Below are 230,686 nucleotides of genomic sequence, written 5' to 3'. Positions count from 1 at the left end.
GGCGCGAGCCAGATGGATCACCAGGTGCAGCCCGTCGACGTCCAGGTCGAGGAACTTGCCGTGCCGCGCGGCGCCGGTGACGGTCAGTCCGCCCAGGGCGGTCACCGGCGGGTCGTACGTCTTCAGCGCGGAGATGGCGAGGACGTCGACACGGGCGATGACGTGCCCGACGACACGCTCCCGCAGAAACTCCGCCAACGCCTCCACCTCGGGCAACTCGGGCATGGCCCCTCGATCCTTCCGAGAACGCAGGTCACCCCTGCATCGCGTCCGTTTGCAAGGTACCCGCTCCGGTATGCGGCGACGGTCGGCGAACGCGCGTCCGCCAGACCGCACATCGGGCCGAGTCCGTGCGGAACAATCGGGTCGGAGCGTCCTCGGCGATGTCCACAGGGGTGTGGAAGCCTGTGGATAAGGTTGTGCATAACTCCGCGCGGGGCGTGGGACGCGGCGTTTCCAGCGGCGATACCTCAGCGTATTCGGGCAAAGCGGCGGGTCCTGAGGGGGACGGCCGGTCACACAGGGTGTGGATAACTTCCGGATAACGACCCCTCGGTAATCGCCACAGGAGGCGCACGACGGATGTCGGGGCATGTGACCCGGATCTCGAAATAACCCCTAGGGGGTACGGGTTGTCCGAGACGTTCCGTTATGGCAGCATGAGGGCAACGAGATACCCCCTGGGGGTACAGAACCGAAGGAGCAGCGAGATGAGCACCGCCACCTACACCGTCACCGGAATGACCTGCGGCCACTGCGTCGGCTCCGTCACGGAGGAGGTCGGGCAGATCGCGGGCGTGACCGGCGTCGACGTCGACCTCCAGACCGGTCGGGTCACCGTGACGAGCGACGCCCCCCTCGACGTCGCCCAGGTCAAGGACGCCGTCGAAGAAGCCGGTTACGAACTCAAGGCATGACCGGAGCGCATCCCGCGGCCACGCGGGGCGCGCTCCCCGAACACACGTGAGTGGAGTGGATCGGAATGAACAGCGCGACCAAGCTCGGAGCCTACGCCGTGGGACTGGCGGTCGTCTTCGGCGGCGCGGCAGGTGTCGGCAAGGTCGTCGGTCCCGTCGGCGCGTCCGCCGAGACGGCGTCCCATGACGGGGGCGGCCACGGCGGCGGGGGTCACGGCGAGGGCGGTACCGCTTCGGCCGCACACGCGCCGGGCGGCCTTCAGGTCTCCGAGGACGGCTACACGCTCGTCCCGCGCAGCACGACGCTGACGCCGGGCAAGCAGACGGACTTCCGGTTCACCATCAACGGGCCCGACGGCAAGCCCGTCACCGGGTTCAAGCCCCTGCACGGCAAGCGACTCCACCTGATCATCGCGCGCCGTGACCTGGCGGGCTTCCAGCACCTGCACCCGACGGAGGCGGGCGGCGGCGTCTGGACGGTGCCGATCACGCTGCCGAAGGCGGGCGTGTACCGATTCTTCACCGACGTCCAGCCGGACGGCGCGAAGCGGCAGCTCACCCTGGGGACCGACGTGTTCGCCGAGGGCGACCTGCGGACGACCCCGCTGCCGAAGCCCGAGCGGGTCGCGAAGGTCGACGGGTACGAGGTCACGCTGTCCGGCGGCCTCACGCCCGGCAAGTCCACCGGACTCACCCTCTCGGTGAGCAAGGGCGGCAAGCCGGTCACGAACCTCGAACCGTACCTGGAGGCGTACGGCCACCTGGTGGCGCTGCGCCAGGGCGACCTCGCCTACCTGCACGTCCACCCGGACGGTGAACCGGGCGACGGGAAGACCCCGGCGGGCCCCGGCATCACGTTCTTCGCCGAGGCGCCCAGCACCGGCGCCTACCGCCTCTACCTGGACTTCAAGCACGGCGGCAAGGTCCGCACGGCCGAGTTCACCGTGCACGCCGGGGACGCGCGGGTGCCCGTCCAGACCGGCGGCCACGACGACCAGCCCCACACCCACTGACGAGCGAAGCGAAGGAGGAGCGATGAGCACGGACGCGGCGTCCGAGCGTATCGAGCTGGCGATCGGCGGCATGACGTGCGCGTCTTGCGCCAATCGCATCGAACGCAAGCTCAACAAGCTGGACGGTGTGACCGCCACGGTCAACTACGCCACCGAGAAGGCGAAGGTCGAGTTCACCGCCGGGGTGTCCCCGGAGGAGCTGATCGCCACGGTCGAGAAGGCCGGGTACAGCGCCGAGCTGCCCGCGCCGCCGAAGTCGTCCGGGGAGGTCGAGGAGACCGAGCCGGACGACGGGCTGCGCCCCCTGCGGCAGCGGCTGATCACCGCGGTCGTGCTGTCGGTCCCGGTCATCGCGATGGCGATGATCCCGGCCCTGCAGTTCGACGCGTGGCAGTGGCTGTCGTTGACCCTGGCCGCCCCGGTCGTGGTCTACGCGGGCTGGCCGTTCCACAAGGCCGCGGCGACCAACCTGCGGCACGGCGCGGCCACCATGGACACGCTGATCTCGCTGGGGACCCTGGCGGCGTTCGCCTGGTCGCTGTGGGCGCTGTTCTTCGGCACGGCCGGGGAGATCGGCATCAAGCACGGCTTCGAGTTCTCCATGCCCCGCGCGGACGGGTCCATGAACATCTACCTTGAGGCCGCGGCCGGCGTGACCATGTTCATTCTCGCGGGCCGGTACTTCGAGACGCGGTCCAAGCGCCGTGCGGGCGCCGCGCTCCGGGCGCTGCTCGAACTGGGCGCCAAGGAGGTCTCGGTCATCCGGGACGGCCGCGAGGAGCGGATTCCGGTGGACCGGCTCGCGGTCGGGGACCTGTTCGTCGTCCGTCCCGGCGAGAAGATCGCCACGGACGGGACGGTCGAGGAGGGCTCGTCCGCCGTGGACGCGTCCATGCTGACCGGCGAGTCGGTTCCGGTGGAGGTCGGGCCCGGCGACACCGTGGTCGGCGCGACGGTGAACGCGGGCGGGCGGCTGCTGGTGCGGGCCACCCGCATCGGCTCCGACACCCAGCTCGCCCAGATGGCGCGGCTCGTGGAGGACGCCCAGACGGGCAAGGCGCAGGTCCAGCGGCTCGCCGACCGGATCTCCGGCATCTTCGTCCCGATCGTGATCGCGCTGGCGCTCGGCACACTCGGCTTCTGGATCGGCACCGGCGAGCCCCTCGCGGGCGCCTTCACCGCCGCGGTCGCCGTCCTGATCATCGCCTGCCCGTGCGCGCTCGGCCTCGCCACCCCCACCGCCCTCATGGTCGGGACGGGACGCGGCGCCCAGCTCGGCATCCTGATCAAGGGCCCGGAGGTGCTGGAGTCCACCCGCCGGATCGACACGGTCGTCCTGGACAAGACGGGCACCGTCACCACGGGACGGATGGCCCTGGTCGACGTCATCACCGCCGACGGGGTCGACGAGGCCGACGTCCTGCGGCTGGCGGGGGCGCTGGAGAACGCGTCCGAGCACCCCATCGCGCAGGCCATCGCGAAGGGGGCCACGGAACGCGTCGGTGACCTCGGCACGGTCGAGGACTTCGCGAACGTCGAAGGCCTCGGCGTCCAGGGAGTCGTGGACGGTCACGGCGTCCTCGCGGGACGTCCCCAACTGCTCGCCGAGTGGGCGCAGCACCTGACCCCCGACCTCGAACGCGCGATGGAGCAGGCCCAGGCGGCCGGCCACACCGCGGTCGCGGTCGGGTGGGACGGCCGGGCCCGCGCCGTGCTCACCGTCGCCGACCAGGTCAAGCCGACGTCGCGGGAGGCGATCGACCAGTTCAAGGCCCTCGGTCTCCGTCCGGTCCTGCTGACGGGCGACAACGAGACCGTGGCCCGGACGGTCGCCGACACGGTCGGGATCGAGGAGGTCATCGCCGAGGTCCTGCCCCAGGACAAGGTCGACGTCGTCAAGCGGCTCCAGTCCGAGGGCCGGACGGTCGCGATGGTCGGCGACGGGGTCAACGACGCCGCCGCGCTCGCCCAGGCCGATCTGGGACTCGCGATGGGCACCGGCACGGACGTGGCGATCGAGGCGTCCGACCTGACCCTCGTCCGTGGCGACCTGCGGGCCGCGGCCGACGCGATCCGACTGTCGCGCCGCACGCTCCGCACCATCAAAGGCAACCTGTTCTGGGCGTTCGCCTACAACGTGCTGGCCCTTCCGCTGGCCGCGTCGGGCCTGCTGGTCCCGATGATCGCGGGCGGTGCGATGGCGTTCTCCTCGGTCTTCGTCGTAGGCAACAGCCTCCGCCTCCGCCGCTTCCAAAGCCTCAACACGCAACCCGACACGGCAACCACAAAGCCCATCCGCCCCAAGACACCGGCAACCCACTGACCCAAGGCGCGCGGCCCCACCCAGGGGCCGCGCGCACGCATTCCACGACCGGAACCCTCCAGCCCGTCACGTAAATCACCGAGCCTCACCCAGCACAAGGCGCCCAACGCTCCGCTCAACCCGCCACCGCGCGTACGTGCGCGCTCCGCAGGCGCCGGTGGTCACGAATCCGTCGAGCCCGCTGGCACAAGACACCGACAACCCACTGGGCTCACCGAACGCGCGCCCCTGAGCGGGAACGCGCGTTGCGGGGCTGACAGCGGCGAAGACCATCGAGGCCGCCCGGCAGGCGTCCAAGCAGCGCCGGTGCAGTCGGGCGGAGACGGCCCGGTCCGCGGTGAGCGCTCTGGCGCCATGCGCGGCGTCCAAGTCCCGCGATCCTTCGCGTGGGGCGTCCTCGTCGTCGCGACCGCCGGACGCTCGCCCGCCGAGCCGGTCGGCACATGGACGCGCGCCCCCGAGCGGGGCGCGCGACGCGTGTGTCGCGGGGGTCAGGGGCGGAGGGTGGCGATCAGGGGGGCCAGGGACGGGTCGGTGGCGGCGGCGTCGAGGGCCTCGGTGAGGGTCTCGGAGTAGGTCGGGGCGGCCTTCTCCTGGACGATCCGTCCCTCGTCCGTGATGACGGTGTAGACGCCACGGCGGTCCTTGGGGCACATCGCGCGGCGAGTGAAACCGGCGCTCTCCAGGCGGGCGACCAGGCGGCTGACGGAGCTCTGGTTCAGGCCGATGAGGTCGGCGAGTTCCTGCATCCGTAGCTCACCGTCGTCGGCGCGGGCGAGGCGGCACAGCGCCCGATACTCCGACAGGCCGATGCCGTGGCGCCGTTGCAGCGCCTTGGCCAGCTGATTCTCGACCCGTCCGTGCAGGGTCACGACACCGTCCCAGAGGATCGCGTCCGCGGTGATCGTGCCCGCCGTCGTAGCGCCAGCGCCCATCTCGCGCCTCCTTCTCTTGACATCAGCATACATGCACTGCGAATATCTGCATGTACATGAAATGCATGTACATGCATGAAAGGAAGGCATGTGATGACCAGTCCGCTGCTGCTGCCGTATGACGGGCCGCGCCTGAGGCTCCCCAACCGGATCGCGATGGCGCCCATGACCCGCGCCCGGGCGGACGACGCGACCGGCGTCCCGCATGCGTTGACGAAGCTGTACTACGCGCAGCGCGCCACCGCCGGACTGATCGTCACCGAGGGGATCTGGCCGAACATCCTCGGCAAGGCGGGACCCGGCATCCCCGGCCTCGTCACCGACGCGCAGGTCGCCGGATGGGCCGAGGTGACCGAGGCCGTCCATGCCGCCGGTGGGACGATCTTCGCCCAGCTCTGGCACGTGGGACGGATGACGCACCCCCTCAACCTGCCGGGTGGCGCGACGCCCCTCGCCCCGTCCGCCGTCCGCATCGAGTCCGAACGCATCTACACCGCCGCGGGCCGCGTCGAGCACGTCACCCCGCGCGCCATGACGACCGCCGAGGTCGAGGCGACGATCGCCGACTTCGCCGCCGAGGCCCGCAACGCGATCCGGGCCGGGTTCGACGGTGTCGAGGTGCACGGCGCGAACGGCTACCTCATCCAGCAGTTCCTCGCCGAGAACACCAACCGGCGCACCGACCGGTTCGGCGGCTCGCGGGAGGGCCGGCTCCGTCTCGCCCTCGACGTGGTCGAGGCCGTCGTCGCCGAGGTCGGCCCCGAACGCGTCGGCCTGCGCATCTCCCCGGACAACCCGGAGAACGAGATCGCCGAGCAGGACCCGCAGGGCACCTACCGGGCCCTCGTGGACGCCGTCGACCCGCTCGGCCTCGCCTACCTGCACATCATCGAGCGCGGCGCGTACGGCGCGCTCGCCGACCTGCGTCCCCGCTGGTCGGGCACCCTGATCGGAAACTTCAACGGTCCCGAACCGACCTCGCGGCGGGCCGGGGAAGAGGCCGTCGCGGCGGGCCTGGCCGACATCTTCTCCTTCGGCCGCCTGTTCATCTCGAACCCGGACCTACCGCACAGGTTCGCAACGGACGCGCCGCTCACCCCCCACATTTCCGAACTCGTCCACGGCGGCGACGCCGAAGGCTACGTCGACTACCCGCCCGCCTCCGCGGAGGTTCCGTCCTTGGGAGGCTGAGCACCTCAAGCGTCAGGGACGTCCCAGAAGATGTCGAAGGCCACGTCGCCTACCCGACCAGCTCCACCGAGCCACCCTCCATGAGGGCTGCGCCTCCAGATCCGCGACGTCCCAAAGAGAACGAAGGCCGCGTCGACTGCCCCTGCTGCCTTCCCTCCCGCAGAGCTGGGCCCCTTCAGCATCAGGGAGTCCTAGAGGACGCCGTAGGGCGCGTCGACCATCCGGCTGACTCCTTTGGAGTTCCGTCGTTATCGGCTGAGCGCGTCCAGGGTCAGGGGACGTCCCAGAAGGCGATTTCGTGGTGCATGCCTTGCAGGAACAGGCGTTCCGCGGTTTCGGGGTCGGCGCCGGACTCGTCGATCATCTGGGCGATGCGGGCGGTCAGGGACGCGAAGCCGGGGTCGGCGTAGGTGTCGACCCAGCGGCGGTAGCGGGGCTCCGACGGCGGGTTCTCGGCGAGGTGCCGTCCGAGCGTCGAGTAGCCCCACATGCAGGGGTAGAGGGCGGCCAGACCTTCGGCGTAGATGGCGGCGCTGTCCAGTAGGAAGGACGTGTACGCGGCGCACGCCGGGCCCTTCTTCGCGCCGTCCAGGTCGGCGGCGAAGCTCGCGGAGAGCGAGCGGTGCAGGTCGAGTTCCTCGTGGAACGTCGCGTGGGCGAGGTCGACGAGGTCACCGAGATGGGCGGCGGGGGCCTGCCAGGCGAGCCGGGAGAACACGCGGACGTAGTCGTGCAGAAAGAGGTAGTCCTGTTCCAGCCAGGAGCGGAAGACCTTCTCGTCCAGGTTTCCTTGGGCGATGCCCCGCACGGTGGGGTGTTCGAGTTGTTCGTCGACCAGCGGACGGCCGAGCTCCTCCAGATGCGCCGCGAGACTCATGTCCGCAAGTTTCGCACCCCGAAAACGACCAGACCCCGCCGGGTCATATGACCCGGCGGGGGCCCGATCTTGCACCGGTGTGTGGGTCGCCTCTCGGCGAAAGGCACGACACGGCTCCAGCCGGACGGTATTCCGTGAAGGCAAAAGGTGAGGCCCGGGGACACCAGGCACACCGGCTGTCATGTGTAACCGACCGGTCCCTCCGATTGTTCCCGGAGATCCGCCAGCGTGCCCGTCCGCCGGATGGTGTGCCAGCCCAACCGTGCGCCCAGCAGTGCGGTGACGACGGACTGGACGACGACCAGATACATCAACTGCCGGTACACGAACTGCTGGAGCGGCAGCGTCCACAGCGGACGGATCGGTTCGCCGTCCAGCCACAGCGCGTAGGCACCGGCGGCGGCCTGCGCGGCGACGAACGCCGTCCACATCAGGATGGGCACGGCCGGATCGAGGAACAGCAGTCCGTACAGTGCGAACAGGTCGATGGCGGGTGCGAACAGGGGCAGGAGGACCTGGAAGACCATCATGTAGGGGAGGCAGCGACGTCCGAACCGCCCCGAACCGCCGTGCTCGATCACGGAGCGGCGATGCTTCCACATCGCCTGCATCGTGCCGTAGCACCAGCGGTAGCGCTGCCTCCACAGTTGACGCAGCGACGACGGTGTCTCCGTCCACGCCAGGGCCTTCTCCTCGTAGACGACGCGCAGCCCGGTACGGCAGATCGCCATGGTGAGGTCGGTGTCCTCGGCGAGCGTGTCGTCCGGGACGCCGCCCACCTGCGCCAACACCGATCCGCGGAACGCGCCGATCGCGCCCGGGACGGTCGGCATGCACCGCAGGATGTCGAACATGCGCCGGTCGAGGTTGAAACCGATCACGTACTCGATGTGCTGCCAGCGGCCGAGGATGCCGCCCCGGTTGGCGACCTTGGTGTTCCCGCTGACCGCCGCGACCCGCGGGTCGGCGAACGGCGCGACGAGATGCCGGACGGTGTCGCGCTGGAAGACGGTGTCGCCGTCCACGAGCACGAGGATCTCGGCGCGGGCGACGCCGATGCCGGTGTTCAGCGCGCTGGGCTTGCCGCCGTTGCGCTTGCGGATCAGATGGACGGTAGGCAGCGCGATCGACTCGACGAGCAGCGCGGTGCGGTCGGTGGACCCGTCGTCCACCACGATCACCTCGACGGTGCCCGGATAGTCGGTGTCCAGGAGCGAGGCGACCGTCGCCGCGATGTTCGCCTCCTCGTTGTACGCCGGGACGATCACCGACACGGGCGGGAACGGATCGGGCGGCATCTCCCCCGGCTCGTGGAAGCCGACGAAAGGATCCGGTGCGGCCTGGCGGTGGGCGCCGCCGCGCCGTACCCGTCTTCGACCTCTGACCCGGCGGACGTGGACGTGCGCCAGCAGCACGAGCGCCAGGAGTCTCAGCACGTACGCGATCCCGGCCACCGCCAGCAGCAACCCCATGGTCCCGGTGAGGGCGGACGCGGCGCGCTGTGCCGTGATCAGCGTCCAGCCGAAGGCCCTCTCCGGCGCCGACACCCGAACCTGCGCCGGGGGCAGGTCCAGGGCCTCGGTGAGCGTCGTGAAGCGGTACCCCTGCGGTTGGAGCCGCCGGATGATCTGCTCGATGGCCGCGACCGTCTCGGACCGGTCGCCGCCGGAGTCGTGCAGCATCACCACCGCGCCCTCGTCCCGCCGCTCCCCGGCGAGCGCGGCCCGGACGATCCCTGCGGTGCCGGGACGGGCCCAGTCCTCGGTGTCGCGGTCGGTGAGGACGACGACGTAACCGTCTTCGCCCGCCCGTCTCGCGGCTCCCCACTCCGGGCCGGTCAGGCCGTCCGGACGGGACGAGTACGGCATCCGCATCAGCCTCGTGTGGACGCCCGCCGCCCCCGCCAGCGCCCGCTGCGTGAGATCGAGCTCCAGCCGCGCCCGCCACGCGGGCACCGCCGCCAGATCCGCGTGCGTGTACGTGTGGGAGCCGATCTCGTGGCCGTCCCGCAGCACCCGCCGGGTCAGCTCCGGATGCTCGGCCACACGCGCCCCGACGGTGAAGAACGTCGCGCGGGCGCCGTGGCGGCGCAGGACGTCCAGGAGCCGCGGGGTCCATTCCGGGTCGGGGCCGTCGTCGAACGTCAACGCGATCGTCTTCGGGGGCATCCGGCGGGCGCGTGGGACGCCGTCCGCGAGGCTGACGACCGGCCCACCGGACGCGACCGCCGCCGGAACGGACCCGGCGACCGGACGTGCGTCCCGGGGCGCCTCACCGACGATGTTGTGCGCGAACCCGTCCAGCAGCAGAAGCACAGCCAGTACGAAACCGCCGAGCATCAGCAGAACCCAGTGCCCCCTGGGCTCGGCGCGTCGTGGGGTCAACGGTTCTTCTTCTTACGTCCCCAGGCGGGTGGGGTCGCGTTCGACTTGCCCGGACGGCTCGTGGACGCCGACACGGCAGGTGCCCGCCGCGTCGGGAGAACGGCCGCGGACGACCCGGGCGCCACGGGGGTCACCCGTCCGGGACGCCCGACCACGCCGGCGCGCCGCTCGTCCGCCCCGACCGTCGGGCCGTCCGGACGGCTCGACTTCACACTCGGCCGCGGCGACGGATCGTTCCACGGCGTCAACGGCACGTTCGGTTCGGTCGCCAAACCGAGGCCGAGCGCGCCCGTGAACACCACGAGCACCGCCCCGGCGGCGAGGCCGAGCCGCCGTCCGAGCCGGGCACGCCCGCCGGTCGCGTCGACGAAGACCGGCTCGGCCGCCGCGACCGGCAGCGGTCTCGTGCCCGCCGAACCGTCGCCGACGTGCAGGTCATCCAGGTCGCGCGCGGGGCCGCCGACCAACGGATCGCGGGTCATGTCCGTCCACATCTCGTCATGCTTCACACGGGAAGGGGGAGCGCCCGGACACCGGATGCCGTGGGCGCTCAATGCTTCAGCGCCGAACCACCGCGTACATGTCACACGATCACGTGAATCCCTGCACAATGGTGGGGGTGGATCGGGCCGGCGAGGAGACACTCGGTCGTGCCCTGCGGGCGGCGCAGGAGGGCGACGAAGAGTCCTTCCGCATGCTCTATCGCGACGTCCAGCCACGGCTGATCCGGTTCGCCGGGGCGATCGTCGGCGGGGACGCCGAGGACGTCACGTCCGAGGCCTGGCTCCAGATCGCCCGTGACCTCCCCTCGTTCCGCGGCGACCTCGACGGCTTCCGCGGCTGGACGGCCACGATCACCCGGCATCGGGCCCTCGACCATCTGCGTCGCAGGTCACGGCGTCCCGGCTCCGACCTGCCCGTCGAGGAACTGATCACGATGGCCGCCGACGGCGACACCGAACTCGACGCGCTGGACGGCATCGCCACCCGGGACGCGCTACGGCTGATCTCCGAACTTCCCCGCGACCAGGCCGAGGCGGTGCTGCTGCGCGTCGTCGTCGGTCTGGACGCCAAGTCGGCCGGCAAGGTTCTCGGAAAACGTCCGGGCGCCGTCCGGACGGCCTCCTACCGTGGACTCAAGCGCCTCGCCGAACGGCTGTCACCCCCCTGCGCGGTCGGCGAGGACGCGACGCCCGGGGTCCCTCCCTTCGCCCAGAGTGACAAAAGCGGTGGTACCGGCGCTGAAGAGGTGACATGAGCGAGCATCACCAGGCCGGAGGCTTCGACGAACGCGCCGCCGAGCGCCTCCTCGACGGTGTGGGCGGCGACGCTCGGCTGCGCGCTCTTCTCACGGCCGCGGCCGCGCCCGCGCGTCCGGCGGAACTCGCGGGCGAGGACGCCGCCGTCGCCGCCTTCCTGGCCGCACCACGTCCGGCCCGCGGCTCCCGCGCGGCCGCCCTGCGCCGCTTCCTGACGATCAAGGTTCTGGCCGTCGTGGGCGGTTCGCTCATCCTGACCGGAGGCGCCGCCTACGCCACGATCACCGGCCAGCTCCCCGGCGGCCGGGACCCGGCGCCGTCCCCCAGCCCGACGATCAACAAGCGGGAGGGCACCCGCGGCGACGCGACCCCGGCCACCCGCCTGGAGCCGCCCGCGCCGACGCCCAAGGAATCACCGAAACCGTCACCGTCGCGGTCCACGAAGAAGCACGGCCGGGACGGCGCACCCGGCCAGCAGAAGAAGACCAAGGGCCCGAAGTTGCGGCCTACGCGCCTCCCCCAGACACCTCCGCGCGGCCCCGGCGACAACGGCAAGCCACCCGACGCCGGCACAGGCAACATCACGACCAGCGGCGGAGGCCTGGGCGGCGGGACGGGCGGCGGCGGCATGGGCGGCGGCGCCGTCGGCGGCGGCGAGGGCCCCAACCCCCCGACCACCTCCGGCAGCGGCAACCAAGACTAAGCCGCCACGGCCCGGGGCGAAGCGTCCAAGCCACCCGACGCTGACACAGGCAATATCAGGACCAACGGCGGAGGCCTGACCGGCGGGACGGCGGCGGCGTGAGCGCCAACCCCCCGACCGCCTCCGGCAGCGGCAACCAAGACTAAGCACCCACGACGAAGCAGCCAGGGCCCGCGGCGAAGCGTCCAAGCAACAGCAGCACCCGACGCTGACACAGGCAACATCACCACCAGCGGCGGAGGCCTGACGGCGGGACGGCGGCGGCGTGAGCGCCAACCCTCCGTCCACCTCCGGCAGCGGCACCCAAGGCGAAGCAGCCAGGGCCCGGGGCGAAGCGTCCAAGCCACCCGGCGCTGACACAGGCAACATCACCACCAGCGGCGGAGGCCTGACGGCGGGACGGCGGCGGCGTGAGCGCCAACCCTCCGTCCACCTCCGGCAGCGGCAACCAAGACTAAGCCGCCACGGCCCGGGGCGAAGCGTCCAAGCCACCCGGCGCTGACACAGGCAACATCACCACCAGCGGCGGAGGCCTGACCGGCGGGACGGCGGCGGTGTGAGCGCCAACCCTCCGTCCACCTCCGGCAGCGACGACCGAGGCTGAGCGGCCACAAGCCGAGCGAACGGCCACGAGCAGGGGCGAAGCGGCCGGGGCAGAGCGGGCGAGATAGAGCGGCCGAAGGGTCGGGACGGGGTTACAGGCAGCCCTCGAATTGGGGGACCTCGACGTCCGACAGGTTCAGGCCTGAGGAGCCAAACCATTTGCTCATAAATCTGGCCATTGTTCCGTCCTGGTACATCTGGGTGATGGCTCGGTTGAGGGCCTCGCATCCGTCGGGGTCGCCCTTGCGGATCGCGATGCCCGTCCGCCGCTCTCCGAACCGGGAGTTCAGCAGGCGGAAACCGGTGCCCTTCCGGGTCTTCAGCCCGGCGAGGATCGTGTCGTTCGTCGTGATCGCGTCGATTCGCCGGTCGGCGAGCATCGTCATGCACTCGTCGTAGGACCTGGCGGCCACCGGCACCGCCGCCACCTGCCGTTCCCGCGTCACCGCCTCCGCGGCGCCCGATCCCGTGACGGCGCAGATCCTGCGTCCCGCGAGGTCTCGCACTCCGCGGACCTCGCGTTCGCCGTCCCGGACGAGGATGTCCTGGTACGACAGCAGGTACGGGCCCGCGAACCCCAGCCGCTGCTTCCATTCCGGCTCCAGCCAGAAGGTCAGCACCATGTCGACCTTCCCGTCCCGCAGCAGCCGCTCCCGGTCCGCCGCCAGCGCCGGGACGAACCGAACCTTCTTCCCCAACCGGGCGGCCAGGTAGCGCGACACGTCCACGTCCAGGCCCTCGAAACGCCCGTCCGCCCGCTGGAACCCGATTCCGGGCAGGTCCGGCCGCACCCCCGCGACCAGCGTCTGCGTCCCGAGGATGGACGGCTCCTCGCCGCCGCCGCACCCGCTCACCAAACAGCACCCAGCAAACCCCAGCGCGAGCAGCCGTCGCCGCATCCGCAGACTCCCAACCCGTGACACACCACGTTCCCTGGCATCGAACTCCGTGACCAAGGTCTCAAATACTGATCAACACAGCCATACCATGACCGCTCCCCGCGCTGACCGCACCGCCGATCGGTGTCCCGAGTCCGAGAACCGGATCTTGGGTGTGGTCGAGGTTCTAGGTTCCTCCGGGTCGAACCGATTTCGGAGGAACGCGTGGATTTGGATGCCATCACGGCGAATGTCTTGTCCGAGACTCGTGTCTTGGAGTTCACCAGCCTCACCAAGTCCGGAGGGCTGAACACCAGACCGATGTCGGGGACATGGCTCCGCAATCGGGGAGAGATCGTCCTCAGCACACCGGTGGCCTATCCGCAGCGGGCGCGCAACGTCCGCCGCGACGGCCGCGTCGCTCTCCTGTACTCGGACCCCGCCGGAAGCGGTCTGGCGGACATGCCCACGGTCCTGATTCAGGGCATCGCCACCGCCCCGGAGATCGTGGCGTCCCCGCAGGACCTGGAGGAATACTGGCGCATCCTTTTTCACAGGCGTTTTCCGCTGGCCGACGGAATCGCCGCGCCCGACTACCGCCACGCGATGGCCTGGTTCTTCTGGCGGCTGCCGATCTTCGTGAGGCCGCTGCGCGTGCACGTGGGACCACCCGCCGCGACCGGCGGCGCCGGAAAGCCCCCGCCTCCGGACGGCACGCCTCCGAACGAACAGATCACCGACGCCCTGACCCGATACCCCACGGCAGTGTTGGCAGTACGCGACGAACAGGGATTCCCCTGCTCGACGCGGGCGCGGGTCTCCTGGTCGACCTCGGCACCCGGAACGCTTCAACTGCGCCCGTCCCAGCCGTTCCACGGGACACCAGGACCGGCCAACCTGCTGTGGCACCGACACAACGGGCTCGTCGACGACAGGACGACCTTGCTCGTCGCCGGTGAGGCGTCCAAGACGGAAGGCGAGTGGACGATGACCCCGGCGCGCATACCGGGCCTGCTCCCTTCAGGCCGCCGCGAACCGTCGTCCTTCGAAGAATGGATCGAGGACGGCTGGAGACGCACCCAGACCTACTTCGCCACCCACGGAATCACGCCCCCGGACATCGACTGGGACACCCTGACCAGCTACGCCAACCCCTGAACCACAAGCTCCTCCGGAGCGGACGAAAGCACGCCCGCCAGTGGGCGTCGTCGCCCATGCCCGCATCCCGCCGTCAGAACGGGTCAGCCGGACGCTCCGGCAGGCCGTTACGGGGTGGCGGCGACCTCGGGAGCGACGTCCAGGCGGGCGTTCGCGACGAACGCGTGCAGCGCGCGCAGGGCCGCACCGGCGTGGTTGCCCCAGTGGTTGAAGTACGAGTACTGCCACCACCAGAGCGCCTCCAGGGGACGGTCCTGCTGGTAGTGCCGCAGCCCGTGGACGAGGTCGCTCGCGACGTCCACAAGGTCGTCCGACAGCCGGTACGACGTCGCCTCGGTGTCCTTGTACGGGTCGAAGACCTCGATGTACTCGTCCATCACGCTCAGCCGCTCGGCCAAACCCTGCCGGACGGCGTCGAGGTCGGGATCGTCACCGACCTCGGGCTCCCAGTTGTCCGGAAGGATCACGTCGGCACTGGCTCCGAGCTGCGCCCCCGCCAGGATCACCTGCGACACCTCGAGGAGGAGCAACGGGATGGTGTGCGGACCACCGTCCCCGCGCGCGACCGCCTCCAGACCGTTCAGGTAGTTCTCGACATGGCGTGCCACACGCTCGGCCAGCGTGTTCCAGTCCTGCGGGCTGTTGGCTTCAGACATCGAGCAGCCTCCGTCCTTCGAATGCGCGGCCAAGCGTCACCTCGTCGGCGTACTCCAGGTCGCCACCCACCGGCAGGCCGCTGGCCAGTCGGGTGACGGTGAGCCCCATGGGTTTGACGAGCCGGGCCAAGTATGTCGCCGTCGCCTCGCCTTCCAGGTTGGGATCGGTGGCGAGGATCAACTCGGTCACCGTCCCGTCGGCGAGGCGCTGCATCAGCTCGCGGATGCGCAGATCGTCCGGGCCGACGCCCTCGATCGGGCTGATCGCGCCGCCGAGGACGTGGTAGCGGCCACGGAACTCGCGGGTCTTCTCGATCGCGACGACGTCCTTGGACTCCTCCACGACACAGATCACATGGGGATCGCGGCGCGCGTCACGGCAGATCCGGCATTCCTCTTCTTCCGCGACGTTCCCGCATGTTTTGCAGAAGCGGACCTTGTCCTTGACCTCTTTGAGCGCCTTGCCGAGACGCTCCACGTCGGCCGGGTCGGCGGCGAGAAGGTGGAAGGCGATCCGCTGCGCGCTCTTGGGACCGACGCCCGGCAGCCTGCCCAGCTCGTCGATGAGGTTCTGAACCACCCCTTCGTACAACGGACCCCTCCCTTCTGTTCGTTCGTCCGCTCAGGCCCCGGAACCGCCGCCGAGCCCGGGGAAACCGCCGGGCAACCCACCGCCGGGCCCGCCGAGGCCGGGAATGCCGCCACCGCCGCCCAGCCCCTGGGCGAGCGGGCCCATCTTCTCCTGCTGCAACTCCTGCACCGCACGTCCCGCGTCACGGACCGCGGCCAGGACGAGGTCGGCGATGGTCTCCGCCGTGTCCGCCGGATCGTCGACGTCGATGGCCTTCGGGTCGATCGACAGGCCGGTGATCTCGCCCTGCCCGTTGACCGTGGCGGTGACGAGCCCGCCGCCCGCGGTCCCCGTCACCTCCGCCTCCGCGAGTTCACGCTGCGCGCTGAAGAGCTGCTCCTGCATGGCCTGCGCCTGCTGGAGCAGTTCCTGCATGTTCAACTGACCACCGGGTTCCACGGTGCACCTCCCTCTTCCGGCCGCCCGCACGGACCTTTCTCTGGCACTCCGCCAGCCACCGGATGTCCGTCCCCCGAGACTACGGGTTCGCACCAGCATGGGGTAAGTGCGCCCGCCGGTGAGCCGACTCACCGGAACGTCCCTCCGCTCCACCCGGGGGCCCGGCGTCCCCAGCCGCCCCCGCCCCGAATCCGTGCCACCGAACCACACCCGTGCCACATCCCTAAGGGTCCGATTCCGGTTCCCGAACACGCAAAGACGATCTTCTCCGAAAATCGAAATTTTAGCGTTCCGAAGTAAGACACACCGGTCCTGAGCTGCGCTTTCGAGGACCATTCAACTGTTATTCTCGCCGGTCAACGGAGGCGACAAAGGTAGAAGCCAAATACCATCCCCGAATCGCGCCATGTCGGGTCGCGACCGGCACGGCCACCGCCGAAGCGAGGTCCCCGTGAAACGTACCGGCCGTCTGACACTGTTGTCCGCCACCGTCGCCCTGTCCCTGCTCCCCGGCCACGTGGCCGCCGCCGCACCCACGCCGAAGGCCCCCTTCTGTTACGAAGAACCCTCGACCCCGGCGGCCGACATCAGCGACCTCAAATCACGCTTCAGTGCCACGAACTGGATGCCGACCCTGCAGGAGATGTACCGGCGCCGCTGGCCCAGCGGGGAGAAGCTCGCCATCGCCCAGGAGAAGGACAAGTACTGGGACCAGTTCGTGAACAAGCGGAACTTCGAAGGCTTCGCCGAGTCGATGATGGTCGCGATCCACGAGGAAACCCACATGTGGGACCTGGACCCGGCCCGGACGAGGTGGGACGTGCACATCGCGTCCTGGATCAACGCCTCACAGCAGGCGACCGCCGTCCCGCTGCACGGCGGCTTCCCTCGCCGGGAGATCCTGCCGCTCATCACCGACAAACTGAGCGACAGCATGGACGGCATCTATCTGCGCGACTCCCAGCAGGGCACCTACAAACTTCAGGGCGTCCTGGCGGAACTCAACGCCGGACTGATGGGTCTGCCCGCCGCCACCGTGGTGCAGGAGTACATCAAGGGAGTCGGCGCGAGCAACTCCCGCGACATCGCGGCCACCAACCTCCGCTACCTGCTGCTCTACCTGCGGACAGCCAAGGACAAGCACCCCGACTACTGGGCCAAGATCAAGAACGAGCCGAAGCTGCGCGAACTCGTCCTGATCCAGTTCCTACGCACGGCGTACTGGCTGGACAAGTCCGCCCCCTACGCCGACAAACTCGGCAGCCCCGACGCCGACAAGATCACCGCATCGAACTACTCCGCCCCGAACCTCGCCATCGTCGAGGAGTTCACCGGCGCCACCGTCCGCCGCGACACCGACAAACACTGCACAACCTGACCCACCCGGCGTCCTTCCGCATCGAACCCGAGCGTCAGGACCCTGCCGTCTAGGGGCACCAGTTGCGGACATGGCCACCCAGGTCGCGCGGCTCTTCTGCTTAACAGGCTCGGCAACGTCCGACGAAAACCGCTGAACAGCGGAAATGCCCGTCCCGAACCCGCGGGCTGCGTGGGCGGGAGAGCCGCCACCGGGCACCGCGCGGCGGTTATCCACAGACTCGTGTCTCGGTGGCGCCGTTGTAGGACGGGCGTTGACACTGGGCGGGCCGCGGCGGCGGTGGACGAGGTGCTGGACGCGGTGCCGGGGGGTGAGCGAGCCGCGGCTGGCCCGTCGAACTGTCCACCGCCGCGCTGCGGCACTCCGCCACCGGAACCCTCACCCGCATCGACGCCGACCTGGCGGCCCGTGGTGGATGAGAAGGCGCTGCGCCGTTGGGAGGCGCCCGACCAGGTCGGATCCGTCGGCGCGGTCGGCGGCGCGGTCGGCGGCGGAGTGGGGTCGCCCCCTGGGTGGGGGTTGCTCTCCGCCGTTGTGTACACCGGCCGCGCCTTGGGTTGCGCCTTGGGACACACCACCCTGGACCCGCCACCTTCGGTTGCGTCTTGGGACGAGCCGCCCTGGGACACACCACCCTGGGCGCGCGACCCGGGGGTGCGACCCGGGGGTGCGACCCGGGATCTGCGACCCGGGGTGTGCGGCCGGGGTGTGCGGCCCTGGGCGCGCGGCCCTGGGCGCGCGACCCAGGTGTGCGACCCAGGTGTGCGACCCAGGTGTGCGACCCAGGTGTGCGACCCAGGTGTGCGACCCAGGTGTGCGACCCAGGTGTGCGGCCCGGGCGTGCGGCCCAGGGACACACCACCCTGGGTGCACGGCCCTGAGTGCACGGCCCTGGGTGCACGGCCCTGGGTGCGCGGTCCCGGGTGCACCACCCGGGGTGCGCCCTCTGGGACGGACCGGACCCGTGCGCGTCGCGCGAGCAAAGGCGTAGGGCCCAAGCGGGACTCAGGGATGGGCTTCCGACCAGCTTGACGCGCGTTTTCTAGGACGATCCGTAGCGCAACGGTGGCCGATAGCATCGGAGGGCGTTGGCCCTCTGGTTCGTTCAACGTCCGGATGCGGCCCTGTTCCCATTACTTGTCTTGTCGCGTTAGTCAGTTACCTTGGTCAGGAGTTGCCATGGCGTCACGACAGTTCGAGCCCCCATCAGGCACCCGTGACTTCCTCGCCGGTGCGCTGCGCACCCGCGAGCGCGTGTTCGCACGAATTCGCGAGGTCTTCGAGCGGTATGGGTTCGAGCCGTTGCAGACGCCCGCCTTCGAGCGGCTGGAGACCCTGACCGGCAAGTACGGCGACGAGGGCGACAAGCTGATCTTCAAGATCCTGCGCCGTGGGGAGCATGAGGCCACGGGAGAGGCCGACCTGGCGTTGCGCTACGACATGACCGTCCCGCTTGCGCGGGTCGTCGCCGGTTACGGTTCACAGCTTCCGACACCGTACAAGCGGTACGCGATGGGGCCTGTGTGGCGGGCCGACCGTCCGGGCAAGGGCCGGTTCCGGGAATTCGCACAGTGCGATGTGGACGTGGTCGGGTCGGGGTCGCCGCTCGCCGACGCCGAGGTGGTGTGCGCCCTCACCGATGCGCTGGACGCGGTTGGCGTGCGCAACTATCGGGTCCTGGTGAACTCGCGGCAGGCGTTGTCAGGACTGCTGGAGGCCTATGGCATACCGGCGGATCTCGGCGGTGGCGTGCTCATCACCTTGGACAAGCTCGACAAGCTGTCGCCGGAGAAGGTGTCGGCCGAGTTGGTGGAGGCCCGGTCGCTGGAATCCGACATCGCGACTGCGCTGGTGGGCGACCTGACAGCCGCCGATGCCGTGGAACGAATGCAGACCGTGTTGAAAGACAGCGAAGTCGGACGCGCGGGACTGGACGAGATCGGCCAGTTGCTGGAGTTGGCGTCACCGAGGGTAGGAGCCGAGCGGATCGCGTTCGTCCCGAGCCTGGTCCGGGGCCTTGACTACTACACCGGCGTGATCTTCGAGGTGGTCGCCGAGGGAATGCCGGGATCGATCGCCAGCGGAGGCCGCTATGACGGCCTGATCTCTGCACTCGGCGGTCCGGACGTCCCGGCCTGCGGCGGCTCCCTCGGCGTCGAACGCATCATCGGGTTGCTCAGCAGCGACGACGGCGCCGAACACCGAATCGATGTCGCCGCCACGGTGATCGCCGAGGACACCGCGTCCGAGGTCATGGGCTTCGCCGCGCGTCTCCGGGACGTCGGCCTGCGGACCGAGGTGTATCTGGCCGCCAGCCGCAAGCTGGCCAAGCAGCTCAAATGGGCGGCCGACCGCAAGGCGCGATTCGCACTGATCTACGGGGCGGCCGACAAGGACGCGGGGGTCATCACGGTACGGGACATGGACACCGGCGAACAGGCTCAGGTCCCGACCGATGAGCTTGCCGCGTACCTCACCGGGAGGTGCGCGCCGTCAGAGTAACTCCATGATGGGAGCCAGGATGGGTGTGCAAGGCGATCGCATCTTCGCGACGATCCAGCAGAGGGGATTCCCCGACCCATGGTCGGCCTTCGGGGAATGCCTGTCGTGGGAAGCGGCCTACGCCGTCCAACTCAAGCAGGCCATCGACCAAGCGCGTAAGAAGCCCGACGAACAGCTCAGCCGGACCGTTTCTGGTCTGTTCGACGACAAGGCCCGCAACCTCGGCAACGCCCGCACGCTCCTCGACGATGTACTCACCGAGTACGACCAGAAAGGCATGTGGCAGATCCTGGACCAGCGCGCCGCGCGCCTGGACATCGACGACGTCTCCGAACGCTGGGCCCGAGGCCTGGTCGAGCACCCCTTCCCCATCGCGCTTCTGTCGCTCCAGTTCAACTGGCGCTACATGAAGGAACACGGCGTCCGCGCCTTCTACGAGATGACCGGACGCTACGTGGATGACCTCGCCGCCAACACCCGCCGCTGGGCTCAGGCCTGGGCCACCGAGGCGGCATCCGGAGTAATCGATCGGGTCACCACCGTCGAGTGCGACCTCGCCTCCGAGGAGGCCCCCATGCATTGCGACATCTGCAAGAAGACCATCACCGCCCTGCTCTACCTGGACGAGTAACCCGCCAGCTCCGGGCCCTTCGCCACCTCAGCGAAGGGCCTGGAACCCGCGGAGAACCAGAGGGGCGGCCCCGAAGAGCCGTCACAGCCCTAGAGGTTCAGGTCGCTGGATTTGATTCGGGTGATGAGGACACGGAAGGTGTCACGAGAGACGGCGAGGTGACCGTGATGGGGGTTCTTGCTGTCGCGAATACCGATCTTGCCGCCAAGCGAGGCCAGCTCGACACAGTCACCAGCCGTCCCGCCCATGCCCGATCTACTGCTCTTGCGCCACTCGACGTTCACTGAGGACGCTCCATCCTTTGCTGGCAGGGCTACAGGTCCAGGCCCCCGGACTTGATCTCGTTAACGAGGTCACGCAGGGCGCCACGGCCAACCGTCAGGTGGCCCTTGCGAGGGTTCTTGCTGTCGCGAATGCTGATCACACCGCCCAGCAAGGCCAGCTCCACACAGTCACCGGACGTCCCGCCGGTGGTGCCTGACTTGCTGCTCTTGCGCCACTCGACGCCCATTGAGGACGCTCCATCCTTTGCTGGAAGGGCTACAGGTCCAGGTCGCCGGACTTGATCTCGTTGACCAGGTCACGGAGGGCATCACGACCAACCGTCAGGTGACCGTGATTGGGGTTCTTGCTGTCGCGAATACCGATCTTGCCGTTCATGGAAGCCAGTTCGACACAGTCGCCCATGGTGCCCCCGCCGCCGCCTGACCTGCTGCTCTTGCGCCACTCGACGTTCACTGAGGACGCTCCATCCTTTGCTGGCAGGGCTACAGGTCCAAGTCGCCGGTCTTGATCTCGTTGACCAGGTCACGCAGAACATCACGGCCAACCGTTAGGTGGCCCTTGCGAGGGTTCTTGCTGTCGCGGATACCGATCTTGCCGTTCAAGGAAGCTAGTTCGACACAGTCGCCAGCGGTCCCGCCGCCCGCGCCGGATCGGCTGCTCTTGCGCCACTCGATGTTCACCAGAGACGCTCCATCTCTTGCTAGGAGGACTAGAGGTCCAGGTCGCCAGCCTTGATCTCGTTGACAAGGTCACGCAAGGCGACGCGGCCAACCATCAGGTGACCGCTGTGGGGGCTCTTGCTGTCGCGGATACCGATCTTGCCGTTCATGGAAGCCAGTTCGACACAGTCGCCCATGGTGCCCCCGCCGCCGCCTGACCTGCTGCTCTTGCGCCACTCGATGTTCATCGGAGATGCTCCAACCTTTGGGCTATCAGCTCTCGAGAGCTTTCTTCGGTCAGGGCCTTGGCCCCAATTCGGTCATACCGTAGGGCCAGTTCCCTGACTTCCACGGCGTCATGAACCAGTTTGCCCCCTAGCTGCGCCCACATGTAACCCACATTTGCCCCGGATGATGTGGTGATCAGCTCGAAGTTCCCGTCTGAGCCAACATGCCAGGTTCTTGCCGGGATGATTCTCACGCTGGTCTGTTCGGTGAGGCCCAGAAGCGCTTGGAGTTGCCCCCGCTTGTCCTCGACAGGGATTGGTGGGTCAAGAGCCTCCTCGTCGATCAGGGCCCAGAGTTCCAGCTTCGGGAGCTGGCCCAGCAGAAGCTTAGACCGGGCCAGTCGCTCCCGGACGGCAGCCTCAACATCTCGGACGACACGTACGGTTGTCAGCAGATGCCGTGCGTACGCCTCCGTCTGGAACGGGACCGGGATGTACTTCGAGATGTGAAGCTTGATGATCAACGCGTCCATCTCGAAGTCGACCAGTTGCTTCCACCATTCTTGGTCGCGGCCGAGGGCGACGGCGTACTTGCGGAGGACTCGGAATAAAGTACCCCAAGCCTCGTCAAGTAGCTCGGCTTGGACGGAGGTCATGTGGAGGCGTCCGGCCTCTGTGTTTGCTACTCGCTGTTTGTCGGCCTGAATGATCTCGGCGACCTGGGACTGCGAGAGCCCGCGTCGTAGACGCTCTGTTCGCAGGTAGACGGCGATCAGATTCCAGAACGAGTCCTCTGGGCGAAGATCGTCGGCGGCACTCATGTGGCACTCCGGGGGGTAGTAAAAATGCCCGTACAACTAGCGCGCGTCTTCTCCTGTGAGCATTCTATCCCTCGGATCGCGCGACCGGGAGCCAAATCAGGCAAGTGTTCCCTTGCCCCGCTATCGAAAGTCCGAAGAATGGCAGATGGAGCCTTATATGTGGAACGGAAGCGTATGGTCAGTTATTGTCCGCTTTCTACCGGCCCCATCGCTGATCCGAACCCGATGGCAGAACGCGTCCCGGAACGTGGGGTGACTGCGATGCTCGCCCAGGTCATATGGCAGTCGGCACTGCTCGTCGGGGCCGGTCTGATCGGGTTTCTGCTGTACCCCTGCTTGTTCCTGCGTCCGACCGGCGTCCACAGGAAGCGCGCCACGACCGCCTCACAGGGTTCTGCGCCGGTCCGGGCTCGTTCTGCCGCGAGCGCAAGGGAGAAGCGGCCACGCCAGGTGCAGAGGACGCGGGGAGCTGTCGCACGCCGATGACGACCACCGGCGGAGGCGCGGTTTCGGATCGCTCTCTGGCGGGCGCCGCGCGGCGCGGCCGACACAAGTGAAGAAGCCGGTCCTCAGGAAGGTGTCACCAGCACTACGTCCTGGGGACCGGCCCCAAAACAGCCCGACTGGAAGGAGCCGGACTAATGGTCGATGTTACGGGGAGGCCGCTGGAGAAGTTGGCGGTCGAGTTCAAGCAGCGGGGATACCCCGCCACGGTGAACGGGGAGACGCTGGTTACCCAACGTGGGCGGGTCATCGTGTGCGACGGGCGGCGATTCCGGTGGGGCGGTGCGCGCGGCCACGTCATCGGGGACGTCGGGGCTGAGTCGGCGGTGGCGGAACGGGCGATCCTGGTCCTGCGGCAGATCGCGCGGGGGTCGTGATGGCGGGCAGCGGCGTGGACGCAATGGACGTCCAGGTCCTGGACGTGACGTTCCGACCCGCACCGACGGTTCCAGGGCAGGTTCGGATGCTGGTGGAACTGCGGCTCATCGAGTGGGGTCTCGCTCAACTCGTCGACGATGTGACGCTGATCGCCAGCGAGCTGGTTACGAACGCTGTGCAGCACACGTTCGGCCCACAGATCCGGGTCAGGTTCACGCGCGAGCCGCACGGCGTGCTGCTCGGGGTGTGGGACGGCTCGGACGTGTTGCCTCTGCGCGGACGAGTCGCGGAGACTGCGTCCAATGCGACGGGTCCGCTGGAGGCAGGACTCGAAGACGAGACGAGCGGCCGAGGGCTGCCGATCGTGGCAGCGTTGGCGACCAGGTTCGGTGTGTCCCGGACACAGCCCCACGGGAAATGGACGTGGGCACGTGTGTCGGAGTGACGCGGTCGAGGTGGCGCGAGGACTGCGTCAGATGATCGGCCGGTCTCGGGTCGTGCTGGAGTGGCGGACGTTCGCGGGACACGATGCGGCGGTACAACGGCTGGAACTGCTCCGGGTGGCGCTGTTGCCTCTGGGCTGGTGTTGTGTCGGCTTGTACGACAAGCAGGAGTTCCGGTTTCCTGTACCGCTGCTGTGGGTGTACGCGAGCGGAGCGGCCGATGCCGTGGGGGCCGCGGTGACCGTCCGAGCGATGCCGAGGCAGGCGTGGGGCTACTTCGAGGCAGGAAACGGACGCGACGGGTTCGTGTCTCCGTGTGGGGATGTGAAACAGGCAGCCGAAGCGCTCGACCTCCTTTTAAGGCATCGCATGTCCCCGCGGAGTACATGGGTCTGATCGCAGTCGCGGACGGCACGATGCGCGGGTCGGGTCCTGGCCGTCCGGGACGTGGCCGGGGCGGGCGGGACCGTAGAAGACGCCCCGGTGATGCGGCCTGCTGTGGTGGAGGCGCTTGATCGGCTAGTTCGGTGGCCAGCGAGGTTGAGCGGCATCTCGCGTGGACCAGCGGCCGAACACTAGCCGAGGTGAGGCGAGTTTCCACCTGCGTGGAAATGGCGCAGTCTCAGCCGCTGCGTCGGGTGCATCGACAGGTCGTCCAACTCCTCGGTCGGCGTCCAACGGACTTCCAGTGATTCGTCACTGACCTGGAGGTCGCCGCCCAGCAGGCGGGCCTTGAAGCACACGTTGAACTGGCGACGCACCTCGCCGTCCGAGTAAGCGATGATGTGGCGCGGGTCGGTGTAGATGCCGACCAGTCCGGTGACCTCGATGTCGTAGCCAGTCTCTTCTTTGACTTCCCGGACGGCCGTCTCCGGTAGCGACTCGTCCAGGTTCATCCCGCCGCCGGGCAAGGCCCAGAGCCCAGAGTCCGCACGTCGTTGCATTAGTACTTCTCCGTGCTCGTCGGTGACGACGGCCGAGGCCGCCACGACCATGGAGTTCGGTGCCGGTGCGTCTGGATCGTCGTAGTACTCGATGCGAGCCATGGTCGTTCCTACCCGGCGACCGGTGCGGGTGGTGGTCGTTGGGTTAGGGCTGGGTGGTGGAGGTGTCGAACTCTCGGATGATCTGGCCGCCGAGTTCGCGCTGGAGGAGCGCCATGCCGCTGGTCTCGGCCTCGACGCCGTCGGCGTCCGCGTCGCCTTCGGGGTCGACCTCGTCGCTCTCGTCCACCGGTACCGGTTCGGGTGGCGGAGGCGGCTCGTCCGGCGGAGGCGGCGCTTCCTGGGCCTGTTCGGGCCGTGGCGGGTTCGGCTGGACGGACGACCGCGGCTGCGGTGTCGGGTTCGGTGCCGCCGCCGCACCGAACCCGGCGCTAGGGCCTGATCGGCCGGGCGGGGGCGCTGCGCCGACCACGGTCTCGATCCGCCAGTCGACCCCCATTCGCTCCTTGAACACCTCACGCAGGACGGCGTCACGGCCGCCGTTGACGAAGCCCAGGCGGCGTCCTTCCGCATCGAACCCGAGCGTCAGGACCCTGCCGTCCAAGGCCACCGGCTGCACGCCGGACATGATGACCATCCAGGTCGCGCGGCTCTTCTGCTTAACGGCCTCCACAATGTCCGGCCAGAACCGCTGAACAGCGGAAATGTCCACCCCGCCGCCCGAACCTGCGGGCTGGGTGGTCGTTTCACCTGCGCTGGCGGGAGTGCCGCCAGCGGATGCCGCGCGGCGGTTATCCACAGACTCGTGTCCTGGTGGCGCCGCAGTAGGACGGGGATTGACACTGGCAGTGGGGTCGCCCCCTTGGACAGGTGGGGGTTGCTCTCCGCCGTTGTGGTTACCGCCCGCGCCCAGGGTTGAGCCTGGGGACGCGCCGCCCTGGAGGGAGCCGCCCTGGGGTACGCCTCCCTGGGGTGAGCCTCCAAGTGATCGGGTGCCTTGCGGCGGGGCCCCATGGGGTGCGCCGCCTTGCGAGGGCGCGCCTTGGGTCGAGCCGCTCTGAGACGGACCGCCGTGGGGTTGGCCGCCTTGAGATGGGGCCTCCTGGGACGGTCCGCCTTGAGACGCACCGGTTCCAGACGGGCTGCCCTGAGGCGGGCCCCCATGTGATGCGTCACCGTGGGACGGGGCGCCTGGGGTCGAGCCTCCATGAGGCGGGCCACCCTGGGGCAGGCCGCCGTTCTGGAATGCACCGCCCTGAGAGATGCCCTGGGGTGCTGGTGGGGGGGTGGACTGGAACGTTGGCGACGGAAAGCCCTGGGCGCCTGAGGCGGGGAAGCCGCCTTGGGTGGCCTGGCGTTCCAGGTGGTCCAGGCGGGCGAAGACGGACGACTCGTCCTCGTATGCGGCCGGGAGGAGGATGCGGGCGCAGATCAGTTCGAGCAGCAGTCTCGGGGACGTGGCGCCGCGCATCTCGGTGAGGCCGGTGTGCAGCAGGTCGGCCGCGCGGGTCAGTTCCCCCGGGCCCAGCGACGACGCCTGGCGTTGCATCTGCTCGAGTTGGTCCGGCGGGACGTTCAGCAGCCCCGAACCGGCCGCCTCCGGGACATTCGCCAAGATCACCAGGTCGCGGAAGCGTTCCAGCAGGTCGGCGGCGAATCGGCGCGGGTCCTGGCCGCTTTCGATCACCCGGTCGATCGCGGCGAAGACGGCGGCGCCGTCCCGGCCCGCGAAGGCGGCGATGACCTCGTCCAGCAGTGCCGAATCGGTGTATCCGAGCAGCGAGACGGCGCGGGCGTAGGTGATGCCGTTCTCGTCCGAACCGGCGAGGAGCTGGTCGAGGATCGAGAGTGTGTCGCGGGCGGAGCCCGCACCGGCCCGGACGGCCAGCGGCAGCGCGGACGGCTCGTACGGCACGTCCTCGGCCTGCAGGATTTCCTCGACGAGCTCCTGCAGGACGCCCGGCGGAATCAGCCGGAACGGGTAGTGGTGCGTGCGCGACCTGATCGTGCCGATGACCTTTTCGGGCTCGGTGGTCGCGAACACGAACTTCAGGTGCGGCGGCGGCTCCTCGACGAGCTTCAGCAGCGCGTTGAAGCCGCCGCTGGTGACCATGTGCGCCTCGTCGATGATGTACACCTTGAAGCGCGCCGACACGGGGGTGAAGAAGGCTCGTTCTCGCAGGTCACGGGCGTCGTCGACACCGCCGTGGGACGCGGCGTCGATCTCGATCACGTCGATGTGGCCGAGCCCGCCGGGGCCGAGCGCCACGCACGACTCGCACTTGCCGCACGGGTCGGGGGTCGGCCCCTGTTCGCAGTTCAGCGAGCGGGCGAGGATACGGGCGCTGGACGTCTTGCCGCAGCCGCGCGGACCACTGAACAGGTACGCGTGGTTGATCCGACCGTTGCGCAGAGCCTGCTGGAGGGGCTCGGCGACGTGCTCCTGCCCTTTCAGCTCGGCGAACGTCGCTGGCCGGTACTTGCGGTACAGAGCCAGACTCATCGGGGGCCGCCCTCCTCGGGAAGCAGAGCGTCGAACTGCGGTGGTCGCCGTCAAACCAAGGGACCCCCCGCACACCCGCCAGAGCCTGCTTATCCTTGCTGCCTTCCGGCCCTGGGGAGGTTCACAGGGTGACGCCGTGCGAGGGGTCCACCTCAGTCTATGGCATCCCCCGCCCGGGATTGCCACGCTTCACGCGCGTAGTCTCCGCCGCATGCCTCCCTCGACGCGCGACACGCTCCTGCACATCGCCCAACGGTCCCATTGGCAGGCCGCTCAGGACACAGGAGGGCCGTACAGGATGTCGACCCTGGGCAGAACGCTCGACGACGAGGGCTTCATCCACTGCTCGTCCGATATGCCCCAGGTGGACGGCGTCCTGGACCGGTTCTACGCCGCCGTCCCTCCCTCTGAGCTGGTCCTGTTGGTGATCGACGTGTCCCGCCTGGACGCCCCCGTCCGCTATGAGCCGGTCGGCGATGAGGTCTTCCCGCACGTCTACGGACCGATCCCCGTGGCCTCCGTAATTGATGTCAGGTCACTGCCCCAGAACCGGTAAGCTGCCCCGTGGAGGATTCGCCTAGTGGCCTAGGGCGCACGCTTGGAAAGCGTGTTGCGTGCAAGCGCTCGCGAGTTCGAATCTCGCATCCTCCGCCAGGCCCAGTGAGGCAGAAGGTCGCCGGTACCCGTACGGGTGCCGGCGATTTGCTTGTGTCCGCCCTTCTGCGGGCCAGGGCACGATCGTCGGTCAGCCTTCGGCCGTGTTCGAGTCGTCGGGCGGGAACAGTGCCTCGCACACGCTCGTCACCAGCGGGGCGAGGGTGTCGCCGAGGGCCGGTGGCGGGCCGTCGCGGTGAATGCTCAACCCTGGAGCCTCCCGGACGGGGACCCAGGGGATGCCATCCCTGTACACAGGCGCGTCCCGTAGCCGACCGTCGTGTTCGACCAGCACCGCGGAGACATGAAGGACGTCCCGGTCGGCGGGCCCGTGATCGTGCACCCGAACCCGGCGGGTGAGCGCAGCGTCCGTGCGGAGCAGCTCCGCTACGACGGGTGCCGCGTAGTTCCTGTCCCGGCCTCGATGCAGGTCTCGGCGACGGCATTGCTCTCGGTGTAGAGGGGTCTCCGTGAACACCGGCGCGTACCCGGCGGCCACCAGCAGCAGGTTCCGGTCGCGCAGCGGGACGCGACGCGGCGCATCTCTCCAACGGCCGACGCCAAGGCTTCCTCGCGGCGCAGCAGGCCGACCGGGCCCACCTGCGGTCGCCGTCCTCCAACATCTTCTTGGACGTTCTCCGGGACGACCATCTCTTGGAGTCGACGACGACCACGTGACCGTTCGGCGTGATGACCAGGTGGGGGGAGGCCGGCGTGGAACCCGGGTATCGCCCGGTCGTGCAGGACGACGAACCCGCGCGTCTCCAACCGCCGGAGCATGCGCGCGGACTCGCGTTCGGGGGCGCCCCCATGGCCTCCGCGGATGGTCCTCCGGTCAGTCCACGGGGAAGTCGTCCGGTTTACCGCGGGTCGTGACGCTGTTCCCGCCACTGGTCGGACTGATGGTGTACGTCCAGTTCTGCCAGCGGATATAGCCGCCGCTGACCGTGGTGGAGAAGGTCGTGTCGTCCACGCTCTGTTGGACGTCGCAGTCTCGGGAGAAGCGTTTGGCCTTGGTGTCCCAGTCGCTGCCCGTGGTGTACATGATGCGGTAGGACCCGTCGGCGATGTCCTTGATCGTGGTCTTCCCCTTCTTGCGGACATAGACCGTGAACACGGCCTTTCCGCTGCGGGTGAGGGAGACGACGGCGTCACTCTCACCGTTGTTCTCGACGATCAGATCACCCCTGCCGCCGCGGGGGCCCTTCTTGAGAAGGCGGCCGTTGGGTTCGCGATGTTCGGTCCGCGGGCCGGGATCGGCGATGGTGGCGGGGAAGGCGTGGCCGCCGGGGGCCGTCTTCAGCCGGTCGGCTGCCTCACGCAGCAACCGCGCCCCGGTCGCCGAGCCCACCCGATGCTGGACGGCCTGCACGGTGCACAGTCGTTGCCCCTGCACCTCCTGGTCGATGACGTTCATGTCCCGGCTGAACTGGAACAGGGCGACGACGAGTTGGGAGTGCGCGGTCCGGGCGTCCTTCGGAGGGGTGAGCTCGTTCAGGGCTTGTTTGGTCCGGTCGGCGGCGTTGCGGGCCTCGCTGAGACGCGCGGAGACATCGGAGTACTTCACCGCTCCCCCGATCACCTGCAGCGCGTTGCTGAGCGACTGCGCCGACTCGGTGAGCTTGCGCGTGTAGGCGTCGGGCGTGAGCGGGCCGCTCGCGTCCACCAGCTTCAGCCCGCCGGGGCCGGAGTCGACGGCGCAGGACGTCACCGTCAGCAGCGCGCCCGCGGCCACCGTTAACCGCCGGAGCCGTGCGCGGCGATCCCTGCGGGACGGGGCGCGACCTGGTTTCTGAGGGGTCATGAAAGATCCTGCCCTGATGTCATGAGGGGAGACTGGAGACGTCCGACAGCCATGCGTCGGCGGTCGTGCCCCCGGCGATCACTGTCCGGCCGTCGGGGCTGTAGGCGACCGAGGTGACGCCCTGGGCGTGGCCGTCGAAACGTGCCGCGGCGGTGCGGCGGCCGACGTCCCAAAGCCGTACCGGGGACTTCGACCCGCCGGTGACGAGGGTCTTGCCGTTCGGGCTGAACGCCAGCGACCGGACTTCCTGGTCGTGCCCGGTCAGCATCGCCGTCTCCGTCCCTGCGGGCAGTTGCCACAGCCGGGTGGTCCCGTCCGCGGATCCGCTCGCGAGCAGTTCCTTGGTCGGGTGGAACGCGACGGCGCCGACGTCGTCGAGGTGCCCCTTGAGCGTGAGGGTCGCACGGCCGGACGCCAGGTCCCATACCTGGACGCTTCCGTCGGCGCGTCCCGCGGCCAGGAGTTTCGCGTTGTCGCTGACGGCGACCGACCGCACCTGGGTCCCCGAACTGTCGAGGGACTGCCGGGGTGTGCCGCCGGCGACCTCGTAGACCTCGACCTTCTCTCCGGCCGCCACGGCGAGCCGTTCGCCGTCGCCGACGAACGCCACGAACGCGGACCCCTCCGGCGCCCTGGTCGGAAGCGGCGCCGGCGCCTTGGACGGACCGTGGGAGCTGCGCTTGAAGCCGGGCTCCAGGTCGGTGGGGATGAGGCCGCTCGGGAAGGGGAGCGGAAGACTCGGCGTGGGAAGCGGAATGCTCGGATAGGGCAGAGGATCCGTGGGGTACGGATCGGCCGGATATGTGGGGGTGGGGGGCGACGACGGCGTCCCGATCACCTGGCTCCCGCCCGCCTCCAGGGACCACACGTGCGCGCTCCCGTTTGCGAGACCCGCCGCGAGAGTGTCGCTGTCAGAACTGAACGCCAAGGACATGACCTGGGCCGGGACGTCGATACGGCCTTGCGAGTCGGAACTCTTGCGGGACTGCGGACGCCCGGTCTCCGCGTCCCAGAGCTTGATCTGTCCCGCGTCCGTCCCCACGGCCAAGGCCGTGGCCACGAGTTTCCCGTCCGGACTGAACGCCACCGCCGACACCGCCCCGTCGAGCGGCTTCAGCGGCCCGAGGTAGCGGTGCGGGCCTAACGCCCTCGCCACCACCGCCGTGAGCACGACCACGACCAGCAAGGCCGCCGCGCCCCCGGCGATGATCACTGTACGGCGTCCACCCGGAATAGTGAGGCGTGGACCGGACGCCACCGGCGGACTCGAAACCGGAACGAACCCCGGAGGCAAGCCCGCAGCTAAGCCCGCGCCCTCGGCCCCACCTCCCGGCGGACCACCCGGACCAAACGGGCCACCGGGAACACCCGCAGGCGGGCCGTCCGGAACACCAGCGGGAGCGCCGCCAGGAAAACCCGCAGCCGGGCTGCCGGGAACACCTGCGGGCAGGCCGCCGGAGACGTCCTCAGGCGGGCCGCCGGGAACACTCGCGGACGGACCATCGAGGATTTTCGTAGGCGGGCCGTCAGAGGCACCCCCAGACGCACCGGCGACAGTGTCCACCGGCGCGTCATCGGAAACTCCTGCAGCCGCAGCCTCAGAGACGGCACCAGGAGGACCACCAGGGACCCCTGCAACCGGCTCATCGGGAACACCCGGAGGCGGAGCATCAAGGACCTTTGTAGGCGGGCCGTCAGAGGCACCCCCAGACGCACCGGCGACAGCGTCCACCGGAGGGTCATCGGAGACTCCCGCAGCCGCAGCCTCAGAGACGGCACCAACCGGCCCATCGGGAACACCCGGAGGCGGGCCGTCAGAGGCAGTCGCACGCCTGATGGCAACAGTGTCCTTGTCGGAACTCCCCGCGGGCGCGGCCTCAGAGACGCCACCGGCCGGATCGTCCGGAACGGGCGGGCCCTCATCGACGCCTACCGGCGGGCTCTCGGGGACGCCCGCCGAGGGGCTCTCGGGACCACCCACCGGCGGGCCGCCGGAAATACCTGCGGGCGCAGCCTCAGAGACGCCAGCGGGCGGATCATCCAGGACACCCGCGGGTGGGCCAACAGCGACGCCTGCCGAGGGGCTCTCGGGACCATCCACCGGCGGGCCGCCGGGAACGCCTGCGGACGCAGCCTCAGGGGCACCGGACGATCGGCTGTCGGGGACGTCCGCGGGCGGGTCGTCGGGGGCGCTCGTCGGCAGGTCGTCAGCGGCGGTCGCGGGTGGGGCGGCGACAGTGTCCACCGGCGGTTCCTCGGGGACGGTCGTCGGTGGAGGATCCCCGGAGGGCGGCTTTGTGAATCCCTCGCCCGTTCCGTCAGGCGGTGGGGATGGCGGGGGGTGATTCGAGGTCATGTGACCATCCCTGTCTTTCGGAGGTCCTGAACGGCTCGGGCGGACCAGACGATCTCGATACCGCCGACGCTAAGGTATTGTTCAACAATCTTCCAGACTCGGGGCCTGACCCAAGTCGGCCACCAGGTTTAGGTTCGCTATGTGTCATCTGACATGGACAAGGCAGACGCCATGCCCGCCGACCCGGTCCTCACATGGTTCCGCGACAACCCCCCGCAGCCCATCGACGAGGGCGACGGCGACAGCGCGGTGATTCGCACGGTCAGGCGGTTCCGGGAGATGGTCGCGGGGGGCGGCGCCCGTCCCGGTCACCACCTGCGCGAAAGGGAACTGGCCGAGGCCCTGGGCGTCTCCCGCAACACGTTGCGCGAGGCGTTCCGGCTTCTCGCCCATGAGGAGCTGGTGGTCCATCGCCTCAACCGCGGTGTCTTCATTCGCCGGATCACCGCGGGCGATATCGCCGACATCTTCCGGGTGCGCAGGCTCGTCGAGCTCGACGCGGTACGCCGCGCCAACGGCGCGCCCCGGGTGTTGCTCATCCCGCTCACCGACATCCTCGACGACGCCGACCGTGCCGTGACCGACCGGCGTTGGGCGGACGTCGCGACCGCCGACATCCGGTGGCATCAGGCGATCACCCAGCTCAGTGGCAGCCGCCGCCTTCAGGAGACGATGACGCGGGTGCTGGCCGAACTGCGTCTGGCGTTCGCCGCGTACGGCTCGTCCACCGAGCAGGAGCAGTTCCACCGGCCCTACCTGGCCTTGAATCGGCAGATCACCGAACTGATCCTCGTGGGCGACACCGAGACGGCCGAAACGGCGCTTGCCGCCTATCTCGCCCGTGCCGAGCGGCAGCTCCTCGCCGCCTACCGTTCCGCCGCCCCGGGCATCTTCACCAAGGAGCCGTCACCGGGTGCTACCAGTGTTGAACAATTCTTCTCACCGGCGCCGGAGTGGTGATCACCTGGTTCGACGGGCGACGCGCTGGAGCCGAGCCGCAAGCCGACCCTCCCGGCGCCGTAGGTAAACCGACCAGGGCCCGGACGTTACTTACTAACGAACCCACTGAGCTGCCAGGTAACCATTTACCATTTGTGGTAAGTCATGTGACTCATGTTGTTGAGTCGCCTTCTCGGGGTCAGGTCGACACCGTAGACTCGGAGGGTGATCTTCAAGGCGGTGGGTGATGGAAGGCCCTATCCCGAGCACGGTCTCACGTCCCGGGACTGGGCCAAGATCCCGCCTCGCCAGGTCCGCCTCGACCAGCTTGTGAGCACCAAGCGCGAGATGGACCTGCAGTCCCTGCTCGCCAAGGACTCCACGTTCTACGGCGATCTGTTCCCCCACGTGGTCCAGTGGCAGGGCGAGCTCTACCTCGAGGACGGGCTCCACCGGGCGTTGCGGGCCGCGCTCCACCAGCGACTCGTCCTGCACGCCCGCGTCCTGGACCTCGACTCCGTCGACATGTCCTGACCCTCAGCGGACCCCGGCCGGTTCCGGCGCGGACTCGTGCGTCCGGGCCGGAACCGGACGCGTGCGAGCATCGCGGGGCTCGGCGGGACGAACCAGCCCCGGCCGCGCCGCCAGCAACCCGAACAGCACCTCCGGCACCACCAGCACGAGCAGCAGCAGGAGTGGCACGGTCCAGCCACCGGTCGCGTCGTGCAGGACGCCGACCACGAGCGGACCGAACCCGGCGAGCAGATATCCACCGGTCTGCGCCATCCCCGACAGACCCGCCGCGATCATCGGGCTGGACGAGCGCAGGTTCAGCAGCGTGTACGCGAGCGGGAACGCGCTGCCGATGGCGAGGCCGAGCGCCACGACCCAGATCCAGCCGGCGGACGGGGCGAGCAGCAGCCCGCCAAGGCCGGTGACCATGGCGGCGGCGACGGCCACGACGAGCGAACGCTGATCGCGGAGTCGGGCGGCGAACAGCGGGACGACAAAGCCCAGCGGAACACCGACGATCAACATGGTGGACGTCATCATTCCGGCGGTGGCCGGTGCGAACCCGGCATCCCGCATGATCTCCGGCAGCCACGACATCAGCACATAGAACATCAGCGACGCCAGGCCCATGAAGATCGCGACATACCAGGCGGTCGGCGAGCGCAGAAGTGACCTCGCCGAAGGCGCTTCCGGCGACCGCGGCGCGTCAACCGGCTCCGGAGTCCGGCGGCGACGGACGGCGAGCGGCCCCCACACGAGCAGCGCGATCGTCGACGGGACGGCCCAGACGGCGAGGGCGAGCCGCCAGCCCCCGGCCGCGTCCAACGGAACCGCGAGCCCGGCGGCGACGGCTCCGCTGGTCGCCATCAGCATCATCGCGAGGCCGGTGAGCGAGCCGATGCTGGACGGAAACGCGCGCTTGATGACCGCGGGCGCGAGCACGTTGCCCATCGCGATCCCGGCTCCGACCAGGACCGTTCCGGCGAAGAGCGTGATCGGAGACTGGACCACGCGCACCAGGATCCCCAGCGTGATCAGGACGAGCGATCCGGCGATGGCGGTCTCGGTGCCGAACCACCGCGCGACGGCCGGCGCGACGGAGGCGAAGATGCCCAGGCAGAGCACCGGAAGCGTGGTGAGGACGCCGATCTCGGCGCCGGACAGGCCGAACACGTCCCGCAGGTCGCCGAGCACCGGCGCGATACCGGTGATGGCGGCCCGCAGGTTGATCGTCAACAGCACCAGGCCGATGAGCGACCAGAGGGCCGTGGCGCGGGAAACGGGGGTTCTCATCTCTTCCTTCGTCGTCTGCCGGGAGGCACGCCTGAATCAGCGCACGTCTGACCGGATACGTGACCCACCGGGAGGCGATGGTCGTCGCGGACGGAGTGGCGCCGCGCGGTCGTGCCCAGCGGGTGATGTGGCTTGTGGGTGGTCGTTGCGGGTTAAGCGGTCGGTTCGGGGTGACCTGTCGGAGCGAGGATCTGGTCCGGTTATGCGGTCGGTTCGGGATGACCGGTCGAGGCGAGGATCTGGTCCAGACACGCGTGGGTGGCCTGCGTGGCGGCTTCGGCGTCGCCCGCTTCGATCGCGGCGGCGATGGGGCCGTGTGGGACGTCCACGTGCTCGAGGAGGGTCCCGGCCGCGCCGATGCTGGCCCGGAGCGCGGCGCTGAAGTCGTGGTACAGGTCGGTCAGTACCCGGTTGTGGGTGGCCTCGACGACGGCGGTGTGGAAGGACAGGTCGGCCTCGACGAACGCGGCGTGGTCGCCTTCGGCCCAGGCCGCGTCCCGGCGGGCGAGGGCGCCCGCGATGGCGGCGATGTCGCCCTCGGTGCGGCGGGCGGCGGCGAGGCGGGCCGCCTCGACCTCAAGTCCGCGCCGGACCTCGAGGATGTCGACGAGTTCCGCGGTCGCCAACCGGCGCCGGACGGCCCCGGACAGCTCGCTCGTGGCCCGCACGTAGGTGCCGTCGCCCTGCCGGCTTTCGAGCAGCCCCGCGTGGGTGAGCGCGCGGACCGCCTCCCGGACGGTATTACGGCCCACTCCGAGGGTCTCCGACAGAACCGGCTCCGGCGGGATCTTCGCGCCGACCGGCCAGCCCCCGCCGGCGATCTCGCCCCTCAGCTGGTCGATCACCTGATCGACCAGCGACGAACGCCGTGCCGTGCGCAGAGTCACCTTTACCTCCGGTCAGCGAGTCATCCCATGTTTCGATGATAGGACACTCGTCGACCGGGTTTTATTCCGCCCCGACCACCACCCCTGTCGCTCGAGGGGGGACGGTCAGACGGTGGCCCTGTCGTTGGACGGCGAGGACGACGCCGACAGGCCCGCGGCCTCCAGCGCCTGGCGGTATGCGGTCGCCGCCGCGTCAGGATCCTGGACGAGTTCGAACAACTCGCCCAGTTCACGGAAAAGATGCGCCGCCGGACGTCCGGACGGCATGGTCGACAGTTGTTCGGACGCGGCCCGCAGAACGACTTGGGCGGCCCGCGGATCTCCCTGGGCGACGCGTGCACGGGCCAGGACAAGTCGGGCCAGAACGGTCTTCTGGGTGCGTGCCGCGAGGTCTGTGCCGGGCGGCGGGGCAACCGAGCGCGGTGCCTCCGGCGGAGCCAGCGCCGAGCCGGTGTCGAGGAACTGCTCCAGGGTGGCGATGGCCTCGTCCAGCTCACCGATCAGGACGAGCGCGCGCGCCCTGGCGATGGTGCTCTCGGTGGACTCCGCGCCGTTGAGGCCCGTCGCGCCGTCGAGAAGCTCCAGCGCCTCCTGCGCGGCCTCCGGCGACCCCTCGGGACGGGGACGCTCGAACCCGTGCCCACCGGCGGGCGCGATGCCGGGCTGCACGGCGGTCGAGAACGGCATGACGCCCCTGAGCAGCGCCTTGGCGGCCGCGAGGGAGAGCCGTGCGCGCGACTGCGCCGGGCCCGCGTCGCCCCGTGCCGCGAGGGCCTGGTCGGCGAAGTACAGCGAGTCGCCGATCGTGCCCTCGTCGAGTGCGCGCACGCTGGCCCGCTGGTAGTGGACGCTCACCGGTTCGTCACCGGCGCCCTCCGGGTTGAGGAGGCGCTGGCCGAGCTGGTGGGCCCGGACGGGATCGGAGCGATCCACGTAGGCGAGGAGCAGAATCCGTCCGACCTCGGTGTACTCCTCGCCGACGGCGACGCCGAGCTGGGTGAGCCGGTCGATGGCGCGTTCGCCGAGCGCGATGGCCTGACCGAGGTCGCCGACGGCGTGGTAGCAGCGCGCCAGCGCGATCACCGGCGGCAGCCAGCTGGCCCGTCCCGGGTCGCGTTCGGCCTGTTCGCGCAGCTCCTCGAACAGCGCGATCGCCTCGTCGACGCGTCCGAGCTCTTCCAGGGCGCGGGCGCGTCCCCATCGTGCGCGGGACGTGAGGTCGGGGTCGTCGCTGCGGGCGATGACCTCGTCGAAGCCCGCCTCGGCGGTGACGGGGTCGCCGCGCAGCAACGCCAGATGCGCGTGGCGTTCCCGTACCTCCAGATGGGCGCGCTGCTCCGGCTCGACGCCCTCGGCGAGGTACTCGGGCGTACAGCCGAGGCGCTCGGCCAGCATGCGCAGGACGGTCGGAGTCGGGGTGCGCTTACCCGACTCGATCAACGAGATATAGCTGTCGGAGAGGTCGTGACCGGCGAGCTGTGCCTGCGACAAGCGTCTGGTCAGCCGCAGGTTGCGGACACGTTCGCCGACGTTGCCTGGACCCGGCATGTGGACTCACTTAGCGGAAGTAAACAGGCGGCTGGGGTGCCGACATGATTGCACATTGCGGGTTATCGCACATCGAGAGTAATGAAGCGGCGCGAGAAGAGGCCGTCTGGTAGGGCTTGACGGGCCGCCGCTCGCACGTCGCCACGCCACCGTGACACCCCGGTGGGCCCGGTGGGACCGGTCGGACGCTCCGGCGGGCGCGACGCCTTCACACTCGGACGGTATCCGACCATCCCCAAAAGATCGCGAGAACCGCCGATATTGACCAGGATGCCGCGCTTCCGGGCTGTGTTGATCGCAGTCCCGCCCAGCTCGGCCAGCGGCGCGTTACGGTGGGGCACAAGGACTGGCTGTGCTGCAGGTCGGTCGTCTCCGTGGGAACACGGACGGCCGGGATCCGGCGCAGCGCTTCGGCGATCTGCGGGAAACGCAGATCGACCCCTGCCCGGCTTCTACGGATCAGGTACTGGTTCTCCAGCCTCTGGAGCACCGACCCGGGCATCTCCCTACGCGCGACCGTCTCCGTGACCGTGCGCGGTCTCCGGGGCGTGGAGTGGCTGTGTGGTAGCTCCACACCACGCCCGGAGGTCCTCCCTATTTCAAGACCATCCACCCCGTGTCGCCGTCACCAACGTCCATGGGCAGTACACCTAGCGGCTCGCTACGTGACCGGTCCTGGGGCGAACGCGACATCGCTTAGCGATCCACCCGGCTCCGCTCGCCTCCGGCGTCGCCGCGCCGGGCGGGGCACGCGTTCGCGCGCGGGGCCGAGGCCGCGTTGGGAGAAGCTCTAGGCCGGGTCGTCCGGGCCGGCGGCGGTGGGGACGTCCTCCGCATCGACCGGCTCCCTCGGGGGCCTGCGCGGCGGTGGGGGCGGCGGCAGCGGCTCCTCGGGCGCCGGGTTCTTGTTCGGGAAGATCATCTCGCAGACTTCGAGATAGAGCTGCTCGGGGTAGGGCAGGAAGTCCACGTTGGTGAGCGCCTGGTCCTGGCCCGCGGACTCCAGGATGAACTCTCCGTAGCCGAGCATGCGGCCCGCGATCGTCCGCTTGAAGCTCATGTCGGTGACCTTGGCCAGCGGCATCATCGCGACCTTGCGGGTGATCAGCCCGGTGGTCAGCAACATGCGCTGGTTGGTGATGACGAAGTAGTCGACCGACCACTCCGCGACCCGCCACACGAACCAGCCGAGCAGGGCCAGCCAGCCCCACCACACCCAGGTGATGGCCGCGGTGACGGTGTTGCTGAGCACGCCCGCGAGGATCAGTCCACCGAGGACGAGGGCGACCGGGACCATCAGCACGGCCGGATGCCGCCGTACCGTGATCACCTGGGTTTCGTGCGGGAGGAGGTACTTGTTCACCGACGCCGGTGCGGAGTCCCCGGGGGTCACGAGCCTCATGGCGGCCTCAGGCGAGCGCGTTGACGAAGGTGGCCAGGGATCCTGCGGCGGAGGCGAGGCCGTTGGCCGCGTTCTCCACCGACTGTGCCGCGCCGTCCGGCTGTTTGATCACATAGAACGCCACGAAGGCGACGGCGACCCATGTCATGTACTTCTTGGCGGGCACTGCTGCCTCCCGGAGCATCGACACAGACCCCGGTTCAGTTTCGCACAGCCCGAACGGCCCGCAAAGCACGCGCTATGGCGCGTTGTCGAGTGACGAACGGCGCGTTCTGCGGCGCTTCTCCGCGGCGACGGCGGCGAGCACTTCCAGGTGCCTGCGCGCGATCCGTTCCACCAGGTCGGGCGGCGCCGATCCGGTGACCTCCTCGGCACCGTAGCGTGCGGCGGACACGCACCGGTCCACCGTCTCGGCGGCGTGCACGCCCTCGAACTCCGCGGTGAGCCGCTCCCCGATCACGGCGTAACGCGGCAGGTCGCCTTCCCCTTGGTGAGCCATCACGTGTCCCTGCGGTCGCTCGCGCCGCCCGGTCCGTTACGGTCCCCTGTGCCGGGACGGCGGAGGGGAACGCACACTGGCGTTCCGTAGGACACCCGTACCCCCTGCCACCGGGAACGAACATCACCGGTTGGGCACACGCTCAAATCAGAACGTTCCAACAGCACAAGTCCGACCGATCCAGGACCTTCCGGAGCCGTGGGTCAGACGACGCCGTAGAGGCGGTCTCCGGCGTCCCCGAGGCCGGGCTCGATGAAGCCCTGCTCGTTGAGATGGGAGTCGATCGCGGCCGTCACGACCCGGACGGGCGCCGCGTCGCCCGCGAACGTCCGCTCCATCTGCTTCAGCCCCTCCGGCGCGGCGAGCAGGCAGATCGCGGTGACGTCGTCGGCGCCGCGGTCGAGCAGCAGCCGGATCGCGGCGGCGAGCGTCCCGCCGGTCGCGAGCATCGGGTCCAGGACGTAGCACTGCCGCCCGGACAGGTCGTCGGGCAACCGGGTCGCGTAGGTCTGGGCCTGGAGCGTGCCCTCGTCCCGCAGCATTCCGAGGAAGCCGACCTCGGCGGTCGGCAGCAGCCGCGTCATGCCGTCCAGCATCCCGAGGCCCGCCCGCAGGATCGGCACGACGAGCGGTTTGGGGCTCGCCAGCTGGACGCCCTGGGCGGCGACGAGCGGGGTCTGGACGGTGGCCTCCGCCACCCGCACGTCGCGGGTCGCTTCGTAGGCGAGCAGAGTGACCAGCTCGTCGGTCAGACGGCGAAACGTCGGGGAATCAGTGCGGACGTCCCGCAATGTGGTGAGCTTGTGCGCGACGAGCGGATGATCGACGGCCAGGGTCTGCATCCGCTCACGGTAGCCCAACCCCGCCGATCCGCCCCTCGTCGTCGAATCTGGATAGACGCCGTTGAGCTGGGCAGTATGGCGATATGCACAGCGAAAGCGATCAAGGACCGGGAGGTCCGACGCGGGCGCGCGAGTCCGCGCCCGACCCACCCGCGCAGGTGACGCCCCCCGCCGAGGCGACGATCTCCCCACCAGAGGCCGCCGAACCGCCTCCCGAATCCCCCGCCGCCGAGGCGAAGGTGACCGAAGTCACAGGACGGGACGCCGCGCCGCGTCCGGGCCCGCAGGGCGACCTCTCCCCCGAGGAGGTGCGCGAGCATCTCCGCCGCCGGGCGATCTTCCTGCGCGAACTGGCCGAGGCCCGCGAACTGCGCCGCCGGGTCACACCGCACCGCTCCCGCCGCGCCCGGATCCACGCCGCGCTGCGCCGCCGCACCTTCCGCATCAACTGACCCGACCCGGTCGGGGGATTTGCTCAAAGAGGCCCCGAAATACCCTGTGCGGCCTCGGATTCCGTGGTGCTGACTCCCAGTCTCACGGAGGGGTGCGGCACCTAGTTTGGCGGTCGGGCGCACGCGCGCGGGCCGCATCTGGGACCATGCCCTGGCAGGAGACGGGCCGGTGGGGTGGAAATGACAGATGTGGACGCGACGGACTTCGCCGTCGTGGTGTACCGGGAAGATGAGGGCTGGGAGGCCGAGATCCTCCCGGTGGCGTTGACCGAGGACCTCGCGGGCCTCGTCCACGCCCTGCGCCAGCAGCCGAGCCTCGGCGGCACGATCGGCCTGGTCTCGGTCGGCGACGACTTCTTCGTCGCGATCCGTCTGCTCGGCGACGAGGTCATGGTCTTCCTGTCGGACGTCACGGCCTCCGTCGACTGGCCGCTCGCGGGCCAGGTCCTCGACTATCTCGACATCCCGATCCCCGAGGACGAGGAACTCGACCAGGTCCTTCCGGTCGGCGACATGTCGATCTTCGCCGACCTCGGCCTGGACGAGATGGAACTCGGCGCCATCTCGGGCGACCTGGAGTTGTATCCGGACGAGATGCTCCTCAGCATCGCCGGTCGCATCGGCTTCGCGGCCGCCTTCGAACGCGCCCTGGACACCATCTCCTGACCCCGCCGGTGAACAGCCGGATCCACGGCGACGGAAGCCTCCCACCCAACCAAGCGGAGGTGAGGGGGTGTGACCGGGGCGACCTCCTGGGCCACAATGAGCAGGTGTCCTATTTCGCCGCCGTGTTCGCGCGGACCCCGCAGGGCTGGGTCGGCACCGAGGCCCTCCTCGCCGAGGCCGAACACGTCGACGACGTCGCCGACCTGATGCGGGAGGCGGCCGTCGAGTCCTACGGCGACCCGGTGGTGCTCCTCGTCGAACAGGACGACGACTGGTTCGCGATCGTCCGGCTGGACGACGACCAGGAGCCGCGCGCCTACGTCTCCACCGTCCGCGAGGACGGCCTCGGCTCCCTGTTCCAACAGCTCGTCGGGGACGTCCCGGACGGCGACCCAGGCGGCGACCCGGCCCTGCTCGACGACCTCGGCCTCGACCCCAAACAGCTCAGCGACCTGGGCGAACGCGCCCTGCCCGGCGACGCGCTCCTCGCCGTCGCCGAACACGCCGGCTTCGGCGAGGAGTTCGACCGCCTCCGTGACTGACCCAGACCACCCCACCCCGTCGCCGGACACCACCCTGGACGCGTTCAGACCACCCATGAACCGCGCCCTGGACGAAGCACGCCACGCCTTCGAGCACGCAGAAATCCCGGTCGGAGCGGTCATCCTGGACGAGTCCGGCACCATCCTCGGAACGGGTCACAACAACCGCGAACGAAGCGCCGACCCCACCGGCCACGCGGAGATCGTCGCGATGCGCGCCGCGGCATCGTCCCTCGGAACCTGGCGACTCTCCGGCTGCACGCTGGTCGTCACCCTGGAGCCGTGCACGATGTGCGCGGGAGCGTCCGTCCAGGCCCGACTCGCACGCATCGTGTACGGCGCCGTAGACCCGAAGGCGGGCGCGGTCGGATCCCTGTGGGACGTCGTCCGCGACCGCCGCCTCAACCACCGCCCCGAGGTGATCGCCGGGATCATGGCGGACGAGTGCGCGGCCCTGCTCACCGAGTTCTTCGCCCACCGCAGAGTCGGGTAGGCTCTCCCGCGGTGGTGTCGCCTAGTGGACGAGGGCGCACGCCTCGAAAGCGTGTGAAGTGCAAGCTTCCGTGGGTTCGAATCCCACCACCACCGCAGCGCGAAGGCCGCCGCCCCATCCCCGGGACGACGGCCTTCAGACGTTTCACCCCACCGTCACAACCACCACCCCGGCCCCGCAACGGCCATGCCAACGCACTCCACAGTGCGAAGCCGCGCTCCCGATGACGCAGCTCTGCCCAAGCACCGCACCGCTGTGGGGACGCTCGACCGCCGGCAGGGTCGGCGCCGGTGAGATTCAGCCTGCTGTTACGGGTACTACGCCGGCGACGGCGATGGCCATGCCGATGCGTTGGACGGTGCGGAGGCCTCGCCGCCTGCGTGGCCGGTCAGGGTGTCAGCGGCCTTCTGCAGGGCCCGGGCACGCTCGCAGATGCGGTCCGCAGTGAGGTTGTCGATGTAGTAGGAGCAGTCGATCTGCGAGTCGCCGGCATCCCCGGCCAGGTACCCGATGCCCTTGTCCAGGAGGCCGACAGCCGTGGCTCGGAGTCCGTTGCGGTGCGCCGAGGTGCCGAGAACCATGTCGTACTCGACCTGCCCCATAACCCGCGGCAGAACCGGTTCCCCGCATTTGCTGAGACGCCGGTCGGTAGAGAGGCTTTGTCGGGGCACTGCGTGCCCAGAAGCAGAATTACGTCGAAAACCCGGCCGAGTTCGATGATTGCGGTCCACGCAGGGGCACGTATGTTGCCGACTTGCCCCGGGACGACGCTGGCGAACCTCCCCAGGCCGGAAGTGAAGGCTCAGGGCCAGGAACTCTGCATAGGGATTCGACTACCGGGATCAATCTGACGTCAATTGAAATCTTGGCTCCGCCAAAGCAGAGGCTCTGCGACCACCCTTAACCTTTTACCTTGGGTAGCCCACAACTGCTATTATGAAACGTTCCATCACCGCCCCATTGTGTTCGCTAAGTGGCCATTTCGAGCGTCCGGGGCTGAACATGCAGTCTCCTTCAACCGACGCGACCGGCTCTCCGGCGTGCAATATTCAGCTGAGGTGTCGCCGTTCCTCGCGCTCTTACAGGTGTGCCACATGGCCAAAACGGCAAGCTTAGCAAAGAGCAAAGGCCACCGCAGACAGGAAAGCCCGGCCCCATCCCCGGACCACTCGTCAAGTGGCACGACTAACTGTGCTGGCGCGTCGCCGACACTTTTCAAGATCTTTACACTAGACTCATCATTCCTTGTAGGACCAGGAGCACAGACATGGACATAGAGGACATTTTACTCAAGGCGGTTCGTAACAGGACCACAGTGAAACTCCGCTACCGATCCAGTTCGGGTAGAATCAACGATCTTGGGTGGCGCCTTGCGCAGCCTCATGTCCTCTATCGATCCACGCACGGTACTTATGTTGACGTGTATCAGATTTCGGGAGCCACTTCCTCGAAGTCACTACCGGGATGGCGGCCTTTGTTAGTCGAAAATATCCTTGACCTAGAAGAACTAGAGTTCACTTTCACGCCTGCTCCCGGCCTGAATCTTTCTTCTAAGAGGTATGCACATCTAGTAGCGCACTGCATGGAGGACGCTCGCTAATGCAGCTGGAATCTTTCAATGTCCAGGGATTCCGTTCACTCTCTTCTGTAAGCGGTATACCGGTCCTCTCTCCAACCATCATTACCGGCCATAATGACGGCGGAAAAAGTGCCACCCTTACTGCCGCAGGTTTCCTCCTAGGGGCCAATGATGCCACCGAGAACGACCTGACCTTCTCTATTGCCGAAGATGGAAGCGCTTCGCGGACTGAACGGGAAACTGAAGTATGCGTTGAAGGAACATTTATTCTTTCAGATGCAGAGCGGGCCGAACTGGGGCTGCCGGCGCATGTACGCATACGACGCACGTTCTCTCCCGAGGTCGGTTCGAAGCTAGAGATTTACCGCGAGGTTCCAGAAGACGCACGTCTGCGCGAATTGCCTAAGCTAAGGGTTCCAGAGCTCAAGGCACTCAACGCTGAGTTCGGCCTCGATGTCCGTGGCCTTCGAGCTGATCTACTTAAAAGGCTCGAGGAGTATGCAGCTCGGGGCCCAAAGGTTCTTGAATGGGTCCAGGTGGAGCCGACTGTCAAGAGACGAATGCCACAGTTTCTCTATTTCGGTGGATTGATCCCTGATGCAGATGAAACAATTAGGGCGGCTCTACACAGTCGCTACCGGACACACTTGCAGGACGAGAATCTCCAGGGAAGAATCAGCGAACTCGAAAATACTCTTTCGGAGAAACTTCGCGGGGACGCAGAAGACCTGTGCACGCATGTGAGGGAGAGGTGTCCTGATCTAATCGGGGCCGAAGTGAGGCCCGAGGTTTCGTTCCAGGCTGGCCTGAAGCGCACTGAGCTCATCTTGTCTCAGGTGGAGGGGGAAGATGTCAGCTTGGCAAGTACTGGTTCTGGACGGGCTCGCAGAGTGGCTCTTGCCGTCTGGGAATGGACCAATGACATTCTGCGTCAGCAAGAGGAAGCTCATACTACAGAAGAGACCAAAGACGACTCGCCCAACTTGCTTGTGGCTTATGACGAGCCAGACACCCACCTGGATTACGTACACCAGCGGCGCGTGATGGATTTGATTCGCTCCCAATGTAAACTGTCTCATATACAAGTTCTAGTGGCCACTCACTCACTCAATCTGATCGATGGCGTCGATATCTCGAACATCGTACACCTGCGCCTACTTGAGCAGCGTACATCTATGGAGAGGCTGGAAGACGCAGGCGATCCGGATATACATCTGGGTAACATTGCAAGCGCACTAGGAGTGAGGAACTCGGTACTCCTCCACGAAAGATGCTTCGTTGGAGTAGAGGGCCCAACGGAACAACAGGTGCTTCCCCTGCTTTTCAGGTTGTCGGAGCAAATGCATCTTCAGTCTGCCGGCATCGCCCTATGGGCTTGCAACAACAATGAAGGTGCTCTGCATTTTACTCGCTTCCTGCTAAAGCATGGTAGAACTGCCATGCTGGCGGTGGACGCAGACAGTAAGACTCGGCCGCGGGGTCTGTTTACGCCCGACAAGCTGGCAAGGTTTGGCATCGACCCCGGTAAAGATGTTACCTGGCTAGGCAATCCCAATGAGATAGAGGAGCTGTTCTCGGGTGAACAGTGGGCGAAGGCCGCTAATCTTCTCTGGAAACGGGTCGACGGTGCAAGTTGGAAGGCCAGCGACTTCAATCAACTACGCAACGAAAAAAAGTTCAGTCAGAAGGTTTTCGACATGGTCAGAGAAAGAAGTCAAGCGGCGCCAGGCGGAAAGCCGGAGATGCTTTACCAGCTTGCCAAGACCCTTCAATGCCCAGAAGATGTGCCCCTGCAATTGCGGCAATTGTTCGCCAGCCTCATTAAGCTAGCTAACGATTAAGATTCAACCTGCCTGCTTCTTCTGCGGGAGAGCATTCGCATCTTTCTCTGCTTATCGGTGGGAGCAGCCCAGAAATGCCATCCCACCGAGCTAACCCAACGTCGACCGTGGCCGCGATCAGGCTCACCGCACCATCTGCAGCCAGAAGGAGAAGGAGTATGTTCGTGGCGGATGATGACTGTACCTGCCATGTCGACCTCCTTACCTTAAACTCTCGCATACGGGTCTGACAGGACAAGCTCCTTGAGGTACTTCTTCCCCGAGATCCAGTGGAAGATCCCTAGATCGTTGAGAAGTTGATCACCTCGCGGTGCAACGCTGAGGTATGTGAGATAGTCGAGGCAGTTGGGACTACCTTGGCCGCGTTGTGGCAGCTGCCTACGTACAGGGTTGACCACGGCTTGAGCGTGTGCGGAGCACTCGGCCGATCATGGGCGGACAGACATCCGCAGACCTCGAAAGCGTGTGAAGTGCAAGCTTCCGTGGGTTCGAATCCCACCACCACCGCCACGCGAAGGCCGCCGCCCCATCCCCGGGACGACGGCCTTCAGACGTTTAGCCTGCTGTTACGAGTGCTACGCCGGCGACGGCGATGGCCATGCCGATGCGTTGGACGGTGCGGAGTCGTTCGCTGTAGGCGATTCTGGCCAGCAGGACGGTGATCGCCGGGTAGAGGGACGTCAGTACGGCGGCGAGGCTGAGCATTCCCTCGTGGGCGGCGAGGAAGTAGAGCACGTTCGCGCCCGTGTCCAGGGTGCCGGACAGCAGCGCCAGGGCCAGCAGCGTTCGGCCCGGTACCGGCGGGCCGAGGTCGCGGCCGCGGAGTGCCATGACCAGCAGTGCCGCCGCCACGACGGTGAGGGTGCCGGTACGTGCGCCGACGATCGGCCAGAGCCCGTTGTCGTCGCCGGCCTCCTTAAGCACCACGAAGAAGACTCCGAAGCAGATTCCGGATGCCGCCGCCATCAACGGGCCCGAGTCCAGCAGGCGCCGCCGGGCGCGGACGGAGGCGTCGCCGGACTTCTCTGCGGTTCCGGCCTCCATGCTGACCAGTCCGATCGCGACGAGGCACAGCAGGACGCCGACCACCACGGACCGGTCCAGTCGCTCGCCGCCGACCACGCCCACCGCGACCGGGAGGACGGCCCCGGCCAGCGCGGACACGGGGGCCACCACGCTCATCGGGCCGCGGGCGAGCGCCCGGTAGAAGGCGATCAGGCCCGTTCCGCCGCTGAGACCGCCCAGGAATCCCCAGGCCATCGGTGCGGCCCCGATGCGGCCGCCGGTGAGCAGCGCGGACACCAGGACGACCACCAGTCCGGCCGGGACGCACCAGGTCAGGGCCCTGAGCACCGTTGACTTCCGGGCTACCGCGCCGCCGAGAAAGTCCGCCACCCCGTAGGCGAGCGCCGCGCCCAGCGCGAGAACCATGACCATCACGGCCCGCCGACGAGTCGGCTCGTGACCCGGACGTCGGGTGCGATCTCCCGGAGCAGTTCGGTCAGGCGCTCCCCGGCCTCGGTCAGCCGCTCCATCGGGTACGGCTCGAGGCGTTCGAGGAGGAAGAAGCCGTTCTTCGTGGTTTCGGTGAGCCGGGTGCGGACACACTGGCGCCAGTTCCAGCGCCGGCAGGTCACGCCCGCGTCGTCCCGCCAGACGACCTCGCCCGGGTCGGGGTGGTCGACGGCGGGTTCGCCGTCGACGACCACGTCGAACGGCTCGTCCCCGGTGGCGCGCACCAGCCGCGCCGCCCCCTGGTAGGCGTCGAGGTCCTCGCCGCCGATCGGCAGGGCGTACTCCACGCTCACCGCGTTGTAGGCGTCCACCACCCTGTTGATGGACGGGAGCGAACCGCCCCGCCGGAGCAGCGCGTCCACCGAGGGCCGGGTTCGCTTCGGTTTGGCGCCGAACGCCCGGTAGGCCTCGTGCCAGGCCTCCACATGCGGATCGTTCGCGTCGGCCTTCGTCGCCGCGTCGGCCAGCCAGCCCTCCGACACGTGATCGCCGGGCCCGTTCGCCAGCCCCTCGGCGATCACGACGAGCACGGCGAAGTCGGGCCGTAGCTCCCGAACGGCCTCGTCCACCGCAACCCGGTCCAGCATCGCTCACTCCCTCACGCCGGTCATTTTAACGAACTCTACATATCATCATACCGACCATGGTCGGTGATACGGACGTCTCGTGGTCACCGCCGACCCGGCATCGTGGGATCGTGAGGGCCTGGTGATCGGGAGGTCATGTGAGCGAGCAAGAGGCCATCGGCGAGGCCGTGGCTCGGACCGTCCGGGCGCTCCGGGCGAGCCACGGCTGGAGCCTGGACGAACTGGCCGGACGCGCCGGGGTGAGCAAGGGCGTCCTGGTCGGCCTCGAACAGGGACGCGGCAACCCGAACCTGGGCACGCTCATCCGCATCTCCGACGCCCTCGGGGTCCCGCTGACACGACTCGTCCAGGTGGAGGAAGAGCCGCCGGTGAGGCTGTTCCGCCCGGAACGACACGTGGTCCTCTGGCAGGGCGAGAACGGCGGCACGGGGACGCTCCTCGCCGGAAGCGACCCGCGCCCCTCACTGGAGCTGTGGCGTTGGGAACTCCAACCCGGCGAGACCCGCGATAGCGACGCCCACGTGCCGGGCACCAAGGAAATCGTCTACGTCAACCAGGGGACGCTCACCCTCGGCGTGGACGGCCGGACAGACCTCGTCGGAGAAGGAACGGCGGCCGTCTTCGTCGGCGACCGCCCCCACTCGTACGCCAACACCACAGACGGCGAAGTCCATTTCATCCTGGCCGTCCTCGACCTCTGACAGGCCAGAACCGCCGAGCGGTGGCCGATGAGGGCCGTTTCCGACCACCGACACCCTGAGTAGTGGTGATATGGCGATGTGGAGTCGGAGCGACCGTCGGAGCAGCAGGCGGAGCTGATGCGCGCCGGGGTCCGGGCACGGGTCGCGCGGCTGGCGCACGGAACGGGCTCCGCCGCACGGCAGTGGACGCCCCCGGCGCTGCTCGCGAACCTCTCCGCGGGCGCGTTCGGTCCGTTGTTGGAGTCGGGGATCGGCCCGGCGGCGGTCACATCGGCCGGGATCGGGGCGTTCACCTCCGTAGGCGGGAACGTCCTGAGTGACCTGGTGCGGGCGGGCGTCTCCCGTCTCGGCGACGGGCCTGCGGAACGCGCGGAACTTGAGGACGAGGTGGAGCGCCAGATCCTGTGTGCTCTGCAGGCGGGCGGAGAGGACGCCGAGCGGCTGCGCGGCGAGATCGCGCGGGTGTTGGGGGAGATCGGTGCGGTCGGCGCCGCCGTCGAGGCCGCGGTGGAGACCGGTGACCATCACCTCCAGGAGCAGATCGCGACCGGGTTCGCGGCGCTCGGGCAGGAGTTCGGCGAGTTCCGGTCGGTGCTGACCGACCTGCGGGCGCGGCTCGACTCCATCCGCGAGGACACCGACCGCCAGAGCGCCGCGCTCCAGGTGTCGGTCGGGTTGCAATACCAGCAGTCGACCAGTACCCGGCTCCTCCTGGAACACGTTGCGGCCATCGAACGGCGCACACGCTCCCTGGCGCCGGGCAACGGGGCTCACAGCGTCGATCCGCGCTGGGCCGAGGAGAGCCCGTACCGGGGGCTGGCGCCGTTCCGGGAGAGTGACGCGCCGGTGTTCCACGGACGGGAGCTGGTGACGGCGCAGCTCGTGGCGACCGTGTCGCAGCGGCTGGCCGGGACGGGAATGCTGGTGGTGACCGGCGCGTCCGGGGCGGGCAAGTCGTCGTTGCTGCGTGCCGGGCTGTTGCCCGCGATCGGCCGGGGTGAACTGTCGCGATCGGCCGCCGACTGGCCCCGCTGCGTCCTGGACCGGCCCACCGGCTCACCCCTCGCCCGGCTGGCGACGCTGCTGGCCGGGTTCTCGGCGGTGGACACCGGAGGCAAGGAACCGATGGAGGCGGTGGCGTTCGGCCCGGACGACAAGAGCCTCATTGCCGGCAGCCTCGCCGGAGGCGTCCGCACCTGGCGGATCGACCTGCCGAGCGACCCCCTCCGCTCGCTGTGCGCACTGGCCCGCGGTGCTGTCACCGCCCAGGAGTTGCGGCGGTACCTGCCCACCGGAGAGCCCGCCCGAGACCCCTGCGCCTGAGCCCGCTAGCCGTACCGGCGCCGCAAGGCGCTCCGCGCTGGGGGTCAGGGGGTGAGGCGGACGGGCATGGCCAGGTAGCGGAAGCCGGTGTCGGAGGCGTCGTCCTTGGCGTCGTCGGAGTCTTTCTTGTCCGGGATGCCGGTGAGGAGGGCGGCCTTGGTGGGGCCCGCGCATTCGAGGCGCGCGTATTCGGTGTCGATGCCCGCCAGGCCGTCCAGGAGGTACTGGGGGGCGAAGGCGATGTCGATGTCGTCGCCGGTGAGTTCGACGGCGAGGCTCTCGTTGGCGCGGGCGGAGTCGCCGGTGGCGGCGCGGATCCGGACCTCACCGGACGTGAAGGCCAGCTGGACGGGCGTGCCGCGTTCGGTGACGAGGGCGGCGCGCTTGATCGCCGCGACGAACGGGGTGACGGGGATCTCGGCGACGGACGACCAGGTGCCGGTGAGGCGGGACCGGTAGTTGATGTACTGGTCGTCCAGGAGGCGGCTGGTCATGCTGCGGCCGCCGCCGGAGACGCCGATGAGGGTGTCGGCGCCGCCGCCGAGGTCGATGGCGACCTCCGCGCCGCGCTTGATGGCCTTGGCCGTGTCGGCGAGGGTGCGGGCGGGGACGACGACACCGGCCGTGAAGTCGGGGTCGGTGGGGGACCAGGTCAGTTCACGGGCGGCGATGCGGTAGCGGTCGGTGCAGGCGAGCCACATCGTGTCGCCGTCGAGGTCGATGCGGACGCCGGTGAGCATCGGGAGGGTGTCGTCGCGTCCGGCGGCCGGGGTGACCTGGGCGACGGCGGTGGCGAACAGGTCGGCGGGGACGGTGCCCGCGCGGGCGGGCGGTTCGGGGAGGGTGGGGTAGTCCTCGACGGGCAGCGTGAGCAGGCCGAACTCGGCCGGGCCGCAGCGGACCACCACCTCCGAGCCCTTGGTGAAGACCTCCACGGGATGCGGGGGGAGGTTGCGGACGATGTCCGCGAGGAGCCGACCGGGGACGAGCGCGCGGCCCGGCTCGGTGACGTCCGCGTCCTCCCTGGCGCGGGCGGAGACCTCGTAGTCGAAGCCCGCGAGGGTGAGTTGGCCCTGCTCGGTGACGTCGATGAGCATGCCCGCCAGGACGGGGAGCGCGGGGCGTGCCGGTAGCGTCCGCGCCGCCCACGCCACGGCGTCGGCGAGCGTCTGCCGGTCGACTCGGAACTCCACCTTGATCAGCCTTTCCGCGAACCGCTTGACCGGCCGGGGGCACCGGCCATGACAAGCACGGTATCCCCCCGCTCCGACAAACCTAGAAGAGCGCGTCCTGGGTGATCTTGGTCTTGCGTTCGAAGTCGAGGAGGTAGCGCTTGCGGTCGAGGCCACCGCCGTAGCCGGTGAGGTCTCCGGTGGAGCCGACGACGCGGTGGCAGGGGACGATGACGCTGATGGGGTTGCGTCCGTTGGCGAGGCCCACGGCTCGGGACGCGGACGGCCTGCCGAGTTCGACGGCGATCTGACCGTAGGTGGTGGTCTCGCCGTACGGGATTTCTAGCAGCGCCGACCAGACGCGCTTCTGAAACTCGGTTCCGCGAAAGGTGAGGGGGAGGTCGAACTCGGTCAACTCCCCCGCGAAGTAGGCGGAGAGTTGTTCGACGACGCCCGCGAACGGTTCGGCGGTGACGTCACCCGGCGCACCGAAGGTCTCCTGGAGCGGACGGTGCCGTTGCTCCTCCATGTAGAGGGCTGACAGAGCGCCGTCCAGTTCCACCAGTGTGAGTGGCCCTACGGGACTGTCCACGACGACATGCGTCGGTTCCATGTCGTTCCTTTCCAGGGTCAGGACGCGGGAAGCAGGTTGATGGCGTGGTCGCCCGTGGCCCACAGGTACTGGACGGCGTAGGCCCGCCAAGGACGCCAGTGTGCGGCACGGCGCGTCAGGGCCGCAGGCGTGGAGGGAAGGTCGAGTGCCTTGGCGGCGGCGCGGATCCCCAGGTCGGTCGGAATGAACGCGTCGGGGTCGCCGAGGGCGCGCATCGCGATCGACTCGATGGTCCACGGGCCGATGCCGGGTACGGCGGACAGGCGAGCGCGGGCCTCCTCCCAGTCGCTCCCCACACCGAGGTCTATCTCGCCGCTCGCGAGCACGTCGACGAGGCTGGTGATGGTGGTGCGCCGGGTTTTCGGGAACGCGAGGGTCTCCGGGTCGAGTTCCGCCAGCGCGGACGGGGTCGGGAAGAGGTTGGTGAGTCCGCCGCCCGGGTCGTCCACGGGGTCGCCGTAGGCAGTGACGAGTCGTCCGGCATGGGTGCGGGCCGCCGCCGTGGACACCTGCTGCCCCAGGACGGCACGCACCGCGAACTCGGGGGCGTCCACGGTACGCGGGACGCGCCGCCCGGGCGCTTTGTCGACCAGCGGGGCGAGGACGGGGTCGGCCCGCAGGAGGTCGTCCACGGCGACGGGATCGGCGTCGAGGTCGAGCATCCAGCGGCAACGGCTGATCGCGATGGTGAGGTCCCGCAGGTCGCTGAGGGTGAGCGTGCAGGCGACATGATCGGGCCGGGGGCGCAGCGCGACGATGCCGTGCCCGTGGGGGAGGCGCATGGTCCGGCGGTACGCGCCGTCCCGCCATTCCTCGACGCCGGGGACGGCGGTCGCGGCGAGATGACCGAAGAGGTTGTCAGGGCATAGCGGCGCCCGGAACGGCAGCCGAAGCGACAGTGCCCCGGAACCGGCGGGCGGGTGTCCCTTGGCGACACGGTCGCGTAGAGCGGTCGGCGTCAGTGCGAACACACTTCGCACGGTCTCGTTGAAGGCTCGGATACTGGCGAAGCCCGCCGCGAACGCGACATCACCCATGGGAAGGGACGTCGTTTCGATGAGGAGCCTCGCCGTCTGAGCGCGCTGTGCCCGCGCCAGTGCGAGTGGCCCCGCACCCAGTTCCGCGTTGAGTTGGCGTTCGATCTGGCGTGTGCTGTAGCCGAGCCGCCCTGCGAGCCCCGGAACTCCTTCACGGTCGACGACACCGTCCGCGATGAGGCGCATCGCGCGGGCGACGACGTCCGCGCGGTGGTTCCACTCCGGCGAGCCGGGGGAGGTGTCGGGACGGCAGCGTTTGCACGCCCGGAAACCGGCCTGCTGCGCGGACGCGGCGCTCGGATGGAACCGCATGTTCTCGGGCTTGGGCGCCACCACCGGGCAACTCGGACGGCAGTAGATCCCGGTGGTGACCACCCCGACGAAGAACCACCCGTCGAACCGAGCGTCCTTCGCCTGAACAGCCCGTACGCATCTTTCCGCGTCCTCGTGCATGTCCCCCAGCATCACCGACGGTCAGATGGTTCCACTAGCGGAAATCCGACATCATCGTGCGGCGACTCCCGAACGGTGGGACGCGACGTGGAAGCGGGCCTCGCGGTCGGCGGTCGCCAGGGCGGTGTTGAGGAACGCGACCACGGCGAAGGTGACCGCCCACACGGGGCGGTCGACGCCGTAGAGGGCCAGGGCCCCGGCACCGAACACCAGGGCCTTCACCAGCAGTACGAACGGGAGCGCGACCTTGAATCGCGCTTTCGGCGCGGCGAACAGGCCCCAGAGTGTCATCGCGGCGGTCGGCGTGCCGATTCCAAGGACGATGTCGACGAGCACGTTTCCACCGGTCGCGAACCCCCACCAGACGAGCCAGACGATCGTCGCCATCTCCAGCAGGAACGCCAAGCCTTCGTTGACCACATGCAATGGCCCAGGTAGTCGCACGTCGGTCAGCGTACCGGCGTGCGTCAGGTCCCCGTGGGAGGGCGCCACTCTGGCCAGCGCGAACCGACGGGAACGGGCGCGCCGGCCAGGGTGGGTCAGAGTTGGCGGAGGGCGCCGCCGTCCACGGTCCATTCGGCGCCGGTCACCTGGGCGGCCAGTGGCGACAGCAGGTAGACGATGACGCGTGCGACGTCCTGTGGTGTGCCCAGACGTCCGACCGGGAGGCGTCGTTCCTCGCGGACAAAGCGTTCTATGGCCTCCTCGACAGGGAGTCCGTACTGTGCGGCGAGTTGGTCGGCGAAACCGCCGGGCTCGTCCCACAGCCGGGTCCGTGTGGGTCCGGGCGTGACGACGTTGGAGCGGACGCCGCAACGGCCGAACTCCCCCGCCAGCGTCTTGGACACCGACAGCAACGCAGTCTTGGACGCCGCGTAGTCGACCAGTGGCGTGTCGGGGAACCGTCCGGCCTCGCTGGACACGTGCACGATGCTCCCGGCGCCCTGGTCGATCAGCGCGGGCAGCGCGGCCCGCGCCATCCGGACCGCCGCGTGGAAGTTCAGCTCGAAGGTGGCGTGCCACTGGTCGTCGGTCACGTCGAGGAACCCGATCCGGGACTGGAGGGCGCCCGCGTTGTTGACCAGGCCGTCGAGGCGGCCGTGCCGTTCCAGGGCGGTGTCCACGATGTGCTGGGCGGAGGCGGGGTCGGTCAGGTCCGCGGCGACGCCACCCTTTGATGGCTTGCGGGCCACACCGATGACGTGCGCGCCCTCCTCGGTGAGGAGCGCCGCGGTCGCCTCGCCGATCCCGGCGGACGCGCCGGTGACGATGAAGACCTTGCCGGCGAGTTCGAGATTCATGGCTGATCCGTTCAAGAGCGACGCAGGAACGAACCCACGAGGGCCGCTCCCACCAGGATGAGAGCGACGTTCACGGCCGTGGCCGTGTGGACGCCGCCGAGGACGGACCCGCCGGTGTTCGCGGTCGCCACCGCGCTCATCACGGGGATCCCGAGCGTGATGGCGATCTGCTGCGTCATGGTGGCGAGCCCGGTCGCGAGGCCCTGGTCCCGGTCGGGGAGCACGGACGTCGCCGTCCCCATGAACGCCACGATCGCGACGAGGTTCCCGAAGCCGCCGATCGCGGTCGCGACGAGCAGGAGCCCGAGCGCGCCCCGCGACTCGCCGAGGCCCAGCAGCGCCGCCGTCGCCGCCGCCTGCAGGACGAGCCCGCCGACGAGGGTCGTGCGGCCGCCGAACCGTCCCATGATCCGGGGCGCGGCGACACCGCCCGCGAACGTCCCGACGCCGAGGACGCCGAGCGCGAGACCCGTCGCCAGCGGGGAGAAACTTAGAACCTTCTGGAGGTAGAGCGTCATCAGGAACACCAGCGACGTCTCCGTGGCGAACGCGACGAACCCGCCGACATTGCCCCAGGTGACGGTTCGCCGGGTGAGGACGCTCAGCGGCGCGAGCGGCGCCGGTGAACGCCGTTCCACCAGTACGAACGCGCTGAGCAGCACGGCGGCGGCGGTGAGCGCGCCGACCGCCCCGGCGGATCCCATGCCGTGCTCACCGGCGGAGGTGATCCCGTAGACCAGGGCGAGGAGCCCGCCGGTCACGGTCACCGCGCCGGGAACGTCCAGCTTCGCCCGGTCCCGGGTACGGCTCTCGGTGACCACCAGCGGAACCACGGCGACGATCACCACCGCGACCGGCACGTTGATCAGGAAGGCCCAGCGCCAGCTCAGCAGGTCCGTGAGCACGCCGCCGAGGATCGCGCCCACCGTGAACCCGGCGGACATCAGCGCCCCGCTGAGCCCGAGCGCCCGAGCCCGCAGCGGTCCCTCCGGGAAGGACGTGGTGATCAGCGACAGTGCCGCCGGGGTCGCGATGGCCGTGGCCAGACCCTGGAGGACGCGCCCTGCCAGCAGCACCTCCGGTGACGTCGCCAACCCACCGATCAGGGAACCTCCGGCCAGGAGGAGCATGCCCGCGATCAGCATCCGTCGCCGTCCGAACAGATCGGCGACGCGGCCGAACAGGAGCGTGAAACCGGCGGCGGGAAGCGCGAATGCGGTCGCGATCCACTGCAACTCGTCCAGGCCGAAGCCCAGTCCCCGGCCGACGACCGGCAACGCCACATTCAGGATCGAGAAGTCGATGGCGAGCATGAACTGCGCGCCGAGGAGAAGGGTCAATACCAGTTTGTGCCGTGACGTCATCAGTCCGGTAGGAGCCGAGACGTCCGTAGTGAGTGCGGTCATGCAGATGACTGTCGTTCCGTTGGACGCGGCTACCCAGCCACCGCTCGTTCGTACTACTGGCAGGGGCAGGCTCAGAAATCGGCACCTGGGAGCCAGAGAAAACCTCGCTCCTCAGCGGGACGGCCGTTCGCACCGCTTCTTCCTACGCTCGACAGCATCAGGCCAAGAGCCAAGGTCAGCGGGAGGAACTCGTGCGTCGCCAAGTATCTGCAATCGTCGCCATCGTGGTCGGCGCAAGTGCGCTGAGCGCCTGCGGCACGGCGTTCGCGTCGACGTTCGAGGACGACGCCGCGCTCAACGGCGACATCACCGCCGTGCACCTGGACGCCATCGATTCCGGCCGTGTGACGCTGCGCGGTGGCGCGTCCAAGGCGTCCCTTCACCGCACGGTCGAGTATCGCGGTGACCGGCCGGAGGGAGCCACGCACCGGATCGAGAACGGTGTCCTCAAACTCAGCGACTGCGGATCGAACTGCTCGGTGAACTACACGCTCGACCTCCCGGCGGGCCTGCCCGTGACGGGCAGGACGGACAACGGCGCGATCAACCTTTCCAAGGTGGGCGCCGTGAACGTGTCGACCGACAACGGCGCCGTCCGCCTGGACGACGTCACCGGCCCGGTCAGGGCGAGGACCGACAACGGGAAGGTCGAGGGACGCAACCTCAAGGGCGACCGTATCGACGTGCGCACCGACAACGGCAAGATCATCCTCACTCCGGCGAAACCGCAGAACATCCGCGCGGAGACGTCCAACGGGTCGATCACTCTCACCGTCCCGCAGGGCCGGTACCGGGTGTCCTCGCGGGCCGACAGCGGCGACCGGAAGATCGGAATCCAGAACGACGCGTCCGCTCCGCACCACCTCGAACTGGTCACCGACAACGGCGACATCACCGTGAAATCCGGGGGATAACCTCGGCGGCATGGGGCGTAACGGCGAACTCGGGGAGTTCCTCAGGACGAGGCGGGCACGGCTACGGCCCGAGGACGTCGGCGTCACCTCCTACGGGACACGGCGCCGCGTGCCCGGCCTGCGGCGGGAGGAACTGGCGCAGGCCGCGGGCGTCAGCGTCGCCTACTACATCCGGCTCGAACAGGGCACGGCCGACGGCGTGTCCACCGAGGTCCTCGACGCGATCGCGCGGGCGCTGCGCCTGGACGGCGACGAACGCGCCCACCTGCACCGGCTCGCCCACCCGCCGCGCCGGACGCCCGTCACGGACCCGCCCCGCCTGCGCGCCCCGCTCCAGCACCTGCTCGACGCGATCACCCACGCGCCCGCCTACATCGTCGGGCCGTACACGAACGTCGTCGCGTGGAACCGTCTCACCGCCGCCGTGTTCGTCGACCTCGCCGCCGTTCCCCCGGAGGAACGGACCTGGTCGCACCAGATCCACCTGAACGACGACTACCGGGCCCGGCTCGGCGACCACTGGACGTCCGTCGCCCGCCGAAACGTCGCTCATCTGCGGTTCCGCTCCGGGCAGGACCCGGACGATCCGCGGCTCCGCGCCCTGATCGACACGCTTCGCGACCGAAGCCCCGGTTTCCGGGAAATGTGGTCGGCGCACCATGTGACCGACCTGACGCATGGCGAGGCCCGCATCGACCATCCGCGGGTGGGACGGCTCGTCCTGCCGTTCGAGACCCTGCAACTGCCCGGCGACCCCGACCTCAGCCGACTCATGCTGTACGCGGCGGAACCGAGATCGCCGTCGGAGAAGGCGCTGCGGGAACTGTCGGAAACGTCCACCTGCCTCTCCTCCGCCGACCTGGCCACCGGAACGTCCGTCCCACGGCCGTAGCTCGATACGGTGTCGGTGTGGACGAGATCTCCTGGCGGGACGGCCGGGACCATCGCGTCCGATGGCGGTCGCAGAGCGGCGCCCCGGCGCCCCGGCGCGTCGTGGTCGCCGACGACGCGACACGCGCGGACGACGCGTACCGGTTGGCCTGCGAAGGCACCGCGCTGCTGTGGCGCGGCGACTTCCAGAACGCGCGCCAGCTCCTTCGAGCGATGGCACGCCGGATCGACCGTCCACCGCGACGGCGCAAACGACGGCCTTCGGAGGTACCGGCGTTCCACCTGTACCGGCAGGCTCGTGCCCAGCGCGCGCGGACGCTCGGCATGCTGCTCATACCGTTCGAGCCGGGGCACGTGATTCCGCTGCGCCGCGCCCCTGACGTCCGTGACGCCTGTACCGAGGTGTACGGGCCGGACGACGAGCCCTACGTGACGTCCTTGCGCGAACTCCTCGGACTCATCGGCGCACACGAATGGCGGGAGAAGGGCGTACCGATCCCGGCACTGGGCGGCGACCACGTGTACCCGCATTACGGGGTCTTCTCGCCGATCAGAGGCGAATACGTGGATCTCGTCGGCGAAGCACCGTTGCCATCGACGAAGACGGCATTCGACATAGGAACCGGCACCGGCGTCCTGGCGGCCGTCCTTGCCCGACGCGGCGTGGAACGGGTCGTCGCCACTGACAACGACCCGCGAGCCCTTGCCTGTGCCGAAGAGAACATCAACCGGCTGAACCTGGCGTCCCGAGTCGACGTCGTCCAGGCCGACCTGTTCCCTGAAGGACGAGCCGGGCTGGTCGTCTGCAACCCGCCCTGGCTGCCCGCGAAACCGTCGTCCCCGCTCGACCACGCCGTCTACGACCAGGGCGGTCAGATGCTCCGCGGCTTCCTGACGGGCCTCGCCGACCACCTCGAACCGGGCGGCGAGGGCTGGCTGATCCTGTCCGACCTCGCCGAACATCTCGGTCTGCGGACACCCGACGAACTGCCCACGCTGATCGGCTCGTCCGGTCTACGGGTCGCGGGACGCCTCGACACCAAACCGCGTCACCCACGCGTCGACGACCCCGACGACCCGCTGCACGCCGCCCGCGCCGCCGAGACCACCACCCTCTGGCGTCTCACGACCTGACCGCACCCAGGTGGCTGCGATGGGCGGTCTCGGGGCCGATCGTGTGGAGAAGCTCCAGGGCCTCGACGGTCGGGCTCCCGGGCGGCGGCGTGTAGACGAAGAGCCGCTGGTCCTCCGCCGGGGTGAGCAGGGTCTCCGCGTCGAACTCGATCAACCCGATCTCCGGATGCAGGACCCGTAGCCGGGCGGTGCGGCGCACGGCCACCTCATGCCGCGCCCAGAGCCCGCGGAACTCCTCACTCGCCCGGCGAAGCCGCTCGACCAGGGCGGACGCGGCGGCGTCATTGCCCCGGCGGGCCACCGCGGCGCGCAGGTCGGCGACATGGACACGGCTGTGGTACTCGTGCTCCTCCGCCGGATAGGCCGCCCGGATGGTCGGGTCGGTGAACCACCGCCAGACGATGTTCCGTTCCCCCGGCTCGGTCGAGCAGATGCAGCCGAAGAGGGAACTGGACATCGAGTTCTGTGCCAGAACGTCCCCGAGGTCACCGATGATCTGCGCCGGTGTCTCGTGCAGCCGGTCGAGCAGGTACAGCAGACTCGGCCGGACGTGTTCCCCTGCGAAGGGCCCGGCGGGCGGACGGTGCCCGGCGAGAACGTACAGATGGTCGCGTTCGTCCGAGGTCAGCCGGAGCGCACGGGCGAGAGCGCCGAGCATCTGGACGGACGGCTGCGGGCTCCGCGCCTGCTCAAGCCGCATGTAGTAGTCGGCGGACATCCCCGCGAGCTGCGACACCTCCTCGCGGCGCAACCCGGGCGTACGGCGCCGCGGCCCCGCGGCCAACCCGACCTCGTGCGGTCGCAGCCGCTCCCGGGAGCGGCGGAGGAAATCGGCGAGTTCGCGGCGGTCCATCTCCATGCCTCCCATGATCTGCGATACGCACCGGCTCAGCCTGGGATCGTTTGTCCTAGCCAAAACGGTCCGCTCCTCATGGCCGTTCCGAGCGGACACCGTGGGGGCATGACGAAACTTACTGTTGGAAACGCGCAGATCACCTACCGCGCGGAGGGTTCGGGGCCCGCCCTCGTCCTGGTCCACGGTGTGGGCTCCGGCTCCGCCATGTGGGACGGGCTCCTTCCACAGCTCACCGACCACAACACCGTGCTCCTGCCCGATCTGTCCGGCAGCGACGCGGCCGAGGACGACGGCGCGCCACTCACCGTCGAGACACTCGCCGAGCAGGTCATCGCCGTGATCGAACACGCCGGGACCGGACCCGCCGACATGCTCGGCTTCTCGCTCGGCGCCCCCACGGCAGCCGCCGTCGCGGCACTGCGGCCGGACCTCGTCCGGCGGCTGGTCCTCGTCGCCGGGTTCCCCCACGCCGAGGACGAGTACATCCAGCAGCTGATCACCGCCTGGCTGACCCTCACCGACAACCCCGAGGCTTTCGGCCGTCTCGGCACACTGACCTCGTTCACCCCCCGGTACCTCAACGAGATCGGGCACGACCTCGCCGAGCAGGCGCGCTGGTTCATGAGTCCCGTCGACGGCCGGTTGCGGCAGCTCGACCTCGTCCGGCGGGTCGACGTCCGGTCCCTGCTCCCGCGGATCGAGGCGCCCACACTCGTCATCGGCTGCACCCGGGACCAGTTGATCCCCGTGGAGAACCACCGCGAGTTCTCCAGCGCCATCACGGGCAGCGAGTACACCGAACTCGACACCGGCCACGTCCTGATGGCGGAACGTCCCGCCGACTTCCTGAAACCCGTCCTCGACTTCCTCGCCTGACCGTAGACGACGAATTCATCTGACGTGACGCGCGAATCTCGTGGCGGAGTTGAGGAGGTACTCCAGGGGCCCGCGACGAAAGTGGCGGGTCCACATCACGGCCAAGGCCAGGGCAACGCCGATGAAGACGAACAGATCGAACAGTCGGGACGGGGTCACCTCGGTGTCCAGGGCCGCAAGCGCCAGGACGTGCCCGACATAGCACGACAACGACATGGTGCCCACGGCGATCACCGGACGCAGTGCCCGGGTCGCCCACGGCCGTAGGTCGACGAGCGCGACGGCGCACACGACAACGGTGATCGCCACGCCGATGTTGGCGACGACCTCGAAGGGCGTACCGCTGTGCGGCGCGGCGACCAGCAACAACGCGGGTGTGTGGGGATCGACGGTGCCGGTCTCCGGCCCCGTCCACCAAGCCGAGGGGTCCATGTCGTACCAGCCGGAGCCCCCGATGTCCGCACGGACCCCCGGAAAGACATGCAGGGCCAGCCAGGACGACCCGTAGCCCACCAAGGCGAGCACCGGACCGATGACCGCCAACCGCCAACGTACCCCGGCGGCCCTCAGGTCCAGCCGTCCCAGGGCCATTCCGGCGAGCACGTACGGCATCCACGTCATCGCCGGGTAGGCCCCGGTGAGGAAAAGGTCGATGACACCTTCGTGGCTCAACCATTCAATGGGGTCGTGGGCGTTGACGGCTCGTCCTCCGGAAAGCGCCCACGTCCGCTCTTCCAGGAAGGCCCGAGCCCCGAAGGAGAACAGCGGACCCGCCACGGCCGACACGGCGGCCAAGACCGCCAAGGCCGTGGCGGACAGCCGCAGCAAAGGCAATGCCAGCAGAAAGTAGAGCCCGTAATAGGCGAGGATCACGTCCACCGGCGTCGGGATCATCGCCACGGCCGTCCCCAGCACGAGCAACACCACGGCGCGGATCGCCACCTTCGCCGCCGCCTGCCGCCCCTCCCGCCCGGTCTTGGGGCGCCGCCGACCACTGATGATCACCAGCGCCACCCCCGCCAGCAGGGCGAACAACGCGGCCGACCGTCCATGCGCGACCTGGAGCACCGCACCCCCGTCCTCCGGGTCCGGGCCGATATGGGCGGCGAACATCCCGAGCACGGCGACCCCCCGGGCCAGATCCAGCCCGATCAGCCTCTCCCGAGGAGCCACGGTCGGGGATGCTTCCGAGGACGGCTTCGGCCGGACGGGCGCCCCGCTGCCGCCACTCGGCTCCGCTCCGGGCCCGACGGCCTCCATCAGGACACGTCCAAGCCTGGGCCGCGCGGTCGAGTCGCGGGCGCGAGACGGGATAACCGCCCTGGGCGCCTCGGTTTCATTTCCCTCCAAGATTCCCCGAGCGGGAAACTGCTCACCCGTGATCGTATCCGGACGTTCGGCCGGCCGTTTCCCCAAACAAAGGACCGCCCGAATAGCGCTCCAGCGGGGCACGCGAACCAGGAGAGGCTAAGGTCTTGTGAACTATTCAGGTGTGATCAGGTTACCGCAGCAGCCCATCGGATCGGACGGGCAACGCCACACCTTTCATTTCGGGAGTGCGGACGAATGAAAGTGACCGTTTCAATCGCAGAGGCCGGAAACGGCGCTGACGAACTCCGTGCACTGCGGTCGTGGTTGGTGGCGGAGGACGAGCTGCGCGGCCGTGTCCGACACGTCGCGCAACCCCCGGAACCGGGCACGCTCGGCGCGACCGTCGAGATACTGACGGTCGCGATCGAGTCCGGCGGAGCGGCGGTCGCCCTGGTCAGTGCACTGATCACGTGGCTTCAGCAACGGCGCGGCCAGATGACCGTCAAGGTGACCCGTCCGGACGGCACCTCCCTCGAGCTGACGACCGACACGTCGACGACGGAAGATCGAGCGCGGGAACTCCTCACAGAACTGCTCCACGCGGGCACCGAGCCGCCCGCCGAACAGTCGGAGCGAGAGAACCCGGACGACACGGACTGACATGTCCGGAGAACGCAGGGTCGTCGCACTCGACTCCCCGGGTTCGCGAGCGCTGGTCGTCGGCACCGGCGGTCACACGAACGGGTCTCGACTACCCGACGTGCCCTCGATCGCGCCGACCGTCCACGAACTGGGCCGCGTGCTGGCCGACCGATGCGGCATGCCGCACGTCTCCGCGCACGTCGATCCGACGGACCCCAGGGAGTTCCTGCGGTTCCTCGTCGCGGAGGCCGCCGCGGCGGAGGACGTCTTCCTCTTCTACTACGTCGGGCACGGCCTGATCGGCCCGGGCGGCGACCTGTACCTGGCGACACACGCGACGGAGGGCCACGGCGTCGGGCTCGCGGTCGACGCGCTGGCTTACGCGACGGTCCGCGAGGCGCTCACCGAATGTCCGGCACGCTCCATCATGGTCGTCCTGGACTGCTGTTTCTCCGGCCGCGCCCGCGGTTCGTTCGGCACCGCGGTCGCGGAGGCCTTCGAGTTGAGCCACGTCCGGGGAAGCTTCCTGCTGAGTTCGGCGTCGGCGACGGAGCAGGCACTGGCGCCCCCGGACGAGCCCTACACGGCGTTCAGCGGGGAGTTGCTGCGGTTCCTGCGTGAGGGCGACCCGGCCGCGCCGCTCGACCTCACCGCCGACGACGCCTTCCGCTACCTGACCCGCGCGTTACCGGCCCGAGGCTTCCCGGTGCCGCACCGCCGCGCCGGTGACCGTGCGGGCGAGGTCGTGCTGGCCCCCAATCCGGTCGCGCCGCCGGTCACCGCTCACCGACCGTCCAGGCGCGACGAGGCGCCGTCCACGACGGAGACGCCCTGCCCGTACCGTGGCCTCGAACCGTTCACCGCCCTCGACTCCGGGTTCTTCTTCGGACGGGACGCGCTGGTGACGGACGTCCTCGACCGCCTCGCCGAGCGTCAGGACGCCGGTCCGGTCGCGGTCGTGGGACGTTCCGGCTCCGGGAAGTCCTCGCTGGTCCAGGCCGGGGTGCTCTCCGCGATCCATGCGGGACGGTTGCGCGTTCCGGGTTCTCGCACCTGGCCCCAGATGGTTCTTAAACCGGGCGAACATCCACTGCGCGCGCTGGCGGACCGGCTGGCGGACGGCACAGAATCGCTGCCCGCGGACGACATCGCCGACCGGCTGCGCAACGACCCGTCGGAACTGACCGACATCGTCCGCACCGTACTGCGGCACCGGTCTCAAAGGCGGCTCGTGCTCGTGGTCGATCAGGTCGAGGAACTGTTCACCGCGTGCACCGACGAGGACGAGCGGCGCGCGTTCGTCCAAGCCGTCCACGCGGCGAGCCGGACGACCGGGACCGCCTCACCGCTCCTGACCCTGCTGGTCGTCCGCGCGGACTTCTACGGCCACTGCACCGACCACCCGGAACTGGCGGACGTCCTCCGCGACGCCCAGATCCCGGTCGCCCCGATGAGGACCGCGCAACTCAAGGACGTGATCGAAAGACCGGCCGAGGCCGCCGGGCTAACCCTGGAGGAAGGTCTCGTGGACCGGCTGCTCCAGGACCTCCGCGTCGGACCGGACGACACCGAAGAGATCGGCACGACACTGCCGTTGCTGTCGTACGCGTTGATGGAAACGTGGCGGCAGCGTGAGGGCAATACGCTCACCCTGGCCGGATACCAGGCCACCGGCGGAATCTGGCGGGCCGTCACCCGTAAGGCCGACGAAACCTACGCGGCGCTCGACCCCGAAACGGAACAGCGCGCCGCACGCGCGACGCTGCTCCGGATGGTCCGGCTCGGCGACGGAACCGAGGACACCCGGCGCCGGGTCGATCTCGCCGACCTGGAAGCCGACCGTCCCGGCGCGGGGTCGGCCGCCGTCCGCACCGTGCTGGACGCGTTCGTGACGGCCCGGCTGATCACGGTCGCCGACGGCACCGCCGAGCTGGCCCATGAGGCGCTGCTGCACGCCTGGCCGCTGCTGCGCCGATGGATCCAGGACGATCGGGCCGATCTGCTCCTGCGCCAGGAACTCACCGAGGCCGCCAGGGCCTGGGATCATGCCGGCCGGGACCCGGATCGGCTGTTCAAGGCGAGCATGCTCGGCCGCGTCCACGGGAGTTTCGGCGACCACGGGCGTCGCGCGACGCTGAGCCCGCTGGAACGCGAATTCCTTGACGCCAGCGCCGAGGAGGTCCGCCGGCAGGCACGGAACCTGCGCCGGCGGCGTGCGGGAGCCCTCGCCGCGGCGCTGCTGGTCGTCACCGGCCTGGCCGTCGCCGCGCAGAGCCGCGTCTACGCGCAACGGCAGCAACGCGCTGCGGCGAACGTCCAGCTGGTGCGGTCCTCGCAGGAACTCGCCGCGACGGCGGCGACGTTGCGCGAAAGCGACCCGGCGGCCGCACTGCGACTCAGCCTCACCGCGTACCGCTCCGCGCCCACCCCGGAGGCCCGCGCGAGCGTTTACACGTCCTACGTCACCCCCTTTCCGACGCCGCTGGGTCGGCACGCGGGGGCGGTCCCGGGCGTCACCTACGCTCCGAACGGCAGGTTGGTCGCCAGCACCGGCAAGGACGGCAAGCTTCGCTTGTGGACGGTGACGGACCCGTTCCGTCCCGTGGCGGCGGCCACCCTGCCGGTCGACGGCGAGGCGCTGGCCGAGTTCAGCCCGAACAAGCGCCTGCTCGCCGCGCACACGCAACGGCGACTCCACCTCTGGGACATAAGCGACCCCACCCGACCGCGCCCGTTGGCCACCGTGCCGCTGCGCCCCCACGGTGCGGCGTTCCGCCCGGCGCTCGACTTCGCCCCCGACGGAACGACACTGGCCATCGGCACCCGCGACGGCGGCGTCGAGCTTTGGGACGTCCGCGACCCCCGACGCCCGCACCGCACGACGACCTTCACGGCGGGCGCCCGGAACGTGACCGCCATCGCGTACGGTCCAGACGGCACGCTCGCAGTGGCAAGCGACACCCGAAGCAAGAACGGCGGGCGGATCCGCCTGTGGGACGTCCGCGCCGGACGCGAACCCAGGCAGCGCGCCGCCCTCACCGTCGGTTCCGCGCTCGCCCTGTCGTACAGCGGACACCTGCTGGCTTCGGCCGGCGCACTGAACGACCTGCACCTGTGGGACGTCACCGATCCGCGTCGTCCCCGGGAGACCCGGCGCAGCCTGCCCTCAAACAAGGATCAGGACAATCGCGGTGTGTCACTTCGCCCTGACGGCCGGGGACTGGTCGCCGCAGGATCGACCGGGACACTCGACTTCTGGGTTCGCGACACCGATTTCACCGATGGACTGAGGGAATCGCCCCCCATCAGCGGCGCGGCGGGTTACGACTCCGTCGCGTACAGCCCGGACGGTCGTCATCTCCTCGCCGGCCGCCGCGACGGGGTTGTCGAACTGCGAAGCATGCCCACGGTGCTCCCCAGCGGGTATCTCGCACGGCCACATACTGGCACGAGAGCGTTCGGCCACGGCGGAGCCGTACTGATCACAGGGGCCTCCACGACGGACAGTGGGCCCCGGATCTGGGACGTGCGCGACCCGCCCCGTGCCACGTTGCTCGCCGCTCTTCCCCGGCGCTGGGATAGCGGCACCTTCCTCCGCGACGGCAAGACCCTGATCAGTGCGGACACGAACGGACACGTCGGGCTCTGGGACGCCTCCGATCCGCGCCGTCCCCGCCTCACGGCCACACTGCCCAACGCAATGCCGGTCGCCGCCGGTCCGGAAGGACTGCTCGCCACCACGAACCGCAACGGCGGAATCGACATGTGGAACATCCGGGACCTGCGCCTTCCCAGGCGGACCGCCACCATCTCCGTGGGCGCGACCTCCCGACTGCGGCGGTTGATCTCACCGGGGTTTCTCAGTACTCACATTCTGGGCGTGCACTACGACAGCACCCTGTTCTTGTTCGACGTCCGCGACCCGCAGCACCCGATCCGGCGCGGAACCGTATCCCCCTTCTTCAACACCTCTAGTTACATTCCGTCCCGCCGCCTCCTTGCCACCGGCAGGATCTTCGGGAGGGGAGCCGTCCAACTGTGGGATCTGTCGGATCCCGGATCACCGGTCGACATCACCGCCGAACAAGGTTCTCCGAACGCACTGACCACCGAAGCCTCCTCCCTCGTCTCCTTGTCCCCGCAGGTCTTCGCCGGTAGTGCCGAGCAGGGCCGGATGCTCCAACTCTGGGATACCAGGGATCTCACACGTCCGACCGTCATCGACAGCCTCAGTGTTCGGGGCTCTGACCTTTCGATCTTGAACATCAGTCGGGACGGACATTTTCTGATCGGTAACTCCGGAACCAACGGGTGGCAGTTGTGGCGCGTAACCGGGGCCGATCGGCCCGAGCTCAGCGAATTCGCCGAACTTCCGGTGGACACTCCGATGGAGTTTCGAGCGGACAGCAAGGCCCTGGTGGCCAACCTCCCGTACGACTCCAATCGCCGCGGCAACGTCCTGCTTCCAAGCTCCTTACAGTTCGTCGTCTGGCCACTAGACCCGGACCCGATCTACCGGCACCTTTGCACCGCGGTTCGCGACGGCCCAACCGATCCGGGCTGGCGGAAATACCTGCCGCCCCGGCACTACCGCTTGGGATGTACCTGACCGGACGCGGGCACCTGGTCATCACGGGGGCTCCCGAACCACCCGGGCAGATGGTCAAGGAGGTCCTGCTGCTCGTCGCCGACCCAGGCCACGTGGCCGTCCGGGCGGAGGAGCACGGCGGGGACGTCCAGTTCCTCGCTCACGTCGTGAACGAGGTCGACACGGTCCGTCCAACCGGCGACGGAGAGGCGGCCGGTCTGGTCGAGGAGCAGTCCACGGCCGTCGTGCGTCAGGTCGTAGAGGCGACCGCGCTTCAGTTTCACGTCCCGCAGGCGTCGGCCGAGCAGTTCGTGGCCGTCGCCGAAGTCGTAGCGGACACCGATCGCCGTGATCTTCTCGATGAGGAAGCGGTTCACGTCCTCGAAGTCCATCAGCTCGGCGATCAGCCCGCGCACGGCCTGGGCGCCCGGCCTCAGGGACAGCAGCTCCGACTGCGCGCGGGTGTTGTTCAGCACGTCGGCGGCCACCGGGTGCCGTTCCGTGTGGTAGCTGTCCAGCAGCCCCTCGGGAGCCCAACCGGCGACCGCGGCGGCCAGCTTCCAACCGAGGTTGAACGCGTCCTGGACACCGAGGTTGAGCCCTTGCCCGCCGAGGGGCGGATGGACGTGCGCCGCGTCACCGGCCAGCAGCACCCTGCCGACCCGGTAACGCTCGGCCAGCCGGGTGGCGTCACCGAACCGGGACAGCCAGCGCGGGGAGTGCGCACCGAAGTCGGTGCCCGCGAACGTCCGAAGCTGCCCTTTCAGCTCCTCAAAGGTCGGCGGGACGGTGGAGTCGTCCGCCACCCCGGCGGCAGGCACGACAACGCGGAAGGACCCGTCGCCGAGCGGTCCGGCACCGAAACCACGGTTGGTCTGGCGGACGTCCGCGACGACGGCGGCGATCGTCGCCGGATCCTCGGTCATCTCCATCTCGCCGACCAGCCATTCGGTTCCGGCGGGCTCACCGGGGAAGGCGACGCCGAGCAGTTTGCGCACCGTGCTGCGGCCACCGTCGCAGCCGACGAGGTAGCGGGCGCGCAGCCGCGTGCCGTCCGCCAGTTCGGCGGTCACTCCGTCGTCGTCCTGGCTCAGTCCGACCAGTTCACGGCCGCGCCGAATCTCGGCGCCCAACTCGGCGGCGCGCTCGGCCAGCAGCCGGTCGGTGACGGGCTGCGGGATGCCGAGAAGGTAGGAATGCGCGGTGTCCATCCGGTCGGGCTGCGGCTTGTCGATACCGGCGAAGTGACCGTGGAGCGGGTATTTCCGACCGTGCGCGAGGAAGCGGTCCAGGAGACCGCGCTGGTCCATGACCTCGATGCTGCGCACGTGCAAACCGAGCGAGCGAGCGATTCCGGTCGGCTCGGCGTCCTTCTCCAGGACGACCACGTGCACGCCGTGCAGACGCAGTTCGGCCGCCAGCATCATGCCGGTCGGTCCGCCTCCGATGACCATGACGTCGAACATGAAACCCCCCAACGAGCCCTCCGCGAACCTTGATTTCCGCGGGCCTTTCGGGCATCGGCCGACGATTCTGCAACACGACCGGGGTCTTGCCACAAGCCCCCCGGTGCGCTATACATTGAAAATGGCAAGGAGCGCGAATCGCGTCCTTGCCATCGTCGTCTCCGGGGCCGGCGACGGACTCCACCCGGTCGGAGACGGAAAACAGCGACACGAGTTTCAGAGATGACGGGTGCAGCAGCAACCCACAGCCGTACCCCGTGCCCCCAACACCAGGGCGGACTTCTACCGGTCATTCGAAGAACATGAGACGACGGAGAGATTCCTACCGATTAGTCTGCACCTATCGTCCCCAGCAGCCCCCAAAGATTCCGGCGCGAGCCCGACCAGCGCCCCAGTTGTGCTTCCGTGTCGCGCTCGCCGCCGCCTACCGAGCAGGTCACCGGCCCGCACAACACCATGGCGCCGGCCACCCACGCCGAATCGCCGCGCGTACTGGCGCCGATCCACGGCAGGCCCACGATCGCCGTGCGCCCCTGCCGGCCCTGCCGGCTCGGCTCGGCCACGCGCCACAGATTCGGGTACAGGGAAAGCTTGCCAAGGACTTCTCGTGGGACGCCAGAGTGTCCCGGGCGTAGGACGGTTGGAGCGTCAGGGCGATGATGTCGGCGACCTCCGCGGAGTCCTCCGAGGTGAAATCGCGGGTGGCGAGGGCAGCCTCCCGTCCGCGCCGGCGCCGGATACCTTGCCATCCAGACTTCTCCGAAGGGCGTTCCTGCGGTTCATCGGGGAGGTGTCGCGTCGGGCGCCTCACCGGCGCAGCACCATTACCGACGCCCAGGTCAGCTCTACCTCGGGTAGCCGCATATGGCCTACTTGAACCACTGAAGACATTTTGGAAATCTGCCAAGGAAAACAATGCGAATAGCGTTCATCGGTGATGTCCATGGGTGCGTCCTGCACGCTCTAGGAGCCGCCGTTGCACTTTCCCGCCACCGAGGAATCCGGCTTGACGCCGTCATTCAGGTCGGAGATCTCGGTGCCTTTCCCAGTCCCGACCGGTGGGACGACGCAAGCCGCCGGTTCCGAGCCGACAATCCGGCTCAGGACGCCTTCTTCGACCTCCTCGATCCTTCTCCCCACCTGGCCGAGGGCGTCCGGCTGGCGCTCGCGCACATTCCCCCGATCCTGTTCCTCAGCGGCAACCACGAGGATCACACATGGCTCGCCGGCCTCCACAAGACCCGTGCCGCCCCCGTGACACCGGTCGACCCGCTGGGCGCCTACCACCACGTCGCCTGCGGACACATCACCGAGGTCGCGGGGCGGCGCACGGCATTCCTCGGAAAGATCGAGCTGCCGGGCCCCACGGACTACGACGCCGCCGCCTACGACCGCCTCCTCCACACCGAACCCGGCAGCGTGGACATCCTGGTCACCCATGACGGGCCCTACGGCATGTCGACCTACCGCGACACCGTCCAGGGATCACCGAAGCTGACCCGCCTCCTCGAACACCTGCAACCCCGCCTGCACGTCGGCGGCCACTACCACCACGAGAACGGGCCACGCCGATACGGGACGACGACCTCCTATGCGCTCGCCCAACTCGTCCCGCCCAAGGTCCACCGGAGGTCCCCCGACCCGATCAATCCCCGGCAACAGGTCGCGGCGGGCGGCATCGGCCTCCTCGACACCGCGACCTACGACTTCGAGTACGTCCACGACCCCTGGCTCGCCGACGTCCACGGCGACACCCCCGACCTGACCGCGCTGATCAACGCAATGCCCTCCTGAGCAGCCCCCTGCCGGTCCGAACGTTGATCGCGGCCGGCGAGCCCGGACGGCTCACCGACCGCGATCGAGGACGGCCTTAGCTTCCGTCGTCCGTCACACCGGACTTCGTCGGCTTGGACGGCCCCTGATAGATCGAGTTGACGACGATCGGCCAGGTCTGCCGCGGCCAGCTCCGGAAGGTGATCTCGCTACCCGCGATGGTGGCATGCCCCTTCCCGACCTCGAACGACACCACATTGGCCAGCCCGTGCAGCGTCGCCGTGCCCTGCGCGTAGCCGCTGACCAGCAACTCACCGTCGCCGGGGTACCGGGACGCGACCCGGCCGTCGCCGGTGACCTTGTACGCCGCGTCCCGGTTGAACCAGACCGCGCCGGACTTCGGCATTCCCCAGGCCGCCGGGACCTTCGGGTCGTACGACGCCCGCAGCAACGAACCCGGCGCGCTGAGCTGGGACGACGCCGCGTTCTCGACCGGCAGATCGAGGAGTTGCCGCGCGGTCTCCGACGCGCTGCCGATCGCGACCAGGTTGCCGCCCGCGGAGACGTAGTCCGCGAGCTTGCCCCAGCCCTCCTCGCCGACACCGCGCGCCCACCGGAACTCCGGCGGGTTCTTCGCCGGGTCCAGACCGGTGACGATGGTGTTCTTGGACACCCCATCGGCCAGGACGATCGTGTCGTACTTCCCGGCGAGATCGGCGTAGTCGTCGGCGGAGACCACCTTGTAGTCGATGCCGTAGTGGTCGAACATCCACGTCATCCAGCCGCCGGGCATGTTGTTCGCCCCGCGGATCAACCCGACCTTGGTGCCGGGTTTGAGGGTGAAGCCATCCACCTTGGGCGCTTTGTCCGTCCCATAGACCGGCAGCCCGGTGTCCGCCGAGACGCGCTGGAGCACCTGCCGGGCCTGCGCCGTCGGCGGGACCACGACCGTGCCCGGCGCGAACGTCCGGTCGACGGCCTTGAACTCCTCCGCCGACCGGAACGTCGGCACGTTCGCCTTCTGCAATCGGGACAGCACGTGCGCGACGCCATACGACTCCGGCCCGACGAGGTAGGCCCCCTGCGGCGACGCCGGCATCCGCACCTGCTCGGGACGCACCTGCTGGACGCGCCGCAACGACGCCTTGACCTGCTCCTTGATCGGGTCGACGTCCACCCCGAGCAACAGGGCGACATTGTCGGTCGTCTCGCTGTACGGCATGATCAGCGGACACTGACCGCACTTGCGCGCCGCGGTCTCCGGATACTTGTCGATCTCGAGCAGCTGGTTGATCCAGCGGCCGAGCGGCTGCCGGGTGCGCAGCACGTACGAGCCCGCCGGGTATGTCTTGCCGCCCGCCGTGAACGGAGCGGTGGCCTGGTCGATCTCCACGCGTCCGAACTCGAAGATCCGCATCATCTCCAGGACCGCGAACGGGTCGCGCTGCCCGGCCGGGACCACGTACGCCTGCGGAGTGCCCGGCTCGACATCCGGCAGAGCCACCCCGTTCCGAGCCGTCTGGTAGAGGTTGTTGAACAACCACGACTCAGGATTCTTCGCGACATTCTCGATCCCCGCGTAGGCGGCCGTCTTGGCGTACGCGACGATCTGCTCCAGCGTCCAGGTGTCCTTGTCGTACGGCTGAAGCATCCGCATCGTCCGGTTCTGCGAACCGAGCGGCTTACCGTCGGACGACGTGTACGGGTACGCGAGATCCCGGGCGCTGGCGATCTCGGTCAGGAACAGCGACGTGCCGAGGAACGTGGAGAACCCCATCACGTCGGCGTTCCAGAAAATGCCGTACGCGTCGTCGGTGCCGACGCCCTTCTTCCCCTCGGCGGTCAACGCGCGCGCCGCGTGCTGCCCCTGCAAGGTCGCCGACTGGAGCGTGATCGGGTCGACGCCACTGCCGAGCGGCTCGTCGTAAGGAGGCGTCCACAACCGTGGACCCGTAGTACCGGCCTGGTGCATGTAGTGCGCGACGACCGGCCGGTACGTCTGCTCCAACAACACACGAGTGCGGGACTCCCGCTGCGTGAACATGAACCAGTCACGGTTGTTGTCGTGACCGACATACCGGTGGTACAGGTCCGGGTAGACGCGGTTGTAAGCAGTACCCGCGGTCTTGTTGAAATGGTCGACGACAAGATGTTGACCGTCCGGGTTCGCGGACGGGACCACCAGCAGAACCGCGTTGTCGAGCACGGTATCGGTGTAGTCGGAATCCTCGGTGGCGAACCGGTGGACGATGTCCATCAACGCCTGCGTGTTGCCGACCTCCGTGGAGTGCAACGTGCCCTCGATCAGGTAAATGGGCTTACTCCGCTCGGACAGTCGGCGGGCCTCCTGCTCGGAGATCCCACGCGGATCGGCGAGCCGCTGGTTGTCCCGCACGATCTGATTGAGGTTCCGCAGATTTCGAGGCGAACTCACGAACAACACGGGGTAGTCGTTACCCATCGTTGTTCTGTCGACGACCTGGTAGTTCACCCGGTCGGACCGGTCGGCGATCAGTCGGAGATACTGCTTGATCTTGTCGAATCCGGCGAGCTTTCCGGTCGTGCCCATGGCGAAGCCGAAAAAACTCTTGGGCGCTGGGATGTTCTTGGCCTGCGCGGTCAGTCTCACCGAGGCGCCCGCGCCGAACGCGTCGGCGTGCACAGGCACGCCGACGAGCACGACAAGGGCCACCAGGGCGGCCGCCGCGCGGGATGAAACCCGCGACAGCATCCAGTCTCCTGATGAACGTGGGGGAGGGGACACTGACCGGTCAGTTGCGCCAAGCGTGAATCGGCTTTGTCGATCAGTCAAGACACTGATCACTACTGACCGCGACCGACCCGCCCTTCACCCCCCGATGCCCGACCCCACCAGCCCCTCCCCAGGACGAATGATCAACCGCCAAGGCAACACCCACAGCCGAGACCGGCCGCGGACAACGGCAAAAAAGCGCCCATGACCAGCCCGAAAAGACCCAGGACCGCACTTGGATGGCTGTCGGTAGACCAGCCTCGCAGGGGCGCCTCCGATGCTCAACGATGCCAAGCCGACGCGTGTCACCGTCCCGCCCCGCTCCGCTGTAATTCCAACCGGCGCTGATCACCAGCCAAGCTGCTGGCCGGCCAACCACAGGACAACCAGCACACCCAAATGCGGCGTTCGCCCTAGGACGCAGGCCCCGCACATCGTCCTGCTGCGGCAACACCCGCCCGGCAAATGTTCTCCTGACGGCACTGTCGGTGAGATCGCGGCCGGTAGTGACCCCGGCGATGACCTTGGCGGACGAGCCGCTTCGCCCTCGCCCCAACGCGATCCGCCACCGGACGGCCCAACCCCGTACCGCTCACACAGTGGCGCGTTACGGTGGGGCACAAGGACCTCCGGGGTGTGGAGTGGCTATGTGGTAGCTCCACACCACGCCAGGAGGTCCTCCCTATTTCAAGATCATCCACCCCGTGTCGCCGTCACCAACGTCCATGGGCAGTACATCCAGCGGCGACGAGGAGCGGAGATATAGGCCCCAGATCAACGCCCCGATCAAACGGTCACTGACCGCCTACAACCACCAACCAGGCCGTATCTCAAGTGGCCAGTCACCCACCAACCCCCAAACAGGCGACGGGCAGCCGGACATAAGTGACACCTGCGAGGTGACATCAACATTGCTGATGACCTAGCTGCGGCGTGAACCCGAAGGCGCGCCCTCCGACGGCACCTCGATACCCGCCCCTAAGCAAGCAGCGGACGAAGGTGGGTGTAGGCCCAGGCCGCAAGTGGTGTGGGCGTCGTGGTCACCACGTCGCGCGGCTGCTCGGGCACCAGATCGCGCGTACCGGCGGCCATCCCGACGATGCCCTCCACAGCGCCCGGCGGCAGACCGGCCGAACGCAGCGCGGTACGAACATCGTCGTCACCGACGACGTTCAGCCGGATCGGCTTACCCAGAACCTCGGTCAGTGTTTCCGCCACCTGCTCGAACGTGAGGTCCTCAGGCCCGTGGACGCCCTGCACCACACGACCGGTCCACGAGTCGTCGAGCAGCCGCGCGGCGACGACGTCCCCGACATCACGTGGATCGACCCACGCCATCGGCCTGTCGGGCCGGAAGGTCGTGGTCAACACGCCCGCGGCCAGGCCGTCCAGATCCAGGAGAAGGTTGGTGAAGAAGTAGCCGCAGCGCAAATGAAGCGTGTCGGCGCCAGTAGCGTCGAGCAACTGCTCAATACGCGCCAGCCCATCGATATGGCCGACACCGTGACGCTTCTCGGCCCCGACACTGCTCAACAGCACGACCCGCTGGACGTCCCCTGCTCGGGCGGCGTCGACCAGGGCGGAGGCGGTCCGCTCCGAGGTTCCGATCGGGTCCTCGGACATGTGCGGGGTCGGGTCGACCCAGAAGACCGTCCGCGCACCAGACGTCGCCTTGCGGACGAACGCGGCATCCGTCATGTCGCCGCGCCGAACGTCCACGCGCTCACGGGTGCCCGCGTCCAACCGCCCCGGGTCCCGCACCAGCACCCGCGGACGAACACCCGCCTGCAACAACAACCGGACCACCCGTGACCCCACATGTCCGGTCGGTGTAGTGACAACAATGCTCATCTCAACGTCCCCCTGTCTCAACGCCGGTCACCTAGCACCCTAGAAACCGGCACCGACACTTTCCGCCCTCCCTCCCCCTCCCAGCCTCGCCACGTCCCCCAACTTTAAGTCGCTCACCTCGCACCCAAGAACCGGCACCAGCACTTACCGGCCGGGCTCCGCGCCACGGCTCCAGGGCGGCCATTGCGTGGACTTCCTCATGCCGCGAAGCACAGGCGTCGGGCCTGGGGTCGGACGGTTTCGAAGTCACGCGTCCGCTCGCCTGCGCGACGTCTGCGACAAGCGCGCGTCTAGGACGATCTCCGCTGCTCTTGGGGAGGTCGTCACCTTGAATTGGGGACTGGCGCCCGTGAGGTGACTGCCCGCGCTCCACAACACGGCCTCCGCAAGAGCCATCTGCATCCCGCGATGAGGACGCGTCAGGCTTGCTTTCAAGGCCATTCGTCAGCTCAATCAGGTCGGTCGCCTGGCGGCTCGGGGGGGTCGGCGCCGCAGTTCACCGTCCTCGGTCGGCATCGCGACCAGCACGGCTGTGCTTCGACGAGCTGTCAGGGCTCCGAGACCGGATGGTTGCGCAGCCATGCGTCCGCTCGTCTGCGTGATGCCTGTGACAGCCACGCGTCCTGGACGACCTCCGTCAGCTCTTCCAGTGTGAGCTCGCCGACGCGGCTCGCGCGGAGGAGCACTGAGCGGTGGCCGTCGAAGTGGGGGGTGGTGAAGAACGGCGAGTTCTCGTCCTGGACGAGGGCCAGCTTGTCCGACTCGGACGGCACCCAGAACACGATCACGTCCGGGTAGCGTTCGCCGGTGTCGGGATCTACCGCGTCGGGGCGGGGAGTGCGGAAGAACACGAATGACTTTCCGCCGACCTGGTAGACGGGGTTGCCGCTCTTGCCGTGCTCGACGGTGACATGAGGCATCTCCATGGCCAGGGCATGCACGTCCTCGACCCGGGCGCGGCGCTTCCCTGCCACCATTCCCCCAGCGTAACGTCCTGCCGTCGAGGCGATTTCGGCTACTGGGCCATGTCGACGAAGCGGCTGTAGTGGCCCTGGAAGGCGACGGTGACGGTCGCGGTGGGGCCGTTACGGTGCTTGGCCACGATCAGGTCGGCCTCACCGGCGCGCGGTGACTCCTTCTCGTAGGCGTCCTCGCGATGCAGCAGGATCACCATGTCCGCGTCCTGCTCGATCGATCCCGACTCGCGCAGGTCGGAGACCATGGGTTTCTTGTCCGTCCGCTGCTCGGGACCTCGGTTGAGCTGCGACAACGCGATGACCGGAACACCCAGCTCCTTCGCGAGGAGCTTCAGCGAGCGGGAGAACTCCGAGACCTCGACCTGACGGCTCTCGACCCGCTTTCCCGATGTCATCAGTTGCAGGTAGTCGACGATGACGAGGCGCAGGTCGTGCTGCTGTTTGAGCCTTCGGCACTTGGCTCGGATCTCCATCATCGACATGTTCGGCGAATCGTCGATGAACAGCGGGGCCTCGGCGACCTCGCTCATTCGCCGGGCGAGGCGCGTCCAGTCCTCGTCCTGCATGGTGCCCGATCTCATCGCGTGCAGCGCCACCCGCGCCTCCGCGGACAGCAACCGCATGGTGATCTCGTTGCGCCCCATCTCCAGGCTGAAGAACGCCGAGGTCAGACCGTGTTTGATGGACGCGGCGCGCGCGAAGTCAAGGGCGAGGGTGGAGTTGTGCGTCGGAATGCAGGAACGTCCGGCCAGGTACATGTGGTCGGCGTTGTCGACCTGGACGCATCGCACCGGCACGCTCTCGACCGGCCGGACGTCCACGATGTACCGCACCCGCGTCGAGGGGTGGACGCTCTTACGCTGCCGCGCCGCCTTGCGCGGCAACCGGAACACCGTCTCGGCGGGCGTGAAATCGATCCGGTGGACGGTCGAGGTCTCGGTCGTCATCGTCGCGCGGTGGCCGAGGCTGAGAATCAGCTCGTGGACGCCCTCGGCCAGCCGCTTGTTGACGAGCGCGAGTTGCACCCGCCCGGTCTCGGTCACGTGTGCGGTGGTGTCGAGCATCCCCGCCAGCAACGCTCGCCGCTGGTCCTCGGACGCCCGCAGGTACGCAGCCGGGATGCGCTTGTTCCGCCACAGACCCGCTTCTTTGATCTTGCGAGTCAGGCCCGGGAGATCGAACTGGCCCGGGGTGGGGTGCCGCTCGACGGGCTGTCCGGCCGCCTCGATCTCCTCCAGGATCTCCTTGTCGAAGCAGGTGAGGCCACCTTCCCAGCTGCGTCCATCCCCGAGCCATGCTCCGAGCACGTAGGGCTCGATGGGAAGGTCTGCATTCGGAAGCTGGAAGGGGGCGGCCACCTCGACGGCATGGTTCGGGCGGTCGTCGTCGGCGCAGCGTACGGTCGCGGCGATCTCTTCGGTGGTCTTGATCGGTCGAGGCCGCGTCGGGGCCGCAGAGTTCGTCGGACGTGCCGCTCGGTGTGGGAGCCCCTGGTTAGGACGGGTGCATTCGTAGCGAATCTGGGGGCTTGTGGTGCTCGTGTCTGCAACGCCGAGATGGCCCGATTGCCCAGTGACCGCGGGCAAGGCGCTTCTGGAGCCCGCACCGACGTCCACCACCCCAACAGATCGCCGGTCGGCGTCCGGAGCCGCCCATTGATCGCGGTCGATCTCGGCGACGGACCAGCTGCGGGTCGCCCTGGTCTCACGCGCGTCGGCCTCGGCACCGTCGCCGAGTTGCTGAGGGACCGCGTGCAGGGCGTGGTTCAACGCTGCACCGACCTCTGCCATCGCCTGGCGATACGAATCAAGCTGGTCGTCAGCGGCCGCCGGCGCCGAGAGGACACAGTTGGCTGCGACTTCGGACCGGGCATGGGTCGCCCTGTTCTCACTGCTTGCGTGGGCCTCGGCGCCGTCGCCGAGTTGCTGAGGGACCGCGTGCAGGGCGTGGCTCAACGCTGCACCGGCCTCTGCCATCGCCTGGCGATACGAATCAAGCTGGTCGTCAGCGGCCGTCGTCGCCGAGAGGACACAGTTGGCTGCGACTTCGGACCGGGCATGGGTCGCCCTGATCTCCGTGCTTGCGTGGGCCTCGGCGCCGTCGCCGAGTTGCTGAGGGACCGCGTGCAAGGCGTGGCTCAATACCGAAGCGACCTCGGCCATCGACTGTCGATAGGAGACGGCCCCATGAGGCTGGTCGTCGGAGCCCGATGTTGTTCGTTGGACGCGGTTGATCGCGGTGTGGGGCCGGGCCTTGGTCGCGCTGGGCTCGTCGGGTTGGCGGCGGGTGGCGCGGGTCGTGGTGCGCCACTGGTGTTGGGCGTCGGCGACGATCACTTCGCCGTCCGAGAACTCGATCTCGTAGCAGGGACGGTCGTGCATGACCTCGGTCGCGGCGACGACACGTGTCGGCTTGCCGTCGGCTCCGATCAAGTAGTCGCCGACGGACACCTCTCCCATCGTGGTCCACCCGGTTGGGGTAGGGAGGGGTGTGTCCAGACTTGTCGCCTTTCCCATGGCGGGTCGGGCGGCGACCACGATCATTTGGCCGGGGTGGAGGCCGTTGGTGAGGGCGTCGAGGTCGGCGAAGCCGGTGGGGCAGCCGACCATCTGGCCGCCGCGGCTGCCGATGGCCTCGATCTCGTCCAGGGCGCCGGGCATGATCTCGCTGAGGGCGACGTAGTCCTCTCCGGCGCGTTTCTCGGCGATCGCGAAGACCTCGGCCTGGGCGCGGTCGAGGACCTCGTCGGCGTCCGCCCCGTCAGCGGCGTAGCCCATCTGGACGATGCGGGTGCCGGTCTCCACCAGGCGCCGCAGGATCGCCCGCTCATGGACGATCTTGGCGTAGTACCCCGCGTTGGCCGCGGTGGGCACCGAAGAAATCAGGGTGTGCAGGTAGGGGGCGCCGCCGATGCGGCCGATCTCGCCGTTCTTGGTCAGTTCGCCGGCCACGGTGACGGCGTCCGCCGGGTCGCCACGGCCGTACAGGTCGAGGATCGTGTCGTAGATGATCTGGTGCGCCGGACGGTAGAAGTCGGGCGTGCGCAGCAGCTCGACGACTTCGGCGATGGCGTCCTGGGAGAGCAGCATCCCGCCGAGGACGCCCTGTTCCGCGGAGATGTCATGCGGTGGGGTGCGCTCGAACTCGGGGTCGGGAGGTCCAATCTCGGCCACGCTCACCGTCCGCACCCCCTTCGTCTCGGTCGCCGGCGGCCCCGTCCGCCCATCACCGACCGTCCAGTCACACGTCTACCGGAAGCGTCGGACATTCTCCCGAGCCAACGCCGCCGCGAGCAAAGCAGCCTGTGGATAACACTGTGGACAGCCTGTGCAGACACGCCGAGCGGGTTGTGCACGACCTGTGGACAACTCTGTGGAAGTTCTGGGGAGTGCCCTTGCACCACCCTGGTTGACCTGCGAGAACTTCATCCACCGGGTGTGCGCGAAGAAAAGTCGACGATCCGACCGAATGTAAGGCGTGAACTCGCTAGGAAAATTACAGCCTGGTAGCCTCGGGCGGTGACGACGACTTCCCGGCGGCGGCTCGCGACCGCGCACGACCGCGAGATCCTGCGGCTGGCCGTGCCCGCCTTCGGTGCGCTCGTCGCCGAACCCCTGTTCCTGCTCTCGGACGCGGCGATCGTCGGACACCTCGGCACCGCGCCGCTCGGCGGCCTCGGCGTGGCCGGTCAGGCCCTCAGCACCCTCGTCTACCTGTGCGTCTTCCTCGCGTACGGGACGACGGCCGGGGTCGCCCGGCAGGTCGGCGCCGGGGACATGCGGGCGGCCGTCCGGCAGGGCATCGACGGCATGTGGCTCGCGCTCGCCCTCGGGGCCGCGTTGATCGTGGTCGGCTGGCCGCTGGTGCCCACGATCGTCGACGCGTTCGGCGCGTCCGCCACCGTCGCCCCGTACGCCGAGACATACCTGCGGGTGAGCCTCTTCGGGATCCCGTCCATGCTCGTGGTCCTCGCCGGGACGGGCGTGCTGCGCGGACTCCAGGACACCCGCACTCCCCTCGTCGTGTCCATCGCGGGCTTCTCGCTGAACCTGCTGCTCAACGTGGTGTTCGTGCTCGTCCTCGACTGGGGGATCGCAGGCTCGGCGTGGGGCACGGTCCTCGCCCAGACCGGCAGCGCCGCCGTCTACGTCGCCGTGGTGCTGCGGGCCGCCCGACGGTACGGCTCACCGGTTCGTCCCGATCTGGCGGGGATGCGGACGTCGGCCACGGCGGGCTTGGCCTTGGTGGTCCGGACGGCGGCGCTCCGCGTCGTCCTTCTCGTCGGAACGTCGATCGCGGCCCGCATGGGGGACGAGGAGATCGCCGCCTACCAGGTCGGTTTCCAGGTGTGGACGCTGCTGGCGTTCGCCCTCGACGCCATCGCCATCGCCGGGCAGGCGATCACCGGACGCCATCTGGGCGCGTCCGACGTTCCGGGCACCCGCGCCGTCACCCGCCGGATGGTCTGGTGGGGTGTCGGCTGCGGCGTCGTGTTCGGCCTGGCGATCCTCGCCGTCCGGCCGTGGCTGCCCGGCCTGTTCACCGCGGACGGCGGCGTCCGCGACCGGCTGCTGGTCTCGCTGCTCCTGGTGGCGGTGCAGCAACCGGTCGCCGGAGTGGTCTTCGTCCTGGACGGAATCCTGATCGGCGCGGGCGACGGCGCGTATCTCGCCGTGAGTTCCCTGCTCGCGACGATCGTCTTCCTCCCCGCAGCCATCGTCCTCTATCAGGTGGACGCGGGCCTGATCGGGCTGTGGGCGGCGATCGGGCTCTGGATGCTCGTCCGGATGCTCACCCTGGGGCTCCGCGCCCGTGGCGATCGCTGGTTGGTCACCGGCGCCGTCCGTTGATCGGTACCCCTCGCCGATCCGCGCCGATTCCGCGATGCGCACCCGCACCGGCCATCACACTCGCTACTATTCGAACATGTGTTCCACACACGGCGAGCGGATGGCCCGGCTGACCCAGGCGATCGACGACCTGGCGGCGGAGGGCCTCACCGGTCTGCCCCCGGAGACGCTGGTGGAGCGGGTCGCGGGCATCTGGTCGCTCGTCGAGGGCATCGACCCCGAGATCGCCCGCCGCCGCACCCGCTACACGACCCCCGAAACGTGACCGCCTCGCGCGCCCGCACGGCCTCACGACGGCAACGCGGGCCAGCTTCCCGCCGTTCCTCCCATCACCGACGGCGGTTCGCGTGATCACTCCGGCGCGAACCGTCCGACCGCGGCAGGCTGGGGCAAGAGCGCGGGCGAATCATAAGCATGACGACGCGGAGGCGCGGGACGCGCACGAAGCGGCTCGCTGTGCGGTCACGCACGATCTCCCGGCCCGGTGTGAAGGCGGCCTCGCACGGTCGGGCGAAGCGTAGGGCGCAACGTCAGGTGCCCGGTCGCCGGGGAGGCGAAGTCGAGGGCGTCGCGATCGGTGAGCGACCTACCCCTATGTCTGGCCCCGCTCGGACCGCGAATCAATGGCCCGCCCGTCCTGACCACCATGAAACCGTTGACCGCCGACCCGACGGCAACGGATCGCCACCGGACAGGCCTCGCTCGGCAGGTGTCCAAGGCTTGTTGAGTCCCTGACGGACGACTCTCAGCCAGAGTCCATATACGCCGACCGACCACTCAAACCGGGAAGACTGGTCAGAACGTGTTTCCAGAGTGGCGAAGAAGGCGCAATGCCCGTCAGTGGAGACCGTCCAGCCGCGGGAGAATCGGCAGAATGGGGCCGGAGGCCTCCACGCCATTACCCGGAGACGGCGACATGCTCAGGCGCTCCGCCACCACCCGCCGAAGTTCGGGCAGACGGGCGTACAGGACGTCGCCCGGACAGCTGGTGTTGTTGTAGTCGCGGTGCCCGACAATGGCGTCGGCCGGATCCAGCGAATACGCCTTACAGAGCCAGACGCACACCTCCACCAGAGATGTCCACAGGTCCTGCGGCACCCCCTTCTTCATGTAGGTGCCCTCGTTCTCGATACCGATGGTGTGCTCGTTGTGGTGCAGGACCTGCGCGCCGACGGCGAGAGCACCGGTCTCGACGGCCTGCAGGCTCCTGTTGCGGCCCTCCATCACGATGCCGCCGCGGCTGATGGTGAGCTGCTGGCCGGTGTCGTCCCAGCCGTTCTTGTTCATGTGGAAGTCCTGGATGTACCGGGACAGCGCGAATGCGTGGGCGAGCGAACGATCCTTGGCGTTCGGGGTGGCCGTGTGGTGGACCACGATGCGGTCGGGACGGCGGTTGATGACCCGGGCGGTGCGGCGCGGTGGGCGCGCCTGCCATTGTGCGCGGGTGTACACGCGTGGGGCGTCCGCCGTGAACGGTGCCGCGTCGCCCGCTCCGGGATGCGCATTCGGGCCTCCCGGAAGATCATCTGCCATGGCTCCATTGTGGCCGGGGCACGCGATGGACATCACCTCCAACAGCCCCGCTCCTACCACACCGCCGATGACCGCCCGGCGCGTCACCGACGCACCATTCCGTCCCTGGCCGTCCGCTTCCTCCTCCGAATGCGCGTTCAACACCGTCCCCCTTCATCCCGCGATGAACTAGTTACGGAACGTAGTTAGACAGTTACCGACACTTCAAACACTGGGCGGTTCAGGGACGTTTCACATGAAACACCGAGAAAGCACAACGGCCCCCGCGCCGCCTCGAAAGACATGGGGTCCCTGGACGAAATCGGACGAACCGTAATCGCACCCGCCTATCGAACCTGGTCGGGACGACGGCGTCGCGTCGATCCGGCCGAGCCGATCGCGGCCAGGGACCCCCGGGCGCGGGGGCCGTTTCGTGCTATGCCTGGTCAGGCCTCGCTGACATTGATGTCGATCGTGGCGGTGACCTCGGTGTGCAGGCGCACACTGACCCGGTGGTCGCCGACGGTCTTGATCGGGTTGCCGATCTCGATGCGGCGACGGTCCAGGTCGGGGCCACCCGCCGCGCGGACCGCGTCGGCGATGTCGGCGGCGGTCACGGCACCGAACAGGCGGCCACCGCTGCCGGTACGGGTGCGCAGCCTCACTCGCACCGCCTTGAGCTGCTCGGCGACCTCCTTGGCGTGCTCGACGGTCGCGATCTCGCGAGCCGAACGCGCCTTCTTGATCGACTCGATCTCCTTCTCGGCGCCGCGCGTCCACCGGATGGCGAACCCGCGGGGGACGAGGTAGTTGCGGCCGTAGCCGTTGCGGACGTCGATGACGTCACCGGGCTCGCCGAGCCCGGACACCTGCTGGGTCAGGATGAGCTTCATGATCGTTCCTCCTGCCTCAGCGCGCGGTGCTGGTGTACGGCAGCAGCGCCATCTCGCGGGCGTTCTTGATCGCCGTGGCGACGTCCCGCTGGTGCTGGGTGCAGTTGCCGGTCACCCGCCGGGCGCGGATCTTGCCGCGGTCGGAGATGAACTTCCGCAGCAGCCCGGTGTCCTTGTAGTCGACGTAGGAGATCTTCTCCTGGCAGAAAACGCAAACCTTCTTCTTCGGCTTGCGGGGAGGTGGCTTCGCCATCGTGGTGCTCCTTTGGGAGAGCCCCGCTCACGCGGGAATGGACGTGTACATGGTCTTACTGGTCACGCCGGAACGACGAGATCGACGTCGACGCGGCGTCCGAGCCTAGAACGGCGGGTCGTCGGAGTAGCCTCCGCCGCCGCTGCCGCTGGTGGCCCAGGGGTCGTCGGCCGGCGGGGCACCGCCTCCGCCCTGCTGGCCGAAGCCGCCGCCTTGCTGGCCGCCGCCGCCGAAACCGCCGCCCTGCTGGCCGCCGCCGAAGCCGCCGCCACCCTGGCCGCCGCCCCCACCGAAGCCGCCTCCGCCGCCACCCTGCCGCTGGGTCTTGTTGACCTTGGCGGTGGCGTTGCGCAGCGACGGGCCGACCTCGTCGACCTCGACCTCGAAGACGGTGCGCTTCTCACCTTCGCGGGTCTCGTACGACCGCTGCTTGAGTCGGCCCTGCACGATCACCCGCATGCCGCGCTGCAGGGTCTCCGCCACGTTCTCGGCGGCCTGCCGCCAGACGTTGCAGGTGAGGAACAGTGCCTCGCCGTCCTTCCAGTCACCCGACTGGCGGTCGAAGAACCGCGGGGTCGAGGCGATGCGGAAGGACGCGACCGCCTGGCCGCTCGAGGTGAAACGCAGATTCGGGTCCTCGACGAGGTTCCCGACGATCGTGATTACGGTGTCGCCTGCCATGGGGCTCGCTCCGGCTGCTGTGAGGGCTGAGCCTGGCTCAGTGGACCTCGGGGCGGATGACCTTCGTGCGGAGGATCGACTCGCTCAGGTTGAGCTGCCGGTCGAGCTCCTTGACCGTGGCAGGCTCGGCCGACAGGTCGATCACCGCGTAGATGCCTTCGGACTTCTTCTGGATGTCGTACGCCAGGCGCCTGCGGCCCCAGACGTCGACCTTCTCGACGGTGCCGCCGCCGTCCTTGACGACCTTCAGGAACGGGTCGAGCGCGGTGGTGGCAGTGCGCTCGTCGATGGCGGGGTCGAGAATGGTCATGAGTTCGTAACGACGCATGCTGTCCCTACCTCCTCTGGACTGATGCGGTCACGGTCTCTCCGTGACAGGAGGGCTGTTGCGTCTCCCGCGGCGGCACCGGACTCCGGATCGCCGGACGCACCGGCCGCGAGACCGATACAGGCTACCAACTGTCGGCACCGTACGAGCCGGTTCCCAAAGCTCAGCGGCCGAACGGGAGCGAAAGCCCGCCCCCGCGCCCTCACCGGCACTCGGGGGACGCCGGGTGTGCAAGCCGACTTGCGCACCTCCGGCACCAACCGCCCCTGGGGACAAGGGACAGTACCGCGCACGTTCCTCCCGTCCGCCCTCACCCGTGCCCGCAAAAGGGACAGCCCTCCTGTTGGACGCCGCCGCCTGCACATGTGGGACGCCGCCAGTCCCAGGCGCCAGCCGCCGTCCATTCGTGCAACGGCCCTTTGATCCGTGCGACGGACCGCTGGACGGCGGCGCGGCTCGCAGCGGGCTCGGGCGGCGAACGTTCGGCCGGCACCGCGCACACGACCCGCGCCGTCTCCGGTGACGGCCTTCGCCGGGGTCGCCTTCCGGATCCCCGCCCACGAGCTGACCGGCGCCGCCCCCCGGCAAGGACGGAGTGTCAGCCGGTGGCGCCTCGTGGGGCCTTGCGGCCGCCGCCACGGGTTTCGCATCGGTCGCGGGACGTCGTCATCGCCTCGCTTTCGGCTGGACGGACCGCGCGCAGCGCCGCCGTTCCAGCTCCGCCATGATGTCGGCCATACGAGCGCGCATACGAGCGGTCTGGGTCGTGAGCAGCGACAACTCCTCCACGAGCTCCGCGTCACCGATCAGTCCCAACTGCGCCTTCGTCACGATGGTGCACCTCCTGCTCCCCTCCCGCTTCCCCTCGGGAGGTCTGAACCGAGCCGGCGTTCTTCGAATCCATGTTCGACAGTACCGCCTGCCGCGGACATTTTCCGTCCGCCCCCGCAGGTTGATCCCCGGCCGTGCTGGGAACCCCTTAACTGGCATGGTCCGTCGGTTCCCGTGTGCGCCGTGCGCCCCCTACGCGGGAAACCTGACCTGGAGGAGGATCCCGATGCCACAGGAGGCAACAAGGACTGAGCGGCAGGCGACCGCCGTCCCCAAGGCCGAATCCCACCGCTACCAGGACATCCTCGCCGTCGCCGCGGTCACGATCGGGCTCGCCGCCCTCATCATGGGCTGGATTCCGGCGACCCACCTCCCCGGCGCGATAGCAGGCGTGATCGGCCTACCACTCGCCCTGTACTCCCAGATGATCTCCGCGACGACGAACGAACGCTGGCTGAACGTCATCGGCATGGTCGCCTCATTCATGGGCACCGCCTTCGCCCTGAACAACGGCGGCTTCTCGATCTGACACCTGTCCCCGAAGGCCGCCCGCCACACCACCACGATCACCACCGCGGACGCCACCACCGCGAACCCACACACGTCCCGCAAGGGCAGGCCCCACGCAAGGACGGGCCCCGCGCAAGGGCAGGCCCCACGCAAGGGCAGGCCCCACGCAAGGGCAGGCCCCACGCAAGGACGGGCCCCGCGCAAGGACGGGCCCCGCGCAAGGGCAGGCCCGACGCTGACGAAGGCACAGAGCTTGATGCGGATCCGGGTTGGCGGGGGCCTGGGGTTGTCGGGGGGCGGGGTTAGGCTCGGGGGATGCGCATCGGAGCCCACGTCGATCAGATCAACCCGCTTGATAGCGCCCGCGCGGTCGGCGCCGACGTCGTTCAGTTCTTTCTCGGTGATCCGCAGGGGTGGAAAAAGCCCGTCATGCCGGAGGGTGTGGAGGCGCTGGCCGGGTCCGGCGTGGACGTCTTCATCCATGCTCCGTACACGATCAACGTGGCGACGTCCAACAACAGGATTCGCATCCCGAGCCGGAAGAATCTCACCCAGCAGTTGGAGGCGGCCGCGTCGATCGGTGCGAAGGCGCTGATCGTTCATGGCGGGCATGTGTTGAAGGACGACGATCCGGAGTTGGGGTTCGAGAACTGGCGCAAGGTGTTCGAGAGGGTCGAGTGCCCGGTGCCGGTCTACATCGAGAACACCGCGGGCGGCGGAAACGCGATGGCGCGCAAGTTCGATCGGATCGCCCGGCTGTGGGAGGTGCTGTCCGGGGTCGCGGGGCTGGAGTCAAAACTCGGGTTCTGTCTCGACACCTGCCACGCGCACGCGGCGGGGGAGGAACTCGTGGACGCCGTCGACCGGATCAAGGCGATTACCGGGCGGATAGATCTGGTGCACTGCAACGACAGTCGCGACTCGTTCGGGTCGGGCGCCGACCGGCATGCCAATCTGGGCCGCGGAACCATCGACCCGGAGGCGATCCTGGCCGTGGTCAGGGCGGCCGACGCTCCGGTCGTGGTGGAGACGCCCGCGGACGGCCAGGCCGAAGACATCGCGTGGTTGCGTTCCAGACTTTGATCGGCGATGCGGTGGGAACCCGCGCGTGCGACACAACATCTAATGCACGTAACAGACCACGAAGACGACACAAGCCGAAGGTCACGTCAGACTGACATAATCCGGAATCCAGTCTCCAGCGCACGCGCGTTCTCTTCGGCGGCGGGCGCGCGAACCGATCGGGAACTCTATGGCACAGCCTCCGTACGACCCCTACGGTTACGGGTCGCAGGATCCGTACGCCCAGCAGTACTCCCAGCCCCAGTCCGTCCAGCACCATTACTACGGTTCGGGCCCGCCGGTCCCTCCGCGCAACAACGGCATGGCCATCGCTTCGATGGTGCTGGGCATCGTCGGCGTGCTGTCCTGCGGCGTGCTGGTCTTCTCCCTCGGCGCCGTCATTTTCGGGCACGTCGCGCAGAGCCAGATCAAGCGGACGGGTGAGGGCGGCAACGGCATGGCCGTGACCGGGCTGATCCTCGGTTACCTCTTCTTCGTGATCGGACTGCTCTACTGGATCGTGATCGTGGGGATCTACGGCGCGGCATGGTGGAGCATCTCTCAGGACCCCACCTACTAGACCTTCTGGGCATTTCCGCCGTCGTTTCATGATGGTGCCGTGTTGACTCTCTAGTCACTGGAGCCCCCATGGTGGACGGCATGGACGGCGACACCCTGTACACGATCGGGGATCTGGCACGCCGCACCGGGCTCGCGGTGCGGACGATCCGGTTCTACTCCGACACGGGCGTGGTGCCGCCGACCTGCCGTACCGCGGCCGGCTACCGGCTGTACGACGCGGCTGCCGTCGCGCGCCTCGACCTGGTGCGGACGCTGCGCGACCTCGGCATCGATCTCGGCACGGTCCGGCGGGTGCTGGACCGCGAGATCGGCGTCGGGGAGGTCGCGGCGGCGCACGCGGAGGCCATGGACGTGCAGATCCGGACGCTCCGACTGCGCCGGGCCGTGCTGCGGGCGATCGCGAAACGCGGATCCAGTCCAGAGGAGATCGAACTGATGAACAAGCTCGCCCGGCTGTCCGATGAGGAACGTCGGCGCATCATCACCGACTTCATCGACGAGTCGTTCGCCGGGCTCGACATCGACCCCGAGTTCGTGGCGAGGATGCGGTCCGGGCTGCCGGACCTGCCCGACGACCCCGAGCCTGAGCAGGTCGACGCGTGGGTGGAGCTCGCCGAACTGGTCGGCGACCCCGATTTCCGCGCGTCGGTGCGGCGGATGGCCGAGTTCCAGGCGGCGGACAACGCCCGCGGCTCCGGCCCGAACGACCCGCAGGCCCTCGCGCAGTTGACGGGAGAGAGGGTGGGGGCCGCGATCGCGGACGGCATCGCACCCGACTCCGAGGCGGCGCGACCCATCGTCGACGAACTGGTCGCCGCCTACGCGGCCTCGTCCGGAAGCACTGACAACACCGAGTTCAGGCGGGAGCTGCTGGAACGCCTGGAAGTCGGCACCGACGTACGGGCGGAACGCTACTGGCACCTTCTCGCCACCATCAACGGCTGGCCCGCCCAGCCACCGGTCACACCGATGTTCGAGTGGTTCATAGACGCGCTGCGCCACTAAGGCCTCTTTCAGAGCGCCACAGCCAGGCCCTCAGTGAACTCAGCATCACTGGATAGAGCGCCCTCATGCCCGCTGCCTGCTGCCTGCTGCCTGCTGCCGCAGCGCATGGCAGCGGGCGCTCTAGCCGTCCACAGACGTACCTCGAAGGACCTCCAAAGCCCCCGCTTGACCGCTCACACTGCAGCTTCCAAGCCCTCGTCGGACTAGCCGTCCATGCTGCCTGCTGCCACCGATGCAGGGCAGCGGATGGGTTGGGCCAGGGGCGCAGGCGTGCCTCTAAGTGCCGGTAGAGCCCTCGTCCGGCCACTCATACCGCAGCCGGGTGCCTGGGGGCGCCCTCGGCGGTGTCCCAGACCGCGAAGACGACGTGCTCGAACCGGTCGGCGAACTCCCCGCCCGGACGCAGCAGCCCCGCGAACACCTCCGCAACTTCGCGCGGGTCCTTCGGTGACCTCGATGCGCGTTCTGGTGGTGGGGTCGGCCGCAGGCAGGTTCTCCAGCAGGTCGTCCAGTTCGTCCGGCCCTCCCGCCCTGGGACCCGCACGCGGACACCCCCCTGCCCACCCCCGACGAGGTGCTGGCCGACCTACGGCTGCCGGACGGCGCCTGGGACGTCCTGCACAGCGGCGAGCACGAACACGTCCAGACCACCCACGACGGAAGCACCGTCACCCGCAACGACAACTTTCTCAAGCTCCGCCGACGCCGGACCTGACCACGCCACGAAGAAGCCACCAAGAAGCCACCAAGAAGCCACGAAGAAGCCACGAAGAAGCCACGGGGACGGCCTCAACGGCCGGCGGTCCGCTCCATCAACGCGGCGAACTCCTCCAGGGAGATCTTGCCGTCCGCGTTGGCGTCGGCGGCCACGACCACCTCCACGGCGCGGGTGGCGGTGATGTCCTGTCCGAGCCTCCTCATCAGGTTCCGCAGCTCGGCCGTCCGCGAACTTGGTGTTATTGCGCAAGTGCTGTCCTGCTGCCTGTTGTCGCAGGCAGCGGGACGCTTTGAGTCGTGGCTTCGGCTTGTTTTGGGCGTGGCGTCAGATCTGTCGCCTTGATTGGACGGTGGCGCGTGGCTGGAGGGTGCGGACGCCCGGGGCGCTTAGGGTTGTTTGCTAGGGGGTCAGGGGGACGCTGGTGTGGTGGGTGCCGCGTCGGCGTTTCAGTCGGTTCAGGGCGATTACGTCGTCCGCGCCGTCCAGGAAACCGCCGGACGGGTCGTCTGCGCCGTCCGCACGGATGAGGTCGCTGGACGGGCGCAGCACGTCCCACACCACCAGGGCGGCCAGTGCCAGGACGGTTACGAACCGGGCGAACAGGGCCAGATGGTAGACGTCCTCGTTGATCCCGCCGTCCGGGGCGTCCAGGCTCAGCACCGCCGACATCGTGCCCGACAGGTCCTGGCCCGGGGTCTGTGCGGACACCGACAGCAGGAACCACCAGATTCCGAAGAAGTAGGCGATCTCGCCGAGTTGCCACACCACGAACGCGGGGAGCTTCGGACGGGCCAAGACCGCGAGTGGCAGTAGCCACAACACGTACTGCGGCGACCAGACCTTGTTCGGCAGCATGAACGCGACCAGGACGAGGAACATCAGCTGCGGCAGGCGGGGTCGCGTCGGTGCCACGAATGTGAGGACGGCGATTCCCGCCGCGAGGACGAGGAAGGTTCCCGTGCCCAGGAGATTGAGTGTTTCGGTGTCGGACGTGGCCTTTTCCAGCCCGTGGTCTTGCAGGTAGAAGAAGATGGAGCCCCAGTCGACGCCGCGTTTCTGGCTGAAGGAGTAGAACTCTCGCCAACCGTCCCACGCGAAAATCATCACGGGCAGGTTGACGAGTAGCCACGCGGCGGCGGTGCCGACGAGCATGCGGCCCATGGCGCGCCACTGCGCGGCGCGTATGCACAGCAGAATAAGGGGGCCGAGGAACAGTAGCGGGTAGAACTTCGCCGCGATCGCGAGCCCCAGCAGCGCCCCGGCGAGCGTCGGGCGGCGCGCCGACCATGCGGCCAGGGCGAGTGCGGAGAGTGCCACCGCCAGCAGGTCCCAGTTGATGGACGCGGTGAGCAGCAAGGCCGGTGACAGCGCCACCATCAGGCCGGTTCGCAGTGAACGGCGTCCCGCCACGTACGCGGTGGCGAGGACGGCCACGATCGCGAGGACGATGAGGATCAGCACGGTCACGTTGAAGAACGCCATGCCGCGTTCGTCCACGCCGAACGGTTTCACCAGCCACGCCACCAGCTGCATGAAGCCGCCACTGAGGACCGGGTATTCGACGTAGTGGATGGTGTCGGAACCGGTGAACGAGTCGAAGTACGGGACTTTGCCGTCGTTCAGTCCGCGCACGTAGTACAGCGGATAGATGTCGGTGTAGCAGGCGTTCGTCGTCGTCTTGATGAAGTCGAAGTTCGCTGACGCGCACGGCTGCTTCTGCAACCAGCCCAGCAATCCCATCAGGGCGGTGAGGCCGGTCAGCACCGGGATCAGCCGCGCGAATCTGCCCGGACGGCCGTTCCCGTCGTCACTGTCGTTTCCGGCAGCGGACTTCCCGAGCCTCTTAGAAGGCGACGCCATGGACAGCAAGACTATTGGTCCGTCACACCCACCTCGGCCGGGCACGGTCTGAGCACGCGGAACGGCCCGGAGCCGATGGCGGGCTCCGGGCCGTTCCACTTAGTGCTAGTTGCCGTTCGGGTCGTTCGGGTCCGGCGGTTCCACGTCGCGGCACTCGGGATGATTCTGGTGGGCCGGTTGCGCGCACCACCAGGTCTTGTCGCCCTTCGGGGGAAGGTCCGGATTGCAGCCGATCGGCATGTTGAACCGGTCGCACGGCACCTCACCCGGCGACGGCGGCGACGGCGAGGTCGGCGGAGTCGGCGTCTGCGACTCGCAACCCGGCCGCGGCCTGTCCGGCTCGCACCTCGGCGTCTCCGACGCCTTCGGTGTCGGAGACGTGGTCGGCTTCGGCTCGGCCTTCGACCACGGGGCGAGCTGGCCGACATTGGCGGGCGGCCCGAATTGCGTGATCTGCTTGCCCTCCAGGGCCTTCAGCATGAACCGCTTGAACAGATCGGCCGGGACGGTACCACCGTAAACCTGGTCGTAGTTACCGACCCCGATCAGCGACTTGCGGTTTCCGGCCTTGTCCTGCCGCCACATCGCCGACGCCGTCACGAGCTCCGGGGTGTAGCCGACGAACCAGGCGGACTTGTTCTCGTCCGTCGTACCGGTCTTGCCGGCCACCGGACGGGCGCCGAGGCTCGCGCGCTGACCGGTACCGGAGGTGACGACCGCCCGCATCGCGGACGTGGCGTCCCGGGCGACACCCGCCGAGAAGACCGTTCGGGGCTTCTCCCAGGGCAGCTTCTCCAGGAGCTTGCCGTCCTTGTTCGTGACCGGGCCGTTCTTGTTGGTGGTGATCTCGGCGATGACGTGCGCGTCCCGGTGCTTGCCCTCCGCGGCGAACGTCGAGTAGACGGACGCCATCGTGACGGCGCTCGCGTCGATGACACCGAGCGGCAGCGAGGTGTACGAGGGGTCGAGGTTCTCGGTCTTCTCCGGGATGCCCATCTTCTTGGCCATCTCGATGACCTTGGGAAGCTGGACCCGCTGCCCCAGCTCGACGTACGACGTGTTGATGGACATCGCCGTCATCTGCTTGAGCGAGTAGACGCCGTTCTCCGACCGGTTGTCGTTGGTGAACGTCGCGCCGTTGATCGTCCGCTTGTAGGAGCCGTCCATCATCGTCTGGAGGCTGATGCCCTGGTCGAGCGCGGTGGCCAGCACGATCGGCTTGAACGACGAACCGGGCTGCACCTCACCCTGGAAGGAGTTGTCGAACTGCTGTTTGCGGTAGTCGGGGCCGCCGTACGCGGCGATGACCCCGCCCGTCTTCGGGTCGATCGCGGCCAGCCCGAACTTGATCTCCGAGTTGAGCCCGTTCTCCTTGTGGATCTGCTTGACGGCCTTGTTCATGTAGTTCTGCAGATCCTTGTTGAACGTCGTCTTGATCCGCAGCCCGCCGGTCTCCAGCATCTGGTCGTCGATGCCGAGCCGGTTCAGTTCGGCGATCACGCGGTCGCGCAGGTAGCCGGTGTTCGGGTCTTCCGGGACGTCGCTCCAGTTCTCCTGGGTCTGCGGGAACTGCGCCGCGGCGCGCTTGCCCGAGTCGAGCCAGCCCTCCTCGACCATGCCGTCGAGGACGTAGTTCCAGCGGTTGATCAACGCCTGCTTGGCCGGGTCGGACGCCGGGCCGAAGGTCTTGAAGTACGACGGCCGCTGGATCAGCGCGGCGAGCATCGCCGCCTCGGACACGTTGACGTCGGTGATGGGCTTGTGGAAGTAGGCGCGGGACGCCGCCTGGATGCCGTACGACCGGCGCCCGAACGGGACCGTGTTCAGGTACAGCTCAAGGATCTTCGCCTTGTCCATCTCGCGGCCGAGGCGGATGGAGATGAGGATCTCCTTGATCTTCCGGCTGGCCGTCCGGTCACGGCTGAGGCCCGCGTAGTAGTTCCGCGCCATCTGCTGGGTGATCGTCGAGGCGCCGGCGACCTCGCCGCCGACGACCGCCCGGTAGAACGCGCCCGCGATACCGGTCGGCGAGATGCCCGGCTCATGCCAGAAGCCGCGGTGCTCGGCGGCCAGGACCGCGTCCTGCACATGCTTCGGGACCTTGCTGAGCGGGATGTCCTCGCGGTGGGTGCCGATGCGGGCGAGCGGTGACCCGTCCGAGAACATGATCACCGACTCCTGGCGAAGCGCGTCCTGCTGCTTCTCCGTCGGGATCGGGGTGTTGGCGTACGCGACGATGACCAGCGCCGCCATGCCGAGGATCAGCACGCTGACGACGGCGACGACGACCTTCCAGGACGGCACGTACCGCCGCCAGCCGGTCTTCTTCTCCTTGCCGCCGTCCGAGCGCCGGTCGCTCTCGCCCCAGAAACCGGTGTCCCCGTTGTCCCCGGGACCGCCGCGTCGCCCCGGACCGCCGGGACCTTGCGGCCCACCAGGTCCACCAGGTCCACCAGGTCCACCCGGACCGCCTGGCCCACCCGGACCGCCGGGACCCCTCGGGCCACCGGGCCCGCCAGGTCCACCGGGACCCATGGGCGGGCCGGGAGGTCCGCCAGGGGCGCCTTGCGGGCGGCCGGGACGACCCGAACGGACCGGCGGAGCGCTCGGCCCCTGACGCATCGCCGCGGGCGTACCGCGACGCCGGCCGTTGCCGCCCATCCGTGCGGGCCCGCCACGTCCACCCGACCTCCCGCCACCGGGGCGTGGGGTCCGGCCGGGGTCGCCGGACGCTCCGCCCCGCGGCGCACCGGACGGCGATCCCGCGCCGCCGGAGCGGCGGGCCCCCCTCCGGTCGGGGCCATCTCCGAATTCCGGTCCGTATGGGCTTCGGTTACTCACGCGTCCTCATCAACTGGGGTACGGCTGTGCGTCGTCAGAGAGTACTGCGCGCCCGGCGGCGCGGGGGCCGGGGATGCAAGCCTGGTAGGGCTTCCGGCCACCCCGCGGGCATGGTCTCGCCCGCTGACATGCGGCCACGCATGGAGTCGTACTGATATACGGACATGTGTTGATTTTCGGCTCGCCCCGTCGGCACGAGGCGAGCCGGTCGAATCGTTCGGGCTGGACGGCCCTCCGGTTCATTCCGGGGGCCTTCCCGGCGGCATCAGCGGAACGACGGTCGCCGCGTTCGGACGGTTGAGACCGCGGCCGTCACCGTCCCGCCGGAACCGGCAGGCGGGATGGCCCTGGTGCATGTTGCACCACCACTGCGGCGGCGGATCGCTCGGCGGCTTGTTCGGGTTGCAGTTGGGGTCGGGGAACGGCGACTGGCACGGCGGCTTGTCGCCGCCGGGGCCACCGGGGCCGCCGGGGCCGCCGGGGCCGTCGCCGTCGTCCCGACAGCGCGGGTCGTACTGGCCGAGCGGCCCGTCGCACCACGGCGGCCTCTTCGGCTTCTTCTCCTCCGGGGGCTTCGCCCACGTCTGGGTGATGCCGCCCCACACGGGCGGTGGGAACTGCTTGGCGTCGATCCCGCGCAACGCGTCCGACATGTAGGACCGCCAGATGCGGGCGGGAATCGTACCGCCCTCCACCTGCCCGATCCCCGGCAGGACCACCGACTTCTTCCTCTTGTCCGGCCCCACCGAGTCGTTGTAGAGCGTCACCGCGGTGGAGACCTGGGGCACGTATCCGACGAACCACGTCGCGACGTTCCGGTCGGTCGTTCCGGTCTTGCCGGCGGCCTGGCGTCCGTCCGGCAGCCGCGCCGCCGTCGCGGTACCGCCCAGGATGACCTGGCGCATCGCGTAGGTGGCGTCCGCCGCGACCCGCGGGCTGAAGACCCGGCGCTTGGTGTACTTCGGCTTGAGCCGCACCGTCTTGTTGTCGGTCTGCTTGACCTGCCGGATCACGTGCGGCTGGTGGTACATGCCGCCGTTCGCGAACACGGCGTAGCCCGCCGCCTGCTCGATCGGACGGATGTCGTTGACGCCCAGCGCCAGGTTCAGGCAGCAGTCGTGCGGCTTCAGGAGATCGGACGCGACACCGGCGTCGGTCGCGGTCTTGATGACCTCCTGGATACCCACCTTGCCCATCAGCTGGATGAACGCGGTGTTCACCGACTCCTCCGTCGCCGTGATGAGGTTGACCGCCGGCGCCACCTCATGGCTGTTCGGCACCTTCACGCCCGACGAGTCGCTCTCCGGGACGACGTTGCCCTCGGGGTTGATGGGGATCCTCGACCGGCCCTCCACCATGCTCTTGAGGCTGTAGTTCTGCTTCAGTGCCGTCGCCAGCACATACGGCTTCATCGCCGACCCGGCCTGCGCCCTGCCCTGCCACACGTTGTCGAACGCCTGGTCCAGGTAGTCGGGGCCGCCGTAGAACGCGACGACCTCGCCGTTCGCGCTGTTCACCGAGACCAGCCCGACGCGGATCTTCTTCTGCGCCAGCTTCTTCGGATTGACCTGCGGGACGGTCTGCTCCGCCGCCCGCTTGGCCATCGCCATCCGCTTGCGGTCGAACGTCGTGTAGACGCGCAGGCCCTTGGTCGTCAGCTCCTTGTTGTCGATGCCCAGCCTGCGGAGTTCCTCCTTGGCCCGCATCAACATGTAGCCGCGCTGCCCGCCGTACAGCTGGTTACCGGTGCCCGCCTCCTTGATCGCGGGCAGCTTGTTCATGTACTTGTCGGCCTCGGCCTGGCTGAGCTTGCCCATCGAGACCATGCCCTTGAGCGTGTACTGGTACCTCCCGGTCACCCACGCCTGGTTCTCCTTTTCCCCCGGGTCTCGGTTGGGGTTCTGGATGATGCCGCCGAGGAACGCCGCCTGGTCGGGCTTGAGCTTCCACACGTCCGTCCCGAAGTACTCGCGGGACGCCGCCTGGATGCCGTACGTGTCACGGCCGAAGTAGATGGTGTTCAGGTACAGCTTGAGAATCTCGTCCTTGGTGTACCGCTCTTCCAGCTTCAGCGAGATGAACAGTTCCTTGAACTTCCGGTTGACGGTCCGGTTGTTCGGGTCGGAGTAGTAGTTCTTCGCGAGCTGCTGCGTGATCGTGGACCCGCCGCCCGACCCGCCGGTCAGGTTCTTCCACACGGCCCGGGTCGTCCCCTTGACGGAGAAGCCGGGGTCGGTGCGGAAGCTGCGGTTCTCCGCCGCCAGCACCGCGTCCTGGACGAACGGCGGCACCTTGTTCAGCTCGACGCTCTGCCGCTTCTTGCCGATCCGTCCGATCTCGGTGCCGTCGGTGTAGTAGAAGATCGACGCCTGGTCCTCGACACCGGCCACCGTGGGTTCGGCGGGCGTCGGCGTGTTGGCGTAGGCGACCCAGATCAGCGTGATGAACGCCGCGATCCCGAGCCCGCACACACCGGCCACGACCTTCCAGGACGGAAGGTACTTGCGCCATCCCGTCCCCCGGGACCGCAGATGATCGAGCAGCTTCTTCGGTGCGGGCTTACCCGTCCCGGGCGGCGTCCCTCCAGGCCCACCGGGACCCGCGGGCCCTCCAGAACGACGGGCCGCGCGTGTGCCACGGCCACGGAATCTGCCGGTGACCTTGGACCCGAGCTCCTGCCCGACCTTCCCGAGCCCACCGAGCTTCTCCCGGACGCCGTTCCCGACCGTCCCGAATCCCGCGGCACCGGCCATTCCAGCCCCACCGGCGGCATGCCGCCCCGGCCCACCGACCGCTCCCCCCGCACCGAACGCCCCCGGCGTCCCACCGGACACGCCCGCACCCGGCCCCCCGGGCCCTCCAGGTCCGACACCTTGAGGCGGCGCCCCGGGCCCGGCGGCATTGCCCATCGCGGAGTCCATGGGCGCACCGGCATTCGGCAGACCCGGCCCCCCGGGCGGAGGCGAGCCCATCGGCCCGCCCAGCGGCTGAGCCCGACCGGCCGCGAATCCACCCGAATCAAAACCACCGGAGCCAGCGCCCCCCTGCGGCACGCCACCTGCACCGGGAACCGGAGGCTGCGGCCCATCAACAGAACCGGGCCCACCCGGAGACACACCCGGCGTACCAAAGCCCGGCGTGCCACCACCGCCCGCCGACGCCGAACCGAACGGCGCCTCACCAGCACCCGACCCGCCGGCAGGCACACCCGGCGTACCGAACCCCGGCGTACCACCACCACTCGGCGGCGCCGAACCCATCGGCGCCCCGGGCACACCCGACTCAACCGGACCGGGGCCGAAGCCGGGATCACCGGCAGACACACCGGGCGTCCCGAAACCCGGCGTACCACCGCCCGCGCCGAACGGCGCCTCGGACGCACCCGACTCGAGCGGGCCAGGCCCGCCGGCAGGCGCACTCGGCGTACCGAAACCTGGCGTGCTACCGCCGCTCGCCGACATCGCGCCGAACGGCGCCTCGACCGGACCAGGACCACCTGGCCCGCTGGAAGGCACACCCGGCGTACCAAAACTCGGCGTGCCGCCGCCGCTCGCCGGCAACGCACCGGGAGCACCCGGTTCACCGGGAGCGAAAGCGGGGTCACTGGAAGGCGCACTCGGCGTACCGAAACCTGGCGTGCTATCGCCGCTCGCCGACATCGCGCCGAACGGCGCCTCGACCGGACCAGGACCACCTGGCCCGCTGGAAGGCACACCCGGCGTACCAAAACTCGGCGTGCCGCCGCCGCTCGCCGGCAACGCACCGGGAGCACCCGGTTCACCGGGAGCGAAAGCGGGGTCACTGGAAGGCGCACTCGGCGTACCGAAACCTGGCGTGCTATCGCCGCTCGCCGACATCGCACCGAACGGCGCCTCGACCGGACCAGAACCACCCGACCCGCTGGCGGCCACACCCGGCGTACCAAAAGCCGGCGTGCCGCTACCGCTCGTCGGCGCCGAACCAAACGGCGCCTCGCCGGCGCCTGGCTCGACCGGGCCGGGAGCACCCGACCCGCTGGCGGCCACACCCGGCGTACCGAAACTTGGAGTACTGCTGCTGCTCGGCGGTGCCGAACCCATCGGTGCCCCGGGCGCAGCCGGATCGAGGGGGTCAGGGCGGAGGCCGGGGTCGTTGGCAGGCGCACTCGGCGTGCCGAAAGCCGGGGTACTGCTGCCGCTTGGCGGTACCGGGCCCAGCGGCGGTTCGCCGGGGCCGTTTGGGGGGGTCGTGGCGTTCGGCTCGTTCGGGGCGCCCCCTGACGGGGCGTTCAGCGCGCTTGGGATGCCGTGGCCGCTTGGCGGGTCGGGGGGAAGGGGAGTCCCGGGCGGCGGTGTGGAGCCCATGGGGAAGCCCGGCGGCGTCGAGGGAGCGGCCGGGACGGCGGGGGTGGGGGCGGTCGGAGGGGAGCCGGGGTCGCCCATGAAGTTCGGTGACTGGTCCTGCTGCCCGGGCGCGACGTGCTCGCGCGGGGCATCCGGCTGTCCGGGCTCGCCAGAATCGCCGGGACGGGGGTTGTGCTGCCCGCCCGGCCTCTGCGACCCGGGTTCCGGTCGGGGCTGGCTTGGATTACTCACGCGACCTCATCAACAGGGGACAACGGTTGCTGCCGAGGGCCGGGGTCACCCACCGGCTCAAGGCGGCTCGAGCGCCGTCCGAAGCGTACTGTGCGGGCTGGTGAGCGGGAGGAGCATGTGCACGGCGAAGGGGTGTTCCGGCTGGTCAACGCCCCGGCCGGACGCTACGGCCGGTGTTTCCTCCTTACTTGTCTACCGCTCGGGGCTCCGCACCCCGGGGCCGAGGACATACGACATGGCCAGATGGTTCCATGCGCAACTTTGGCATACTTCCACCACATACACCCTGAATTCTCCGGATTTGCGGTCCGACCAGGAGAGTTCGGCGGTGGTCTCTCACGCGTCCGGCGCGGCGGCCGGGTCGTCCCCGTAGATCCGGGTGACTTCGGCGAGCGCCGCCCTGTGGACGACGATCAGCCTCGAGCGTCGGATCCGCGTTACCGCAGCTCAGAGCCCGGACGAGCCGGACGGACAACTCGCCACTTGCCAGGGCGGGCCGGACTACGTATCTTGGCGATGTATCGAGTCGATACATTCACTCGATACATCGGATCGAGACATCCGGCTCTACGGGGGTGGGACGATGGCGGCGGCCAAGAAGGGCGCGGGCGTGCTGGAGCTCGCCGTGCTCGGCCTGCTGCACGAATCCCCGATGCACGGATACGAGCTGCGTAAGCAACTCAACACCCTGCTGGGCATGTTCCGCGCCTTTTCGTACGGATCCCTCTACCCGTGCCTCAAACAGCTCCTTGCCAACGGGCTGATCATCGAGGATCGGCCGGAGGAGCCGAACACGGCGCTGGCACTGCAGAGCCGCCGGTCGAAGATCGTTTACAAGCTCACCGCGGACGGCAAGGAGCGCCTCCAGCAGCTCCTCACCGAGGCCGGTCCGGCGTCGTGGGAGGACGAGGGGTTCGGCGTGCACTTCGCCTTCTTCTCGCACACCCGCGCCGACGTCCGGCTGCGGATCCTCGAGGGTCGGCGCAGCCGGCTGGAGGAACGCCTGGAGAGCGTCCGCGCCGCGCTGGCGCGGACCCGCGAACGAGTCGACTCCTACACGCTGGAACTGCAGAACCACGGGTTGGAGTCGGTCGAACGCGAGGTCAGATGGCTCAACGAGCTCATCGGACGCGAGCGGGCCGAGCAGGAACAACAAGCAAGAAACGACCAGAGCAAACAGGACAAGCCTCGGGACAGGGGCCGCTAGGGCGGCCCACCCCGGAAAGGCGAACCCCACCGCGGAGGTGGCGGGCGCCCTCCGGGCGGGCGAGGATCGCAATCGCAAAGAGAAGGAGCAACCGGATGGGTTCGGTGCGCGTGGCCATCGTGGGTGTGGGCAACTGCGCCTCTTCGCTCGTCCAGGGTGTCGAGTTCTACAAGGACGCGGCCCCCGATACGCGAGTCCCCGGCCTGATGCACGTGCAGTTCGGCGACTACCACGTGGGTGACGTCGAGTTCGTCGCGGCGTTCGACGTGGACGCCAAGAAGGTCGGGATGGACCTGTCCGAGGCCATCCACGCCAGCGAGAACAACACGATCAAGTTCGCCGACGTCCCGCCGACCGGGGTGACGGTCCAGCGCGGCCACACGTTCGACGGCCTCGGCGAGTACTACCTGGACATGGTCGAGGAGTCCGACGCCGAGCCGGTCGACGTGGTGCAGGCGCTGAAGGACGCCGAGGTGGACGTCCTCGTGTCGTACCTGCCGGTGGGCTCGGAGGAGGCCGACCGCTTCTACGCCCAGTGCGCCCTCGACGCCAAGGTCGCGTTCGTGAACGCGCTGCCGGTGTTCATCGCCAGCGACCCCGAGTGGGCCCAGAAGTTCACCGACGCGGGCGTTCCGATCGTCGGCGACGACATCAAGTCGCAGGTCGGTGCGACCATCACGCACCGGGTGATGGCCCGGCTGTTCGAGGACCGCGGTGTCGAGCTGCTGCGCACGTACCAGCTCAACTTCGGCGGCAACATGGACTTCATGAACATGCTGGAGCGCAAGCGTCTCCAGTCGAAGAAGATCTCCAAGACGCAGTCGGTGACGTCGCAGATCCCGCACGAGATGGCGAAGGCGGACGTGCACATCGGCCCGTCCGACCACGTGCCGTGGCTGGACGACCGCAAGTGGGCCTACGTCCGGCTGGAGGGCAAGTCGTTCGGCGACACGCCCCTCAACCTGGAGTACAAGCTCGAGGTCTGGGACTCCCCGAACTCCGCCGGCGTGATCATCGACGCGGTGCGCGCCGCGAAGATCGCCAAGGACCGGGGCATCGGCGGACCGATCCTGTCGGCGTCCTCCTACTTCATGAAGTCGCCGCCGGAGCAGTACAACGACGACCAGGCGCACGCCGCCGTCGAGAGGTTCATCCGCGGCGAGATCGACCGCTGACCGAAGGCCGGCGCGCGCAACCAGGCGCGCCGAAGGCCTCGTCACGAAGTTCTCAAGGGACGCCCTGGCAGTGGACATCCACTGTCAGGGCGTCCTTACTTGCGCAGAGAAACGGTGATGTACCAGTCCTTTGTCACGCTCTGGCCCTACTGTGACACCACGGGTTACTGCTCGCCACGTCCCGATGTCGTGAGGTGAGAGCGTGAGGGCACGCGAGATGATCAAGGTGATGCTGGGGCTGACCGGTCTCGCGCTCGGGCTGGCCGCGTGCGCCGGGGGAGGCGATGACGCGTCCGCCGCCGGACGGCCCCGCGACGGCGGCATGCTGCGGATCGTCGGCTCGTCCGACGTCGAACACCTCGATCCGACGTCGGCCGCGAGCGTCGGCGCGTACGGGCTCGTCCGCACGTTCGCGCGGACGCTGTTCGGGACGCGCGCGGCCAACGATCTCCAGGAGACGATTCCCGTACGGCCCGACGTGGCCGCCCGGATCCCGACGCGAGAGAACGGCGACATCAGCAAAGACCACCGCGTCTACACGGTGACGTTGCGGAACGGCGTCCGGTGGAACACCAGGCCGCCCCGGCCGGTGACCGCGCATGACTTCGTTCGCGGCTTCGAACGGCTGTGCAACCCGGCGTCGCCGTCCGCCGGCAAGGGGTACTTCATCTCCACGCTCAGGGGCATGGACGAGTTCTGTCGCGGCTTCGGCGCCGTCAACGCCCACGACGCCGCGGCGATGGCCGCCTACCAGCGCGACCACGACATCGCGGGGGTTCGCGCCAAGAACGACACGACGCTCGTCTTCGCGTTGAAGCGTCCCGCCAGCGACTTCCTCCACCTGCTGTCGCTGCCGTCCACCGCCGCCGCGCCCCAGGAGTACGACCGGTACATCCCGGACGGACCAGAGTTCCGGCGGCACACCATCTCGAACGGCCCGTACCAGATCACCGACTACCGGCCGGGCATGTCGTACCTGCTCACCCGCAATCCGGCGTGGCGGCCCGACGGCGATCCGCTTCGCGAACGGCATGTCGAGAAGATCCGGATCACCCTCGGACAGGACTCGCCGGAGGCCGTCCAGCAGCAGATCGAGCAGGGCGTCGCCGATCTCGCCTGGGACCAGCCCGTTCCGACGTCCGCGATCCCGGACCTGCGCGACGACCCCCGCTTCGCGATCATGGAGACGCCGAACAACAGCCCCTACCTGGTGTTCAATACGCGCAGCCCCAACAACGGCGGCGCGCTCGGCAGACGCGAGGTCAGACAGGCGCTGGAGTACGCCATCGACCGCAGCGCCCTCGTCAAGATCGTCGGCGGTCCCGCGGTGGCCAGACCCCTGCACACGGTCATTCCGCCGGGCAACTCCGGATACGCTCCCGCCGACCACTACCCCACGCCCGCCGAGTCCGGCAATCCCATGAAATGTCGGCAGCTGTTGGGCCGGACGGGTCATCCGAGTCTCACGCTGAGGTTCCCGTACCGCACCAACAGCGTCCACAAGCTGATCGCCCAGTCCATCGCGGAGAATCTGGACTCCTGCGGCGTGAAGACCGTGCTCACGGCCGACTCCAGCGGCTCCTTCTACGCCGACACCATCGCCACCCCCGCGAAGGCCCGCGCGGGCACCTGGGACATCGCCGCCCCCGGCTGGACGCCCGACTGGTACGGCAACAACGGCCGCTCCATCATCCAGCCGCTCTTTGACGGACGCGGCTATGGCCAGAACTCCACCAACTACGGCGGTTACAACAACCCGCAGGTCAACGCTCTGATCGATGCGGCTCTGACCGCGCCGGACCCGTCCCGTGCCGCCGTCTTCTGGCAGCGGGCCGACCAGAAGATCATGCAGGACGCCGCGATCGTCCCGCTGCTGAACCGCTCCCACACGCTGTACCGCTCGTCCCGCGTCCACGGCGCGCACTTCCTGCCCACCACCTCCGGCTACGACTACACCCGCCTCTGGTTGGACTGATCGCGGAGCGCCCATCGCCGGAGCGCATAAAGTGATCAGGTGAAGGCAGCTGAACTGCCGGCGATCCTGCGCGGTCGGGACTTCCGGCGGCTTTATGGAACTCGGCTGGCCTCGCAGCTGACCGACGGCGTCTTCCAGGTGGCGCTGGCGGGCTACGTCTTCTTCTCACCCGAGCGGCAGACGACGGCGGCGAAGGCGGCGGCCGCGTTCGCGGTGACGTTGCTGCCGTACTCGGCGCTCGGCCCGTTCGCCGGGGTGTTCATCGACCGGTGGCGGCGGCGGCAGATCCTGGTGTGGGCGCCCGTGCTGCGGGCCGTCCTCGTCCTGCTCGTCGCGGGCGTGGCGGCGGCCGGACGGGACGGCCCGGCCCTCTTCGCCGGGGTGCTCGTCGTCCTCGGCGTGAACCGGTTCTTCCTCGCGGCGCTGTCGGCGGCGCTCCCGCATGTGGTGCGGCGCGACCATCTGGTGACGGCGAACGCGTTCTCGGTCACGTCCGGGACGGTCATCGCGTTCGTCGGCGGCGGCATCGGCTACCTTCTGCGCCGCGTCTTCGGCGCCGGCGACGGCGGGACGGCGCTGATCCTGGTGTCGGCGGCCGGAATGTTCCTCGTCGCCGGAATCATCGCGACAAGGCTGCCCCGGCAACTGCTGGGGCCGCACCCGCCCGAGGACGCCGTCCTCGACACCCGCCCGAACGCGCCACGGATCACGGAGTCCCTCAGCAGCGTCGTGGACGGCCTTGTCGACGGGGCCCGGCACCTCGCACGGCGACCGCAGGCGGCACTGGCGCTCGGCGCGATCGCGTTCCACCGCTTCCTGTACGGCGTCATCCTGATCATGACGTTGCTGCTGTGCCGCAACCACTTCGCGGACGGCCCCAACGCGGGCCTGGAGACGTTCGCGGTGATGCTCGGCCTGACCGGCGCCGGCTACTTCACCGCCGCGCTGATCACCCCGCCGGTGGTGCGGCGGATCAGCAAACAGGCCTGGGTGTCGTGGCTGCTCGCCGCGGCCGCCCTGAGCCTGCTCGGCCTCGGCCTCCCGTTCGCCGAACGCTCCTGGGCCGCCGCCGGGTTCGTCCTGGGCGTCGTGTCGCAGGGCGTCAAGCTGTGCGTCGACACGACCTTGCAGGAGAGCATCGACGACGCCTACCGGGGCCGGGTCTTCGCCGTCTACGACATGCTGTTCAACGCCATGTTCGCCGCCGCAGCAGCGGCCGCCGCGACCTGGCTTCCCTCGGACGGCCGCGCCGAGATGACCCTCCTCGCCGTAACCGCCGCCTACGCCGCAGGCGCCGTCGCCTACCGCACAGCCACAGCCCGCGCCCGCCGTCCCGCCGTACTCCTTTAAGGCTCATCAGAACGTTCGCCTGACGGCTGTTTCGCTCCAACTGTTCAGGGCTGCTCGCCTGGCGACTCGCAACCTTGATCGTGACGGCGCGAACGCTGCCCTTGCGGTACTTACGGCCGTTCTGGGCCGCTCACCCGGCGGCTGTGTCGATCCGAGGCCCAGGACTGTGTGTAAGTGCGGTATCGCTTCGTGCTCACGATGTGGCTGGGCCTTCGACCAGACCCTTGGTCTGTCAGGGCGCTGTGGGTCAGAGGGATTCGGCGATGGCGTTGATGGCGGTGGCGATGTGGTGGACGTCGTCGTCCGTGCAGATGTACGGGGGCATCGTGTAGATCAGCTTGCCGAAGGGGCGGAGCCATACGCCGTGTGCCATCGCGATCTCCTGGACGGACGGGACGTCCACCGGTTCACGCGCCTCCATCACCCCGATCGCGCCCAGCACTCGGACGTCCGCCACCCCGGGCAGGTCGGCGGCGCCGAGGAGTTCGCTGGTCAGGATCGCCTCGATGGTGTCCACCTCGTCCCGCCAGTCGCGGGACATCAGCAGGTCGATGGACGCCGACGCGACCGCCGCCGCCAGCGGGTTGGCCATGTACGTGGGGCCGTGCATGAGAACACCGGCCTCGCCGGAGGTGATCCCGTGGGCGACGCGGTCCGTGCACAGCGTGGCGGCCATGGTCATGTATCCGCCGGTCATGGCCTTGCCCAGGCACATGATGTCGGGGACGACCTCGGCGTGGTCACAGCCCCACAGTTCACCCGTCCGGCCGAACCCGGTGGCGATCTCGTCCAGCACCAGGAGAAGCCCGTGCTCGTCGGCGATGTCGCGCAGCGCGCGCAGGTACTCGGGGGCGTAGAACCGCATGCCGCCGGCACCCTGGACGATCGGCTCGACGATGATTCCGGCGAGTTCGTCCGCGTGCTCGGCGGCGAGGCGGGACAGCTCGTCCAGGTACTCGGCATCGGGTTCGGCGGAGTAGCCGAGCGGCGGTTGGGGCGCGAACACGTGCTGGCTGAGAACGTCGGTGAACAGGTGATGCATGCCGTTCACCGGGTCGCACACGGCCATGTCACCGAAGGTGTCACCGTGGTAGCCGCCGCGGACGGTCAGCAGCCGCCGCCGCTCGGGCCTCCCCTGCGACCGCCAGTACTGCAACGTCATCTTGATCGCGACCTCGACCGCGACGGACCCGGAGTCGGCGAAGAACACCTTCGTCAGCGGCTCAGGCGTGATCTCGACCAGCCGCTCCGCGAGCCGGACGGCGGGCGGGTGGGTGAGCCCGCCGAACATCACGTGCGCCATCTTGCCGAGCTGCCCGGTGACGGCCGCGTTCAGCTTCGGGTGGTTGTAGCCGTGCACGGCCGCCCACCACGACGACATCCCGTCGATCAGCTCGGTCCCGTCGGCGAGCGTCAACCGGACCCCGTCCGCCGACACCACCGGCTGGACGGGCGCGGACGCCGGCATCGGCGAGTACGGATGCCAGACGTGCTCACGGTCGAACTCCAGCAGCCGCTCGGTCTCCCGGGGGCTCATCCGACCAAGCTGCAACGGGATCATTCGGCGCCGCCCTCGTCCGCGGCCCGCTCCGCCTCGTCGTCGGGGAGGATGCCCTCCTTGGCGGCCCAGCGGCGCAGTTCGTCCGCGGCCGCGTCCTTGCCGATGATGCCACGGTCCAGGCGCAGGTCGAGGAGGAAGCGGTACGCCTTGCCGACGAGCGGGCCCGGGGTGATGCCGAGAATCTCCTGAATCTCGTTCCCGTCGATCTCCGGGCGGATGGAGGCCAGCTCCTCTTCCTGCGCGAGCCGCTCGATCCGGCGTTCCAGGTCGTCGTAGGTGCGGCGGAGGCGGTCGGCCTTGCGCTTGTTGCGGGTCGTGCAGTCGGCGCGGGTGAGCTTGTGCAGCCGCGAGAGCAGCGGGCCCGCGTCACGGACGTAGCGGCGGACGGCAGAGTCCGTCCATTCGCCGGTGCCGTAACCGTGGAAGCGCAGGTGCAGTTCGACCAGCCGGGACACGTCGGCGATGACGTCCTTCGAGTAGCGCAGCGCCGACAGCCGCTTGTTGGCCATCTTCGCGCCGACGACCTCGTGGTGGTGGAACGACACTCGTCCGCCCGATTCGAACCGGCGGGTGCGCGGCTTGCCGATGTCGTGCAGGAGCGCCGCGAGCCGCAGGACGAGGTCGGGCCCCTCCTTCTCCTGGGCGATGGCCTGTTCCAGGACGATCAGCGAGTGCTCGTACACGTCCTTGTGCCGGTGGTGCTCGTCGATCTCCAGCCGCAGCTTCGGCAGTTCGGGCAGGACGTGCGCGGCGAGGCCCGTGTCGACGAGCAGCGCGAGGCCCTCCCGCGGATACCGGCCGCAGATCAGTTTGGACAGCTCGTCCCGGATTCGCTCCGCGGAGACGATCTCGATGCGGTCGGCCATGTCCGTCATCGCCTGGACGACGTCAGGCGCGACCGTGAAGCCGAGCTGGGACGCGAACCGGGCGGCGCGCAGCATCCGCAGCGGGTCGTCGTTGAAGGAGTCCTCGGGACGGCCCGGGGTCCGGAGCACCTTGCGTTGCAGGTCGACGAGCCCGCCGAACGGGTCGACGAACTCGTGGCCGGGCAGCCGTGCCGCCATCGCGTTCACGGCGAAGTCGCGGCGGCGCAGGTCCTCCACCAGGGACGTCCCGTACGACACGCTGGGCTTTCGGGACTTCGGGTCGTAGGACTCGCTGCGATATGTCGTGATCTCCAGCTCGACGCCGTCCTTGCGGAGACCGACCGTGCCGAACTCGATGCCGATCGTCCAGTGCGCGTCCGCCCAGCCCTTGATGATCTCCAGGGTGCGTTCGGGCGGCGCGTCGGTGGTCAGGTCGACGTCCTTGGTCGGACGGCGCAGCAACGCGTCCCGGACGGGGCCGCCGACCAGCGCCAGCTCGTGACCGGCCGCCGCGAACCTGACGCCGAGATCGTCGGCGACAGGCGCGATACGGCGCAGCAGCTCGGCGATCGCGGTGCGCCGCGAGGCCTCCGGGGTCACGTTCTGGTTGGGCACGGCCATCGAGCGTATTTCCTTGGTAGACGGGCTGACAAAAGACTTTCCGGTGATCAGCGGGGTGCCGCACGGAGTCCTTGCGGGGCCGAGGCCCGAGGCTCTTCACAGGTGACGATCCCCGAGTTACGTTCTGGGCACTCCGTTGAACGCCGGGGCGACCTCCGATGAGCCTCCCGCACGAACAACGGTAGCGGGATCTCGAAGGGCCACGGTCCGCCGCACCCTGCGGCGCAGCCGTATCGGGAGGGCTTCACGCACTACACGCGCTGGGTTAAGCCAGACGTCTCGGGCATATGGGGATATTCCACAGCATGTGGAGCACGGGGTGTCGGGACAACTCGGGTCCGGGGGTCAGCGGGACGAACCCCGCGGGATGGAGCCAACATGAAGGACGCCCTCGCCATCCACCGCGCGCTGCTCGAACTGGAGACGGTCCACGAGATCGTGCGGCTCCCCGTCGCGTTGGCCCATGCCGACGAACTCCCCAAGGCGCTCGGCCTCCCGGCGGACCGCTGCCTGGTGACCCGCGTCTACGCCTGCGACGGGCGGGAGCGGCCGTTCCTGACCGGTGTGATCGTCCCGGCGGGCGTACGGCCGTCCCTGGACGCGGTCGGACGCGCCGTCGGCGCCGATGTCGTCCGTCCGGCCCGCGCCGACGTCGTCAACGCCGTCACCGAATACGCGGCCGGACTCGTCTGCCCCCTCCTCCTGCCGGACGACATGCCGCTCCTCATCGACCAGCGCTTCGTCGACGGTCACCCCGCGGACAAGGTCGTCTACACGGCCACCGGCGAGGCGTCGACGGCACTCGGCATCCGGGGACGCACCCTGTACGGGCTCTGTCGCGCGACACCGTCCGTTCTCTTCCACGAGCCGTCCTCGTCCCCTGCCACACGGAGCGAACCACGACGCACGGTCGCCTGAACTCACCGGAGTCACAGTCGCGGCGGTCGAGCGATACCGATCCGTGCCACAGGTGGACCGGACGGTCTGACGGAGCCCCGCAGCGGACTACCATCGGGGCCGTGGTGGGGGAAAACGACGCCCGCCGTTCCGGGGTGGGCACGGCCTCGGACGGCTCCTGGCCGGACACGGCGTGAGGAGAGTCAAGCGCGCGGTCGCGCTGGCCGCCCTGCTGCCCTGGATCGCGATGGCGGCACCCGCGACCCTGGCGTCCCCCGCCACCGCGAAGACCGCCCAGGCCCCGGCACAGGCACGGGAACGCACGCCGGTGGGGCTCGCGCTCACCAAGGTCAGCCCGAAGCCCATCCGTGAGAACTCCCGTATCGAGATCTCCGGACTGGCCAGGAACCGGACGGACGAGCCACTCCCCGGCCTCACCATCCGGCTGCGCTACAGCGCGCAACCCGTCAACAGCCGCAGCCAACTCGACCAACTCGCGTCCGGCCAGCCGAATTCGCTGCCCAACATCGGTCCACAGCAGCAACTCCCCGGCGCGACACAGCCCGGCGCGCAGCAGGCTTGGACGTTCAAAGCCACCACCAAGGCCCTACGGCTGCGCAGCCCGGGAGGCGCGCCCGGCGTCTACCCGGTGGGCGTGGAAGTGCTGAACTCCGCGCAACAGGTCGTCGGCGGAATGACGACCTTCCTGACGTTCATGCCGAAGAACAGTCTGTCCAAACCGGTGACGGTCGGTTGGGTCTGGCCGCTGATCGACCGGATGCACCGAACCAGCGACCAGACCTTCTTCGACGACCAACTCAGCAAGGACATGTCGCCGGGCGGACGGCTCTCGAAGCTCGTCCGCGCGGCCGGTGCGAGCGACACGCCGATCACGTGGGCGATCGATCCGGCGCTACTGGACGACGTCCGAACCATGGCGTCCGGCGACTACAGCGTGAAGCCCTTCAACGGGAAACGCGCCGGTAAGGAGAAGAGCACCGTCGCGTCGTCCTGGCTGACGGCGCTGAACACGGCGTCCAGGGGCGACCCCTACTTCACCGTCCCGTACGGCGACCCCGACGTCGTCGCTCTCGTCCGGCACAAGATGTGGGGCGACATCTCTGACGCGTTCGCCACGAAGAACACCGATGTCGCGACAAAGGCGCTCGGACGGGCACCGGACACACATGTCGCGTGGCCGCCGTACGGCATGGCGGGCGGCGGGACCATCGGACAACTCGCCAAGCACGCCCTCAAGGACGGCGGGACGTTCTTGATGAGCAGCTCGCAGTTCCAGAACCCGCAAACGGGGGCGATGCCGAACGCCACCACGACGGTCGAGACGAATGCGGGCCGGAAGACCGCGCTCGTCTATGACGAGAAGATCAGCCAGATCGTCAGCAAGGGAACGAAGTCCGCCGCCGGTGCGGCCTTGGCCGAGCAGCGGTTCCTCGCCGAGACGGCGATGATCGCGGCGGAGACGCCGAGCGTGTCGCGCACCATCGTCGTCGCGCCCGACCGGCAGTGGGACCCCGCGCCGGGATTCGCCGACCGCCTGCTGTCCTACACCAAGGACGCGCCCTGGCTACGGGAACAGCCGCTGAGCAGGATCGCGTCCCTGAAGCCGCAGGACAGGGTCCTCCAGATCTACGACGACGACAACGAGGCCCTGGAGCTCAGCGACGCCCACCTGGAGCAGACGCAGGACATCGCCCGGGAGGCCGCGGAGTTCCGCGCGGTCATGACCGGCCCCATCGAGATCTCGTACGAACGGGCCGTCCTGCGCATGCAGTCGGTTTCCTGGCGCAAGAGCCCCGGCCGCGCCAAGGTCGCCCGCAGGAGCCTCGCGACCGAACTCGACGGCCACATGGAAGGCGTCCGCATCGTCACCACCAAGAACAAACGGGTGTTGATGGGCGGCAGCACGGGCAAACTGCCGGTGCTCGTGGAGAACACGCTGAAGAACCAGTCCGTGAAGGTCCGTCTCGTCGCGAAGTCGGAGAACAAGGCGAAACTGCGGCTCGGGCAACTGGACCCCGAGGACGCGGTGATCGAGCTGCGCCCCGGAGAACGGGCCCAGCGCTGGATTCCCGCGAAGGCCGCCGGGAACGGCAACTTCGAGGTCAAACTGACGCTGGTGATCCCGAACTCGGGCGGCCGGACGTTCGGCAGCGGCGAGACAATCATCGTCCGGACCACCGGATACGGACGTCTCGCCCTGCTCATCACCGGTGGCGGACTTGCCGTACTCTTCGTGGGCGTCGGAGTGCGGGCCATCAGAGCAAGGCGCCGCCGGAAATCGGAGGCAGCCGGTGACGGGTCGATCGGATCGGGATCGGCAGGGACGACGGGACAAGGGAACGGATACCCCGGACCCGGCTTCCCAGGGCCCGGGCTACCCACCGCCGGATTCCCCGGAACACACGGGACAGGGCTCCCCGACCCAGGGCCCGCCCCCACCCCCGGGCCAGAGCGCTTCCCCGGCGCCGGGCTACCCCACACAGGGCACCCCCCAGGGCCCGGGGTATCCGGCGCAGGGCATTCCCCCGGCACCGGGCAACCCGACGGGCCCGGCTGACCCACCGGAGCACCGCCCGTCCCACGCACGTCCACCCCAGGCCTACCCGGCACAGGGACACCCCCAAGCACAACGGGGCCCGTACCAAAGGCCGCCCCAACAAGAGCGACCTCCCTACGGCCAACCGCCCCAGGGACCGCCGCCTCAAGGGCACTCGCCCCAACGACCGGCACCCCAAGGACCCTCCCCTCAGGGACACGCGTCTGAAGGACCCGCACCCTATGGGCGCGCGTCTCAAGGCCGCGCGTCGCAAGGACCGGCACCTCAAAGACCACCGTCCCAGGGACCCCTACCTCAAGGACCGGCACCTCAGGGACCCGCACTCCAAGGACCCGCGTCGCAAGGGCACGCGTCGCAAGGACCGGCACCTCAAGGACCCGCACCTCAAGGACCACCGTTCCAAGGACCCTCCCCACAAGGACACGTACCGCAGGGACCGGTGCCCCGGGGACCGGTGTCTGAAGGACGCCCACCCCATGGGCACGCGTCGCAAGGACCGGCACCTCAAGGACCGGCGCCCCAGGGACCGGCGTCTGAAGGACCCGCACCCCATGGGCACGCGGCTCATGGGCGCGCATCCCAAGGACCGGCGGCTCAGGGTCCCGCATCTCGAGGACCGGCTTCTCAAGGACCGGCATACCAGGGGCCGCTGTCTCAAGGGCCCTCGCCTCAAGGACCGCATGGTCCCGCGTCTCACGGGTCCGCGCCTCAGGGGCGGCCGGCTCCGGGGGAGGCGTTCTCCGGGTATCCGGAGCAGGGGCCGCGGCATGGACGGCATGCGCCGCAAAACCCGCCGATCCATCCGGGGACGCCGCCGGTTCCGGGTGCGCGGAATCTCGCGGCCGAGACGGCGCTGGACATTCCCGCCGCAGGTGGCCGGGCGCCCGTCGGCGAGACCGTCGTCGACCTCGCCCCCGGCGAGCCGTCGGGGGACGACGGCGGGAAGGACGGCGGGTCCGGTGGGATCCTGCGGTCCGGCGCGATCATGGCGATCGGCACGATCGCGTCCCGTGTCACCGGCTTTCTGCGGACCGCGGTCATCGTCGCCGCGCTCGGTACCGGGATGCTCGCCAACGCCTACAACACGGCCAACACCATCCCGAACCAGATCTACGACCTGCTGCTCGGCGGCATCCTGACGAGCGTCGTCGTGCCGATCCTGGTCCGGGCCAAGGAACGCGACCGCGCCTACGGCGAACGGTACGAGCAGCGCGTCTTCACGCTCGCGGTGCTCGGTCTCGCGGCGCTCACGGTCATCTCGGTCCTGTGCGCGCCACTGTTCATCGATGTCCTCGCCGGCAGCTACACCGGTGACCAGCGCAGGGTCGCCGTCCTGTTCGCGCAGTTCTTCCTGCCGCAGATCTTCTTCTACGGTGTCGGCGCGTTCGCGGGGGCCATTCTCAACACGCGCGGGAGCTTCGGGGCGCCGATGTGGGCGCCGGTGCTCAACAACATCGTGGTGATCGCGGTCGGCGGCGCGTTCCTGGCGATCACGTCCGGCCGGGTCGATCCGTCCACGATCACCGACGGACAGCTGATGCTGCTGTCCATCGGCACCACCGGCGGGATCGTTCTGCAGACGGTCGCGCTGTGGCCGTCGCTGCGCCGGGTCGGGTTCCGGTGGCGGCCCAGGCTGGACTTCCAGCGCGGCGAACTCGGCGAGGTCGGGCGCATGGCCGGCTGGACGCTGGTGTACGTCCTCGCGACCCAGGCCGGGCTCACCGTCGTCACCGCCCTCGCGAACCGGGCCGGGAAACTCGCCAGCGCGGCGGGGGCCGGCGAAGGGTACGGGTACACGCCGTACTTCAACGCCTACCAGCTGTTCCAGCTCCCCTACGCGATCGTCGGCGTCTCGGTGATCACCGCGTTGCTGCCGCGGATGAGCCGGTTCGCGGCCGAGGGGAAGACCGCGGACGTGCGCGCCGCGTTCTCCAGCGGGCTCCGGCTCTCCTCGGTGATCATCATGCCCGCGGCGGCGCTGATGCTGGTGCTCGGCCCCGAGATCACCACCGTGCTGTTCGCGCATGGCAACACGACGTCCGAGGACGCCCTGGTCATCGCGCGCATCATGCAGATGTTCGCGATCGCGCTCGTGCCGTTCTCCACGTACCAGCTGATGCTGCGGGTCTTCTACGCGTACGGCGACACCCGGACGCCGGCGCTGGTCGGCCTCGTCGCCGTCTCGTCCAACATCGTCATGGCGTTCGCCGCCTACAACGTGCTGGACGTCAAGTGGATCGTGATCGGCATCGCGGGCGGCTTCGCGATCACCAACACCGTCGGCGCCCTCACCTGCTGGCTCGTGCTGCGCCGCAGGCTCGGCGGCATCGACGGGCGCCGTATCGTCGGTGGGCATCTGAAGTTGCTGGTCGCGCTGTGGCCGCTGATCGGTTTCGCGTACGCCGCCCGTACCGTCGCGGACGCCCTCGGCGACACCGGGACGCTCCTTCCGGCGCTTGTCACCCTGGTCGTCGGCTCCGCGGGCGGTGGCCTGCTGTACGTGATCTTCGCCAGGCTGCTGCGGGTGGAGGAGGTCCAGTCGACGATCGCCATGTTCGCCCGCCGACTGCCGGGCCGCTGACCGTCCCCCAGAAGATTTGTCCGACTTGTCCGAAATCGCACGGTGACCCGGCCGGACGTCGGAAAGCCGGGCAAAGGAAAGCCGCAAAGTAAAAAGGACGCGCGGCGATAAGGCGGCCACTCGGACGAGTAGCCACTACCATGTGGGGGAGCACGGCTTGCGGGGCGACACCCTGGGGAACGCAAAGAGGAGGGTCGGAGGCGTAAGCTGCCACGCCACGAACATGGGATCTGACCACCTGTGCAGGACGTTGCCGTGAGCACGTCAGTCATTGAGCCCGGTACCCGTCTCGCCGGCCGCTACCGTCTCGAGGAACGCATCCGCGACTCCGGTGGATCGTCCCTCTGGAAGGCCATCGACGAGATCCTCGCGCGGGCCGTCGCCGTCCGCACCTTCGATCCCGAAAATCCCAGGATCGCCGATGTCGTCACGTCCGCCCGCGCGGCGAGCCGGCTGACCGACCCGCGCCTCACCCAGGTGTTCGACGCCGACGACAGCGGCGAAAGCGCCTATGTCGTCAGCGAATGGGTCGCCGGCGAGACCCTGGAGGGAATGCTCGGCAAGGCGCCGCTCGAACCCGGGCGCGCCGCGACGCTGCTGTACGAGGCGGCCGAGGCGATCGCCGCCGCGCACGCCGCGGGCCTGTCGCATCTGTGCCTCACGCCCCGCGACCTGGTCTGGACGACCGGCGGCACCGTCAAGATCCTCGGTGTCGCGACCGACGCCGTCCTCGGCGACCGGCGCTCCGACGACCCCGCGGGCGACGATGTCCGCGGCCTCGGCCGGATGCTCTACGCCGCGCTCACCGCGCACTGGCCCGGCGACGACGACCGGTCCGACCTGCCCGCCGCACCCGCCACCGACGGCGTTCCGCACGCGCCCCGCCAGGTCCAGGCCGGCATCTCGCACGCGATCGACGCGATCGTCTGCCGCTGCCTCGGCATCGGGCCGGGCGAACCGCTCGCCACCCCCGCCGACCTGGCCAGGGCGCTGCGCGGCGTGCCCCGCACCCCGCTGCCGCTGTTCGCGGGCCTCGGCCACCCCCAGCCGCCGACGCCGCGTCCCGCCCCGCCGGCCGGACGGCACAACGCGCAGCACCCGCCGTCCCACCGCCACGGCGCCGCGCCGACCGCGCAACACCACCAGCCTTCGCACGAGACGACGGTCTCGTCGCACGTTCCTCCGCCACGGACCCGCAACCGCCGCGAACCACCGCCCCCGGCGGCGCCGACCACCCGCCCGACACCCGCCCACGGCTCCGGCGCGCACGGCGCCTCACGCCGCCTCGGCAACCGCGCGCTCATCGGCGTCGCGGCGGCCGCGCTCACCGTCATCGTCGGCCTCGGTGCCTGGGCCCTCTCCAGCAAGGGCTCCACGGACGACCCCGGCACGAAGGGCGTCGCCGATCCGAAGAAGTCCAGCGCGCCCCCCACCCCGTCCGCCACCGCCCTCGACATCCGGAGCGCGGAGGGCATCGACCCGGAAGGCCAGGACGGCGGCAAGGGCCAGGCGAGGGGGCGTCTGGCCATCGACGGCAAGGACGGCACCGTCTGGCGTAGCTCCTTCTACACCTCACCGGAGTTCGGAAATCTCAAGGAGGGCGTCGGGCTGCTGCTCGACATGGGCCGACCGGTCACGATCAGAGAGATCAAGGCCGGGCTCCCCGAGTCGCCCGGCGCAACGATCCAGGTGAAGGTCGGCAACACGGCCGACCCGAACGCGATGCAGAAGGTCCAGACGATCACCACGTCCGGGTCCGGTGCCACGTCGATCAAGCTCCCCGGCCCGCGTACCGCCCAGTACGTGATGCTGTGGTTCACCAAGCTTTCCAACGGTACGGACGGGCGGCTGCGCGCCGAGGTCAGCGAGGTCACCGTCCTCGGTTCGCGTAACTGACCCGTTCCACCCGGCGAAACTTGCGGCTGTGACGTGGTGCGGCGCTTGTCTGTATCGTGCCTGTGAGCAGATTGTCCCTTCGCCCCCCAGGAACCTGTGGTGCCAACCCCAGCAGCCGGTCGTGGACGTCCGGCGCCTTTTGGGCGTCCCGAACGAGAAAGCGGTCGCTCATGACGTCGGTGAGCATGCGTCGCGTCGACGAGGTGCCCGACAAGGAGCTCCTCGCCCGTCACGCCCAGGGGGATCCGCACGCCTTCGCCGAACTCGTCCACCGCCATCGCGACCGCATGTGGGCCGTCGCACTACGCACCCTCGGCGACCCCGAAGAGGCCGCCGACGCGCTGCAGGACGCCTGCCTCTCGGCGTTCCGCGCCGCCGGACGGTTCCGTGGCGACGCCGCCGTCACCACCTGGCTGCACCGCATCGTGGTGAACGCCTGTCTGGACCGCATCAGGCGCAAGTCCGTCCGGCCGGCGACCCCGATGGGCGATGACGCCGCGTTCGACTCCGTCGCACCGAAGATGCCCGACCCGACCGACGCGCACGGCGTGTCCCTCGACGTCCACACCGCGCTCGGGCAATTGCCCTTCGAGCAGCGCGCCGCCCTCGTCCTCGTCGACATGATGGGCTATTCCGTCGACGACGCCGCGCAGGTGATGGAAGTCCCACCCGGAACGATCAAAAGCCGTTGCGCGCGGGGACGCGCCAGGCTGGCCCCCCTTCTCCACCACCACCGGAACCGACGGGAACGCAAAAACGTCGGAGGTGTGGAAGGAGGTGGCATGCCCAAGTGAACCCCGCACATCTCGACTACGACGTCTTGGCCGACCTGGCCGAGGGACTACTCGAAGACGACGAAGCCGCCTCCGTCAACGCGCACCTCGACACCTGCGCAGAATGCCGTGACCTGTCCGCCGACCTTGCGGACGTGTCCCGGCTCCTGGCGGAGGCACCCGCGCCGTCCATGCCCGCCGAACTGGCCGAACGCATCGACACCGCCATAGCGGCGGAGTCGCTGAACACTGCCACCGTGGTGAGCCTGGAGCAGCGGCGCGGAAGGCGGCATTGGCGGATACTGTCGGCCGCCGCCGCGGCCGTGGTCGTGCTCGGCGGCGGAGCGGCGGTCGGAATGAGCGCCATGGACGACACCGGCGGCGACAGCACCCGGGCGGCGACACCGCCGCAGGACAAGGCGCACCCCAGCATCGCCGGAGAGCGCGGCCTCGCCCCGAACGCGGAGCCGGTACCCGCGTTCGCGGTCACCCACAGCCGCACCCACTACCGGGCCGGGACGCTCGCCCAACAGGCCGGCCAGGTCATGTCCGGCAACCGGGAACTACGCGCCGCCGACGCACCGGACGCCCGTCTCCGCGGCTGCGTCCTCGGCATCGTCCAGGAACGGAAACCCGTTCTCGTCGACCGGGCCGAGTACGAGGGCAAGCCGGCGACCGTGATCGCGGTGCCCGGTGACCGGCCGGGCAAACTGCACCTGTGGGTCGTCGGCCCCGAATGCTCGGCCCAGAACCAGCACGTTCTCCGCACGCTGAAGAACGGCTGACCACCCGCCTCGAAGGTCTGTGGACGGCGGCGGGCATGTCGCTCGCCGCCGTCCGTCCTCAGCGGGACGCGAGGAAGTCCTGCGCGATGGCCCAGGCCCGTTCAGCGGACTCTTCGTCGTAGTCGGGCAGGTCCGGGTCGGTGAACAGGTGCCCGGCGCCCCGGTACTGGAAGACCTCCACGTCCGCGCCCGCCTTCCGCATCCGCAGATACCAGGCGTTCAACCAGTCGACGGGCTCCCACGTGTCCGGGTCGGCGACATGCAGTTGCACCGGTATGTCGGTGGACGCGTCGTCCGCCATGTCGGACGTCCCGTGCATCAACAACAACCCGCCCGCGTTCGCGTCGGCGAGCGCGAGGTTCTGGGCCAGGGCCCCGCCGAGCGAGAACCCCGCGTAGACGAGGCCACCGTCGTCCACCAGCGGGGCGGCCGCGGCGATCGCACGGCGCAACAGCTCGTCCCGTCCGATCTCCTCCTTGATCTCGATGCCCTCCTCAGCCGTGTCGACGACCCGGCCGCCGTACAGGTCGGGGACATGCACCTCATGCCCCACCGCCCGCAGCCTGTCCGCCGCCTGCCGCACCGCGGGCCGCAGCCCATACATCGAGTGAAGAAGCAGAACCCGTGCCATACCCCCACCCTAGAAGCCCCAGCAATCCCACCCGGCAAAGGACGGACTACGACAACGGGCCCCAGCACAGCGCACAACGTTCCCAACCTCAATCGGTCTGAGGAACAGCACGCGCGATCGCGGTGATCCACCGAGGCCCGGTCTGCGCTGCGACGTCCACCACACGCTGAAGCAAGGACGTCCCCGCCGCCCAGGCCGTAACGAAAACCGCGACGCGCCCACAAAGCGCGGCCCACGGCGGTTCCAACTTCGGCCCGCCCCCGGACGACAGGGCAACGGCACATGCGGGCGCAATGATCCACCGAGGCCCCGTATGCGGTGCGACGCCCACCACACGCTGAAGCATGGACGTCCCCGCCGCCCAGGCCGTACGAAAACAGGCACGCGCCCACAAAGCGCGGCCCACGGCGGTTCCGATTTCGGCCCGCCACCGGACGACAGGGCAACGGCACATGCGGGCGCAATGATCCACCGAGGCCCCGTATGCGGTGCGACGCCCACCACACGTTGAAGCAAGGACGTCCCCGCCGCCCAGGCCGTAACGAAAACCGCGACGCGCCCACAAAGCGCGGCCCATGGCGGTTCCGACTTCGGCCCGCCCCCGGACGACAGCGGCAACAGCACACGCGGGCGCGGTGATCCGCCGAGGCCCGGTCTGCGCTGCGACGTCCACCACACGCTGAAGCAGAGACGTCCCCGCTGGCCCCCCTACAGCGTTCGAGACCGCCGAGGCAGAGGCGGCCACGCCGAAGGCGGCCGTCTCAACCGACGTGGCGCTCGCCCATCGCGTGCAGCACTGCGAGCCGCCCTTGCGCGTGGTTGCTGTGGACGCGACCACCGGGCGAACAGCCCTGACGGGATCAGCCCGGCACAGGCGCCAGGAGGGCGGCCTGGCACGGGAATTCAGTAGACACAGCGGCCGGGTGGGCGTGCCTGAGCGGGAGCGAATAAATACAGCCTAGGATCTGTTGACGCGACTGGCAGGCCGGGTCGCGCGGCACCGGCGGCCATGGAGGAGAGGCAGAACTGTGAGCGACGTCCGCAACGTCATCATCATCGGCTCGGGCCCCGCCGGCTACACGGCCGCGATCTACGCGGCCCGCGGCGACCTGAAACCGCTGGTGTTCGAAGGATCGGTCACGGCCGGTGGTGCGCTGATGAACACCACCGACGTGGAGAACTTCCCCGGCTTCCCGGACGGGATCATGGGGCCCGATTTGATGGACAACCTGCGCAAGCAGGCCGAGCGGTTCGGCGCCGAACTCGTCACCGACGACGTCACCGAGGTGGACCTCACCGTCGACCCGAAGGTCGTCAAGGTCGGCGACGAGACCCATCTCGCCAAGACCGTGATCGTGGCGACCGGGTCCGGTTACCGGGAGCTGGGCCTGCCGGACGAGAAGCGGCTCTCGGGACGTGGCGTGTCGTGGTGCGCGACCTGCGACGGCTTCTTCTTCCGCGAGCAGGACATCGCGGTCGTCGGCGGCGGCGACACGGCGATGGAAGAGGCGATCTTCCTCACCAAGTTCGCCCGCTCCGTCACCGTGATCCACCGCCGCGACCAGCTCCGTGCCTCGAAGATCATGCAGGATCGGGCGTTCGCCAACGAGAAGATCAAGTTCCTGTGGGACAGCGAGGTCACCGCCATCCACGGCGATGACCGCGTCACCGGTGTCACCGTCCGCAACACCAAGAGCGGCGAGCAGTCCGCGCTGGAGATCACCGGTCTGTTCATCGCGATCGGCCACGACCCGCGCAGCGAGCTGTTCGCGGGCCAGTTGGAGACCGACACCGACGGTTACCTGCTTGTGGACGCGCCGACGACGAAGACGAAGCTGCCCGGCGTGTTCGCCTGCGGGGACGTGGTGGACCACACCTACCGTCAGGCCATCACCGCCGCCGGCACCGGCTGCGCGGCCGCCATCGACGCCGAGCGGTGGCTGCAGGACCGGGACGCCGCTGAGACCGTCCCCCAGGTTTGAGGAGAACGATGAAAGCGGTGACCGACGCGGACTTCGCGTCCGAGGTGTTGGCCAACGACAAGCCCGTCCTGGTCGACTTCTGGGCCGAGTGGTGCCCCCCGTGCCGCATGGTCGCGCCGATCCTGGAGGAGATCTCCAAGGAGCACGGCCACAAGATCGAGATCGTCAAGCTCGACATCGACCACAACCCGAAGGTGCCGCAGGAGTACGGCGTCATCCAGATCCCGACGATGAACATCTACCGGAACGGTGTGGTCGTCAAGCAGATCATGGGCGCGAAGCCGAAGGCGGCCCTGCTCCGCGACCTGGCCGAGTTCATCTGACCGCGCACAGCCGTGTGGCCCGCACTCCGTCCGGGAGTGCGGGCCACACGTGCAAAGCGCCTCAGAACACCTCAGACGGGTCGTAGCGCCCCTTCCGGAGTCATGGACCCCAGGAGCCTTTCCAAGGCCACCTCGACGTCCTCACGCCACGACAGCGCCGACTTCAACTCCAGCCGCAGCCGCGGATACCGGTGATGCGGGCGGACGGTCTTGAACCCGACCGACAGCAGATAGTCGGCGGGCACCATGCACCCGCCCTCCTCGCCCTTCAGATCACCGAACGCCTCGATCGCCTTCACCGCGCGCCGGGTGAGGTCCTTCGCGACGCCCTGGACGAGCATCCGGCCGAGCCCGCCGCCCGAGAACTCCGGCAGGATGTGCGCGGTCATCAACAGGACCGCGTCCGCGCTGACCGGACTCGTCGGAAACGCCACCGAGCGCGGTACGTACAGCGGCGGCGCGTACATCACGAACCCCGCCGGAACGTTGTCCACGTAGACGATCTTGCCGCAGCTGCCCCACTCCAGCAGCGTCGAGGAGATCCACGCCTCCTTCTCCAGGCCCGAGTCGCCGCTGTCCAGCGCACGGTCCCGGCTCACCGGATCCAGTTCCCAGAACACGCAGCCTCGGCAGCGATGCGGCAGATCGCTCAGATTGTCCAGCGTGATGTTGACGAGACGACGCGACACCGGGACGGCACCCCCTGTTGCGATCCTCGTCCGCCGGTCTGGAAACCCGTGGCCTCTCGGCGGAACGCCTCTTCGCTGAAGCTCCCGGCACGTTCCGGGATCCTCGGGCATCGTATCGGACGGCACACCACGCCCCCATCACCCGCAGCACCACCTCCCCGCAAAGAACGCGTTTCCCAACGAGACGGACGCGTGGCGGGTCCGAACTCGTCTCTGGCGCCGTCCGTCCGGGGGTTCACCAAGGTCCAGGACGTTCGATGCCGTAGTTTGCAGGAAGGCCAGTTCATTCCGGAGGTGCCTCGTGGAACAGCACTCGCGTACAGATGCCTACACCGATCGCTACGCCGCCCGTGCCGCCGGCATGGTGCCTTCGGAGATCCGGGCCCTGTTCGCGATGGTCGCCCGTCCCGAGATCGTCTCGCTCGCGGGCGGCGCGCCGTACGTCTCCGCGCTGCCTCTCGACGCCGTCGGTCAGATGATCGGCGACCTTGTCGCGGGTAAGGGCGCCGAGGTGCTGCAGTACGGCTCCGCACAGGGCGACGAACGGCTCCGCGAGCACATCTGCGAGGTGATGGCGCTCGAAGGCGTCCAGGCGTCCGCGGACGACATCGTCGTCACGGTCGGCGCCCAGCAGGCGCTCGACCTCATCACCAAGATTTTTGTGGACCCGGGCGATGTCGTCCTCGCCGAGGCTCCCTCCTACGTCGGAGCGCTGGGGACGTTCGCCGCATATCAGGCGGACGTCGTCCATGTCCCACTCGACAACGCGGGCCTCATTCCCGCCGCCCTCCGCGAAACCCTGGCCCGGCTCCGCGCGGACGGCCGCCGGGTGAAGTTCCTCTACACCGTTCCGACGTTCCAGAACCCCGCGGGCGTGACCCTCACCACCGCCCGCCGCGCCCAGATTCTGGAGATCTGCGCCGAATACGACGTGCTCATCGTCGAGGACAACCCCTACGGACTCCTCGGCTTCGAGGACGACCCCATGCGCGCCCTCCGCGCGGACGACGCCGAGCGCGTCATCTATCTCGGTTCCTTCTCCAAGACGATCGCGTCCGGACTCCGGGTGGGATGGGTGCTCGCCCCCCACGCGGTGCGGGCGAAGCTCGTCCTGGCCGCCGAGTCAGCGATCCTGTGCCCGTCGAACTTCTCGCAACTGGCCGTCCGCGAGTACCTCGCCACCCAGCCATGGCGGGAGCAGATCAAGGACTTCCGTGAGCTTTACCGGACCCGCCGCGACGCGATGCTCGAATCCCTCGACCAGCTCATGCCGGACGGCTGCACCTGGACACGTCCCGCGGGCGGATTCTTCGTCTGGCTGACCCTCCCCGAGGGCCTCGACGCCAAGGCGATGGCCCCGCGCGCCATCGCCGAACGCGTGGCATACGTCCCCGGCACCGGCTTCTACGCCGACGGGACGGGCCATCGGCATATGCGCCTGTCCTACTGCTTCCCCGAGCCCCACCGGATCAAAGAGGGCATCCGCCGCCTCGCCGCGGTGGTCGAACAAGAGATCCGCCTCCGCGACATGTTCGGCGAGACCGCCGCGCACGATTCCACCGGCTTCCAGGCTCCGGGACCGGACATCATCTAAATGTTTCACGTGAAACGCGCCCCCGCCGAGGGGTGAAATGATCGCATCGGACGCTCCGGCTCCGAACGCCGGCGCGTGATCACCAGCTAAGGGGCATCAGTGGAACTCGGGCATGTCGTCGTCCTGGCCGGAGGGCTCTCCTATGAGCGAGAGGTCTCGCTCCGCTCCGGTCGCCGGATCACTGACGCGCTCCGCGCCCTCGACATTCCGGTCGAACTTCGCGACGCGGACGCGACACTCCTGGATTCGCTGTCCGACGACCCGCCGGACGTCGTGTTCCCCGTCCTGCATGGCGCCGCCGGGGAGGACGGCTCGATCCGCGACGTCCTCGAACTCCTCGATGTCCGCTATGTCGGTGCACAACCCGACGCATGTCGCGTCGCGTGGGACAAGCCGACCGCCAAGTCCGTCGTCCGTCGCGCCGGCCTACGCACCCCCGACTCGGTCGCATTGCCGAAGGAGGTCTTCCACGACCTCGGCGCCTCGTCCGTCCTCGACCAAATAATCCGCAGCCTCGGCCTCCCGCTCTTCGTCAAACCGACCCGGGGCGGCTCCGCACTCGGCGCCTCCGTCGTCCACGAGGCCGCCGACCTGTCCGCCGCCATGGTCGGCTGCTTCGCCTACGGCGACGCCGCCCTAGTAGAGCAGTACGTCTCCGGCACCGAAGTCTCCGTCAGCGTCATCGACCGCCAAGGCGAACCGACCGCCCTGCCCGCCGTCGAGATCGTCGCCCCCGGCGGCCTCTACGACTACACCGCCCGCTACGACGCCGGAGACACCGAGTTCATCACCCCGGCCCGCCTAACCCCCGACGCCACCGCCCGCGCCACCGCCGCGGCCGTCACCGCCCACCGCGCCCTGGGCCTCCGCGACCTCTCCCGCACCGACCTCATCATCTCCCCCGACGGCGAAGTCCACTTCCTGGAAGTCAACGTCGCCCCCGGCATGACGGAAACCAGCCTCTTCCCCCGAGCCATCAGCGTCGCCGGCCTGGACCTGGGCGAAGTCTGCCGAGACCTCCTCCTAACCCGCCTCCCCTGACCCCGAAGCCCCCGTCGAAGCCAAACCGGTCGCAGGGCGACCGATCGCCCATCCGACCGGCGACGTTTCACGGGAAACCTCGCGGCGCCAACAGGCGGCCGGGCCGTCTGCAGGACGGCTACAAGGTGGACGAAGGCCCCCTCCTCCCGGTGGGAGGAGGGGGCGGTGCCCGTAAGGCCCGCGTGGTCGAACTGCCCCAGGCTGGGGTGCCGTTCGACGGGTTGTCCGGCCGCTTCGATCTCCTCCAGGATCTCCTTACTTGGCGGGAGGCGTTCGTTGGGTGGGGCACGGCTCATGATTTCCGCGAGGACACCGCTTGCGGGAGGCCGACAGCCTGCGACCGACGCCTCACCTCTCGACGCGTCGCCCTCAGCGGGGCGTCCGCGGGCCAGCGAACGCCCTATTCAATCCGCGATGTTTCCCGTGAAACATCGCGGCGCTCGCGGGGCGAGGCGCCAAGTTGGACGAAGACCTCTTCGACGCGAACACAACTCGCCACGTCGTGCGCAGCACGGGTGTACGACCGCCGTCGTCGATTCGCTGGTTTCCAGCGGCCCTTCCTGGTGCGAGTGGCCGAGCAGCATTGCTTCCCAGCACCCCCACGGACGTCCCGCCCAACACTGCTCGGTTCCGTCAGCGGGCGTCCGACCGGCGTTTTGTTGGGAGGAGTGCCATGGTGCCCGCCCGCTTGGCAGTGGGACGAGCGGGGCTTCGTCTGCCGCTCGATCAGCGGTGTATCGGGGGACATGATGCGGTTCGTCTCTCAACGACGCGTCACGGTCGTGCCTTGTTTGCCCATGGGCAGAGGAGTGAGAGAGGTTCAGGAACCGAAGGTTCAGTTGGTGGGCAGGGCATGTGGGGTGCGCCGTTCGCTGCCCGAAGACGGCTTGCTCTGCCAGACCGTGGAGCTGTGCGGCCCCTAGTTGTAGCGCTTCCGTCGTCGTCGGGTGGATGCGCATGCGGATGGGGCGTCGACGTCGCTGTTGGTTAGGCGCGGTTGCCTTCTCGTGAGGAGTGCCGACGATCGGATGGAAGTCGAGGAGCCTCAGTGTGGACAGGGGCTGAGGAGTGTGGGCGCTGTCGGCTTTGACGAATGCTTTGTCGAGGACGATGACGCGTAGCCGGGTGGAGCATCGCGGCAGTGAATGCTGCGGTGGCCGGGTGCGGTGTGGGGTGCCCCGGCGGCTCGGGTGGGCTGCCGGGGTGTCCGAAGGGGAGGAGGGTCAGGTTTCGATGCCGTTGTCGTCGGGGGCCATGGACTTGATGATGCGGTCCAGGTCCTCCAGCGTGGCGAACTCGACCACGATCTTGCCCTTGTTGCGGCCCATGTCGACACGGACCTTGGTCTCGTAGCGGTCGGAGAGGCGGTCGGCGAGTTCCTGGAGGCCGGGGGCGACGGGCTTCTTGCGGCGGGCCGGGCGGGGCGACTTCGGTTCGTCGACCTCGCGGAGGGCGATGATCTCTTCGACCGCGCGGACGGAGAGGCCCTCCTGGACGATCCGCAGCGCCAGATGCTCCTGGGCCTCGATGCTGTCGAGCGACAGCAGGGCGCGGGCGTGTCCGGCGGACAGGACCCCGGCGGCGACGCGGCGTTGCACGGTCGGGGGCAGGTTCAGGAGCCGGAGCGTGTTGGTGATGTGCGGGCGCGACCGGCCGATGCGTCCGGCGAGTTGCTCGTGCGTGGCGCCGAAGTCCTGCAGCAGTTGCTGGTAGGCGGCCGCCTCCTCCAGCGGGTTGAGCTGCTGGCGGTGGAGGTTCTCCATGAGTGCGTCACGGAGCAGGTCGTCGTCGCCGGTGTCACGGATGATGGCCGGGATGACGGCCAGTCCGGCCTGGGTGGCCGCCCGGAGGCGACGCTCACCCATGATCAGCTCGTAGTCGGTCTCACCCGAGGGGGACCGGCGAACCACGACCGGCTGGAGGAGCCCGACGATGCGGATGGACTCGGCGAGTTCTTCCAGGGCCGCGTCGTCGAAGTGGGTGCGGGGCTGACGCGGGTTGGCGGTGATGGAGCGGACGGGAAGCTCCGCGAAATGGGCGCCCGCCACCGGCTCCAGAGCCGGGTCGGACACGCCGATGCCGTTCGTCCCGCCCGGCAGGCCCGGCTCGCGCACGCCGTCCGGGTCGCCGGACGGCGGTGGGACCGGGGCGGTGGGGATGAGGGCGCCGAGTCCCCTGCCGAGACCGCGTCGCTGCTGGCTCACTGGACGGCTCCTCCATGGGCCATTTCGGAGGCGGCTTCGCTGTAGGCGAGCGCGCCGCTCGAACCGGGATCGTAGGTCATCACGGACTGCCCGTAGCTCGGAGCCTCGGACACCCGGACGCTGCGGGGAATGACCGTGTTGAGGACGACGTCACCGAAATGGCTCCGGACGTCCTCGGCCACCTGCGCGGCAAGACGCGTCCGGGCGTCGTACATCGTGAGCAGGATCGTGGACACCCGCAGTTTCTGGTTGAGGTGCGCCTTGACGAGATCGACGGTCCGGATCAGCTGCCCGAGACCCTCCAGTGCGTAGTACTCGCACTGGATGGGGATGAGCAGTTCGTCCCCGCCGACGAGGGCGTTCACGGTCAGCAGCCCGAGGGACGGCGGGCAGTCGATCAGGACGTAGTCGAACTTGTTGGTGTCATATGCGTCCAGCGCCCGCCGCAGCCGCGACTCCCGCGCCACCTTGGAGACGAGTTCGATCTCTGCCCCGGCGAGGTTGAGCGTCGCGGGCGCGCAGTACAGGTTGGGGATCTCCGGGGCCGGGACGACGATGTCGTCCAGCGGCATGTCCTCGATCAGCACCTCGTAGATCGACGGGACCTCCGCGTGGTGCTCGACACCGAGCGCGGTGGACGCGTTGCCCTGGGGGTCGAGGTCGACCACGAGCACCTGGGCGCCGTGCATCGCGAGCGACGCGGCCAGGTTCACCGAACTGGTGGTCTTCCCCACGCCGCCTTTCTGGTTGGCGATGGTGATCACACGGCAGTGGTCGGGCCGCGGCCATTCCCTGTCCCTGCGGCTCGAAGCCGTCTTCACCGCCGTGGCCGTTGTTTCACGTGAAACCTTGGCGTCCTTGAGCGCCTCGCGCACGAGTTCTGACTCCCCCTGATTTGATCCTTTGCGCGGAGCCGGCGGCCGAGCGCCACCGGCGTTCGTCGGTACAAGTCCGACGTTCTCCGCGGTTCCGGACGTCGTGGTGCTCCACATCGCGTGTCCGGAGGGCGCGGACGCCGGTGACGTTTCCGGAGCCGCCTCCCCCCGCGTCCCGGCGGGCACGGCCGTACGAGCGGCTTCCTCACCCGGCCCGGACGGCTGTTCGTCGGGGGATTCGTCGGCGCGGTCAGGCCTGCCAAGCCCTGGTCCCGTGCTCATGAAGACCTCTTCCTCGACCCTTTAGCACGCCGGGGCGCGCGCTGTCGTCGCCCGACGACCTCGCCCTGGCCGGCGACGACACGGACGAGCGTTGTCGGCGAATCGACCATACCGCGCCCGACTTGAAGCAGTTCCGTGCTCCGCACACCGAAACGCTTCAGGACGGTCTCCGCCTCCTCCAGTTCGACCGCGGCCCGTTCCCCCTTGAGCGCGAGCAGTTCTCCGCCCGGCCGCAGCAACGGAAGCGCCCATGTCACCAGGCGCTTGAGCGGTGCGACAGCGCGTGCCGTGGCGACGTCGACCGTGATCTCCCCGACCATGTCCTCGGCCCGTCCTCGCCGCACCTCAACATTGTGCAGATCGAGCATTTCGATGCATTCGGTCAGGAAGGTGGTGCGCCTCAGCAGCGGCTCCAGCAGAGTGATCCGCAGATCGGGCCGGACGATCCCCAGGACGATCCCCGGAAGGCCCGCCCCGGAACCGACGTCCACGACCCGCGCGTCCGGCGGGATCACGTCCGCCACCACCGCGCAGTTGATCAGGTGGCGTTCCCAGAGGCGATCGGTCTCCCGTGGCCCGATGAGCCCGCGCTCGACCCCGGCCGTCTCAAGGAACGCCGCATAGCGTTCCGCGACCGGGAGCGCATCACCGAAGACCACCTCACGTCCAATCCCCACCCGACGAATCGTTCCACAAAAGCACCGGGCAGCGTGCACGCGAAACGTCCCGGCGAACCGGAGCGCACGCGCCGGGACCCTCACGCCAGGGCAAGAACCACATCACCTGTGGCATATCCCGCACCTGTCGGGTATAGGGCCCGCTGTGTCGCCCCCCTAGCCCCCGGAAGGAGCTCCGACAGATGGGAATCGGAGTCAGTCTCGCATTCATCGCCCTTGGTGCGATCCTCGCGTTCGCCCTTCGCGTCGATCTCAGCGGCATTGACATTCACCTGGTCGGCTGGATCCTCATCCTGGTTGGGCTGATCAGCATGGCCTTCACCCTCAAGTACACGCGCCCCCGGCGCCGTGTCGGTCGTGTCGTCGGCGCCGACCCCGCCTACGGGGACGAGCCCGGAACAATAGTCCGCGAGGAGCACATCATCGAGGACCCGGCGCCGGTCGGACGTCCCGCCGAACGAGTCGAACGTGTGATCGATCACCCGGCGGACGCGGGCGACCGAACCGGCCACCTCGCGCAGGACCCGGCATACGCCCAGGACCCGGCGCACGCGCAGGACCCTGCCGCGGAGAACACGACGTCCATCGTCCAAACACCTGTCACCCAGCGCCGCAGGTGGCGCCGAACGACCCGCTGACCCGGACACCAGATCCGATCCCGCTCGGTGTGTCTTGGGCGGCGGTCACACCGAGCCCCCGGGCCCCGCGTCCCACGACGCGGGGCCCTCCCCTGTATCCCGCGTCCCGCTGCACCAACTTCCATGGACGCCCATCGAGCAGGTCACCCGGGTCGGCGCTTCGCAAGCCGCGGAGGCACAAGAGTCAGGTTCTGGTGGACGGTCCGTACCTGGTCGTCGTCGACGAGCAGTGCGGCCGGCGATCCTGTGACGCGGCTCGCGGAGTTGTCGGCGCGGCACGTCCGGCCGAACGCCGACGGCGGTGTCGCGATCGGCCCGCCGCCTTCATGTTCTGGTGATGGCGAACATCTGGCCGCCCGTGGTCTCGCGCCCGGAGCAGGAGCGCCAAGGCTTTGGCAGCGTCAGACGCTCCTGGTGAGGGGAGTACCAGCTGACGGTGCTAGGGGCGCCACCTAAGGCATGTGGGCTCTTTCGCTGGTCAACTGTAGGGCGATGACTACCCGGGAGGTTGCACGTCCGCAATTGTGGACGCCTGGACGTCGGCGGCGTCCTCGGGCAGGGTGGCGCAGCCGTGACCGACCGCCGATTAGAGAAGTCGCCCGCTGTATAGGGCTTGGTGACCTGGTGCTCTGCCGAGTGCCGTACGAACCGGGGCGGGTCCGTACGCGGAGGCCCTTGCTACGGTGCGGGCTTCACACTTGCCGTGCTGGTCACAAGCTCGACCATGACAGGGGACCTCATGCCCAGCGAAACCTTGCGGATACTTACCGCGGACGGTCAGGCCGACGCTTTCGTCGCCTTTCCCGACGATGGAAGGCCGCACCCGGGCGTGCTGCTGTACACCGATGCCTTCGGTCTTCGGCCCGAACTCGAAGGCAAAGCTCGCGAACTGGCCGAGTACGGGTATTACGTGCTCGTCCCCAACATCTTCTACCGGCATGGCCCGGCACCGGTGGTCGAGCTTCCCGAACACCTCGGCGACGATGTCCGGCCCGCGCTCATCGCCCAGATAATGCCTTGGATCAAGGAGCACACTCCCGAGCGGATCTTGCGCGACGCCGACGCCTATCTCAGATTCCTGGCCACACGACCCGAGGTCGGCGCCGGACCGGTCGCCGTGGTCGGCTACTGCGTCGGCGCGGTCCTCGCGTTGCGCACCGGGGCGGCCCACCCCGAACAGGTGGCCGCCGTCGCCGGATTCCACCCGGGCGCCCTGGTCACCGACGCGCCCGACAGCCCGCACCGCCTCGCCACCACGCTCACCGCCCAGGTTCATCTCGGCCTCGCCGAGGGCGACCTGTCGTCCGATGCCATCAGCGAACTCAACCGATCATTGGACGCCGCAGGCGTCGACTACACCATCGATACCTACTCCGGCACCCGCCATGGGTTCACCATGTCCGACACCGACGTCTTCGACCCCTCCGGACATCGACGCCACTGGGAAGAGTTGCTCCAACTCCTCAACCGCACTCTGCCCAATATCTGAGACCTCGTCGAGAGGTCGACCCCGTCGAGGATCCCGCGCTGATGCGCGGACTCCTTCTCCGATGGGAGAGTCGATGGCCCACACAAACCCGACATCCGCAGCTTGCGAGCGAGGACAACCTTCCAGCCACACAGCGGGGTGTCACCGGCGACGGACTCGCCGAAGTCCCGGCCTTCCGGCGGTTTGCCTTGACGGCGTCCACGAACGTACGCGTACTGCGGATTCCCAGCGCGTCTCGGTGCCACCGGCGCCGGTTCGTCGACCGCACTCCTGACCAACCAGCGAAGCGCTACCAGCAAACTGTTCATACCGAGGACTCCGCGCTGCTGCGCCGCTCAGTCTCGTCGGCACCCGACTTCGAAAGCAACCACATGAACAATGCGATTCCTGCGGACGCCCTGCGCGCCACGGCATTCCTGAGAACGACCGCGGTCTGACCAACCGGCGAAACACCGCCGGGAAGCCGCCCATACCGAGGTCCCGCGCTGCCCCGCTGCTCTGTCTCGCCTGGAGGGACCACCTCCAAAGACCACATGAACGGCACGACCCTGCGGATGCCCGTGCGCCTTGGCATTACTCGCGAGCTGACCCATCGCTGAGGGGGTTGTAGCTGTCGAGGGCTGGCGTTGGGGTGGGTTGGTTGTGGGCGCAGGGCTCTGCGCGGGTGCGGTCCTGCCTTGGGGGTTGGGAGCGGGCGGGTTCCTGGATGGTGGTGACGATGCAAAACGGCCCCGGGCCTGGGGCGCCGGGGCCGGTTAGATGGAGCGGGTAAGTCAGGCGGGGTAGACGACGACGTAGCGGTCCGGTTCTTCGCCTTCGGATTCGCTGCGCAGGCCCGCGGCGGCCACCGCATCGTGGACGATCTTGCGTTCGAAGGGGGTCATGGGCGCCAGCGGCTTCGGCTCGCCGGCCTGCTTGACCTCGTCCGCGACGTCCGTGCCCAGTTTGGTGAGTTCGGCGCGGCGGCGTTCGCGGTAGCCGCCGATGTCGAGCATGAGCCGGGTGCGGTTGCCCGTCTGGCGGTGCACGGCCAGGCGGGTGAGTTCCTGCAGGGCCTCCAGGACCTCGCCGCGCTTGCCGACCAGTTCGTCCAGGGAACCGCCGACGACGGCGACGATCGCGCGTTCGCCCTCGACGTCCATGTCGATGTCGCCGTCGTAGTCACCGATGTCCAGCAGGCCCTCGATGTAGTCGGCGGCGATCTCGCCTTCCTGCTCGAGCGCCTGGACGTCGACCTCGGTGGTGTCGGTCTGACTCAACGGGGTTCTCCTTCTCCGGCACGTACTCGGGGTTCAAACTAGCGCTTCTGGGTGCCGCTGCGCTTGCTGCGCGGCTTGCGGGTCGGCTGGTTGCGGACGACCTTCGGCTTCTCGTCCGGCTCGGGCACGGGCTCGGCGTCTTTCCGCAGCTTGGACTTGGTTCCGGCCGGAGGCTGCCCGTTCTTGGACCCGGCGCCCTTGGCGGAGGTCTTCGGACCCGTCTTGCCGGTGGCGGTCGGCGCGGGCTCGCCGTCCTTACCGAGCGGCGGGTACTTCTTGTAGATGTAGTGCTGCTGCGCCAGCGTCCAGGTGTTGGACGTGACCCAGTACATCAGGACGCCCAGCGGGAAACCGAGGCCGAAGAGGCCGAACAGCGGCGCGAGGAAGACCATCATCTTCTGCGCCTGCATCATCGGGTTGGCGTCGTCGGTGATGGGCTGGCGCTTGATGCTCGCCCGGACGGTGAAGAACGTGGTGCAGGAGCTGATGATCACGGCGAGGCCGGTGACGACGATGGCCGTCCAACTCTTGGGGTCGTCGCCCCAGGCGTTGAGGAAGGTGTCGGGGATGTGGGCGCCGAAGATGCTGGCCTTCTGGGCGCTCTGCACCAACTCGGCGGAAAGGGCGAAGACGGACTCGCCCTCCTTGGCGTCCGAGATCTTCTTCAGCGTCTGGAAGAGGCCGATGAAGACGGGCATCTGCACCAGGAGCGGCAGGCAGCCCGAGAGCGGGTTGGCGCCGTTCTCCTGGTAGAGCTTCATGACCTCCTGGTTGAGGCGCTGCTTGTCGTTCTTGTACTTCTTACGCAGCGCCTGGACCTTGGGGTTCAGCTCCTGCATCTTCCGCGAAGCGTGGATCTGCTTCACGAACAGCGGAACCATCACGAGCCGCAGCAGGACGGTCAGCAGAATGATCGTGCCGCCCCAGGCCCAGCCACTGTCCTCGGGGAGGACGGTGCTCAGCCCCGTGTGGATCCACGCGATGAGCTGAGCGACGATCTCGTACAACCAATCAAGCACCGGGCAGCTCCTTGGGCTCTGCTAGGGCGGGGCCGCTCTCTTGGCGGCCGGAGTTCGAGGAAGCCGCCGCGGATCGCGCCTGGGGGGTCGTCCCCTCAGGCCCCCCGGAGAAGTGCGTCCTGGACGACTTCTTCGGCGGCACCGGGTCGTGACCCCCGGGATGGAAGGGGTGGCACCGCGCGATTCGGCGGGCCGTCAGCCACGTGCCGCGCAACGCGCCGTGCACCTGGAGGGCCTCCAGGCCGTAGGCGCTGCAGCTGGGCTGGAATCGGCACTGCTGCCCGAGCAGGGGACTCAAGAAGCGGCGGTAGGCGCGGACGAGAAGGATCAGCAGGCCCGCGACGGGGCCCGGGGGACCCGCCGGGTGATCCGAGGGGAACGTCATCCCCTGACTCCTCATCTCCGCCCCTTGGACGCGGGCCGCAGCAGTCGGTCGAGCGCCGACTCCAGATCCGCGGCCAGTTCGTCGGGACGCGCCGTTCCCGCGGAGGGGGTGGCGCGTACTACGAGCAGGCTACCCGCTGGGAGCCGGTCCAGGTGCGAGCGCATCAGATGGCGCAGCCGCCGCCGTGTGGTGTTGCGGACGACCGCGTTCCCCACGGTGCGCGCCACGATGAACCCGACCAGCGGCGCGGTGGCCGCATCGGGAGCCTGGTCCGGGTGAAGCAGGTGAACCACGACGTTTGGCCGTCCGGCGCGGCGACCGCGCCGGACGGCCAACGTGAAGTCGTCCCGCCGCCGCATCCGGTTTCCGGACGGCAGCACAGTGAGCGGTGGATCAGACCGCGATACGAGCGCGGCCCTTGCCGCGCCGGTTGGACAGGATCGCGCGGCCGGCGCGTGTGCGCATGCGCAGCCGGAAGCCGTGCTTCTTGTGGCGACGACGGTTGTTCGGCTGGAAAGTACGCTTGCTCACTTGAGGCTCCAGTGCTGCGGTCGGTTGGTCGGCAATAAGGCTCGATAGTTCGCATCGAGGGCCGCGTCCGGTCCCCCGCAGCGGGGGCCCACCCGAGCCTGTCTGGAGGGGCTGTCGGCGGGCACGCGTCATCCCCGTCGATGCGACTCGACCTCAGAACGTTACGGGCTGCGGCGCACACGGTCAAACCGGAGCGCCCGCCGCCGACCCCGGACAGACCATGATCAGACACGTCGGAGGGGTCGTGATCGTGTTGCGGGCGGGGGCCGCAGCGGTTAGGGTCATCCGGGCGAACCGACGTCCGTCGACCCCCTCGGGCACTCTGCCCACTCAAGCCCCCGTTCCAGAACCACACCCCGTACCGGCCGCGCGAAGGCCGGAGACTCCCGACCCTGTTCACAGGACCCGCGTGCCGGGTTTTACACAGGGCGCCTCATGCTTATGCACAGCATGTGGACAACTCTGTGGACAACTCGTGAGAGAGTAAGTCTTCCGCGTCGCGGCCGTGCTCTGTGAGGCCGGACGTGTCCCGTGGGAGAGCCAGCCAGTCAGGCTCCGTCGGACGGAGGGGGAGGGGACCTTGCGCATGGACGGTCAGGATCTCGGATCAGTCTGGGCCCGCACCCTCACCGCCCTGTCCGAGAGCGATCTGTCGCCCAGTTACCGCGCATGGCTTCCGATGGTCCGACCGCTGGCGCTCGTGGAGGGGACGGCCCTCCTCGCGGCGCCGAACGACTTCGCCAAGGACGCGCTGGAAACGCGGCTGCGCAACCTCATTACGCAGGCCCTTTCCCGTGAACTGGGCAGGGAGATCCGGGTCGCGGTGACCGTCCAGCCGGAGCCGCCCGGCGGGGCGCCGCGGGCGGGAGCGGGTGAGCCGCTGACGGCGCCGCTCCCGGGTCCGGGCCCCGGAGGCGGGCTCGGAATGCACGATCCCGCACCTTCTTCTTATGGCGACTCCTACTCGGACTCGTCGCGCGACGATCGCGACCGGGAACGGCCGTACACGGAGCAGCCCTACGGCGAACGGTCGGATCGTCCGTACATGGAGCAGCCGTACGGCGACGCTGGGTATCGGCCGCAGCAGGGAGTTACCCACAGCCCCGGCGGCGGCCCCGGAGGTTATCCACAGGCTCAGGATGACGAGCGCGAGTCGTACTCGTCCCCTTATGGTGGTCCGGGTGGGCGGGGCCCGGGGCCGTCGTCGTACGAAGGTCGGGGCCCGCAGGGCTATCCGGGCTACGGCGCGCAGGAGGGCTTCGGTGGCGAGCCGCCGGGACGTCCCCCGCACTCGCATCTGAACGACCGCACACTCGGGCCGATGCGTCCGGGTGGTCGCGGAGAACAACAGGGTCGCGAACCCCAGCACGGCGGGTCTGATCCGTCGCTCGGCCACGCGGAAGACACCCTCCAGGCCGGGGAGCCCCCGTTCACCGGCGGAGAGCAGCCCTTCCCGGGGACGGACCAGTACGGCGGCGGCTCCGAGCAGTACGGCGGTGGCGGCGATCCGTACCGCGGTGAGGAGCCGTACCGCGGCGAGGGCGGGTTCCGGGACGAGGAGGGCTCCGACGCCCGCCCCCCCGGCGCCAGCGGCCCCACGGGCCCCGGCGGGCCAGGGCCAGGCGGGCCCGGCGGGCCAGGGCCAGGAGGCGGGCCGGGCGCTCCGGCCGCCTCGGCGCCCGGATCCGGCGGGAGCGCGGGCTCGGGGGCGTCCGAGCACGCACGCCTCAATCCCAAGTACACGTTCGAGACGTTCGTCATCGGCTCGTCGAACCGGTTCGCGCACGCGGCCGCCGTCGCCGTCGCCGAGCAACCGGCCAAGGCGTACAACCCACTGTTCGTCTACGGCGACTCCGGTCTCGGCAAGACCCACCTTCTCCACGCAATCGGGCATTACGCGCAAAGCCTCTTCAATGGCGCGCGTGTCCGTTATGTGAGTTCTGAAGAGTTCACGAACGACTTCATCAACTCGATCCGCGACGGAAAGGCCGACGGGTTCCGCCGCCGCTACCGGGATGTGGACATCCTCCTCGTCGACGACATCCAGTTCCTGGAGGGCAAGGAACAGACGCAGGAGGAGTTCTTCCACACCTTCAACACCCTCCACAACGCCAGCAAGCAGATCGTGATCTCCAGCGACCGTCCGCCCAAGGAGCTGGTGACGCTGGAGGACCGGCTGCGCAACCGGTTCGAGTGGGGGCTCACGACCGACGTCCAGCCGCCCGAGCTGGAGACGCGCATCGCGATCCTGCAGAAGAAGGCGCGCCAGGAGGGCCTCGCCGCGCCGCCGGACGTGCTGGAGTTCATCGCCTCCCAGATCGCGACGAACATCCGCGAGCTGGAGGGCGCGCTGATCCGGGTGACGGCGTTCGCGAGCCTGAACCGGCAGTCGGTCGACATGAAGCTCGCCGAGATCGTCCTGAAGGACCTCATCCCGAACGACTCCGGGCCCGAGATCACCGCCGCGATGATCATGGCGCAGACCGTGGAGTACTTCGGCACGACGATCGACGACCTGTGCGGGCCGTCCCGCTCCCGGATGCTGGTCACCGCCCGGCAGATCGCGATGTACCTGTGCCGTGAGCTGACGGACCTGTCGCTTCCCAAGATCGGGCAGCAGTTCGGCGGCCGCGACCACACCACGGTCATGCACGCCGAACGCAAGATCCGGTCGCTGATGGCCGAGCGACGCGCCATCTACAACCAGGTCACGGAGCTGACCGGACGCATCAAGCACCAGGCCCGCAAACGCTGATCGTTCGCCGTTGTGCACACTGTGGACAGACCGGCCCACAGGCCTGTGGACAGCCTCGGATCGACTTGTCCACACCCGTCCGCCCGGACGGATCCGGCAAAAGACGCGCTTCGCCCAAGACGCCCGGTCGCTACTCACAAGTTGTGGAAAACTCTGGGGATTTTCGTGGATAACCCGGTGGGCAACCCCTGGAAAACCTGAGGATGAACAGTGGACGGATGTGGATTACCGTGCCCGGGCACCCGGCGCCCTGGGGAAAACCGGTGGATGACCGGTGGACAACCTGGGGAAGGGCTGGGGACGGCCGGGCGGGCCGACCACGTGGTCATCCGCCCAGTGTCCACAAGCCGCCGAAACAGACGGCATACCCGTGGAGAACTCGTGGAAAACCGGGGGATAGCTTGAGGATGACGTGTGGGGACGATTTCGTCGTCCCCAGGCGCCGTCGCGCCGTCCACCGCCCATGCACAGCCCCAGTGGACAAAGAAACGCGGTACCACCTGGGCGAACGCCGTTTGTCCACAGTATCCACAGCCCCTATTACTGGTACTGCACTACTTCTCTACCAAGGAAAAGATCCATCTCAAGTCAGGGCCTGGGGACAACCCGACCCGAGCGCCCCGGACGTGCCAGGATCACCTCAGCCTTGTCCGACACCTACAGGAGGCGGGTCCCCTTGAAGTTCCGCATCGACAGAGACGCCCTCGCCGACGCCGTGGCCTGGACCGCGCGCACACTCCCCGTACGCCCGCCGGTGCCGGTCCTCGCGGGCATGCACATCGTCGCCGGTGGCGAGGAGAACAGCGACCGGCTGAAGCTGTCCGCGTTCGACTACGAGGTCTCCGCGCAGGTGTCCACGGACATCGACGTGGAGGAGGCGGGCACGGCCCTGGTGTCCGGACGCCTCCTCGCCGAGATCTCGCGCAGCCTTCCTCCCCACCCTGTGGAGGTGACGACGGACGGCGCGAAGGTGATGCTCCGCTGCGGCAGCGCGAAGTTCACACTCCTCACCATGCCTGTGGAGGACTACCCGACCCTGCCGGAGATGCCCCCGGCCGCCGGATCCGTGGGCAGCGACGAGTTCGCCGCGGCCGTCGGACAGGTCGCGATCGCCGCGGGCAAGGACGACACGATCCCCATGCTGACCGGCGTCCGGGTGGAGATCGAGGGCGAGACCGTGACGCTGGCGTCCACGGACCGCTACCGTCTGGCCGTCCGTGAGCTGCACTGGAAGCCCGAGCGCCCGGACTTCTCCGCCGTCGCGCTCGTCCCGGCCAAGACGCTCGCCGACACCGCCAAGTCGCTGACGGCGGGCGCCGAGGTGTCGATCGCGCTCGGTGGGACGGGCGGCACCGGCGAAGGCATGATCGGTTTCGAGGGCGGCGGCCGACGGACCACGTCCCGCCTCCTGGACGGCGACTTCGTCAAGTACAGGTCGCTGCTGCCGAGCGAGTACGCGGGCCTCGCCGACATCCAGACGGCGCCGTTCATCGAGGCCGTGAAGCGCGTCTCCCTCGTCGCCGAGCGCAACACCCCCGTGCGGCTGTCGTTCAGCCAGGGCGAGGTCGTCCTGGAGGCCGGAACCGGGGACGAGGCACAGGCCGTGGAGGCCCTGGAGGCGACGCTGGAGGGCGAGGACATCGACATCGCCTTCAACCCCGCGTTCCTGCTCGACGGGCTCTCCGCGATCGGCTCGGACGTCGCACGGCTGTCGTTCACCACACCGACGAAACCGGCCGTCCTCACCGGCAAGCCCCCGCAGGACGGCGAGAACCCGAACTACCGGTACCTGATCATGCCGGTGCGGCTGTCCGGCTAGGGGCGGTGAGCCTTTCGTTCGCGGTGACGCGGTAGGAGCCGTCGGACAAGCCGGATGAAAGGCTCACCTCAGGGCATGCACCCCCACAGGACGGCGACGCGCGCGGGCTCCGGGCCCGCGTGGCCCCAGCGGCGACCGCCCCCGAAAACCCGCACCCGCGAGCGCTCCCGGGGCCGCACCCGCGGACGAACGTGTCCGCGGGGGAGCCGCCCGCACGGCCCGCACGCGCGGAGATCTGCGACGTGCAGTTATCCACAGGGAGAGTTTTGATGGAGCTTGGGATCATCGGCCTGGGCAAGATGGGCGGCAACATGGCCGAGCGGCTACGCCGCGGCGGTCACACGGTCATCGGCTACGACCGTGATCCGGACGTCAGCGACGTCGGTTCGCTGGAGGAGCTGGTCGAACGGCTGTCCCCGCCGCGGGCCGTGTGGGTGATGGTGCCCGCGGGCAGACCCACCGAGGACACCATCCACAGGCTGGGGGAACTGCTCCAGCCCGGTGACCTCGTCGTGGACGGCGGCAATTCACACTATGTGGACGACCAGAAGCACGGCGAGCAGCTCGCCGCGAAGGGGATCGGGTTCGTCGACTGCGGTGTGAGCGGCGGCGTCTGGGGTCTGGAGAACGGCTACGCGCTGATGGTCGGCGGCGACGACGACCAGGTGAAACGGCTGATGCCGATCTTCGAGACGCTGAAGCCGGAGGGGGAGTACGGCTTCGTCCACTCCGGCAAGATCGGCGCCGGGCACTTCGTGAAGATGGTCCACAACGGCATCGAGTACGCGATGATGCAGGCGTTCGGCGAGGGCTACGAGCTGATCGAGGCCAGCGATCTCGTCACCCGGGTGCCGGAGACGTTCCTGAGCTGGCAGGAGGGCACGGTCATCCGCTCCTGGCTGCTCGACCTGATGAACCGCGCCCTCGCCGCCGACCCCGAGTTGGACGACCTGCGCGGCTACGCCGCCGACTCCGGAGAGGGCCGCTGGACGGTCCAGGCCGCGGTCGAGCACGCCGTCCCGCTGCCCGCGATCACCGCGTCACTGTTCGCCCGCTTCGCGTCCCGCCAGGACGACTCCCCCGCCATGCGCGTCGTCGCCGCCCTCCGCAACCAGTTCGGCGGCCACGCCGTCCAGGGCGTCGCCGACGATGGCGACTCCCCCGGCGCCGACGTGACTCCCCCACCCGTCTGACCGAAGGTGGAAAACCGGCCGAACACTTGCTGACGCCGGTAGGCGACTCACGCAAAACAAGAGCTGGAACGGCAGTCAGCCTCGTCAACCCGCACCGCGACGAACTCGTCCTGCGACTGGGAGAGCCGCCCGCACGCGGCTACGCCAGCCACGGTGAGTCGTGGTTGTTCGCGATGGGTCTGCGAGCAGAGTCTGTCCACAGGCTCGTCGGCAGGGTTGTCGACAGGGGCTTGTCCACAGGTTCGCGTCCGCGCCCCACGAGGTTGTAGGGGCGCGGGAGGCTCTACGCTCGTGTCTCGTGCACGTCGCCCACCTCTCCTTGCAGGACTTCCGTTCCTATCCGACCGCCGAGGTCGCGCTGGAACCGGGAGTCACGGCGTTCGTGGGTCCGAACGGGCAGGGAAAGACGAACCTGGTCGAGGCCATCGGATATGTCGCCTCACACGGCAGCCACCGGGCCTCGACGGACGCGCCGCTCGTCCGGCATGGCACGCCGCGCGCGATCGTGCGGGCCGGGGTGGTCAAGGACGACCGCAGGGCGCTGATCGAGCTTGAGATCAACCCGGGGAAGGCGAACCGGGCGCGGCTCAACCGGTCCCCGGTCCCCCGGCCGCGCGACATCGTGGGCATGCTGCGGACGGTCTTGTTCGCCCCCGAGGACCTGGCGCTCGTGAAGGGCGACCCAGGGGAGCGGCGGCGTTTCATGGACGAACTGCTGACCGCGCGAACTCCCCGGTTCGCGGGCGTCCGTTCCGACTATGACCGCGTCCTCAAGCAGCGCAACGCCCTGTTGAAGTCGGCGGCCGCGCACAGACGTTCGCCCGGTCCCGAGGTGCTTGCGACGCTGGACGTGTGGGACTCGCATCTCGCGCGAACCGGGTCGGAGCTGCTGGCGGCGCGGCTGAGTCTCGTCGAGGCGATCCGTCCGCTCGTCGTCCGCGCCTATGCGGCACTCGCGCCGGGCAGTGAGGCGGCCGACCTGCTCTACAAGAGCTCGTTGGGGGACGCCGAGTTGTCCACAGACCGTGGAAAACTCGCCGAACAGTTGCTGATGGCGGTAGGCGACTCGCGCAAACAGGAACTGGAACGGGGAGTGAGCCTGGTCGGCCCGCATCGGGACGAGCTGGTCCTGCGGCTGGGCGAGCTGCCCGCGCGCGGCTACGCCAGTCACGGCGAGTCGTGGTCGTTCGCGCTGGGCCTGCGACTCGCCGCTTTCGACCTGCTCAGAGCCGACGGCGACGACCCGGTGCTGATCCTGGACGACGTGTTCGCCGAACTGGACACCGGGCGCCGCAGCAGGCTGGCGGAGATGGTCGCCCCCGCCGAGCAGGTGCTCATCACGGCGGCCGTCCCCGCCGACGTCCCCTCCGAACTGACAGGGGGCTCGTATACCGTCTCCGACGGCCAGATCGTGCGCGATTGACCGGGAGGGCGAGCGCGTGAACGACGACCCACAGGATGTGCACAACTCCCCCGAGCCGTCCCCGACGAAGCCGGAAAGCGGGGTGTCGGGAAAGTCCGGGATCGAGCTGGCCCGCGAGGCCCTCGCCCAGGCGAAGGCCGACGCGGTGAAACGCGGTTCCGTGCCGGGGCAGAACGGCAGGCGCAGAAGCGGAGGACGCGTCGTCCGGGTGAGAGAACCGGGACGCGGCGGTGACCCTAAAATGTTCGGGGCGGCGATCCGTGACCTGCTGGCGTCCCGCGGGTGGGAACAGCGGGCCGCGGTCGGCGGAGTGTTCGGCAACTGGCCCGGCATCGTCGGGGCGGAACTGGCCGAGCACACCCGTCCTGACCACTTCGAGGACGGTGAACTCACCGTCGTCGCAGACTCGGCCACGTGGGCGACGCAGCTTCGACTGTTGTCGTCCACGCTCGTCCGACGACTGAACGAGGAACTGGGCCACGGCACCGTCCGCCGGGTCAAGGTGGTGGGCCCGTCCGGGCCGCGCCGCACCGGAGCCTGGCGCGCCCGCTAGACCGGTGAACCGCACGTCCATGTCGAGCCGTCCCACGAATCCCTTACGGCTCAGGGAGACCCGCGAGCCGGGCGCGGCGGACCCCGGCACGCCCCGGGGCGGGGCACGTCCGGGACGAAACGAACGTCGGTGGCGGGTGAGAACATCTGTTCGGGGTGCCTGATGGTGATTCAGCGGCGAGCGGCGCGTAGGCCAATGAACACCCCCGGTCCTGTAGGGGGATGTGTCTCTGGGGACGCTCGGCCGCCACACGCGCACACAGCGCTCGACAGTGCCACTTTTCGTCGCCTCACCCGGTAGAATGAAATCGGTTCAGGATGCTGCGCCGCCAGCGGGTGCCCAGGGCTCTGACCGAGCACGAACAGAGCACGTGGGCGCCCTCGTCATGTGTGTTCGGGGCACACCGTGCCTCCCTCGGGCGCGGAGCGGCAGACATCCCCGGCAGGAGGATCTCCTTTGGCGTACGACGCTAGTTCGATCACTGTGCTTGAAGGGCTTGAGGCTGTTCGCAAGCGCCCTGGCATGTACATCGGTTCGACCGGTGAGCGCGGCCTGCACCATCTGGTCTACGAGATCGTGGACAACGCGGTCGACGAGGCCTTGGCGGGATATGCCGACGACATCGTGGTGACCTTGCTGGCCGACGGCGGGGTGAGCGTGCTCGACAACGGGCGCGGCATCCCCGTGGGCATGCATCCCGTGGAGAAGCGACCGGCGATCGAGTTGGTGCTGACCACGTTGCACGCGGGCGGCAAGTTCGACGGCAAGTCCTATGCCGTTTCGGGTGGTCTGCACGGGGTGGGCTCCGCGGTGGTGAACGCGCTGTCCACCCGGATGGAGGCCGAGGTCCGCTGCGACGGCCACGTATGGCGCCAGTCGTACACGTGGCAGGGGCCCGAGACCGAGCTTCGCAAGGGTGAGGAGACCGACGAGACCGGCACCCTGATCAGGTTCTGGCCGGACCCGGAGATCTTCGAGACCACCGAGTGGAACTTCGAGACGCTGTCGCGGCGCATGCAGGAGATGGCGTTCCTGAACCGCGGCCTCGCCATCACCCTCCGCGACGAACGTCCCGACCATGTGAACGGCGAGCCGAACGTCATCCGCTACCACTATGACGGCGGTATCGAAGACTTCGTCCGGTACATCAACGCGCGCAAGGACGCCGTCCACGAGTCGGTGGTGTACTTCGGCGACGACACCACGGGCATGTCGATCGAGATCGCCATGCAGTGGAACTCGTCGTACGCCGAGTCCGTCCACACGTTCGCGAACACGATCAACACGGCGGAGGGCGGCACCCACGAGGAGGGGTTCCGCGCGGCGCTGACCACGATCGTCAACCGTTACGCCCGCGATAAGGGTCTGTTGCGCGACAAGGACGACAACCTCACCGGTGAGGACGTCCGCGAGGGCCTCACCGCGATCATCTCCATCAAGCTCGCCGACCCGCAGTTCGAGGGGCAGACGAAGACGAAGCTCGGCAACACCGAGGCCAAGTCGTTCGTCCAGAAGGCCTGCAACGAGCATCTGCGCGACTGGTTCGAGGAGAACCCCGGCGAGGCCAAGGAGATCATCAACAAGGCGTCGCAGGCGGCGCGGGCCCGGGTGGCGGCGCGGCAGGCGCGCGACCTGACCCGCCGCAAGAGCCTGCTGGAGTCGACGTCGTTGCCCGGCAAGCTGTCGGACTGCCAGTCCACCGATCCCAGCAAGTCGGAGCTGTACATCGTCGAGGGCGACTCGGCGGGCGGCTCCGCCAAGGGCGGCCGCAACCCCCACTTCCAGGCGATCCTGCCGATCCGCGGCAAGATCCTCAACGTGGAGAAGGCCAGGATCGACAAGATCCTGAAGAACAACGAGGTGCAGGCGATCATCACGGCGCTCGGCACCGGGGTGCACGACGAGTTCGATATCGCCAAGCTCCGCTACCACAAGATCATCCTGATGTCGGACGCCGACGTCGACGGCCACCACATCAACACGCTGCTGCTGACGCTGCTGTTCCGGTTCATGAAGCCGCTGATCGAGGCCGGGCACGTCTACCTGTCCCAGCCCCCGCTCTACAAGATCAAGTGGGACGCCCGGGGCACGGAGGCCGACTACGCCTACTCCGACGCCGAACGGGACGCGATCATCGAGGCCGGTGTCGCCGCGGGTAAGCGCGACCCGCGTCCCCGCGACCTGGTGCAGCGCTTCAAGGGCCTCGGCGAGATGAACGCCAACGAGCTGTGGGACACCACGATGGACCCCGACAACCGGGTCCTGCTCCAGGTACAACTCGACGACGCCGCCCAGGCGGACGAACTGTTCAGCGTGCTCATGGGCGAGGAGGTCGAGCCCCGCCGGGAATTCATCCAGCGCAACGCCAAGGACGTGCGCTTCCTTGACATCTGAGGACGGCCCACGCCCAGCTCCCAGCGGCCGGACGGCCGAGCTCCCGATGACCCGCCCCTTAGCGGCCAGGCGTCCCGAGCCGGTGCCCCCGGCCGCCGGAGCCGGAGTCCCCCGGCGGACGCGCCGCAGCCGACGGTCGGTCAGAGCCGGTCGAGCCGCGCGCGGCGTCCGGCCAGGACACCGGCGGACGACCGGACCGCGATCGGAACCCGCGACGAAGGGCCCGGCGGACGGTTGAGTTCCCGGCCTGACTCCCACAGGCGACCGTACTTGCATCCCAACGAGCAGAAGAGGTCTTCAGAGTGACGGACGTGACCACAGAGGGCGGCGGCCCCGGCGAACGGATCGAACCCGTCGACATCCAGGTCGAGATGCAGAAGAGCTATCTCGACTACGCGATGTCGGTCATCGTCGCGCGTGCGCTGCCCGAGGTCCGCGACGGCTTGAAGCCCGTGCACCGCCGCGTCCTGTACGCGATGTACGACGGCGGGTACCGGCCCGACCGCGGATACTTCAAATGCGCCCGCGTCGTCGGCGACGTCATGGGGAACTACCACCCGCACGGCGACTCCGCCATCTACGACGCGCTGGTCAGGCTGGCACAGCCCTGGTCGATGCGGTACCCGCTGGTCGACGGGAACGGCAACTTCGGCTCGCGCGGCAACGACCCCGCCGCGGCGATGCGGTACACCGAGTGCCGCATGGCGTCCCTCGCGATGGAGCTGCTCCGCGACATCGACAAGGAGACCGTCGACTTCTCCCCCAACTACGACGGCCGTTCGCAGGAGCCGGACGTCCTGCCGTCCCGGTACCCGAACCTGCTGGTCAACGGGTCCGCGGGCATCGCGGTGGGCATGGCGACCAACATCCCGCCGCACAACCTGCGGGAGGTCGCCGAGGGCGTCCGCTGGTACCTGGACAACTACGGCGCGTCCGACGAGGAACTCCTCGAGGCGCTGATCGAACGGGTGAAGGGCCCCGACTTCCCGACCGCCGGGCTGATCGTCGGCCGCAAGGGCATCGAGGAGGCGTACCGCACCGGCCGCGGCTCCATCACGATGCGCGCCGTCGTCGAGGTCGAGGAGATCCAGGGCCGCACCTGCCTCGTCGTCACCGAACTGCCCTACCAGGTCAACCCCGACAACCTCGCCCTGAAGATTGCGGACGGGGTGAAGGAGGGCAAGCTCGACGGGATCGCGGACGTCCGCGACGAGACGTCCGGCCGGACGGGTCAGCGGCTCGTCATCGTCCTCAAGCGCGACGCGGTCGCCAAGGTCGTCCTGAACAACCTGTACAAGCACACGCAGCTCCAGGAGACGTTCGGCGCGAACATGCTCGCGCTGGTCGACGGGGTGCCCCGCACGCTGCGCATCGACCAGTTCGTCCGGCACTGGGTCGCGCACCAGGTGGAAGTCATCGTCCGCCGCACCCGGTTCCTGCTCCGCAAGGCGGAGGAGCGCGCCCACATCCTGCGCGCCCTGCTGAAGGCCCTCGACCGCATCGACGAGGTCATCGCCCTGATCCGCCGGTCGCCGTCCGCGCAGGAGGCGCAGCAGGGTCTGATGGGCCTGCTGGAGATCGATGAGATCCAGGCTCAGGCCATCCTCGACATGCAGCTGCGCAAGCTCGCCGCCCTGGAACGCCAGCAGATCACCGACGAGTACGACAAGCTCATGGCGGAGATCGCCGACTACAACGACATCCTGGGCTCGCCGGAGCGGCAGCGCCGGATCGTCGGCGACGAGCTGGCCCCCATCGTCGAGAAGTTCGGCGACGAGCGGCGCACGCAGATCATCCCGTTCGACGGCGACGTGTCGTACGAGGACCTCATCGCCGAAGAGGACGTCGTCGTCACGATCACCCGCGGCGGCTACGCCAAGCGCACCCGCACCGACCTGTACCGGGCGCAGCGGCGCGGCGGCAAGGGCGTCCGCGGCGCCCAGCTCAAGCAGGACGACATCGTCGACCAGTTCTTCGTCACCACGACGCACCACTGGATCCTGTTCTTCACGAACAAGGGCCGTGTCTACCGGGCGAAGGCGTACGAACTGCCCGACGCCGGACGCGACTCCCGCGGCCAGCACGTCGCGAACCTGCTGGCCTTCCAGCCGGACGAGCACATCGCCCAGGTCATGGACCTGCGCGACTACGAGGTGGCGCCCTACCTCGTCCTCGGCACGAAGAAGGGCCGCGTCAAGAAGACCGCGCTCCAGGACTTCGACTCCCCCCGCACCGGCGGCATCATCGCGATCAACCTGGTCGAGGACGACGAGGTCATCGCCGCACGGCTCGTCTCCGCCGACGACGACCTGCTGATGGTCTCCACCGGCGCCCAGGCGATCCGCTTCCGCGCCGACGACGAGTCGCTGCGGCCGATGGGACGCGCCACGTCCGGCGTCATCGGCATGCGGTTCGACGAGGACCAGGAGGTCCTCAACATGCTCGTCGTGCAGGACTCGTCCCAGGACGTCCTGGTCGCCACCGAGGGCGGCTACGCCAAGCGGACCCCCATCGACCAGTACCCCTTGCAGGGACGTGGGGGTAAGGGCGTTCTCACCGCTAAGATCGTGCAGTCTCGCGGAATGTTGGTCGGCGCTCTGATGGTGGGCCCGGACGACGGTGTGTTCGCGATGACGTCCAACGGCGGCGTCATCCGTACCACGGCCGCGGAGATCAAGCAGTCCGGCAGGCAGACCATGGGCGTCCGCCTGATGAACCTCGCGGACGGGGACAGCGTGGTGGCCATCGCGAGGAACGTAGAGTCCATGGAGGACTCAGACGAAGCAGAGGGGAGCGACGGTGAATGACGCACATCACTGTTTCGGTCGTGTCACCTCCGTCGCCTTCGTCACCGAACCGCTAGGCCAGGAGGACACGTGAGCACCGAGCCCGGCAAGGGCAAGGACGAGCCCGGCACGGGTAAGCCGGACGCTCCCGCCGAGAAGTCCGGGGCCAAACCCGGCGCCAGGACCGGCGCGAAACGCCCCCGCAAGTCCGCGGCCAAACCGGGCAAAGTGGTGTCCGCGGCGTCCGCCAAGCCGGGCCGTGACGAGGCGACCGTCGAGATCAAGCCCGGCGCGGACGAGACCCGGACAGACCTGACCAAGGTCGACGAGCCGGTGAAGCAGACCGACTCGCCGGAGATCGCTCCCGTCAAGGACACCACCGAACCGCCCAAGGACGACAAACCCACCGAGTCGAAGCCGACCGCCACACGTCCCACCGACTCGGCGACGTCCGGCAAGGCCTCCGACAAGTCGTCCACCGGACGGTCCACCGGTTCGACATCGGAAACGGCCACGAACTCCACCCCTGCCCGCTCGGCCACAGCCACCTCGACCACACCCAGCCGATCCTCCGCTCCGTCCGGAGGGCCATCCGGCCGACCGAAGCCGACCGAGCCGCCGCCGAAGAGGCCGTTCAGCACATCGCAGCCGAGCAGCTCACCCGGCACGAACTCCGGCACATCGACCTCGGGCGGCTCGAACCGCCCGGGGTTCGCCGGCACCGTCCTCGAAGACCGCCCCCCGTCGACGAGCCCGGTGAAACGCACGCCCACCGCCACGACCGGCGGCAAGTCGGCCCGCAAGGCCCAGCTGCAACTCGCCCGGCTCGAACCGTGGTCGGTGATGAAGTTCAGCTTCGTCATGTCGCTGGTCTGCTTCGTCGTCCTCCTCGTCGCGGTGATCGTCCTGTACACGATCCTGTCCGGCCTCGGCGTGTTCGACTCCATCAGCGAGACGATCAACAGCCTCACCAAGGAACAGGGCGAGACGACCGGCAGCGTCGACGCGGGCAACTGGTTCTCCTTCTTCCGCATCTTCGGTTACACGGTGCTCGTGGGCGCCCTGAACGTCCTCCTCATCACCGCCCTGTCCACGGTCGGCTCCGTCATCTACAACCTCGCCGCGGACCTCGTCGGCGGAGTCGAAGTGACCCTCAAGGAGGCCGAGTAACCGATTTCCGGTTGCCCTGCCAGATGGGGTAACCTCACGTTGCGCCGCCAGCACAGCGGCACAACCCGGGCCTATAGCTCAGTCGGTTAGAGCGCATCCCTGATAAGGATGAGGTCGATGGTTCAAGTCCATCTAGGCCCACCCCGAGCAATCCCCCTTTCGACGCCGAGTCCGAAGAACCGGAACTCTCCCCTGCGGGAGAAAGCGCCTCGGTAAGTCCCACCACCGTCCGTGCCGCGTCCTTCAAGCTCGCCCAGCACCGGCGCCCGCCCCTCAGCGACACTCGCACACCTCACCGCCACTTTCCCGGCCCTGCTACCAGCTCCGGGGCGACGACACGGACGCAGCGCCAAGGTAGACACGGTTCACGGCGGCGGAAAAGGGCGTACCGCCGACCGAGGATGGCTACGCGGTCATCCGACACGGCGTCAGCTTGGCCGCGGCAGCCCTGCGGCGTCCCTCACCGTCACCGCTCTTTCAGGCGGTCGTGCCGGCCTTCCTGGACCTTGGCCGGGACCACGACAGCGGCACGATGACCCCGCCTCGGCATCTCGCTGTGTGCGCGTTCTCGCTACTGGATGGGCGCGTCGGTAGCGCAGCCCCGGCGGCCGGATCGTGTCAGCAGCGACCGGCCCGGCGGTCTTCCGCACCATCGTCGACGACGGGACGAGGGTCGACGGCGGTGAGCCCCGCCGGTCATCGACCAACGGGGCTCGTCCGCGTGATCTCGCGGTCTCGACCTCCCGAACGACCTTCAGCGTGGGCCGCTCGGCGGACCCTGCCTGGTCCCGCGCCTGGACTAGCGCATGTCTCGAAGTGGAGGCTCGGCCGCGGCCATGTCATGAGCCGCGTCAGCGACCCTTGTCGACGTACAGGCAGTAGGCCGTGCCCTGCCCGACCACGACGTTCGTCCAGACGTCCCGGACCTTGAACGTGAGCTTCTGGTCGTAGTAGTAGGGATCGCTGCTGATGTTGTGGACGTATCCGGTATCCGACCAGGACCCGGACTCGGACACCGTGACCCTGCGGGTCACGAACGGCCGGTCGTCCCCGTGCGGGCCGGAGAACCGCGGGCTGTCCTTCGTCGCCTGGTGCGTCGTGATCCAGCGGTACTCCGTCTGAGTTGGACGGTTCTGGGCGAAGTTCACGCCCGTCGTGGTCGCGGTGATGGTGTGCGCCTCGGGGTCACAGTGGAGCTGAACCGTGGTGCGTTCATCACGAGTGCAGGTGGCATCTCTGTATGCGCTGTACTGGGCCCCCTCCGGGGTCAGGAGCGTCACCCGGACGGTCTCGCTGTAGTAGGCATAGTCGGAGGCGTTCCAACTCCTGGTGTAACCCGCGACGTCCACATTCGGGTCGGACCCGGTGGTGATCGGCACCGAGAAGCTGCGTCCTACCTCGGGAAGGGCGCTGACCGTGCCGCCGGTGGTGACCCGACCACCGGTCAGGACCGTGAACCTCACGATGAACGAGCGGTTCGAGATGAATGGCCCGGTCAGCCGGGTGGAGATTTGGTTGGTCGCGCTGTCGCAGGTGATGGACGCCTGCAAAGATGCGGCGTTCGCCGTGCCGGTACTCAGGACCCCCACGCCGAACGTCGCCATGGACAACGCCAGCAGAGCCGAGCGCATGCGCATGCGGCTTCCTTTCTCGGACTTCGTGCTCGAAACGGTCGCCGGTAGCCTCCTCGACCACGCTGCGGCAGCGCTGCGGCAGCACCGCCGTCCACTGCGCTCCGGCTGCCTCTCCCCGTCAGCACGCCGCCAGTCATGTGGCAGCGCCCCCGACCAGCCCCACGAGATCCCATCCCAGCCGCCCGAGCCGCCGCGCAACGGCCTCCACTGCTCTGCCAGAGCCGGCGCTTACCCCTGGCGCTCGATCTTCCGGGGCGACGTCGGGGGCTGTACGGCCCCTGGTCATGCGGGCGGTGTCGGTCGCAAGCGGCTTTGTCGAGTTGCCGACGAGCGTCCGTTCGTTCCGTTCGAGCCGCTGTGCGGCGGCCTCCCACTGCTCTGCCCGGGGGGCGGCCTTACACCCTGAGGCTCGATCTTCCGGGGCGACGTCGGGGGTCTGCACGGCTCCTGGTCGTGCGGGCGGTGTCCGTCCCGAGCAGCTTCGTCGAGCAGCTTCAGGAGCTTCCGTTCCTGTCGTTTGAGCCGCTGTGTGGTGGCCTTCATTTGCTCTGCTAAGGGCGGCGCCTACGACCGGCGCTCGACCGCCCCGGCAGTACGGCCGCCCAGTCGCAGACGGGGGCTCTTTCGACGCGGCCTTGTCGAGCGCCATGGCTTCCGTTCCCGCTGGTCGAGGTACCGCGCGGCGGGTTGGTGTCTACGCCCGACGCTCGATCTCCCGGCGACGTCGATGATCTCCCTGGCCAGAGCGGACCGGTCGTGAGCACCGGGGCGAGATAGCGCCGGCAGGTACGCACTGTCGGATCTAGGGGCGTCCAGGCGTGTTGGGCACAGTCGGGGTTTCACAACAGAGTTGCATTGCGGCCTTGGCCTGGTGGGGTGTCGGTGCAGGTCAGGGGTGAAGGGGCGGGGTCTTCCACAGGTTGTGGATAACTTGATGCACAGTCGCGGAGTCGGCCCTTGAGTCGGGTGTGGAACTTGTGCGTGGACCGCGATGTTGATCTCGGATCTCAGGTAACCCGAACCGTGCGTGAACTTCCAGTCTGATCATGGGCGGTTGGGGACATGGCTGGGGATTGTCGGTGGGTAGCGTTGTCCACCGGTCGGCCGGGGTTGTGGAGGCCGGTCGTCCACAGTCTGTGAAAGGGGTGTGGGCGGAGGTGGCGTGTAGGGGGCCTTTTCACTGGTCAACGGGTTATCCACGGTGTGGACGAACGGTCCCACTGGTTGGGGACGACCTGGGGAAGAATGGTGGACAGTGTGATCGCCAGTTGTACCCAGGCTGTGCACAATAGTTATCCACAGGTTGTGGATTTCGCGCACGGCCCCCCGCTCTGACGGATGCTGGAGGGGCTGACGCACCAAGCGTCGCGAGACCCGTGGAAGAGCGGGCTGTTCTGGGAATCCGTCTGTGGACGAGACTCCCCCGAACGCCTGTCGACGTGGCAAAGGAGGTGTGTACGGCGGTTGTCCCCAGCCTGTGGATAAAGAGGTCTAGAGGTCCTTCGCCACCGGATGGCGCGGCTCGTAGATCGGCAACTCCCCGCCGCTGGGGGAGTCTGATCGCGGCGAGCAGGCCCCAACTCTGCTCGGTGACGGGCACGTCCACCTGGACGCCACGGGCGCCCAGCCCTTCGAGCGTGCTCTGGAGGTCGTCGCACATCAGATAGAACTCGTGCCGCGGCTCACCTTCGGTGGGGTGGGCGGCGAGCTCCGCCGGTGGCAGTTTGAAGATCAGCCAGCCGTGGTCCGCGTCGACGTTGGCGAACCCCAGAACGTCTCGGATGAACGCCCGGTCGGCCTCGGCGTCGCGACTGTAGATGATGACGTGCGCCCCGTTGATCATTAGCCCCCCTCGATCCCCTGTTCCGATCCTTTCCCGGCGGTACGCGCCGAACCGCCGGACCGACGGAGGTGATCCCCGATCGCCCTGTACATGGCCGACCCGTCCCGACCGCATGACCCCATGACGTCAACCCTCGCGCCACGCCCGGCCTCACGAGGACGCGCGGGCTCGCGATGGCCCGGCACCGGTGCCGGACGGCTCCGAAAACCCCTCCTCACCTGCGAACACCAGTTCGAATACGTGCTAGCCTCCCGGCATGGGGAAGCTGCTGAACGAGCCGGTCCGGGCCGAACACGACACGGTGGGAAGGCTCACGGCCTACGAGTGGCGGGGAACGCGCTACGCCGTGAACGAGGTTCTGAAGACCTACGGGACCGCGCAGGAGGGCCGGGTCTACCGCGTCCGCGTCACGGGCGCCGATGGCGTGGCCGTCGCGGAGCTGGGCCGCGACGAAGACCGCTGGCGGATCCGTCACGTCTTCTCAGCCTGACGGCTCTCCCCTCGGCCCGCCGCCTCGCAGCCCGACACCAGTTGCTCGGCCGAACGACGTAAACCCGATGGCCACCGCACCCGGCGTCCGACACTAGCTACTGCACCCCGGCGGACGTCCAGCGCCCGGTTCGCCACGGTCCGAATGCCACGGCCGGGCGCCCACATGATTCCGTCACGGCTCGGCGTTCTCCTTAAGAGTGCCGCCAACACACCACGCACCGGTTGGATGACCACCGGCGAAGGACGCCGGTAGCCGGACGGATGGGCCTCCTGCTTCAGCGGCGCCGCCGAGCGGGTTGTGGACGCCCGGCCGCAAGCGCGTCGAACGTCGACTTCCACGCCCGGCCGAACCGCAGGGTGTGATGGGCGTGTCCCGGTATCCGCCGCGCCAACCCGAAATGCATGACCAGGCAGGACGGCGAGTAGCGGGGACGGCGAAGCCGCCAGTCGTCCGCGAGATCGGGCAGCAGCTCCGCCTGGGCGCGCACCCGATCACAGGCGATCACCACATGGCTCGCCGCGATCCGCTCCCCGGTGTCCAGCCGCACCGCCCGCACCCCGGCGCCGCCGGCCTCGACCCGCTCGGCGCGCCACGAAGCTGCCGCGTGCCACCGGCAAAGAAACCTCGGCTGCCCGGACGAGTTGGCGCATTCCTTCAGCCGCGCCGCCGAGCGCACCGCGCATCGGCTGGAAGCCACCGGCGAAGGACACCGGGAGGGTGGACGGGGCGGCGTGCTCCTTCAGCAGCGCTGGCAAGGGCGCCGAGCGGGTGGACGGGTTGGCGTGCTGCTCGGGGGGGGTGCTGCCGAGTGTGCCGTGTATCGGCTGGAGGTCACCGGCAAGGGGATCTCGGGCGGGCGGACGGGTTGGCACGCTCCTTCAGCCGCGCCGCCGAGCGCACCGCGCATCAGCTGGAAGCTACCGGCGAAGGACACCGGGTGGGTGGACGGAGTTGGCGCGCTGCCTCAGCGGTGCCGCCAAGCGCTCCACGCATCGGCTAGGGGCTACCGGCGAAGGGGCCCGGGTGGGTGGACGGTTTGGCGTGCTGCCTCAGCGGTGCTGGCAAATGCGCCCGTGCATCGGCTGGGAGCCACTGGTGAAGGGGCCCGGGTGGGTGGACGGGTTGGCGGGGTTCCTCGGGGGTGCTGCCGAGTGTGCCGTGTATCGGCTGGAGGTCACCGGCAAGGGGATCTCGGGCGGGCGGACGGGTTGGCACGCTCCTTCCGCCGCGCCGCCGAGCGCACCGCGCATCAGCTGGAAGCTACCGGCGAAGGACTCCGGGTGGGTGGACGGAGTTGGCGCGCTGCCTCGGCGGTGCTGCCGAGTGTGCCGTGTATCGGCTGGAGGTCACCGGCAAGGGGATCTCGGGCGGGCGGACGGGTTGGCACGCTCCTTCCGCCGCGCCGCCGAGCGCACCGGGCATCGGCTGGAAGTTGCCGGCGAAGGACACCGGGTGGGTGGACGGGTTGGCGTGCTGCCTCAGCGGTGCTGGCAAATGCGCCGTGCATCGGCTGGGAGCCACTGGTGAAGGGTGGATGGGGTGGCGGGGTTGTTCGGCGGGGCTGGCAAGTGTGGCAGGCACTGGCGAATTACTCGGGGACGTGGGGCGTTGATGGGCGAGGGGGCTTCGGTGGAGTCTTGGTAGGTGCAGGCCCGGGGGAGAAGCGTGTATCGAGCTGACGAACTGCAGGATGGGCGGCCTGTCGGGGAGAGAGCGGCGGGTGGGCCTAACGGTGATCGGACGCTGTGGACGCGGGTCGACGGGATTCAAGGGGCGCCGCTCGATCTGCTGTCGGCGCGGATCGGTCGTCGGCACTACGCGCCGCACATCCACGAGGAGTACGCCATCGGCGTGACCCTGGACGGTCTGGAGACGATGCACTACCGGGGAGAGCGGATCTACTCGGGTGCCGGAACCGTGGTCATCGTCGAGCCGGGAGAGACGCACACGGGTGGTCCGGCCCGCGCTGACGGGTTCTCCTACCTGTGCATCTATCCCGGGGCCGGGTTGTTGGGCGCCGCGACGACCTCCGACGAGGAGCCGGTGTGGCCGCACTTTCGGGATGCGATCGTCGACGATCGGCAGCTCGGTGAGGCGCTGCGGCTCGCGCATCGGGCCCTGCGGCGCGGCGAGGACCCGCTGGAGAGCGAGTCCCGGCTGCTGGGGGTGTTGGGCACGCTCGTCCGGCGCCATGCGGGCTCAGGCCCGAAGGAGGTTCCGCGACACCGCGGGGGCGAAGCCAACCGGATCGCCCGATTGGTCGCGGCACGCCTGTCCGACCAGATGCTCGACCCGCCGACGCTTGCCGAGGTCGCCGCCGACGTGGGCCTTTCGCGTTACCAGTTGCTGCGCGCGTTCCGTGACGCCGTGGGCATGCCGCCGTACGCGTGGCTCGCCCAGCATCGGGTGACGCGGGCCCGTGCGCTGCTGGACGCGGGGCACCGGCCCGCGGAGGCGGCGTCGCTCGTCGGGTTCGCCGACCAGGCGCACCTCACGCGATGGTTCCGACGTGTCGTGGGCGTCACACCCGGCGCGTACCGCAACAGCGTTCAAGACGGCATCGCGCGGTTGCGCGCATCCTGAGATCCGTTCCCCGGAACTACAGCGACGGGTGGACGGAGAACGGAGGTCGTGGTGAGTCGTCGTGGTTGGGTGCTGTTCGCGCTGTTGAGCGTCATCTGGGGCATCCCCTACTTGCTGATCAAGGTGGCGGTCGAAGAGGTCTCGGTGCCCATGGTGGTGTTCGCCCGGACCACGCTCGGCGCCGTCGTGCTGCTGCCGCTGGCGATCAGGGCCGGGCGGTTGGACGTCGTCCGCCGACACTGGCGTCCGCTCCTGGTGTTCACCGCCATGGAGATCCTCGGCCCGTGGGCGCTGCTGTCGGACGCCGAGAACCGGCTGACCAGCTCCATGACCGGGCTGCTGATCGCCGCCGTGCCGATCGTCGCGGTGCTGGTGGCCAGGCTCGTCGGCGACGGGGAGCGGCTCGGCCCGGTGCGGTGGGCGGGGCTGCTGGTCGGGCTGGCCGGTGTCGCTGTGCTGGCCGGACCGCACCTCAGCGGTGGCAGCGCGTGGGCGGTCGGTGAGGTCCTGCTCGTCGTGCTCGGCTACGCCATCGCCCCGGTGATCGCCGTCCGGTACATGCGGGATCTGCCGAGCCTGCAACTGTCCGCGTTCGCGCTGGCCATCGCCGCGCTCCTCTACACCGTCCCGGCGGCCGCGACATGGCCCGGGTCGATGCCGAGCGACCGCGTCCTCGCCGCACTCGTCGGGCTCGGCCTGGTGTGCACGGCACTGGCCTTCATCGTGTTCTTCGAGCTGCTCCGCGAGGTCGGCACGTCCAGGGGCATGGTTTTCACCTACGTGAACCCGGCGGTCGCGGTCGTCGCCGGAATCGTCTTCCTCGGCGAGCCCATCACCGGGACGATCATCGCCTCGTTCGCGTTGATCCTTGGCGGCTCCGTCCTCGCCACCGCCAACCGCAGCGCGGACCGCACGTCCACGAACACGACAGAGGTGCAACCTCGGCGCCAAGAGGACAAAGCCACCCAACCGAGGTGACGGTCGAGATGTAGGCCGGCCCTCGGGGGTGCCCGTCACCAGCGCGATCAAGGCCGACACCAACGAGGCCAAGGACGCCCGCAACGCTCGGGCATAAGGCCTGCGTTCCCGCCGTACAACCTGACGCCGCTGGCGAGACGAGCGCACCTCCCGCGTGTGGATTCAGGGTGACCTGCACGCGCAGAACTTCGGCACCTCCATGAACGGCGACAGCCGAGGTGACGGTCGGGGCCCATGCGGCCGGTGGACTGACCGGTCGGCGTGATCTGGGGGTGAGAGGTGGCTTAGCGGAGGGTGACGATGAACTGTCCGGGAGAGCCGATGTTGCCTGCGGGGTCGATGGCGCGGTACTCGATGGTGTGTCGGCCCTTGCCGAGCTTGCCGTGGGTGAGGCCGTCGATGACGGTGCCGTTCTCAGTGAAAAGCCAGGGGGCGGACGAGTCGGTCGGCCAACCGAAGTAGTTGAACCAGCCGTCCCCGTCGACGCGGAACTCGGAGACCACCACCCCTGGACGGTCGTCGGTGCCCGTCAGGCGCATCGTGAACGGTCCGTCGAAGACGTACTCAGGGGTGCGACCCGGGCGAACCTGAGTGCGGGCGGCCTTGGACAGTTCGTACTTCACCGTGGGGGCCTGGGCGTCGATCGTCCAGGTCAGGGTCTTGGAGCCGACTTGCGCCACCAACTGGTGGGTGCCCTTCGACAGGCGGAACCGTCCCAAATCGATGTCCCGGTCGCCGATCACCCGTTTCCCGTCGAGACTCCACTGGATAACAGGCGCGCTCTTCACGGGATGAGTTGTTTCCGCGTACACGACCGAGTCGCCTCCGACCGGCTTGTCAGTCGGTGTGGACGAGCTGAAATCGACCGGCACGTTGTCAGACGGGGTGGTCACCCGGGTGTCGACCGTCCACGTGCGTACCTGACGGAGCGCGGCCGACGAACGTATGGCCGGGTCGCGGACGAAGTCCGTCGGGTCGGCCACAGTGGCCTGGACGGTGTGCGTTCCGTCCTTCAGACCCAACTTCGACAGGTCGAGGTTCGCTCCGTTGCCCACGGCCTTTCCGTCCACCGTCCATGTGACGGTCAACTGGTGACCGGTCGGATGCATCGTCTCGACCCACAGAACGCGGTCGTCGCCCACCGGCGCGGTCGTCGGGGTGTGGTCCTGGACGAGGTTGACCTTAGACGCGATCCGTTCTGTCATCCGCTCACGCGAGACCTGGTCGAAGTAGTAGCCGAGCGATTTCATCATCGAGTGCTGGCTCGGCCGCCACACGCCCTTGCTGAAGTAGAGCCCGCCTTCGTAGCGGCCGATGGTTCCACCGGACTCGCTCCGTTCACCGAGCCACCGCCACCACTTCTTCTTCTGTGACTTCATCTCCTGCTCGGTCAGCAGCGTGTGATGGATGGATTCCGGCTCAGGACCGGTGTACGTCCCACCGGGCACACCACGCTGGTAGTAGTCGTACTCGTCCTCCAGGGCACCCAGGGAGTGACCGAGTTCATGCGGCGCGATGAGAGCGGACATCGCGTTCCCACCCGACGCCGTCGCGTACGTACCTCCCGCACCGCCGTAGGTGTCGCTGTTGGCGAGGGCGAGGATCTGCCGGTTCGCGTTCGTCGTTCCCCGGACGAGGTCCGCGTACGTCTTGCCCGCCGCGGAGTCCATGACGAGGAGTCGCTGGACGCCGTCCGCCCGGCAGCCACTCCAGAACGCCATGCTCAGTGGCGTCTTGCGGCGCGGGGACGACAGCGACGGGTCGCAACTCACCCCCGATTCCCCGGACGGTATCTCGACCGCGTACACGTTGATGTAGCTGCGGTACGACTTGAACGGCTCGATCGTCCACAGGTCATTGAGGTGTTCGGCGTAATGGGCGCGGAACTTCGGCATGTCCGCCGTCGTGTACCCGTCGCCGAGGATCACCAGGTTGAAGCGCTTGGCGGGGTCGCCGGTGACCTGGACCGGCACGACCTTCGCGTCCGCAGGGTCCGCCGCGCGCGCGGGCACCGCCGTCAGGGAGAGGACGGTCACGGCCGCCGCCCCGATCGCCATCGTCCGTCCCGTCCACATGGCAGACCTCCTCGCGGCGGCGCATGCGGCAGGCGGGGGGTGCCGCCCGGGGGGACGCTGCGCCCGACTCGTCCCGTTGATCAAGCGGGACTGTCCGGATTATCACCTGGAGATCCGGATTTGTCCCTACCGTTCAGCGCCCAATCGCGGCCAGGTTTCGCGCGACGTCCGGCGCACATGCCGTGCGACCGGCCTAGCGGAGGCGGATCAACAGGTGTCGCGGCACGTGGCGTGGAGGTGACGGCACCCGCACCAAGTGTGGACGTTGGGTCCGATAACGGTGACGGGGTGCGGATCGCCCGGGAACGGTTGCTAGGCTGCGGAGAGCCCGGGGGGAAGCAGGCACTGAGGTATTCCTTCCCCTGGGGCTGACTGATTAGCCGAGGTGAAGGGGTCCCACCGTGAAGAAGTTGCTCATCCTCGCCGTCGTCGCACTCGGTGGTTTCGCTGTCTGGCGCCGGCTGCAGCAGGACCGCGCTGAGCTGGACCTGTGGACCGAGGCCACGTCGTCCGACAACTGAACAACTTTCATCCGGCCTGTCCGCACGGACACGGAGGATGACAAGCGTTCACCCGGAAACCGGCGATCAAGGCCCCGGCGTGAGCGAAGCAGCCCCGATCACCGTCGCCTGCCTCGATCTCGCCGGGACCACTGTCGTCGACGGCGACGCCGTCCGCACCGCCTTCGCCGAGGCGATCGCCGCACTGGGGATCGTCTCCGGCACGGCGGCGTATGACCGTGCCCAGGCGCGCTTCCTCGATTCCCGCGGCACTTCGAAGCTCGGCGTCTTCCGCTCGCTCTTCGACGAGGCCCGCGCCCAGGCCGCGAACCTGGCGTTCCAGCGTTCCTACGACGGTCTCATCGACCGGCGCGGCCTGGAACCCGTTCCGGGCGCCGCCGACGCCCTCTTGCGGATTCGTGCCGCCGGTGTCCGCGTCTGCCTGCTCACCGATTTCGGACGCAACACGCAGGCCCGCATCGTCGACACGCTCGGTTGGTGGGACCACGTCGACCTGACCCTCTGCCCCGAGGACGTCCCGCGCGGCCGCCCATTGCCCGACCTTCTTCTCACCGCCGCCCTTCGGCTCGGCGTGGACGACGTCCGCCACATCGCCGTGTGCGGTGACACCGCGAACGCCATGCTGTCCGGCCGCCGCTCCGGCGCGTCCATCGTGGCGGGCGTCCTCACCGGCGCCCACGACCGCGACCGCCTCACCGCCGCCGGTGCCACCCACATCCTCCCCAGCATCGCCGCGCTTCCCGACCTACTTATCTCGACCCCCGTAAACGACACCCTGAGCGCCGACCACGGCTAGGCTTTATCCCGCCGCACAACCCGCGACCACCACAAGGGGCCTAGCTCAGTTGGCAGAGCACTGATTTGCAGCACTCCCAGCTCAATCGGTGCACGACCACCGATTCCGCAAGGTCACTGGAATCGGTACGCAAACAGGCCAGGGCTGTAAAAACTCGGCTTCACTCGTCCCCGGTCAGCAGACGACATCTTCACCGACGACACCAGCCGAACCCACCACTACACCCGTCTCAACGCGAAACGACGCGCCCGCAGGGCTCCGCGGCAGACGTCCGGCGGCCCCCCGACCAGTTCGCCGTGCTCACGCACGTCCCCGACGGCTACCTCTACTACTACGACGACGAGCCCACCCCCGACCCGCACCACACATCATCCCTGCCAATCTGGCGCCGAACCGCCGTCATGGCCGCGTGGACGACGGCCTTCTACACAACCCTCGCCACCACGGTCGTCCTCCTAGGCATAGTCGGCTACCTGTAGCACTCGGGCCAGACGTGCTGAGGGCGACGACAGCAGCCCCGGCGTTCACCCTCGGCTGGATCGGCTACCTGTAAGCCTGACGCCGGGTCGTGGCCCGAGTGGTCGTGGTCTGCCGCACGACCGACTTCTTGGAGGTCTCCACCGCTCGGAGACAGACGCCCCGCGGCTGCCCAGGTCGATCGTGTCGCCAACGTGCGGGACCGTCGTCGGTGTGAGCTTCGGTTGGCCAGGTCAGGTGCAGCTATATGTCCTGCGTATGGGTGTCGTTGTATCGGTCGGGTGTCGAGGCCAACGCCGGTGATCTGGCATGGTGTCGCCGACGTGTGGCGTTGTCAGCGTAGGGCGGCGACCTCCCGTGCGAGGATGCTCGATCCGGTCGCCTGCGCAATCTGGTCAACTTCGTTGATGATGCGGTCGGCCTCTCCGTCCTCGTGGAAGTCACGGTAAACACGGGCAAGGTCGGCGAGGTAGTGCGCGATCCATTCCGACCGCCGCATCTCGGTGGGCATCCCTGCCAAACCCGCTTCGAGCAACTCGGCCGCAGCCTCGGCCCGCTCAGGGACATATAGATACGCACGGGCACGCTGTAACGCGAACATGCTGGCGTCGAAGAAGTAGATCCATGGCGGCTCTTCGTCTGGCGCCGCGGCGGCCTCCAGGGTCAGTGTCTGCGCGAGGTCGAGTTGCCGGTCCATGGCGTCGAGGTCGCCGGTGATGGCGTGTCCACGAGCTTCTTGTTGCGCAGCTAGGGCACGCACCCCAGGTGTCGCCCTTCGATCTCGTAATGCGGCCTGAGAGAGACCGATCATCGGACCGACCGCGCGGCGCACCCAGGCCGTGTGACCCTTCATGTTCCACGCCGTTGCGGCCATGTCTGGGACGTCGGCTTCGGTGGCCCAAACGATCGCCCGGTCATAGAGCCGGTCGGCCTCATCGAGTTGGCGACAGGACGCGTGTAGCCACGCGGCGAACTGCGCCCACTGGGACGCGACGTCCACGACCCTCTGGCGCAAGGTGCCGCGAGCGCCGTTGACGAGGGACTCGATGACGGCGAGTTGTGCCCGGACGGGCGCTATGAGAGGCGCCGACCCAATGGTGTCCTCTAGACGGCGTTGCCCGGCGAGGACGGTTGAGAGGGCGTCCAGTGCCGCCGTGTCGAGGCGGGTGGGGCGGTGGGTGGCGAGGGCGAGGCGTTCCTCGTCGTCCGGTGTGATCGACCCGTTGATGCCGTTGGGACGCCACAGCGCGCCGTGGGCGGGTGGGTAGTCGCCGAACAGTTCCGTCTCGCCCTTGCCGGTCGCGCGAGCGTAGAGGGCCCGGTAGTCGGGGCGGGGGACGTACTTGCCCGCCTCCCATTCTTTGATCATGTGCGTGAGGGATTCGACGCCGGGGAGTGCGGCGCGGTCGGCGGGTGCGGCGGCCGCGCGCAGTCGTTGCGCGAGGGTTTTGCGCGACCAGTAGGGCGGGGCTTCCCGTGCCGCGCGTAGGCGGGCGCCGATGCTCTTCTTGTCGGGAGAGGACACTGCGATGCACCGTTCCGACGTCCTGGGGGAGGGGTCATCCTCCCCTGTTCCTCCCCCAGTCTTCCTCTAGTTGTGGTGGCGCGGACAAGCCCGCGGCAAGGTGCGTCGGCTGTTCGTGCCAGCAGCCGGGCCCGTGGAGGTGGGCCGGGCGGTTCCTAAGTCTCTGACTCCTGCGGCCCCGGTGGAAAGGCGGCGGCCGGGGGTACGGCTGGGGAGGCGTGCCCGGGGAAGGTGTCGCAATGGAGGCACGCCGGGGATCGGCTGGCGTCCCGTCTCCCTCGTTGCGAGGGTGGCGGGGCGCCGGTGCATCGCCCCGTCAGCGTAGCGCGTCCAGGCGGCGCCGGAGCGGATCCGACCTGAGCCGGTTCACGATCCTCTCCAACTCCTCCACGACCCGCATGACCTCCTCTGGCTCCTCGGCCTGCCTGTAGGCGAGCGCGAGCTGGTAGAGGAATGCTCCCGCCCATTCCGACGACCGCATGTCCGCCGACAGGACGTTCAAGCCCGCGTTCAGGTGCTCCACGGCGGTCGCGTTCTGGGACCGGTCGGTGCGACCGAGGATGCGGTAGATGAGACCGTGCTCAAGGCCGAAGATGCCGGGCCTCTCGTAGTAGTACTCCCAAGGCCGGGCCTCCGCAGGTTGTGTCTCCTCCGCCTCGGCCGCCGCGGTTTCCGTAAGCCTGTCCACCTCGGTCGCCTCGCCGAGCAGCGCCCGCGCCCGCGCCTCCTGATAGAGCGCGGTCACTCGGTCGGCGGTGCCGCGCCGGACCCGTTGCCCGGCCTGCGATAGGCCGATCATGGACCCGATTTGCCCCCTCCGCTCGGCGATGTAGCCACGCCAGGACAACACCGACCCGATGAGGTGCCGGTCGTCGATCTCGGTGGCCCACTCCAGCGCGCGGCCGAAGCAAGCCAGCGCGTCGGAGTACTGCTCGTTGCTGGTGTGGAGCCACCCGGCGAACTGCGCCCACTGCCCGGCGACGTCGAGCAGCTCCCCACGGACCGGCGCGCGGGCTTCACCGATCATGTCCTCGATCGCGGCGAGCTGTGCCCGTGTCGGGGCGATGAGTGGCGCCGACCCGATGGAGTCCTCTAAACGGCGCTGCGCGGCAAGGATGGTTGCAAGGGTTCTTACGACGACCATGTCCGTCCGGACGGGACGGGCAGCGGCCAAGATGAGCCGCTCTTCGTCGTCGGGCGTGAACGACCCGTTGAGGCCGTCTGGACGCCAGACGGATGGCGCGGGCTGGTCGGTCCCGAACAGGTCCGCTTCGGGCTTGCCCGTGACGCGGGCGTACAGCCTCCGGTACCGGGGCCCGGGCGTGTGCTTCCCCGCCTCCCATTGCTTGATCATGTCGGTGAGGGGCGGCACGTGTGCGACGTGCGGCAGTTCCTCGGGGGTGGCGGTAGTGCGCATCAGGCGGGCCAGGTCGCCACGCGACCAGTACGGGTCTGCCTCGCGTATTTCACGCAGGCGTGCACCGATGATCTTCCTTGCGGCGGACATGTGCGATGCGCCTCTCGCCGGTGAGCGGAGGTCCTCCTGGTCCCTCCCCTTTCCTCCATCAGTCTCCCCTGGCTGTGTGGCGCCCGCCACAAATTCACTGATGGTGACCGCATAAACGTGTATCGCTATCAGGGGTGGTCGGATGGCCTCGAATTCAACAACTACGGCCGACGCACGGGCCCGGCTCAAAGCGGACTTTCCCGGCTGGTCCATCATTCACTCCGACCGTGGCCGGTGGTGGGCCACTCGGGGGCCACTGGCCGACAAGGACCTCAACCGAGAGGCGAGCGTCGACGCGGACACCCCCGAGCAGCTTGCCGAGCAGATCCGGGCGGTGACCCGGTGATCGATGATCGGCTGACCGACGACACGGCACGCGTCGACCCCATACCCGTCCGGGTTGCGGAGGCCCGCCGTATCCAGGCCCGATATGGCGCCACGACGGTGTGGTTCGGGTACTTCACCCGCGAATGGTGGGCCCTCGTCGACAAGGCCCGACTTGTCGAGGGCGCGACGCCGGATCGGCTCGGCGAAGCCATCATGGCGGCAAGGCGGAGATCATCATGACCCGCGATTGCGGCTACGAGGTCGATGGCGAGGACGGGGCGTATCTGATCACCGACCGGAGGGGTGGACGGATCGTCGGCGTGTTCTACGCCGAGGAGAACGCGCCGGGATGGTGGCGCGGCCGTGCCCATGGAAAGGTGCGGCGCCTGTTCGTCCCGGTGAGGTGGCCGGGCGGTTTCTGAGTTCCTGACTCCCGTGGCCCCGGTGCAAAGGCGGCGACCGGGGTCGCGGGTGGGGCGGCGTGCCCGGCCAGTGTCCCCCGAGGCGCGGGCGCGCCCCCCTCGCGTGCCGGTCGCGAGTGCGCCGTCCCCCCAGAGGGCACCTCGCGACCGGCACGCCCCGGCGTACAACCATGGTGCCGCCGGTTCCTGACCGTCCGGCTGACCTCGCCGGAAAGCTTGTGCTTGCTCAACGGTGTACGATCGACGTCGGTTGCGCCGACCTTGTGTCAGCGCAGGTCAATAGCAGGATGACAAGGGGCCTTAGCTCAGTTGGTAGAGCACTGGCTTTGCAAGCCAGGTGTCAGGGGTTCGAATCCCCTAGGCTCCACCCGGTAGAGAGCCAGGTAAGACACGACCTGGGCTCTCGTCTCTTGCGATCGCTTCTTTCGCTTCCGTGCCCGTTGCGTGCCCGATCGCTTTTGGTTGTTGAGCCCAGCCTTGGTTATCGCGCTGAGCGAGTCGGCGCTCGCGGTGTCGCTTCCGCTTTGGACATGGCGCTGGACGAGTCGGTGTCATTTATCTATCGCGTGCAGGCAAGACCCCGCGGTCGCTCACTGCTGAAACCCGGTGAAGGCGGAAGGCCGAAGGCGTGAGTTGCGGGAGTTCTCGAGTGATCGCCGGGGTGTGGGAGGGTTAGATTTGGTGGATTTGGATGTCTGCGTGGTCGAGGGTCGCCGTGTAGGCGGCCATGTCGGCGGGGTCGCTGGTGAGGATTTGGGCGGGGACGTGTAGTGCTGCCGTCACCACGACCAGGGCGTCGATGGCGTCTGGGCGCTTCTTGGTCGGTAGGTTGGCCTTGGCGAGCATCGATCCGGCCCGTTTGTAGACGTCCAGGGTGGCGGTCCTCGCGCACGCCACGCATCCTGAGGTCGAGACCGCTCCTCGGACCGGTGCCGTGCTGCCGCGTGTCTGGGGGACCGTGCAGTCTTTCAGGTAGCCGCTGAAGGCGTGAATGTTCTTCGGGTCAGGTCGCCAAGCCTGTGCCAGGACGGGGCCTATGACGATGGGCCGGTGTGGTGCGGCGCGCAGGCCATGGTGCAGTGTCAGGGCCCGTGGGTCGCGTGCCAGCATCGCCAGGAGCATGCCGGTGTCGTAGACGACCGTTCGGGTGGTCACGCGACGTCGGCTTGGTCTGTGCCGAGGGCCGAGGAGATTATTCTGCGGACCATTGCCTGATCTTCGGCGCTGAGGTCTTCGAGCGTCGGCTGCGGGGGCGGCTGGAGTGTCGCGCCCTCCTTCAGTGCTTCGGAGTTGTCGGCGTCCAGGGGGGCGAAGACGGCCTCGGCCGCGTCGTCCGCCGCCATCTGGGCCACGGCCGCGGCGACCATGTAACCGGAGATGTCGAGGCCCGCCGCGTCCGCGTGCTCCTTGATCGCCGTGTGTACCTGCGGATCCATCGAGATGCTGAACCGCTTGTTGGTCATACGGCTAGCGTAACACGGCGTGTTACGCCGGTTGGGTGAGTGGCGGCGTTGGAGTTTGTTCGTGGTGCCAGAGGGTGCGGTAGAGGCCGGGGCGGGAGAGGAGGTCGGTGTGGGTTCCGCGGTCGATGACCTGGCCTTTGTCCAGGACGATGATTTCGTCTACGGCGTCCAGGCCGGTGAGGCGGTGGGTGACTAGGAGGGTCGTGCGGCCTTCGGTGGCGGTGAGGAGGTCGGCGGTGAGGGCGTCGGCGGTCGCGATGTCGAGGTGCTCGGCGGGTTCGTCCAGCAGGAGGATCGGGAAGTCGGCTAGGAGGGCGCGGGCCAGGGCGATGCGCTGGCGTTGACCGCCGGAGACCTGGGCGCCGTGTTCGCCGACGTGGGTGTCGAGTCCCTGGGGGAGGGTGTCGATCCAGTCGAGGAGGCGGGCGCGGCGTAGGGCGTCGCGGATCTCCTCGTCGGTGGCGGTCGGGCGGGCGAGGCGGATGTTGGCGCCGATCGTCGAGTCGAACAGGTGGGCGTCCTGGGCGCAGAGGCCGATCACGCGGCGGACGTCGTCGCCGGTGAGGTCGCGGATGTCTGTGTTGTTGAGGGTGGCTTGGCCGCCTGATCGTTCCAGGAAGCGGAGGAGGACGGCGGTGAGGGTTGTCTTGCCTGAGCCGCTTGGGCCGACTATCGCGCAGCGGCGGCCTGGCGTCAGGGTGAGGGAAATGTCGTTGAGGGCTGGGGGTGCTGTGGGCGTCCAGCGGGCTTGGAGGTTTTCGATGCGGAGGGTGTAGGGCGGTTTGGGGAGGGGGGTGGGTTTTTGCGGGTCGGGGACGGGTTCGGGGGCGTCCAGGACGGCGAAGACGCGGGTGGCGGAGCGGTGGACGCGTTCCCTGTACTGGGCGGCGAGCGGGAGGCCGTTGACGACCTCGAAGGCGGCCAGGGGCAACAGGACGATGACCGCGAGGAGCACGCCGTCCAACGCCCCGGAGCGGACGGCCGGTACACCGACCGCGAGGCTGCCCCAGACGGCCAGGCCGCCGGCGAGGGCGGAGACGGCCGCACCGGCACCGGCGGTGGTCGCGGAGCGGGCCGAGGCACGGGTGAAGTCGCGGTCGAGGCGGGCCGCTTCGGCGAGTTGGGCGGGCGCGGCGCCGTAGGCGATGAGTTCGGGGGCGCCGTGGAGGGTGTCGACGACATGGGACGTCAGTTCGGCGCGCAGGTCGGTCGTGCGGTGTTCGGCGCGGCGGGCCGTTGCGGCCGTGAGCCAGGGGACGACGACGCCCGCGATAAGGAGAGCGCACAGGAGGACGGCCCCCGCCGAGGGGAGCAGCGCCCAGGCGAGGCCTACGGACAGGGCGCCGACGACGGCGGCGACCGTGCAGGGCAGCAGGACGCGCAGGAAGAGATCCTGGACGGCGTCGACGTCGGCGACGAGCCGGTTCAGCAGGTCGCCGCTGTGGAAACCGGGTCCGAGTCGCTCCAGCCGTTCGTAGACGCGGGCGCGGAGGTCGGCGAGGATCCGGAATGTCGCGTCGTGTCCGGTGAGGCGTTCGAGGTAGCGGAAGACGCCGCGTCCGAGGCCGAAGGCGCGCACGGCGACGATCGCGACCATGAGCATGAGGACCGGTGGGTGTTGCGCGGCACGGGAGATCAGCCAGGCGGACGTGGCCATCAGGGCGACGCCGCTGCCGAGCGCCAGCACGCCGAACAGGACGGCGAGGGCTAGCCTTCCCCGGGCGGGACGCGCGAAGGACAGAAGCCGGAGGATCATGCCGTCACCGCCGCGGGTTCGAGGGGCACGACACGGTCGGCGAGGGCCGCCAGGGCGGGACGGTGGGCGGCCAGGACGACGGTGCGACCGATGGCGAGTCTGCGGACGGCGTCGATGACGGCGGCCTCGCTCTCCGCGTCGAGGTTCGAGGTCGGTTCGTCCAGGAGCAGGAGCGGCGCGTCGCGGAGGAACGCGCGGGCCAGCGCGACCCGCTGCCGCTGCCCGGCGGACAGGCCGAGGCCGCGTTCGCCGAGCGGGGCGTCGAGGAACTCCAGTGCGTTGGCGGCTCGTGCGGCCTCCCGGACGTCCGCGTCGCTCGCGTCGGGGCGGCCCAGGCGGATGTTCGTCGCGACCGTCCCGGCGAAGAGGTGCGGCCGCTGCGGCACCCAGGCGATCCGGGCGCGCCAGGCGTCGGGGTCGAGGTCGACGAGGTCGTCCCAGTCGACGAGGACGCGACCGGAGTCGGGCCGGACGAACCCCAGCAGCGCGGCGAGCACGGTCGACTTGCCCGCGCCGCTCGGGCCGGTGAGCGCGACCGTCTCGCCGGGGTGGACGGTGAGGGAGAACCCGTCGAGCGCGGGCGTGTCGCGTCCCTCGTAGGCGACGGTGACGGCGTCGAGGCGGATGGTGGGGTTCGCCGGGATGTCGGTGCGCGTTCCGGTGGGCGGGGCGGGCGTCTCGATCACCTCGAAGATCCGTCCGGCGGCGGTGAGGCCCTCGACGCTGGCGTGGTACTGCGCGCCGACCTGCCGCAGCGGAAGGTACGCCTCCGGCGCCAGGATCAGGACGAGCAGCGCGGTCTCCAGCCCGAGCCCGCCCTCGACGAGACGCAGGCCGATGGACACGGCGACCAGCGCGACGGAGAGCGTCGACAGCAGTTCCAGGACGAGCGCCGACAGGAACGCGATGCGCAGGGTCGACATCGTCGCCCGGCGGTACCGGTCGGTGACCTCGCGGATCTTGTCCGCCTGGGCGCGGGCACGACCGAAGATCTTCAGTGTGGGCAGCCCGGCGACGACGTCCAGGAAGTGCGCGGACAGGACGGACAGCGTGCGCCACTGCCGGTCCATCTTCCGCTGGGTGGTGAGCCCGACCAGGATCGCGAAGACGGGGATGAGCGGCAGCGTTGCGGCGATCGTCACGGCGGACAACCAGTCGCCGAGCAGGATCCGCGTCCCGACCGCCACCGGGACGATCACCGCGAGGACGAGCTGCGGCAGGTAACGGGAGAAGTAGTCGTCCAGCGCGTCGATCCCGCGCGTGGCGAGGGTGGCGAGTTCGCCGCTGCGCTCGCCGGACAGCCAGCGGGGGCCGAGCCGCAGCGCGTGCGCGAGCAGCCTGCCGCGCAGTTGCGATTTCACGGCGGCGGACGAGCGGTGCGCCGCGACCTCCTGGAGCCAGGCGACGAGCGTCCGGCCGAGGACGACGGCGAGCAGCAGGAGCAGCGGCGTGCGCAGGTCGCCGAGCGTGGCGCCGCCGAGGAACGCCCGGGTGATCATGTCGGCGAGCAGGGTGGCCTGCGCGATGATCAGCCCGGCGGTGGCGGTGCCGAGCACGACGGACGCGACCAGGAAGATGCGGGTCGTCCTGGCGTGCTTCAGCAGCCTGGAGTCGAGGGGTTTCATCGCACCGGCTCGTTCTTCGGTCGGGGGATCTGGGCGGTGCCGATCCGCTTCCGGAACACCCAGTACGTCCAGCCCTGGTAGACCAGCACGATCGGGGTGAACACCGCGGCAGTCCACGTCATGATCTTGAGCGTGTAGGGGGTGGAGGACGCGTTGTCGGTGGTCAGGCTGTTCGCCTCGGCGAGGGTGGACGGCAGGACGTCCGGGAACAGCGCGACGAACAGGGTCGCGACGGCGAGGACGATCGCGGCGCCCGTCCCGATGAACGCCCACCCCTCACGGCCCCGCCGGATCGCCCCGGCGGCGAGGACCAGCCCGGCGGCGGCCCCCGCGGCGGTCAGCCAGGTCACGGGCTCGCCATGCTTCACCTGGGTGATCAGCAGGAAGCTGCCACCGGCGGCGATGGCCCCGATCGCGGCGACGCCCGCGACGAACCGGGCCCGCGCCCGGATGTCCCCGGTGGTCTTGAGCGCGAGGAACACCGCCCCGTGCAGGACGAACAGGATCATCGTGGTGAGCCCGCCGAGCAGCGCGTACGGGGTGAGGAGATCGCCGAGCGTCCCGGCGAACTCGTGGTCGGCGTCCAGCGGCACACCGCGCACGATGTTCGCGAACACGACGCCCCACAGGAACGCGGGCACGAGGCTGCCCCAGAAGATCGCCTTGTCCCAGCGGGACCGCCACCGCGCGTCGTCCCGCTTGCCCCGGTACTCGAACGCGACCCCACGGATGATCAACGCGAGCAGGATCGCGAGCAGCGGCAGGTAGAAGCCGCTGAACAGGGTGGCGTACCACTCGGGGAACGCGGCGAAGATCGAGGCCCCGGCGACGATGAACCAGACCTCGTTGGCGTCCCAGACGGGCCCGATGGTGTTGATGACGACGCGGCGTTCGACGTTGCTGCGGCCGAGGACGGGCAGCAGCATCCCGACGCCGAAGTCGAAGCCCTCCAGGAAGAAGTAGCTCGTCCACAGGAACGCGATGACGATGAACCAGACGGTGGTGAGTTCCATGACCGGGCGCCCTCTCAGTAGGCGAACGCGAGCGAGCGCTCGGAGTCGCGGTCGGGGTCGTCATCGTCGGGCGGGGGCGGCAGCACCTCGTCCTCCGACGGCGGTCCGGCCTTGGCGTACTTGAGCATCAGCCCCGCCTCGATGACGGCGAGGACGGCGTACAGCGCGGTCAGCGAGATGACGGAGATGAGCATCGAGGTGGCCGTCACACCGGGTGACACGCTCTCCGACGTCTTCATCACGCCGTACACCGACCAGGGCTGGCGTCCCATCTCGGTGAAGATCCATCCGGCGGAGTTGCCGATGAAGGGGAGCGCCAGCGACGCCATCCCGATCCGGTACACCCAGGGATTGGACGGCAGGCGCCCGCGCCGCAGCAGCCACAGCCCGGCCAGCGAGAGCAGCGCGGTGATCATCCCGACACCGACCATGAGCCGGAAGTTCCAGTAGATGGCGGGGACGAACGGTCGGTAGTCGCCTGGCCCGTACCGGGCCTCCTGGGCGGCCTGGACGTCGTTGATGCCCTCGACCTCCCCGTCGAGGCTGCCGGTGGAGAGGAACGACAGCACGCGCGGCAGCTTGATCCCGAACAGTTCCTCGTCGCCGTCGAGCGTGCCGACCGTGAGGATGGAGAGCCCGGCGGGCCGCTCGGTCTCGTAGATCGCCTCGGCGGCGGCCATCTTCATCGGCTGCTGCTCCGTCATGACCTTGCCCTGGAGGTCGCCGGTGACGGCGACGCCGATGGACGCGACGGCCGTGACGGCGAGGGCCAGCCGCAGCGACGGCCGGAAGACCTCGACGTTCTTGCGGCGGGCGAGATGCCAGGCGCTGACGCCCGCCATGAACAGGCCGCCGGTGACGAACGCCGCCGTGATCGTGTGCGGGAACGCGACAAGATGGGTGGAGTTGGTCAGGACGGCCCAGAAGTCGGTGAGGACGGCCCGTCCGGTCTCCTCGTCGATGCGGTAGCCGACGGGGTGCTGCATCCACGAGTTCGCGGAGAGGATGAAGAACGCCGACAACTGTGTGCCGATGGCGACGAGCCAGATGCAGGCCAGGTGGATCTTCTTCGGCAGCCTGTCCCAGCCGAAGATCCACAGCCCGAGGAACGTCGATTCGACGAAGAACGCGAGCAGGCCCTCGATGGCCAGCGGGGCCCCGAAGATGTCGCCGACGAACCGGGAGTAGTCACTCCAGTTCATGCCGAACTGGAACTCCTGCACGATTCCGGTGACGATCCCCATCGCGAAGTTGATCAGGAAGAGCTTGCCCCAGAACTTGGTGGCGCGCAGGTAGGCCGTCTTGCCCGTTCGCAGCCAGGCCGTCTCCAGCCCCGCGACCAGCGCGGACAGTCCGATCGTCAGTGGGACGAACAGGAAGTGGTACACGGTGGTGATCCCGAACTGCCACCGTGCGATGTCGACCGTGTCCATGGGCGCGGGCCTCTCCGGCTATCTACTACAAGCTGTAGTACTACGACCTGTGAGACATACTACGGGCTGTAGTACTACCTCGCGTCGTTACCCCGCTCACAGCAAGAGCCCGCGGCCGGTGCGGGCCGCGGGCTCTGGTCCTCGGAGACTTCGCCGAGGGTTACCGGGGGGCGGTGCAGCCCGGACGGTTCATGTCGAGACGGGTGCCGGGCGCGATGCAGTTGGCCAGCGTGTAGGTCTGCTGGGCGTAACCGATCTGGCGGCGGACCGTGACCTGACCCTGCTCGTCCACCTCACAGGGGTTGTTCATGGTGCAGCGGCCACCGCTCTCGTTGATGGTGTTGTTGACACCGATGACCTTGCCGGACGCGTCGTCGATGGCCGGGGAACCGGACGTCCCACCGATGACGTTGCACTCGCGCGTGTAACGCAGGGAGTCCTTCCACGTCCAGTTGGCCTCACGAATGCGGTAGGCGAAGCCGTCGAGCCTGCAGGTGTAGATGCGCTTCCAGTAACCGGAGACCACATGCAGAGTGCCACCGGACGACGGACGCGACAGCACCATCTCCAGGGCGGGGGTGCTGTACTGCCGCTGGATGTCGGCGTAGGTGCTGCTCAGCTTGTACAGGGCCGCGTCGGTGTCGGTCATCGTCGCGTACAGCAGCGACGTCGCGCGCAGAGTGCCGAGGTTCCCGCCGCTGGAGTTCAGCAACGTGAACGACCGGCTGGACGACTGGTTCTTGATGACCTGACCGGCGGAGGGCATTCCGCCGTCGATGCAGTGCCCGTTGGTGAGCACGAGCGCGGGATCGGTGTCGGCCGCACCGGGAACGCGCACCAGCGAGCCGGAACAGTTGCTGAGCGCGATGATCGAAGTGAAGTTGGGAGCCTTGACAGGCCGTGGCGCGGTCGCGGACGCGGGTGCGGGCGCCGGTCCGGGCGCCGGGGCGGCGAGCGCGACGGACGACGTACCGGCGGTCAGGGTCGCGGCACCGAGGAACGCTGCGGCGAGTGCGCCGATAATGCGTCGTTGCATGGCGGGGGTCCTCTCAGTGAACTCGGGTGGCGGGTGGGAGCGAGGCGGATCGGCAATGGCGGTATTTCGGTCCCCCCGGGTACCGACATCGCTCGTACCGGCGTCGAGCGTGCTGGCAGCGCGATGGTAACCAGGCTTTCGGCACGCAGGAAGAATCAGATTCGGCCGACCTGGACAGACCCGACAAATTGGGCAGAAATTGCAAAGTCAACGCGCCGCCGAATCCGCCTGTCACCCGCTGCACAGCACAGAGTGTAACTGTTCATAAGCTCTCCGTGTTGTCATGACAGCGTGCCACATCTACCCGCCCGGTCGAACTTGTTGATCTAAACTCTCGGAATGGACCTCAGGGATGCGGCGCGCATGATCCTCACCGAGTCGGCGGCGCACCCAGAACTGCTCCGGGTGACCCGGCAGACCCACGACCGGCTGGCTCAGGGACTACGCGTCCCGCATCAGGACTTGAGTTGGATGCTCAAGGAAGCCGCGCGTAAGAACATCTTCCCCGCCGTCCATGCCCGCTATGGCGCCGCGTCCTTCGACGCGATGGTCACCGTCCTGAGCCGCGAGATCGACCGGCAGACCCCCGTCCCGGCCTCCGCGTCCGCCGCTGGGCGAGTCGCCATCTAGGGAGATCGACCCGAGACGATGCGGACCAAGGGCAGGAGAGTGCCGGACGCGGAACATCCGTGGAACGAGATCGTCCCGGGCCTGTGGATGGGCGGGCACCACTACACCGGCGCGTCCGGGGAACGGGCCCCCGTGATCGTCCGGGACGAGTTCGACACCGTCATCAGCCTGCACCGGCAGGACGGGCACGGCCCGCCTCCCCACGTCGACCACCACTACGAGGACATACCCGACGCCCCGCTGACCGCCGCCCAACTGGAGACGGTGTGTCGGCTGGCGGACATCGCCGTGGAAGCCGTCGCGCAAGGACGACGCGTGCTCGTCCGCTGCCATTCGGGCTACAACCGGTCGGGCCTCGTCATCGCGCAGAGCCTCATCAGAACGGGTTACACGGCCGACGACGCGGTGTTCCTCATCCGGTACCGGCGGTCGAAACAGGCCCTGAACAACCATCTGTTCGTCGACTACCTGACCTCCGGCCTGGACGTCGCAAGGCTTCTGACCGGCCTCGACAGCCTCCAATAGCCGCGCCTGGTCACCCCGGAGTCGTCCCGTGGAAGGTGCGCCGGTAGGCGGACGGTGAGGTCTTCATCGCCCGGACGAAATGGTGCCGGAACGTCACCGGACTCTCGAAGCCGACCGCCGCACCCACCTGCTCGATCGGTATGCCGCCCTCCTCCAGCAACGGCAATGCCGCCATGATCCGCTGCGCGATGACCCAGCGGAGCGGGCTCGTCCCCGTCTGCCGCCGGAAATGCCGGATGTAGGTGCGCGGCGCGAGACATGCCTCCCGGGCCAGCCGCGCGACCGTGATCGGCTCGGTGAGATGCGCGAGCGCCCACGCCATGCTGCGCGCGACCGCGTCGCCGTCCCCGTCCGGGCGGTTCACGGCGGCCTCCACGAACTGCGCCTGCCCGCCCTCCCGGTGCGGCGGGACGACCAGCCGCCGCGCCACCGCGTTCGCGACCCGGGCGCCGTGGTCCTTGCGGACCAGGTGCAGGCACAGGTCGAGCCCGGCGGCGCTCCCGGCCCCGGTGAGCAGGTCGTCGCCGTCCACGTAAAGGACGTCCGGGTTCACCCGCACCTTCGGGAACCGGCGCCGCAGCAGGTCGGCGTACCGCCAGTGGGTGGTGGCCTGGCGTCCGTCCAGCAGACCCGCCGCCGCGAGCGCGAACGCACCCGAGCAGATCGACACGACCCGGGCGCCGCGTGCGCGGGCCCGCCGCAGCGCGGCGACGACCTCGGGCGCGGGATCGTCCCGAACATCGGGAACGGCGACGACCATCACCGTGTCCGCGGACGCGAACGCGTCCAGCCCGTGTTCGGCGGTCATCGAGAGGCCGCCGACCGTGCGCATCGGACCGCGCTCCAGCGAGCAGATCCGCAGGTCGTACCAGGGGACGCCCAGTTCGGGCCGCGGCAGCCCGAAGATCTCCACGACCACACCCAGCTCGAACGGCGCCATGCCGTCGAAGGCCAGCACCGACACCGTGTGCCGCCGCCCCGGCGAAGCGACCCGCATGGCGAGATCTTATCGACACCAGGCATTCACGCCACTTTCGCGACAACCCGACCACCCGCAGCATGAAGGCACACAGACCCAAGGAGCCAAGCCATGAACGCCTTCCCGCCCGCCGCCTCCCCCGAGGAGGCGATCCGACACTTCTCGGCACGCCTGTCGTTCGAGACGGACGTGTCCGACGTGGCCACCCAAATGAACAGCCACGACATCGTGGTCATCGACATACGCAACACGCGAAGCTGGGACCAAGGGCACATCCCCGGCGCCCTCCACCTCCCGACCGCCGAGATCGCGCAACGTGCCGCGTCCCTCGTCCCCACCGGCGCGACCGTGGTCGTCTACTGCTGGGGACCCGCCTGCAACGGCGCCACAAAGGCCGCGCTGGAGTTCGCCAGGCTCGGCTACCCGGTCAAGGAGATGATCGGCGGATTCGAGTACTGGGCCCGCGAAGGACTCCCCGTGGAAACCGCTCCCGGGGCCGTCAGCCGCCGCTCTCCCGACCCGCTCACCGTGCCCATCGACGCCGCCTCCTGTGCCTGTTGAGGCAACGATGTGACGAACGATCCGGAATGTTCCCTTAGGGACGGGGCATAACGCGGTACCCCACCGCCGTTAGACTTGAGGAATCATTCTTCGACGCCTCCAGGGCGTCCGGCTCGTCCTTGCAGCCCACATACTCCGTGGTGCCTCCCGAGACGTGCCCCCTCTCGGAAGGTAATGCGTGACCACAGCTGCCCCTGCACCGAACCCGACCATGCCCGCCGACACGGGCGACGAGCGGGTTCCCACGTTCGCCGACCTCGGTATACCGCCGGCGCTGGTGAACACCCTCAGCCGTCAGGGCATCGACACACCGTTCCCCATCCAGGCCGCCGCGATCCCCGACATCATGGCGGGACGTGACGTCCTCGGCCGCGGCAAGACCGGCTCCGGCAAGACCCTCGCGTTCGGTCTGCCGCTGCTCGTCCGCCTCTCCGGCCGCAAGGCCGCCCCCAAGCGCCCGCTGGCGCTGATCCTCGTCCCCACCCGTGAGCTGGCCCAGCAGGTCCAGAAGAACCTGGAGCCGCTCGGCCGCGGCCTCGGGCTGCACTTCAAGACCGTCATCGGCCAGACCTCCATGTTCAAGCAGATCGACGCGCTGCGCCGCGGCGTCGAGGTCCTGGTCGCCACCCCCGGCCGGCTCAAGGACCTGATGCGGCAGGGCGCCTGCGACCTGTCCGACATCGAGATCGCGGTGCTGGACGAGGCCGACCACATGGCCGACATGGGCTTCCTGCCCGACGTCACCGACATCCTCGACGCCGCCAAGCCCGGCGGGCAGCGGCTGCTGTTCTCCGCCACCCTCGACAAGGACGTGGACGTCCTCGTCCGGCGGTACCTCGACGACCCGGTGACGCACGCGATCGGCCCGGTGGACGAGTCCGTCGACACGATGGAGCACCACCTCCTCCTCGTCGCGCCGAAGGAGAAGGCCGCCATCACCGCCGAGATCGCCAACCGTGAGGGCCGGACGATCCTGTTCGCCCGCACCAAGCACGGCGTCGACCGGCTCGCGAAGCAGCTCGTTCAGGCCGGTGTCCGCGCGGCGGGCCTGCACGGCGGCAAGAGCCAGGGGCTGCGCACCCGCACCCTCGCCGAGTTCCGCGAGGGCACCATCAGCGTGCTCGTCGCCACCGACGTCGCGGCCCGCGGCATCCACGTCGACGACGTGTCGCTCGTCATGCACGTCGACCCGCCCGCCGACCACAAGGACTACATGCACCGCGCGGGCCGCACCGCACGGGCCGGCGAGCGCGGCACCGTCGTCACGCTCGTCCTGCCCCACCAGGTGCGCTCCACGTCCGCGATGACTCGCCGCGCCGGGATCGAAGCGCCTCGCGTCCGGGTCACCACCGGCGACGAGGAACTGGTCAAGCTGACCGGCGCCCGCCCGCCGTCCGGGATCCCGATCGAGGGCCCGATCATCCCCGAACGCCCGCGCCGCGAGGGCGGCCGGGGCCGTCCGGGCGGCCGTCGCGGCGGCCGCGGCCCACGCTCGTTCGACCGTAAGGACGGCCGCCGCGGCTCCCACGAACGCCGCGAGGGCGACCACCGAGGCTCCTACTCCGGCAACGGCGAACGCCGCGGCGGCCCCCGCACCAGCAGCGGCTCCCACGGCAACCGCCGAGGCAACACCCCCTACAACTCCGACCGCCGCGACCAAACCGCCCGCCACAACTAATCCACCGATGCCCTGCCCGAGCACCATGCTCGGGCAGGGCTCGGTTGGTTATCCGGCCTCTTCGCTGAGTAGACCGTCGTCGCGGGAATTGGTGGGGTCTTCCTCGTCCCGGACGATTTGAAGGCCGTCGACGGTGGGCATTGGCAGTGACGCGAGGTCGTTCAGGGAGGCCACCGGTGTGCCGCGCAGCGGGGGTTGCCAGCTCTCGCCGTCGTGTCTGCGCAAGATCTTGGCGGGTACGCCGCCGATGACCGCATGGTCGGGGAACTCGCCGCGGACGACGGCGCCGCCCGCGACCGCGACATTTCGCCCCAGGCGCGTGCCCGGCAGGATGATCGCGGCGGTGCCGATCCAGCAGCCGTCGCCGATCACGACAGGGTTGTTCTCCGGCCACTGCCGTCCGATGGGCATGTTCAGATCACCATAAGTGTGGTTCTGGTCGGTGATGTACACGTTCGGCCCGGTGAACACGTCATCGCCGATCTCGATCGACTGGTGGCCGACGATGTGCGTCCCGCGTCCGATCGAGCAGCTCCGGCCGATGCGGACGATGACGTCCGGCCCCAGGTCGAGGCCGGGGACGAATCCCGCCGAGATCGTCACATGCGTCCCGACGAGGGTGTGGTCGCCGATCGAGATCCACGGCTCGCCATAGATGGCGCCGACCGGGAATCCGATGCACGCGCCTTCCCCCAGATACGCGAATTTTCGGCCGCCGGGCGTCTGCGGTGTGATCTCGCCGTGCCGCCGGACCCAGTCCCAGGCATGGTGGACGGCCCGGTGCACACCCTGGCGGGTTCGCCGCTCGACCCGCGCCGCAACCTCACGCCGGATCGAGCGTCTCCGCGACATGGCGTTCACCGTACCGGTTGGTAGTAACCGACGGTGATGCGGCGGAGGGCCCGGCCGTTCGTGGCCGGGCCCTCCGCCGAACAACCTGTCCAGGACGGCTCAGTGCGGCGACTGCACCTGACCGTCGACATCGGAACCGCTGACGGTCATGGAGTCGGCCGAGGTGGCGTCCGCTCCGTGCTCACCGGAACCCTTGGTCAGGTCGCGGATGACGCCGCGCCGGGTCGCCACCGCGCCGGCCACGCCGACGGCCGCGACCACCCCCATCATCGTCATGAGGCCGCCACGTCCGGGCTTCGCCGGTTTCGGCGGCTCGACCCGATGGGCGACATCGCTCAGAAACGAACTCACCCGCGGAGCCAGCCCGGTCTCCACATACCGGGCGGCAAGCCGGAGCCTCGGTGCGCTCCAACCGCGGACGATCATGACCCGCTCACCCGCGACGGGCATGATCCGCTCCGCCGCCGAGGACGCCCCCTGTCGGCACAGTTCGGCGCCCTGGCGGGCCACGTCCTGCGCGCGACCGATGGGCGTCCGTACGTCCTCCGGCGGCTTCCGGCGGATATTGATCATTAGGGACACGCTAACCTCCCTGTTTGCGAGGTCCTGTCATGCAGCCTTCCCAGAGTCCGGGGGGTAAACCCAGAACACGCGACCGGTCAATCACTCAGCGTGACATATTCGGGCATGACCGAGACCGCGTCATCACCATCACCGAAATCGGAGGAGAGAGCGTGGCCAACGAGATCTTCGCGAGGCTGACCACGTCCATGGGCACGATCGTCGTCCAGCTGTACCCGGAGCAGGCGCCGGAGACGGTGGCGAACTTCGTCGAGCTGGCCGAGGGCACCAGGACCTGGCATGATCCGCGGACCGGCCAGAAGACGAACGCGCCGCTCTACAACGGCACGATCTTCCACCGCATCATCGACCAGTTCATGATCCAGGGCGGTGACCCGCTGGGCACCGGCACCGGCGACCCCGGCTACAAGTTCAAGGACGAGTTCCACCCCGACCTGAAGTTCAACAAGCCGTACCTGCTGGCGATGGCCAACGCCGGACCCGGAACCAACGGCTCGCAGTTCTTCATCACGCTCAGTGTCGGCCACACCCAGCACCTGACCGGTCGGCACACCATCTTCGGCAAGGTCATCGAGGGCACCGACGTCGTCGACCGGATCGGCAAGGTCGAGACCGGCGCCCAGGACCGTCCGAAGACAGACGTCGTTCTGGAGTCGGTGACAATCGAACGACGTTAGTCGTTCACAGGGTGAGAACCCGCGACGGCCGGAGTCCCAGATGAGCACAGAACAGAGTCATCCGTCCGAAACCTCGGTGCCGACCTGTTACCGGCATCCGGGGCGGGAGACGTACGTGCGCTGCACCCGGTGCGACCGCTACATCTGCCCGGAGTGCATGCGGGACGCGGCCGTCGGGCACCAGTGCGTCGAGTGTGTTCGCGAGGGCAACCGCGGCGTCCGCACGGCCGTTCCGCGGACGCCGGTCGGAGCGCGGGCCGCCGCGTCGACCACACCGGTCGTCACCTACACGCTCATCGGCGCCTGCGTGGCCGCCTACCTCGCCGAGCTGGCGTCGTGGAACGTCGTGCGGGAGTTCATGATGCTCGGCCGCGCCATCCTGCCCGACGGCGAGGTCGGCGGCGTCGCGGAAGGCGAGTGGTACCGGCTGTTCACCGCGATGTTCCTGCATCAGCGCGGCGGGACGTTCGGTGTCACCCACATCCTGTTCAACATGTGGTTGCTCTGGGCGGTCGGCCCCGCCTTGGAACAGGTGCTCGGACGGTGGCGCTTCCTCGCCCTCTACCTGCTTTCGGGCCTGGGCGGCTCCGTGCTGCTGTACATGGTCGGTGCCCCGCAGTCCTCGGCCGTCGGCGCGTCCGGTGCCATCTTCGGCCTTCTCGGCGCGTACTTCGTCCTCGGCCGCGCGCTGGGCCGCCCGGTCGGGTCCATCGTGTTCCTGCTGGGGATCAACCTGGTGATCACGTTCTCGGTGCCGAACATCTCCTGGGAGGGACATGTCGGCGGGCTCGTCATCGGCGCGGCCCTGGCCGCCGCGTACGGCTACGCGCCGTCCGCCCGGCGGAACCTGTTCCACATCGGGGCGCCCGTCCTCGCCTTCGCGTTGATGACGGCCCTCGTCCTGCTCAGAACGGCGGAACTGAACCCGACGTTCTAGCCACGGACGCCGCTGCCCGCACTACACGGCAGCGGCGTTCCTGTGGAAAACCTGGGGATAGCCGGGGTGGGAGATCCCCAGCCTGTGGATAACTGGCGGGTCAGCGCCAACGGGTCGACAGGATCACGCCGAGAATGATCGCCGTGAAACCGATGCCGAGGTTCCAGTTGTGCAGGTCGGTCATGTACGGCACGTCGGTGCCGGTGCTAGCGGTAACGTAGAAGACGGCGATCCAGATCAGGCCGACGAGCCACAGCGCGACCATCGTGGGCACCAGCCAGCGCGGGCTGACCTCGGGAGCCTTGGACTTCTGCGGTGGCGTGTAAACGGCCTTCTTGCGCACTTTCGACTTGGCCACGGTGGATTCGATCTCCTCGGGCGTCCGGCGGCCGGAGCGCCGGACCGCGCATGGGTGTTTTGTCGGTTAGCGTAGTCGCTGGTGTGCAGAGTACGGCTTCCAGCGTGGGGAAGCATCATCCCAGTTCTCACGCTCCTTGCGGGGACCCTGTTCGCGGCGAGCGCGAGCACGGCCCGCGGTACGAGCCTGCGCGAGCAGGGCCGCACCCGGATCACCGAGCTCATCGCCGCCGAACAGCGTGCCATCCGCCAGGAGCGCGCCGAGTACCGGCGGCTCCGCCACGAAGTCGACGGTATCTCTCGCGAGGCCGGACGTCACGACGCCCGAGTGAAACAGGCCCAGTCCAACGCGGACCGCTTGGCGGCCGGCGCCGGATTCACCCCACTCTCCGGCACGGCGGTAGAAGTCTCACTCGATGACGCACCACCACGGGATGATCTTCCCAGCGGGGTCCGCCCCGACGACCTCGTCGTCCACCAGGCGGACGTTCAGGCCGTCGTCAACGCGTTGTGGGCGGGCGGCGCCACCGGCATGCAGATCATGGACCAGCGCGTGATCTCGACGAGCGCCGTCCGTTGCGTGGGCAATACCCTGATCCTCCAGGGCGTCGTGTACTCGCCGCCGTTCCGGATCACCGCCGTCGGCGACCCGGACCGGCTCCGCGCGGCGCTCGACGCGTCCCGCGAGATCGCGATCTACCGCAGGTACGTCCGCGCCCACGGGCTCGGCTACGCGGTACGGACCGTGGAGCGCGCCACATTGCCCCCCTACACCGGCAACGTGACGATGAAGTACGCGACACCGACCGGCTGACCGAGAGGACACGAGTTGCGGACGATCATCCGTGGCCTGGGCGAACTGTGCATCACCGCCGGACTGATCGTCATGCTCTTCGTCACCTACGAACTGTGGGGCACCGGCCGCTACACCCAGGCCCAACAAACCCGCCTGGACACCGAACTCAAGAAAGACTGGCGCAAGGTCACCACGGAACAGGTGAAGCTCGGCAAGGGCCTCGCCACGATCCGCATCCCCCGCTTCGGCAAGGACTACAACTACGTGATCATCGAGGGCGTCGACCGCAAGGACCTCCGCAAGGGCCCCGGCCACTACCCCGGCACCGCCCTACCGGGCCAGATCGGCAACTTCGTGGTCTCCGGCCACCGCACCACCTATTCCGCCCCGTTCAACCGCCTGGGCGAACTCGACCGCGGCGACAAGATCCTCATCGACACCCGCGACAAGCAGTACATCTACCGGGTGACCGACCGCGCTATCGTGAAACCGTCGGCGACCGAGGTGACCGCACCCGTCCCGCGCCATCCGAAGCGCACACCCACCAAACGGATGATCACACTCACCACCTGCCACCCCAAGTACTCCGCCGCCAAACGAATGATCATCTTCGGCGAGTTGGCGTCGACGCTGCCCCGCGTGACCTAGGAGACCCTCGTGTACGCCTGGATCTGGCGCCGCCTACCGGGCGAGTGGCCGACCAAGACCGCCACCGCCCTGGGCCTCATCATCGTCGTGGCGGCCATCTTCTGGTACATGATCTTCCCCTGGCTGGAGCCCAAACTCCAGTTCGACCACGGCGTCGTCGACCGTCCCACACCCACCGGCTCCACCATCCCCGAATGACGACAATGCGCATCCTGATCGTCGACAACCACGACAGCTTCGTCTACAACATCGTCCAGTACCTGCTCGAACTCGGCGCCGACTGCCAGGTCAAGGACCGCTCGGACGTCACCGTCCAGGACGCCGCCTCCGTGGACGGCGTCCTCCTCAGCCCCGGCCCCGGCCACCCCGCCGACGCCGAAGTCTGCCTGGACCTCGTCCACGACGCCGCCCACCGCGGAACCCCCCTCCTGGGCGTCTGCCTTGGCCACCAGGTAATCGCCCACGCCTACGGCGCCACGGTCTCCCGCGCCCCCGAACTCCTCCACGGCTACACCAGCGACATAATCCACGACGACCAGGGCGTCTTCCACAACCTCCCCTCCCCCTTCCCCGCAACCCGCTACCACTCCCTGACCGTCGCCCCCGAAACCGTCCCACCCACCCTCCAGGTAACAGCCCAAACCCCCAACGGCGTGATCATGGCCCTCCGCCACCGCACCCACCCGATCGAGGGCATCCAGTTCCACCCCGAATCAATCCTCTCCACCCACGGCCACCACCTCCTGAACAACTGGCTAACCACCTGCACCCCAACCCCCCACACGTAAACACCCCACCGCCCCCCATCTGATCGCGCAGCAAGCCCCTGCGATGCACCAATCACCCACAGCGCCCAACGAAGAAGACTCAACCCCCAGCCGTCACACGGTTGCCGCGCTGGCTGTCAACGCCCACGCCCTCTAAGACGCATCCATCTAAGAGCGCCACGGCGACCACGCGACAATCTCAACCCTTGATCGCCCAGGCGAGCCGGAGCGCCGCAGCGATCATTCGCAGCACAGAACGAGAGACTCGGCCTACAGCACTCATGTGGATGCCGCACCAACCGATCGGCCCTGATGAGCAGCGATCCCCGACCGTTGATCGCGCAGCGAGCCGCCAGGCGGTTGCAAAGCACTGCCCTAGGCGCAGAACCACGCAGACGCCGCGCTGACGGGACGTGTTCAGCCTTCGGGGCGCAGCAACCTCAGCCCCCACAGCAACCGGGCAACCACCTCAGGGTTTGCGATCGCGTCCGAAGGCAGGTTCGAGCTTGCGAGAACCTGATCGCGCAGCGAGCCGTTAGGCGAGTCGGAGTCGATGCCAGCGATCGCACCGCAGTTCACGACGATGGAGGGCGCCCAGCGCCCGAAGGAGGAGTGCACTGCAATGAACGTGCCGCGTTGACGGGACGTGTTCAGCCTTCGAGACGCAGCGACCTCAGCCCGCCTCCGCAACCCCGCGACAACCTGGGCCACTGCGATCGCGTCCGAAGGCAGGTTCAAGCGAAGCGAGAACCTGATCGCGCAGCGAGCCGTTAGGCGAGTCGGAGTCGATGCCAGCGATCGCACCGCAGTTCACGACGATGGAGGGCGCCCAGCGCCCGAAGGAGGAGTGCACTGCAATGAACACAGTGCCTCGCCCTCTGGGACGCGACTACCTCAGCCCGCCTCCGCAACCCCGCGACAACCTCGACCGTTGCGATCGCGTCCGAAGGCAGGTTCAAGCGAAGCGAGAACCTGATCGCGCAGCGAGCCGCTAGGCGAGTCGGAGTCGATGCCAGCGATCGCACCGCAGTTCACGACGATGGAGGCCCGCCAGGGCCGAAGGAGGAGTGCACTGCAATAAAAACGAGGGCTTCCGCCACTCGGGGGCAATGGCGGAAGCCCTCGTTATGGTCTTCGTCACGGCGGGGTGGGACGTTACGGATTTGAACAGAAATTTTCAGATCTTCCGTAGCGCCGGACGAACGCCCAGGTCAGCCTCCTCCGCCACCGCCGGGTGGCCAGGGGAGGGTGGTGTTCGGGGGGCCGGTCGGGCCGTCGGTCGGGGGAGGCTGTTGTTCTGCGGCCACGAAGATGGTGACCGTCTCGCCCGGGGCGACGGTCGCGTCCGGGGTCGGGCGCTGGTCGTAGACGAAGCCGGGGGCGACGGTCTTCTCCGGCGGGGGCGCGCCCTTCTCGACCTTGCATTTCAGGCCGAGGCGGACGAGCTTGCCGCAGGCTGCGCGTTCGCTGTTGTTGAACAGGTCCGGCACCTTGAGGTTGGTGGGGCCGTTGGAGACGACCACGGTGATGGTCGCGCCCTTGGGTTCCCTGGAGCCGCCGGCCGGGTTGGTGCTGATGACGCTGTTGCGTGGGACGTTGTCGTTCGACTCGACCTTCTTTTCGACGTCGAAGCCGCTCTTCATCAGCAGGGCCCTGGCGGCCGCGTACGGTTTGCCGGTCACGTCCGGCACTTCGACGTCTTCGGGCGGCTTCTTGCCGTTGGAGACGACCAGTGTCACCGCCGCGCCCTTGGCCGCGTTGGTTCCGGGCTTCGGGTTGGAGCTGATGACGTAGCCGCGCTTGATCTCGTCGCTGTACTCCTTCTCCGGCTCGCCGACCGTGAAGCCGAGCTTGGTGAGTTCGGCGGTGGCGTCCTGTTGGGAGACGTTGACGATGCTCTGCGGGATGGCGACCTGTTCGGCCTTGTCGCCGCCACCGCCGCTCAGCATCCAGCCGATGAGGGCGGCGCCGCCGATGAACAGGACGGCGAGGCCGACCCACAGCGCGGCCTTCTTGCCGGCGCCGCCGCGTTCGGGTTGGTCGTCGTCGTACCGGACGGGCGGCAGGCCGTAGTCGTCGGGTGGGCGCCGCATCTGGGTGTGCGCGGGACCGGGGTACCCGCTCATGACCTGGGTGCCCTGGGGCTGGGCGCCCATCAGCATCGTGGACGCGGCCGTCGACGCGACCGGCTGGCCCTGCAGGACGCGTTGGATCTCCTGCCGGAACTCGTTCGCGTTCTGGTAGCGGTGATCGGCCTCCTTCGCCATGGCCTTCAGCACGATCGCGTCGGCCCACTGCGGGATCTGCGGGTCGACCTGCGACGGCGGGACGGGTTCCTCCCGGACGTGCTGGTAGGCGATGGCGACGGGGGAGTCACCGGTGAACGGCGGTTTCCCGGTGAGCAGTTCGTACAGGACGCAGCCCGTCGAGTAGATGTCGCTGCGGGCGTCTACGCGTTCGCCGCGGGCCTGTTCCGGTGACAGGTACTGCGCCGTTCCGATCACCTGCGCGGTCTGCGTCATCGTCGCGGCGGAGTCGGCCATGGCGCGGGCGATGCCGAAGTCCATGACCTTGACCTCGTGCTGCCGGGTCAGCATCACGTTCGCCGGTTTGATGTCGCGGTGGACGATCCCGCCGCGGTGGCTGTAGTCGAGGGCCCGGAGGATGCCGTCGGTGACCTCCAGGGCCTTCTCCGGAAGCAGCGCGCGGTTCTCCCTGAGCAGGTCGCGCAGCGTGCTTCCGTCCACGTACTCCATGACGATGTACGGGATGGAGGTGTCGCCGATCATGTCCTCGCCGGTGTCGTACACGGCGATGACGGAGGGGTGGTTCAATGACGCCGCCGACTGGGCCTCGCGCCGGAACCGCGCCTGGAACGTGTGGTCGCGGGCCAGGTCGGATCGCAGCGTCTTGACCGCGACGACGCGATCGAGGCGCAGGTCTCGGGCACGGTAGACCTCGGCCATGCCGCCTCGCCCGATCACCGTATCGAGCTCGTAGCGGCCGCCGAGCAGCCGAGGTTGACTCATATGCGCACTTTCCCTCGTACGTCTACACCTTGTCTCCTGAACCTAGCTTCCCGCTCTCGGTGGGAGAGGGATCCGGGCTCGGAGTTGACGGAGTCCTGGGGTTCTCCGGCAGGGTCGGTGTCGGCTCGGGGGCGGTGGGGGTCGCCCCGGGTGGTTTCGTGGGTGTCCTCTGTGTAGGGGACGCTTCGGACGTCCCCGGCGTTGACGGACGGATCCTACGCGTCGGTTGCCGTGGCATGACAGTCGGCCTGGGTGTGGTACGTGACCAGTGCCTCGCCGCGCCGCCCGGGGAGGCGACCGGATTGTCGAAGGTGCCGTCCCCGACCGGGCGTGTGGCGGGTGCGCCGGGCGGGTCGTGCCTGTTCTCGCTGAAATCGTTGAAGCCGCGCCACAGCGAACCGGCCATGACGACGCACACCACCAGCAGCACCGCCGCCACCGACGTGTACGTCATCACCGGGCGCCCGCTGAGACGGTGCTGTCCGCGCCACGGCCTCGAAGCGAGGGTATCCATCGCCTCGGACGCGTCAAATCCGGACAGTGTGGTCGACTGGGTGACGACGGTGGGTCGCGAGCGCCGTCCGCCCACGTCCACCCGGGGCATCCGGCCGGAGGCGAGGCTCGCCCGGATCTCCAGGGCCCGTTCGGCGACGGTCGCCGCGTCGGCCGGACGGTCCGTGGGCCGCTTCGCCAGCATCTCCATGATCAGGTCACGGGCCGCCACCGGGAACCGCGCCGGCAGTTCCGCGGGCGCCTCCCTGACATGCCGCAGCGCGACCTCCACCGGGGTGGAACCGTCGAACGGGGGCGCTCCCGTCAGGCACTCGTACGCGACCACGCCCAGCGAGTACAGGTCGGCGGCCGGGGACAGCTCCAGGCCCTGCGCCTGCTCCGGCGAGATGTAGTGCGCCGTCCCCATGACCATTCCGGTCGCGGTCTGGGACGCCGCCGCCAGCTGCCGCGCGATCCCGAAATCGGTGATCTTCAGGATTCCGTCGGGGGAGACCATCAGGTTCGCGGGCTTCACGTCGCGGTGCACGACGCCCGCCCGGTGCGCCACGGTCAACGCCCGGCCCGCCTGGGCCAGCAGGTCGAGGACGGCCTCCAGCGGCAACCCGCCGTCGCGGGCGAGGATCCGGTCCAGCGGCTCGCCCGCCACCAGTTCCATCACCAGGAACGCCCGGTCGTCCTGCTCACCGAAGTCGAACGCCCGCGCGATCCCGGGGTGCCGTAGCTCCGCCGCGAACCGTGCCTCCGCGGCGAACCGGCCCCGAGCCGTCGCGTCCGAGCCGAACTCGCGACGCAGCAGCTTCACCGCCACCAGACGTCCCGTCGCGTCATCGGACGCACGCCAGACCTCGCCCATCCCGCCGACCGCCAGCCGCTCGAGCAGCCGGTAGCGACCGTGTAGGACGAGGCCCCCGTTCACTTCTTCAACACCTTGGCCATGATCGCCGCGGCGATCGGTCCGGCGTTGGCGGCGCCGTCGCCGGGACCCTCGGTCGCCACGGCGAAGGCGTAACGCGGGTTCTCGACCGGGCTGAACCCGACGAACCACCGGGAGTTCGGCAGACCGGACGCGGGGTCCTGCTCGGCGGTACCGGTCTTACCCGCGACCCGCTGGCCCCGCAGGTTCGTGGCGGTACCGCTGGCGACCACGGCCCGCATCATGTCCGCGAGCTGTTCCGCGTGATCTTCGCTCATCGCCTTACCGAACTCCTTCGGGGAGGCGTTGTACAGCTCACTCTGGTCCTTGGCGCGCACCTTCTGCACCACATACGGGTTCATGATCTTGCCTTTGTTCGCGATCGCGGCCGCGACCAGCGCCATCTGCAGCGGGGTGGAGCGCACGTTCTCCTGGCCGATGCCGGACCGGGCGGTCCCGTCCTTGCCCGTCGGGACCGTCTTTCCCTCCGCGTCGGTGTACGACACCGGCACCTCGCTCTTGGCCGCGAACATGTCGGGCTCCAGCTTGACGCGCTCCCCGAACCCGAACTTGGCGGATCCGTCGTGCAACTGCTGGATGCCCATGTCGAGCGCCATCTTGCCGAATGTCGTGTTGCACGACTCGGCGAACGCGTTCTTCAACGTGGCGGTGCCGGCACAGCTGCCGCTGTCGTGGGAGTTGGGCAGCGGTCGGTTCGACTCCGGCAGGATCAGCTGGCCGGTGTTGACGGTGGTCGAGCTGCTGAGTCCGTCGCGCTCCATCGCGATCGCCGACGTGACCGCCTTGAAGGACGAGCCGGGCGGGAACGTCTGGCTCAACGCGTTGTCGACCAGCGGCCGCAGGACACCGGTGCCCTTGTCCAGCTCCTCCAGCCGCTTGGCGCCCTTCTCACCCGTCTGCGGCGCCACCTCGTTCGGGTCGAAGGACGGCCATGACGCCGCGACCTTGATCGCGCCGGTCTTCACGTCGATCACCACGGCGCCGCCGCGGCGGCCCTGCTGCGTCTTCGCCTTCAGCTGCTCGTACGCCGTCCGCTGCGCGTCCGGGTCGATCGTCAGCTCCAGGTTCGCGCCGTCCGCCTTCTTGCCGATGAACGTGTCGAACCAGTGCTGCTGCGTGATCCGCTTGTCCTTGCCGCCCAGCAGCGAGTTGTAGGCCCGCTCAAGCTGGGTGGCGTTCCCGTTGAAGTACCCGGTGATCGGCGCGAAGACCGGGCCGTCCTTGTAGTTGCGGCCGTACTTCGGGTTGTCCTTCCCGGTCTTCGTGGACGTCACCAGCACCTCGCCGCCCGCGGAGATCTGCCCGCGCGGCGAGTTGAACACGTCGGCGTACTGCCGGGCGTTGTTGGAGTCGGTCCGCAGATCTTCGGCCTGACTGCCCTGGACGTAGTTGACCTGCGCCATCAGTCCGAAGAACAGCAGCAATGCGAAGATCGCCACCCGTCGAACCGGCTTGTCCATGCTCATAGGGCGCCAATCACCTCGTGCTCACGATCTGGGTCATGCCTTCGTCCTGGATCGCCTGCGGGGCCGGCTTGCGCGCGTCATGGCTCATCCGCACCAGGATCGCGATCAGAATCCAGTTGGCCATCAGCGACGAACCGCCCTGCGACAGGAACGGCGTCGTGAGACCGGTGAGCGGGATGAGTTTCGTGACGCCACCGACGATCACGAAGACCTGGAGGGCCAGGACGAACGAGACACCCCCCGCGAACAGCTTCAGGAACGGGTCACGCGCGGCCACGGCCGTCTTCATCCCGCGTTGCACGATCAACGCGTAGATCAGCAACAGCGCCATCAGCCCGGTCAGCCCGAGCTCCTCGCCTATCGAGTCGAAGATGAAGTCGCTGAAGGACAGGGGCGTCCGCCACGGCTCGCCCTGCCCGAGCCCCGTGCCGAGCACCCCGCCCTGCCCGAGCGCGTACAGGCCCTTCATCAGCTGCGCGCTGTCGGCGTACGTCCCGCCGAGATCGGCGCAGGCGGAGTAGCCGGGCGAGATCGCGCCCTCGGTGTCGAACTTCTTGTAGATCTCGGTGTTCGGGTTGACCGGGACGACCTTGCCGCTCTCCAGCAGGCAACCGCCGTCGAAGTACGGCTTCGGGTTCTGCCAGATGTCGATGCGCTGGTTGACGTGGCCCATGAACGGCAGCAGCGTCGAGACGAACACGCCCACCGCCAGCAGCCCGACACCGATGAACACCCACGACACCCGCTGTGTCGCGATGTACAGCATCGACACGAACAGGCCGAAGAACAGCAGCGCGGTACCGAGGTCCTTCTGCATGAACAGGACGCCGAGGCAGAAGAACCAGATGACCATGATCGGGCCGAGGTCACGGGCCCGTGGCAGGCTGAGCGGCCCGACCTTCTTGCCGATCAACGACATGGCCTGCCGCTTGTTCACCAGATAACCGGCGAAGAACACGACGAGCAGCAGTTTGGCGAACTCGCCCGGCTGCACCGAGAACCCGCCCACCCGGATCCACACCCGGGCGCCGTTGATCTCCGCGCCGATGCCGGGGACGATCGGCAGCATCAGCAGCATGAGGGCGCTGAGGCCGATCAGGTACGTGTAGCGCTGCGCGGTCTTCGGCGTGAACGACAGCGGCGCGTCGGTCTTGTCGGTGTCCCGCATGATCAGCACCGCGGCGACGAACAGGCCGATGCCGACGAACGTCCACATCAGCTGGTTGGGCGCGTCGGCGGCGTCCTTCAGGATCTCCTTGCCCGCGGCGACGGCGATCTTGCGGTCGGCGCTGGTGTCGAGGTCCAGCCGGTAGATCATCGCGAGCCCGAGGCCGTTCAGCGCCACCGCCAGCGGCAGCAGCAGCGGATCGGCGTACGGGGTGAAGCGCATCTGGACGAAGTAGGCGATGAAGGCCAGCACGGCGAGGCCACCGCCGTACACGACCAGACCGCCGGGAATATTGCCGTCACGGGCCAGCCCGACCTCCGCGAACGCCGACAGCGTCAGCACCATCGCGAAGATCAGCAGGGCGAACGAGGCCGCGTTGCGCCGCTGGTACGGCAGACGCGCCCGGATCTGGTCCCCGATCGACTGCATCTAGGACTTCCCTCCGCCGGAGGGACAGTCCGTGATGCGCGGGTCGCGCTGCTTGCACTCGTCGCGACGGGCGGTCAGGTCACGTACCTTCGCCTGTGCGGCCTCGGCCCCGATGATGTTCTTGACATCGCCCTTGGTGATCGCCGTGGCGTCGGAGACGGGCAGTTCGGCGATCGCGAGGGCGGCGGTCTTGACGTTCTTCTCCTTGCAGTCCTGCTGGCCGCGGCCGCGCACGACGCCGACGTTGCCGGACTGGTCGACGAGGCTGTACTTGCAGACGCGGTCGACCAGCATTCGCCACTCGCCCGGACCGTCGACCGTGTAGGTCGCCTTCACCTGCTGCTGGAGGTCCTGCGGGAGGTCGTCCACCATGATCTTCTGAAGGTTCTTGGCGTTGGCGCGACGGGACATGTCGAAGCCCAGTACCGTTTGCGGCGTGCCCCGGAACAGGAGGGCCTGGCCGTTCTCCTGTCCGATGTAGTAGCCGTTGCGGACGTTCTGCACCAGCACGAACCCGCCCACCGCGACGGCGACGACGACCACGCCCGCCACCACGATCAGCCACGTCCATCTACGGAGACCGCCCCGCCGCAACTGCTCCATCGGCGCCTGCTGCATCCCGCCCGGCATGGGCGGGCCGCCCCTCGGGTCGTGCAGCGGCGCGGGGGCGGGCGGGGGCGGCATCTCGTCCACCGCGACCGGTGGCTGTGGTCTGGTGTCGCGTAGTTGCGCGGCGCGTCCGGCGGGGGTGTCGGCCGCGGTGGTGTTCGCGCCGGGTCCCCCGCCCGGCGGCTCCGGCGGCGACGTGTTCGCCGCCGCGCCCACCGCGTGCCCGGGGCCGCCCGTCGGTGGCTGCCGCTCCAGGTCGATGACGTCGGCCACCACGCAGGTGATGTTGTCGGGACCGCCGCCGCGGTTCGCCAGGTCGATCAGTTGCCGGACGGCCTGTTCCGGCTCGTCCACGTCCGTCAGCACCTGGAAGATCGTCTCTGCCGTGACGACGCCGGACAGACCGTCCGAGCACAGCAGGTAACGGTCGCCGACCTGCGCCTCCCGCAGCGACAGGTCGGGGTCGACCTCGCCGCGGCCGTCCAGGGCCCGCAGCAGCAGCGAGCGCTGCGGATGCGACGCCGCCTCGTCCGGGCTGATCCGTCCCTCGTCCACCAGGGACTGGACGAGCGTGTGGTCATGAGTGATCTGGAACAGGCTGCCGTCCCGCAGCAGATACGCCCGAGAGTCCCCGATGTGGACCAGCGCGACCTGGTTGCCCGCCCACAGCATCGCCGTCAGGGTCGTGCCCATGCCCTGGAGCGCGGGATCGGACTCCACGATCCGGTGCAGGTTGTCGTTGGCCGCCTTGACCGTGCGTTCCAGCGCGGCCAGCAGTTCCGTCGCGGGCAGATCCTTGTCGAGCGCCCGCAGTGCCTCGATCGCCGCCGCGCTGGCGATCTCGCCGCCGACGTGCCCGCCCATGCCGTCGGCGACCGCGAGCAGGTGCGCGCCCGCGTACGCCGAGTCCTCGTTGCCCTCGCGCAGCATGCCGACGTCGGAGCGCGCGGCGTAGCGGATTCCCAGTGTCATTTGCGCAGCTCGATCACGGTCTTGCCGATACGGACCGGTACGCCGGGCGGAACCGGCATCGGCCGGCTCACTTTCGTGCGTCCGAGATAAGTGCCATTGGTCGAGCCGAGATCTTCCACGATCCACTGACCGTCCTGCGCATAAAGTCGGGCATGCCGGCTCGAAGCGTAGTCGTCGGTCACAACGAGTGTGGCGTCATTCGCCCGACCGATGGTGATGGGCACCCCGGTGAGGTCGATGACCGTACCGGTCCGTTCGCCCTGCACGACCACCAGCTTCGTCGGGGCGCCCTGCTGGGCGCTGCGCGGCTCACTCGGCTGCCTGGACTGCCGGGGCTGCCTGGGCTGCCGCGACCGGCTCGGCCCCGGCTGCGACGCGCGCTGCGCCGCCCTGGTCGCGGCCCTGGAGCCGAACAGGTCGGCCCTGATCACGCCGACGGCCGCGATGACGAACAGCCAGAGGACCGCGAGGAACGCCAGCTTGATCAGGGTGAGGGTGAAAGGGGACATCGGAGTCGGGGTTACTCCCTATCGCGGCGGAACACAAGAGTGGTCCGGCCCATCGTGACTCGGGAGCCGTCCACCAGCGTGACCCGCCGGATCGGCTGCCCGTTCACGAACGAGCCGTTGGTCGACCCTAGATCCACTAGAGCTATTTCGGGACCTTCTACGCGTATCTCAGCATGGTGCCGGGACACGCCGGGATCGACAAGGCGCAGATCGCAGTCCGTACCGCGACCCAGCAGGGTCACGGGCGTATTGATCTCATAGGTGCGCTGGGTCGTGTCCGACCCTTCGACGGCCGTGGTCACCAGCAGCCGCGGGTTCCCCCCGAAAACCCCGCCACGTGTCCCACGGGGGACATCGCTCACCGGCTGGCGGATCTCCCCGCCCTCCACGGTCGACCCCCGGATGACCCCGGACCGGATGCGGAACATGCCGGTGGCGAGGTCGCCGGCGTTCTCGAACCGCACGCGCACCGGACCCACGAAGGAGTACCCCTGTTCCTTCGCGTACTCGCGTGCGAGGTTCGCCAGCTCCTGGCTCAGGCTGTCCGCGTACACTTGGAGCCGCTGCCCGTCCTGCTGAGAGATCTCCACGACGAAGTCGTTCGGAACGAGCGTGCGACCCTGCGCCACGATCGCCGCCCGATCGTCCATCTCGCGCTGCACAGCACTGGCCACCTCGACAGGCTGCAGCTCAGACTTGAAGGCACGGGCGAAGGCCCCTTCGACCATGCCCTCGAGCCGTCGCTCGAAGCGCTGAATGACGCCCACGGGCACCTCCCTTCCCCACTGGTAGACGATCGTATCGGTGCGAAGGTTCGCGCGGCGTATCTGGGACCTAACCACTGTCATACCCGTGCTAGCCTTTTCAGCGACCCGAAATCGGGTCGACGCCCAGGGCGGGTGGCGGAACGGCAGACGCGCACGGTTCAGGTCCGTGTGTCCGAAAGGATGTGAGGGTTCAAATCCCTCCTCGCCCACTTGTCGGGGTGGCGACGCAAGTCGGTACCCCGCGGTGACGGAACAAACCCCGGAGCGGCAGGCTCCGGGGTTTTCGCATGTAGGGGCGGTCCAGACGGACCGCCCGGTGGCCTGCGCCGGTCACCGGTCGTAAGACGGGGGCGCGGGCCGGTCAGCCGGCGATGCGGCGGCGTAGGTGGTCCTTGCCCTGTTCGGCGCCCTTGCGGCTTTCGGCCTGGGCACGGCGGAAGAGGTCGGCCAGTTCGCGGTCGCCCGCGCGTTCGGCGTCGTCGATGTAGGTCTCCAGCCGCAGTGCGTTGCTCAGGCACTGTTCGACGAACCAGATCAGGTTGTAGTCCTTGTCCTTGGTGCCGGTGATGTCGCCGGTCTCGTGTGTCACGGCCATGGGTTGTGCCTCCTTCGGATTTCGGGTTTGGCGTCCCCTACCCGATGGGGCGTGCCCCATGCCCGGTGGCGCGGCGGAGTCCGTAGAGGGCGGCGCCCGCGGCGAGGACGGCGGCGCCGAACGTCACGGACGAGAACGGCAGCGCGAAGGCCAGAAGGAGACAGCCGACCAGGCCGAGGGCGGGGATCAGGCGGGGTGGACGGCCCTCGTCCGCGGGGAGCGTCCAAGCGGACGCGTTGGCGATGGCGTAGTACACGAGCACGCCGAACGAGGAGAAGCCGATGGCGCCGCGCAGGTCCGCCGTCGCCGCCAGGACGGCGACGACGGCGCCGACCGCGAGTTCGGCGTGGTGCGGCACCTTGCGGCGTGGGTGGACGGCGGCCAGGACGTGCGGCAGATGGCGGTCCCGGGCCATGGCCAGGGTGGTCCGCGAGACGCCGAGGATCAACGCCAGCAGTGATCCGAGCGCGGCGATGGCGGCGGCGGTGCGCACGGCGGGGGTGAGGGTGGGAACCCCGGCCCGTTCGACGGCGTCGGCCAGCGGCGCCGTCGCGGTGCCGAGGTCGGCGGGGCCGAGGGTCGCCAGGGTCGCGACGGCGACCGCCGCGTACACGGCCAGCGCGATGCCGAGCGCGAGGGGGATGGCTCGGGGAATGGTGCGGGCCGGGTCGCGGACCTCTTCTCCGAGGGTGGCGATACGGGCGTATCCGGCGAAGGCGAAGAACAGCAGGCCCGCCGCTTCCAGGACGCCGCCGGGCGAGGCGCCGGAGGCCACGTCCAGGCGTCCCGCGTCGGGGGCGCCGGAGGTCAGGCACGCGACGACCACCGCGGCGAGCACGGCCAGGACCACGGCGACGATCACGCGGGCGAGCCATGCCGTCTTCTCGACGCCCGCGTAGTTGACGGCGGTGAGCAGCACCACGGCGGCCACCGCGACGGCGTGCGGATGGTCCTCCCAGACGTAGGACCCGACGGTCAGCGCCATGGCCGCACAGGAAGCGATCTTGCCGACCACGAACGCCCAGCCCGCCAGATATCCCCAGAAGTCGCCGAGGCGTTCCCGGCCGTAGACATAGGTGCCGCCGGACGCGGGGTGGCGGGCGGCGAGCCGGGCCGAGGACGTCGCGTTGCAGTAGGCGACGACGGCGGCCACGCCCAGCCCGAGGAGCAGACCGGCCCCGGCGGCGCGGGCGGCGGGGGCGAGGGCGGCGAAGATGCCCGCACCGATCATCGACCCGAGGCCGATCACGACGGCGTCGGGCACGCCGAGGCGGCGCCGCAGCTCGCCGTCGGCCGGGAGTTGGCTCATGAGGTTCTCCTCGCCGTCACGTCAGCGGGTCTCCCCCGAACATGCCACGTCCGGCTTGGTGGTGGCTTCACGGCGGTCGGTGTTCCGTCGGCGTCGAGTGCAACCGGACGGTGCGGGGTGGGGTTCATGGGGCGAGGCGCGTCCGGGAGGGACGTGCCCGAACCATGAGGGGCGAAGAACATGGACTTGCAGCTCGCCGGGCGCGTCGCGCTCGTCACCGGGGCGTCGAAGGGGATCGGGCTGGCCGTCACGCGGACCTTGCTGGACGAGGGCGCCCGCGTCGCGGCGGTGTCCCGGAAGTCGAACGGGGATCTGGACGCGCTCGCCGGTCCGAACCTGCTGCACATCGCGGCGGACCTCATGGACCCGGACGCTCCCGCGCGTGCGGTGGAGCAGACCGTGGAGGCGTTCGGTGGTCTCGACGTGGTGGTCAACAACGCGGGCGGCCCGCCGCCCGGCGCGAGCCTCCCCCGGTTCGGTTTCCTGACCCTGGACGACGCCGACTGGCGCGACATGGTCGAGTTCAACGTGCTCGCCGTCGTCCGGACGTTGCGGGCGGCGCTCCCCCATCTGCTGAACAGCGACGCGGCGTCGATCGTGAACGTCTCGTCGGGGAACGCGCGCCGGCCCGTGCCGATGAACTACGACTACAACGCGGCGAAGGCGGCGGTGACGAACCTGACCAAGGGGCTGTCGGAGGAGTACGGCCCGCAGGGCGTCCGGGTGAACACGGTGTCGCCGGGGCCGGTCCGGACGAACTGGTGGACGGACGAGGGCGGCGCCGCCGACATCATCGCCGGGGCCACCGGCACCGACCGGGACTCGGTGCTGGACGGCGGCGCCGCCGAGATGATGAGCCTCACGACCGGCCGTCTGGCCACCCCGCAGGAGATCGCGGACGTCGTCGCGCTGCTGGTGTCGCCGCGCTCGGGCAGCACGACCGGCGCGGACTTCGCCGTCGACTCGGGCTTCCTCAAGGAGATCTGACATCGCCGACGAACCCCGGGGCCGAGCACCCCGGGGTTCGCTCGTTCCGCCGCCTCCCGACCCGATGTGCAAGGGTTTGATCATCAGTGGTCGGTTCCTCCCCGGTTCAAGGCGGGGGCGTCCTTCGGAGGATCAGATGAGGCTGAAGACGTGGTCGGCCCTCCTCACCGGCGCGGCGCTCGTCACCGCGGTGACGGTGTGGCATGAGTCTTGGCGGGTGTGGCCGCCCTTACCGGAGGTCGACCAACGGGTCTCCGCCGCGGCACTGCCGGTGATCGACCGGTATCTGGAGTCCGGTGGCGCGGTCGTGTGGCCGAGTTCCATGCCCGCGCGGATGGGGCCGCGCTGGTTCTGCGCGGAGGTTCCGATCGAGACGGAGCGGCGCGGTTCCCAGGTGCGCGTGTCGCTCGAAGTCGATTGCGGTGACTACGCCCGTGTGGGTGGGGGCCTGGTGAATCATGCGGGGACGCGCACCCACGTCCTGGCGACGTTGGATCACAGCGGTGCCGTGCCCGTCGTCCGGGACGTGGCGGAGCCGGACGACGGCGCGTTTTGGCGTCCCTCCATGAAACGCCTCTTCTCCGAGCGTGCCCTCGCCGAATTCGACCGGCGCGAGCGTCAAGGCAGATATGTGGAAGAACCGGACTCTGAAGCGGCCCGAGCGTTCGGGCTTCCTCCCGGTACCAAGGCACGTCGGTACGAGATGTAGGTCGGGGCTCCAGAGTTCCGGTCCTTGATCAGGTCGCGTTGATGTACTGGTGGTCGCTGCGGATGCGGCCCTCGTCGTCCAGGGCGAGGACGTCGAGGCCGCCCCCGACGACCTCGCGGGCGCCGGTGGTGAGCATCGCCCAGCGGAACGCGATCACATGGGGCAGCAGGACGGACGGCTCGCTCGCGGCCTCGAAGAAATGCTCACCCGACGCGAGGAACATCGTGTAGGCATGGGCCACCCGGACGTCCAACGCCTCATGGCCACGGACCTCAAGCGGCGGTACGGGGAACGCGAGCGCCGTGGCGGCCTCACGCATCGCCTGCGGCGGGTCGACGAGCACATGCACCCCGTCCGGCGCCCAAAGCTCACGGATGATCTTGCTCCGGACCGTCGGATCGGGCTCGTTCCACTGCGCGACGTAACGTTCGACCAACTGCTTCGCTTCAACTGAAGGGCTCATGCGCAGCAGTGTCGGACCCGCCCCTGCGACGGCGCGATTCCCTACAGGGAATCGGCGGCGCAGCGAACGTCCAGTATGAAGGGAGCCATGACGGTGCTGGTGGAACCGGGCCGGTTCGGCAGCGAGCTACGGCGCTGGCGGACCCGGCGCCGCGTCAGTCAGCTCGACCTGGCGATCAGGGCCGACACGACCCAGCGTCATCTCAGCTTCCTCGAACGAGGACGGTCACGTCCCGGACGCGCCATGGTGGTGCGCCTCGCCGAGGCCCTCGGCCTGTCGTTGCGGGAACGGAACGAACTGCTGCTCGCAGGTGGTTACGCGCCGATCTACGCCGAGTCGGGGCTGGACGCCCCCGAACTGGGCCCGGTGCGGGAGGCACTGGACCGCATCCTCGACGGGCACCTGCCGTATCCGGCGGTCGTCGTCCGCCCGTACGGGGAACTGGTCGCCGCGAACGAGGCGTTCGACGTCCTCACCGAGGGCGCCGCGCCCGCGCTGCTGGAACCGCCGGTCAACGTGCTGCGCCTCGCCCTGCACCCGGACGGGATGGCGCGCAGGGTCGTGAACCTCACCGAGTGGGGGCGGCACATCACCGGCAGCCTCCGCGACCGGGCCCGGCGCAGCCCCGACCCTCGCCTGGACGAGTTCATCGCCGAACTGGACGCCTACGTGCCCGAGGTGGAGCCGTCCGCCGACCATCTCGGGTTCGCCGTGCCGCTGCGCCTGCGGGCCGCGACCGGGGCCGGGGCCGCGACCGGTGCCGGGGCCGGGGCCGGGGAAGGCGAACTGCGACTCATCACGACGCTGACGTCGTTCGCGACCGCCGTGGACGTGACGCTGGCAGAGCTGCGTCTGGAGGCGTTCCTGCCCGCCGACGAGAAGACGGCGACGTTCCTCACGCAGCGGGCCTGACCCGGATCCTGCGCCGGCGGGTATCGCCTCGCGAAATGCCCTCAGGAGCCCGGCCGCCGCTTCCGTCAAAGTCACACCGCGCCAGACCGTTCACCCGAGTGACGGTTGAGGCCACCGTGAATTGCACGGAAGGTGCCCGGCAACGCCGATCCTGAATGCGGGAAGGCAACAGATCGCGAGTCGAAACGGCTGTGTACCGACCTGGTCGGCGTTTTCTCTACCCACCAAAGAAGATCATTTAAATTCAGGGAAGGATGAAATTTCATTACCTGCTGATATCTGGTCGTTTTCGCGCTGTCGGCGTACGTTTGCTCCCATCACGAAGCCTTATACCACCGGGCTCGTGACCCCCGCCAACTCCCAGAGATGCCGCCGACAAGGTGGTCGGCGGCGAAAGGTGGACCAGAGTGAATCGTCCATCGCACCTTGCCAAGGTGCTCCCGCTGATCGGTGCCGCGGCGCTGGTCACGCTCCCCCTGTTCGGAACCGTTCCCGCATCGGCCGAGACCCGGCCCGCCGCCACCGTCCGGCTCGCGCACCTCCCACTCGCCCGGCTGGCCGACCGGCTGACCGGACGGCTCGGCTCCCAACACGCGGGTTCGTTCGTCGACGGCAACGGCACCCTGGTCGTCAACGTGACGAGCGCGGCCGTCGCCCACCAGGTCAGAGCCGCCGGAGCGACGCCACGGATCGTCCAACACGGCATCACGCCGCTGACGGACGCCAAGAGACGACTCGACCGCCTCGCCGGAAGCGCGGGCACCATCGGCCTGTCCTGGGGCATCGACGTCGCCTCCAACGCCGTCGTCGTCAGCGTGCCGGAGGACGACGTCGCCGACGCGACCGACGCGTTCGTCAAGCGGGCCCGCGCCCTCGGACCCGCCGTCCGGATCAAGCACGTCCCCGCGGCGCCGCGCCTGCACCTCGGCCCCGGCGACGCGATCCACACCGGTTCGTCGCGCTGCTCGGTGGCGGCGATCGGGGTGGGTGGCGGGACGGAGTACGTCGTCACCGCCGGGCACTGCACCAACATCGGCGCCGAGTGGCGGACCGGGGACGGGCAGCTCGTCGGTACCAGGCAGGCCAGCAGCTTCCCCGGAAACGACTACGGCACGATCCGCAGCGCCGGCCAGGTGCCGCTGGACAACGCCCAGCTCACGCAGGTGGGACGTCCACCGGCCGGTACCCAGATCCAGAAGAAGGGCTCCACCACCGGCACCACCTCGGGAAGGCTCGTCGGCTACGGCCGGACGGTGAACTACAGGGAGGGCACGGTCACCGACATGATCGAGACCACCGCCTGCACGCAACCCGGAGACAGCGGCGGATCACTGCAGAGCGGCACCACCGCCATCGGCATCGTGTCCGGAGGAACCTCGGGATCCTGCCGGGCCAACTACCAGTCGTTCTTCCAGCCGCTGGACGAGGCGTTGCAGTCCCAGGGGCTCACCCTGAAGTGACCGCGCGCGGGGCACCCGGCCCACCGGGTGCCCTCGCCGCCGCCACAACGCGGGTTCAGCGGCGGGTCATGAGGACATCGCGGGCCACGGCAGCGCGCTCGGCGGCCTCCTCTTCGGCCGCCTTGCGTTCCGCCTCGACGCGAACGTCGTAGGCGGCGCGCGCGGCGGCGATCGCGTTCTGGTGCTCCTCGGTCCAGGTGACCAGCGAGCGGATCGTCTCGTGGAGGGTGGAACCCATGGGCGTCAGGGCGTAGTCGACGCGCGGCGGGACGGTCGGATGCACGGTCCGGCTGACAAGGCCGTCCCGCTCCAGATGCCGGAGCGTTCTGGCGAGCATCCGCTGACTGATGCCGTCGATCAGGCGGCGCAGCTCGGTGAACCGGAGCGACTGCTTGTCCAGGAGTGAGATGACGAGCAGCGACCACTTGTCCGCTATGCGGTCGAGGATCTGCCGGACCTCGCAGTCGTTACGGGTGTCCCACTGGAGGACGTCGTCGTCGACGACGGTATACCCGCAGTCACCAGGGGGCGTGAAAGTTCCGTCTTCCATGGAATCTGATGGTGTCCCAGGATGTGGCCGGTAACAAGAGGGAACCGGCCTCCCCTTCGGGAACCGGGCTCTCCTGCGAGAGGAGCCTGCTCATGTCCACATCCCCGGCCCGGACAGGCGGACGCGCCTGGGCGTCGCTGTTCGTGCTGTGCGGCGCGGTCTTCCTGGAAGGCATCGACGTGGCGATGCTCAACATCGCACTCCCGTCGATCCGGACGGACCTGGGGCTGTCGACCGGAATGCTCAGCGGCGTCATCAGCGCCTACGTGCTCGGCTACGGCGGGTTCATGCTGCTCGGCGGGCGCGCCGCCGACCTGCTGGGCCGCCGCCGCGTCTTCCTCTTCTGGCTGGTGGTGTTCCTCGTGTTCTCCGGACTCGGCGGATTCGCCACGGAGGGCTGGATGCTGCTGCTCGCCCGTTTCGTCACCGGTGTCGCGTCGGCGTTCATGATGCCCGCCGGGCTCGCGCTGATCACCGCCACGTTCCCGGCCGGTCCGGCGCGCACCAGGGCACTCGGCTTCTACGCGGGAACGGGCGCGGGCGGTTTCACGCTCGGTCTCGTCGCCGGCGGGCTGCTGACCTCGATCGGCTGGCGCTGGGTGTTCTTCGCCCCCGTCATCGTCGCGGCGCTGCTCCTGGCCGCCGCCATCCCGCTGATCAAGGAACCGGAGAGCGCGGACGAACCCGGCCCCGCGACGAGCGGCGGTTTCGACCTCGTGGGCGCGTTCACCGTCACCGGTGCGATGCTGCTGCTCGCATACGGGGTCGTCCGGCTGGAGCGGCCCGGCCACGGGGTCGCGCTCACCGCGTCCGCCCTCCTCGGCGGACTACTGCTGCTCGCCGTGTTCGTCGCGGTCGAGCGCCGGGCCGCGAACCCGCTGCTGCGTTTCGGCATCCTCCGGTCGGCGCCGCTCGTGCGGACGAACCTCAGCGCGGCGCTGTTCCTCGGCGCGTTCGCGGGCTTCCAGTTCCTCATGACGATCTACCTCCAGGAACTCCGCGGCTGGACGACCTGGCAGACCGGCCTCGCCATGCTCGTCCTCGGCATCGACACCGTCCTCGCGCCCACGCTCACCCCGCGCCTGGTGGAGCGCTTCGGCAACCTCCGCGTCCTGTTCGGCGGGCTCGCCCTCGCGGCCGTGGGCTACGGGCTGTTCCTTCCGCTCGGCCTCGACTGGGCGTACACCACCATGCTTCCGATCATGGTGGTGCTGGGGATGGCGTTCACCTTCGCCTACGGGCCGTTGACGATGGCCGCCACGGACGGCGTCGCCGAGCGCGAACACGGCCTGGCCGGGGGCCTGTTCTACACCGCGATCCAGTTCGGTACCGCGCTCGGCCTCTCCACGGCCACCGCCGTCCAGGTCGCCGCGCTCGGCGGTGACGGCTCCCCGGCCGCGGGCCTCGACGCCATCAGGACCGCGCTGATCGTCCCGTTCGCGGCGGCCGCACTGGCTGCGCTGATCACCGCGTTCGGGTTGCGCGCCCGTGCCGCGCGTCCGGTGGAGACCGTCCGCGACCCCGTCGTACCCGCCGAACCCGTCGATGTCGGCTGAGCGCCGTCCGACCCCGGCCGTTACCTGCGCGTAACGCACGGGCGGCGGCTCGGTAGACTCGACGTCCGGAACGCCTGACCCCGATCCGAGGAGCGCCACTCGTGGCCCTAGTCGTGCAGAAGTACGGTGGCTCCTCCGTCGCCGACGCCGACGGCGTCAAGCGGGTCGCCCAGCGCATCGTCGCGACGAAGAAGGCGGGCAACGACGTGGTCGTCGTGGTGTCCGCCATGGGTGACACGACGGATGATCTCATCGATATGGCCAAGCAGGTCAGCCCGCTGCCACCGGCCCGTGAGCTGGACATGCTGCTCACGGCCGGCGAGCGGATCTCGATGGCCCTGCTGGCCATGGCCATCGCGAACCTGGGCCATGAGGCCCGCTCGTTCACCGGCTCCCAGGCCGGCGTGATCACCGACGGTTCGCATGGCAAAGCCAAGATCATCGACGTGACGCCGGGACGGATCCGCACCGCGCTGGACGAGGGCTCGATCTGCATCGTGGCCGGATTCCAGGGCGTCTCGCAGGGCACCAAGGACATCACCACCCTCGGCCGCGGCGGCTCCGACACCACGGCGGTCGCGCTGGCCGCCGCCCTGGACGCCGACGTCTGCGAGATCTACTCCGATGTCGACGGGGTCTTCACCGCCGACCCGCGCATCGTCGGCGCCGCCCGCAAGATCCCGAAGATCTCCTACGAGGAGATGCTGGAGATGGCGGCGAGCGGCGCGAAGATCCTGCATCTGCGCTGCGTGGAGTACGCGCGCCGGTACAACATCCCGATCCATGTGCGGTCCTCCTTCAGCCAGAAGGAGGGCACATGGGTCGTCGACAGCAGCGAGATCGAAGGACAGGACATGGAGCAGGCGATCATTTCCGGTGTCGCGCACGACCGGAGCGAAGCCAAGATCACCGTGGTGGGGGTGCCGGACAAGCCCGGTGAGGCCGCCGCGATCTTCGGGGTGCTGTCCGACGCCGAGATCAATATCGACATGATCGTGCAGAACGTCTCGGCCGCGTCCACCGGACGCACCGACATCTCGTTCACGCTGCCGTCCACCGACGGGCAGAGCGCGCTGACCGCCCTGAACAAGCTGAAGGAGCGGATCGGCTTCGAGTCCCTGCGCTACGACGACCGGATCGGCAAGGTCTCGCTGATCGGCGCCGGAATGCGCTCGCACCCCGGCGTCACCGCCACCCTGTTCGGCGCGATCGCCGACGCCGGCGTCAACATCGAGATGATCTCCACCTCGGAGATCCGGATCTCGGTCGTGGTCGCGCAGGACGACATCGACACCGCCGTCGCCGCCGCGCACCGCGCATTCGACCTCGACGCCGAACAGGTCGAGGCCGTCGTCTACGGAGGCACCGGCCGCTGATTTTTAGCAGGCCAGGCCCACTGTGTTTATTGCAGGACCGGCCCACTTCGCTCGCCTTGTGGCTCGCTACGTGACCTGTCCTGAGGCGAACGCGACATCGCTTCGCGATCCGCCCGGCTTCGCTCGCCTCCGGCGTCGCTGCGCCGGGCGGGTCACGCGTTCGCGCGCGGGGCTGAGGCTGCATTTATTGCAGGACCGGCCCACTTCGCTCGCCTTGTGGCTCGCTACGTGACCTGTCCTGAGGCGAACGCGACATCGCTTCGCGATCCGCCCGGCTGCGCTCGCCTTCGGCGTCGCTGCGCCGGGCGGGTCACGCGTTCGCGCGCGGGCTGAGGCTGTGTTTATTGCAGGCCAGGCCCACTGCGCTCGCCTGGCGGTTTGCTGTGTGGCCGGGCCTGGGGCGAACGCGGCATCGTTTCGCGATGCGCCTGGGTTCGCTTGGCTTCGGCGTTGCTGCGCCGGGGCCACTTCTTGACAGACCTCGGCCGGGCGCCCTGGATCTGCGGCAGCCGCGTTCGTGTGCGGGTGCGCGTCACGTGACGCAGCCGTACGTCCTGGACGGTGGCAGCATCCCGTGTCCGGGAACCGGGCGTGGACGACGGTAGTTCTGAGGATGTGAGTGCGACGATGGACTCGGCTTCCGGGCTGCCCACCCTCGCGGTCGTCGGCGCGACGGGCGCGGTCGGCGCGGTGATGCTCGACCTGCTGTCGACACGGCGCGACATGTACGGGGAGATCAGACTCGTCGGCTCCGAACGGTCCGCCGGACGGACCCTCCGCGTGCGCGGCCGGTCGGTCGAGGCCGTGCCGCTCACCCCGGACGTCTTCGACGGCGTCGACATCGCGGCCTTCACCGTCCCCGCGCCCGTGGCCGCCGACTGGGCACCGGTCGCGGCGGCCCGCGGCGCGGTGGTGGTCGACGGCTCGCCCGCGTTCCGATCCGGCCCGGGTGTGCCGCTCGTCGTTCCGGAGGTGAACCCCGAGCGGGTGCGGGAACGTCCGCGCGGCATCGTCGCGGGCCCCGGCTGCACGACCCTGTCGATGATCGTCGCGCTGGGTGCGCTGCACCGCCGGTACGGGTTGCGGGAACTGGTCGCCGCGACCTACCAGGCGGCGTCGTCGGCGGGCCGGAGCGGCACCGAAACGCTGTACGCGCAGCTGGAGAAGGTCGGCGGCGACCGCGCCCTCGGCAACCGCGCGGGCGACATCCGCGGCGTGGTCGGCGAACTCGGACCGTTCCCGGCGCCGCTCGCCATGAACGTCGTCCCCTGGACGGGAACGCCCGCACCGGGCGGCTGGACGTCGGACGAGATCGCCGTCCGGAACGAGACCCGCAAGGTACTCGGGCTGCCGAACCTGAAGGTGTCGGCGACGTGCGTCCGCGTCCCGGTGGTGACGGCTCATTCGGTGGCCGTCCACGCCGTGTTCGAGGAACGCACCGACCAGCGTGAGGCGCAGGAGATCCTCGCCCGGTCCCCGGGCGTGGTGCTGTGCGACAACCCGGAGACCTACGAGTTCCCGACACCGTCCGACGTCGTCGGCACCGACCCGACATGGGCGGGCCGCGTCCGCCGCTCCATCGACGACCCGCGGGCCCTCGACCTTTTTCTCTGCGGCGACAACCTCCGCAAGGGCGCCGCCCTCAACATCGCCCAGATCGCCGAACTCGTCGCCGCCGAACGGACCGGGTGACGGCGGGGACGCAGGTGGCGCGACGCGGGTCGTAGGGTGGCAGGCGTGACCGAGACGAAGGCCGTGAAGTCGGAGCAGACACGGTCCCTGATCGTCGAGACGGCGCTGCGGCTGTTCAGGGAGCGCGGATACGAGGCCACGACGATGCGCGCGATCGCCAAGGAGGCGGGCGTCTCGGTCGGCAACGCCTACTACTACTTCGGTTCCAAGGAAGAACTGATCCAGGCCTACTACGACGAGCTGCAGGACGAACACGTCGCCGCCTGCCGTGCCGTCCTGGACGCGGAGACCGCTTTCGCGCCCCGGCTGCTCGGAGTCCTGAAGGCCCGGGTCGACACGATGGTCCCGTACCACGAGTTCGCGGGAAAATTCTTCAAGTTCGCCGCCGAGCCGACCAGCCCCCTCAACCCGTTCAGCGCCGAGTCCGGCCCGGCCCGCGAGTCGGCGGTCGCGATCTACCGCGAGGTCGTGAACGGCTCCGATCTGAAGATCGACAAAGAGTTCCGTGAGGAACTGCCGGAACTGCTGTGGATCTACTCGATGGGCATCGTCCTGTACTGGGTACACGACAGCTCCCCAGGCTGCCGCAAGACCTACCTGCTGGTGGAACGGACGGTCCCACTGGTCAACCGCATGGTGTCGATGTCGCGACTGCCGGGCTTCAAGTCGGTCACCCGCGAACTGGTCGGCATCATCCGCGAGGTCCGCGCCTGACCCGCCCCTCGAGAAACTTAGCGACCCTTCCCACGAACGAACCGAACACCGCCGGGCGACCGGCAGACCGCACACCATCACGCCACGCCCTGGCGGCCGGGTACCGCCTGACCGCCCGGTCGACGCACGTGCCCACGCGATGTCGAGCTCTTAGCCGTTCCAGTGGCTACGGAGGCGCCGGTGTTGGTGGAGCTGGTCGGCAGTATCCGCAGGGTGCGCGTACGAGTGGGATCTTCAGGGGAAGGCGATGTCCCAGTGGTTCTTTTCGCGGGCGAAGAGGGTGCCGTCGGGTGAACGGTAGAGCCGTGCGCCGTCGCGCCGTACCCCGGCGGACGGGTGACGCGTGACCGCCCGGTCTACGCATGCGCTTCGGGCGATGTCGAGTTTGTAGCCGTTCCAGTGGCTGCGCGGGCCACTTGCGTGCCCTCGCTCGGTGCCGCCGGTCACGGTGATCTCGCAGCCGCTCGACGCGGCGAAGCGGATCAGGCCCTGGACCGTCCCCCATCGGATCGTCTCGAACGACGTGCATTTCGCGATCTTTCGGTCGGAGCAGCCTCCACTCGACCGCCAGCCGATGCCGTTGGCCCGCAGTACCTCCTCCACGAGCCGGTGCTCCAGCCGCGCCGACGCGGGCCGGTTGGAGAGCGCCTCCAACGCTTCGCCGATGCCCGCCTCCACCCCCGGCGGCGTCGCGGCGTGGCCGGGCACCTCGCCCTCGGAACGGGGTGGAGCGACGACCGGTTCACGCTCCGGGACGGGTGGGCCAGACGAAGGGGGTGGAGTCGCGACGGTTCGTTCGCCGGGGACGAAGGGGCGCGCGGGTGATTCAGTGGCGGCTGCGGGGACCGGTGCGACGCCGGGTTCGCGCTCCGAGGCGGACGAACGTGTCGGAGTCGCGATGGTGCGTTCGCCGGGGACGGGTGGCGGCTCGGCGGCGGTCGCGGGAGGCGGTGCGACGACGAGGGCCGCGATGATCAGGGAGAGTGTCGTCGACGTGGCCGTCTGGCGAAAGAGCGGGCCGGGTGCAGTGACGGTCTTGGGTGGCCGGAAGCGCGATGGCCGGGGTGTGCGCCGGGCGCGGGTCGGATATGGCCGTGACATGTGATCCCCCCGATCGGTGATTTCCGGTAACCGGGGGGTGGCCGGTGGGAGCGATGCCCGAGCTTTGATCTTGTAAACGCGGGGGACGGACGGGCCTCCGTCCGTCCCCCCGAAAGATCAGGACATGCCCAGATGTTTGCGGGCGAAGTCCATTTCAGCGGCCATTTGTGTGATGCGTTCCTCCACGACAAGGGAGCCGTGCCCGGCGTCGTACCGGTACACCTCGTGCGGACGGTCCAGCTCGGCGAGGCGGCCCAGGTAGTTGTCGATCTGCCGGATGGGGCAGCGCGGGTCGTTCTCCCCGGCCAGGATGAGCACCGGCGCCTTCACCTGGGACACATACGTGATCGGGGAAGATTCGCGGTACCTGTCCGGAACCTCGTCGGGTGAGCCGCCGAACAGCGAGCGGTCGAACGCCTGGAGTCCTTCCATCTCGTCCTCATATGCGGCGACATAGTCGGCGACCGGGACGGCGGCGATCGCGACGCTCCAGTCGTCCGGCTGCGTTCCGATACCGAGGAGGGCGAGGTACCCGCCCCATGAGCCGCCGGTCAGGACGAGCCGCGACGGGTCCGCGAGGCCGCTGGCCACCGCCCAGTCGCGGACGGCCTTGATGTCCTCCAGTTCGGTGAGCCCGACCCGTCCCTCGATGGCGTCGCGCCACGCCGACCCGTATCCCGTGGAGCCCCGGTAGTTGACGCGGACGACCGCGAACCCGTGGTCCACCCACGCGGCGGCGGACGGGACGAACGAGTCGTCGTCCTGCGCGGTCGGTCCGCCGTGGACGTCGAACACGGTCGGGTAGGGGCGGTCGCCGTCCGGTTTGCTGACCAGCGCGTGGATGCGTCCGGCGGGGCCGTCCACCCACACGTCCTCGACCGGCACGGACGGCGGCGCGACCGGACCGGGTGGCGTGAGGACCACCGAACCGGACGTCGAACGGATCACCGGCGGTTCGGCGGCCGACGACCAGGAGAACTCGACCGTCCCGTCCGGCCGGACGGAGGCTCCGCCGATCACCCCGCGCGGGGTGTCGACCCTGGTCAGGGTCTCCTCGGCGAGGTCGTACCGGTACAGCTCGTCGCGGGCCTCATGCGAGTGGGAGATGAGCAGCGCCGTCCCGTCCGGATACCAGCCCGCGCCGATCTCCCCGGGCAGATCGAGGACGATCTCCCGCTCGGTACCGGAGACCGGGTCCCAGATCAGCATCTCGTCCCGGCCACGCCGTTCATGGTTGACGAGAAGCCGTGAATCGCCGTCAACCGGGGCGAACCCGGCTCCGTAGACGCCCTTGCCGGGGCCGTCCCACAGGTCCGCGACCGTGGATCCGTCGGGACGCAGCACGCGCAACGCCATGTGACGGCTGTCGCCGTGCTCGCTGTGCCCGACCGCAATCAGGGACTCGTCCTGCGACAACGCCGCGACATGCGCGTCCTCCGCATGGTGGTAGAGCACCTCCGGCGGCGCACCGGCGCGGCACAGATGGATCGTGTTCCCGGCGTCAGTGGTCCGTCCGATGACGGCGAAACCATCACGGCCCAGACAAAGCCCGGACGGGTACGACGGCTCCAACCCTGGAACGGCCGGCACGCTCTCCGTTCCTTCATCCGCGTCGAACGGCACCCGGTTCCACACACCGAACTCGTTGCCGTCCGTGTCGGCGAACCACCACACCCACTCACCGGACGGGTCGATCTTTCCCATCCACGTCCCGTTGGGCCGATCCGTCACCTGACGCTGCGCGCCGGTGTCACGGTCCCACGTGTAGATCTCCCACGTCCCCGTGATGTTCGACTGGTAGATGCTGCGGCTCGGGGCGTCACGCGCCCATCGGGGCAGGCTCATCCGGGCGGCCCGGAAACGCGCCTTCCAACGCTCGTCGTCGACCATGCCGTCCAGTATCGCGCCCGGACGCCGCCACGTTTTCAGCCCGCTGGAAGACGGCCCGGGGCTCGCGCGAGGCCCGCCTCCACAGTGAGCCGAATTCCGGCCCACGATCTCTCGGCCGTTTCACCGTGGGCCTGGCCGCCGACGCGCGCAGCGAACATCCCGGCCGGGTCGTCCATGCCAAGCCGGACGTCCCGTCCGGCCGACAGCGCGGCCAAGACAGCGGCGACACCACTAAGTGGCCTCCGCCCTCCCACCCCGAAGCGGCAGGAAATCCACCCGGAGTGTGTGTGTTAGGTGGCGCCTCGGGTGGTGTTCGTTCTTCGTTGTCGGCGCGGGCGCTTTCTGTTCGTGGGCGGGGACGGGTCGGTGGTGATCAGGTCGCGGAGTGTGCGCGGGATGATGTCCTCGGGCCGGTCGGTGAACGGTGAAAGCATCAGATGGGCTCCCTGTGGTGGTCAGGCGGCGGAGGTGAGGTCGCGGTAGGCCGCGGAGACGGTGGACAGCGCCCAGCGCATCCGAAGGGTGTAGGTCTCCGGGTGGTCGCCCGCTTCCTGGGCGACCAGGGCGACGCAGGCGGTGCTGTCGCCGCCGCAGGCGCCGATGCGGTCGTCGATGGCCTTGCGGACCTGCTCGGCGGAGGGGTGATCGGACTCCTGGAGGCCGCAGCAGAACAGCACTTCGGCCAGGTCGGAGGTGTTCAGCGAGGTGGGGGGTGGCGTGTGTGACATCGTCTGCCTTCTTCCTGCGGAGGGGGCCTCGTCCCCCTGCTGCTGAATACGACTCTGCCGGTTCGGCAAACTCATCGCCATAGGGGAAAACCCTCATCCGTGGTGGAGTAATCCCCCGGGAGACCCGTAGTCGGGGTGTTCGTACTTGTCTCAGTGTAGCAGAACGGAATGCTTTGTTCCACAAAGTGTGGAGGCTCTGACCTGCGGGGTTGTCGGTCGGGCGTGATGGTGGGTGACCCTGAGCCGACCCTGAGCGCACTGACCGGCCGTGCGGTCGGGCAGTGCGCTCACCGGCGTCGTCTAGCGGTGCTGGACGGCCCGTTCGTTCGGGACGCAGTGCGTCATCTTCAGGCCGTCGACGTCACGCGGGCCGTTCTTGCCGAGGTTGCGCAGCCGTTCCCTGTCCTCGTCGGTGAGGTCCTGGCCGGGCAGCGGTTCAAGGTGTTCGATGTCCTCCGGGGCGATGCCGAGTCCCTTGCCGACGCGCAGGCCGAGATCGTCCTCGACGAGGAGGAAGTGCCACACCATCCGCTCCTGGACGGGACGAGCACACTGGGAGATCAGCTCGACGAAGTTGTGGACGAGATCGTCCCGCTCCCAGTCCTCCAACAGCAGGTAGCGCTGACCGGCCTGCTTGTAGTCGTTCGTCCGCTGGATGCGCATGCGTGTCAGGCGTCCCCGGATCTCCGGGCCCTGCTCGTCGTGCGTCGGATACTGGCCTTCCCGCAGGCCGCCGGTGATGGACGGCTCGTAGTTCACGTGCGGGTTGTCACCGGCGTTGTCCACGTAGTAGGTCATCTGTCCGTCGCGCTGGTTCGTGCGCACCTGCGTGCTCTTGGCCTGGTTGACGGGCAGTTGCAGGTAGTTCGGGCCCACGCGGTGCCGCTGCGTGTCGCTGTAGGAGAACGTCCGTCCGACGAGCATCTTGTCGTCGGAGAAGTCGAGACCGTCCACGAGGACGCCGGTGCCGAACGAGATCTGCTCGTTCTCGGCGAAGTTGTCCTCGACATTGCGGTCGAGGACGAGGCGGCCCACCGGTTGCGCGGGGAACTCGTTCTCCGGCCAGACCTTGGTGTCGTCGAGCGGGTCGAAGTCCAGTTCCGGGTGTTCGTGGTCGTCCATCATCTGGACGAGCAGTTCCCATTCCGGGAAGTCGCCGCGGTTGATGGCGTCGTGCAGGTCCCGGGTGGCGTGCCCGAGGTCGTGGGCCTGTATCGCCGCCGCGTCCTCCTCCGTCATGCTCCGCACGCCCTGCTTGGGCATCCAGTGGTATTTGACGAGCTTCGTGTCACCGGCCTCGTTCACCCACTTGTAGGTGTTCACGCCGAACCCCTGCATGTGCCGGTAGTCGGCCGGGATTCCGCGCGGACTGAAGAGGTTCACGAGCATGTGCATCGACTCCGGTGTCTGCGACATGAAGTCGAAGATGCGCGCCGGTTCCTGGCGGAATGTGACCGGGTCCGGTTTGAGGGCGTGGATGACGTCGGGGAACTTGATGGCGTCGCGGATGAAGAAGACGGCCAGGTTGTTGCCGACGAGGTCCCAGTTGCCGTCCTCGGTGTAGAACTTGATGGCGAACCCGCGCGGGTCCCGGGCCGTCTCGGCCGAGTCGCGTCCGCCGATGACCGTGGAGAACCGCAGCGCCACCGGCGTGCGCTTCCCCTGCTCCTGGAACAGTTTCGCCCGCGTGTACCTGCTGACGGGTTCGTCGCCCCATTTTCCGTACGCCTCGAAGAACCCGTACGAGGTCACGCCTCTCGCGTGGACGACCCGCTCCGGAATCCGCTCCCGGTCGAAGTGGCTGATCTTCTCCAGGAACTGGTAGTTCTCGAGGGTCGCGGGGCCACGGGAGCCCACCGTCCGCTGGTTCTGGTTGTCATAGACGGGATGACCCTGTCGGTTGGTCAGTACCGGACGGTCGTCCCCCGGCTCCGGTCCCCTGCTCGAAACGTCCGTCACGACGCTCTCCTCTCGCTGCTTCTGTGCCGCCCTACCCGAGAGGGGAGCGCCCCAACGTCCGAAGTTGGTAAACCCGCCCAAATCCGACACGCCGGGACGCAGAAGCCGATTCGCCCTACCCCTTGGCGAGGTCGTGTACGTAGCCGGAAACGGGGCCCAGGGTGAGGAGCCCGCTGCCCGCACCGGCCAGTTCCGCCACCGCGGGCGCCAGTTCGTCGTGGGCGCGTGCCATCGTCTCGCGGTCGCCGACGGCCATGGCGGCCCGCGCGGTGAGGCACCACATGGCTTCGAAGAGCAGGTCACGGGGTGGTTCCGGAGTTGCCCGCAGCGCCGCCGCAGCTTCGTTCGTCCGGCCCTTCGCCAGGAGGACCAACGGACGGGCCCACGGCTCGTAAGGGCCCCACCGGGTGTCGTCGCCGACCTGTGCGGGCCGTCCCTCCCGCACGCGCAGGGCCAGCGTCGCGAGCGCGGGCAGCCCGTCGGTGAGGCCGGGCATTCCGGAGCCGTCCAATCGCGCGATCGCCCGGTTGTAGGCGGTTTCGACCTCGTCGGCCGTCGTTTCGTCGGACGCGGCCAGCCGCAACGCCCGGTACCAGTCGGTGAAGACCCCCACCAACGGCCGTTCGTGCCGTTCGGCCAGCCGGTCCGCCGCGGCGGCATGGTGGTCGGCCGCCGCGAAGTCTCCTAGCGCGCTCAGCGCCTGCAGACGGACGAGATGACCGAGAACCTCGAACGCGACCAGGCCATGCCGGACGGACAACTCGACCAGCTCGGCCCCGATCTCGTCCCGCCGTGGGGCCAGCCCCGCCCGATGGAACGTCTGCATGAACAGGCCGTTGAGCGCGAACGCCAGCAACGCGGGATCGTCCAGGCGACGCGCGATCCGCTCCGCCTCCAGCGCCGCCGCCCGCGCCCGTCCGGTGCCTGACCCGCGTGACTCCAGTGCGATCGTCGCCAACAAGCGTGCCCGGACGCCCTCGTGCTCGCCGGGGAGGGCGGTCAGGGTGCGCTCGGCCGCCGCGACGATCTCGGCCGCCTGGCGCGGATCGTCCGAGCGGGTCCAGATCGCCGGAACGTCGAAGGAGCCGATCACCCGGGCGGTCAGTTCCGCGTCGCCGAGTTCCTCGGCCGCCGTGATCGCCGCCATGCGCTGGTCACGTGCCGCCTCCAGGCCGCCGCCCCCGGTCACCGCGAGGTTGCGCAGCAGGCCGACCGTCGACTCCAGCCGGTCCCGCGCCCCGGACGCGACCGTCCGGTCGTAGGCGGCTGCCGCCCGTGCCCACACCCGCGCCGTCGCGTCGCCGCCCAGATCCAAATGGTCGGCTTGGCGAAGGATGTCCTGTTCCAGCCGCCGGAGCGCCGGACCGGGGTCGATGCCGAGCCGGTCGACCAGCAGCGTCCGCGCCCGGCGCAGCACGTCGAGCGCGTCCGCCTGGCGTCCCGTGCGGTACAGCCCGAGCGCCAGGAGACCCCACGCGTCCTCCCGCCAGGGGTGTTCGGCGAGGTGCGCGTCCAGGTCGGGTACCGCGTCGGCGGCGCGGCCCGTTTCCAGCATGGCCTCGGCCCGCCGCTCGACGGCCCGCAGCCGCAGCTCCGTCAGACGCGAACGTTCCGCCCGCGCCCAGCCGTCGTCGGCGAACTCGGCGAACGCGGGCCCGCGCCACCAGCCGAGCGCCTCGTCCAGGCTCGTGACCAGGTCTCTTGCCGGACGGTCCGCGCCGACCGCCCGTTCGAAGCGCCACGCGTCCACCTCGTCCGGCCCGGCCCGCAGCGCGTAACCCGGCCCCTCGGTGACCAGCGTCCGGGACGGCGACCTCGGTGGACGATCAGGTTCCAGCGCCCGGCGCAGCGCCGCCACGAACGTGCGGACCGTCCCGACGGCGTCCGCCGGAGGATCGATCCACAGGTCGTCGACCAGCCGCGTCACCGGGACGACCCGACCACGGGCGACGATCAGCCGCGTCAGCACGGCCCGATGCTTCGGCCCCCTCAACGCGATCACGTCGCCGGAGCCGTCCCAGGCCGTCACCGGCCCCAGCACCCCGAACACGACCCCCACACCGGCCACGCTATAGCGCGCTCATCGGATGCTCATCCACACCCGTCAACCTGGGGACATCCCACGAGAAAGGACAGAATCGTGCCGACCATCCCCGGTTTCGAGCAGTACCGTGTCCCCGTCGCCGACGGGGTCTCCCTCCACGTCGCCGTGGGGGGCTCCGGCCCTCCGATCGTCCTGCTGCACGGCTTCCCGCAGACGCACCTGATGTGGCGTCACGTCGCCGCCGACCTCGCGTCCGACCACACCGTCATCTGCCCTGACCTGCGAGGTTACGGCGCCAGCGACAAGCCCGCCGAGGGCTATTCCAAACGCGCCATGGCCGCCGACATCGTCGCCCTGGCCCGCGCACTCGGCCATGAACGGTTCGCTCTGGCCGGTCATGACCGCGGCGCCCACGTCGCCTTCCGCGCCGGGCTCGACCACCCTTCGACGATCACGCATCTCGCGTGCCTCGATGTCCTGCCGACCCTCGACATGTGGGACGCGATGCACGGCGTCACCGCGGCGGTCGGCTTCCACCTCTACCTGATGGCCCAGCCGCCCGGCCTGCCCGAACGGTTGATCGGCGCCGCGCCCGACGCGTTCTTCGGGCATTTCCTCGACCTGTGGGCGAACGACCCGTCCGCGATCCCGCCCGACGTCCGCGCCGCCTACCTGGACGCCTGCCGCGACGCGGTCCCGTCGATCGTCGCCGACTATCGCGCGTCCGCCGGTATCGACATCGACCACGACCGGGCCGACCGGGACGCGGGCAACCGGCTCACCATGCCGGTGTCCGTCCTCCAGCAGGACTGGGGCGCGGCCCTGGGCTTCGACGCGGTCGCCCTGTGGCGCGCGTGGGCCGCTGACCTGCACCACAGCACCGTCACCTGCGGCCACTACATGGCCGAGGAGGCCCCGGCCGAGGTCACCAAGGCGCTGCGGACGCTGCTGACCCGCTGAGCCCGCTACCAGGGCGGTCCGCCCTGGGTGGCAGCCCATACCCACAGGTAGATGAGGAACCCGACCGTCACCAGCCCCAGCAGCAGCTCCCAGTTGAGCGGTACGCCGCCGCCCCCGCCTCTTCGGGCCATGCCACCTCGCCTCCGTCCGGCACTTCTCGTTCTTCCCCCCTTAGCCGGACGATCTCCACATAACCTAACTGGTCGGTCATGTTTCGGTCAGCCGTCACGGTGCGCGTTCGGGGGCGGCGGCACCGCACCACCTGAATGCCCCGCAAAGGGGCGGAACCAATGAAGGTCGACCAATCGCTTCCAGGGGGGCTAATTGCGCAATCCATAACATTACTGTCTGGGCGCATCACAAACCCGCAATCGGAGCCAACCGCTTTCCGTATTTCTGTGGCCGCCCTTGGCAGGGCCGTCTGCGCTGCTACGTTCGAGATGGCAGCGCAGGCGAGCGGAGGAGCGACGCGCCGTGACCGGCATCCCACCCGAGCTCGGCCGCACGCCCGAGATCGACACATCGGTGGCCCATACGGCGCGGATCTGGAACTACTGGCTCGGCGGCAAGGACTATTACGAAATCGACAGGCTGATCGGCGAGCAGATCAAGCGACTGCACCCCGGCATCATCGACTACGGTCGCGCCGATCGCGTATTTCTGGGACGTACCGTCCGCCATCTCGCCGAAAAGGTGGGCATTCGCCAATTCCTGGACATCGGCACCGGCCTCCCCACCCACGACAACACCCACGAGGTCGCCCAACGCGTGGACCCGACGTGCCGCGTCGTCTATGTCGACAACGATCCGCTCGTCCTCGTCCACGCCAACGCGCTGCTGACCAGCACCCCCGGCGGCGCCACCGCCTACCTGGACGCCGACCTGCGCGACCCCGACATGATCCTCGAACGGGCCGCCGACACACTCGATCTCGACGAACCGACCGCGCTCACCCTCCTCGGCGTGGTCATCTTCATCGAGGACGACGACGAGGCCCACCGCATCGTCCGTCACCTGATGGACGCGCTCCCCTCGGGCAGTCACCTCGTCCTGTCCCACACCATCACCAGCCCCACGATGCCGGACGTGGACGAGGCCGTCGCGTACTGGAACAAGTACGGCACCCCCAAACTGACCCAACGCACCCCGCAACAGATCGCCCGCTTCTTCGACGGCCTGGAACTCCTCACCCCGGGCCTCGTCTCCTGCTCAAGATGGCGCCCCGAAGCCACCCCCTGGGGCGACCCCGCGGAAGTGGCCATCTACGGCGCCGTAGCCCGCAAACCCTGATCCCCGTTCCATGGAGCGCCACGGCCGACCGCCGGGCGGGCTCATCCAGATGGCGGTGCGGCGCGAATTTCGGGTGAGACAGGCGCTCATCGTCGGTCGCCGTAGGCGACGTTTCCCGAAAGGGCGGAACCATGAAGATGCCACGTCGTTCCCACGTCAGCAGGGTGACCTCGGTCGGGCCGGCCGGTGCGATCGCCGCGGGGCCTCTCACTACGGCGCCGGCCTCGGCCGCATCGCCGTTACCGGCGGAGCGGCAGATCTCGCCCCTCGGGGTCCCGCCACCGAACTACACCCCGCCGGACATCAAGCAGACCGGAACGTCCGGGTTCGTCTCCATCACCTGCTGACCCGTCAGGGCGGCCCCGCACCCCGATCCACTCCCGTGACGTCCGGTCGACTGATGGAAAGGAGGCGAACCTAGCCCCTCAACGTTCAGCGCACAGCCCACACCGCCCGTTCGAGGACCCGCCACCAGCGGGGACATGTACCGCCTTCGGCTGGTGGCGGGTCCTCGACCCCCTATGCACAGCACCCCGCAGCGCCCGAAGTGCTCCCTTCCTACGGGCCGGCGAAGGCCGGTATCGACGCCAGGACATCGCGTGTGACGGCCCGATCTCCGCTAGTCTCCGCGCGCACGGTCTCGGGATCGCGGCGCCCTCCGGCCAGGAAGCAGAACTCGATGACGTCCATCCTCACCCGCACGGACGGTTCGACGTCTGCGGCGACCTTGCCCAACGGGACCGTCCACTCTCCGCCGCCCGGACCGTCCAGGATCAGGCGCAGCGTCCGGTCCGGGTGTTCCCGGCCCGTCAACACGAGCGCCATGGGCAGGATTCGCGCGCCGAAGTCCGCGAGCGGATGCACGTGTTCGGCGAGAGGCGGCGGTAGGGGACGGCCCGTCGACCGGCCGATGTCGGTCGTGTGGATCCACGTTTCGAAGGCGCGGGCGAAGAGATGGTCGCTGAGGCGCATTCCGTATCCGCCCATCTGGACCTGGCGGTCGGCGTCCGAGTCGCTCAGCATGTCGCACAGTTCGTCCGCCTGGCGGCGCCACACCCGGCGGGTGTCACGGAGCGGAAGGCGGCGCCCGACCATCTCCGCCGTCCGGGCCGGGACGTCCTCGGCCGACGACTCGACACCCGTGATGGCCTCCACCAGGAGCCCGTCGGTGGCGGTCAGGTGCGCGACCAGGTCCCGCGCGTCCCATTCGTCGACGGCGATCGTCGTCCAGTCGGCCTCCGGCAGGGCGGTGAGCAGCGCGTCGAGCATGGAGACCATCGCGGCGTACGGGCGGGCGAAGTCGGGCGCCGGACGGGCCGGGGCGCGCCTCGACAGCGCGGCGCGGAGCGTACGGGCACGCAGGTCCAGAGGAGGTTCGGTCATGATGCGCTGCCTTCCTCGGCCAGAGTGTCGGCGATGCGACGTAACCCGGAGCGGATGCGCGATTTCACGGTGCCCTCCGGTAAGCCCAGCTCGGCCGCCGCCTGCCGGTAGGTTCGTCCGTGGTAGTAGGCCAACTCGACCGCCTCCCGCAGCCGCTGCGGCAGCGCCGCCACCGCGCGCCGCACCCGCGCTCCCGTCTCCTCGGCGATGATCATGTCGAGGATGAGGGCGGACGGCTCGGAGTCGCCGACCGTGTCCAGCAGATGCCGCTGCCGTTCCTCCCTGCGCACCCAGTCGACGGATCGTCGATGCGCGAGCAGCGCGAGCCATGTGCGCAGGCTCCCGCGGTTCGGATCGAAGTCGTAGGGGCGTTCCCACAGGGACACGAACACGTCCTGCGTTATCTCCTCCGCGGCCTCCCGGCTCCGGGTCACCCGTAACGCCAACCCGTACACCAGCGGCGAACATCGGTCATAGGCGAGCCGCAGCGCGCCGTCGTCACCCGCCGCGAGCCGCTGCCGCAATCGGATGTCCCCGTCCATCGGAACCCTCTTCCCTGACCGGGCGACACAATCGCCCCCAGAATGAAGTTCGCCTCCTCCTGGCAACAGGATGAGAACTGGCCGACACCGGCCGCGCGACGAACTACCCCGGTTCATCGAGCAGTCGGTCGCCGAGGGGACTCGGGTCATACAGGACGCGCCGTCCATCCCGGGTTCGGGTGACCAAACCGGAAGCGAACAGGGCGCGCAGATACTGGGAGACAGCGCTCGGTGTCACCCTCGACCGGTGGGCCAGTTCCCCCGTTGCCAACGGCCCCTCCAGAAGACGGAGCAACCGCGCTTCGGGTTCGTCGGCGAGCGCGCCGAGCAGTATGGGCGCCGTGAGCCGATCGAGGCGTCCTTTCCGGGACGGGGAGCCGCACCCGGGACGGACGACGACGGGATGTTGGTCAGGGCGCATCGGATTCAACGCGTATGTCCGCTGTCTTGGGTAAAGGATCCTTTATGCTCGCCGTATGCAGCTTGTGGCAGTTGGGGATGGCATTCCGGCGGTCTTCGCGATCGGGCCTCAGGCCGTCGGCGTGTTCGCGGCCGGGCAGGAAGCCACGGGGATCATCGCTCTCGGTCAGGTCGCCAACGGCGTCGTCGCCATCGGCCAGTTGTCGCGCGGCGTGGTCGCCATCGGCCAGCTCGCCACGGGCGTGTTCGCGCTCGGTCAGGCGGCCTTCGGCTTCTTCGCCGCGGGGATGGCCGCCATCGGCGTGGTCTACCAGGTCGGGGTCGGTTTCGGCGGCACCAGCGGGGTGTCGTCCAAGCTCGGGTTCTGGGGCAAGCTCCATGTGGAGCGGATGTTCGACCCGCACGCCCGCGGCCCGATCCTCCAGCACGGCGGTCTGCCCGGCTGGCGGGTCGTGCTCGCGACGGTCGGCACCGTGGCCCTGGCCGCGGCCTGGTGGAAGATCACCGGTGAGCCGCTCCGGGAGATGATCCTGGACCTCTGATCAGAGGAAGAGCGGCATGCAGAGCAGGACGGCGAGGACGAGCCCGCCGAGGACGTTGACCCAGACCGGCAACCGTCCGAACAGTTCCTCACCGCCCGGCGACAGGGTCGGCAACGTCTCGACCTCGGCGCTCCTGAGCTTGCCGTGCCTGTCCTTGACCTTGATCGGGCCCCTGTTCTTCGGCGACATCAGCCCGCCTCCGCCAGCCCGCCGGGCAGCAGGGTGAGCCCGGTCCTGCGCGCCTTCTCGACGCTGCGGCGCAGCGCCTCCTCGACCTGCTTCGCCTCCTCGGTGAGCCCGTCGATCTCCGCGATCGCCAACTCGTCCCGGACGGTCCGCGCCAACAGTTCTCCGTAGGCGTCGTTGTTGTCGGCCAGACGCTGCAGGGTCCTCCACTGCAGCAGCGCCCGGTCGGCGGCCCTGACCTGCTCGGCGTACCGCTCGATCGCCTCGACCCGCTCGGTGACCGACGCCGTGGCCAGCTTCAGCGCCTTGGCCTGCGGGCCCATCACCTGGGCGAGATCGGCGTTATGTCCGGCCTGGCGGGCCGTCCGCTGCTCCTCCGACAGACGACTGATCTCCCGCAGGGTCTGCGCGATCTCCCATTCCTGCGCGGGCAGCATGACGGCGTTGCGCAGGTCGTCGAGCAGGCCTTCCTTGGTGACCTCGGCGGTCAGCACCGTACGGATGGCCCGCTGGACCCGTCCGAGCAGGGCGGACGTGGCGGCGTCGAGATCACCCGGCACCACGTACGACCCGTGGAGCCGCCGCGCGAGGGTGCCGACCTGGCCCTGTCCGCAGCGGGCCAGCAGCACACCGAACGCGACGACGGTCGCTCCCATGAGCACGAAGACACCGCCGGGCGCGAGGACCAGCACCGCACCCGCCGCGACCTGCCCGACCGCTCCGGCGACGGCCGCCTTGCGCCCGTAGAACGGCGCGATGACGAGCGGCAGAACAGCCCACAAGGGAGCGTTCCAGAGACTGAAGAGCACGTCCCGTGGGGCCCGCCCACCGAGAGGCCCCGACGACCGCACCCCGGCGGCGGGGTGCAGTAGGTCCGGCCGCGCCTCCAGAAGGACGCGGTCCTCCGCCGTGACGGCAGGATCGAACGAAGGTCTAACGCTCACGCAAGTATCTAAGCATCTACCTTCCGAAAAGCTAAGAGAACTGGGCTCTCACGGACGAATCTCAACCGCTCGGGTCTTGCGCGCGAACCGGACGATGCTTACCCAGCCTCGACCTGGTCAGAGCATCCTGCGGGCTGTAGAAGGGCGTGAAGGCCGGATACACCGTCTGGACGTGGGTGGCACCGTCCTGCTCGTACTCCAGGACGAAGTCGCACCCCGGGCCACTACGGGTTGAGCCGCTGACAGTAAGGGAAGGAGTGGGACATTCCGTGCATCCTTCGATGTACCTGGTCGAACCTTCCGCTTAGGGTTCCGGATTCCGTACCAGGGCCTTGGCGAGCACAAGATCTTCACCGTCCGACCGCCAGCGGTAACCGGGGCGCAGGACCGTGACGGTCTGCCCGTCCCGAGGCGCGCCCAACAGCGCCTCGTGAAGCTCCCGATCGAACGGCGTGTGACCGCCGACGTCGCCGATGGGTTCCAGCCCCTGATCCGACACCAGCGCGCGGACCCGTTCCACCAGCAGATCTGGCTCGGCTCCTCCGGCGGCCAGTTCCTCGGCCTCCGCCGCGAGATCGGCCGGCGACCGGACGGAGTCGATCTTCACCTGGCGTTCCTGGGACGTCCGCATGGCCACCGACTCCCCATGCGACTCGCGCAGACGAGCCTCAAGACGCTCATAGTGGACGGCGATCTCCCGATGCCGCGCCTCGACCTCCGCCGCACGTTCGGCGGCCTGCCGTTCGCCGTCCCGTGCCCGCCTCAGTTCCTCGCCGAGCCGGTTGATCCATCTTCCTGGCCGAGTAGCCGGACCCAGGCGTCAACGGTGGAATCGACCGTGGCCACCCGCCGGAAGGCTTCCGCCATGGCCTCAGGCGGAAGATGTTCGACGAGTTCGGTCGGCAGGGCCAGCAGCCCGGCCAGCCTGACCCGGCTGCTCACCTCCGACAACTCCCGTGCCATGAGCGGAGCGATCACGGCCTTGGCCACCTCGGGACGCTTGGCGACCAGGCCGAGGAAATCGGTCGCGAACTCGGTCAGAGCGTCCAGGGTGAGGCCCCGCCACCAGATCTCGTCGGCGGCCCGCTCCGGCCAGACCTGGCCGACCGCGGCCAGGACGGCCGCTCGCCCGCCCTGCCGGGTGAACGGCAGGGCGGTGAGCAGTTTCGCCACGGCATCGAGGTCGAGGGCGGCGCGTTCCGCGTCCGGCATGTGGAACAGTCGGTCGCCCACCGACTTGGCCATCCGATCCACGGCCTTGAGAGAGGTCTTGCCCCGGTCAACGGCCAGAAGCGCCGTGGCCAACGCGATCAACCCGTCGGACACAGGTGCCGTGGCAGCCCGCTGCACCAACTGAGCGGCCGCCGTCGCGGTGGACCGGTCTTTCCGCAGCTCGTCCGCGCCGACATCCAGAACTTCCCCGAGGACGACCGGATCGGCGTCGTCCCAGCTCTCCACGGCACGGGTGCCGCGCGGAAGCGCCGCGAGCAGCGCCAACGCCGGCCCCCGATCGCTCTCCCGGATCGACGCGATCAGCCGTTCGATCGCCTCGTCGTCGAGCCGCGCCAACCGGACCGCGGTGCCCAGGGGACGCTCGGCGTAGACCTTCGCGTCCGCCCCGGGACCGTCGCGCAACGCGTCCGCGAACGCCCGTGCCCAGGGCGGCGACACGTCCTGGACCTGGATCGCCCCCGCTGCGACGCCCTGCCCGGGAAGCGCCGCCGCTTCCGGGGCGATGTCTCCTTCAGCCTTTCCCGGCGCAGCGGAGGGCTCGCGGTCAACCTGCTCCTCTTGGCGCTTGAAGGCCGGACGGTCGAATCCCGTCGGACGCCATCGGTACTTCAGCTTGTTGACCCGCACATGGGCATGCGTCTTGAAACCGGACTGGGCCTTCCGCCAAGCCTTGTCGAGAACGGTCTGCGCCAGCCCGAGCTCCCCCAGTTTCCTCTTGATTTCCAATGCGGTCAGAGACGACCGGGGGTGTTCGCGGAGCAGTTGCACGAGGACGGGCACCGGGTCGGACTCCAGTCGGGTGGTCAGTCCGTCCAGGTCCACGAACGCCTCGTGCCGGAGCGTGCCCGGTTTCATGAAAGTCGCGTCGGAACTGATCCGGACGTCCTCCCGCCGCCCGTCGTCGTCCCAGCGGACGGTCATCACCGGCCCCCGACGGGACAACAGTGCCCCAGTGCGTATCTTCCCGCCGTCCTCCGGCGACCTGCTAACGACGATCTGCCCCTCATCCACGGCTGTCACTGTAGACGGGCCGGATCGTTCGATCAGGCGCCGGGAGCGTGGGCGCGGAGCTTCCGAACGGCCGCGGTGATCGCCTTCTTGTCGTAGCCGCCGGTGGGCATGGTGGCGCCGTGGACATGCCGGACGATGCCCTGGGAATCGATGAGCACGCTGCCGCTCTGCTGCATCGTGCCGAAGACTTTTCTGTGCGGCCCGACCATCTCGTGCGCGGCGCCCTCCCGGCCCACCAGCACGGGGAACGGAATTTTACGTTTGGCCTTCCACGCGGCCGCTTTCGAACGCCCCTCGGGCGCCACGATCAGCACCTGCACATCGTTGCCCACGAACTCGTCGCGGCTCCTGATGAGGTCCTGGACATGCCGGTTGCAGATAGGGCATGACGTCGCCCGAAGGAAATAGATGAGTACGGCCCGCTCACCTTGATAGTCGGACAGGCGGACGACCCGTCCGTCGGTATCCTCCAGCGCCATTTCGGGCGCGGGCGTTCCAGCTTGGAGCATGGGGAATTTCCCTTTCAGAATTGGGCGGAGGGAGCTTGGGCGGAGCCGTTCGCCGCGGCCAGCCGCAGTCGGAGCCGGGTACGAGCCCTATGGAGGTGCGATTTCATCGCCGCGTTGCTCAGACCGAGCGTCTGCGCGACCGTCCGTCCCGGGTAGCCCAACACGTCCCGCATGATCAGGACCCTGCGCTGAACGTCCGGCAACTCCTGGATCACCTGCGCGACGCGTTCGGCCTCCAACCGCCGGACGACCTCCTCCTCGGCCGACACCGCGACCCCGGCCTCGACCCCGTCATGGCGTTCGACCAGGACCCGGGCACGGCGCAGGCACTCGTTCCGAATGATGCGGAACATCCACGATGCGAGTGCCCCTGTCGCTCGCAGCGAGCCGATCTTCCGGTAGAGGATGATCAGTGCTTCCTGCGCGGCGTCCTCGGCGTCCTGCGGCGACGCGCAGAGATGCTGCGCGAACCGCCGCACATGCGGATGGGCGCCCTGGACGACAGCGGTGATCGACTCGCGGTCACCCGCCTGCGCCGCCTCGATGAGCTGCGCGCTCACCCACGAACGGTCACCCACGTCCACCCCCTCACAGTGTGGTCATCACCCATAAGAGGCCACCACGCCCCGAAAGGATTCACCGAACAATCCACGAGTTCAGCGCATGGACGGCCCGTAGCGGCGCGAACGGCCGCGGCGATCCGGCCTCGTCGAGAAGGGCCGCCCCTTCCCGGTGCTCGCCCTCGGCCGCCGCGATCCCGACCAGCCCCTCCCGCGCCAGGGCGATGGCGCGCGGAGGCCTCGCGGGCCGCGGCGAGCCCCTCCAGATGCAGTGACCCGGCCTTCGTGAGATCACCGCGCTGCTCGGCGACGAAGCCCAGCTCGGCCAGCAGCAACGTCATCCCGAAGGCGAGCAACTGGCTGGCCGACGGCTCCCCAGACACCGAGGTGACCGTCGCCGAAGGCCCGAAAGCGGCCCCACCGCCTTCCTGGGCCCGATACGCGGCAGCAACATCGGCAGGAGGCCGGTAAGGCTCTAACCCGCCGATCGGTCAATCAACGACGGGCCGGACGAGCACAGCGCACCCGACCGGACATGATCGCGTCTTGAGGCAGCGACAAGCCAAAGGCCCGTTCCAGCCCCGCGAAGAACAACGAAACGCCGTCCTCCCAATCCGTGCCTTCCTCCGCACCACGAATATAGGTGTTGAGAAAGGCCAGCGGCGCATCCGGCTCGAACGGCTCCTCACCCGGCGTGTACCAGATGAGCTCGTACATGTCTCGCGCTACAGCGCCGTCCTCAAGCGGATACGGGTTCTGGTACTCGCCATCCTTGAAGTAGCTAAATGTGTAAATGGCCTTGGCCATGATGGCCATCAACGTGACCTCCTGCGCGGGAGCCGGATCAAGGACGCGCGAGAAGGCGTAGTCGGTATCGTGGTACCCCAGCCATGTCCACCCACCCTCTTCCCCAAAAGCCAGTACCTTGTAGACATCCTCAGTGCCTTCGCGCTTATCACGCTCCCACACCTGCTCCAGCGTCAGCCCGTCCCTGACGTCCAGCGCATCGGCCCCATAGGCGAGAGCAGCATCTTCAGCGGCCACACCTTTGATGAACTCGAGCACCGTAAACGGCTCTTGATTCTTCCAACCGTCGGCGATCCAAGCTATGCCATCACCGATCGGAGGCTGCCGGACAAGAAACTTCTCGAACGCCGCCGCCTGCCCCGGACTCATGCGGTGGTCGCCAGAGCACGCGTCTTCATCCTGATCCGAAAGCACGAGCTTCCGACGGCCAACGCGCGCGCATTCCTCTAGCCAGTCGATCTCCTCCACGGGCCGAAACTCGGCCACGACCACACGCCCGCGCGTATACGTGCTCCGCACCCCATCGCCATGCACATACCGGACATACGCACTTTGCTGCTCCGGACCGACAGGAGAGCCCCGCGCCGCCTTCACCCGAGGCCGCCGATAACCCCCACGTTGCGCGTAGTGCTCCAGCTCAGCCAACTCCGCCGCCGCAAGCAGCACACCCACCGGCTCACCACCGTCGCTAACCCGCACCCGCTCGCCGGTCTCCTCAACCCGCCCGACCAGCCGCCCGAACCCGACTAACAATTCACTCAACTCAACATTAATCACACCCCCACGCTACCGACCCCCCACGACACCAGCAAAATCCCAGCAAAACCACATGTCAAAGCACTGGGAAGCCCCTCCCGGCCCGGGGGTTGCCCTGCGACGCCGCGCTCCAAAGAAGAGCCGGGACGCATGGTCGTACATCACCTCCAGGCCGGCGCACGAGCATGGTGATGCAGTTGTCTCCATGCTCGCCAGGCGGTGGCCCGGTCAATGATGACTGGACGGTGGAGACGGGCAGGTCGTAGAACCTCAGTTCGAGTCTGCCGCCGTGGCGTTCCCGCGGACGTAGGAACCATATCGACATGCACCGAAAAGTCAGCCGATTCTAGAACAAGTGCCACGTTAGTAGATCGCTTATCTATGAATAACTGGATCATCCCCTAGTGTGTCAAAGTGCATACACAGATGAAGTGTTTCGGCTTATGCTGCCCCCGTCAAGCTGCAACGGTGCGGGACGGGGAACGATGGCGCGGCGACCGACCAGGGCAGAGAAGCGACGTAATGCGATCTTGACTTGGTGGAGTGCGATCGTCGTGCTGGCGATTTTGGCCTGGCAGTCCGGCCGCCCCGAGTTGTGGATCCTACCGCTGCTGACATGGGCCTACTATGAATTGTGCGCAGTGCCCACACTTTGCGGCGTCGAGACGAGCAGGGGCTTTCCCTGCAGAAATCCCGCGAACGGGCGTCTCATGGCTTGCACACACCAGCCCTCCCACGCGGTCTACAAGACCGATGCACTTCTAAGAATCTTGGGCTTTCGTCGCGGTCCGCGACAGGTGGCCGCACCAGCCCCTCGCCCTCATGAGTCGGCTTCCCACTACAGCGAACCGACACTCGAACAACCGACCATCGAGCGAAAGCAGACCCTTATGACCGCCCTGACGCTAATCGGAACGGTCGCGGGAGTAATCCAAGTGCTCTTGGCCGTAACCACGAACCGATAACGTACCACGCTACCCATTCTGCAAGATAAAAAGTTCGAACCCAGGCCGTTAATAAGATCCGACACAGTAGCAGCGTGCGGCGATCGAGCGAAGATATGCAGGCAGGATGGAATCAGGTCCTGCGAAGCCGGCGGATGATCATTACGAGTGCGATGACGGTCGCCAGAGCGATACCACTACCAATAAGCCACGGTTTCCGGCTCGGCGGAGTGTGCCCGGACACGACCACGATCTCGCTTCTCCCCGTCAGCGCGGTGATTTCGCGGGTCACGAGCATGAAGTCGTCGTACTCGAGCACATCGTTCGTCTCTCGGAAGCCGTCCAGTCCACCGGCGTGAGCTTCCTTGTTGGAATCGACCAGCACCTTGGTGCCATCAGCCTTGTGCACCAGGTAGAGCGAGATGAGCTCGAGTTCGTCATCGTCCCGCTTCACCAGGACCTTGCGTTCGTAGACCCTTCCGTTCGACCCTGCGATCGCGTGGGCCGCGTCCAGCCCCGGCAGTGGCTTGTTGGCACCGCCCTCCTTCCATGGCCGGGCGCACCCGGTCGTACTGCATGGACGCGGTGCCATCAGCCGTCCGATGACCTCTTCCGGCGATCCGATGCTGGCGAAAACGGCCATCCGGGTCTCGGCGCTACCGCTTTCGAACTCGTCGCCGACAACATCCGTCGACCGCAGATACTCGGCGAACATCTCACTGGTAGTAGGCGGCGTCGCACAAGCGGCCAGCGGCAGCATTAGCGCGCACACCGCGACCATACGCACCACGGAGCCCCGCGCGACCCTGCACAACAAGCCCGTCAATCCCGGGCCGCCCTTCGCCCCACCATTCGAACCGATCATGACTACGCCACCTCTCCCTCGCCCGGCGCCACCGACCGCGCGGACGAGGCCGCCACGTCCACGGCCGGTCCCGAACATTGGGGGTATCCGCCCTGCTCATGACCAACTCCACGCATATTATGGAACGGTCAAATGGCCACAAGCGAGGAAGATTTTGCCTGGGGAACGATCAAAACCCGGACAGTGTCCCAGCCGCTTCACGCCGGCACAACCGCCCCCACCCTGCAATATGGCGAGTTTCGACTCTGGCGAAAAAGCGCCACGCGTTGGGCCGGTCGACAGCGACTACCGCGCCCATGGCGTTTCCAAGCGAGCCTCAGACGGGCCACGGCACGCAGCCAGCAAAGCCTCGGGCTGTTTCTGTGCGATTTCGGCCGCCCAATCGTGTTCGAGTAATCTCAGGCGAGTAAGATAGTGGCCCAATCCCGTACCGTAGTGCCAGATACTTTTAAATGGTCATGGCCGTAGCGGTGGGGGTTAGCGCGCACGCCGACTGCAAACGTCAGCAGGCCATCGAGCACATCACGGAACTGCTAGAGCAACTGACGAAGACAAACTCGAGCACGAGCACAACCAACTCGACGGCTGCCGCGACGCCATCGACAAAGCCACCGCCATTTTGCTCGACCAGGGCAAGTTCGGTGTCTCGTTGGGACTGGACTCGGTGTCGTCGCCATCAGCACAGCGCTGGTCGCCGCCGAGCGGCGTCTCGCCAAGTGGCAAAGCGCGCTCGACACGCTAACCGATGGCGCGCCCATCGAGATCGGCACGCTGACCAAGTCGTTTCCCGGCCTCGACGACGACAGTGGTGGCATGTTCCGCGCTCACCTCGAACTCGCCGCACTGGCGATCGCGCTAGAGCGGCGGGTCATCGTCCTCCAGGCTGTCGAGCATGCCCAGAGCGACCCCGGCAACCCGTCCGAGAACTTCATCCGCCAACTCAAGGACCACCAGCAGCGCCTCGACAACCTGGAGTCGGGCGTCGCCGGCGTCCTCGTACGCCTGTCAGAGTTGGAGTTGACAGGGCCGTCCGGTTTGTGGCCCGTCCTCACGACCAGGGAAGTCGAGCGTCTGATGCGCGCCGCGCATAGGATCCGCAAGTTGGGCGCCGGCGTTAAGTGCGACACCCGCGCGACGGACGTGGCGATCGAGATCGCCCGCGACAAGGACGGCTCGGTGGTCGTGTTCCCTGCGCTGCCCGCGTAGGCCTGGCGTGCTCACACGCATTTGGCGCGTTGTCTGAAAGCCCTTGCTCTCACTCCGCAGCCGACTCCCACAATGGCGGCTCCTTCACCTTCACGCTGTACGACTGCGGGAACTCCCTGCGCGGTCATCGGTGCGGGCGCCATCGCCATCCCCACCCACCATGAGGGCTCCAAGGCCGCGACCACCGCCACGGCCTGGTCGAGACGCTTGCCGCCCGCTTCGGCTACAACAGGGCGACGGAGAAAGATCTTGAGGCCGGTCTCCGTGAGGAGAACCGGCCTCTGATCTGGCATTATGTGTCGGGGTGGCGGGATTTAAACCCACGACCTCTTCGTCCCGAACCTCAGATCATGGCCATTTGGGGGTCGTGCAGGTCAAGGCGATTCGCGTTAAAACCCCAGGTGGGCGGCGGGCTCCGGTGCCAATCACTCACGGACAAGGATGGCCGGTTCGCCACCGTCCACGGACAAATCACGGACGGATGATCATGGGGAGATCGCCTCGTGGGATACGCGAAGAAGCGCAAAGGCAACAACGGAAAGTACCACTACACGGCCTGCTACGTCGACATCAAGGGCCGCCTGCGGTCAGTCGGGACATATTCCAACAAAAGGGACGCGGACAAGACATGGCAACGAGCAAAGGTCGAGGTCTCCAGGGGCCGAACGGGAGATCCAGGCCGCGGGAAGCAGCGGTTCAAGGATTACGTCGAGCAGGTCTGGCTCCCGAACCACCAGGTCGAGGCCACCACCCGTGAGAGCTACACGTACGCGATCTACAGGAACATCATGCCGACGTTCGGCTCGATGCGGATGATCGACATCCTCCCCGAGCACGTCCGCGCGTGGATCACGGCCCTCAAGAACCAGGGCATGAAGCCCGTGAACATCCGCTACAACAAGATCGTCCTCAGCGCCATCTTCACCACGGCGATGGACGACCAGGTCACCTTCATCCACCCCTGCCGCGGAGTCCGCACGCCCCCGGTCGTCCGCAAGCCCCTCGAGATCATCACGCCCGAGCAGTTCCAGGTGCACCCAGACGCTGACCGTCATCCATGCCGCGCCGCTACCCTCGGCGCTATCCGCGACACAGATACATGCTCCTTCGGTGGCTCCAGTTTCGAAGCGGGGCATGCCCGGGTAACGGAGGGCGACCGGCGCCAGGCCTTGCGCCATCCACCGGGCGTGTACGCCGAGCCGAGTAAGAGCATGCCGTCACCGTTGCTGACAGAAACGCTGCAATGCGGACATCCCGGCCCGAGGCCGGGCCGGGATGGAGTCGCTGCACACCCGCAGGACGGGTCACGACTCGACGAGCCATCCATCACTTGACGAACGCACCTGCAGCGTTCGCGACGGAGGTGACGCCATGACCATCCGTCTGTACGCCGTCCGTCTCAGCGGCGCCGGTGGCCACATCTCACTCCTCGGTGGCCTCTGATGAGATCGTTGCTCCGAGGGCTTTGATGAGGCGGTCCCTGATCCTCCTCTTGCGCTCCTCGAAGAAGAGGAGGTAGTCGGCCAGGTCGAGCGGCAGTCCGTCGAGGTCGTTTTCACTGAGGTACGTCTTCCGCTTTGCGGCCTCCGGGAACACAGTGTTGGACTTGACCCAGTCGGCAGGAAGCGTGGCCTGCTTTTCAACGTTCACGGTGCCGGGAAGGAGTTGCAGGTTAGGCAGGAGGTTGACCGTCTCCTGGTAGGCGTTGATCTTCTCCTCGGGGATACCGGACGCGGCGAGCTTCTTCCTCGTGAAGCGTGACCTCGGGAAGATGTGGTCCTCGTGGAACTGCTTACTGAGATCCAGCCCCGGATATAGCACGGACAGTACTGGGAAGGTCCGCTGCCCGGCGTACTTGAGATTTAGTAGTTCGTCGATCTCGGCGGCATCGAACGACAGGCTCTTGCCGACAGCGGTCATCGCCGCTTCCACATCGGCGACCGGGAAACGGCCAGTGGTGTTGGCGGTGAGTACTTCGCGGATTCGGGTGAGGGTGGTGTCGAGACCGGAGCCCCACACCCCACGCTTGATCAGCGAGCGCGTGACCCAGTGCTGCAGCGTGAGCCGGTCAGCGGCATCGGCACTGGAGTCGAGGTAGGAGTCACTTGCACCCCGTAGGTGAAGGTAGTGGGCAATCGGAATGATGACGCTGTTGGCCGTAAGGTTGCGTTCGTTGTAGCCGAACTGCTGAAGCAGTGTCGCCGCTCGTAGGAGGGCACCCTCGATCTGCGGCCACGCGGCCTCTACCTTAGCCATGTTCGCTTGTGTGAAGTTCGAGACTTTGAAGCGGAGGTCTACGCCGGCGATGCTGAGTGCCGTCTTGAGGACGACGTCCTTGGAAAAGGAGAACTGACGCCCAGCTTTGCTGTTGAGGTCGCGCACGAGTGTGCGGACCTCCTCCCGAGCGTCGAGTTCCCGCCACTGGTTGGTCGCCATGGACAGCAGCAGATCGGAGTAGGACAGCGTGGTCCCGCCACTGTTGACTCGGACGAAAATTTCTAGAACCTTGTCGGGGTTCTGATCTGTGACGAGGAAGTAGTTCATGGGCTTCAGGACCCGAACCGCCTCATACAGATCGTAGAGCCGCTGAAAAGCGGCACCCGAGTTCGCGATTCTACGCTGCTCCAGCTCTTTCATGATGGCCGGGCCAGCATTGGCAAGGTCGAAGACGGCGCCTACGCGGAACCACTTGTCTTCCGCGTCCTGCCCGGCTGCGGCCTCCTTGTCGGTGAGGAACCGCAGATCATACTTGAGGCCGAGCTCTTCGTCTTTAGGGTCCTCGACCAAGTTGAGATAGAGCTTCTTGACGGGAAACGCCTCCGGACTATTCCACCACGCGTACTTCTTCTTCTCGGCGAAGCTTCCGTACAGGGCAATGTTGAGTGACGTCAGCCGCTGCTGACCGTCAAGGACGGCGGTCGTCCCAGTGCCCGCAAGTACTGTCGCCTTGTCGGCGTATGGATTGTCGCGTTCATGGTAGTGCGTAAGGAATTCGTAGAATGTGTAGGATTGTGCCGTCTCCGGCTTGACGTTCCAGAGCAGGAATGAGCCGACCGGATAGCCGCGCATCAGGCTGTCGAAGAGCTTGACGATCTGGCTGGTACTCCACACGAATTCTCGTTGGATGGCAGGCATGAGGTACTCGCGCCTGTGGATCGCGATGAGCATTTCCTCGACGCTCAGCGGGGTTTGGAAGGACATGCGCAGGCTTCTCCGTTCATTGCGTAGTAGGCCGAGTTATCGAGGAGGATCTTCGGCTCGTTGCGCGAGACTAGTCAACCTTGAGCGTGCTGATGTGCCCTTCGGTGAACTTGACTCCCAGTATTCGGTCTCCCTTGATCGCCGATCCATCATTTCCTATCCAGGCAGCTGGCGCGACCTCACAGGCAGTCGAAGTAGCGGCGGAAATCCTGATGTAGGCCCCTCCAGTACAGGTGGGAAAAGTGGACTCGTGAAACCTCGACTGAAGAGGTGGGGGAAGGTCGAATCGTCCGACGCCTGGATGCCTTCTGAAGCTGGCGTCATGGTGTGGGTCGCCGTCAGCAGCATGTCAACTGCCTTCGGTGTGGGCCATTGGGGGCAGATTTTCGGGTGCAGATGGCACCTTGCAGGAGGAGGTTGCCTCGTTCGCCGTCCCAAGGCTCGCTTGTGACCTGGCGGCTAGGGGATACGTGCTCGGCCGCCTCGACGTCGGCTAAGCCGTAAAACGCCGGATGTCCAGAGAACAATTCGATCTTTCTGGAGCCCATGGGCCGCGCGAAGCTACACATTTCAATCTCAGATAGCTGATCCTGTTCCGGCTGGTTGATCGTATCCGCAACCTACTGCGACGGTAGTCGACTGGTGACTGAACATCAACACCAGGAGGTAATGGCTGTCCAAGAACGTGATGGCGTCAGGAGCCACATCCCCGTCGTGGTGGCCTGCCGAGTCTAGGAAACCCCGAGATGTTCGTGCGTGCGTTGTCGATGGAGGAAGGCCGGAAGCTTCAGGGGATCACGCACTAGACGTTAAAGCGGAACGTTGACCACAACCCTCTTACCTGCCAGAACGGCTGGCTGTCTCGGCAGCCGTCCCAGCACAGAACCGACACGGCTCTCGCGACTCAGCACTGTGCGGCTAGATCGTAGGGCCGCATGGCCGCTTGCATGACCTCGCGGCAGCGGTCCCTAGCGCCCGGCAGGAGGTGGCCAAAGATGTCCACTGTGGTCTTGATCGACCGGGGGGCCTAGTGCGGCAGCCGTAACTAGAGCGGGTCGCCACAACTGCTACAAGTGTCCTCGCCGTTGTCATACATGATGCCGCAGCAGTACATGGGACTGCCGCTGACCTCAAAGCAAGAGTTGCACAACTCGGACTCGTCGTGCCAGTCAGCCTCATTCTCGACGACCTCGTCGCATACTGTACAAACAAGCGTCACAGTGGGTCTCCAGCAATCGGGGAGGTGATCGGAGAGCAGTAACGACTGTCGTGTCGCTCGGAGTAGTCGGTCATGTTGGCTGTCGGCTTACCGCAAGTCGGACATGTCGGGTGTTCGCCCGAACAGGTGCGGCTGTTGTGCCCACCGAGTCCACACACCGTGCATGCCATAACAACATCCTAGGGGGGTCACGCAACCTTACTGGGGTAACTGGTCCGTGATCGGATTGGGGAGCTGGCGACGAAGCTGGTCTTCGGGGTGGCGTTCTGGTTGTGCCAGCGGCGGTTCAGAGACTTGAGGAAGGACAAGAACCCCCGCCATCGTTTCCGGCGGCGGATCCGGTAGTAAAGCTTCCCGGTCGCCAGGTCCAGGGCGCCGAACATGTGGCGGACGCCGTCCTTGCGATGGCAGGTCGCCCGCAGCCGCCGCGGGTTGCGGAGGGGCTGCCACGCCTTGTCGGTGCGCGGCATCGGGTTGAGAGGCCCGAACTCGTCCACGAGATCACCCGGCCGCCCTGAGGCGGGGTGTCGTAGAGTGCCAGGACGGTCCGCATCTTGGCGATGAATTCCGGATCGTTGCTGCTCTTCCAGGTGGTCGTCGTCTGCCACGACACCCCGCCGGCCTTCAGGATCCGGCCCAGGTGGGTTGGGCTGAGCGAGGGACCAGATCGATCTTCTCCAGATGAGAGGCCAGCTTGGACGAGCTCCAGGTTGAGAACGATGCGATGCCCCACTCGGCGGGGTCGTCAGGGCGATCGGGCAGTTGCGCTCGCGCACTCGCTCACCGATCCGTCTAGAACGGCCCCCGCTTCATTTTGGGTCCAATGCGTCGAAGCCCCCGCCCGTTGAACGCGTGCACCACCGACCGCACGACCCAAGAGAGCCTTACCCTCACCAAGGAGGCTTGGCCTGTGGCGGCGTGGCGGCCGCTTCGGGTTGGTCATGGCCTGGAGGTCGATGTGTCGAGCAGCTGTGAGTACGTCCGGACGGGTCACCTGGAGCGGGCGAACGGGCCGCGGATCTGAACATGGGGGCGGTGGAGCAAGTCCGCGCGGTGCTGGTCCGGGGCGGATGGTGTCCGTGGGTGGTGGCGGAGTTCGCGGACGGATGGCGGACAAAAGATCTTGAGGCCGGTCTCCGTGCGGAGAACCGGCCTCTGATCTGGCGTTATGTGTCGGGGTGGCGGGATTTGAACCCACGACCTCTTCGTCCCGAACGAAGCGCGCTGCCAAGCTGCGCTACACCCCGGTGGTGGCTGCCCGGGAGGCGTACGTTCTCCCGGCGCCTAGTACACCTTAGCGGATGGTTGGGGGTGCTCGCGTCCTCTATTTGCGGGCTGTGAAGCCGGTCATGGCGCCGGAGCGGGTGAGTTCGATGGACGTCAGGCCGGCGGCGGTCAGCCAGGTGTGGACGTCGTCGGCGGTGCCGGACGGGCCGAAGAGGCCGCGGCGCTGCATGTGGCGGATGACGCGGTCGCGGGAGGTGCCGCGGACGATGGTCGTGCCGCGGAGGGTGCCGCCCGGGCGGAGGACGCGGGCCATTTCGGCGATGGCGGCGGGTGGGTCGGTCAGGCAGTGGAGGCCGTTGTAGGTGACGCAGGCGTCGAAGGTGTCGGAGGGGAAGGGGAGGGCGTAGACGTCGGCCTGGAGGAGGGTGGACGTCTTGCGGCGGGCGCGGGTGAGCATCGTCCAGGAGAGGTCGACGCCCACGTGGCGGGGGTTGTCGCCGACGGCGAGGCCGCCGCCGCAGGGGATGTCGAGGGTGAGGGCGGACGGGTCCTGGGCGGCGATGTTCTGTCGTAAGTGCGTGATGTCGTAGTTCCAGAGGAGGCGGGCGCCCAGGCGGGAGAGGTAGGGGTTCTGGACGGCGTAGTCGTAGGCGGCGGCTTCGAAGCCGCCGACCTTCCAGCGTTCGCGCAGGTTCATCGGCGTGGGACGAGCGTGAGGAGGGATGCTTCGGGTGGGCAGCAGAAGCGCATGGGGGCCTTCGGGGACGTGCCGAGGCCTGCCGAGACGTGCAGCCAGGCGCCGCGGTGCCGGTGAAG

Annotated in this window: 205 protein-coding genes, 6 tRNA genes, 1 other RNA gene and 4 pseudogenes (2 of these 216 cut by a window edge); 99 read left to right on the top strand and 117 right to left on the bottom strand. The window is 68.6% G+C overall.

The window, feature by feature from the left end:
• Window positions 1-225, bottom strand: the beginning of a protein-coding gene (locus BZB76_RS04185) for an Fpg/Nei family DNA glycosylase (protein WP_121432926.1). It extends 639 nt beyond the left edge of the window; only the first 225 of its 864 coding nucleotides appear in the window; it begins with the start codon at window positions 223-225; its stop codon lies off the left edge, out of view.
• A gap of 485 nt (window positions 226-710) precedes the next feature.
• On the opposite strand from BZB76_RS04185, the gene BZB76_RS04180 reads away from it, so the two are divergent.
• From BZB76_RS04180 to BZB76_RS04170, 3 genes are all read left to right on the top strand, one after another.
• A complete protein-coding gene (locus BZB76_RS04180; RefSeq protein WP_121432925.1) occupies window positions 711-917 on the top strand; it encodes a heavy-metal-associated domain-containing protein in 207 nt (68 codons plus the stop codon).
• Window positions 918-982: 65 nt separating this feature from the next.
• Window positions 983-1,930 (top strand): hypothetical protein, encoded by a 948-nt coding sequence (locus BZB76_RS04175; RefSeq protein WP_121433437.1) that lies wholly within the window; start codon window positions 983-985, stop codon window positions 1,928-1,930.
• A gap of 22 nt (window positions 1,931-1,952) precedes the next feature.
• Window positions 1,953-4,253: a heavy metal translocating P-type ATPase gene (locus tag BZB76_RS04170; protein WP_121432924.1), complete on the top strand. Its 2,301-nt coding sequence runs from the start codon at window positions 1,953-1,955 to the stop codon at window positions 4,251-4,253.
• 491 nt (window positions 4,254-4,744) lie between these two features.
• On the opposite strand, the gene BZB76_RS04160 is transcribed toward BZB76_RS04170, so the two are convergent.
• Window positions 4,745-5,188: a MarR family winged helix-turn-helix transcriptional regulator gene (locus BZB76_RS04160; RefSeq protein ID WP_121432922.1), complete on the bottom strand. Its 444-nt coding sequence runs from the start codon at window positions 5,186-5,188 to the stop codon at window positions 4,745-4,747.
• Between the two features lie 93 nt (window positions 5,189-5,281).
• Here BZB76_RS04160 and BZB76_RS04155 point away from each other — a divergent pair, with 93 nt between their 5' ends.
• Window positions 5,282-6,379, top strand: a complete 1,098-nt coding sequence (locus tag BZB76_RS04155; RefSeq protein WP_121432921.1) for an alkene reductase — start codon at window positions 5,282-5,284, stop codon at window positions 6,377-6,379.
• Window positions 6,380-6,650: 271 nt separating this feature from the next.
• Here the strand turns inward: BZB76_RS04155 and BZB76_RS04150 are convergent, their stop codons facing one another.
• From BZB76_RS04150 to BZB76_RS04140, 3 genes are all read right to left on the bottom strand, one after another.
• Window positions 6,651-7,256, bottom strand: coding sequence for a TenA family protein (locus tag BZB76_RS04150; protein WP_121432920.1), 606 nt, complete (start codon window positions 7,254-7,256; stop codon window positions 6,651-6,653).
• Window positions 7,257-7,435: 179 nt separating this feature from the next.
• Entirely contained in the window at window positions 7,436-9,640 is a 2,205-nt protein-coding gene (locus tag BZB76_RS04145; RefSeq protein ID WP_246006740.1) for a bifunctional polysaccharide deacetylase/glycosyltransferase family 2 protein, read from the bottom strand.
• Entirely contained in the window at window positions 9,637-10,122 is a 486-nt protein-coding gene (locus BZB76_RS04140; RefSeq protein WP_147449305.1) for a hypothetical protein, read from the bottom strand. The genes BZB76_RS04145 and BZB76_RS04140 overlap by 4 nt, the downstream gene beginning before the upstream one ends.
• Before the next feature lie 137 nt (window positions 10,123-10,259).
• Between BZB76_RS04140 and BZB76_RS04135 the strand changes: the two genes are divergently transcribed.
• Together BZB76_RS04135 and BZB76_RS04130 are read left to right on the top strand one after the other, a co-directional pair.
• Window positions 10,260-10,898, top strand: a complete 639-nt coding sequence (locus tag BZB76_RS04135) for an RNA polymerase sigma factor (RefSeq protein WP_246006739.1) — start codon at window positions 10,260-10,262, stop codon at window positions 10,896-10,898.
• Window positions 10,895-11,602 (top strand): hypothetical protein, encoded by a 708-nt coding sequence (locus BZB76_RS04130; protein WP_121432916.1) that lies wholly within the window; start codon window positions 10,895-10,897, stop codon window positions 11,600-11,602. Before BZB76_RS04135 ends, BZB76_RS04130 begins: the two co-directional genes overlap by 4 nt.
• A gap of 695 nt (window positions 11,603-12,297) precedes the next feature.
• Here BZB76_RS04130 and BZB76_RS04125 read toward each other — a convergent pair.
• Window positions 12,298-13,059, bottom strand: a complete 762-nt coding sequence (locus BZB76_RS04125) for a transporter substrate-binding domain-containing protein (RefSeq protein ID WP_246006738.1) — start codon at window positions 13,057-13,059, stop codon at window positions 12,298-12,300.
• A gap of 297 nt (window positions 13,060-13,356) precedes the next feature.
• Between BZB76_RS04125 and BZB76_RS04120 the strand changes: the two genes are divergently transcribed.
• Window positions 13,357-14,241 (top strand): pyridoxamine 5'-phosphate oxidase family protein, encoded by an 885-nt coding sequence (locus BZB76_RS04120; RefSeq protein ID WP_147449304.1) that lies wholly within the window; start codon window positions 13,357-13,359, stop codon window positions 14,239-14,241.
• A 107-nt stretch (window positions 14,242-14,348) separates the two neighbouring features.
• Here the strand turns inward: BZB76_RS04120 and BZB76_RS04115 are convergent, their stop codons facing one another.
• The 3 genes from BZB76_RS04115 to BZB76_RS04105 are packed head-to-tail and all read right to left on the bottom strand — an operon-like array spanning window position 14,349 to window position 15,903.
• Entirely contained in the window at window positions 14,349-14,897 is a 549-nt protein-coding gene (locus tag BZB76_RS04115; protein WP_121432913.1) for a DUF5063 domain-containing protein, read from the bottom strand.
• Entirely contained in the window at window positions 14,890-15,489 is a 600-nt protein-coding gene (recR, locus tag BZB76_RS04110; protein WP_121432912.1) for a recombination mediator RecR, read from the bottom strand. The genes BZB76_RS04115 and recR overlap by 8 nt, the downstream gene beginning before the upstream one ends.
• A gap of 30 nt (window positions 15,490-15,519) precedes the next feature.
• Window positions 15,520-15,903, bottom strand: a complete 384-nt coding sequence (locus tag BZB76_RS04105; RefSeq protein WP_420534762.1) for a YbaB/EbfC family nucleoid-associated protein — start codon at window positions 15,901-15,903, stop codon at window positions 15,520-15,522.
• Between the two features lie 475 nt (window positions 15,904-16,378).
• On the opposite strand from BZB76_RS04105, the gene BZB76_RS04100 reads away from it, so the two are divergent.
• The 3 genes from BZB76_RS04100 (at window position 16,379) to BZB76_RS04090 (ending at window position 20,438) form a co-directional block, all read left to right on the top strand.
• Window positions 16,379-17,305 (top strand): hypothetical protein, encoded by a 927-nt coding sequence (locus tag BZB76_RS04100; protein ID WP_211342813.1) that lies wholly within the window; start codon window positions 16,379-16,381, stop codon window positions 17,303-17,305.
• Window positions 17,306-18,484: 1,179 nt separating this feature from the next.
• Complete coding sequence (gene hisS, locus BZB76_RS04095) at window positions 18,485-19,807, top strand: histidine--tRNA ligase (protein ID WP_121432910.1); 1,323 nt, start codon at window positions 18,485-18,487, stop codon at window positions 19,805-19,807.
• 19 nt (window positions 19,808-19,826) lie between these two features.
• Window positions 19,827-20,438, top strand: coding sequence for a hypothetical protein (locus BZB76_RS04090; protein ID WP_121432909.1), 612 nt, complete (start codon window positions 19,827-19,829; stop codon window positions 20,436-20,438).
• 89 nt (window positions 20,439-20,527) lie between these two features.
• Here the strand turns inward: BZB76_RS04090 and BZB76_RS04085 are convergent, their stop codons facing one another.
• From BZB76_RS04085 to BZB76_RS04060, 6 genes are read right to left on the bottom strand one after another with little or no spacing between them, the layout of a single operon-like run.
• Window positions 20,528-20,722, bottom strand: a complete 195-nt coding sequence (locus BZB76_RS04085) for a DUF397 domain-containing protein (RefSeq protein ID WP_121432908.1) — start codon at window positions 20,720-20,722, stop codon at window positions 20,528-20,530.
• A 29-nt stretch (window positions 20,723-20,751) separates the two neighbouring features.
• Complete coding sequence (locus tag BZB76_RS04080) at window positions 20,752-20,949, bottom strand: DUF397 domain-containing protein (RefSeq protein ID WP_121432907.1); 198 nt, start codon at window positions 20,947-20,949, stop codon at window positions 20,752-20,754.
• Between the two features lie 29 nt (window positions 20,950-20,978).
• On the bottom strand, window positions 20,979-21,176 hold the full coding sequence (locus BZB76_RS04075; protein WP_121432906.1) for a DUF397 domain-containing protein: 198 nt from the start codon (window positions 21,174-21,176) through the stop codon (window positions 20,979-20,981).
• A 29-nt stretch (window positions 21,177-21,205) separates the two neighbouring features.
• Window positions 21,206-21,403, bottom strand: coding sequence for a DUF397 domain-containing protein (locus BZB76_RS04070; protein WP_121432905.1), 198 nt, complete (start codon window positions 21,401-21,403; stop codon window positions 21,206-21,208).
• Between the two features lie 29 nt (window positions 21,404-21,432).
• A complete protein-coding gene (locus BZB76_RS04065) occupies window positions 21,433-21,630 on the bottom strand; it encodes a DUF397 domain-containing protein (RefSeq protein WP_121432904.1) in 198 nt (65 codons plus the stop codon).
• On the bottom strand, window positions 21,627-22,430 hold the full coding sequence (locus BZB76_RS04060; RefSeq protein WP_121432903.1) for a DUF5753 domain-containing protein: 804 nt from the start codon (window positions 22,428-22,430) through the stop codon (window positions 21,627-21,629). Before BZB76_RS04060 ends, BZB76_RS04065 begins: the two co-directional genes overlap by 4 nt.
• Window positions 22,431-23,071: 641 nt before the next feature.
• Here BZB76_RS04060 and BZB76_RS04055 point away from each other — a divergent pair.
• The 3 genes from BZB76_RS04055 to BZB76_RS04045 are packed head-to-tail and all read left to right on the top strand — an operon-like array spanning window position 23,072 to window position 24,151.
• On the top strand, window positions 23,072-23,311 hold the full coding sequence (locus tag BZB76_RS04055; protein ID WP_121432902.1) for a hypothetical protein: 240 nt from the start codon (window positions 23,072-23,074) through the stop codon (window positions 23,309-23,311).
• Window positions 23,311-23,757, top strand: a complete 447-nt coding sequence (locus BZB76_RS04050) for an ATP-binding protein (protein ID WP_121432901.1) — start codon at window positions 23,311-23,313, stop codon at window positions 23,755-23,757. The genes BZB76_RS04055 and BZB76_RS04050 overlap by 1 nt, the downstream gene beginning before the upstream one ends.
• A 31-nt stretch (window positions 23,758-23,788) precedes the next feature.
• Window positions 23,789-24,151, top strand: coding sequence for a hypothetical protein (locus BZB76_RS04045; protein WP_121432900.1), 363 nt, complete (start codon window positions 23,789-23,791; stop codon window positions 24,149-24,151).
• A 179-nt stretch (window positions 24,152-24,330) separates the two neighbouring features.
• Here BZB76_RS04045 and BZB76_RS04040 read toward each other — a convergent pair whose 3' ends face one another.
• The 3 genes from BZB76_RS04040 to ffs form a co-directional block, all read right to left on the bottom strand.
• Window positions 24,331-24,801 carry an NUDIX hydrolase gene (locus BZB76_RS04040; protein WP_121432899.1) on the bottom strand — a complete coding sequence of 157 codons (471 nt, stop codon included), beginning with the start codon at window positions 24,799-24,801 and terminating at the stop codon, window positions 24,331-24,333.
• A gap of 43 nt (window positions 24,802-24,844) precedes the next feature.
• On the bottom strand, window positions 24,845-27,202 hold the full coding sequence (locus BZB76_RS04035) for a DNA polymerase III subunit gamma and tau (protein WP_121432898.1): 2,358 nt from the start codon (window positions 27,200-27,202) through the stop codon (window positions 24,845-24,847).
• A gap of 55 nt (window positions 27,203-27,257) precedes the next feature.
• Window positions 27,258-27,353, bottom strand: an RNA gene (gene ffs, locus BZB76_RS04030) — signal recognition particle sRNA small type.
• Between the two features lie 60 nt (window positions 27,354-27,413).
• Between ffs and BZB76_RS04025 the strand changes: the two genes are divergently transcribed.
• Together BZB76_RS04025 and BZB76_RS04020 are read left to right on the top strand one after the other, a co-directional pair.
• Window positions 27,414-27,758, top strand: coding sequence for a DUF952 domain-containing protein (locus BZB76_RS04025; RefSeq protein WP_121432897.1), 345 nt, complete (start codon window positions 27,414-27,416; stop codon window positions 27,756-27,758).
• A gap of 10 nt (window positions 27,759-27,768) precedes the next feature.
• A tRNA-Ser gene (locus BZB76_RS04020) sits at window positions 27,769-27,856 on the top strand.
• Between the two features lie 835 nt (window positions 27,857-28,691).
• On the opposite strand, the gene BZB76_RS04010 is transcribed toward BZB76_RS04020, so the two are convergent.
• The gene (locus tag BZB76_RS04010; RefSeq protein ID WP_147449303.1) at window positions 28,692-29,660 is read right to left on the bottom strand and encodes a hypothetical protein; all 969 of its coding nucleotides are present in this window, start codon (window positions 29,658-29,660) and stop codon (window positions 28,692-28,694) included.
• A 19-nt stretch (window positions 29,661-29,679) separates the two neighbouring features.
• The gene (locus BZB76_RS04005) at window positions 29,680-30,873 is read right to left on the bottom strand and encodes a WD40 repeat domain-containing protein (RefSeq protein ID WP_170180499.1); all 1,194 of its coding nucleotides are present in this window, start codon (window positions 30,871-30,873) and stop codon (window positions 29,680-29,682) included.
• A gap of 1,296 nt (window positions 30,874-32,169) precedes the next feature.
• On the opposite strand from BZB76_RS04005, the gene BZB76_RS03995 reads away from it, so the two are divergent.
• Together BZB76_RS03995 and BZB76_RS03990 are read left to right on the top strand one after the other, a co-directional pair.
• Window positions 32,170-32,976: a GntR family transcriptional regulator gene (locus BZB76_RS03995; protein ID WP_121432892.1), complete on the top strand. Its 807-nt coding sequence runs from the start codon at window positions 32,170-32,172 to the stop codon at window positions 32,974-32,976.
• 204 nt (window positions 32,977-33,180) lie between these two features.
• Window positions 33,181-33,489, top strand: coding sequence for a type II toxin-antitoxin system VapB family antitoxin (locus BZB76_RS03990; protein ID WP_121432891.1), 309 nt, complete (start codon window positions 33,181-33,183; stop codon window positions 33,487-33,489).
• A 3-nt stretch (window positions 33,490-33,492) separates the two neighbouring features.
• On the opposite strand, the gene BZB76_RS03985 is transcribed toward BZB76_RS03990, so the two are convergent.
• The 7 genes and pseudogenes from BZB76_RS03985 to upp form a co-directional block, all read right to left on the bottom strand.
• Window positions 33,493-34,761: a CynX/NimT family MFS transporter gene (locus BZB76_RS03985; RefSeq protein WP_121432890.1), complete on the bottom strand. Its 1,269-nt coding sequence runs from the start codon at window positions 34,759-34,761 to the stop codon at window positions 33,493-33,495.
• 200 nt (window positions 34,762-34,961) lie between these two features.
• Window positions 34,962-35,648: a FadR/GntR family transcriptional regulator gene (locus tag BZB76_RS03980; RefSeq protein ID WP_121432889.1), complete on the bottom strand. Its 687-nt coding sequence runs from the start codon at window positions 35,646-35,648 to the stop codon at window positions 34,962-34,964.
• A gap of 105 nt (window positions 35,649-35,753) precedes the next feature.
• Complete coding sequence (locus tag BZB76_RS03975; RefSeq protein ID WP_121432888.1) at window positions 35,754-37,196, bottom strand: tetratricopeptide repeat protein; 1,443 nt, start codon at window positions 37,194-37,196, stop codon at window positions 35,754-35,756.
• A gap of 904 nt (window positions 37,197-38,100) precedes the next feature.
• Window positions 38,101-38,598 (bottom strand): annotated as a pseudogene (locus tag BZB76_RS03970) (PH domain-containing protein); the annotation flags it as partial.
• A 7-nt stretch (window positions 38,599-38,605) separates the two neighbouring features.
• Window positions 38,606-38,764, bottom strand: a complete 159-nt coding sequence (locus BZB76_RS34580) for a hypothetical protein (RefSeq protein ID WP_170180436.1) — start codon at window positions 38,762-38,764, stop codon at window positions 38,606-38,608.
• Between the two features lie 72 nt (window positions 38,765-38,836).
• The gene (locus BZB76_RS03965) at window positions 38,837-39,097 is read right to left on the bottom strand and encodes a hypothetical protein (protein ID WP_121432886.1); all 261 of its coding nucleotides are present in this window, start codon (window positions 39,095-39,097) and stop codon (window positions 38,837-38,839) included.
• 203 nt (window positions 39,098-39,300) lie between these two features.
• The gene (gene upp, locus BZB76_RS03960) at window positions 39,301-39,939 is read right to left on the bottom strand and encodes a uracil phosphoribosyltransferase (protein ID WP_121433435.1); all 639 of its coding nucleotides are present in this window, start codon (window positions 39,937-39,939) and stop codon (window positions 39,301-39,303) included.
• 83 nt (window positions 39,940-40,022) lie between these two features.
• Between upp and BZB76_RS35670 the strand changes: the two genes are divergently transcribed.
• From BZB76_RS35670 to BZB76_RS03935, 5 genes are all read left to right on the top strand, one after another.
• Complete coding sequence (locus tag BZB76_RS35670; protein WP_246006736.1) at window positions 40,023-40,391, top strand: hypothetical protein; 369 nt, start codon at window positions 40,023-40,025, stop codon at window positions 40,389-40,391.
• A gap of 180 nt (window positions 40,392-40,571) precedes the next feature.
• The gene (locus BZB76_RS03950) at window positions 40,572-41,057 is read left to right on the top strand and encodes a tRNA adenosine deaminase-associated protein (protein ID WP_121432885.1); all 486 of its coding nucleotides are present in this window, start codon (window positions 40,572-40,574) and stop codon (window positions 41,055-41,057) included.
• 104 nt (window positions 41,058-41,161) lie between these two features.
• Window positions 41,162-41,599, top strand: coding sequence for a tRNA adenosine deaminase-associated protein (locus tag BZB76_RS03945; protein ID WP_121432884.1), 438 nt, complete (start codon window positions 41,162-41,164; stop codon window positions 41,597-41,599).
• 55 nt (window positions 41,600-41,654) lie between these two features.
• The gene (gene tadA, locus BZB76_RS03940; RefSeq protein ID WP_121432883.1) at window positions 41,655-42,092 is read left to right on the top strand and encodes a tRNA adenosine(34) deaminase TadA; all 438 of its coding nucleotides are present in this window, start codon (window positions 41,655-41,657) and stop codon (window positions 42,090-42,092) included.
• Between the two features lie 10 nt (window positions 42,093-42,102).
• A tRNA-Ser gene (locus BZB76_RS03935) sits at window positions 42,103-42,187 on the top strand.
• Window positions 42,188-42,409: 222 nt separating this feature from the next.
• On the opposite strand, the gene BZB76_RS03930 is transcribed toward BZB76_RS03935, so the two are convergent.
• Window positions 42,410-42,694 (bottom strand): hypothetical protein, encoded by a 285-nt coding sequence (locus tag BZB76_RS03930; RefSeq protein ID WP_121432882.1) that lies wholly within the window; start codon window positions 42,692-42,694, stop codon window positions 42,410-42,412.
• 997 nt (window positions 42,695-43,691) lie between these two features.
• On the opposite strand from BZB76_RS03930, the gene BZB76_RS03925 reads away from it, so the two are divergent.
• Entirely contained in the window at window positions 43,692-45,512 is a 1,821-nt protein-coding gene (locus BZB76_RS03925) for an AAA family ATPase (protein ID WP_121432881.1), read from the top strand.
• A 555-nt stretch (window positions 45,513-46,067) separates the two neighbouring features.
• On the opposite strand, the gene BZB76_RS03915 is transcribed toward BZB76_RS03925, so the two are convergent.
• Window positions 46,068-46,943 carry a DMT family transporter gene (locus tag BZB76_RS03915; RefSeq protein WP_246006735.1) on the bottom strand — a complete coding sequence of 292 codons (876 nt, stop codon included), beginning with the start codon at window positions 46,941-46,943 and terminating at the stop codon, window positions 46,068-46,070.
• Between the two features lie 5 nt (window positions 46,944-46,948).
• Window positions 46,949-47,614, bottom strand: a complete 666-nt coding sequence (locus tag BZB76_RS03910) for a B3/B4 domain-containing protein (RefSeq protein ID WP_121432878.1) — start codon at window positions 47,612-47,614, stop codon at window positions 46,949-46,951.
• Window positions 47,615-47,751: 137 nt separating this feature from the next.
• Here BZB76_RS03910 and BZB76_RS03905 point away from each other — a divergent pair, with 137 nt between their 5' ends.
• Both BZB76_RS03905 and BZB76_RS03900 read left to right on the top strand, forming a co-directional pair.
• A complete protein-coding gene (locus tag BZB76_RS03905; protein WP_121432877.1) occupies window positions 47,752-48,315 on the top strand; it encodes a helix-turn-helix domain-containing protein in 564 nt (187 codons plus the stop codon).
• A 78-nt stretch (window positions 48,316-48,393) separates the two neighbouring features.
• A complete protein-coding gene (locus BZB76_RS03900; protein ID WP_121432876.1) occupies window positions 48,394-49,638 on the top strand; it encodes an nSTAND1 domain-containing NTPase in 1,245 nt (414 codons plus the stop codon).
• A 44-nt stretch (window positions 49,639-49,682) separates the two neighbouring features.
• On the opposite strand, the gene dnaN (BZB76_RS03895) is transcribed toward BZB76_RS03900, so the two are convergent.
• The 6 genes from dnaN (BZB76_RS03895) to BZB76_RS03870 form a co-directional block, all read right to left on the bottom strand.
• Entirely contained in the window at window positions 49,683-50,831 is a 1,149-nt protein-coding gene (dnaN, locus tag BZB76_RS03895) for a DNA polymerase III subunit beta (RefSeq protein WP_121432875.1), read from the bottom strand.
• Window positions 50,832-50,913: 82 nt separating this feature from the next.
• On the bottom strand, window positions 50,914-51,423 hold the full coding sequence (locus BZB76_RS03890; protein WP_121432874.1) for a methylated-DNA--[protein]-cysteine S-methyltransferase: 510 nt from the start codon (window positions 51,421-51,423) through the stop codon (window positions 50,914-50,916).
• A gap of 17 nt (window positions 51,424-51,440) precedes the next feature.
• Window positions 51,441-52,913, bottom strand: a complete 1,473-nt coding sequence (locus BZB76_RS03885) for a DNA-3-methyladenine glycosylase 2 family protein (protein WP_121433433.1) — start codon at window positions 52,911-52,913, stop codon at window positions 51,441-51,443.
• Window positions 52,914-52,964: 51 nt separating this feature from the next.
• A complete protein-coding gene (locus tag BZB76_RS03880; protein ID WP_246006734.1) occupies window positions 52,965-53,357 on the bottom strand; it encodes a YrdB family protein in 393 nt (130 codons plus the stop codon).
• 95 nt (window positions 53,358-53,452) lie between these two features.
• Window positions 53,453-54,214: an SDR family NAD(P)-dependent oxidoreductase gene (locus tag BZB76_RS03875; RefSeq protein ID WP_121432872.1), complete on the bottom strand. Its 762-nt coding sequence runs from the start codon at window positions 54,212-54,214 to the stop codon at window positions 53,453-53,455.
• An 11-nt stretch (window positions 54,215-54,225) separates the two neighbouring features.
• Window positions 54,226-55,620: an MFS transporter gene (locus BZB76_RS03870; protein ID WP_211342812.1), complete on the bottom strand. Its 1,395-nt coding sequence runs from the start codon at window positions 55,618-55,620 to the stop codon at window positions 54,226-54,228.
• 224 nt (window positions 55,621-55,844) lie between these two features.
• Here BZB76_RS03870 and BZB76_RS03865 point away from each other — a divergent pair, with 224 nt between their 5' ends.
• Genes BZB76_RS03865 through BZB76_RS03855 form a run of 3 tightly spaced genes read left to right on the top strand, consistent with a single transcriptional unit; the run spans window position 55,845 to window position 58,559 of the window.
• The gene (locus tag BZB76_RS03865; protein WP_211342811.1) at window positions 55,845-56,534 is read left to right on the top strand and encodes a DUF4097 family beta strand repeat-containing protein; all 690 of its coding nucleotides are present in this window, start codon (window positions 55,845-55,847) and stop codon (window positions 56,532-56,534) included.
• Window positions 56,535-56,544: 10 nt separating this feature from the next.
• Window positions 56,545-57,426 carry a helix-turn-helix transcriptional regulator gene (locus BZB76_RS03860; RefSeq protein WP_121432869.1) on the top strand — a complete coding sequence of 294 codons (882 nt, stop codon included), beginning with the start codon at window positions 56,545-56,547 and terminating at the stop codon, window positions 57,424-57,426.
• Window positions 57,427-57,443: 17 nt separating this feature from the next.
• Entirely contained in the window at window positions 57,444-58,559 is a 1,116-nt protein-coding gene (locus tag BZB76_RS03855) for a methyltransferase (protein WP_121432868.1), read from the top strand.
• On the opposite strand, the gene BZB76_RS03850 is transcribed toward BZB76_RS03855, so the two are convergent.
• The gene (locus tag BZB76_RS03850) at window positions 58,549-59,418 is read right to left on the bottom strand and encodes a helix-turn-helix transcriptional regulator (RefSeq protein ID WP_121433432.1); all 870 of its coding nucleotides are present in this window, start codon (window positions 59,416-59,418) and stop codon (window positions 58,549-58,551) included. The two genes, BZB76_RS03855 and BZB76_RS03850, sit on opposite strands and share 11 nt — an antisense overlap.
• Before the next feature lie 102 nt (window positions 59,419-59,520).
• On the opposite strand from BZB76_RS03850, the gene BZB76_RS03845 reads away from it, so the two are divergent.
• Window positions 59,521-60,291: an alpha/beta fold hydrolase gene (locus BZB76_RS03845; protein ID WP_121432867.1), complete on the top strand. Its 771-nt coding sequence runs from the start codon at window positions 59,521-59,523 to the stop codon at window positions 60,289-60,291.
• A gap of 15 nt (window positions 60,292-60,306) precedes the next feature.
• Here BZB76_RS03845 and BZB76_RS03840 read toward each other — a convergent pair whose 3' ends face one another.
• Window positions 60,307-61,464 carry a DUF418 domain-containing protein gene (locus BZB76_RS03840; RefSeq protein WP_211342810.1) on the bottom strand — a complete coding sequence of 386 codons (1,158 nt, stop codon included), beginning with the start codon at window positions 61,462-61,464 and terminating at the stop codon, window positions 60,307-60,309.
• Here BZB76_RS03840 and BZB76_RS36520 point away from each other — a divergent pair.
• Window positions 61,390-62,262 carry an effector-associated constant component EACC1 gene (locus BZB76_RS36520; RefSeq protein WP_337959732.1) on the top strand — a complete coding sequence of 291 codons (873 nt, stop codon included), beginning with the start codon at window positions 61,390-61,392 and terminating at the stop codon, window positions 62,260-62,262. The two genes, BZB76_RS03840 and BZB76_RS36520, sit on opposite strands and share 75 nt — an antisense overlap.
• Window position 62,263: 1 nt before the next feature.
• Window positions 62,264-66,853, top strand: a complete 4,590-nt coding sequence (locus BZB76_RS03830; RefSeq protein WP_121432864.1) for a caspase, EACC1-associated type — start codon at window positions 62,264-62,266, stop codon at window positions 66,851-66,853.
• Here BZB76_RS03830 and rox read toward each other — a convergent pair.
• The gene (gene rox, locus BZB76_RS03825) at window positions 66,832-68,298 is read right to left on the bottom strand and encodes a rifampin monooxygenase (protein WP_121432863.1); all 1,467 of its coding nucleotides are present in this window, start codon (window positions 68,296-68,298) and stop codon (window positions 66,832-66,834) included. The two genes, BZB76_RS03830 and rox, sit on opposite strands and share 22 nt — an antisense overlap.
• 915 nt (window positions 68,299-69,213) lie before the next feature.
• Here rox and BZB76_RS03815 point away from each other — a divergent pair.
• A complete protein-coding gene (locus tag BZB76_RS03815) occupies window positions 69,214-70,092 on the top strand; it encodes a metallophosphoesterase family protein (RefSeq protein ID WP_121432861.1) in 879 nt (292 codons plus the stop codon).
• A 76-nt stretch (window positions 70,093-70,168) separates the two neighbouring features.
• Here the strand turns inward: BZB76_RS03815 and BZB76_RS03810 are convergent, their stop codons facing one another.
• The 4 genes from BZB76_RS03810 to dnaB all read right to left on the bottom strand — a co-directional run bounded on the left by BZB76_RS03810 (window position 70,169) and on the right by dnaB (window position 78,830).
• Complete coding sequence (locus BZB76_RS03810) at window positions 70,169-72,802, bottom strand: M14 family metallopeptidase (protein WP_121432860.1); 2,634 nt, start codon at window positions 72,800-72,802, stop codon at window positions 70,169-70,171.
• Window positions 72,803-73,801: 999 nt separating this feature from the next.
• The gene (locus tag BZB76_RS03805; protein WP_121432859.1) at window positions 73,802-74,674 is read right to left on the bottom strand and encodes an NmrA family NAD(P)-binding protein; all 873 of its coding nucleotides are present in this window, start codon (window positions 74,672-74,674) and stop codon (window positions 73,802-73,804) included.
• 548 nt (window positions 74,675-75,222) lie between these two features.
• On the bottom strand, window positions 75,223-75,651 hold the full coding sequence (locus BZB76_RS03800; RefSeq protein ID WP_121432858.1) for an MmcQ/YjbR family DNA-binding protein: 429 nt from the start codon (window positions 75,649-75,651) through the stop codon (window positions 75,223-75,225).
• Window positions 75,652-75,689: 38 nt separating this feature from the next.
• Complete coding sequence (gene dnaB, locus BZB76_RS03795; protein ID WP_121433431.1) at window positions 75,690-78,830, bottom strand: replicative DNA helicase; 3,141 nt, start codon at window positions 78,828-78,830, stop codon at window positions 75,690-75,692.
• 339 nt (window positions 78,831-79,169) lie between these two features.
• Between dnaB and BZB76_RS03790 the strand changes: the two genes are divergently transcribed.
• On the top strand, window positions 79,170-80,501 hold the full coding sequence (locus tag BZB76_RS03790) for an MATE family efflux transporter (RefSeq protein ID WP_121432857.1): 1,332 nt from the start codon (window positions 79,170-79,172) through the stop codon (window positions 80,499-80,501).
• Between the two features lie 76 nt (window positions 80,502-80,577).
• A complete protein-coding gene (locus BZB76_RS03785; protein WP_117397984.1) occupies window positions 80,578-80,766 on the top strand; it encodes a hypothetical protein in 189 nt (62 codons plus the stop codon).
• Window positions 80,767-81,338: 572 nt separating this feature from the next.
• On the opposite strand, the gene BZB76_RS03780 is transcribed toward BZB76_RS03785, so the two are convergent.
• From BZB76_RS03780 to BZB76_RS34570, 6 genes are all read right to left on the bottom strand, one after another.
• Window positions 81,339-82,034 carry a peptidoglycan recognition protein family protein gene (locus BZB76_RS03780; RefSeq protein ID WP_246006733.1) on the bottom strand — a complete coding sequence of 232 codons (696 nt, stop codon included), beginning with the start codon at window positions 82,032-82,034 and terminating at the stop codon, window positions 81,339-81,341.
• Window positions 82,035-82,459: 425 nt separating this feature from the next.
• Complete coding sequence (gene rplI / locus BZB76_RS03775) at window positions 82,460-82,906, bottom strand: 50S ribosomal protein L9 (RefSeq protein WP_121432856.1); 447 nt, start codon at window positions 82,904-82,906, stop codon at window positions 82,460-82,462.
• Between the two features lie 16 nt (window positions 82,907-82,922).
• Window positions 82,923-83,159, bottom strand: a complete 237-nt coding sequence (rpsR, locus tag BZB76_RS03770; RefSeq protein ID WP_019631633.1) for a 30S ribosomal protein S18 — start codon at window positions 83,157-83,159, stop codon at window positions 82,923-82,925.
• A gap of 105 nt (window positions 83,160-83,264) precedes the next feature.
• The gene (locus tag BZB76_RS03765; RefSeq protein WP_121432855.1) at window positions 83,265-83,840 is read right to left on the bottom strand and encodes a single-stranded DNA-binding protein; all 576 of its coding nucleotides are present in this window, start codon (window positions 83,838-83,840) and stop codon (window positions 83,265-83,267) included.
• 37 nt (window positions 83,841-83,877) lie between these two features.
• Entirely contained in the window at window positions 83,878-84,168 is a 291-nt protein-coding gene (rpsF, locus tag BZB76_RS03760) for a 30S ribosomal protein S6 (protein WP_121432854.1), read from the bottom strand.
• 666 nt (window positions 84,169-84,834) lie between these two features.
• Window positions 84,835-84,999 carry a hypothetical protein gene (locus BZB76_RS34570; protein ID WP_170180498.1) on the bottom strand — a complete coding sequence of 55 codons (165 nt, stop codon included), beginning with the start codon at window positions 84,997-84,999 and terminating at the stop codon, window positions 84,835-84,837.
• Window positions 85,000-85,225: 226 nt separating this feature from the next.
• Between BZB76_RS34570 and BZB76_RS03755 the strand changes: the two genes are divergently transcribed.
• The 4 genes from BZB76_RS03755 to BZB76_RS03740 all read left to right on the top strand — a co-directional run bounded on the left by BZB76_RS03755 (window position 85,226) and on the right by BZB76_RS03740 (window position 88,158).
• Window positions 85,226-85,528: a hypothetical protein gene (locus BZB76_RS03755; protein WP_121432853.1), complete on the top strand. Its 303-nt coding sequence runs from the start codon at window positions 85,226-85,228 to the stop codon at window positions 85,526-85,528.
• A 296-nt stretch (window positions 85,529-85,824) separates the two neighbouring features.
• Window positions 85,825-86,592 (top strand): deoxyribonuclease IV, encoded by a 768-nt coding sequence (locus BZB76_RS03750; RefSeq protein WP_121432852.1) that lies wholly within the window; start codon window positions 85,825-85,827, stop codon window positions 86,590-86,592.
• 169 nt (window positions 86,593-86,761) lie between these two features.
• Window positions 86,762-87,151 carry a DUF4190 domain-containing protein gene (locus tag BZB76_RS03745; RefSeq protein WP_121432851.1) on the top strand — a complete coding sequence of 130 codons (390 nt, stop codon included), beginning with the start codon at window positions 86,762-86,764 and terminating at the stop codon, window positions 87,149-87,151.
• Window positions 87,152-87,231: 80 nt separating this feature from the next.
• Window positions 87,232-88,158 (top strand): MerR family transcriptional regulator, encoded by a 927-nt coding sequence (locus BZB76_RS03740; RefSeq protein WP_121433429.1) that lies wholly within the window; start codon window positions 87,232-87,234, stop codon window positions 88,156-88,158.
• A 307-nt stretch (window positions 88,159-88,465) separates the two neighbouring features.
• Here BZB76_RS03740 and BZB76_RS35665 read toward each other — a convergent pair whose 3' ends face one another.
• The gene (locus BZB76_RS35665; protein WP_246006732.1) at window positions 88,466-88,702 is read right to left on the bottom strand and encodes a hypothetical protein; all 237 of its coding nucleotides are present in this window, start codon (window positions 88,700-88,702) and stop codon (window positions 88,466-88,468) included.
• A 30-nt stretch (window positions 88,703-88,732) separates the two neighbouring features.
• Between BZB76_RS35665 and BZB76_RS34565 the strand changes: the two genes are divergently transcribed.
• Window positions 88,733-88,873, top strand: a complete 141-nt coding sequence (locus tag BZB76_RS34565) for a hypothetical protein (RefSeq protein ID WP_170180497.1) — start codon at window positions 88,733-88,735, stop codon at window positions 88,871-88,873.
• A 74-nt stretch (window positions 88,874-88,947) separates the two neighbouring features.
• On the opposite strand, the gene BZB76_RS36275 is transcribed toward BZB76_RS34565, so the two are convergent.
• The 5 genes and pseudogenes from BZB76_RS36275 to BZB76_RS34555 form a co-directional block, all read right to left on the bottom strand.
• Window positions 88,948-89,079 (bottom strand): hypothetical protein, encoded by a 132-nt coding sequence (locus BZB76_RS36275; RefSeq protein ID WP_121432850.1) that lies wholly within the window; start codon window positions 89,077-89,079, stop codon window positions 88,948-88,950.
• 196 nt (window positions 89,080-89,275) lie between these two features.
• A complete protein-coding gene (locus tag BZB76_RS03725) occupies window positions 89,276-90,736 on the bottom strand; it encodes a glycosyltransferase family 87 protein (RefSeq protein ID WP_121433428.1) in 1,461 nt (486 codons plus the stop codon).
• Between the two features lie 105 nt (window positions 90,737-90,841).
• Complete coding sequence (locus BZB76_RS03720) at window positions 90,842-93,040, bottom strand: transglycosylase domain-containing protein (protein WP_246006731.1); 2,199 nt, start codon at window positions 93,038-93,040, stop codon at window positions 90,842-90,844.
• Between the two features lie 776 nt (window positions 93,041-93,816).
• Window positions 93,817-96,330: a transglycosylase domain-containing protein gene (locus BZB76_RS03710; protein WP_170180496.1), complete on the bottom strand. Its 2,514-nt coding sequence runs from the start codon at window positions 96,328-96,330 to the stop codon at window positions 93,817-93,819.
• Between the two features lie 2,013 nt (window positions 96,331-98,343).
• A pseudogene (locus tag BZB76_RS34555) lies at window positions 98,344-98,472 on the bottom strand (DUF5318 family protein); the annotation flags it as partial.
• A 262-nt stretch (window positions 98,473-98,734) separates the two neighbouring features.
• Between BZB76_RS34555 and BZB76_RS03705 the strand changes: the two are divergent.
• The 4 genes from BZB76_RS03705 (at window position 98,735) to BZB76_RS03690 (ending at window position 103,858) form a co-directional block, all read left to right on the top strand.
• Window positions 98,735-99,358, top strand: coding sequence for a PadR family transcriptional regulator (locus tag BZB76_RS03705; RefSeq protein ID WP_121432848.1), 624 nt, complete (start codon window positions 98,735-98,737; stop codon window positions 99,356-99,358).
• Between the two features lie 95 nt (window positions 99,359-99,453).
• Complete coding sequence (locus BZB76_RS03700) at window positions 99,454-100,533, top strand: inositol-3-phosphate synthase (protein ID WP_121432847.1); 1,080 nt, start codon at window positions 99,454-99,456, stop codon at window positions 100,531-100,533.
• A 202-nt stretch (window positions 100,534-100,735) separates the two neighbouring features.
• On the top strand, window positions 100,736-102,508 hold the full coding sequence (locus tag BZB76_RS03695) for an ABC transporter substrate-binding protein (protein WP_246006730.1): 1,773 nt from the start codon (window positions 100,736-100,738) through the stop codon (window positions 102,506-102,508).
• 39 nt (window positions 102,509-102,547) lie between these two features.
• Window positions 102,548-103,858 (top strand): MFS transporter, encoded by a 1,311-nt coding sequence (locus BZB76_RS03690; RefSeq protein WP_121432845.1) that lies wholly within the window; start codon window positions 102,548-102,550, stop codon window positions 103,856-103,858.
• A 247-nt stretch (window positions 103,859-104,105) separates the two neighbouring features.
• Here BZB76_RS03690 and BZB76_RS03685 read toward each other — a convergent pair whose 3' ends face one another.
• Both BZB76_RS03685 and BZB76_RS03680 read right to left on the bottom strand, forming a co-directional pair.
• Window positions 104,106-105,395 (bottom strand): adenosylmethionine--8-amino-7-oxononanoate transaminase, encoded by a 1,290-nt coding sequence (locus BZB76_RS03685; RefSeq protein WP_121432844.1) that lies wholly within the window; start codon window positions 105,393-105,395, stop codon window positions 104,106-104,108.
• Between the two features lie 20 nt (window positions 105,396-105,415).
• Window positions 105,416-106,906, bottom strand: a complete 1,491-nt coding sequence (locus BZB76_RS03680; protein ID WP_121432843.1) for a CCA tRNA nucleotidyltransferase — start codon at window positions 106,904-106,906, stop codon at window positions 105,416-105,418.
• A 378-nt stretch (window positions 106,907-107,284) separates the two neighbouring features.
• Here BZB76_RS03680 and BZB76_RS03675 point away from each other — a divergent pair, with 378 nt between their 5' ends.
• The 6 genes from BZB76_RS03675 (at window position 107,285) to BZB76_RS03650 (ending at window position 116,416) form a co-directional block, all read left to right on the top strand.
• Window positions 107,285-107,824: a YbaK/EbsC family protein gene (locus BZB76_RS03675; RefSeq protein WP_121432842.1), complete on the top strand. Its 540-nt coding sequence runs from the start codon at window positions 107,285-107,287 to the stop codon at window positions 107,822-107,824.
• A 172-nt stretch (window positions 107,825-107,996) separates the two neighbouring features.
• Window positions 107,997-110,381, top strand: a complete 2,385-nt coding sequence (locus BZB76_RS03670; protein ID WP_121432841.1) for a DUF6049 family protein — start codon at window positions 107,997-107,999, stop codon at window positions 110,379-110,381.
• A 796-nt stretch (window positions 110,382-111,177) separates the two neighbouring features.
• Window positions 111,178-112,962, top strand: a complete 1,785-nt coding sequence (gene murJ, locus BZB76_RS03665) for a murein biosynthesis integral membrane protein MurJ (protein WP_420534761.1) — start codon at window positions 111,178-111,180, stop codon at window positions 112,960-112,962.
• A 255-nt stretch (window positions 112,963-113,217) separates the two neighbouring features.
• Window positions 113,218-114,858, top strand: coding sequence for a protein kinase family protein (locus tag BZB76_RS03660; protein ID WP_121432839.1), 1,641 nt, complete (start codon window positions 113,218-113,220; stop codon window positions 114,856-114,858).
• A gap of 170 nt (window positions 114,859-115,028) precedes the next feature.
• A complete protein-coding gene (sigM, locus tag BZB76_RS03655) occupies window positions 115,029-115,652 on the top strand; it encodes an RNA polymerase sigma factor SigM (protein WP_199487230.1) in 624 nt (207 codons plus the stop codon).
• A complete protein-coding gene (locus BZB76_RS03650; protein ID WP_121432838.1) occupies window positions 115,649-116,416 on the top strand; it encodes an anti-sigma factor family protein in 768 nt (255 codons plus the stop codon). The genes sigM and BZB76_RS03650 overlap by 4 nt, the downstream gene beginning before the upstream one ends.
• 58 nt (window positions 116,417-116,474) lie before the next feature.
• Here the strand turns inward: BZB76_RS03650 and BZB76_RS03645 are convergent, their stop codons facing one another.
• The gene (locus tag BZB76_RS03645; protein ID WP_121432837.1) at window positions 116,475-117,047 is read right to left on the bottom strand and encodes a dienelactone hydrolase family protein; all 573 of its coding nucleotides are present in this window, start codon (window positions 117,045-117,047) and stop codon (window positions 116,475-116,477) included.
• Window positions 117,048-118,075: 1,028 nt separating this feature from the next.
• Between BZB76_RS03645 and trxB the strand changes: the two genes are divergently transcribed.
• A complete protein-coding gene (gene trxB / locus BZB76_RS03640; RefSeq protein ID WP_121432836.1) occupies window positions 118,076-119,029 on the top strand; it encodes a thioredoxin-disulfide reductase in 954 nt (317 codons plus the stop codon).
• Between the two features lie 8 nt (window positions 119,030-119,037).
• A complete protein-coding gene (gene trxA / locus BZB76_RS03635; RefSeq protein WP_121432835.1) occupies window positions 119,038-119,352 on the top strand; it encodes a thioredoxin in 315 nt (104 codons plus the stop codon).
• Between the two features lie 71 nt (window positions 119,353-119,423).
• On the opposite strand, the gene BZB76_RS03630 is transcribed toward trxA, so the two are convergent.
• Entirely contained in the window at window positions 119,424-120,041 is a 618-nt protein-coding gene (locus BZB76_RS03630; RefSeq protein ID WP_121432834.1) for a GNAT family N-acetyltransferase, read from the bottom strand.
• A gap of 361 nt (window positions 120,042-120,402) precedes the next feature.
• On the opposite strand from BZB76_RS03630, the gene BZB76_RS03625 reads away from it, so the two are divergent.
• Together BZB76_RS03625 and BZB76_RS03620 are read left to right on the top strand one after the other, a co-directional pair.
• The gene (locus BZB76_RS03625) at window positions 120,403-121,635 is read left to right on the top strand and encodes an aminotransferase-like domain-containing protein (protein WP_121433426.1); all 1,233 of its coding nucleotides are present in this window, start codon (window positions 120,403-120,405) and stop codon (window positions 121,633-121,635) included.
• 99 nt (window positions 121,636-121,734) lie between these two features.
• On the top strand, window positions 121,735-122,676 hold the full coding sequence (locus BZB76_RS03620; protein WP_121432833.1) for a D-alanine--D-alanine ligase family protein: 942 nt from the start codon (window positions 121,735-121,737) through the stop codon (window positions 122,674-122,676).
• 1,223 nt (window positions 122,677-123,899) lie between these two features.
• On the opposite strand, the gene BZB76_RS03615 is transcribed toward BZB76_RS03620, so the two are convergent.
• From BZB76_RS03615 to rsmG, 3 genes are all read right to left on the bottom strand, one after another.
• Window positions 123,900-124,880 (bottom strand): ParB/RepB/Spo0J family partition protein, encoded by a 981-nt coding sequence (locus BZB76_RS03615; RefSeq protein ID WP_121432832.1) that lies wholly within the window; start codon window positions 124,878-124,880, stop codon window positions 123,900-123,902.
• Window positions 124,877-125,755, bottom strand: coding sequence for a ParA family protein (locus BZB76_RS03610; protein ID WP_121432831.1), 879 nt, complete (start codon window positions 125,753-125,755; stop codon window positions 124,877-124,879). Before BZB76_RS03610 ends, BZB76_RS03615 begins: the two co-directional genes overlap by 4 nt.
• A 278-nt stretch (window positions 125,756-126,033) precedes the next feature.
• Complete coding sequence (rsmG, locus tag BZB76_RS03605) at window positions 126,034-126,723, bottom strand: 16S rRNA (guanine(527)-N(7))-methyltransferase RsmG (protein WP_420534760.1); 690 nt, start codon at window positions 126,721-126,723, stop codon at window positions 126,034-126,036.
• Window positions 126,724-126,896: 173 nt separating this feature from the next.
• On the opposite strand from rsmG, the gene BZB76_RS03600 reads away from it, so the two are divergent.
• Both BZB76_RS03600 and BZB76_RS03595 read left to right on the top strand, forming a co-directional pair.
• Entirely contained in the window at window positions 126,897-127,352 is a 456-nt protein-coding gene (locus BZB76_RS03600) for a DUF6458 family protein (RefSeq protein WP_121432829.1), read from the top strand.
• 739 nt (window positions 127,353-128,091) lie between these two features.
• Window positions 128,092-128,841 carry a dienelactone hydrolase family protein gene (locus BZB76_RS03595; protein ID WP_121432828.1) on the top strand — a complete coding sequence of 250 codons (750 nt, stop codon included), beginning with the start codon at window positions 128,092-128,094 and terminating at the stop codon, window positions 128,839-128,841.
• Between the two features lie 773 nt (window positions 128,842-129,614).
• Here BZB76_RS03595 and BZB76_RS03590 read toward each other — a convergent pair.
• From BZB76_RS03590 to rpmH, 5 genes are read right to left on the bottom strand one after another with little or no spacing between them, the layout of a single operon-like run.
• Window positions 129,615-130,100, bottom strand: coding sequence for a Jag family protein (locus BZB76_RS03590; RefSeq protein WP_067905405.1), 486 nt, complete (start codon window positions 130,098-130,100; stop codon window positions 129,615-129,617).
• A gap of 38 nt (window positions 130,101-130,138) precedes the next feature.
• Window positions 130,139-131,119, bottom strand: a complete 981-nt coding sequence (gene yidC, locus BZB76_RS03585) for a membrane protein insertase YidC (RefSeq protein WP_121432827.1) — start codon at window positions 131,117-131,119, stop codon at window positions 130,139-130,141.
• Window positions 131,112-131,504 (bottom strand): membrane protein insertion efficiency factor YidD, encoded by a 393-nt coding sequence (gene yidD / locus BZB76_RS03580; protein ID WP_121432826.1) that lies wholly within the window; start codon window positions 131,502-131,504, stop codon window positions 131,112-131,114. The genes yidC and yidD overlap by 8 nt, the downstream gene beginning before the upstream one ends.
• A gap of 11 nt (window positions 131,505-131,515) precedes the next feature.
• Complete coding sequence (gene rnpA, locus BZB76_RS03575) at window positions 131,516-131,884, bottom strand: ribonuclease P protein component (protein WP_121432825.1); 369 nt, start codon at window positions 131,882-131,884, stop codon at window positions 131,516-131,518.
• Between the two features lie 13 nt (window positions 131,885-131,897).
• A complete protein-coding gene (gene rpmH, locus BZB76_RS03570) occupies window positions 131,898-132,035 on the bottom strand; it encodes a 50S ribosomal protein L34 (RefSeq protein WP_117397415.1) in 138 nt (45 codons plus the stop codon).
• Between the two features lie 586 nt (window positions 132,036-132,621).
• Here rpmH and dnaA point away from each other — a divergent pair.
• The 9 genes and pseudogenes from dnaA (at window position 132,622) to BZB76_RS03520 (ending at window position 146,269) form a co-directional block, all read left to right on the top strand.
• Window positions 132,622-134,790 (top strand): chromosomal replication initiator protein DnaA, encoded by a 2,169-nt coding sequence (dnaA, locus tag BZB76_RS03565; RefSeq protein ID WP_121432824.1) that lies wholly within the window; start codon window positions 132,622-132,624, stop codon window positions 134,788-134,790.
• A gap of 676 nt (window positions 134,791-135,466) precedes the next feature.
• Window positions 135,467-136,609 carry a DNA polymerase III subunit beta gene (gene dnaN, locus BZB76_RS03560; protein WP_117397417.1) on the top strand — a complete coding sequence of 381 codons (1,143 nt, stop codon included), beginning with the start codon at window positions 135,467-135,469 and terminating at the stop codon, window positions 136,607-136,609.
• A gap of 269 nt (window positions 136,610-136,878) precedes the next feature.
• Window positions 136,879-137,802: a phosphogluconate dehydrogenase (NAD(+)-dependent, decarboxylating) gene (gene gnd / locus BZB76_RS03555; protein WP_121432823.1), complete on the top strand. Its 924-nt coding sequence runs from the start codon at window positions 136,879-136,881 to the stop codon at window positions 137,800-137,802.
• Between the two features lie 298 nt (window positions 137,803-138,100).
• Window positions 138,101-139,225 carry a DNA replication/repair protein RecF gene (gene recF, locus BZB76_RS03545; protein ID WP_121432821.1) on the top strand — a complete coding sequence of 375 codons (1,125 nt, stop codon included), beginning with the start codon at window positions 138,101-138,103 and terminating at the stop codon, window positions 139,223-139,225.
• A 16-nt stretch (window positions 139,226-139,241) separates the two neighbouring features.
• Complete coding sequence (locus tag BZB76_RS03540) at window positions 139,242-139,778, top strand: DciA family protein (protein ID WP_337959731.1); 537 nt, start codon at window positions 139,242-139,244, stop codon at window positions 139,776-139,778.
• A 456-nt stretch (window positions 139,779-140,234) separates the two neighbouring features.
• Window positions 140,235-142,172, top strand: coding sequence for a DNA topoisomerase (ATP-hydrolyzing) subunit B (gene gyrB, locus BZB76_RS03535; protein ID WP_121432820.1), 1,938 nt, complete (start codon window positions 140,235-140,237; stop codon window positions 142,170-142,172).
• 302 nt (window positions 142,173-142,474) lie between these two features.
• Window positions 142,475-144,979 carry a DNA gyrase subunit A gene (gene gyrA, locus BZB76_RS03530; RefSeq protein ID WP_121432819.1) on the top strand — a complete coding sequence of 835 codons (2,505 nt, stop codon included), beginning with the start codon at window positions 142,475-142,477 and terminating at the stop codon, window positions 144,977-144,979.
• A 771-nt stretch (window positions 144,980-145,750) separates the two neighbouring features.
• A pseudogene (locus tag BZB76_RS36625) lies at window positions 145,751-146,128 on the top strand (DUF3566 domain-containing protein); the annotation flags it as partial.
• A gap of 67 nt (window positions 146,129-146,195) precedes the next feature.
• A tRNA-Ile gene (locus tag BZB76_RS03520) sits at window positions 146,196-146,269 on the top strand.
• 710 nt (window positions 146,270-146,979) lie between these two features.
• Here BZB76_RS03520 and BZB76_RS03515 read toward each other — a convergent pair.
• Window positions 146,980-147,765 carry a hypothetical protein gene (locus tag BZB76_RS03515; RefSeq protein WP_121432818.1) on the bottom strand — a complete coding sequence of 262 codons (786 nt, stop codon included), beginning with the start codon at window positions 147,763-147,765 and terminating at the stop codon, window positions 146,980-146,982.
• Window positions 147,766-149,861: 2,096 nt separating this feature from the next.
• Between BZB76_RS03515 and BZB76_RS03505 the strand changes: the two genes are divergently transcribed.
• Entirely contained in the window at window positions 149,862-150,095 is a 234-nt protein-coding gene (locus BZB76_RS03505; RefSeq protein WP_121432817.1) for a hypothetical protein, read from the top strand.
• Between the two features lie 277 nt (window positions 150,096-150,372).
• Here the strand turns inward: BZB76_RS03505 and BZB76_RS03500 are convergent, their stop codons facing one another.
• Complete coding sequence (locus BZB76_RS03500) at window positions 150,373-150,795, bottom strand: hypothetical protein (protein ID WP_147449302.1); 423 nt, start codon at window positions 150,793-150,795, stop codon at window positions 150,373-150,375.
• A gap of 968 nt (window positions 150,796-151,763) precedes the next feature.
• Here BZB76_RS03500 and BZB76_RS03495 point away from each other — a divergent pair.
• From BZB76_RS03495 to BZB76_RS03485, 3 genes and pseudogenes are all read left to right on the top strand, one after another.
• Window positions 151,764-152,681, top strand: coding sequence for a helix-turn-helix transcriptional regulator (locus tag BZB76_RS03495; RefSeq protein WP_246006727.1), 918 nt, complete (start codon window positions 151,764-151,766; stop codon window positions 152,679-152,681).
• A 51-nt stretch (window positions 152,682-152,732) separates the two neighbouring features.
• On the top strand, window positions 152,733-153,659 hold the full coding sequence (locus BZB76_RS03490) for a DMT family transporter (RefSeq protein ID WP_121433422.1): 927 nt from the start codon (window positions 152,733-152,735) through the stop codon (window positions 153,657-153,659).
• A 130-nt stretch (window positions 153,660-153,789) separates the two neighbouring features.
• Window positions 153,790-153,876: pseudogene (locus BZB76_RS03485) on the top strand (DUF2252 family protein); the annotation flags it as partial.
• Between the two features lie 67 nt (window positions 153,877-153,943).
• Here BZB76_RS03485 and BZB76_RS03480 read toward each other — a convergent pair.
• On the bottom strand, window positions 153,944-155,734 hold the full coding sequence (locus BZB76_RS03480) for a M64 family metallopeptidase (protein WP_211342808.1): 1,791 nt from the start codon (window positions 155,732-155,734) through the stop codon (window positions 153,944-153,946).
• Window positions 155,735-156,135: 401 nt separating this feature from the next.
• Between BZB76_RS03480 and BZB76_RS35140 the strand changes: the two genes are divergently transcribed.
• The 3 genes from BZB76_RS35140 to BZB76_RS03470 all read left to right on the top strand — a co-directional run bounded on the left by BZB76_RS35140 (window position 156,136) and on the right by BZB76_RS03470 (window position 157,530).
• Complete coding sequence (locus tag BZB76_RS35140) at window positions 156,136-156,255, top strand: DLW-39 family protein (protein ID WP_211342807.1); 120 nt, start codon at window positions 156,136-156,138, stop codon at window positions 156,253-156,255.
• Between the two features lie 79 nt (window positions 156,256-156,334).
• A complete protein-coding gene (locus BZB76_RS03475; RefSeq protein ID WP_246006726.1) occupies window positions 156,335-157,051 on the top strand; it encodes an HAD family hydrolase in 717 nt (238 codons plus the stop codon).
• A gap of 296 nt (window positions 157,052-157,347) precedes the next feature.
• Window positions 157,348-157,530, top strand: a complete 183-nt coding sequence (locus BZB76_RS03470) for a hypothetical protein (protein WP_121432814.1) — start codon at window positions 157,348-157,350, stop codon at window positions 157,528-157,530.
• A gap of 332 nt (window positions 157,531-157,862) precedes the next feature.
• Here BZB76_RS03470 and BZB76_RS03465 read toward each other — a convergent pair whose 3' ends face one another.
• Both BZB76_RS03465 and BZB76_RS03460 read right to left on the bottom strand, forming a co-directional pair.
• Window positions 157,863-159,053, bottom strand: a complete 1,191-nt coding sequence (locus BZB76_RS03465) for an NsdA family TPR-like regulatory protein (RefSeq protein ID WP_147449301.1) — start codon at window positions 159,051-159,053, stop codon at window positions 157,863-157,865.
• A gap of 316 nt (window positions 159,054-159,369) precedes the next feature.
• Window positions 159,370-160,560, bottom strand: coding sequence for an NsdA family TPR-like regulatory protein (locus tag BZB76_RS03460; protein ID WP_121432812.1), 1,191 nt, complete (start codon window positions 160,558-160,560; stop codon window positions 159,370-159,372).
• Window positions 160,561-160,702: 142 nt separating this feature from the next.
• On the opposite strand from BZB76_RS03460, the gene BZB76_RS03455 reads away from it, so the two are divergent.
• The 4 genes from BZB76_RS03455 (at window position 160,703) to BZB76_RS03440 (ending at window position 161,676) form a co-directional block, all read left to right on the top strand.
• Window positions 160,703-160,906 (top strand): hypothetical protein, encoded by a 204-nt coding sequence (locus BZB76_RS03455; protein ID WP_121432811.1) that lies wholly within the window; start codon window positions 160,703-160,705, stop codon window positions 160,904-160,906.
• Entirely contained in the window at window positions 160,903-161,127 is a 225-nt protein-coding gene (locus tag BZB76_RS03450; protein ID WP_121432810.1) for a hypothetical protein, read from the top strand. Before BZB76_RS03455 ends, BZB76_RS03450 begins: the two co-directional genes overlap by 4 nt.
• Window positions 161,124-161,309, top strand: a complete 186-nt coding sequence (locus tag BZB76_RS03445; protein ID WP_121432809.1) for a hypothetical protein — start codon at window positions 161,124-161,126, stop codon at window positions 161,307-161,309. The genes BZB76_RS03450 and BZB76_RS03445 overlap by 4 nt, the downstream gene beginning before the upstream one ends.
• 294 nt (window positions 161,310-161,603) lie before the next feature.
• A tRNA-Ala gene (locus BZB76_RS03440) sits at window positions 161,604-161,676 on the top strand.
• A gap of 305 nt (window positions 161,677-161,981) precedes the next feature.
• On the opposite strand, the gene BZB76_RS03435 is transcribed toward BZB76_RS03440, so the two are convergent.
• From BZB76_RS03435 to BZB76_RS03410, 7 genes are all read right to left on the bottom strand, one after another.
• Complete coding sequence (locus tag BZB76_RS03435; protein ID WP_121432808.1) at window positions 161,982-162,464, bottom strand: hypothetical protein; 483 nt, start codon at window positions 162,462-162,464, stop codon at window positions 161,982-161,984.
• A complete protein-coding gene (locus BZB76_RS03430; RefSeq protein ID WP_211342806.1) occupies window positions 162,461-162,772 on the bottom strand; it encodes a hypothetical protein in 312 nt (103 codons plus the stop codon). The genes BZB76_RS03435 and BZB76_RS03430 overlap by 4 nt, the downstream gene beginning before the upstream one ends.
• A 22-nt stretch (window positions 162,773-162,794) precedes the next feature.
• The gene (cydC, locus tag BZB76_RS35135) at window positions 162,795-164,528 is read right to left on the bottom strand and encodes a thiol reductant ABC exporter subunit CydC (protein WP_211342805.1); all 1,734 of its coding nucleotides are present in this window, start codon (window positions 164,526-164,528) and stop codon (window positions 162,795-162,797) included.
• Entirely contained in the window at window positions 164,525-166,153 is a 1,629-nt protein-coding gene (gene cydD / locus BZB76_RS35130; RefSeq protein ID WP_211342804.1) for a thiol reductant ABC exporter subunit CydD, read from the bottom strand. The genes cydC and cydD overlap by 4 nt, the downstream gene beginning before the upstream one ends.
• Window positions 166,150-167,166: a cytochrome d ubiquinol oxidase subunit II gene (gene cydB, locus BZB76_RS03420; RefSeq protein WP_121432807.1), complete on the bottom strand. Its 1,017-nt coding sequence runs from the start codon at window positions 167,164-167,166 to the stop codon at window positions 166,150-166,152. Before cydB ends, cydD begins: the two co-directional genes overlap by 4 nt.
• Window positions 167,167-167,180: 14 nt before the next feature.
• Window positions 167,181-168,599, bottom strand: coding sequence for a cytochrome ubiquinol oxidase subunit I (locus BZB76_RS03415; RefSeq protein WP_121432806.1), 1,419 nt, complete (start codon window positions 168,597-168,599; stop codon window positions 167,181-167,183).
• A 160-nt stretch (window positions 168,600-168,759) separates the two neighbouring features.
• Window positions 168,760-169,635: a S1 family peptidase gene (locus tag BZB76_RS03410; RefSeq protein WP_121432805.1), complete on the bottom strand. Its 876-nt coding sequence runs from the start codon at window positions 169,633-169,635 to the stop codon at window positions 168,760-168,762.
• 339 nt (window positions 169,636-169,974) lie between these two features.
• On the opposite strand from BZB76_RS03410, the gene BZB76_RS03405 reads away from it, so the two are divergent.
• Window positions 169,975-170,265 carry a hypothetical protein gene (locus BZB76_RS03405; protein ID WP_121432804.1) on the top strand — a complete coding sequence of 97 codons (291 nt, stop codon included), beginning with the start codon at window positions 169,975-169,977 and terminating at the stop codon, window positions 170,263-170,265.
• A gap of 18 nt (window positions 170,266-170,283) precedes the next feature.
• A complete protein-coding gene (locus tag BZB76_RS03400; RefSeq protein WP_121432803.1) occupies window positions 170,284-170,790 on the top strand; it encodes a protein-tyrosine phosphatase family protein in 507 nt (168 codons plus the stop codon).
• 10 nt (window positions 170,791-170,800) lie between these two features.
• Here the strand turns inward: BZB76_RS03400 and BZB76_RS03395 are convergent, their stop codons facing one another.
• The gene (locus tag BZB76_RS03395; protein ID WP_121432802.1) at window positions 170,801-171,787 is read right to left on the bottom strand and encodes a helix-turn-helix domain-containing protein; all 987 of its coding nucleotides are present in this window, start codon (window positions 171,785-171,787) and stop codon (window positions 170,801-170,803) included.
• A gap of 93 nt (window positions 171,788-171,880) precedes the next feature.
• On the opposite strand from BZB76_RS03395, the gene BZB76_RS03390 reads away from it, so the two are divergent.
• Window positions 171,881-172,330, top strand: a complete 450-nt coding sequence (locus BZB76_RS03390; protein ID WP_121432801.1) for a rhodanese-like domain-containing protein — start codon at window positions 171,881-171,883, stop codon at window positions 172,328-172,330.
• A gap of 211 nt (window positions 172,331-172,541) precedes the next feature.
• The gene (locus BZB76_RS03385; protein ID WP_121432800.1) at window positions 172,542-174,008 is read left to right on the top strand and encodes a DEAD/DEAH box helicase; all 1,467 of its coding nucleotides are present in this window, start codon (window positions 172,542-172,544) and stop codon (window positions 174,006-174,008) included.
• A 48-nt stretch (window positions 174,009-174,056) separates the two neighbouring features.
• Here the strand turns inward: BZB76_RS03385 and BZB76_RS03380 are convergent, their stop codons facing one another.
• The gene (locus BZB76_RS03380; RefSeq protein ID WP_121432799.1) at window positions 174,057-174,860 is read right to left on the bottom strand and encodes an acyltransferase; all 804 of its coding nucleotides are present in this window, start codon (window positions 174,858-174,860) and stop codon (window positions 174,057-174,059) included.
• 99 nt (window positions 174,861-174,959) lie between these two features.
• Entirely contained in the window at window positions 174,960-175,442 is a 483-nt protein-coding gene (locus BZB76_RS03375) for a hypothetical protein (RefSeq protein WP_147449300.1), read from the bottom strand.
• A gap of 152 nt (window positions 175,443-175,594) precedes the next feature.
• On the opposite strand from BZB76_RS03375, the gene BZB76_RS03370 reads away from it, so the two are divergent.
• Window positions 175,595-176,119 carry a peptidylprolyl isomerase gene (locus BZB76_RS03370; RefSeq protein ID WP_121432797.1) on the top strand — a complete coding sequence of 175 codons (525 nt, stop codon included), beginning with the start codon at window positions 175,595-175,597 and terminating at the stop codon, window positions 176,117-176,119.
• Between the two features lie 40 nt (window positions 176,120-176,159).
• Window positions 176,160-177,056, top strand: coding sequence for a rhomboid family intramembrane serine protease (locus tag BZB76_RS03365; RefSeq protein WP_121432796.1), 897 nt, complete (start codon window positions 176,160-176,162; stop codon window positions 177,054-177,056).
• Window positions 177,057-177,156: 100 nt separating this feature from the next.
• On the opposite strand, the gene BZB76_RS03360 is transcribed toward BZB76_RS03365, so the two are convergent.
• Window positions 177,157-177,414, bottom strand: a complete 258-nt coding sequence (locus BZB76_RS03360; protein ID WP_121432795.1) for a cell division protein CrgA — start codon at window positions 177,412-177,414, stop codon at window positions 177,157-177,159.
• Between the two features lie 81 nt (window positions 177,415-177,495).
• On the opposite strand from BZB76_RS03360, the gene BZB76_RS03355 reads away from it, so the two are divergent.
• From BZB76_RS03355 to BZB76_RS03340, 4 genes are read left to right on the top strand one after another with little or no spacing between them, the layout of a single operon-like run.
• Entirely contained in the window at window positions 177,496-178,227 is a 732-nt protein-coding gene (locus BZB76_RS03355; protein ID WP_121432794.1) for a DUF881 domain-containing protein, read from the top strand.
• Between the two features lie 15 nt (window positions 178,228-178,242).
• The gene (locus BZB76_RS03350; RefSeq protein WP_147449299.1) at window positions 178,243-178,857 is read left to right on the top strand and encodes a class E sortase; all 615 of its coding nucleotides are present in this window, start codon (window positions 178,243-178,245) and stop codon (window positions 178,855-178,857) included.
• Between the two features lie 9 nt (window positions 178,858-178,866).
• Entirely contained in the window at window positions 178,867-179,055 is a 189-nt protein-coding gene (locus BZB76_RS03345; RefSeq protein ID WP_121432793.1) for a hypothetical protein, read from the top strand.
• A complete protein-coding gene (locus tag BZB76_RS03340) occupies window positions 179,052-179,645 on the top strand; it encodes an anthranilate synthase component II (RefSeq protein WP_121432792.1) in 594 nt (197 codons plus the stop codon). The genes BZB76_RS03345 and BZB76_RS03340 overlap by 4 nt, the downstream gene beginning before the upstream one ends.
• A 396-nt stretch (window positions 179,646-180,041) precedes the next feature.
• On the opposite strand, the gene BZB76_RS34550 is transcribed toward BZB76_RS03340, so the two are convergent.
• The 8 genes from BZB76_RS34550 to BZB76_RS03300 all read right to left on the bottom strand — a co-directional run bounded on the left by BZB76_RS34550 (window position 180,042) and on the right by BZB76_RS03300 (window position 190,020).
• Entirely contained in the window at window positions 180,042-180,242 is a 201-nt protein-coding gene (locus tag BZB76_RS34550; RefSeq protein ID WP_121432791.1) for a hypothetical protein, read from the bottom strand.
• A gap of 593 nt (window positions 180,243-180,835) precedes the next feature.
• The gene (pknB, locus tag BZB76_RS03330; RefSeq protein ID WP_121432790.1) at window positions 180,836-182,653 is read right to left on the bottom strand and encodes a Stk1 family PASTA domain-containing Ser/Thr kinase; all 1,818 of its coding nucleotides are present in this window, start codon (window positions 182,651-182,653) and stop codon (window positions 180,836-180,838) included.
• 22 nt (window positions 182,654-182,675) lie between these two features.
• Entirely contained in the window at window positions 182,676-184,082 is a 1,407-nt protein-coding gene (locus BZB76_RS03325; protein WP_121432789.1) for a serine/threonine-protein kinase, read from the bottom strand.
• A complete protein-coding gene (locus tag BZB76_RS03320) occupies window positions 184,079-185,566 on the bottom strand; it encodes a peptidoglycan D,D-transpeptidase FtsI family protein (protein WP_121432788.1) in 1,488 nt (495 codons plus the stop codon). Before BZB76_RS03320 ends, BZB76_RS03325 begins: the two co-directional genes overlap by 4 nt.
• Before the next feature lie 10 nt (window positions 185,567-185,576).
• A complete protein-coding gene (locus BZB76_RS03315) occupies window positions 185,577-187,163 on the bottom strand; it encodes an FtsW/RodA/SpoVE family cell cycle protein (protein ID WP_121432787.1) in 1,587 nt (528 codons plus the stop codon).
• Window positions 187,164-188,744 (bottom strand): Stp1/IreP family PP2C-type Ser/Thr phosphatase, encoded by a 1,581-nt coding sequence (locus BZB76_RS03310; RefSeq protein WP_121432786.1) that lies wholly within the window; start codon window positions 188,742-188,744, stop codon window positions 187,164-187,166. It lies immediately after the preceding gene.
• Window positions 188,741-189,253 (bottom strand): FHA domain-containing protein FhaB/FipA, encoded by a 513-nt coding sequence (locus BZB76_RS03305; protein WP_121432785.1) that lies wholly within the window; start codon window positions 189,251-189,253, stop codon window positions 188,741-188,743. The genes BZB76_RS03310 and BZB76_RS03305 overlap by 4 nt, the downstream gene beginning before the upstream one ends.
• An 11-nt stretch (window positions 189,254-189,264) precedes the next feature.
• Window positions 189,265-190,020 (bottom strand): FhaA domain-containing protein, encoded by a 756-nt coding sequence (locus BZB76_RS03300; protein WP_121433418.1) that lies wholly within the window; start codon window positions 190,018-190,020, stop codon window positions 189,265-189,267.
• A gap of 126 nt (window positions 190,021-190,146) precedes the next feature.
• Between BZB76_RS03300 and BZB76_RS03295 the strand changes: the two genes are divergently transcribed.
• Window positions 190,147-190,229: transfer RNA gene (locus tag BZB76_RS03295), tRNA-Leu, on the top strand.
• Window positions 190,230-190,381: 152 nt separating this feature from the next.
• On the opposite strand, the gene BZB76_RS03290 is transcribed toward BZB76_RS03295, so the two are convergent.
• Both BZB76_RS03290 and BZB76_RS03285 read right to left on the bottom strand, forming a co-directional pair.
• The gene (locus tag BZB76_RS03290; RefSeq protein WP_121432784.1) at window positions 190,382-190,615 is read right to left on the bottom strand and encodes a hypothetical protein; all 234 of its coding nucleotides are present in this window, start codon (window positions 190,613-190,615) and stop codon (window positions 190,382-190,384) included.
• A gap of 37 nt (window positions 190,616-190,652) precedes the next feature.
• The gene (locus BZB76_RS03285; protein ID WP_121432783.1) at window positions 190,653-191,924 is read right to left on the bottom strand and encodes an APC family permease; all 1,272 of its coding nucleotides are present in this window, start codon (window positions 191,922-191,924) and stop codon (window positions 190,653-190,655) included.
• Between the two features lie 180 nt (window positions 191,925-192,104).
• Here BZB76_RS03285 and BZB76_RS03280 point away from each other — a divergent pair, with 180 nt between their 5' ends.
• Both BZB76_RS03280 and BZB76_RS03275 read left to right on the top strand, forming a co-directional pair.
• Window positions 192,105-192,911 carry an SDR family NAD(P)-dependent oxidoreductase gene (locus BZB76_RS03280; protein ID WP_121432782.1) on the top strand — a complete coding sequence of 269 codons (807 nt, stop codon included), beginning with the start codon at window positions 192,105-192,107 and terminating at the stop codon, window positions 192,909-192,911.
• A gap of 136 nt (window positions 192,912-193,047) precedes the next feature.
• A complete protein-coding gene (locus BZB76_RS03275; RefSeq protein WP_121432781.1) occupies window positions 193,048-193,620 on the top strand; it encodes a hypothetical protein in 573 nt (190 codons plus the stop codon).
• A 28-nt stretch (window positions 193,621-193,648) separates the two neighbouring features.
• Here the strand turns inward: BZB76_RS03275 and BZB76_RS03270 are convergent, their stop codons facing one another.
• Window positions 193,649-194,083: a hypothetical protein gene (locus BZB76_RS03270; protein ID WP_121432780.1), complete on the bottom strand. Its 435-nt coding sequence runs from the start codon at window positions 194,081-194,083 to the stop codon at window positions 193,649-193,651.
• Between the two features lie 87 nt (window positions 194,084-194,170).
• Here BZB76_RS03270 and BZB76_RS03265 point away from each other — a divergent pair, with 87 nt between their 5' ends.
• Window positions 194,171-194,995: a helix-turn-helix domain-containing protein gene (locus BZB76_RS03265; RefSeq protein ID WP_121432779.1), complete on the top strand. Its 825-nt coding sequence runs from the start codon at window positions 194,171-194,173 to the stop codon at window positions 194,993-194,995.
• A gap of 407 nt (window positions 194,996-195,402) precedes the next feature.
• Window positions 195,403-196,455, top strand: a complete 1,053-nt coding sequence (locus tag BZB76_RS03260) for a S1 family peptidase (RefSeq protein ID WP_170180495.1) — start codon at window positions 195,403-195,405, stop codon at window positions 196,453-196,455.
• 55 nt (window positions 196,456-196,510) lie between these two features.
• On the opposite strand, the gene BZB76_RS03255 is transcribed toward BZB76_RS03260, so the two are convergent.
• On the bottom strand, window positions 196,511-197,005 hold the full coding sequence (locus BZB76_RS03255) for a winged helix-turn-helix transcriptional regulator (protein ID WP_121432777.1): 495 nt from the start codon (window positions 197,003-197,005) through the stop codon (window positions 196,511-196,513).
• A 92-nt stretch (window positions 197,006-197,097) separates the two neighbouring features.
• Between BZB76_RS03255 and BZB76_RS03250 the strand changes: the two genes are divergently transcribed.
• From BZB76_RS03250 to BZB76_RS03235, 4 genes are all read left to right on the top strand, one after another.
• Complete coding sequence (locus BZB76_RS03250; protein WP_121432776.1) at window positions 197,098-198,561, top strand: MFS transporter; 1,464 nt, start codon at window positions 197,098-197,100, stop codon at window positions 198,559-198,561.
• Window positions 198,562-198,662: 101 nt separating this feature from the next.
• Window positions 198,663-199,937 (top strand): aspartate kinase, encoded by a 1,275-nt coding sequence (locus BZB76_RS03245; protein ID WP_117397480.1) that lies wholly within the window; start codon window positions 198,663-198,665, stop codon window positions 199,935-199,937.
• Window positions 199,938-200,564: 627 nt separating this feature from the next.
• The gene (locus tag BZB76_RS03240; RefSeq protein WP_121432775.1) at window positions 200,565-201,629 is read left to right on the top strand and encodes an aspartate-semialdehyde dehydrogenase; all 1,065 of its coding nucleotides are present in this window, start codon (window positions 200,565-200,567) and stop codon (window positions 201,627-201,629) included.
• 45 nt (window positions 201,630-201,674) lie between these two features.
• The gene (locus tag BZB76_RS03235) at window positions 201,675-202,343 is read left to right on the top strand and encodes a TetR/AcrR family transcriptional regulator (RefSeq protein WP_121432774.1); all 669 of its coding nucleotides are present in this window, start codon (window positions 201,675-201,677) and stop codon (window positions 202,341-202,343) included.
• Between the two features lie 234 nt (window positions 202,344-202,577).
• On the opposite strand, the gene BZB76_RS03230 is transcribed toward BZB76_RS03235, so the two are convergent.
• From BZB76_RS03230 to BZB76_RS03210, 5 genes are all read right to left on the bottom strand, one after another.
• A complete protein-coding gene (locus tag BZB76_RS03230) occupies window positions 202,578-203,051 on the bottom strand; it encodes a hypothetical protein (protein WP_211342802.1) in 474 nt (157 codons plus the stop codon).
• Window positions 203,052-203,561: 510 nt separating this feature from the next.
• Window positions 203,562-205,334 carry a S9 family peptidase gene (locus BZB76_RS03225; RefSeq protein WP_121432773.1) on the bottom strand — a complete coding sequence of 591 codons (1,773 nt, stop codon included), beginning with the start codon at window positions 205,332-205,334 and terminating at the stop codon, window positions 203,562-203,564.
• A 455-nt stretch (window positions 205,335-205,789) separates the two neighbouring features.
• A complete protein-coding gene (locus tag BZB76_RS03220) occupies window positions 205,790-206,062 on the bottom strand; it encodes a hypothetical protein (protein WP_211342801.1) in 273 nt (90 codons plus the stop codon).
• A gap of 300 nt (window positions 206,063-206,362) precedes the next feature.
• Window positions 206,363-208,021, bottom strand: a complete 1,659-nt coding sequence (locus BZB76_RS03215) for a catalase (protein ID WP_121432772.1) — start codon at window positions 208,019-208,021, stop codon at window positions 206,363-206,365.
• 115 nt (window positions 208,022-208,136) lie between these two features.
• On the bottom strand, window positions 208,137-210,080 hold the full coding sequence (locus BZB76_RS03210) for an AfsR/SARP family transcriptional regulator (protein ID WP_121433415.1): 1,944 nt from the start codon (window positions 210,078-210,080) through the stop codon (window positions 208,137-208,139).
• A gap of 78 nt (window positions 210,081-210,158) precedes the next feature.
• On the opposite strand from BZB76_RS03210, the gene BZB76_RS03205 reads away from it, so the two are divergent.
• On the top strand, window positions 210,159-211,025 hold the full coding sequence (locus BZB76_RS03205; protein ID WP_211342866.1) for an alpha/beta fold hydrolase: 867 nt from the start codon (window positions 210,159-210,161) through the stop codon (window positions 211,023-211,025).
• Between the two features lie 5 nt (window positions 211,026-211,030).
• Here BZB76_RS03205 and BZB76_RS36270 read toward each other — a convergent pair whose 3' ends face one another.
• Window positions 211,031-211,156, bottom strand: a complete 126-nt coding sequence (locus tag BZB76_RS36270) for a hypothetical protein (RefSeq protein ID WP_281273832.1) — start codon at window positions 211,154-211,156, stop codon at window positions 211,031-211,033.
• Between the two features lie 352 nt (window positions 211,157-211,508).
• Here BZB76_RS36270 and BZB76_RS03200 point away from each other — a divergent pair, with 352 nt between their 5' ends.
• Window positions 211,509-212,315, top strand: a complete 807-nt coding sequence (locus BZB76_RS03200; protein WP_211342865.1) for an SAM-dependent methyltransferase — start codon at window positions 211,509-211,511, stop codon at window positions 212,313-212,315.
• A gap of 558 nt (window positions 212,316-212,873) precedes the next feature.
• On the opposite strand, the gene BZB76_RS03190 is transcribed toward BZB76_RS03200, so the two are convergent.
• The 3 genes from BZB76_RS03190 to BZB76_RS03180 all read right to left on the bottom strand — a co-directional run bounded on the left by BZB76_RS03190 (window position 212,874) and on the right by BZB76_RS03180 (window position 214,661).
• Window positions 212,874-213,698 carry a maleylpyruvate isomerase family mycothiol-dependent enzyme gene (locus BZB76_RS03190; protein ID WP_121432768.1) on the bottom strand — a complete coding sequence of 275 codons (825 nt, stop codon included), beginning with the start codon at window positions 213,696-213,698 and terminating at the stop codon, window positions 212,874-212,876.
• Window positions 213,695-214,240 carry an RNA polymerase sigma factor gene (locus BZB76_RS03185; protein ID WP_121432767.1) on the bottom strand — a complete coding sequence of 182 codons (546 nt, stop codon included), beginning with the start codon at window positions 214,238-214,240 and terminating at the stop codon, window positions 213,695-213,697. Before BZB76_RS03185 ends, BZB76_RS03190 begins: the two co-directional genes overlap by 4 nt.
• 103 nt (window positions 214,241-214,343) lie before the next feature.
• On the bottom strand, window positions 214,344-214,661 hold the full coding sequence (locus BZB76_RS03180) for an ArsR/SmtB family transcription factor (protein WP_121432766.1): 318 nt from the start codon (window positions 214,659-214,661) through the stop codon (window positions 214,344-214,346).
• 55 nt (window positions 214,662-214,716) lie between these two features.
• On the opposite strand from BZB76_RS03180, the gene BZB76_RS03175 reads away from it, so the two are divergent.
• Window positions 214,717-215,202 carry a hypothetical protein gene (locus BZB76_RS03175; protein WP_121432765.1) on the top strand — a complete coding sequence of 162 codons (486 nt, stop codon included), beginning with the start codon at window positions 214,717-214,719 and terminating at the stop codon, window positions 215,200-215,202.
• On the opposite strand, the gene BZB76_RS03170 is transcribed toward BZB76_RS03175, so the two are convergent.
• From BZB76_RS03170 to BZB76_RS03135, 8 genes are all read right to left on the bottom strand, one after another.
• Window positions 215,203-215,391 (bottom strand): hypothetical protein, encoded by a 189-nt coding sequence (locus BZB76_RS03170; RefSeq protein ID WP_121432764.1) that lies wholly within the window; start codon window positions 215,389-215,391, stop codon window positions 215,203-215,205.
• On the bottom strand, window positions 215,391-216,332 hold the full coding sequence (locus BZB76_RS03165) for a hypothetical protein (RefSeq protein ID WP_147449298.1): 942 nt from the start codon (window positions 216,330-216,332) through the stop codon (window positions 215,391-215,393). Before BZB76_RS03165 ends, BZB76_RS03170 begins: the two co-directional genes overlap by 1 nt.
• A gap of 304 nt (window positions 216,333-216,636) precedes the next feature.
• Window positions 216,637-216,963 carry a nucleotide exchange factor GrpE gene (locus BZB76_RS03160; protein WP_121432762.1) on the bottom strand — a complete coding sequence of 109 codons (327 nt, stop codon included), beginning with the start codon at window positions 216,961-216,963 and terminating at the stop codon, window positions 216,637-216,639.
• A 131-nt stretch (window positions 216,964-217,094) separates the two neighbouring features.
• Window positions 217,095-218,486, bottom strand: coding sequence for a hypothetical protein (locus BZB76_RS03155; RefSeq protein ID WP_121432761.1), 1,392 nt, complete (start codon window positions 218,484-218,486; stop codon window positions 217,095-217,097).
• Window positions 218,487-218,608: 122 nt separating this feature from the next.
• A complete protein-coding gene (locus BZB76_RS03150; RefSeq protein WP_121432760.1) occupies window positions 218,609-219,085 on the bottom strand; it encodes a peroxiredoxin family protein in 477 nt (158 codons plus the stop codon).
• 14 nt (window positions 219,086-219,099) lie between these two features.
• Window positions 219,100-219,645 carry an RNA polymerase sigma factor gene (locus BZB76_RS03145; RefSeq protein WP_246006724.1) on the bottom strand — a complete coding sequence of 182 codons (546 nt, stop codon included), beginning with the start codon at window positions 219,643-219,645 and terminating at the stop codon, window positions 219,100-219,102.
• 495 nt (window positions 219,646-220,140) lie between these two features.
• Window positions 220,141-221,229 (bottom strand): prevent-host-death family protein, encoded by a 1,089-nt coding sequence (locus BZB76_RS03140; RefSeq protein WP_121432759.1) that lies wholly within the window; start codon window positions 221,227-221,229, stop codon window positions 220,141-220,143.
• Between the two features lie 1,056 nt (window positions 221,230-222,285).
• Entirely contained in the window at window positions 222,286-223,017 is a 732-nt protein-coding gene (locus tag BZB76_RS03135; RefSeq protein ID WP_170180494.1) for a hypothetical protein, read from the bottom strand.
• An 813-nt stretch (window positions 223,018-223,830) separates the two neighbouring features.
• Here BZB76_RS03135 and BZB76_RS35125 point away from each other — a divergent pair.
• Together BZB76_RS35125 and BZB76_RS03125 are read left to right on the top strand one after the other, a co-directional pair.
• The gene (locus tag BZB76_RS35125) at window positions 223,831-224,223 is read left to right on the top strand and encodes a hypothetical protein (RefSeq protein WP_211342800.1); all 393 of its coding nucleotides are present in this window, start codon (window positions 223,831-223,833) and stop codon (window positions 224,221-224,223) included.
• 503 nt (window positions 224,224-224,726) lie between these two features.
• Window positions 224,727-225,557 (top strand): N-terminal phage integrase SAM-like domain-containing protein, encoded by an 831-nt coding sequence (locus BZB76_RS03125; protein ID WP_121432757.1) that lies wholly within the window; start codon window positions 224,727-224,729, stop codon window positions 225,555-225,557.
• Window positions 225,558-225,645: 88 nt separating this feature from the next.
• On the opposite strand, the gene BZB76_RS03120 is transcribed toward BZB76_RS03125, so the two are convergent.
• From BZB76_RS03120 to BZB76_RS03100, 5 genes are all read right to left on the bottom strand, one after another.
• Window positions 225,646-227,424, bottom strand: coding sequence for a DUF262 domain-containing protein (locus tag BZB76_RS03120; RefSeq protein ID WP_121432756.1), 1,779 nt, complete (start codon window positions 227,422-227,424; stop codon window positions 225,646-225,648).
• A gap of 1,407 nt (window positions 227,425-228,831) precedes the next feature.
• Window positions 228,832-229,140 carry a hypothetical protein gene (locus BZB76_RS35120; protein ID WP_211342799.1) on the bottom strand — a complete coding sequence of 103 codons (309 nt, stop codon included), beginning with the start codon at window positions 229,138-229,140 and terminating at the stop codon, window positions 228,832-228,834.
• 676 nt (window positions 229,141-229,816) lie between these two features.
• Window positions 229,817-229,890 (bottom strand) — tRNA-Pro (locus BZB76_RS03110).
• A gap of 77 nt (window positions 229,891-229,967) precedes the next feature.
• Window positions 229,968-230,567, bottom strand: coding sequence for a class I SAM-dependent methyltransferase (locus BZB76_RS03105; protein ID WP_121432755.1), 600 nt, complete (start codon window positions 230,565-230,567; stop codon window positions 229,968-229,970).
• Window positions 230,564-230,686, bottom strand: the final stretch of a protein-coding gene (locus tag BZB76_RS03100; protein ID WP_121432754.1) for a metallophosphoesterase. The gene runs 777 nt beyond the window's last position; only the last 123 of its 900 coding nucleotides appear in the window; the start codon falls outside the window, past its right edge — the gene reads right to left on this strand; it ends in the stop codon at window positions 230,564-230,566. The genes BZB76_RS03105 and BZB76_RS03100 overlap by 4 nt, the downstream gene beginning before the upstream one ends.

It is taken from the genome of Actinomadura pelletieri DSM 43383 (genome assembly GCF_003634705.1).
In the GTDB taxonomy this organism is placed as follows: domain Bacteria; phylum Actinomycetota; class Actinomycetes; order Streptosporangiales; family Streptosporangiaceae; genus Spirillospora; species Spirillospora pelletieri.
The sequence above is the reverse complement of the archived record's forward strand: the minus strand, read 5'-3'. Positions and strand labels throughout refer to the sequence as shown.

Excerpts from the sequence above, each read along its gene's own strand:
- BZB76_RS04175 (WP_121433437.1), top strand. The coding sequence starts at position 983 with ATGAACAGCGCGACCAAGCTCGGAGCCTACGCCGTGGGACTGGCGGTC.
- BZB76_RS03290 (WP_121432784.1), bottom strand. The coding sequence starts at position 190,615 with ATGGCCGTGACACACGAGACCGGCGACATCACCGGCACCAAGGACAAG.
- BZB76_RS03285 (WP_121432783.1), bottom strand. The coding sequence starts at position 191,924 with ATGAGCCAACTCCCGGCCGACGGCGAGCTGCGGCGCCGCCTCGGCGTG.
- BZB76_RS04180 (WP_121432925.1), top strand. The coding sequence starts at position 711 with ATGAGCACCGCCACCTACACCGTCACCGGAATGACCTGCGGCCACTGC.
- BZB76_RS03190 (WP_121432768.1), bottom strand. The coding sequence starts at position 213,698 with ATGACCGAACCTCCTCTGGACCTGCGTGCCCGTACGCTCCGCGCCGCG.
- BZB76_RS04115 (WP_121432913.1), bottom strand. The coding sequence starts at position 14,897 with ATGTCTGAAGCCAACAGCCCGCAGGACTGGAACACGCTGGCCGAGCGT.
- BZB76_RS03385 (WP_121432800.1), top strand. The coding sequence starts at position 172,542 with ATGCCCGCCGACACGGGCGACGAGCGGGTTCCCACGTTCGCCGACCTC.
- BZB76_RS03600 (WP_121432829.1), top strand. The coding sequence starts at position 126,897 with ATGGGAATCGGAGTCAGTCTCGCATTCATCGCCCTTGGTGCGATCCTC.
- BZB76_RS03220 (WP_211342801.1), bottom strand. The coding sequence starts at position 206,062 with ATGTCACACACGCCACCCCCCACCTCGCTGAACACCTCCGACCTGGCC.
- BZB76_RS03430 (WP_211342806.1), bottom strand. The coding sequence starts at position 162,772 with ATGACCAACAAGCGGTTCAGCATCTCGATGGATCCGCAGGTACACACG.
- BZB76_RS36270 (WP_281273832.1), bottom strand. The coding sequence starts at position 211,156 with ATGGCCCGAAGAGGCGGGGGCGGCGGCGTACCGCTCAACTGGGAGCTG.
- BZB76_RS04035 (WP_121432898.1), bottom strand. The coding sequence starts at position 27,202 with ATGAGTCTGGCTCTGTACCGCAAGTACCGGCCAGCGACGTTCGCCGAG.
- BZB76_RS03155 (WP_121432761.1), bottom strand. The coding sequence starts at position 218,486 with ATGACCGTCCGCTGGGACGACGACGGGCGGCGGGAGGACGTCCGGATC.
- BZB76_RS03700 (WP_121432847.1), top strand. The coding sequence starts at position 99,454 with ATGGGTTCGGTGCGCGTGGCCATCGTGGGTGTGGGCAACTGCGCCTCT.
- rplI (WP_121432856.1), bottom strand. The coding sequence starts at position 82,906 with ATGAAGCTCATCCTGACCCAGCAGGTGTCCGGGCTCGGCGAGCCCGGT.
- BZB76_RS03850 (WP_121433432.1), bottom strand. The coding sequence starts at position 59,418 with ATGGAGATGGACCGCCGCGAACTCGCCGATTTCCTCCGCCGCTCCCGG.
- cydC (WP_211342805.1), bottom strand. The coding sequence starts at position 164,528 with ATGATCCTCCGGCTTCTGTCCTTCGCGCGTCCCGCCCGGGGAAGGCTA.
- BZB76_RS03250 (WP_121432776.1), top strand. The coding sequence starts at position 197,098 with ATGTCCACATCCCCGGCCCGGACAGGCGGACGCGCCTGGGCGTCGCTG.
- BZB76_RS03800 (WP_121432858.1), bottom strand. The coding sequence starts at position 75,651 with ATGGTGGCAGGGAAGCGCCGCGCCCGGGTCGAGGACGTGCATGCCCTG.
- BZB76_RS04025 (WP_121432897.1), top strand. The coding sequence starts at position 27,414 with ATGCCTCCCTCGACGCGCGACACGCTCCTGCACATCGCCCAACGGTCC.
- BZB76_RS03310 (WP_121432786.1), bottom strand. The coding sequence starts at position 188,744 with ATGACACTGGGAATCCGCTACGCCGCGCGCTCCGACGTCGGCATGCTG.
- BZB76_RS03725 (WP_121433428.1), bottom strand. The coding sequence starts at position 90,736 with ATGGCGTCGCCTTCTAAGAGGCTCGGGAAGTCCGCTGCCGGAAACGAC.
- dnaA (WP_121432824.1), top strand. The coding sequence starts at position 132,622 with ATGGACGGTCAGGATCTCGGATCAGTCTGGGCCCGCACCCTCACCGCC.
- BZB76_RS04010 (WP_147449303.1), bottom strand. The coding sequence starts at position 29,660 with ATGACCCCTCAGAAACCAGGTCGCGCCCCGTCCCGCAGGGATCGCCGC.
- BZB76_RS03415 (WP_121432806.1), bottom strand. The coding sequence starts at position 168,599 with ATGGACACGGTCGACATCGCACGGTGGCAGTTCGGGATCACCACCGTG.
- BZB76_RS04160 (WP_121432922.1), bottom strand. The coding sequence starts at position 5,188 with ATGGGCGCTGGCGCTACGACGGCGGGCACGATCACCGCGGACGCGATC.
- BZB76_RS03270 (WP_121432780.1), bottom strand. The coding sequence starts at position 194,083 with ATGAGCCCTTCAGTTGAAGCGAAGCAGTTGGTCGAACGTTACGTCGCG.
- trxA (WP_121432835.1), top strand. The coding sequence starts at position 119,038 with ATGAAAGCGGTGACCGACGCGGACTTCGCGTCCGAGGTGTTGGCCAAC.
- BZB76_RS03755 (WP_121432853.1), top strand. The coding sequence starts at position 85,226 with ATGCCACAGGAGGCAACAAGGACTGAGCGGCAGGCGACCGCCGTCCCC.
- rpsF (WP_121432854.1), bottom strand. The coding sequence starts at position 84,168 with ATGCGTCGTTACGAACTCATGACCATTCTCGACCCCGCCATCGACGAG.
- BZB76_RS03785 (WP_117397984.1), top strand. The coding sequence starts at position 80,578 with ATGTGTTCCACACACGGCGAGCGGATGGCCCGGCTGACCCAGGCGATC.
- BZB76_RS03950 (WP_121432885.1), top strand. The coding sequence starts at position 40,572 with ATGACAGATGTGGACGCGACGGACTTCGCCGTCGTGGTGTACCGGGAA.
- BZB76_RS04045 (WP_121432900.1), top strand. The coding sequence starts at position 23,789 with ATGATCGGCCGGTCTCGGGTCGTGCTGGAGTGGCGGACGTTCGCGGGA.
- gnd (WP_121432823.1), top strand. The coding sequence starts at position 136,879 with ATGGAGCTTGGGATCATCGGCCTGGGCAAGATGGGCGGCAACATGGCC.
- BZB76_RS36275 (WP_121432850.1), bottom strand. The coding sequence starts at position 89,079 with ATGAGGAGGCTCGGACAGGACATCACCGCCACCCGCGCCGTGGAGGTG.
- BZB76_RS03675 (WP_121432842.1), top strand. The coding sequence starts at position 107,285 with ATGAAGGACGCCCTCGCCATCCACCGCGCGCTGCTCGAACTGGAGACG.
- BZB76_RS03315 (WP_121432787.1), bottom strand. The coding sequence starts at position 187,163 with ATGCAGTCGATCGGGGACCAGATCCGGGCGCGTCTGCCGTACCAGCGG.
- BZB76_RS35670 (WP_246006736.1), top strand. The coding sequence starts at position 40,023 with ATGCACAGCGAAAGCGATCAAGGACCGGGAGGTCCGACGCGGGCGCGC.
- BZB76_RS36520 (WP_337959732.1), top strand. The coding sequence starts at position 61,390 with ATGGGCGGCGAACATCCCGAGCACGGCGACCCCCCGGGCCAGATCCAG.
- BZB76_RS03595 (WP_121432828.1), top strand. The coding sequence starts at position 128,092 with ATGCCCAGCGAAACCTTGCGGATACTTACCGCGGACGGTCAGGCCGAC.
- BZB76_RS03830 (WP_121432864.1), top strand. The coding sequence starts at position 62,264 with ATGTCCGGAGAACGCAGGGTCGTCGCACTCGACTCCCCGGGTTCGCGA.
- BZB76_RS03135 (WP_170180494.1), bottom strand. The coding sequence starts at position 223,017 with ATGATCGGTTCGAATGGTGGGGCGAAGGGCGGCCCGGGATTGACGGGC.
- BZB76_RS03915 (WP_246006735.1), bottom strand. The coding sequence starts at position 46,943 with ATGGTTCTCGCGCTGGGCGCGGCGCTCGCCTACGGGGTGGCGGACTTT.
- rpsR (WP_019631633.1), bottom strand. The coding sequence starts at position 83,159 with ATGGCGAAGCCACCTCCCCGCAAGCCGAAGAAGAAGGTTTGCGTTTTC.
- BZB76_RS03275 (WP_121432781.1), top strand. The coding sequence starts at position 193,048 with ATGAGGCTGAAGACGTGGTCGGCCCTCCTCACCGGCGCGGCGCTCGTC.
- BZB76_RS03175 (WP_121432765.1), top strand. The coding sequence starts at position 214,717 with ATGCAGCTTGTGGCAGTTGGGGATGGCATTCCGGCGGTCTTCGCGATC.
- BZB76_RS35125 (WP_211342800.1), top strand. The coding sequence starts at position 223,831 with ATGTTCCGCGCTCACCTCGAACTCGCCGCACTGGCGATCGCGCTAGAG.
- BZB76_RS03105 (WP_121432755.1), bottom strand. The coding sequence starts at position 230,567 with ATGAACCTGCGCGAACGCTGGAAGGTCGGCGGCTTCGAAGCCGCCGCC.
- BZB76_RS03480 (WP_211342808.1), bottom strand. The coding sequence starts at position 155,734 with ATGTGGACGGGACGGACGATGGCGATCGGGGCGGCGGCCGTGACCGTC.
- BZB76_RS04170 (WP_121432924.1), top strand. The coding sequence starts at position 1,953 with ATGAGCACGGACGCGGCGTCCGAGCGTATCGAGCTGGCGATCGGCGGC.
- pknB (WP_121432790.1), bottom strand. The coding sequence starts at position 182,653 with ATGAGTCAACCTCGGCTGCTCGGCGGCCGCTACGAGCTCGATACGGTG.
- BZB76_RS03455 (WP_121432811.1), top strand. The coding sequence starts at position 160,703 with ATGGCCTCGAATTCAACAACTACGGCCGACGCACGGGCCCGGCTCAAA.
- upp (WP_121433435.1), bottom strand. The coding sequence starts at position 39,939 with ATGCAGACCCTGGCCGTCGATCATCCGCTCGTCGCGCACAAGCTCACC.
- BZB76_RS03765 (WP_121432855.1), bottom strand. The coding sequence starts at position 83,840 with ATGGCAGGCGACACCGTAATCACGATCGTCGGGAACCTCGTCGAGGAC.
- BZB76_RS03845 (WP_121432867.1), top strand. The coding sequence starts at position 59,521 with ATGACGAAACTTACTGTTGGAAACGCGCAGATCACCTACCGCGCGGAG.
- BZB76_RS03910 (WP_121432878.1), bottom strand. The coding sequence starts at position 47,614 with ATGCTGGACCGGGTTGCGGTGGACGAGGCCGTTCGGGAGCTACGGCCC.
- BZB76_RS04065 (WP_121432904.1), bottom strand. The coding sequence starts at position 21,630 with ATGAACATCGAGTGGCGCAAGAGCAGCAGGTCAGGCGGCGGCGGGGGC.
- BZB76_RS04155 (WP_121432921.1), top strand. The coding sequence starts at position 5,282 with ATGACCAGTCCGCTGCTGCTGCCGTATGACGGGCCGCGCCTGAGGCTC.
- BZB76_RS03780 (WP_246006733.1), bottom strand. The coding sequence starts at position 82,034 with ATGGCAGATGATCTTCCGGGAGGCCCGAATGCGCATCCCGGAGCGGGC.
- BZB76_RS03280 (WP_121432782.1), top strand. The coding sequence starts at position 192,105 with ATGGACTTGCAGCTCGCCGGGCGCGTCGCGCTCGTCACCGGGGCGTCG.
- BZB76_RS03625 (WP_121433426.1), top strand. The coding sequence starts at position 120,403 with ATGGTGCCTTCGGAGATCCGGGCCCTGTTCGCGATGGTCGCCCGTCCC.
- BZB76_RS04040 (WP_121432899.1), bottom strand. The coding sequence starts at position 24,801 with ATGGCTCGCATCGAGTACTACGACGATCCAGACGCACCGGCACCGAAC.
- BZB76_RS03680 (WP_121432843.1), bottom strand. The coding sequence starts at position 106,906 with ATGGCCGTGCCCAACCAGAACGTGACCCCGGAGGCCTCGCGGCGCACC.
- BZB76_RS03395 (WP_121432802.1), bottom strand. The coding sequence starts at position 171,787 with ATGCGGGTCGCTTCGCCGGGGCGGCGGCACACGGTGTCGGTGCTGGCC.
- BZB76_RS03265 (WP_121432779.1), top strand. The coding sequence starts at position 194,171 with ATGACGGTGCTGGTGGAACCGGGCCGGTTCGGCAGCGAGCTACGGCGC.
- BZB76_RS03805 (WP_121432859.1), bottom strand. The coding sequence starts at position 74,674 with ATGAGCATTGTTGTCACTACACCGACCGGACATGTGGGGTCACGGGTG.
- BZB76_RS03885 (WP_121433433.1), bottom strand. The coding sequence starts at position 52,913 with ATGCACGAGGACGCGGAAAGATGCGTACGGGCTGTTCAGGCGAAGGAC.
- rox (WP_121432863.1), bottom strand. The coding sequence starts at position 68,298 with ATGTTCGACGTCATGGTCATCGGAGGCGGACCGACCGGCATGATGCTG.
- BZB76_RS03120 (WP_121432756.1), bottom strand. The coding sequence starts at position 227,424 with ATGTCCTTCCAAACCCCGCTGAGCGTCGAGGAAATGCTCATCGCGATC.
- BZB76_RS03460 (WP_121432812.1), bottom strand. The coding sequence starts at position 160,560 with ATGTCCGCCGCAAGGAAGATCATCGGTGCACGCCTGCGTGAAATACGC.
- BZB76_RS03875 (WP_121432872.1), bottom strand. The coding sequence starts at position 54,214 with ATGAATCTCGAACTCGCCGGCAAGGTCTTCATCGTCACCGGCGCGTCC.
- BZB76_RS03185 (WP_121432767.1), bottom strand. The coding sequence starts at position 214,240 with ATGGACGGGGACATCCGATTGCGGCAGCGGCTCGCGGCGGGTGACGAC.
- hisS (WP_121432910.1), top strand. The coding sequence starts at position 18,485 with ATGGCGTCACGACAGTTCGAGCCCCCATCAGGCACCCGTGACTTCCTC.
- BZB76_RS03380 (WP_121432799.1), bottom strand. The coding sequence starts at position 174,860 with ATGTCGCGGAGACGCTCGATCCGGCGTGAGGTTGCGGCGCGGGTCGAG.
- BZB76_RS03810 (WP_121432860.1), bottom strand. The coding sequence starts at position 72,802 with ATGCTGTCGCGGGTTTCATCCCGCGCGGCGGCCGCCCTGGTGGCCCTT.
- BZB76_RS03930 (WP_121432882.1), bottom strand. The coding sequence starts at position 42,694 with ATGGGGCAGGTCGAGTACGACATGGTTCTCGGCACCTCGGCGCACCGC.
- BZB76_RS03860 (WP_121432869.1), top strand. The coding sequence starts at position 56,545 with ATGGGGCGTAACGGCGAACTCGGGGAGTTCCTCAGGACGAGGCGGGCA.
- BZB76_RS03515 (WP_121432818.1), bottom strand. The coding sequence starts at position 147,765 with ATGCGCATGCGCTCGGCTCTGCTGGCGTTGTCCATGGCGACGTTCGGC.
- BZB76_RS04090 (WP_121432909.1), top strand. The coding sequence starts at position 19,827 with ATGGGTGTGCAAGGCGATCGCATCTTCGCGACGATCCAGCAGAGGGGA.
- BZB76_RS03150 (WP_121432760.1), bottom strand. The coding sequence starts at position 219,085 with ATGCTCCAAGCTGGAACGCCCGCGCCCGAAATGGCGCTGGAGGATACC.
- BZB76_RS03255 (WP_121432777.1), bottom strand. The coding sequence starts at position 197,005 with ATGGAAGACGGAACTTTCACGCCCCCTGGTGACTGCGGGTATACCGTC.
- BZB76_RS03705 (WP_121432848.1), top strand. The coding sequence starts at position 98,735 with ATGGCGGCGGCCAAGAAGGGCGCGGGCGTGCTGGAGCTCGCCGTGCTC.
- BZB76_RS03740 (WP_121433429.1), top strand. The coding sequence starts at position 87,232 with ATGGACGGCGACACCCTGTACACGATCGGGGATCTGGCACGCCGCACC.
- BZB76_RS04105 (WP_420534762.1), bottom strand. The coding sequence starts at position 15,903 with ATGCAGGAACTGCTCCAGCAGGCGCAGGCCATGCAGGAGCAGCTCTTC.
- BZB76_RS03965 (WP_121432886.1), bottom strand. The coding sequence starts at position 39,097 with ATGGCTCACCAAGGGGAAGGCGACCTGCCGCGTTACGCCGTGATCGGG.
- BZB76_RS03405 (WP_121432804.1), top strand. The coding sequence starts at position 169,975 with ATGGACCTCAGGGATGCGGCGCGCATGATCCTCACCGAGTCGGCGGCG.
- BZB76_RS03400 (WP_121432803.1), top strand. The coding sequence starts at position 170,284 with ATGCGGACCAAGGGCAGGAGAGTGCCGGACGCGGAACATCCGTGGAAC.
- BZB76_RS03240 (WP_121432775.1), top strand. The coding sequence starts at position 200,565 with ATGGACTCGGCTTCCGGGCTGCCCACCCTCGCGGTCGTCGGCGCGACG.
- BZB76_RS03745 (WP_121432851.1), top strand. The coding sequence starts at position 86,762 with ATGGCACAGCCTCCGTACGACCCCTACGGTTACGGGTCGCAGGATCCG.
- cydB (WP_121432807.1), bottom strand. The coding sequence starts at position 167,166 with ATGGAACTCACCACCGTCTGGTTCATCGTCATCGCGTTCCTGTGGACG.
- BZB76_RS03925 (WP_121432881.1), top strand. The coding sequence starts at position 43,692 with ATGCAGCTGGAATCTTTCAATGTCCAGGGATTCCGTTCACTCTCTTCT.
- tadA (WP_121432883.1), top strand. The coding sequence starts at position 41,655 with ATGAACCGCGCCCTGGACGAAGCACGCCACGCCTTCGAGCACGCAGAA.
- BZB76_RS04055 (WP_121432902.1), top strand. The coding sequence starts at position 23,072 with ATGGTCGATGTTACGGGGAGGCCGCTGGAGAAGTTGGCGGTCGAGTTC.
- cydD (WP_211342804.1), bottom strand. The coding sequence starts at position 166,153 with ATGAAACCCCTCGACTCCAGGCTGCTGAAGCACGCCAGGACGACCCGC.
- BZB76_RS03445 (WP_121432809.1), top strand. The coding sequence starts at position 161,124 with ATGACCCGCGATTGCGGCTACGAGGTCGATGGCGAGGACGGGGCGTAT.
- BZB76_RS03390 (WP_121432801.1), top strand. The coding sequence starts at position 171,881 with ATGAACGCCTTCCCGCCCGCCGCCTCCCCCGAGGAGGCGATCCGACAC.
- BZB76_RS04130 (WP_121432916.1), top strand. The coding sequence starts at position 10,895 with ATGAGCGAGCATCACCAGGCCGGAGGCTTCGACGAACGCGCCGCCGAG.
- BZB76_RS03340 (WP_121432792.1), top strand. The coding sequence starts at position 179,052 with ATGACGACAATGCGCATCCTGATCGTCGACAACCACGACAGCTTCGTC.
- BZB76_RS03320 (WP_121432788.1), bottom strand. The coding sequence starts at position 185,566 with ATGAGCATGGACAAGCCGGTTCGACGGGTGGCGATCTTCGCATTGCTG.
- BZB76_RS03305 (WP_121432785.1), bottom strand. The coding sequence starts at position 189,253 with ATGTCCCCTTTCACCCTCACCCTGATCAAGCTGGCGTTCCTCGCGGTC.
- BZB76_RS03995 (WP_121432892.1), top strand. The coding sequence starts at position 32,170 with ATGGACAAGGCAGACGCCATGCCCGCCGACCCGGTCCTCACATGGTTC.
- BZB76_RS04150 (WP_121432920.1), bottom strand. The coding sequence starts at position 7,256 with ATGAGTCTCGCGGCGCATCTGGAGGAGCTCGGCCGTCCGCTGGTCGAC.
- BZB76_RS03645 (WP_121432837.1), bottom strand. The coding sequence starts at position 117,047 with ATGGCACGGGTTCTGCTTCTTCACTCGATGTATGGGCTGCGGCCCGCG.
- BZB76_RS03410 (WP_121432805.1), bottom strand. The coding sequence starts at position 169,635 with ATGCAACGACGCATTATCGGCGCACTCGCCGCAGCGTTCCTCGGTGCC.
- BZB76_RS03710 (WP_170180496.1), bottom strand. The coding sequence starts at position 96,330 with ATGGCCGGTGCCGCGGGATTCGGGACGGTCGGGAACGGCGTCCGGGAG.
- BZB76_RS04080 (WP_121432907.1), bottom strand. The coding sequence starts at position 20,949 with ATGGGCGTCGAGTGGCGCAAGAGCAGCAAGTCAGGCACCACCGGCGGG.
- BZB76_RS04060 (WP_121432903.1), bottom strand. The coding sequence starts at position 22,430 with ATGAGTGCCGCCGACGATCTTCGCCCAGAGGACTCGTTCTGGAATCTG.
- BZB76_RS03815 (WP_121432861.1), top strand. The coding sequence starts at position 69,214 with ATGCGAATAGCGTTCATCGGTGATGTCCATGGGTGCGTCCTGCACGCT.
- BZB76_RS03180 (WP_121432766.1), bottom strand. The coding sequence starts at position 214,661 with ATGCGCCCTGACCAACATCCCGTCGTCGTCCGTCCCGGGTGCGGCTCC.
- BZB76_RS03170 (WP_121432764.1), bottom strand. The coding sequence starts at position 215,391 with ATGTCGCCGAAGAACAGGGGCCCGATCAAGGTCAAGGACAGGCACGGC.
- BZB76_RS03160 (WP_121432762.1), bottom strand. The coding sequence starts at position 216,963 with ATGCGGACGTCCCAGGAACGCCAGGTGAAGATCGACTCCGTCCGGTCG.
- BZB76_RS03505 (WP_121432817.1), top strand. The coding sequence starts at position 149,862 with ATGGGGAAGCTGCTGAACGAGCCGGTCCGGGCCGAACACGACACGGTG.
- BZB76_RS03985 (WP_121432890.1), bottom strand. The coding sequence starts at position 34,761 with ATGAGAACCCCCGTTTCCCGCGCCACGGCCCTCTGGTCGCTCATCGGC.
- BZB76_RS03685 (WP_121432844.1), bottom strand. The coding sequence starts at position 105,395 with ATGAGCCCCCGGGAGACCGAGCGGCTGCTGGAGTTCGACCGTGAGCAC.
- BZB76_RS03750 (WP_121432852.1), top strand. The coding sequence starts at position 85,825 with ATGCGCATCGGAGCCCACGTCGATCAGATCAACCCGCTTGATAGCGCC.
- BZB76_RS04140 (WP_147449305.1), bottom strand. The coding sequence starts at position 10,122 with ATGACCCGCGATCCGTTGGTCGGCGGCCCCGCGCGCGACCTGGATGAC.
- BZB76_RS03365 (WP_121432796.1), top strand. The coding sequence starts at position 176,160 with ATGAGCACAGAACAGAGTCATCCGTCCGAAACCTCGGTGCCGACCTGT.
- sigM (WP_199487230.1), top strand. The coding sequence starts at position 115,029 with ATGACGTCGGTGAGCATGCGTCGCGTCGACGAGGTGCCCGACAAGGAG.
- BZB76_RS03225 (WP_121432773.1), bottom strand. The coding sequence starts at position 205,334 with ATGGTCGACGACGAGCGTTGGAAGGCGCGTTTCCGGGCCGCCCGGATG.
- BZB76_RS04050 (WP_121432901.1), top strand. The coding sequence starts at position 23,311 with ATGGCGGGCAGCGGCGTGGACGCAATGGACGTCCAGGTCCTGGACGTG.
- BZB76_RS03870 (WP_211342812.1), bottom strand. The coding sequence starts at position 55,620 with ATGACCGCACTCACTACGGACGTCTCGGCTCCTACCGGACTGATGACG.
- BZB76_RS03975 (WP_121432888.1), bottom strand. The coding sequence starts at position 37,196 with ATGCCGGGTCCAGGCAACGTCGGCGAACGTGTCCGCAACCTGCGGCTG.
- BZB76_RS03890 (WP_121432874.1), bottom strand. The coding sequence starts at position 51,423 with ATGGAACCGACGCATGTCGTCGTGGACAGTCCCGTAGGGCCACTCACA.
- yidD (WP_121432826.1), bottom strand. The coding sequence starts at position 131,504 with ATGACGTTCCCCTCGGATCACCCGGCGGGTCCCCCGGGCCCCGTCGCG.